Origin of the sequence: Enterobacter cloacae, from assembly GCF_011078175.1 — a bacterium.
Classification (GTDB): Bacteria; Pseudomonadota; Gammaproteobacteria; order Enterobacterales; family Enterobacteriaceae; genus Enterobacter; species Enterobacter cloacae_Q.
The window spans coordinates 1-230,686 of the sequence record NZ_JAALCJ010000002.1; the positions used below are offsets into that span (position 1 = coordinate 1).

207 protein-coding genes, 5 tRNA genes, 1 pseudogene and 1 riboswitch (1 of these 214 cut by a window edge) are annotated in these 230,686 nt (G+C 56.1%); of the genes and pseudogenes, 87 read left to right on the forward strand and 126 right to left on the reverse strand.

The window, feature by feature from the left end:
• From G6Q29_RS04230 to lrp, 7 genes are all read right to left on the reverse strand, one after another.
• On the reverse strand, positions 1-86 hold an 86-nt coding region (locus tag G6Q29_RS04230; protein ID WP_001628926.1), incomplete at its 3' end, for a 4Fe-4S binding protein.
• Positions 87-96: 10 nt separating this feature from the next.
• On the reverse strand, positions 97-2,541 hold the full coding sequence (gene dmsA / locus G6Q29_RS04235; protein WP_165464656.1) for a dimethylsulfoxide reductase subunit A: 2,445 nt from the start codon (positions 2,539-2,541) through the stop codon (positions 97-99).
• A 212-nt stretch (positions 2,542-2,753) separates the two neighbouring features.
• Positions 2,754-4,046, reverse strand: coding sequence for a serine--tRNA ligase (gene serS / locus G6Q29_RS04240; protein ID WP_008499983.1), 1,293 nt, complete (start codon positions 4,044-4,046; stop codon positions 2,754-2,756).
• A gap of 92 nt (positions 4,047-4,138) precedes the next feature.
• On the reverse strand, positions 4,139-5,482 hold the full coding sequence (gene rarA / locus G6Q29_RS04245) for a replication-associated recombination protein RarA (protein ID WP_165464657.1): 1,344 nt from the start codon (positions 5,480-5,482) through the stop codon (positions 4,139-4,141).
• Positions 5,483-5,491: 9 nt separating this feature from the next.
• A complete protein-coding gene (gene lolA, locus G6Q29_RS04250; protein ID WP_003858270.1) occupies positions 5,492-6,106 on the reverse strand; it encodes an outer membrane lipoprotein chaperone LolA in 615 nt (204 codons plus the stop codon).
• Positions 6,107-6,233: 127 nt separating this feature from the next.
• Positions 6,234-9,908 carry a DNA translocase FtsK 4TM domain-containing protein gene (locus G6Q29_RS04255; RefSeq protein ID WP_165464658.1) on the reverse strand — a complete coding sequence of 1,225 codons (3,675 nt, stop codon included), beginning with the start codon at positions 9,906-9,908 and terminating at the stop codon, positions 6,234-6,236.
• A gap of 135 nt (positions 9,909-10,043) precedes the next feature.
• Positions 10,044-10,538, reverse strand: a complete 495-nt coding sequence (gene lrp, locus G6Q29_RS04260) for a leucine-responsive transcriptional regulator Lrp (RefSeq protein ID WP_000228469.1) — start codon at positions 10,536-10,538, stop codon at positions 10,044-10,046.
• Positions 10,539-11,081: 543 nt separating this feature from the next.
• On the opposite strand from lrp, the gene trxB reads away from it, so the two are divergent.
• From trxB to infA, 5 genes are all read left to right on the forward strand, one after another.
• On the forward strand, positions 11,082-12,050 hold the full coding sequence (trxB, locus tag G6Q29_RS04265) for a thioredoxin-disulfide reductase (protein ID WP_165464659.1): 969 nt from the start codon (positions 11,082-11,084) through the stop codon (positions 12,048-12,050).
• 114 nt (positions 12,051-12,164) lie between these two features.
• A complete protein-coding gene (cydD, locus tag G6Q29_RS04270; RefSeq protein ID WP_165464660.1) occupies positions 12,165-13,931 on the forward strand; it encodes a heme ABC transporter permease/ATP-binding protein CydD in 1,767 nt (588 codons plus the stop codon).
• Positions 13,931-15,652: a heme ABC transporter ATP-binding protein/permease CydC gene (gene cydC / locus G6Q29_RS04275; protein WP_165464661.1), complete on the forward strand. Its 1,722-nt coding sequence runs from the start codon at positions 13,931-13,933 to the stop codon at positions 15,650-15,652. The genes cydD and cydC overlap by 1 nt, the downstream gene beginning before the upstream one ends.
• A 45-nt stretch (positions 15,653-15,697) precedes the next feature.
• Positions 15,698-16,402 carry a leucyl/phenylalanyl-tRNA--protein transferase gene (gene aat, locus G6Q29_RS04280; protein WP_165464662.1) on the forward strand — a complete coding sequence of 235 codons (705 nt, stop codon included), beginning with the start codon at positions 15,698-15,700 and terminating at the stop codon, positions 16,400-16,402.
• 284 nt (positions 16,403-16,686) lie between these two features.
• Positions 16,687-16,905, forward strand: coding sequence for a translation initiation factor IF-1 (gene infA, locus G6Q29_RS04285; protein ID WP_002211347.1), 219 nt, complete (start codon positions 16,687-16,689; stop codon positions 16,903-16,905).
• Positions 16,906-17,341: 436 nt separating this feature from the next.
• Here infA and G6Q29_RS04290 read toward each other — a convergent pair whose 3' ends face one another.
• The 3 genes from G6Q29_RS04290 to clpS form a co-directional block, all read right to left on the reverse strand.
• Positions 17,342-17,779 (reverse strand): hypothetical protein, encoded by a 438-nt coding sequence (locus tag G6Q29_RS04290; RefSeq protein WP_165464663.1) that lies wholly within the window; start codon positions 17,777-17,779, stop codon positions 17,342-17,344.
• A 439-nt stretch (positions 17,780-18,218) separates the two neighbouring features.
• Positions 18,219-20,498 carry an ATP-dependent Clp protease ATP-binding subunit ClpA gene (clpA, locus tag G6Q29_RS04295; RefSeq protein WP_006809407.1) on the reverse strand — a complete coding sequence of 760 codons (2,280 nt, stop codon included), beginning with the start codon at positions 20,496-20,498 and terminating at the stop codon, positions 18,219-18,221.
• Positions 20,499-20,525: 27 nt separating this feature from the next.
• Positions 20,526-20,846 (reverse strand): ATP-dependent Clp protease adapter ClpS, encoded by a 321-nt coding sequence (gene clpS / locus G6Q29_RS04300; RefSeq protein ID WP_006174393.1) that lies wholly within the window; start codon positions 20,844-20,846, stop codon positions 20,526-20,528.
• Positions 20,847-21,113: 267 nt separating this feature from the next.
• On the opposite strand from clpS, the gene cspD reads away from it, so the two are divergent.
• Positions 21,114-21,335, forward strand: coding sequence for a cold shock-like protein CspD (gene cspD / locus G6Q29_RS04305; protein ID WP_006809408.1), 222 nt, complete (start codon positions 21,114-21,116; stop codon positions 21,333-21,335).
• 69 nt (positions 21,336-21,404) lie between these two features.
• Here cspD and macB read toward each other — a convergent pair whose 3' ends face one another.
• Both macB and macA read right to left on the reverse strand, forming a co-directional pair.
• Positions 21,405-23,345, reverse strand: a complete 1,941-nt coding sequence (macB, locus tag G6Q29_RS04310; RefSeq protein ID WP_165464664.1) for a macrolide ABC transporter ATP-binding protein/permease MacB — start codon at positions 23,343-23,345, stop codon at positions 21,405-21,407.
• On the reverse strand, positions 23,342-24,457 hold the full coding sequence (gene macA / locus G6Q29_RS04315) for a macrolide transporter subunit MacA (protein WP_165464665.1): 1,116 nt from the start codon (positions 24,455-24,457) through the stop codon (positions 23,342-23,344). Before macA ends, macB begins: the two co-directional genes overlap by 4 nt.
• A gap of 160 nt (positions 24,458-24,617) precedes the next feature.
• Here macA and G6Q29_RS04320 point away from each other — a divergent pair, with 160 nt between their 5' ends.
• Positions 24,618-25,574 carry a VirK/YbjX family protein gene (locus G6Q29_RS04320; protein WP_165464666.1) on the forward strand — a complete coding sequence of 319 codons (957 nt, stop codon included), beginning with the start codon at positions 24,618-24,620 and terminating at the stop codon, positions 25,572-25,574.
• Here G6Q29_RS04320 and G6Q29_RS04325 read toward each other — a convergent pair.
• Positions 25,571-27,229, reverse strand: a complete 1,659-nt coding sequence (locus G6Q29_RS04325; RefSeq protein ID WP_165464667.1) for an ATP-dependent endonuclease — start codon at positions 27,227-27,229, stop codon at positions 25,571-25,573. The genes G6Q29_RS04320 and G6Q29_RS04325 overlap by 4 nt on opposite strands.
• Before the next feature lie 291 nt (positions 27,230-27,520).
• On the opposite strand from G6Q29_RS04325, the gene aqpZ reads away from it, so the two are divergent.
• The 8 genes from aqpZ (at position 27,521) to G6Q29_RS04365 (ending at position 37,696) form a co-directional block, all read left to right on the forward strand.
• Positions 27,521-28,216, forward strand: coding sequence for an aquaporin Z (gene aqpZ, locus G6Q29_RS04330; protein WP_165464668.1), 696 nt, complete (start codon positions 27,521-27,523; stop codon positions 28,214-28,216).
• Positions 28,217-28,395: 179 nt separating this feature from the next.
• Positions 28,396-29,295 carry a lysine exporter LysO family protein gene (locus G6Q29_RS04335; protein WP_165464669.1) on the forward strand — a complete coding sequence of 300 codons (900 nt, stop codon included), beginning with the start codon at positions 28,396-28,398 and terminating at the stop codon, positions 29,293-29,295.
• A 144-nt stretch (positions 29,296-29,439) separates the two neighbouring features.
• Positions 29,440-31,092: a hydroxylamine reductase gene (gene hcp / locus G6Q29_RS04340; RefSeq protein ID WP_165464670.1), complete on the forward strand. Its 1,653-nt coding sequence runs from the start codon at positions 29,440-29,442 to the stop codon at positions 31,090-31,092.
• 10 nt (positions 31,093-31,102) lie between these two features.
• The gene (gene hcr / locus G6Q29_RS04345) at positions 31,103-32,071 is read left to right on the forward strand and encodes an NADH oxidoreductase (protein ID WP_165464671.1); all 969 of its coding nucleotides are present in this window, start codon (positions 31,103-31,105) and stop codon (positions 32,069-32,071) included.
• A 313-nt stretch (positions 32,072-32,384) separates the two neighbouring features.
• Complete coding sequence (gene poxB / locus G6Q29_RS04350; RefSeq protein WP_165464672.1) at positions 32,385-34,103, forward strand: ubiquinone-dependent pyruvate dehydrogenase; 1,719 nt, start codon at positions 32,385-32,387, stop codon at positions 34,101-34,103.
• A 38-nt stretch (positions 34,104-34,141) separates the two neighbouring features.
• Positions 34,142-35,143, forward strand: a complete 1,002-nt coding sequence (ltaE, locus tag G6Q29_RS04355) for a low-specificity L-threonine aldolase (RefSeq protein ID WP_165464673.1) — start codon at positions 34,142-34,144, stop codon at positions 35,141-35,143.
• A gap of 10 nt (positions 35,144-35,153) precedes the next feature.
• Positions 35,154-36,590: an SDR family oxidoreductase gene (locus G6Q29_RS04360; protein WP_165464674.1), complete on the forward strand. Its 1,437-nt coding sequence runs from the start codon at positions 35,154-35,156 to the stop codon at positions 36,588-36,590.
• A 92-nt stretch (positions 36,591-36,682) separates the two neighbouring features.
• On the forward strand, positions 36,683-37,696 hold the full coding sequence (locus G6Q29_RS04365) for an NAD-dependent epimerase/dehydratase family protein (RefSeq protein WP_165464675.1): 1,014 nt from the start codon (positions 36,683-36,685) through the stop codon (positions 37,694-37,696).
• A 71-nt stretch (positions 37,697-37,767) separates the two neighbouring features.
• Here G6Q29_RS04365 and G6Q29_RS04370 read toward each other — a convergent pair whose 3' ends face one another.
• The 15 genes from G6Q29_RS04370 to gspC form a co-directional block, all read right to left on the reverse strand.
• Entirely contained in the window at positions 37,768-39,600 is a 1,833-nt protein-coding gene (locus G6Q29_RS04370) for a glycoside hydrolase family 19 protein (RefSeq protein WP_165464676.1), read from the reverse strand.
• Positions 39,601-39,732: 132 nt separating this feature from the next.
• On the reverse strand, positions 39,733-40,173 hold the full coding sequence (gene iagB, locus G6Q29_RS04375) for a type III secretion system invasion protein IagB (RefSeq protein WP_165464677.1): 441 nt from the start codon (positions 40,171-40,173) through the stop codon (positions 39,733-39,735).
• Positions 40,174-40,275: 102 nt separating this feature from the next.
• Positions 40,276-42,987 (reverse strand): glycosyl hydrolase family 18 protein, encoded by a 2,712-nt coding sequence (locus G6Q29_RS04380; protein WP_165464678.1) that lies wholly within the window; start codon positions 42,985-42,987, stop codon positions 40,276-40,278.
• 257 nt (positions 42,988-43,244) lie between these two features.
• Positions 43,245-44,042 (reverse strand): prepilin peptidase, encoded by a 798-nt coding sequence (locus G6Q29_RS04385; protein ID WP_165464679.1) that lies wholly within the window; start codon positions 44,040-44,042, stop codon positions 43,245-43,247.
• Entirely contained in the window at positions 44,039-44,524 is a 486-nt protein-coding gene (gene gspM / locus G6Q29_RS04390; RefSeq protein WP_165464680.1) for a type II secretion system protein GspM, read from the reverse strand. The genes G6Q29_RS04385 and gspM overlap by 4 nt, the downstream gene beginning before the upstream one ends.
• Positions 44,521-45,648 carry a type II secretion system protein GspL gene (gspL, locus tag G6Q29_RS04395; protein WP_165464681.1) on the reverse strand — a complete coding sequence of 376 codons (1,128 nt, stop codon included), beginning with the start codon at positions 45,646-45,648 and terminating at the stop codon, positions 44,521-44,523. Before gspL ends, gspM begins: the two co-directional genes overlap by 4 nt.
• 15 nt (positions 45,649-45,663) lie before the next feature.
• The gene (gspK, locus tag G6Q29_RS04400; RefSeq protein WP_165464682.1) at positions 45,664-46,674 is read right to left on the reverse strand and encodes a type II secretion system minor pseudopilin GspK; all 1,011 of its coding nucleotides are present in this window, start codon (positions 46,672-46,674) and stop codon (positions 45,664-45,666) included.
• Positions 46,671-47,318: a type II secretion system minor pseudopilin GspJ gene (gene gspJ, locus G6Q29_RS04405; RefSeq protein WP_165464683.1), complete on the reverse strand. Its 648-nt coding sequence runs from the start codon at positions 47,316-47,318 to the stop codon at positions 46,671-46,673. The genes gspK and gspJ overlap by 4 nt, the downstream gene beginning before the upstream one ends.
• Positions 47,315-47,695: a type II secretion system minor pseudopilin GspI gene (gene gspI, locus G6Q29_RS04410; RefSeq protein ID WP_165464684.1), complete on the reverse strand. Its 381-nt coding sequence runs from the start codon at positions 47,693-47,695 to the stop codon at positions 47,315-47,317. Before gspI ends, gspJ begins: the two co-directional genes overlap by 4 nt.
• Entirely contained in the window at positions 47,688-48,173 is a 486-nt protein-coding gene (gene gspH, locus G6Q29_RS04415) for a type II secretion system minor pseudopilin GspH (RefSeq protein ID WP_165464685.1), read from the reverse strand. The genes gspI and gspH overlap by 8 nt, the downstream gene beginning before the upstream one ends.
• Positions 48,173-48,622 carry a type II secretion system major pseudopilin GspG gene (gspG, locus tag G6Q29_RS04420; RefSeq protein WP_165464686.1) on the reverse strand — a complete coding sequence of 150 codons (450 nt, stop codon included), beginning with the start codon at positions 48,620-48,622 and terminating at the stop codon, positions 48,173-48,175. The genes gspH and gspG overlap by 1 nt, the downstream gene beginning before the upstream one ends.
• A 3-nt stretch (positions 48,623-48,625) precedes the next feature.
• A complete protein-coding gene (gene gspF / locus G6Q29_RS04425) occupies positions 48,626-49,834 on the reverse strand; it encodes a type II secretion system inner membrane protein GspF (protein ID WP_165464687.1) in 1,209 nt (402 codons plus the stop codon).
• Positions 49,834-51,312, reverse strand: a complete 1,479-nt coding sequence (gene gspE, locus G6Q29_RS04430) for a type II secretion system ATPase GspE (RefSeq protein ID WP_165464688.1) — start codon at positions 51,310-51,312, stop codon at positions 49,834-49,836. The genes gspF and gspE overlap by 1 nt, the downstream gene beginning before the upstream one ends.
• Positions 51,313-51,326: 14 nt before the next feature.
• The gene (gene gspD / locus G6Q29_RS04435; RefSeq protein WP_165464689.1) at positions 51,327-53,255 is read right to left on the reverse strand and encodes a type II secretion system secretin GspD; all 1,929 of its coding nucleotides are present in this window, start codon (positions 53,253-53,255) and stop codon (positions 51,327-51,329) included.
• Positions 53,256-53,268: 13 nt separating this feature from the next.
• Positions 53,269-54,000: a type II secretion system protein GspC gene (gspC, locus tag G6Q29_RS04440; protein WP_165464690.1), complete on the reverse strand. Its 732-nt coding sequence runs from the start codon at positions 53,998-54,000 to the stop codon at positions 53,269-53,271.
• Positions 54,001-54,299: 299 nt separating this feature from the next.
• Between gspC and G6Q29_RS04445 the strand changes: the two genes are divergently transcribed.
• Together G6Q29_RS04445 and G6Q29_RS04450 are read left to right on the forward strand one after the other, a co-directional pair.
• Positions 54,300-55,862 (forward strand): ExeA family protein, encoded by a 1,563-nt coding sequence (locus G6Q29_RS04445; RefSeq protein WP_165464691.1) that lies wholly within the window; start codon positions 54,300-54,302, stop codon positions 55,860-55,862.
• Entirely contained in the window at positions 55,862-56,500 is a 639-nt protein-coding gene (locus tag G6Q29_RS04450) for a hypothetical protein (RefSeq protein ID WP_165464692.1), read from the forward strand. Before G6Q29_RS04445 ends, G6Q29_RS04450 begins: the two co-directional genes overlap by 1 nt.
• Here the strand turns inward: G6Q29_RS04450 and G6Q29_RS04455 are convergent.
• The 3 genes from G6Q29_RS04455 to G6Q29_RS04465 all read right to left on the reverse strand — a co-directional run bounded on the left by G6Q29_RS04455 (position 56,497) and on the right by G6Q29_RS04465 (position 58,538).
• Positions 56,497-57,120, reverse strand: a complete 624-nt coding sequence (locus G6Q29_RS04455) for a helix-turn-helix domain-containing protein (protein WP_165464693.1) — start codon at positions 57,118-57,120, stop codon at positions 56,497-56,499. The two genes, G6Q29_RS04450 and G6Q29_RS04455, sit on opposite strands and share 4 nt — an antisense overlap.
• 267 nt (positions 57,121-57,387) lie before the next feature.
• The gene (locus G6Q29_RS04460) at positions 57,388-58,218 is read right to left on the reverse strand and encodes an N-acetylmuramoyl-L-alanine amidase (protein WP_165464694.1); all 831 of its coding nucleotides are present in this window, start codon (positions 58,216-58,218) and stop codon (positions 57,388-57,390) included.
• Positions 58,215-58,538: a heavy metal-binding domain-containing protein gene (locus G6Q29_RS04465; RefSeq protein ID WP_006174327.1), complete on the reverse strand. Its 324-nt coding sequence runs from the start codon at positions 58,536-58,538 to the stop codon at positions 58,215-58,217. Before G6Q29_RS04465 ends, G6Q29_RS04460 begins: the two co-directional genes overlap by 4 nt.
• Before the next feature lie 97 nt (positions 58,539-58,635).
• Between G6Q29_RS04465 and G6Q29_RS04470 the strand changes: the two genes are divergently transcribed.
• From G6Q29_RS04470 to artJ, 6 genes are all read left to right on the forward strand, one after another.
• Entirely contained in the window at positions 58,636-59,154 is a 519-nt protein-coding gene (locus G6Q29_RS04470; protein WP_165464695.1) for a lipoprotein, read from the forward strand.
• Positions 59,155-59,380: 226 nt separating this feature from the next.
• Positions 59,381-60,109 carry an arginine ABC transporter ATP-binding protein ArtP gene (gene artP / locus G6Q29_RS04475; RefSeq protein ID WP_165464696.1) on the forward strand — a complete coding sequence of 243 codons (729 nt, stop codon included), beginning with the start codon at positions 59,381-59,383 and terminating at the stop codon, positions 60,107-60,109.
• Positions 60,110-60,127: 18 nt separating this feature from the next.
• Positions 60,128-60,859, forward strand: a complete 732-nt coding sequence (gene artI / locus G6Q29_RS04480; RefSeq protein ID WP_165464697.1) for an arginine ABC transporter substrate-binding protein ArtI — start codon at positions 60,128-60,130, stop codon at positions 60,857-60,859.
• Between the two features lie 6 nt (positions 60,860-60,865).
• Positions 60,866-61,582, forward strand: coding sequence for an arginine ABC transporter permease ArtQ (gene artQ / locus G6Q29_RS04485; RefSeq protein WP_003858367.1), 717 nt, complete (start codon positions 60,866-60,868; stop codon positions 61,580-61,582).
• Complete coding sequence (gene artM / locus G6Q29_RS04490) at positions 61,582-62,250, forward strand: arginine ABC transporter permease ArtM (protein WP_165464698.1); 669 nt, start codon at positions 61,582-61,584, stop codon at positions 62,248-62,250. The genes artQ and artM overlap by 1 nt, the downstream gene beginning before the upstream one ends.
• A gap of 179 nt (positions 62,251-62,429) precedes the next feature.
• Positions 62,430-63,161 carry an arginine ABC transporter substrate-binding protein ArtJ gene (gene artJ, locus G6Q29_RS04495; protein WP_165464699.1) on the forward strand — a complete coding sequence of 244 codons (732 nt, stop codon included), beginning with the start codon at positions 62,430-62,432 and terminating at the stop codon, positions 63,159-63,161.
• Positions 63,162-63,237: 76 nt separating this feature from the next.
• Here artJ and G6Q29_RS04500 read toward each other — a convergent pair whose 3' ends face one another.
• The 11 genes from G6Q29_RS04500 to nfsA all read right to left on the reverse strand — a co-directional run bounded on the left by G6Q29_RS04500 (position 63,238) and on the right by nfsA (position 74,001).
• Positions 63,238-64,707, reverse strand: coding sequence for a sensor histidine kinase (locus G6Q29_RS04500; protein WP_165464700.1), 1,470 nt, complete (start codon positions 64,705-64,707; stop codon positions 63,238-63,240).
• Positions 64,691-65,398: a response regulator transcription factor gene (locus tag G6Q29_RS04505; protein ID WP_165464701.1), complete on the reverse strand. Its 708-nt coding sequence runs from the start codon at positions 65,396-65,398 to the stop codon at positions 64,691-64,693. Before G6Q29_RS04505 ends, G6Q29_RS04500 begins: the two co-directional genes overlap by 17 nt.
• Positions 65,399-65,510: 112 nt before the next feature.
• Positions 65,511-66,647 carry a 23S rRNA (uracil(747)-C(5))-methyltransferase RlmC gene (gene rlmC, locus G6Q29_RS04510; protein WP_165464702.1) on the reverse strand — a complete coding sequence of 379 codons (1,137 nt, stop codon included), beginning with the start codon at positions 66,645-66,647 and terminating at the stop codon, positions 65,511-65,513.
• Positions 66,648-66,687: 40 nt separating this feature from the next.
• Positions 66,688-67,185 (reverse strand): YbjO family protein, encoded by a 498-nt coding sequence (locus G6Q29_RS04515; protein WP_165465073.1) that lies wholly within the window; start codon positions 67,183-67,185, stop codon positions 66,688-66,690.
• 42 nt (positions 67,186-67,227) lie between these two features.
• Positions 67,228-68,073 (reverse strand): putrescine ABC transporter permease PotI, encoded by an 846-nt coding sequence (potI, locus tag G6Q29_RS04520; RefSeq protein ID WP_003858378.1) that lies wholly within the window; start codon positions 68,071-68,073, stop codon positions 67,228-67,230.
• The gene (potH, locus tag G6Q29_RS04525; protein WP_165464703.1) at positions 68,070-69,023 is read right to left on the reverse strand and encodes a putrescine ABC transporter permease PotH; all 954 of its coding nucleotides are present in this window, start codon (positions 69,021-69,023) and stop codon (positions 68,070-68,072) included. Before potH ends, potI begins: the two co-directional genes overlap by 4 nt.
• A 9-nt stretch (positions 69,024-69,032) precedes the next feature.
• The gene (potG, locus tag G6Q29_RS04530; protein ID WP_165464704.1) at positions 69,033-70,166 is read right to left on the reverse strand and encodes a putrescine ABC transporter ATP-binding subunit PotG; all 1,134 of its coding nucleotides are present in this window, start codon (positions 70,164-70,166) and stop codon (positions 69,033-69,035) included.
• A 143-nt stretch (positions 70,167-70,309) separates the two neighbouring features.
• Positions 70,310-71,422, reverse strand: coding sequence for a spermidine/putrescine ABC transporter substrate-binding protein PotF (gene potF / locus G6Q29_RS04535; protein ID WP_148388089.1), 1,113 nt, complete (start codon positions 71,420-71,422; stop codon positions 70,310-70,312).
• A 349-nt stretch (positions 71,423-71,771) separates the two neighbouring features.
• Entirely contained in the window at positions 71,772-72,248 is a 477-nt protein-coding gene (locus tag G6Q29_RS04540) for a YbjN domain-containing protein (RefSeq protein ID WP_165464705.1), read from the reverse strand.
• A 63-nt stretch (positions 72,249-72,311) separates the two neighbouring features.
• Entirely contained in the window at positions 72,312-73,214 is a 903-nt protein-coding gene (gene rimK / locus G6Q29_RS04545; protein WP_017384877.1) for a 30S ribosomal protein S6--L-glutamate ligase, read from the reverse strand.
• Positions 73,215-73,278: 64 nt separating this feature from the next.
• Positions 73,279-74,001 (reverse strand): nitroreductase NfsA, encoded by a 723-nt coding sequence (nfsA, locus tag G6Q29_RS04550; protein WP_165464706.1) that lies wholly within the window; start codon positions 73,999-74,001, stop codon positions 73,279-73,281.
• 185 nt (positions 74,002-74,186) lie between these two features.
• On the opposite strand from nfsA, the gene G6Q29_RS04555 reads away from it, so the two are divergent.
• Positions 74,187-74,456 (forward strand): GrxA family glutaredoxin, encoded by a 270-nt coding sequence (locus G6Q29_RS04555; RefSeq protein ID WP_006809455.1) that lies wholly within the window; start codon positions 74,187-74,189, stop codon positions 74,454-74,456.
• A gap of 30 nt (positions 74,457-74,486) precedes the next feature.
• Here G6Q29_RS04555 and G6Q29_RS04560 read toward each other — a convergent pair whose 3' ends face one another.
• Entirely contained in the window at positions 74,487-74,861 is a 375-nt protein-coding gene (locus tag G6Q29_RS04560) for an inner membrane protein YbjM (protein ID WP_165464707.1), read from the reverse strand.
• Positions 74,862-75,135: 274 nt separating this feature from the next.
• Between G6Q29_RS04560 and G6Q29_RS04565 the strand changes: the two genes are divergently transcribed.
• Entirely contained in the window at positions 75,136-76,821 is a 1,686-nt protein-coding gene (locus G6Q29_RS04565) for an aspartate:alanine antiporter (protein ID WP_165464708.1), read from the forward strand.
• 428 nt (positions 76,822-77,249) lie between these two features.
• Here the strand turns inward: G6Q29_RS04565 and G6Q29_RS04570 are convergent, their stop codons facing one another.
• Positions 77,250-77,894, reverse strand: coding sequence for a hypothetical protein (locus G6Q29_RS04570; RefSeq protein WP_165464655.1), 645 nt, complete (start codon positions 77,892-77,894; stop codon positions 77,250-77,252).
• An 848-nt stretch (positions 77,895-78,742) separates the two neighbouring features.
• Between G6Q29_RS04570 and G6Q29_RS04575 the strand changes: the two genes are divergently transcribed.
• From G6Q29_RS04575 to arsC, 5 genes and pseudogenes are all read left to right on the forward strand, one after another.
• On the forward strand, positions 78,743-79,450 hold the full coding sequence (locus G6Q29_RS04575; RefSeq protein WP_023305769.1) for a hypothetical protein: 708 nt from the start codon (positions 78,743-78,745) through the stop codon (positions 79,448-79,450).
• Positions 79,451-79,671: 221 nt separating this feature from the next.
• On the forward strand, positions 79,672-80,184 hold the full coding sequence (locus G6Q29_RS04580) for an Hcp family type VI secretion system effector (protein WP_165464709.1): 513 nt from the start codon (positions 79,672-79,674) through the stop codon (positions 80,182-80,184).
• Positions 80,185-80,375: 191 nt separating this feature from the next.
• Positions 80,376-80,696: a metalloregulator ArsR/SmtB family transcription factor gene (locus G6Q29_RS04585; RefSeq protein WP_165464710.1), complete on the forward strand. Its 321-nt coding sequence runs from the start codon at positions 80,376-80,378 to the stop codon at positions 80,694-80,696.
• Between the two features lie 40 nt (positions 80,697-80,736).
• Positions 80,737-82,026, forward strand: a complete 1,290-nt coding sequence (locus G6Q29_RS04590; RefSeq protein ID WP_165464711.1) for an arsenic transporter — start codon at positions 80,737-80,739, stop codon at positions 82,024-82,026.
• A gap of 12 nt (positions 82,027-82,038) precedes the next feature.
• A pseudogene (gene arsC / locus G6Q29_RS04595) lies at positions 82,039-82,470 on the forward strand (glutaredoxin-dependent arsenate reductase).
• 22 nt (positions 82,471-82,492) lie between these two features.
• Here the strand turns inward: arsC and G6Q29_RS04600 are convergent.
• Entirely contained in the window at positions 82,493-83,044 is a 552-nt protein-coding gene (locus tag G6Q29_RS04600) for a TetR/AcrR family transcriptional regulator (RefSeq protein WP_165464712.1), read from the reverse strand.
• A gap of 82 nt (positions 83,045-83,126) precedes the next feature.
• On the opposite strand from G6Q29_RS04600, the gene G6Q29_RS04605 reads away from it, so the two are divergent.
• Together G6Q29_RS04605 and G6Q29_RS04610 are read left to right on the forward strand one after the other, a co-directional pair.
• Positions 83,127-84,341 carry an MFS transporter gene (locus G6Q29_RS04605; RefSeq protein WP_165464713.1) on the forward strand — a complete coding sequence of 405 codons (1,215 nt, stop codon included), beginning with the start codon at positions 83,127-83,129 and terminating at the stop codon, positions 84,339-84,341.
• A complete protein-coding gene (locus G6Q29_RS04610) occupies positions 84,331-85,143 on the forward strand; it encodes a Cof-type HAD-IIB family hydrolase (RefSeq protein ID WP_165464714.1) in 813 nt (270 codons plus the stop codon). Before G6Q29_RS04605 ends, G6Q29_RS04610 begins: the two co-directional genes overlap by 11 nt.
• 58 nt (positions 85,144-85,201) lie before the next feature.
• Here the strand turns inward: G6Q29_RS04610 and G6Q29_RS04615 are convergent, their stop codons facing one another.
• Positions 85,202-86,434, reverse strand: a complete 1,233-nt coding sequence (locus G6Q29_RS04615; RefSeq protein ID WP_165464715.1) for an MFS transporter — start codon at positions 86,432-86,434, stop codon at positions 85,202-85,204.
• 167 nt (positions 86,435-86,601) lie between these two features.
• Here G6Q29_RS04615 and G6Q29_RS04620 point away from each other — a divergent pair, with 167 nt between their 5' ends.
• The 3 genes from G6Q29_RS04620 to deoR all read left to right on the forward strand — a co-directional run bounded on the left by G6Q29_RS04620 (position 86,602) and on the right by deoR (position 88,772).
• Positions 86,602-87,330 (forward strand): phosphatase PAP2 family protein, encoded by a 729-nt coding sequence (locus G6Q29_RS04620; RefSeq protein WP_165464716.1) that lies wholly within the window; start codon positions 86,602-86,604, stop codon positions 87,328-87,330.
• Positions 87,331-87,337: 7 nt separating this feature from the next.
• Positions 87,338-87,946: an undecaprenyl-diphosphate phosphatase gene (gene ybjG, locus G6Q29_RS04625; RefSeq protein ID WP_165464717.1), complete on the forward strand. Its 609-nt coding sequence runs from the start codon at positions 87,338-87,340 to the stop codon at positions 87,944-87,946.
• A 67-nt stretch (positions 87,947-88,013) separates the two neighbouring features.
• Complete coding sequence (deoR, locus tag G6Q29_RS04630; RefSeq protein ID WP_022650678.1) at positions 88,014-88,772, forward strand: DNA-binding transcriptional repressor DeoR; 759 nt, start codon at positions 88,014-88,016, stop codon at positions 88,770-88,772.
• A gap of 67 nt (positions 88,773-88,839) precedes the next feature.
• Here deoR and dacC read toward each other — a convergent pair whose 3' ends face one another.
• Entirely contained in the window at positions 88,840-90,045 is a 1,206-nt protein-coding gene (dacC, locus tag G6Q29_RS04635) for a serine-type D-Ala-D-Ala carboxypeptidase (protein WP_165464718.1), read from the reverse strand.
• Positions 90,046-90,288: 243 nt separating this feature from the next.
• Here dacC and G6Q29_RS04640 point away from each other — a divergent pair, with 243 nt between their 5' ends.
• Positions 90,289-90,915 (forward strand): glutathione S-transferase family protein, encoded by a 627-nt coding sequence (locus tag G6Q29_RS04640; RefSeq protein WP_165464719.1) that lies wholly within the window; start codon positions 90,289-90,291, stop codon positions 90,913-90,915.
• Here the strand turns inward: G6Q29_RS04640 and G6Q29_RS04645 are convergent, their stop codons facing one another.
• Positions 90,916-92,034, reverse strand: coding sequence for a PQQ-dependent sugar dehydrogenase (locus G6Q29_RS04645; protein WP_165464720.1), 1,119 nt, complete (start codon positions 92,032-92,034; stop codon positions 90,916-90,918).
• Between the two features lie 106 nt (positions 92,035-92,140).
• Positions 92,141-92,524 (reverse strand): biofilm formation regulator BssR, encoded by a 384-nt coding sequence (gene bssR, locus G6Q29_RS04650; RefSeq protein WP_165464721.1) that lies wholly within the window; start codon positions 92,522-92,524, stop codon positions 92,141-92,143.
• Between the two features lie 217 nt (positions 92,525-92,741).
• Here bssR and rimO point away from each other — a divergent pair, with 217 nt between their 5' ends.
• Complete coding sequence (gene rimO, locus G6Q29_RS04655; RefSeq protein WP_165464722.1) at positions 92,742-94,067, forward strand: 30S ribosomal protein S12 methylthiotransferase RimO; 1,326 nt, start codon at positions 92,742-92,744, stop codon at positions 94,065-94,067.
• Between the two features lie 63 nt (positions 94,068-94,130).
• Here rimO and gsiD read toward each other — a convergent pair whose 3' ends face one another.
• Genes gsiD through iaaA form a run of 5 tightly spaced genes read right to left on the reverse strand, consistent with a single transcriptional unit; the run spans position 94,131 to position 100,353 of the window.
• Positions 94,131-95,042: a glutathione ABC transporter permease GsiD gene (gsiD, locus tag G6Q29_RS04660; RefSeq protein ID WP_165464723.1), complete on the reverse strand. Its 912-nt coding sequence runs from the start codon at positions 95,040-95,042 to the stop codon at positions 94,131-94,133.
• Between the two features lies 1 nt (position 95,043).
• Positions 95,044-95,964, reverse strand: a complete 921-nt coding sequence (gsiC, locus tag G6Q29_RS04665; protein WP_006809475.1) for a glutathione ABC transporter permease GsiC — start codon at positions 95,962-95,964, stop codon at positions 95,044-95,046.
• Between the two features lie 5 nt (positions 95,965-95,969).
• Entirely contained in the window at positions 95,970-97,508 is a 1,539-nt protein-coding gene (gsiB, locus tag G6Q29_RS04670; protein WP_165464724.1) for a glutathione ABC transporter substrate-binding protein GsiB, read from the reverse strand.
• A 23-nt stretch (positions 97,509-97,531) separates the two neighbouring features.
• The gene (gsiA, locus tag G6Q29_RS04675; RefSeq protein WP_165464725.1) at positions 97,532-99,403 is read right to left on the reverse strand and encodes a glutathione ABC transporter ATP-binding protein GsiA; all 1,872 of its coding nucleotides are present in this window, start codon (positions 99,401-99,403) and stop codon (positions 97,532-97,534) included.
• A gap of 11 nt (positions 99,404-99,414) precedes the next feature.
• Positions 99,415-100,353: a beta-aspartyl-peptidase gene (iaaA, locus tag G6Q29_RS04680; RefSeq protein ID WP_165464726.1), complete on the reverse strand. Its 939-nt coding sequence runs from the start codon at positions 100,351-100,353 to the stop codon at positions 99,415-99,417.
• Positions 100,354-100,542: 189 nt separating this feature from the next.
• On the opposite strand from iaaA, the gene moeA reads away from it, so the two are divergent.
• Positions 100,543-101,775, forward strand: a complete 1,233-nt coding sequence (moeA, locus tag G6Q29_RS04685; protein WP_165464727.1) for a molybdopterin molybdotransferase MoeA — start codon at positions 100,543-100,545, stop codon at positions 101,773-101,775.
• A 1-nt stretch (position 101,776) separates the two neighbouring features.
• Positions 101,777-102,529, forward strand: coding sequence for a molybdopterin-synthase adenylyltransferase MoeB (gene moeB / locus G6Q29_RS04690; protein ID WP_165464728.1), 753 nt, complete (start codon positions 101,777-101,779; stop codon positions 102,527-102,529).
• Between the two features lie 280 nt (positions 102,530-102,809).
• Here the strand turns inward: moeB and fsa are convergent, their stop codons facing one another.
• The gene (gene fsa / locus G6Q29_RS04695) at positions 102,810-103,472 is read right to left on the reverse strand and encodes a fructose-6-phosphate aldolase (protein WP_165464729.1); all 663 of its coding nucleotides are present in this window, start codon (positions 103,470-103,472) and stop codon (positions 102,810-102,812) included.
• Positions 103,473-103,599: 127 nt separating this feature from the next.
• Between fsa and G6Q29_RS04700 the strand changes: the two genes are divergently transcribed.
• The 4 genes from G6Q29_RS04700 to G6Q29_RS04715 all read left to right on the forward strand — a co-directional run bounded on the left by G6Q29_RS04700 (position 103,600) and on the right by G6Q29_RS04715 (position 109,324).
• Positions 103,600-104,499 carry a glycyl-radical enzyme activating protein gene (locus G6Q29_RS04700; RefSeq protein ID WP_165464730.1) on the forward strand — a complete coding sequence of 300 codons (900 nt, stop codon included), beginning with the start codon at positions 103,600-103,602 and terminating at the stop codon, positions 104,497-104,499.
• Positions 104,500-104,503: 4 nt separating this feature from the next.
• The gene (locus G6Q29_RS04705; protein ID WP_165464731.1) at positions 104,504-106,936 is read left to right on the forward strand and encodes a formate C-acetyltransferase/glycerol dehydratase family glycyl radical enzyme; all 2,433 of its coding nucleotides are present in this window, start codon (positions 104,504-104,506) and stop codon (positions 106,934-106,936) included.
• 166 nt (positions 106,937-107,102) lie between these two features.
• A complete protein-coding gene (locus tag G6Q29_RS04710) occupies positions 107,103-107,918 on the forward strand; it encodes a Cof-type HAD-IIB family hydrolase (protein WP_165464732.1) in 816 nt (271 codons plus the stop codon).
• A 149-nt stretch (positions 107,919-108,067) separates the two neighbouring features.
• Entirely contained in the window at positions 108,068-109,324 is a 1,257-nt protein-coding gene (locus G6Q29_RS04715) for a DUF1479 domain-containing protein (RefSeq protein WP_165464733.1), read from the forward strand.
• Here the strand turns inward: G6Q29_RS04715 and G6Q29_RS04720 are convergent.
• Entirely contained in the window at positions 109,321-110,394 is a 1,074-nt protein-coding gene (locus G6Q29_RS04720) for a LacI family DNA-binding transcriptional regulator (RefSeq protein ID WP_165464734.1), read from the reverse strand. The two genes, G6Q29_RS04715 and G6Q29_RS04720, sit on opposite strands and share 4 nt — an antisense overlap.
• Positions 110,395-110,683: 289 nt before the next feature.
• Between G6Q29_RS04720 and G6Q29_RS04725 the strand changes: the two genes are divergently transcribed.
• Both G6Q29_RS04725 and G6Q29_RS04730 read left to right on the forward strand, forming a co-directional pair.
• Positions 110,684-111,985 carry an MFS transporter gene (locus G6Q29_RS04725; protein ID WP_165464735.1) on the forward strand — a complete coding sequence of 434 codons (1,302 nt, stop codon included), beginning with the start codon at positions 110,684-110,686 and terminating at the stop codon, positions 111,983-111,985.
• Positions 111,986-112,002: 17 nt separating this feature from the next.
• Entirely contained in the window at positions 112,003-114,366 is a 2,364-nt protein-coding gene (locus tag G6Q29_RS04730; protein ID WP_165464736.1) for a glycoside hydrolase family 31 protein, read from the forward strand.
• Positions 114,367-114,412: 46 nt separating this feature from the next.
• Here the strand turns inward: G6Q29_RS04730 and G6Q29_RS04735 are convergent, their stop codons facing one another.
• Together G6Q29_RS04735 and G6Q29_RS04740 are read right to left on the reverse strand one after the other, a co-directional pair.
• On the reverse strand, positions 114,413-115,267 hold the full coding sequence (locus tag G6Q29_RS04735; protein ID WP_165464737.1) for a DUF4019 domain-containing protein: 855 nt from the start codon (positions 115,265-115,267) through the stop codon (positions 114,413-114,415).
• A 154-nt stretch (positions 115,268-115,421) separates the two neighbouring features.
• Positions 115,422-117,017 (reverse strand): ABC-F family ATPase, encoded by a 1,596-nt coding sequence (locus G6Q29_RS04740; RefSeq protein WP_041910703.1) that lies wholly within the window; start codon positions 117,015-117,017, stop codon positions 115,422-115,424.
• A 222-nt stretch (positions 117,018-117,239) separates the two neighbouring features.
• Here G6Q29_RS04740 and ldtB point away from each other — a divergent pair, with 222 nt between their 5' ends.
• Positions 117,240-118,160 (forward strand): L,D-transpeptidase, encoded by a 921-nt coding sequence (gene ldtB / locus G6Q29_RS04745; protein WP_006809490.1) that lies wholly within the window; start codon positions 117,240-117,242, stop codon positions 118,158-118,160.
• A 41-nt stretch (positions 118,161-118,201) separates the two neighbouring features.
• On the opposite strand, the gene G6Q29_RS04750 is transcribed toward ldtB, so the two are convergent.
• The 9 genes from G6Q29_RS04750 to mntR form a co-directional block, all read right to left on the reverse strand.
• The gene (locus G6Q29_RS04750; RefSeq protein WP_165464738.1) at positions 118,202-118,918 is read right to left on the reverse strand and encodes a GntR family transcriptional regulator; all 717 of its coding nucleotides are present in this window, start codon (positions 118,916-118,918) and stop codon (positions 118,202-118,204) included.
• 14 nt (positions 118,919-118,932) lie between these two features.
• A complete protein-coding gene (locus tag G6Q29_RS04755) occupies positions 118,933-120,255 on the reverse strand; it encodes a PTS sugar transporter subunit IIC (protein WP_165464739.1) in 1,323 nt (440 codons plus the stop codon).
• 51 nt (positions 120,256-120,306) lie between these two features.
• Entirely contained in the window at positions 120,307-121,683 is a 1,377-nt protein-coding gene (locus G6Q29_RS04760; RefSeq protein WP_165464740.1) for a glycoside hydrolase family 1 protein, read from the reverse strand.
• Positions 121,684-121,842: 159 nt separating this feature from the next.
• On the reverse strand, positions 121,843-122,883 hold the full coding sequence (locus tag G6Q29_RS04765; RefSeq protein WP_165464741.1) for an aldo/keto reductase: 1,041 nt from the start codon (positions 122,881-122,883) through the stop codon (positions 121,843-121,845).
• Positions 122,884-122,985: 102 nt separating this feature from the next.
• Entirely contained in the window at positions 122,986-124,509 is a 1,524-nt protein-coding gene (locus G6Q29_RS04770; RefSeq protein WP_165464742.1) for an efflux transporter outer membrane subunit, read from the reverse strand.
• Positions 124,509-126,080 carry a DHA2 family efflux MFS transporter permease subunit gene (locus G6Q29_RS04775; RefSeq protein WP_165464743.1) on the reverse strand — a complete coding sequence of 524 codons (1,572 nt, stop codon included), beginning with the start codon at positions 126,078-126,080 and terminating at the stop codon, positions 124,509-124,511. Before G6Q29_RS04775 ends, G6Q29_RS04770 begins: the two co-directional genes overlap by 1 nt.
• Entirely contained in the window at positions 126,077-127,171 is a 1,095-nt protein-coding gene (locus G6Q29_RS04780; protein ID WP_165464744.1) for an HlyD family secretion protein, read from the reverse strand. The genes G6Q29_RS04775 and G6Q29_RS04780 overlap by 4 nt, the downstream gene beginning before the upstream one ends.
• Before the next feature lie 101 nt (positions 127,172-127,272).
• A complete protein-coding gene (locus tag G6Q29_RS04785) occupies positions 127,273-128,382 on the reverse strand; it encodes an anion transporter (protein WP_165464745.1) in 1,110 nt (369 codons plus the stop codon).
• Positions 128,379-128,852 carry a manganese-binding transcriptional regulator MntR gene (gene mntR, locus G6Q29_RS04790; protein ID WP_165464746.1) on the reverse strand — a complete coding sequence of 158 codons (474 nt, stop codon included), beginning with the start codon at positions 128,850-128,852 and terminating at the stop codon, positions 128,379-128,381. The genes G6Q29_RS04785 and mntR overlap by 4 nt, the downstream gene beginning before the upstream one ends.
• A 183-nt stretch (positions 128,853-129,035) precedes the next feature.
• Here mntR and mntS point away from each other — a divergent pair, with 183 nt between their 5' ends.
• Positions 129,036-129,164 carry a manganase accumulation protein MntS gene (gene mntS, locus G6Q29_RS04795; RefSeq protein WP_165464747.1) on the forward strand — a complete coding sequence of 43 codons (129 nt, stop codon included), beginning with the start codon at positions 129,036-129,038 and terminating at the stop codon, positions 129,162-129,164.
• A gap of 269 nt (positions 129,165-129,433) precedes the next feature.
• On the forward strand, positions 129,434-131,017 hold the full coding sequence (locus G6Q29_RS04800; protein WP_165464748.1) for a phosphoethanolamine transferase: 1,584 nt from the start codon (positions 129,434-129,436) through the stop codon (positions 131,015-131,017).
• A gap of 199 nt (positions 131,018-131,216) precedes the next feature.
• Here the strand turns inward: G6Q29_RS04800 and ompX are convergent, their stop codons facing one another.
• Positions 131,217-131,735 carry an outer membrane protein OmpX gene (gene ompX, locus G6Q29_RS04805; protein ID WP_006809499.1) on the reverse strand — a complete coding sequence of 173 codons (519 nt, stop codon included), beginning with the start codon at positions 131,733-131,735 and terminating at the stop codon, positions 131,217-131,219.
• A 354-nt stretch (positions 131,736-132,089) separates the two neighbouring features.
• On the opposite strand from ompX, the gene rhtA reads away from it, so the two are divergent.
• The 6 genes from rhtA (at position 132,090) to ybiO (ending at position 138,684) form a co-directional block, all read left to right on the forward strand.
• The gene (rhtA, locus tag G6Q29_RS04810; RefSeq protein ID WP_165464749.1) at positions 132,090-132,977 is read left to right on the forward strand and encodes a threonine/homoserine exporter RhtA; all 888 of its coding nucleotides are present in this window, start codon (positions 132,090-132,092) and stop codon (positions 132,975-132,977) included.
• A gap of 298 nt (positions 132,978-133,275) precedes the next feature.
• Positions 133,276-133,779 (forward strand): DNA starvation/stationary phase protection protein Dps, encoded by a 504-nt coding sequence (dps, locus tag G6Q29_RS04815; RefSeq protein WP_165464750.1) that lies wholly within the window; start codon positions 133,276-133,278, stop codon positions 133,777-133,779.
• 361 nt (positions 133,780-134,140) lie between these two features.
• Complete coding sequence (glnH, locus tag G6Q29_RS04820) at positions 134,141-134,884, forward strand: glutamine ABC transporter substrate-binding protein GlnH (protein WP_003858455.1); 744 nt, start codon at positions 134,141-134,143, stop codon at positions 134,882-134,884.
• A gap of 92 nt (positions 134,885-134,976) precedes the next feature.
• A complete protein-coding gene (glnP, locus tag G6Q29_RS04825; protein ID WP_003858462.1) occupies positions 134,977-135,636 on the forward strand; it encodes a glutamine ABC transporter permease GlnP in 660 nt (219 codons plus the stop codon).
• Entirely contained in the window at positions 135,633-136,355 is a 723-nt protein-coding gene (gene glnQ, locus G6Q29_RS04830; protein WP_165464751.1) for a glutamine ABC transporter ATP-binding protein GlnQ, read from the forward strand. Before glnP ends, glnQ begins: the two co-directional genes overlap by 4 nt.
• A gap of 118 nt (positions 136,356-136,473) precedes the next feature.
• Positions 136,474-138,684: a mechanosensitive channel protein gene (ybiO, locus tag G6Q29_RS04835; RefSeq protein WP_165465074.1), complete on the forward strand. Its 2,211-nt coding sequence runs from the start codon at positions 136,474-136,476 to the stop codon at positions 138,682-138,684.
• Between the two features lie 45 nt (positions 138,685-138,729).
• On the opposite strand, the gene rlmF is transcribed toward ybiO, so the two are convergent.
• A complete protein-coding gene (gene rlmF, locus G6Q29_RS04840) occupies positions 138,730-139,641 on the reverse strand; it encodes a 23S rRNA (adenine(1618)-N(6))-methyltransferase RlmF (RefSeq protein ID WP_165464752.1) in 912 nt (303 codons plus the stop codon).
• Between the two features lie 242 nt (positions 139,642-139,883).
• Here rlmF and mcbA point away from each other — a divergent pair, with 242 nt between their 5' ends.
• The 3 genes from mcbA to ybiJ all read left to right on the forward strand — a co-directional run bounded on the left by mcbA (position 139,884) and on the right by ybiJ (position 141,083).
• Positions 139,884-140,147, forward strand: coding sequence for a DUF1471 family periplasmic protein McbA (mcbA, locus tag G6Q29_RS04845; protein ID WP_003858470.1), 264 nt, complete (start codon positions 139,884-139,886; stop codon positions 140,145-140,147).
• Between the two features lie 123 nt (positions 140,148-140,270).
• Positions 140,271-140,537, forward strand: a complete 267-nt coding sequence (locus G6Q29_RS04850) for a DksA/TraR family C4-type zinc finger protein (protein WP_165465075.1) — start codon at positions 140,271-140,273, stop codon at positions 140,535-140,537.
• A gap of 285 nt (positions 140,538-140,822) precedes the next feature.
• The gene (gene ybiJ / locus G6Q29_RS04855) at positions 140,823-141,083 is read left to right on the forward strand and encodes a DUF1471 family protein YbiJ (RefSeq protein WP_003858474.1); all 261 of its coding nucleotides are present in this window, start codon (positions 140,823-140,825) and stop codon (positions 141,081-141,083) included.
• A 116-nt stretch (positions 141,084-141,199) separates the two neighbouring features.
• Here ybiJ and ybiB read toward each other — a convergent pair whose 3' ends face one another.
• Positions 141,200-142,162, reverse strand: a complete 963-nt coding sequence (gene ybiB, locus G6Q29_RS04860; RefSeq protein ID WP_165464753.1) for a DNA-binding protein YbiB — start codon at positions 142,160-142,162, stop codon at positions 141,200-141,202.
• Between the two features lie 256 nt (positions 142,163-142,418).
• On the opposite strand from ybiB, the gene G6Q29_RS04865 reads away from it, so the two are divergent.
• From G6Q29_RS04865 to G6Q29_RS04885, 5 genes are all read left to right on the forward strand, one after another.
• A complete protein-coding gene (locus tag G6Q29_RS04865) occupies positions 142,419-142,955 on the forward strand; it encodes a fimbrial protein (protein WP_165464754.1) in 537 nt (178 codons plus the stop codon).
• Between the two features lie 69 nt (positions 142,956-143,024).
• Positions 143,025-143,699: a fimbrial biogenesis chaperone gene (locus G6Q29_RS04870; RefSeq protein WP_165464755.1), complete on the forward strand. Its 675-nt coding sequence runs from the start codon at positions 143,025-143,027 to the stop codon at positions 143,697-143,699.
• A 26-nt stretch (positions 143,700-143,725) separates the two neighbouring features.
• Entirely contained in the window at positions 143,726-146,269 is a 2,544-nt protein-coding gene (locus G6Q29_RS04875; RefSeq protein ID WP_165464756.1) for a fimbria/pilus outer membrane usher protein, read from the forward strand.
• A gap of 21 nt (positions 146,270-146,290) precedes the next feature.
• Positions 146,291-147,280 carry a fimbrial protein gene (locus tag G6Q29_RS04880; protein WP_165464757.1) on the forward strand — a complete coding sequence of 330 codons (990 nt, stop codon included), beginning with the start codon at positions 146,291-146,293 and terminating at the stop codon, positions 147,278-147,280.
• A 5-nt stretch (positions 147,281-147,285) separates the two neighbouring features.
• Positions 147,286-147,789 carry a fimbrial protein gene (locus tag G6Q29_RS04885; RefSeq protein ID WP_165464758.1) on the forward strand — a complete coding sequence of 168 codons (504 nt, stop codon included), beginning with the start codon at positions 147,286-147,288 and terminating at the stop codon, positions 147,787-147,789.
• Here the strand turns inward: G6Q29_RS04885 and dinG are convergent.
• Together dinG and rhlE are read right to left on the reverse strand one after the other, a co-directional pair.
• Positions 147,776-149,953 (reverse strand): ATP-dependent DNA helicase DinG, encoded by a 2,178-nt coding sequence (dinG, locus tag G6Q29_RS04890; protein ID WP_165464759.1) that lies wholly within the window; start codon positions 149,951-149,953, stop codon positions 147,776-147,778. The two genes, G6Q29_RS04885 and dinG, sit on opposite strands and share 14 nt — an antisense overlap.
• A gap of 97 nt (positions 149,954-150,050) precedes the next feature.
• Positions 150,051-151,433: an ATP-dependent RNA helicase RhlE gene (rhlE, locus tag G6Q29_RS04895; RefSeq protein WP_165464760.1), complete on the reverse strand. Its 1,383-nt coding sequence runs from the start codon at positions 151,431-151,433 to the stop codon at positions 150,051-150,053.
• Positions 151,434-151,637: 204 nt separating this feature from the next.
• Between rhlE and cecR the strand changes: the two genes are divergently transcribed.
• The 5 genes from cecR to G6Q29_RS04920 are packed head-to-tail and all read left to right on the forward strand — an operon-like array spanning position 151,638 to position 157,278.
• The gene (cecR, locus tag G6Q29_RS04900; protein ID WP_165464761.1) at positions 151,638-152,315 is read left to right on the forward strand and encodes a transcriptional regulator CecR; all 678 of its coding nucleotides are present in this window, start codon (positions 151,638-151,640) and stop codon (positions 152,313-152,315) included.
• Complete coding sequence (gene hlyD, locus G6Q29_RS04905) at positions 152,312-153,307, forward strand: secretion protein HlyD (RefSeq protein ID WP_165464762.1); 996 nt, start codon at positions 152,312-152,314, stop codon at positions 153,305-153,307. The genes cecR and hlyD overlap by 4 nt, the downstream gene beginning before the upstream one ends.
• Entirely contained in the window at positions 153,300-155,039 is a 1,740-nt protein-coding gene (locus G6Q29_RS04910) for an ATP-binding cassette domain-containing protein (RefSeq protein ID WP_165464763.1), read from the forward strand. The genes hlyD and G6Q29_RS04910 overlap by 8 nt, the downstream gene beginning before the upstream one ends.
• On the forward strand, positions 155,029-156,162 hold the full coding sequence (locus G6Q29_RS04915) for an ABC transporter permease (RefSeq protein ID WP_165464764.1): 1,134 nt from the start codon (positions 155,029-155,031) through the stop codon (positions 156,160-156,162). The genes G6Q29_RS04910 and G6Q29_RS04915 overlap by 11 nt, the downstream gene beginning before the upstream one ends.
• A gap of 9 nt (positions 156,163-156,171) precedes the next feature.
• Positions 156,172-157,278 carry an ABC transporter permease gene (locus G6Q29_RS04920; RefSeq protein WP_165464765.1) on the forward strand — a complete coding sequence of 369 codons (1,107 nt, stop codon included), beginning with the start codon at positions 156,172-156,174 and terminating at the stop codon, positions 157,276-157,278.
• On the opposite strand, the gene G6Q29_RS04925 is transcribed toward G6Q29_RS04920, so the two are convergent.
• On the reverse strand, positions 157,240-157,650 hold the full coding sequence (locus tag G6Q29_RS04925; protein WP_165464766.1) for a YbhQ family protein: 411 nt from the start codon (positions 157,648-157,650) through the stop codon (positions 157,240-157,242). The genes G6Q29_RS04920 and G6Q29_RS04925 overlap by 39 nt on opposite strands.
• A 133-nt stretch (positions 157,651-157,783) precedes the next feature.
• Between G6Q29_RS04925 and G6Q29_RS04930 the strand changes: the two genes are divergently transcribed.
• From G6Q29_RS04930 to G6Q29_RS04940, 3 genes are read left to right on the forward strand one after another with little or no spacing between them, the layout of a single operon-like run.
• Positions 157,784-158,545 (forward strand): endonuclease/exonuclease/phosphatase family protein, encoded by a 762-nt coding sequence (locus G6Q29_RS04930; protein WP_165464767.1) that lies wholly within the window; start codon positions 157,784-157,786, stop codon positions 158,543-158,545.
• A complete protein-coding gene (gene clsB / locus G6Q29_RS04935) occupies positions 158,542-159,780 on the forward strand; it encodes a cardiolipin synthase ClsB (protein WP_165464768.1) in 1,239 nt (412 codons plus the stop codon). The genes G6Q29_RS04930 and clsB overlap by 4 nt, the downstream gene beginning before the upstream one ends.
• Positions 159,780-160,742 carry a lysylphosphatidylglycerol synthase domain-containing protein gene (locus G6Q29_RS04940; RefSeq protein ID WP_015571080.1) on the forward strand — a complete coding sequence of 321 codons (963 nt, stop codon included), beginning with the start codon at positions 159,780-159,782 and terminating at the stop codon, positions 160,740-160,742. The genes clsB and G6Q29_RS04940 overlap by 1 nt, the downstream gene beginning before the upstream one ends.
• Before the next feature lie 126 nt (positions 160,743-160,868).
• Here the strand turns inward: G6Q29_RS04940 and G6Q29_RS04945 are convergent, their stop codons facing one another.
• The 6 genes from G6Q29_RS04945 to moaA all read right to left on the reverse strand — a co-directional run bounded on the left by G6Q29_RS04945 (position 160,869) and on the right by moaA (position 164,342).
• On the reverse strand, positions 160,869-161,576 hold the full coding sequence (locus G6Q29_RS04945) for a Bax inhibitor-1/YccA family protein (RefSeq protein WP_047354271.1): 708 nt from the start codon (positions 161,574-161,576) through the stop codon (positions 160,869-160,871).
• 58 nt (positions 161,577-161,634) lie between these two features.
• Positions 161,635-162,087, reverse strand: a complete 453-nt coding sequence (gene moaE, locus G6Q29_RS04950) for a molybdopterin synthase catalytic subunit MoaE (protein ID WP_165464769.1) — start codon at positions 162,085-162,087, stop codon at positions 161,635-161,637.
• A 1-nt stretch (position 162,088) separates the two neighbouring features.
• Complete coding sequence (gene moaD / locus G6Q29_RS04955) at positions 162,089-162,334, reverse strand: molybdopterin synthase sulfur carrier subunit (RefSeq protein ID WP_165464770.1); 246 nt, start codon at positions 162,332-162,334, stop codon at positions 162,089-162,091.
• Positions 162,327-162,812, reverse strand: a complete 486-nt coding sequence (moaC, locus tag G6Q29_RS04960; RefSeq protein ID WP_165464771.1) for a cyclic pyranopterin monophosphate synthase MoaC — start codon at positions 162,810-162,812, stop codon at positions 162,327-162,329. The genes moaD and moaC overlap by 8 nt, the downstream gene beginning before the upstream one ends.
• 3 nt (positions 162,813-162,815) lie before the next feature.
• Entirely contained in the window at positions 162,816-163,328 is a 513-nt protein-coding gene (gene moaB / locus G6Q29_RS04965) for a molybdenum cofactor biosynthesis protein B (protein WP_165464772.1), read from the reverse strand.
• Between the two features lie 24 nt (positions 163,329-163,352).
• Entirely contained in the window at positions 163,353-164,342 is a 990-nt protein-coding gene (gene moaA / locus G6Q29_RS04970) for a GTP 3',8-cyclase MoaA (protein WP_165464773.1), read from the reverse strand.
• A riboswitch (molybdenum cofactor riboswitch) is annotated at positions 164,330-164,463 on the reverse strand. (Overlaps the previous gene by 13 nt.)
• A 226-nt stretch (positions 164,464-164,689) precedes the next feature.
• Between moaA and yvcK the strand changes: the two genes are divergently transcribed.
• Complete coding sequence (yvcK, locus tag G6Q29_RS04975; RefSeq protein ID WP_165464774.1) at positions 164,690-165,598, forward strand: uridine diphosphate-N-acetylglucosamine-binding protein YvcK; 909 nt, start codon at positions 164,690-164,692, stop codon at positions 165,596-165,598.
• A 512-nt stretch (positions 165,599-166,110) separates the two neighbouring features.
• Here the strand turns inward: yvcK and uvrB are convergent.
• Positions 166,111-168,126, reverse strand: a complete 2,016-nt coding sequence (uvrB, locus tag G6Q29_RS04980) for an excinuclease ABC subunit UvrB (RefSeq protein WP_165464775.1) — start codon at positions 168,124-168,126, stop codon at positions 166,111-166,113.
• Positions 168,127-168,874: 748 nt separating this feature from the next.
• Between uvrB and G6Q29_RS04985 the strand changes: the two genes are divergently transcribed.
• Positions 168,875-169,597 carry an ABC transporter ATP-binding protein gene (locus G6Q29_RS04985; protein ID WP_165464776.1) on the forward strand — a complete coding sequence of 241 codons (723 nt, stop codon included), beginning with the start codon at positions 168,875-168,877 and terminating at the stop codon, positions 169,595-169,597.
• On the opposite strand, the gene bioD is transcribed toward G6Q29_RS04985, so the two are convergent.
• Genes bioD through bioB form a run of 4 tightly spaced genes read right to left on the reverse strand, consistent with a single transcriptional unit; the run spans position 169,560 to position 173,187 of the window.
• Positions 169,560-170,261, reverse strand: coding sequence for a dethiobiotin synthase (gene bioD, locus G6Q29_RS04990; RefSeq protein WP_165464777.1), 702 nt, complete (start codon positions 170,259-170,261; stop codon positions 169,560-169,562). The genes G6Q29_RS04985 and bioD overlap by 38 nt on opposite strands.
• The gene (bioC, locus tag G6Q29_RS04995) at positions 170,254-171,009 is read right to left on the reverse strand and encodes a malonyl-ACP O-methyltransferase BioC (protein ID WP_165464778.1); all 756 of its coding nucleotides are present in this window, start codon (positions 171,007-171,009) and stop codon (positions 170,254-170,256) included. Before bioC ends, bioD begins: the two co-directional genes overlap by 8 nt.
• Positions 170,993-172,150 carry an 8-amino-7-oxononanoate synthase gene (bioF, locus tag G6Q29_RS05000; RefSeq protein WP_165464779.1) on the reverse strand — a complete coding sequence of 386 codons (1,158 nt, stop codon included), beginning with the start codon at positions 172,148-172,150 and terminating at the stop codon, positions 170,993-170,995. The genes bioC and bioF overlap by 17 nt, the downstream gene beginning before the upstream one ends.
• The gene (gene bioB / locus G6Q29_RS05005) at positions 172,147-173,187 is read right to left on the reverse strand and encodes a biotin synthase BioB (RefSeq protein ID WP_165464780.1); all 1,041 of its coding nucleotides are present in this window, start codon (positions 173,185-173,187) and stop codon (positions 172,147-172,149) included. Before bioB ends, bioF begins: the two co-directional genes overlap by 4 nt.
• Positions 173,188-173,273: 86 nt before the next feature.
• Between bioB and bioA the strand changes: the two genes are divergently transcribed.
• Both bioA and G6Q29_RS05015 read left to right on the forward strand, forming a co-directional pair.
• Entirely contained in the window at positions 173,274-174,563 is a 1,290-nt protein-coding gene (bioA, locus tag G6Q29_RS05010) for an adenosylmethionine--8-amino-7-oxononanoate transaminase (RefSeq protein WP_431732534.1), read from the forward strand.
• Positions 174,564-174,609: 46 nt separating this feature from the next.
• Positions 174,610-175,086 carry a kinase inhibitor gene (locus G6Q29_RS05015; protein WP_165464782.1) on the forward strand — a complete coding sequence of 159 codons (477 nt, stop codon included), beginning with the start codon at positions 174,610-174,612 and terminating at the stop codon, positions 175,084-175,086.
• 91 nt (positions 175,087-175,177) lie between these two features.
• On the opposite strand, the gene hutH is transcribed toward G6Q29_RS05015, so the two are convergent.
• The 5 genes from hutH to hutI form a co-directional block, all read right to left on the reverse strand.
• A complete protein-coding gene (gene hutH / locus G6Q29_RS05020) occupies positions 175,178-176,698 on the reverse strand; it encodes a histidine ammonia-lyase (RefSeq protein WP_165464783.1) in 1,521 nt (506 codons plus the stop codon).
• A complete protein-coding gene (hutU, locus tag G6Q29_RS05025; RefSeq protein WP_165464784.1) occupies positions 176,695-178,383 on the reverse strand; it encodes a urocanate hydratase in 1,689 nt (562 codons plus the stop codon). Before hutU ends, hutH begins: the two co-directional genes overlap by 4 nt.
• A 127-nt stretch (positions 178,384-178,510) precedes the next feature.
• Positions 178,511-179,245 (reverse strand): histidine utilization repressor, encoded by a 735-nt coding sequence (locus tag G6Q29_RS05030; RefSeq protein ID WP_165464785.1) that lies wholly within the window; start codon positions 179,243-179,245, stop codon positions 178,511-178,513.
• A 19-nt stretch (positions 179,246-179,264) separates the two neighbouring features.
• Positions 179,265-180,203: a formimidoylglutamase gene (gene hutG / locus G6Q29_RS05035; RefSeq protein WP_165464786.1), complete on the reverse strand. Its 939-nt coding sequence runs from the start codon at positions 180,201-180,203 to the stop codon at positions 179,265-179,267.
• A complete protein-coding gene (gene hutI / locus G6Q29_RS05040) occupies positions 180,200-181,423 on the reverse strand; it encodes an imidazolonepropionase (protein WP_165464787.1) in 1,224 nt (407 codons plus the stop codon). The genes hutG and hutI overlap by 4 nt, the downstream gene beginning before the upstream one ends.
• 223 nt (positions 181,424-181,646) lie before the next feature.
• Between hutI and G6Q29_RS05045 the strand changes: the two genes are divergently transcribed.
• Positions 181,647-182,930 carry a putative acyl-CoA thioester hydrolase gene (locus G6Q29_RS05045; RefSeq protein WP_165464788.1) on the forward strand — a complete coding sequence of 428 codons (1,284 nt, stop codon included), beginning with the start codon at positions 181,647-181,649 and terminating at the stop codon, positions 182,928-182,930.
• A 102-nt stretch (positions 182,931-183,032) separates the two neighbouring features.
• On the opposite strand, the gene pgl is transcribed toward G6Q29_RS05045, so the two are convergent.
• Positions 183,033-184,028, reverse strand: a complete 996-nt coding sequence (gene pgl / locus G6Q29_RS05050) for a 6-phosphogluconolactonase (protein ID WP_165464789.1) — start codon at positions 184,026-184,028, stop codon at positions 183,033-183,035.
• A 119-nt stretch (positions 184,029-184,147) separates the two neighbouring features.
• On the opposite strand from pgl, the gene G6Q29_RS05055 reads away from it, so the two are divergent.
• A complete protein-coding gene (locus tag G6Q29_RS05055; protein WP_165464790.1) occupies positions 184,148-184,966 on the forward strand; it encodes a pyridoxal phosphatase in 819 nt (272 codons plus the stop codon).
• Here the strand turns inward: G6Q29_RS05055 and modC are convergent, their stop codons facing one another.
• The 4 genes from modC to G6Q29_RS05075 form a co-directional block, all read right to left on the reverse strand.
• On the reverse strand, positions 184,967-186,025 hold the full coding sequence (gene modC, locus G6Q29_RS05060) for a molybdenum ABC transporter ATP-binding protein ModC (protein WP_165464791.1): 1,059 nt from the start codon (positions 186,023-186,025) through the stop codon (positions 184,967-184,969).
• Positions 186,025-186,717: a molybdate ABC transporter permease subunit gene (gene modB / locus G6Q29_RS05065; RefSeq protein WP_165464792.1), complete on the reverse strand. Its 693-nt coding sequence runs from the start codon at positions 186,715-186,717 to the stop codon at positions 186,025-186,027. The genes modC and modB overlap by 1 nt, the downstream gene beginning before the upstream one ends.
• The gene (gene modA, locus G6Q29_RS05070; protein WP_165464793.1) at positions 186,714-187,490 is read right to left on the reverse strand and encodes a molybdate ABC transporter substrate-binding protein; all 777 of its coding nucleotides are present in this window, start codon (positions 187,488-187,490) and stop codon (positions 186,714-186,716) included. The genes modB and modA overlap by 4 nt, the downstream gene beginning before the upstream one ends.
• 178 nt (positions 187,491-187,668) lie before the next feature.
• Complete coding sequence (locus G6Q29_RS05075; RefSeq protein WP_003858549.1) at positions 187,669-187,821, reverse strand: AcrZ family multidrug efflux pump-associated protein; 153 nt, start codon at positions 187,819-187,821, stop codon at positions 187,669-187,671.
• 127 nt (positions 187,822-187,948) lie between these two features.
• Between G6Q29_RS05075 and modE the strand changes: the two genes are divergently transcribed.
• The 7 genes from modE to gpmA all read left to right on the forward strand — a co-directional run bounded on the left by modE (position 187,949) and on the right by gpmA (position 195,767).
• Entirely contained in the window at positions 187,949-188,737 is a 789-nt protein-coding gene (gene modE, locus G6Q29_RS05080; RefSeq protein WP_165464794.1) for a molybdenum-dependent transcriptional regulator, read from the forward strand.
• Between the two features lie 67 nt (positions 188,738-188,804).
• Positions 188,805-190,277, forward strand: coding sequence for a molybdate ABC transporter ATP-binding protein ModF (gene modF, locus G6Q29_RS05085; RefSeq protein ID WP_165464795.1), 1,473 nt, complete (start codon positions 188,805-188,807; stop codon positions 190,275-190,277).
• Positions 190,278-190,478: 201 nt separating this feature from the next.
• On the forward strand, positions 190,479-191,495 hold the full coding sequence (gene galE / locus G6Q29_RS05090; RefSeq protein WP_165464796.1) for a UDP-glucose 4-epimerase GalE: 1,017 nt from the start codon (positions 190,479-190,481) through the stop codon (positions 191,493-191,495).
• Between the two features lie 9 nt (positions 191,496-191,504).
• Positions 191,505-192,551, forward strand: coding sequence for a galactose-1-phosphate uridylyltransferase (gene galT / locus G6Q29_RS05095; protein WP_165464797.1), 1,047 nt, complete (start codon positions 191,505-191,507; stop codon positions 192,549-192,551).
• Between the two features lie 3 nt (positions 192,552-192,554).
• Positions 192,555-193,703 (forward strand): galactokinase, encoded by a 1,149-nt coding sequence (gene galK, locus G6Q29_RS05100; protein ID WP_165464798.1) that lies wholly within the window; start codon positions 192,555-192,557, stop codon positions 193,701-193,703.
• On the forward strand, positions 193,697-194,740 hold the full coding sequence (galM, locus tag G6Q29_RS05105; protein WP_165464799.1) for a galactose-1-epimerase: 1,044 nt from the start codon (positions 193,697-193,699) through the stop codon (positions 194,738-194,740). The genes galK and galM overlap by 7 nt, the downstream gene beginning before the upstream one ends.
• A 274-nt stretch (positions 194,741-195,014) precedes the next feature.
• A complete protein-coding gene (gene gpmA / locus G6Q29_RS05110; protein ID WP_063623650.1) occupies positions 195,015-195,767 on the forward strand; it encodes a 2,3-diphosphoglycerate-dependent phosphoglycerate mutase in 753 nt (250 codons plus the stop codon).
• Positions 195,768-195,828: 61 nt separating this feature from the next.
• Here the strand turns inward: gpmA and aroG are convergent, their stop codons facing one another.
• The gene (gene aroG, locus G6Q29_RS05115) at positions 195,829-196,881 is read right to left on the reverse strand and encodes a 3-deoxy-7-phosphoheptulonate synthase AroG (RefSeq protein ID WP_165464800.1); all 1,053 of its coding nucleotides are present in this window, start codon (positions 196,879-196,881) and stop codon (positions 195,829-195,831) included.
• A 304-nt stretch (positions 196,882-197,185) separates the two neighbouring features.
• On the opposite strand from aroG, the gene G6Q29_RS05120 reads away from it, so the two are divergent.
• The gene (locus G6Q29_RS05120; protein WP_165465076.1) at positions 197,186-197,545 is read left to right on the forward strand and encodes a protein YbgS; all 360 of its coding nucleotides are present in this window, start codon (positions 197,186-197,188) and stop codon (positions 197,543-197,545) included.
• 100 nt (positions 197,546-197,645) lie between these two features.
• Positions 197,646-198,584 (forward strand): CDF family zinc transporter ZitB, encoded by a 939-nt coding sequence (zitB, locus tag G6Q29_RS05125; protein WP_165464801.1) that lies wholly within the window; start codon positions 197,646-197,648, stop codon positions 198,582-198,584.
• Here zitB and pnuC read toward each other — a convergent pair.
• The 20 genes from pnuC to mngA form a co-directional block, all read right to left on the reverse strand.
• A complete protein-coding gene (pnuC, locus tag G6Q29_RS05130; protein WP_165464802.1) occupies positions 198,581-199,300 on the reverse strand; it encodes a nicotinamide riboside transporter PnuC in 720 nt (239 codons plus the stop codon). The two genes, zitB and pnuC, sit on opposite strands and share 4 nt — an antisense overlap.
• Before the next feature lie 22 nt (positions 199,301-199,322).
• Positions 199,323-200,366 (reverse strand): quinolinate synthase NadA, encoded by a 1,044-nt coding sequence (gene nadA / locus G6Q29_RS05135; protein WP_165464803.1) that lies wholly within the window; start codon positions 200,364-200,366, stop codon positions 199,323-199,325.
• 333 nt (positions 200,367-200,699) lie between these two features.
• A tRNA-Lys gene (locus tag G6Q29_RS05140) sits at positions 200,700-200,775 on the reverse strand.
• Between the two features lie 31 nt (positions 200,776-200,806).
• Positions 200,807-200,882, reverse strand: a tRNA-Lys gene (locus G6Q29_RS05145).
• 41 nt (positions 200,883-200,923) lie between these two features.
• Positions 200,924-200,999: transfer RNA gene (locus G6Q29_RS05150), tRNA-Lys, on the reverse strand.
• 3 nt (positions 201,000-201,002) lie between these two features.
• Positions 201,003-201,078, reverse strand: a tRNA-Val gene (locus G6Q29_RS05155).
• 127 nt (positions 201,079-201,205) lie between these two features.
• Positions 201,206-201,281: transfer RNA gene (locus G6Q29_RS05160), tRNA-Lys, on the reverse strand.
• Between the two features lie 161 nt (positions 201,282-201,442).
• Positions 201,443-202,231: a cell division protein CpoB gene (cpoB, locus tag G6Q29_RS05165; RefSeq protein ID WP_165464804.1), complete on the reverse strand. Its 789-nt coding sequence runs from the start codon at positions 202,229-202,231 to the stop codon at positions 201,443-201,445.
• A gap of 9 nt (positions 202,232-202,240) precedes the next feature.
• Positions 202,241-202,762, reverse strand: coding sequence for a peptidoglycan-associated lipoprotein Pal (gene pal, locus G6Q29_RS05170; RefSeq protein ID WP_003858578.1), 522 nt, complete (start codon positions 202,760-202,762; stop codon positions 202,241-202,243).
• A gap of 34 nt (positions 202,763-202,796) precedes the next feature.
• Positions 202,797-204,089: a Tol-Pal system beta propeller repeat protein TolB gene (gene tolB, locus G6Q29_RS05175; RefSeq protein ID WP_017384962.1), complete on the reverse strand. Its 1,293-nt coding sequence runs from the start codon at positions 204,087-204,089 to the stop codon at positions 202,797-202,799.
• A 100-nt stretch (positions 204,090-204,189) separates the two neighbouring features.
• A complete protein-coding gene (tolA, locus tag G6Q29_RS05180; protein ID WP_003858583.1) occupies positions 204,190-205,437 on the reverse strand; it encodes a cell envelope integrity protein TolA in 1,248 nt (415 codons plus the stop codon).
• A 28-nt stretch (positions 205,438-205,465) separates the two neighbouring features.
• The gene (tolR, locus tag G6Q29_RS05185; protein ID WP_003858589.1) at positions 205,466-205,894 is read right to left on the reverse strand and encodes a colicin uptake protein TolR; all 429 of its coding nucleotides are present in this window, start codon (positions 205,892-205,894) and stop codon (positions 205,466-205,468) included.
• Between the two features lie 3 nt (positions 205,895-205,897).
• Entirely contained in the window at positions 205,898-206,590 is a 693-nt protein-coding gene (gene tolQ / locus G6Q29_RS05190) for a Tol-Pal system protein TolQ (protein WP_003858590.1), read from the reverse strand.
• A complete protein-coding gene (ybgC, locus tag G6Q29_RS05195) occupies positions 206,587-206,991 on the reverse strand; it encodes a tol-pal system-associated acyl-CoA thioesterase (RefSeq protein WP_003858593.1) in 405 nt (134 codons plus the stop codon). The genes tolQ and ybgC overlap by 4 nt, the downstream gene beginning before the upstream one ends.
• Positions 206,992-207,139: 148 nt before the next feature.
• Positions 207,140-207,430, reverse strand: a complete 291-nt coding sequence (gene ybgE / locus G6Q29_RS05200) for a cyd operon protein YbgE (RefSeq protein WP_020884961.1) — start codon at positions 207,428-207,430, stop codon at positions 207,140-207,142.
• Positions 207,430-207,543, reverse strand: coding sequence for a cytochrome bd-I oxidase subunit CydX (gene cydX, locus G6Q29_RS05205; protein WP_006177208.1), 114 nt, complete (start codon positions 207,541-207,543; stop codon positions 207,430-207,432). Before cydX ends, ybgE begins: the two co-directional genes overlap by 1 nt.
• A gap of 14 nt (positions 207,544-207,557) precedes the next feature.
• Positions 207,558-208,697, reverse strand: a complete 1,140-nt coding sequence (gene cydB / locus G6Q29_RS05210) for a cytochrome d ubiquinol oxidase subunit II (protein ID WP_165464805.1) — start codon at positions 208,695-208,697, stop codon at positions 207,558-207,560.
• A 15-nt stretch (positions 208,698-208,712) separates the two neighbouring features.
• Positions 208,713-210,281, reverse strand: a complete 1,569-nt coding sequence (gene cydA / locus G6Q29_RS05215; RefSeq protein WP_006809571.1) for a cytochrome ubiquinol oxidase subunit I — start codon at positions 210,279-210,281, stop codon at positions 208,713-208,715.
• A gap of 680 nt (positions 210,282-210,961) precedes the next feature.
• Positions 210,962-213,598 (reverse strand): mannosylglycerate hydrolase, encoded by a 2,637-nt coding sequence (gene mngB, locus G6Q29_RS05220; protein ID WP_165464806.1) that lies wholly within the window; start codon positions 213,596-213,598, stop codon positions 210,962-210,964.
• Positions 213,599-213,621: 23 nt separating this feature from the next.
• Positions 213,622-215,538, reverse strand: a complete 1,917-nt coding sequence (mngA, locus tag G6Q29_RS05225; protein WP_165464807.1) for a PTS 2-O-a-mannosyl-D-glycerate transporter subunit IIABC — start codon at positions 215,536-215,538, stop codon at positions 213,622-213,624.
• A 171-nt stretch (positions 215,539-215,709) separates the two neighbouring features.
• Here mngA and G6Q29_RS05230 point away from each other — a divergent pair, with 171 nt between their 5' ends.
• A complete protein-coding gene (locus tag G6Q29_RS05230) occupies positions 215,710-216,426 on the forward strand; it encodes a GntR family transcriptional regulator (RefSeq protein WP_165464808.1) in 717 nt (238 codons plus the stop codon).
• A gap of 84 nt (positions 216,427-216,510) precedes the next feature.
• Here the strand turns inward: G6Q29_RS05230 and sucD are convergent, their stop codons facing one another.
• The 8 genes from sucD to sdhC all read right to left on the reverse strand — a co-directional run bounded on the left by sucD (position 216,511) and on the right by sdhC (position 226,272).
• On the reverse strand, positions 216,511-217,380 hold the full coding sequence (gene sucD, locus G6Q29_RS05235; RefSeq protein WP_006809578.1) for a succinate--CoA ligase subunit alpha: 870 nt from the start codon (positions 217,378-217,380) through the stop codon (positions 216,511-216,513).
• Entirely contained in the window at positions 217,380-218,546 is a 1,167-nt protein-coding gene (gene sucC, locus G6Q29_RS05240) for an ADP-forming succinate--CoA ligase subunit beta (protein ID WP_006809579.1), read from the reverse strand. Before sucC ends, sucD begins: the two co-directional genes overlap by 1 nt.
• An 85-nt stretch (positions 218,547-218,631) precedes the next feature.
• A complete protein-coding gene (gene odhB, locus G6Q29_RS05245) occupies positions 218,632-219,858 on the reverse strand; it encodes a 2-oxoglutarate dehydrogenase complex dihydrolipoyllysine-residue succinyltransferase (RefSeq protein WP_003858613.1) in 1,227 nt (408 codons plus the stop codon).
• A gap of 14 nt (positions 219,859-219,872) precedes the next feature.
• Positions 219,873-222,680 (reverse strand): 2-oxoglutarate dehydrogenase E1 component, encoded by a 2,808-nt coding sequence (gene sucA / locus G6Q29_RS05250; RefSeq protein WP_006809581.1) that lies wholly within the window; start codon positions 222,678-222,680, stop codon positions 219,873-219,875.
• Between the two features lie 348 nt (positions 222,681-223,028).
• The gene (sdhB, locus tag G6Q29_RS05255) at positions 223,029-223,745 is read right to left on the reverse strand and encodes a succinate dehydrogenase iron-sulfur subunit SdhB (protein ID WP_017384969.1); all 717 of its coding nucleotides are present in this window, start codon (positions 223,743-223,745) and stop codon (positions 223,029-223,031) included.
• Positions 223,746-223,760: 15 nt separating this feature from the next.
• Positions 223,761-225,527 carry a succinate dehydrogenase flavoprotein subunit gene (sdhA, locus tag G6Q29_RS05260; protein ID WP_003858619.1) on the reverse strand — a complete coding sequence of 589 codons (1,767 nt, stop codon included), beginning with the start codon at positions 225,525-225,527 and terminating at the stop codon, positions 223,761-223,763.
• The gene (gene sdhD, locus G6Q29_RS05265; RefSeq protein ID WP_165464809.1) at positions 225,527-225,874 is read right to left on the reverse strand and encodes a succinate dehydrogenase membrane anchor subunit; all 348 of its coding nucleotides are present in this window, start codon (positions 225,872-225,874) and stop codon (positions 225,527-225,529) included. The genes sdhA and sdhD overlap by 1 nt, the downstream gene beginning before the upstream one ends.
• Positions 225,868-226,272 (reverse strand): succinate dehydrogenase cytochrome b556 subunit, encoded by a 405-nt coding sequence (gene sdhC / locus G6Q29_RS05270; protein WP_165465077.1) that lies wholly within the window; start codon positions 226,270-226,272, stop codon positions 225,868-225,870. The genes sdhD and sdhC overlap by 7 nt, the downstream gene beginning before the upstream one ends.
• 638 nt (positions 226,273-226,910) lie before the next feature.
• Here sdhC and G6Q29_RS05275 point away from each other — a divergent pair.
• On the forward strand, positions 226,911-228,194 hold the full coding sequence (locus G6Q29_RS05275) for a citrate synthase (RefSeq protein WP_003858624.1): 1,284 nt from the start codon (positions 226,911-226,913) through the stop codon (positions 228,192-228,194).
• 213 nt (positions 228,195-228,407) lie between these two features.
• Here the strand turns inward: G6Q29_RS05275 and nei are convergent, their stop codons facing one another.
• The 3 genes in view from nei to pxpC are tightly spaced (at most 18 nt apart) and all read right to left on the reverse strand, a layout consistent with a single transcriptional unit that may run on beyond the window.
• Positions 228,408-229,199 (reverse strand): endonuclease VIII, encoded by a 792-nt coding sequence (gene nei, locus G6Q29_RS05280; protein WP_165464810.1) that lies wholly within the window; start codon positions 229,197-229,199, stop codon positions 228,408-228,410.
• An 18-nt stretch (positions 229,200-229,217) separates the two neighbouring features.
• Entirely contained in the window at positions 229,218-229,958 is a 741-nt protein-coding gene (gene pxpA / locus G6Q29_RS05285) for a 5-oxoprolinase subunit PxpA (RefSeq protein WP_165464811.1), read from the reverse strand.
• Positions 229,945-230,686, reverse strand: partial view of a 5-oxoprolinase subunit PxpC gene (pxpC, locus tag G6Q29_RS05290; RefSeq protein ID WP_165464812.1) — the 3' portion only. 191 nt of this gene lie beyond the right edge of the window; only the last 742 of its 933 coding nucleotides appear in the window; its start codon lies off the right edge, out of view; its stop codon occupies positions 229,945-229,947. The genes pxpA and pxpC overlap by 14 nt, the downstream gene beginning before the upstream one ends.

Consider the following 230,686-nt stretch of genomic DNA (forward strand, 5'->3'; position numbering starts at 1 on the left):
TCTTTGTAATCCTTGCAGGCCAGCTCGCAGGTTTTGCACCCGGTGCAGCGGCTGGAATCAATAAAAAATCCATACTGGGTTGTCATCGGTTACTCCTTACGCCTTTTCAACCTGAACGAGGTTTGTGTGGGATGGGTTGCCCTTCGCCAGCGGCGACGGACGCTGCGTAGTGAGAACGTTGATGCAGCCCGCCTGATCGATACGGTTCGCATCCGGGTTATACCAGGCCCCTTCCCCCAGCGCGACAACGCCAGGCATCATGCGCGGCGTCACTTTAGCTTCGATATGGACTTCGCCACGCCCGTTAAAGATACGTACGCGATCGCCATTGCTGATGCCGCGCGCTTTCGCATCCATCGGGTTGATCCACATCTCCTGTCGGCAGGCCGCTTTCAGTACGTCAACGTTGCCGTAGGTAGAGTGAACACGCGCTTTGTAGTGGAAACCGGTCAACTGAAGCGGGAATTTCTTCGTCAGCGGATCGTTGTAGTTTTCGAATCCAGGCGTATAAATCGGCAGTGGATCGATAACATCCCCTTCCGGCAATTCCCAGGTTGCGGCAATTTTTGCCAGCTCTTCGGAGTAGATCTCGATTTTGCCCGACGGCGTGGTCAGCGGATTGGCCTGCGGATCCTCTCGGAAGGCTTTATACGCCACATGATGCCCTTCCGGATCGCGCTGCTTATACATGCCCTGCTTGCGGAAGGTGTCGAAGTCCGGCAGGTCAGGAATGGTCTTGCGGGAGAGCTCGTACAGATGGCGCATCCACCCTTCCTGAGTACGTCCTTCGGTGAACTGCTGCTCAACACCAAGACGTTTTGCCAGCTCGGAAGTCATCTCATAGATGGTTTTGCACTCGAAGCGCGGTTTGATGGCCCGATCAGTGAAGATCACGTAGGACATGTTGCCGCAGGAGGCGTCCAGCGCGAAATCCATTTGCTCAGATGCGGTGCAGTCTGGCAGTAGAATATCGGCATACTTCGCCGACGAGGTCATGTGACAGTCGATCACCACAATCATTTCGCACTTCTTATCATCCTGCAAAATTTCATGAGTGCGGTTGATTTCAGAGTGCTGGTTGATCAGACAGTTACCGGCATAGTTCCAGATCATTTTGATCGGCACGTCCAGCTTATCTTTGCCCCGGACACCGTCACGTAGCGCGGTCATTTCCGGGCCGCGCTCGATCGCGTCGGTCCACATAAACATGGAGATGCTGGTCTGAACCGGGTTATCCAGCGTTGGCATACGTTCAAACGGTACTTCATATGAACCTTCACGCGCGCCGGTGTTGCCGCCGTGAATACCGACGTTGCCGGTCAGAATCGAGAGCATAGAAATAGCGCGGGTGGCAATTTCGCCGTTTGCGTGACGTTGTGGTCCCCAGCCCTGGCTTATATAAGCCGGTTTTGCTGAACCAATTTCACGCGCCAGCTGAACAATGCGCTCAACCGGAATACCGGTGATAGTGGACGCCCACTCAGGCGTTTTCGCTATGCCGTCGCTGCCCTGACCAAGAATATAGGCTTTGTAATGCCCGTTCGCCGGTGCGCTGGCTGGCAGGGTCTTCTCGTCGTAACCCACGCAGTATTTATCCAGGAACGGCTGATCGACGAGATTTTCCGTAATCATCACATACGCCAGCGCGTTCACCAGTGCTGCATCCGTGCCCGGACGGATGGGGATCCACTCGTCTTCACGTCCTGCCCCGGTATCGGTATAGCGCGGATCGACGATAATCATGCGGGCATTGGATTTGGCGCGCGCCTGCTCAAGATAGTAGGTTACCCCGCCGCCGCTCATACGCGTTTCGCCCGGGTTATTACCGAACAGCACCACCAGTTTACTGTTTTCGATATCGGACGGGCTGTTACCGTCTGCCCAGCCGCCGTAGGTGTAGTTCAGACCAGCAGCAATCTGGGCGGAAGAGTAGTCACCGTAGTGATTAAGATAACCGCCGCAGCAGTTCATCAGTCGGGCGACAAGCGTTTTACCGGGTGGCCAGGAACGGGTCAGGGTACCGCCAAGCGTCCCGGTGCCGTAGTTCAGGTAGATGGATTCGTTGCCGTACTCTTTGATCAGACGCTGCATGTTGGTCGCGATGATATCGTAGGCTTCGTCCCAGCTAATACGCTCGAACTTCCCTTCCCCGCGCTTACCGACACGCTTCATCGGATATTTCAGACGATCCGGGTTATAGACGCGACGGCGCATCGAGCGTCCTCGCAGACAGGCACGAACCTGATGTAACCCTTCGTAGTTATCATCCCCGGTATTATCGGTTTCGACATATTTGATTTCACCGTCCACTACATGCATACGCAGGGGACACCGGCTACCACAGTTAACGGTACAGGCACTCCACACCACTTTTTCCGGGGCTGAAGCGGGAGACAGAGCCTCCGCCGCCGACGCCAGTCGGGTAAAAGGGAGCGTAAAGGCGCTGCTGGCTACCGCCAGACCGCCTATTGCCGTGGTTTTCATCAATCCACGGCGAGTGACCTCGGCAGCCATAAACGCTTCAGGCGCTTTGATTTTCATAAAGACTCACTTTGGTTGCTCACAAAGAAAAGAGAGGCGGTGTAAACCGCTATACATTTTTATATATAACGAATTGCTAGGTTATTGGTGTTTTATGCTTACTTTCATTCGGAGAAGTATTACTACTTTAGAGTGAGGAGGTATTGCGTCGTATCAATTCAGAGGAATAAAAAAAGCGCCCGAAGGCGCTTTTATGCGTAAGTGCAAAATCATTAACCGATGTACTGCTGACCTTTCATGTATGGACGCAGCACTTCAGGGATCTCAATACGGCCGTCAGCCTGCTGGTAGTTTTCCAGCACAGCAACCAGCGTACGGCCTACAGCCAGACCAGAACCGTTCAGGGTATGAACCAGACGGGTTTTCTTGTCAGATTTGCTGCGGCAACGCGCCTGCATACGTCGTGCCTGGAAATCCCAGACGTTAGAGCAGGAGGAGATTTCACGGTAGGTGTTCTGAGCAGGCACCCATACTTCGAGGTCGAAGGTTTTGCAGGCGCCGAAGCCCATGTCACCGGTGCACAGCGCCATACGGCGATATGGCAGGCCCAGCAACTCCAGCACTTTTTCTGCGTGGCCGGTCATCTCTTCCAGTGCGTCCATAGACTCTTCCGGACGAACGATCTGCACCATTTCAACCTTATCGAACTGGTGCATACGGATCAGGCCGCGAGTATCGCGACCGTAGGAGCCCGCTTCAGAACGGAAGCACGGAGAGTGCGCGGTCAGTTTGATTGGCAGATCGTCTTCGTCGATGATTTCATCACGCACGAGGTTGGTCAGCGGCACTTCTGCGGTAGGGATCAGCGCGTAGTTGCTGCTGTCTGCTTCTTCGTCCAGCGGACGGGTGTGGAACAGATCGCCGGCAAATTTCGGCAGCTGGCCGGTACCGTACAGCGTATCGTGGTTAACCAGGTAAGGAACGTAGGTTTCGCTGTAGCCGTGCTGCTCGGTATGCAGATCCAGCATAAACTGCGCCAGCGCACGGTGCAGATGGGCAATCTGGCCTTTCATGACGACGAAACGAGAGCCGGTCAGCTTAACCGCAGCCGCAAAGTCCAGGCCCGCGTGCATTTCGCCCAGCGTCACGTGATCGCGCACCTCGAAGTCAAACTCGCGAGGCGTACCCCAGCGTTTCACTTCGACATTGTCGTTTTCGTCTTTGCCGACAGGCACGCTGTCATCAGGAATATTCGGGATCGCCAGGGCGATATCACGAATTTCAGCCTGAAGAACGTCCAGTTCAGCTTTCGCCTGATCCAGCTCTTCACCCAGTTTGTTCACTTCCAGGCGTAATGGCTCAATATCTTCCCCGCGCGCTTTCGCCTGGCCAATGGATTTCGATCGAGAATTACGCTCTGCCTGCAGATTTTCAGTTTGTACCTGCAAAACTTTACGACGCTCTTCAAGAGCGCGCAGCTTATCTACATCCAGCTTAAAGCCCCGGCGTGCCAGTTTTTCAGCGACTGCGTCTGGCTCATTACGCAGCAGATTGGGATCGAGCATGCTTATCCTGTGCTTATCGAATTAAAAGAGGAAAAAGTGACCACAGCCTGCGGCCACAGAGATATATTGCCAACATTACCGCAACGATTGAACTAACGGTAGCGTTTTATAGGGCTATTTTGATCCTGTCCGGCAAGCCAGGCGAGCTTTTCGCCAATCTTACCCTCAAGACCTCTGTTTGTGGGGTGATAATAGCGGGTTTGTGCCATCTCCTGCGGGAAATACTCTTCGCCGGCGGCGTAGGCGTTGGGTTCGTCATGGGCGTAGCGATACTCCTGTCCATAACCCATCTCTTTCATCAGTTTGGTTGGCGCATTGCGCAGATGAACCGGCACATCGTAGTCCGGGCGCTCGCGCGCGTCCGACATTGCCGCTTTGAAAGCAGTATAAACTGCATTGCTTTTCGGCGCGCAGGCCAGATAGACAATCGCCTGTGCAATCGCACGCTCACCCTCCGCAGGCCCGACGCGGGTAAAGCAGTCCCAGGCGGAAATAGCAACCTGCATGGCGCGCGGATCGGCATTACCGACATCTTCTGACGCAATGGCCAGACAGCGACGCGCGACATATAACGGATCGCCACCGGCGGTAATGATACGCGCGTACCAGTAGAGCGCCGCATCCGGGGCGCTGCCGCGCACGGACTTATGTAATGCAGAGATCAGGTCATAAAAACGATCTCCTTTATTATCGAAGCGCGCGCTGCGTTCACCGGCTATTTCGGTCAGCAGTTCAGGTTTCAGTACGCGCTTGCCGGCATCGTCCACTTCGGCCATATCGGCCATCATTTCCAGCGTGTTCAGCGCGCGACGCGCATCGCCGTTGACCAGTTCAGCGATGGCACGTCGTGTGTCGTCCGGCAGAACGATATCCTGTCCGCCGTAACCCCGCGCGTTGTCCTCCATCGCCTGGGTCAGAACCTTTTCGATATCCTCTGTGGTCAGGGATTTAAGCAGGTAAACGCGGGCGCGGGAAAGCAGCGCGGAGTTGAGTTCAAACGACGGATTTTCAGTGGTGGCGCCGATGAAAAAGATCGTGCCGTCTTCAATGTGCGGCAGGAACGCATCCTGCTGGCTCTTGTTGAAGCGGTGGACTTCATCGACAAACAAAATGGTGCGACGCCCGGCATTGCGGTTTTGCCGCGCCCGCTCGATCGCCTCGCGTATCTCTTTAACACCCGACGTTACCGCAGAAATGCGCTCAACGTCTGCACTGGCGTAACGGGCGATCACTTCAGCAAGGGTGGTTTTGCCGGTGCCGGGTGGCCCCCAGAGGATCATCGAGTGCAGATGCCCCGCCTCAATAGCGCGCGGCAAGGGTTTTCCCGCAGCCAGCAGATGCTGCTGGCCGATATACTGCGCTAAGTTTTCTGGCCGCATGCGGGCGGCCAGAGGTTGAAACGCATTATCTGAAAAATCGAGCGACAGGTTGCTCACTCATGCCTCTTACTTATTACGTTGGTCGTCCACCGTTACGCCCTGCGGCGGGGTAAAGGTGAATTTAGAAGCATCTACAGCGCCGTTTTGCTGAGACTTAAGCTGATAGCTACTGCGCTGATCGTCCTGCTCAACCGCACCGAACTGATTAATGGTTCCGTTGCTGCTCACGTTAATAGTGAACTGCTTCAGGTTACCGTTGCTGCCTTTTGGCGTCAGGACGAACTCATCACCGTTTTGTTTAATGTTGTACTGCTGCCAGTCGCTGGACTGGTTACGGGCAATGAGCATAAACGGCGTATTGCTGGTCGCGTCTTTCAGCCAGGTAGCGGTCGCCTGCTCGACAAACGGGTTGTAGAACCACAAGGTTTTCCCGTCGGACACCAGAACGCTTTCATCCGGCTGGGTCATGTGCCAGTTGAAGAGATTCGGGCGCTTCACCCACAAATCCCCCTGACCTTCCTGCACCGCGTTGCCGCTGCCGTCAGTCACTTTTTGCGTGAAGCTGGCGTGGAAGCTACTCACTTTATCCAGTCGGCTTTTAAGGTCGCTGGCTGCATCAGCCCAGACGCTGCTGGCAACAAAACTGGAGAGTAATGCACAGGCGATGGCGATTTTTTTCATTGTTATTCCTTAAAATACGTCTTCCCGATATGGGGGTTCCGTTTCCATTCTGGACCTGCCCGAAGGCAGGCGACAGAAGAATATGCTTAATTTTTGCTGATTTACCCTTCTTTGCAATCGTTGAAGGTTAATCAAACGGCGGTGGCGCCAGCACCTCACGGTTACCGTTATGTCCCTGTTCGCTCACGATGCCCTGCGCTTCCATCTGCTCGATAATACGCGCCGCGCGATTGTAGCCGATGCGGAACTGACGCTGCACACCGGAGATGGAAGCCTTACGTTTTTCGGTGACGAAATTAACCGCCTGGTCAAATAACGGATCCAGCTCTTCGCCGCCGTCAAAACCACCGCCCCCACCTTCGCTTTCGCTGTCGGAGGTAATGCCGTCAACGTATTGCGGACGTCCGCGCGCTTTCCAGTCCTGCACCACCGCGTGTACTTCCTGGTCGCGTACAAACGCACCGTGAACGCGCACCGGCGAGGTAGAGTTCGGGCCGGAATAGAGCATATCACCCATCCCCAGCAGAGACTCGGCACCACCCTGGTCAAGGATAGTACGCGAGTCAATTTTACTCGACACGGTAAACGCGATACGGGTCGGGATGTTTGCCTTAATAAGACCGGTGATAACGTCTACGGACGGACGCTGCGTTGCCAGCACCAGGTGGATGCCCGCCGCACGCGCTTTCTGTGCCAGGCGCGCAATCAGCTCCTCCACCTTCTTGCCAACGGTCATCATCAGGTCGGCGAATTCATCCACCAGCACCACGATGTAAGGCAGTTTTTCCAGCACCGGATGCTGGGCATCCATGCTGTCACCCGGTTTCCAGTATGGGTCCGGAATCGGACGGCCCATGCGCGCCGCCTCGGCGATTTTCTCGTTATAACCGGCCAGGTTACGCACGCCCAGCGCAGACATCAGCTTGTAGCGACGCTCCATTTCATTGACGCTCCAGCGCAATGCGTTGGCAGCGTCCTTCATGTCCGTTACCACTTCCGTTAACAGGTGCGGAATGCCTTCGTAGACGGACAGTTCGAGCATTTTCGGGTCGATCATGATGAAACGCACATCTTCAGGCTGCGCTTTGTAGAGCATGCTGAGGATCATGGCGTTCACACCGACCGATTTGCCGGAACCGGTGGTACCCGCAACCAGCAGGTGCGGCATCTTCGCGAGATCGGCCACCACCGGATCGCCGGCGATATCTTTACCCAACACCACGGTCAGCGGCGACGGGTTGTCGCGGAATTTGGTGTTATCCAGAACTTCACGCAGATAAACGGTCTGGCGCTTTTTGTTTGGCAGCTCAAGGCCCACGTAAGGCTTGCCTGGGATCACTTCCACCACACGTACCGCCACGGTCGACAGTGAACGCGCCAGGTCACGCGACAGATTAGAAATACGCGCCGCTTTTACACCCGGCGCCAGGTTCAGTTCGAAACGGGTGATCACCGGACCCGGTGAGTAGTTCACTACGTCCGCTTTAATACGGAAGTCAGCCAGACGTGCTTCTACCAGACGGGCCATTTGCTCGAGGGCAAAGGTATCAACCGGCTCCACTTCTGCTGGCGGCGGCGTTAACAGATCCAACGATGGCAGCGGCGTGCTTGGGCGTTGCAGCGGACGGCTGTCTCCGTTACGCATCAGCAGCGGGTGAATCAGGCTTTCCTGCGCCTGTGGTGCGGGCTGCTGGAACTGCGGCTGCGGCGGTTGTGCCGGTGGGGTATGCGGCTGCGCATAAGCCTGCGGCGCTGGCTGTTGTGGCTGCGCATTAACCTGTGGCGCTGGCGCCTGACGTACCGGTTCCGCTTCCGGCATCACGCTCGGCGTAAACAGCGGTTCGCTCGGACCGTCATCCACCAGATCTTTCATCGGTGAAAATTCAAAATCCGAGAGCGAGAACGGGTTTGCTCCTGAAGGCTGCTCACCGGAATAACGTTGCTGCTGCGTGGCCGCAAACTGACGCGCTAATTCCGCTTCGGCAGCATCATCCTCATCCTGCTGAGAATGAACATCGTGTTGGTACTCATTCCCGTAGCGCTGCGTCTGCTGGGCGGCAAACTGACGCGCCAGCTCATCCTGATGCAGTTCGTCGGCATCATCTTCGTAGTCGGATTCACGGGCTTTCTCTTCCGCCATACGCTGGGAAGGCAGTTTAATGCCATAAGAGGCAAGCTCACGGCGCGTCGGTACGCGCACGCGGTTAGGGCGTGGCAACTGTGGACCAATGCCCTCTTTCACCTGCGGACGCGGCGCACCATCGCTTGCCGGGCTGAATAGCGGAGTGGATGCGGCAGCGGCTGCCGTCGCCTGCTTCACGGTTTCCGCTCCCGACGCTACGGCTGGCGCTGGGTCTACAGGTGCAACGCTCGCAGAAGGCGCTTTTACAACAGGCTCCTGCACCGGCTCAGGCACGGGCTGATACCAGGCGGCAAGCTGCTCGCGCTCGCGGGCACGGCGCTCCTCCACTTCTTCAAAATAGTACAATGGCGGACGGGATGGCTTCGCTTCCTCCACCGCTTCGGGTTCAGGCGCCGGCGCAACGTATGGCTGTTCAGGTACAGCGGGTTCGGGTGTATAAGCCTGATACGGCTGTTGCGGCTCGCTGGCAGGCTCAGGCGGCTGATAAGGTTGCTGCCACTGTTCCTGCTGCACAGGAATATAGCTTTCTGGCTCAGGCGCAATGGTCGGTTCAGGCGTATGAACGCCCGGTGCAGTCTGCCAGTCTACCTGCGGTTGCTGGATCGCGGACTCGGGTGCAGGAACAGGCGAGGACGGCATCACGGCTTCGACAGGCGCAACATGAACCTGCGCGGCCGTCGTAGCGGCAGCAGCAGCGGCTACCGGTTCAGTCACGGAATGGCCATGCAACAGCGGATCGTATTCGTCATACTCACCCGGCGTGGCTCGATGACCAGAGAACAGCACGTCATCAGGATCAACGGCCGCACCGCGATACTCGATCTGTTCGTCTTCATCCATACGTTTGCCGGAGAAAAGCGCAGCATCCGTCTTACGGCCTAACGGGTTAGCAAATTTTTCAGCCACGCGCTGGCGGCGCGCCAGGGCACCGCGCAGAATACGGGCACGGCGGGATTCACGACGCTGCACAGGGGCCTCGTCTTCCTCTTCGTACTCATCTTCGTATTCGTATTCGTCTTCATCGACCCACGTATCGTCGCGACGGGTGCGATTGCTGGCAAACGTCAGCAGGGTCAGAATAAAGCTGCCAATCTTCTCCGCTATGCTCACCCAGGACCAGCCGGTAAACAGCGTCAATCCCGCCGCCCAGATACAGAGCAGCGCCAGCGTGCCGCCGCTGCTGTGAAGCATTGGTTGCAGCGCGGAACTTAGCAGGCTGCCAATCACCCCGCCAGAGGCGAAATACCAGATATCATCGGCATTGATCGCCGCCAGCCCACAGGAAGTGAGGATTAACGCCAGGGCGCCAATCAGACGCAGCGAAACGGCAAAATAATCGATGTAATCGTCGTTTTGTCGATGACGCCAGGCAAACCAGCATCCGCCAATAATAATGACAGGAAGGGTATAGGCCATCACACCGAAAATGAAGAAAAGCGTGTCCGCAAGCCAGGCGCCGGGTACACCACCTAAGTTATGGATAGGCTCATGCCATGCGGTTTGCGACCAGCTGGGATCTGAGGGGTTGAAACTGAGTAAGGCAGCCATCAGCCAGACGGCAAAAAGGGCAATAACAATCAGTAACGCCTCAAGGAGACGACGTCCGCTGCTTAGCTTAGATAACGTGACTTCTTTGTCTTCAGTGTATTCCTGGCTCAAGAAAGGCTCTCCAGGTATCAGGCATGTCCTGCCTGTGTGCTAAAACGGACAACAGTGCCGGGTATCCCCGGCACTGTTGCTGTATGGATTAACAGGAGTGTAATCAAACTACGCTGATTTTGCACCTGTTCCGTGTTAGCGCGTCTTAATAACCAGACGATTGCTCTGTTTGACCTCTTCCATCACCACGTAAGTACGGGTGTCGTTCACGCCCGGCAGACGCAGCAGGGTCTCACCCAACAGCTTACGATAGGCGGACATATCAGGCACACGGGTTTTCAACAGGTAGTCAAAATCACCGGAAACCAGATGACACTCTTGAATTTCTTCAAGTTTTTGTACAGCGGCGTTAAATTGCTCAAACACATCCGGCGCACCACGATTCAGAGTAATCTCAACAAATACCAGAAGTGAGGCATCCAGATAATGCGGGTTAAGCAGAGCCGTATAGCCCTGAATAAAACCCTGTCTTTCCAGTCGACGCACACGCTCAAGGCACGGCGTCGGGGAAAGTCCCACACGTTTTGAAAGCTCGACGTTGGAAATACGCCCATCCTTTTGCAATTCATTAAGAATGTTACGATCGATACGGTCGAGATCTTTGCCAGGGCGCTTCTTGCTATCTACCATTATTATTGTCTCTCTGTATTCCTTCCCTACTCCTGCCTGGACCCTGTGCACATCACTGTTCAGAGCCTGTACCCGTTATTCATCACATCGCCTGGTTATGTATTAGACGCGATGTGGATTCGGGTTCTGCGGTAAGAAGACCGTTGCCCGAAAGCAGTCACAGACATCACGTATGGCGTCTGTCCACACCATGCGTAGATTTCACTGACCCGGTAAAAATGGCATTTCCGTGCATGTCTATGCGGCAAGCACTTCGTGCGTCTTTTTCTCTTCCTTGAATGTTTTCGCAAAAGCGCAGGGGATTGTCAAAGCAAAACATCGATTTTTAGTACAAGATGCCGGATATTCATTACGGAGGGGGATTAATCCTCATTTTATTGCCTTATAAACGCGCGGTTTTCAGTAGCAGACGTGATGTGACCGCACCTGACCCATAGGGTGCACCTATTGCATATATCGGAAGCAAAACGGTCGCGCTCTTTTTTTACGGCAACAAATTCCCTACAATCCAGCCCATTGCCTGCCAACAACAATGGGGATCTCATGGGCACGACCAAACACAGTAAGCTGCTAATCCTTGGTTCTGGACCTGCGGGATATACCGCAGCGGTCTATGCTGCACGCGCTAACCTGCAACCGGTATTGATCACCGGGATGGAAAAAGGCGGTCAGCTGACCACCACCACGGAAGTGGAAAACTGGCCGGGCGACCCGAACGACCTGACCGGGCCGCTACTGATGGAGCGCATGCACGAGCATGCCACCAAATTCGACACTGAAATCCTGTTCGACCACATTAATAAAGTGGATTTGCAGAATCGTCCGTTCCGCCTGACGGGGGACAGCGGCGAGTACACCTGCGATGCGCTGATCATCGCCACCGGCGCCTCTGCCCGCTATCTCGGCCTGCCGTCTGAAGAAGCGTTCAAAGGACGCGGCGTATCTGCCTGCGCCACCTGCGACGGTTTCTTCTATCGCAATCAGAAAGTTGCGGTTATCGGTGGCGGCAACACCGCTGTGGAAGAAGCGCTGTATCTGGCAAACATTGCCTCTGAAGTACACCTGATCCACCGTCGCGAGACCTTTCGCGCGGAGAAGATCCTGATCAAGCGCCTGATGGACAAAGTGGCGAGCGGCAACATTGTGCTGCACACCAACCGTACGCTGGAAGAAGTGACCGGCGATCAGATGGGTGTGGCGGGACTGCGTATCCGTGATACCGAGAACACCGATAACGTCGAAACGCTGGAAGTGGCGGGCCTGTTTGTGGCAATTGGTCACAGCCCGAACACGGCTATCTTCGAAGGCCAGCTGGAGCTGGAGAACGGCTACATCAAAGTGCAGTCTGGCATTCACGGCAACGCCACTCAGACCAGCGTTCCGGGTGTCTTCGCGGCTGGCGACGTGATGGACCATATTTATCGTCAGGCGATCACCTCTGCGGGCACCGGCTGTATGGCCGCGCTGGACGCAGAACGCTACCTGGACGGACTGGCTGAACAAGGTAAATAATCTTTACAAGTCAGTAACAAACGTAAATAAAGGCGGCCACTGGTCGCCTTTATTTTTGCTCACGTGTAACATGCAGATGTCTAATTTCTTATAACGTCACCTGCAAAGTACGCAATGGAAAAAACCCGTCAACAAGAGTTAACCCGCTGGCTGAAACAGCAAAGCGTTCTGTCCCGCCGCTGGCTTATGATTTCCCGCGTTCTGGGATTTATCAGCGGTCTGTTGATTGTTGCCCAGGCATGGCTGCTGGCCCGCATTCTCAACCATATGATCATGGAGAACATCCCGCGCGAAGCGCTGCTGTTGCCGTTTATCGTTCTGGTGCTGATTTTCGTTCTGCGTGCGTGGGTGGTCTGGCTACGCGAGCGGGTTGGGTTCCATGCCGGGCAGCACATCCGCTATGAGATCCGCCGCAAGGTGCTCGATCGGCTTTCGGAAGCCGGTCCCGCGTGGATCCAGGGTAAGCCAGCCGGCAGCTGGGCGACGCTGATCCTTGAGCAAATCGACGATATGCACGATTACTATGCGCGGTATCTTCCCCAGATGGCGCTGGCGGTATTTGTGCCCCTGCTGATTGTTATCGCCATCTTCCCGGTTAACTGGGTGGCGGCGTTGATCCTGCTGGGTACCGCCCCGCTCATCCCGCTTTTTATGGCGATGGTCGGCATGGGTGCGGCAGATGCTAACCGCCGCAACTTCCTGGCGCTGGGCCGGTTAAGCGGTCATTTCCTGGACCGTCTGCGCGGAATGGAAACCTTGCGGATCTTTGGTCGTGGTGAAGCGGAAACCGAAAACATTCGTCTTGCCTCGCAGGATTTTCGTCAGCGCACGATGGAAGTGTTGCGCATGGCCTTCCTCTCGTCCGGCGTGCTTGAGTTCTTCACCTCCCTGTCGATTGCGCTGGTGGCGGTTTATTTTGGTTTCTCCTACCTCGGCGCGCTGGACTTTGGTCACTACGGTACGGCGGTCACGCTTTCCGCCGGGTTCCTGGCGCTGATCCTGGCCCCGGAATTTTTCCAGCCGCTGCGCGATCTCGGCACCTTTTACCATGCCAAAGCGCAGGCGGTGGGTGCTGCCGACAGCCTGAAAACCTTTATGGAAACACCGCTGGCGCATCCTGAGCGCGGTGAAGTGACGCTGAATACGAACGATCCGGTGACCATTGAAGCACAGGATTTTTCTGTTCTGTCGCCTGAAGGCAAAGTGCTGGCAGGTCCGCTGAACTTTACCCTGCCCGCCGGGCAACGTGTGGTGCTAGTGGGCACCAGCGGTTCAGGTAAAAGCTCATTGCTGAATGCGCTATCAGGCTTTATGGCCTACACCGGATCGCTGCGTATCAACCAAACGGAGCTGCGCGAGCTCGATCCTGATGCCTGGCGTAAACAGCTAAGCTGGGTGGGGCAAAACCCGCAGTTGCCTGCCCCGACGCTCCGCGAGAATGTGCTGCTGGCACGGCCGGATGCGCGTGACGATGAGCTGCAATCGGTTCTCGACCGCGCATGGGTGAGCGAATTCCTGCCGCTGCTTGCGCAGGGTGTGGATACCGTCATTGGCGATCAGTCTGCCGGGCTGTCGGTCGGCCAGGCACAGCGCGTCGCGGTTGCCCGTGCGCTGCTAAACCCCTGTTCGCTAATGCTGCTGGACGAACCCGCGGCCAGCCTGGACGCTCACAGCGAGCAGCGCGTGATGGATGCGCTTAACGCCGCCTCGCGCCAGCAAACCACCCTGATGGTGACCCACCAGCTGGAAGGTATTGCCGACTGGGATCGGATCTGGGTGATGGAAAACGGACACATTGTTGAGCAAGGCGATTACGCCGCGCTTGTTGCCGCGCAGGGGCCGTTTGCGACCCTGCTGGCGAACCGTCATGAGGATATCTGATGCGCGCCCTGCTTCCCTATCTTGCACTGTATAAACGCCACAAATGGATGCTGACGCTCGGGATCGTGCTGGCAATCGTCACTCTGCTGGCCAGCATCGGCCTGCTTACGCTTTCCGGCTGGTTCCTCTCCGCGTCTGCGGCCGCAGGCTTTGCCGGGCTGTACAGCTTTAACTACATGCTGCCTGCCGCCGGGGTGCGCGGCACGGCGATTACGCGAACTGCCGGGCGCTACTTCGAGCGTCTGGTCAGCCACGACGCGACCTTCCGCGTGCTGCAACACCTGCGTATTTATACGTTCAGCAAACTGCTGCCCCTCTCCCCTGCCGGGCTGGCACGTTTTCGCCAGGGCGAATTACTCAACCGCGTGGTCGCGGATGTGGATACGCTGGATCACCTCTACCTGCGCGTCATTTCCCCTATGGTAGGCGCGTTTGTGGTGATTGTCGTGGTCACGCTGGGGTTGAGTTTCCTGGATGTTTCCATCGCACTGACGCTCGGCGGCATCATGCTGATGACGCTGATTATTCTGCCGCCCCTGTTTTATCGTGCAGGTAAAACCACCGGGGAAAACCTGACGCGCCTGCGTGGAGAATACCGCCAGCAGCTCACCGCCTGGTTACAGGGACAGGCCGAGCTCACCCTTTTTGGCGCCAGCAAACGCTACCGCGCCCGTATGGAAAATACGGAGCTGAACTGGCATGAAGCCCAGCGTCGCCAGTCCGAGCTGACTGCATTCTCCCAGGCACTAATGATGTTAATCGGCGGTATTGCCGTTATCGCCATGCTCTGGATGGCCTCCGGTGGCGTGGGCGGTAACGCGCAGCCCGGTCCGCTCATTGCGCTGTTTGTTTTCTGTGCCCTGGCAGCCTTCGAAGCCTTAGCCCCGGTCACGGGCGCGTTTCAACATCTCGGCCAGGTCATTGCCTCTGCGCTGCGCATTACGGACATTGCCGAGCAGGAGCCGGAAGTGACGTTCAGCGCCGGTCAAACCGCCGTGCCGGAGCAGGTCTCGCTGACGCTCAGCAACGTCACCTTCGCCTACGACAAGCAGGCGCAAAATGCACTGGAAGACGTCAGCCTGTCTGTTGATGCCGGGCAACGCATTGCGATCCTTGGCCGTACGGGATGTGGCAAATCGACCCTTCTGCAACTCCTCACGCGCGCCTGGGACCCGCAGCAGGGCGAGATACGGCTTAACGATATTCCGCTGTCTGGTTTTAGCGAAGCGGCCTTGCGTAAAACGGTCAGCGTCGTGCCCCAGCGGGTGCATCTGTTCAGCGCTACGCTACGCGATAATCTTCTTCTGGCGGCACCAGACGCCTCCGACGATACGCTGCGGACGATGCTGGAACAGGTTGGGCTGCACAAGCTGCTTGAGGACGACGGGTTAAACAGCTGGCTGGGTGAAGGGGGTCGACAGCTTTCCGGCGGCGAACTGCGTCGTCTGGCCATTGCGCGTGCGCTGCTGCACGATGCGCCGCTGATGTTGCTGGATGAACCAACAGAAGGTCTGGATGCGACAACAGAGAGTCAAATTCTTGATTTACTGGCAAATGTGATGAAAGGCAAAACCGTGCTGATGGTCACTCACCGCCTGCGCGGACTGGTGAATTTCGATCGGATAATTGTGATGGACAACGGACACATAATTGAGCAAGGTAGTCACGCAGAGCTGCTGGCAAAACAGGGTCGCTACTACCAGTTTAAACAGCGCCTGTAGACTATATTTGTAGCGTCCTCTCTCGCGTACTGGAGTTCTGTTGTCATGCGCCTGGTGCAGCTTTCTCGCCATAATATTGCGTTCCCTTCACCGGAGGGGGCGCTGCGTGAACCTAACGGGTTGCTGGCTCTGGGCGGCGATCTCAGCCCGGCACGACTCTTAATGGCTTACCAGCGCGGCATCTTCCCGTGGTTTTCCCCCGGCGACCCGATTTTATGGTGGTCTCCCGACCCGCGAGCCGTGCTGTGGCCCGGGCAGTTTCACCTGAGCCGCAGCATGAAGCGTTTTCACGCAAAATCGCCCTATCGCGTTACGCTCAACCACGCCTTCGGGCAGGTCATTGAAGGCTGCGCTGAAGATCGTCACGAAGGCACCTGGATAACCCGCGACATCATTATCGCCTACCACCAGCTTCATGAGCTGGGCTACGCGCATTCCATCGAAGTATGGAAAGAGGATGACCTCGTTGGCGGAATGTACGGCGTGGCGCAGGGCACGCTGTTCTGCGGCGAGTCGATGTTCTCCCGCGCCACGAATGCGTCGAAAACCGCGCTGCTGGTTTTTAGCCAGGAATTTGCCCGACGTGGCGGGCAGCTGATGGATTGTCAGGTGCTGAATGAGCACACCGCCTCGCTCGGTGCCGTAGAAATCTCTCGCCGACACTATATCGAACAGCTTGAACAATGCCGAAAAGAGACTCTTCCGCGCGATTTTTGGGTTCCCCGAACGCTCTTTATGCCCAATGCCTAAATGTTTTCCGCATATTTTTTATGAGGGTGTTATAATTACGCCGCAGAGTAGCTTCTGCCTGTTGCCCCGCCGCCGTTTGGGACCCTCGCTTCAGATAACGTCCTTACGTTTATCCTGTCGTCTCCCCTTTACGAATGCGCTTTCCGTTCGGTTGTACCGTGACGCTTGGGCAATACGCTGAGACTGTTTTGCTGCGTTTTAAACGCGCAATTCTTTACTTAATTGAGGAATTTCGGCATTATCTTGCCGGTTCAAAACTTGGTAGTGATACCCCAGAGGATTAGATGGCCAAAGAAGACAATATTGAAATGCAGGGTACCGTACTTGATACGTTGCCTAATACCATGTTTCGCGTAGAACTGGAAAACGGTCACGTGGTAACTGCGCACATCTCCGGTAAAATGCGCAAAAACTATATCCGCATTTTGACGGGCGACAAAGTGACTGTTGAACTGACCCCGTACGACCTGAGCAAAGGCCGCATTGTCTTCCGTAGTCGCTAATTGTTTTCGCCTGTAATGGCAGATGAATATTAAATAAGGCCGGGATTTTCCCGGCCTTATTTTTTTGTAGTGCAGTCGATTATTTGAACAATAAATTGGCGATTCGTTTCAGCTTCAGAGCTACCTGCTCGACAGTGCAGAAAGTAAGGAGGCGGGAGACCTTATTTTCTATTTTGCTAAGCTGCGTGTACGGCAGTGCACAAAAAAGAGCGTGAATCACTGACTAAGGCCGTTTCTAAGCTGCCTGTACGGCAGTGAACTGGAAGAAAACAGCGCTATCTTATTGTTATTAAGGCAACTAAGCAACGTTAACAGGCTAAACCCTTTTTTCTGCAATGAAAAAGTCAACATTATAAATCAATAAGTTATAATGCATCTCAAAAAAAGGGTTTCTCCGTTGTCGCCAGGGGACAGCCCCTGGCGGTTCGCACTCCACTCAAGAAATAACAAAAATTCCCGTTCCAGCATCAGGAGGTAATATCACATCTACCGCCATTGAATGCGTGATGTCATGCAGCAGTCCCGTCAGGTACGGCAACATATCGCGTTCAAAATGCGAAACCAGCAGCACGTGGTTTAACGCCCGGCAGTAGTCACATTTCGTTTCGGTATCTTCCAGCAACCACTCTTTTTGTCGCGGTTGTTCCGACTCGTTCTCAAATTCCACCACCTGAAAGTCACGCATTGATTGTGTAAGGCCGGTTTTCATTTCTTCCATGTAGGCTCCAAGGCAACGGCAAACGGGCTGCGTTTGTGGGAGCGAATGACAGTCGAGCAGGATTTCAGTGAGCAGGTTGCAGCGTTCGGCAAGAGTTGGGAGATCGGGGTTAAGGGAGAGTTCGCTGTAAAGCTGAGAAAGATTGTTATTTTCCATTTGATTATGACTCCGTGTGAAATGATGAGATCTCCACCCGAACGCCAACTCAGGTGGCAGACTGAACCGGTTTGGCGTACCGACCCACACGGGAAAATCGGCGCTTCAAAAGAAGCCCCGGTTCAGCCCACCATAATTGAGTCTGCGGATTATATCGCTAGCTTTCAAAAGTGTGAACGAACCTGATGATAGTTGAACGTATCAACATCATTTCTCGTGTGTAATCAGGACGCCAATCCCGACACCTGATTTTGCAGGTGCGCCGCCATTTTATGCCTGTGAATTTATCCAGCAATAAACCTCGAAAGAAACTGGAAAGCGTCTCGCAAAATTCCTCTGCGACCTGTTGCCCTCACCCCAGCCCTCTCCCACGGGGAGAGGGAGAAAAACGGGCATAAAAAAAGCCGGGTTAAAAACCCGGCTTTTAAACTTACAAAACTTAGTGAGCCGCTTCCGGCTTGTGCTTCGCCGCACTCTGGAAATCGTACGTCAGTTCGTTCTTCGCCTGATCCAGCCCCACCGTCACCTGACCGCCGTCTACCAGCGAGCCAAACAGCAGCTCGTTCGCCAGCGGTTTCTTCAGGTTGTCCTGAATCACACGCGCCATCGGACGCGCACCCATCGCACGGTCGTAGCCTTTTTCAGCCAGCCAGTTACGGGCCTCCTGACTCACTTCCAGCGACACGCCTTTCTGATCCAGCTGAACCTGCAACTCGACGATGAACTTGTCCACAACCTGATGGATCACTTCGGTAGACAGGTGATCGAACCAAATTATGTTGTCCAGACGGTTACGGAACTCCGGCGTGAAGATCTTCTTGATCTCTTCCATCGCATCGGTGCTGTTATCCTGGTGGATCAGGCCGATGGATTTACGCTCGGTTTCACGTACCCCGGCGTTGGTGGTCATCACCAGCACCACGTTGCGGAAGTCCGCCTTGCGCCCGTTGTTATCGGTCAGCGTCCCGTTGTCCATCACCTGTAGCAGGATGTTGAACACGTCCGGGTGCGCTTTCTCGATTTCATCGAGCAGCAGTACCGCATGCGGATGCTTGATCACCGCGTCGGTGAGCAGGCCCCCCTGGTCAAAGCCCACGTAACCCGGAGGCGCACCAATCAGACGGCTGACGGTGTGGCGCTCCATATACTCGGACATATCAAAGCGCAGCAGTTCAATGCCGAGCGCTTTGGAGAGCTGAACCGTCACCTCGGTTTTCCCGACGCCGGTTGGGCCAGCGAACAGGAAGGAACCGACAGGCTTGTGGTCATGCCCCAGCCCGGCGCGCGCCATCTTGATCGCTTCGGTTAAGGCCTCAATGGCTTTATCCTGACCAAAGACCAGCATTTTGAGGCGATTGCCGAGCGTGCGCAGCGTGTCGCGGTCGCTCTGAGAAACACTCTTCTCAGGGATACGCGCGATGCGGGCCACCACGGACTCAATATCCGCCACGTTAACGGTTTTCTTGCGCTTGCTGGCCGGCATCAGGCGCGCACGCGCTCCCGCTTCGTCAATCACGTCAATCGCTTTATCCGGCAGATGACGATCGTTAATGTATTTCACCGCCAGCTCCACCGCCGCACGCACCGCTTTCGCGGTGTAACGCACGTCGTGGTGCGCTTCGTACTTGGTTTTCAGACCGTTGATGATCTGCACCGTTTCGTCAACCGACGGCTCGGTAACGTCGATTTTCTGGAAACGACGCGCCAGCGCACGATCCTTCTCAAAGATGTTGCTGAACTCCTGGTACGTTGTGGAGCCCATTACGCGGATCTTGCCGCTGGAGAGCAGCGGTTTGATCAGATTTGCCGCATCCACCTGGCCACCGGACGCCGCACCTGCGCCGATGATGGTGTGGATCTCATCGATAAACAGAATGCTGTTAGTGTCCTGCTCCAGCTGTTTTAACAGCGCCTTGAAGCGTTTTTCAAAATCGCCGCGGTATTTGGTGCCCGCCAGCAGTGAGCCAATATCCAGCGAGTAGATGGTGCAGTCGGCAATCACTTCCGGCACATCGCCCTGCACAATGCGCCAGGCCAGACCTTCGGCAATCGCGGTTTTACCTACGCCAGATTCCCCCACCAGCAGCGGGTTGTTTTTGCGGCGACGACACAGCACCTGGATCGCACGTTCCAGCTCTTTATCGCGACCAATCAGCGGGTCGATTCCGCCAACGCGAGCAAGCTGGTTAAGGTTGGTGGTGAAGTTTTCCATACGATCCTCCCCGCCTGCTTGCTCTTCATTGCTGTTGATCTGTCCGCTGGGATCCGATGCCTGGTTAGGCTCGTCTTTGCGCGTTCCGTGAGAGATGAAGTTAACCACGTCGAGCCGGCTGACTTCGTGTTTGCGCAGCAGGTAAGCCGCCTGGGACTCCTGCTCGCTGAAGATGGCAACCAGGACATTAGCGCCAGTGACTTCGCTACGTCCGGAAGACTGGACGTGGAAAACCGCGCGCTGCAACACGCGCTGGAAGCTAAGCGTCGGCTGCGTGTCGCGCTCTTCTTCACTGGCTGGCAGCACCGGTGTGGTTTGTTCGATGAAGGCTTCGAGTTCCTGACGTAGCGCCACCAGATCCACGGAGCAGGCTTCCAGCGCTTCGCGGGCAGATGGGTTGCTAAGCAGTGCGAGCAGCAAGTGCTCGACGGTCATAAACTCATGTCGGTGCTCACGCGCTCTGGCGAAAGCCATGTTTAAACTGAGTTCCAGTTCTTGATTGAGCATAGGCACCTCCCCCAATTTTATGCCTTATCAGGCCTTTTCCAGCGTACACAGCAACGGATGCTCGTTCTCCCTTGCATAGTCGTTCACCATCGCTACTTTGGTTTCCGCGACTTCGGCTGTAAAGATGCCGCAGATCGCTTTGCCACGATAATGAACGGTAAGCATCAGTTGCGTTGCACGTTCAACATCATAAGAAAAGAACTTTTGTAGCACGTCAATAACAAATTCCATCGGCGTGTAATCATCGTTCATTAACATAACTTTATACATAGATGGCGGTTTTAGCGCGTCGCGCACTTTATCTTCCGCCAGCTGATCAAAATCCAGCCAATCGTTGGTCTTACCCATTATGCATAACCACTTTGAATCTACCTCAGATGTTAGATAACAATCATCTATTACTGTCATCCGCGATGTCTGTCACAAACTGTTGCAATAGCGTTAACTGCCTCAAATTTTGATTGATTATTGTCCCAACTCCAGCGCCAAACGCTTGACGGCTTCTTCCGTTTCTCTAAATTGTACAAGCGTGAGATGGCGAGGTTTTGAACAGCCCCCACTCCACCACCGGTTCATTCCATCTTAATTTATAAGATTTACGAAGGATGTCGAAGCATGGAAATGGGTACTGTTAAGTGGTTCAACAACGCCAAGGGGTTTGGCTTCATTTGCCCCGAAGGCGGCGGCGAGGATATCTTCGCTCACTATTCCACCATTCAGATGGATGGTTACAGGACGCTCAAAGCCGGGCAGTCCGTCCGGTTTGATGTACACCAGGGGCCAAAAGGCAATCACGCCAGTCTTATCGTGCCCGTTGAAGCAGAAACGGTTGCATAGCCTCTGATTCATTGTGTACACCACGCAGGCAAAATGCCAGCCCGATCGGCTGGCATTTTTATTTTCAGGTTATTCCCGAGCCAGCGCATCCACCGGATCCAGCCGCGCCGCGTTTCGCGCCGGCAGCCAGCCAAACAAAATACCGGTAAACGTTGAACACAAAAACGCGGTGAGGATCGCCATCGGTGAGAAGCCAATCTCCCACCCCGGTAAAAAGAGCTGGAGCGCGAAGGCGATCATCATCGAGAGCGCAATCCCCATCGCGCCTCCCACCAGACACACCAGCACCGCTTCAATCAAAAATTGCTGGAGCACGTCGCTGGCTCTGGCCCCGACCGCCATGCGGATGCCGATCTCCCGCGTACGTTCGGTCACCGACACCAGCATAATGTTCATCACCCCTATCCCGCCGACGACCAGCGAAATCACCGCCACCAGCGTCAGGAACAGCTGAAGAGTACGTGTGGTCTTTTCCGCCGTTTTCAAGAGGCCGTCCATGTTCCAGGTGAAGAAATCCTTTTTCCCGTGGCGCAGAGTGAGCAGCCGCTCAAGCTGCTGTTCGGCCAGCGCGCTGTCATAACCCTCCTTCACGCGCACGGTAATGGAGTTGAGCCACGACTGCCCCATGATGCGCCCGGAAATGGTGCTGTACGGCAGCCAGACGCGCAAAATTTTGCTGCTGCCAAACATCGACTGTTTCTCCTCCGCTACACCAATCACCGTAGCGGGCATGTTACCCACCAGGATTACTTCCCCCACCACACGGGTTTTATTGGGGAAAAGCTGCCTGCGCGAGTTAGCGTCCAGCACCACCACCTGCGCCCTGCCCGCCAGCTGTTCTGCGTTAAAGGTCGCCCCTTCGCTAAAGGTCATGCCGTAGACGTTGAAGTAATCTCCGCTGACGCCGTTAGCGCTGGCCGCCACGTCGATGTTGCCGTAGCGCAGACGCAGGTTTTGCGAGACGGCAGGCGTGGCGGAATTGACCCACGGCTGCTTCTGAATAGCCGCCAGATCGTCATATTTCAGCGCCTGCTGATACTGCGGCTCGTCGTCGCCGAAATCTTTGCCGGGGTAAACGTCGATGGTGTTAGTCCCGATGGCGCGAATATCCGCCAGCACCAGCTGTTTCGCCGCATCGCCCACCACCACAATCGACACCACCGAGGCAATACCGATAATGATGCCAAGCATGGTCAGCAGAGTGCGCATTTTGTTGGCCGCCATCGCCAGCCAGGCCATGGTCAGCGCCTCGCGGAAACCGCTGGAAAACTGTCCCCAGCCGGTGGACGCTGGCAAGGCTTCTTTCGGTGCCGCCGCTCTGGACTGACGCGGCGGCGGGTTGCTGATTAACTCACCGTCGCGGATCTCAATGATGCGTTCGGCCTGCGCCGCCACCTGCGGATCGTGGGTGACGATAATCACCGTGTGCCCCTGATCGCGAAGCTGATGCAGGATCGCCATCACCTCTTCGCCGGAATGGCTGTCGAGCGCGCCGGTGGGCTCATCGGCGAGGATCACCTGTCCGCCGTTCATCAGCGCGCGGGCAATACTTACCCGCTGCTGCTGGCCACCGGAAAGCTGCGAAGGCTGATAATCAACACGTTCTGCCAGCCCAAGACGCGTTAACAGCGCCTTCGCGCGTTCGAGGCGTTTTTTGCGCTCGACGCCTGCATACACTGCCGGCACTTCCACGTTCTGCGCCGCGCTCAGATGGGAAAGCAGATGGTAACGCTGGAAGATGAAGCCAAAATGCTCGCGGCGGAGCCTCGCCAGCGCGTCGCCGTCCAGAGTGGAAACATCCGTCCCGGCTACGCGATAGGTGCCGCTGGTGGGCTTATCCAGACAGCCGAGGATATTCATCAGCGTCGATTTACCCGAGCCGGACGCGCCGACAATCGCCACCATTTCGCCCGCTTCAACGCGCAGGGAGATGCCTTTCAGCACCTCCACCGGCCCGTCGCCGGACGGGTAGCTGCGACGAATGTCATTCAGCTCAAGCAGCGCCGTCATTGCGGGGCTCCGGGCAGGCTTTCGCTGGTGACCACTTCTTCACCCTCTTCCAGCCCTTTCACTACCACCACGTCAGTGTCATTACGCGCGCCAATCACCACTTCCCGTTCGCGGGTTTCGCCGTTGCGCAACACTTTCACCTTATAGCGATTGTCCCCGGCAGATTCCCCCAGCGCCGAGAGCGGAACCGTCAGCACATTCTTCACGCCCGTCAGCTGGATATGGACCTGGGCAGTCATATCAAGACGCAGCACCCCCTGCGGATTTGGCACCTCAAAACGGGCGTAGTAGAAAATAGCGTCGTTGACCTTTTCCGGCGTCGGCAGAATGTCCTTCAGCACGCCTTCATAGCGCGTCTGCGGGTCGCCCAGCACCGTAAACCAGGCTTTCTGCCCCGGCTTAAGATGAATGACGTCCGCTTCAGATACCTGGGCTTTCACCAGCATGGTGCTCATATCCGCCAGGGTCAGAATGTTCGGCGCCTGCTGCGCGGCGATCACCGTCTGGCCTTGCAGGGTGGTTATCTGCGTCACTTCCCCGGCCATTGGCGCAACGATTTGCGTGTAATCGAGGTTGGTTTTCGCCGTATCCAGCGAGGCCTGATTCCGCTTGATCTGCGCGTCGATGGTGCCAATCTGCGCCTGCTTCACCGCCAGCTCCGTGGCGGCAGTGTCCAGATCCTGCTTCGAAATGGCCTGCGTTTTGGCCAGCGCCTGCTGGCGCGTCAGGGTGACCTGGGCAAGATTACGCTCCGCCTGAGCCTGAGCGCGCTGGGCGCGTAGCTCCATCAGCGTCGCTTCCACTTCGCGGATCTGGTTTTGCGCCTGCTCAGGATCGATCACGCCCAGCAGCTGGCCTTTTTTAACCTTATCGCCAATTTCAACCGACAGGGTTTTTAACTGGCCGCTGACCTGCGCGCCCACGTCAACCTTACGCAGGGCATCCAGTTTCCCGGTCGCCAGCACGTTTTGTTGTAGTTCGCCCGGGCGAACAATCAGCGTTTGATACTGCGGTACCGGCGCGTTCAGCACCTTCCATAACCAGAATCCGCCCGCTAACACCACTACCGCCAGCAGCAGAAACAGCTTTCTGCGTTTTCCCTTCAGGTTCATAAATATTCCAAATAATTGTTCTGGCTATTATCACCGTTGATTTTATCTAAACCACTCCTCAACGAAACCCCCGATCCCCGTAATTCGTCGGGAATTGTTTACCCGATGTTGATAAAGCGCCTGCTGAAATAGCGATATTCCACCAGAAGCAGGATCTAACATGTCTTCCATCGTCGATACACCCTATTCAACGCTGCCCCAGCCTAAATCGGGCTGGCAATTGTTCAAAAGTCTGGCATCGGGTTCCCTCACGCCGGGGCTGGCATGGAAAAATCCGGCCTATCGACGTAAGTTTATGTTGCGCTCGCTGGCAACGCCGTTCACCACCGCGCGCCTGCTCGGAAACCTTGCTAAACAGCCCCGTCTGATGCAGATCCTGCGCGTACAGCCCGGCCTGCCGTGCCGGCTGCACCGCCCATGGCTGACCGTCAATATGGGCCGCCAGAATACGCTGGACGCATTGAACGATCACTATCAAATGATGAGCCGCCATCTTCCGGCGTCGCTGCTGAACGGTTACCTTTCCAGCCAGGGCACCACGCTGGTGACGTTAACGGGCAAAGAGGAGCAGCAGTTTAGCGTTCGCCTGAGCGCGGATGCGTTTCTGGACAAAGAAGGGGAAGCGACCCTCACGTTTTGCGATCACCAGAATACGGTGCTGGCTGAGCTGACGTTTACGCTGTGCCAATATCAGGGCAAGTCAACGCTCTTCATCGGCGGAATGCAGGGGGCAAAAGCGCATGTCGCGCACGAGCACATTCAGCTGGCGACCAAAGCCTGTCACGGACTGTTCCCAAAACGTCTGCTGGTTGAAGCGGTCATGACGCTGGCAGGCGCCTTCCCCGTCGAGCAGATCCTCGCGGTAAGTAACGCCACCCACATCTACCGCAGCTGGCGCTATCGCAAGAAAAAAGAGGGAAAATTGCTGGCAGACTATGACAGCTTCTGGCGCTCCCTTGGCGGACAGCAGCAGGATAACGGCAACTTTTCCCTGCCGCTAACCATGCCACGCAAACCCATGGAAGAGATTGCGAGTAAAAAACGGTCCGAATACCGCCGCCGCTATGCCCTGCTTGATAGCCTGATCCAACAGGTTTCGCAGGCGACTGCCCGTTAGTCGGCCCTCCCGCGCGCCAGCCAGAGGACGCGGGAGAACATTTTACGCAGCAGCGTGGGCACCGACTCCACGCCTCGCCTGCCCGCTTCCGTCGCGACTTCAATGGCCAAATCCGGTTTTGACGACCGGTGGATCGCTTTGGCAATCACCCGACGCATATTCATGGGCACATCCACCGGGATCATCGCCACGCGGTGAAAGACGTCGTCAAAGCCCTGGCGGTACATAAAGTGCTCCATGTCCATCGCAGGCAGCGCGGTCAGATGTTCACGCTCCGCCTCTCGATCGTTATTGAGCAGGCTGCGCACGGTCGCCGCATATTTTTTACCCGCCTCATCGCCATCCACCAGCACGTGCCACTCGATCCCCATCCGGCGCGCAAATTTGATCAGCGGCTTTAGGCCCGACTGAGCAAATTCGATCACTTTGATCCCTTCGGCGTCAAAGTGGTGCCCGCACTGGCGAGCCAGCTCGTTTATTACCCAGGTTTCCGTTTCCCCTTCCACCAGCAACCAGCAGCGGGCAAACAGGGAAGAGGCACGGTTAAAACGGATATGAAACGCAATGCGTCGGCCATCTTCGGCATTTAACCCGCCGGGCCCGAGCCGGTAGGCGGTGACGCGCGACGATTCACGCACCAGGCGGCAGACATACTCCACCGGGGTCAGGGAGAGCAGCTCGCCAGAATTCGTGGTGGTGACTCGCTGCAACGGCAGCAGATTCAGAAGATGCCAGGCTACGGAAAGCATAATTGGGTGCAGCCGCGTTTCCGGATCTTCCACCAGCAGTAGCGGGCGCGCGTCCCGATCCAGGCGCACCGTCCCTTTCGCCTGTAAAAGCGTGGAGAACAATCCCAGCAGGATCACCCGATGCGTGCGCCCGCCGGGGCGGTCGATCATGCGGTTGATGATATCGAGATAGCGCCAGCTTCGTTGTTCATCGTGCGAGCGGCGACGCATCAGGCGGTGGCGCGCCTGCCCCGTACCCTGCTCGGAGAAGTAGTGCTCCAGCAGTTGGACCATGGCAGACAGTCCCTGACGGATCTGGCCGTCGGTGAGGTTCTGCGGCCGTGAGACCAGTTCACGGGCGAGGAAATCCAGTTCGCGGGCGGTCACTTCCACCTCGGGCATATTCGGCACGGTGCCGTTGCGGATCCGCCGCATAAAGCGCGCGTCTCGTAAGCGCAACACGGGGGAGAGGCGGATAAGATGGCGGGCAAGCTCGTCAATATTATCGAGCGGGATCGTATTCCCCTTCTCATCAAGGAATTCACGCAGGGTTAACACCCCGTCTTTTTGCGCCATTTCGCCCTCAAGGCGATAGAAAATACGATGGAAACCATCTTCACAAGGCACCCAGCAGGGCGACATTGGGCGAAAACGACGCACGCGATGGCGACCAGGCTCAGATTCGCGGAAGGTCAGTATGATATGCAGATGTTTCTCGCGTCCGTTGACATCCCCCGGCGGAAACCAGAAGTCATCATGAACGAAATGGTACAGCTTCTCTTCGGGCGAAAGCAGCAGCGTCAGGGCATCCAGCAGACTGGATTTACCCCAGGCATTTTCGCCTATCAGGACGTTGTTCTGTTCCAGTTGCAGTGACAGGCGGTTAATCCCGCGAAACCCGACAATCTCCACACGTTCGAGTAGCATACATCCCCCGCATTTCGGCCACTTTTTCCTTCAAATTATCAGCAGTATAGCGGCAGGCTGTGGGTCACGACAGCAGAATATACGCCCCTTTAATTACTGGACTATTCTCTAATTACCTGCGATCTGAACAAGGATTGACATCACATTGCCTTAAATCAAATTTAGTGAATTTATTTGAGTGGCGAAGGGATGTTGATGGTTTCAAAATACTGGCTCTTTGAGTCGTCATCCCTTTATGGCGATATAACCCGTGCGCAGGAATGGGCGCGGACGTTTATTATTGAGGTGGTTATGTTCAGAAAATTAGCGGCAGAATGCTTTGGTACATTCTGGCTGGTGTTTGGTGGCTGCGGTAGCGCAGTACTGGCAGCCGCATTTCCGGAATTAGGTATTGGCTTTGTCGGCGTCGCGCTGGCATTCGGTTTAACCGTATTAACGATGGCATTCGCTGTGGGCCATATTTCCGGCGGTCATTTCAATCCGGCGGTCACGTTAGGTTTATGGGCGGGCGGACGTTTCCCGGCGAAAGAGATTATTGGCTATATTATTGCCCAGGTTATTGGCGGTATTATTGCCGCGGCGGTGCTGTACGTGATTGCCAGCGGAAAAACCGGGTTTGACGCCGCGGCCAGCGGTTTTGCGTCGAACGGCTTCGGCGAACACTCTCCAGGCGGCTACTCAATGTTGTCTGCTATCGTGATTGAAATTGTGCTCACCGCAGGTTTCCTGTTGGTGATCCACGGCGCAACGGACAAATACGCGCCTGCGGGCTTTGCTCCCATCGCTATTGGTCTGGCGCTGACGCTGATTCACCTGATCTCCATTCCGGTGACCAACACCTCCGTTAACCCGGCGCGCAGCACCGCGGTGGCTATTTTCCAGGGCGGCTGGGCGCTTGATCAGCTGTGGCTGTTCTGGGTGATGCCAATTATCGGCGGTATTCTGGGCGGCGTGTTGTATCGTACCCTGCTGGAAAAACGCGATTAATGGTTTTCTCCCTCTCCCCGTGGGAGAGGGGCGGGGTGAAGGCTAGAGGCCGCACAACCTCATATATACAAGCCGGGTAAGGCGTAGCCGCCACCCGGCTTTTTTTGTAGCTTTACCTTACAGTCTTTATTGGGTAGTGTCTTTGGCGCTTAACTGATACTCAAAAGGACCGGCTGTTCATGTTCTCAGGACTCCTCATCATTCTTCTGCCCCTGATTGTGGGCTACCTTATTCCGCTGCGTCATGAATCGGCCTTAAAGCTTATTAATCGTTTACTCAGCTGGATCGTTTACGTCATTCTGTTCTTTATGGGGATCAGCCTGGCCTTCCTGGATAATCTGGCGACGAACCTGCTTTCCATCCTGCATTATTCTGCGGTTACGGTAGTGGTTATTCTGCTGTGCAATATTGCCGCACTGTTCTGGCTGGAACGCGCTATTCCCTGGAAAAATCACCACCATCAGGAAAAGCTCCCCTCCCGTATTGCGATGGCGCTGGAATCATTAAAGCTGTGCGGCGTGGTGGTACTCGGTTTTTTACTGGGGCTGACCGGCTGGGCATTTTTACAGCACGCAACGGAGGCCAGCGAATATACGCTTATTTTCCTGCTCTTCCTGATTGGTATTCAGCTGCGAAATAATGGCATGACGCTGAAGCAGATTGTCCTTAACCGCCGGGGCATGATGGTTGCCGTTATCGTTGTGGCCAGCTCACTGGCGGGGGGCGTGATTAACGCCTTTATTCTCGACCTGCCGCTAAAAACCAGCCTGGCGATGGCATCCGGTTTTGGCTGGTATTCGCTATCCGGTATTCTGCTGACCGAATCGTTTGGCCCGGTGATCGGCAGCGCCGCCTTCTTTAACGATCTGGCGCGCGAGCTGATAGCCATCATGCTGATCCCCGGTCTGGTACGCCGCAGCCGCTCTACCGCGCTGGGCCTGTGCGGGGCCACCTCAATGGACTTTACCCTGCCGGTGTTGCAGCGCTCGGGGGGGCTGGAAATGGTTCCAGCCGCCATCGTACACGGCTTTATTCTGAGCCTGCTGGTCCCCATTCTGATGGCGTTCTTCTCAGCCTGATACTGCTTTGGCGGTAGTGAACCTGCCGCCAAAATTGCGCTAAATCAATAACCCTCCACTTAGTCTAAGAAAGCACTTTTCTCCGTTGTGGCACAGGCATAACCTTAAACATGTATATCAAATATAACTTTAACAGGTGTGATTATGTTTTGTGTGCAATGTGAACAAACCATCCGTACCCCAGCAGGCAACGGCTGCTCTTACGCGCAGGGTATGTGCGGCAAAACCGCAGAAACGTCCGATCTCCAGGATCTGCTGATTGCTGCGCTGCAAGGCTTGTCCGCCTGGGCCTTCAAAGCCCGTGAATATGGCATTGTCGATCACTATGTCGACAGCTTTGCGCCGCGCGCATTTTTCTCCACGCTGACCAACGTTAACTTCGATTCTCCACGCATTGTGGGCTATGCACGCGAAGCAATTGCCCTGCGTGAAGCCCTTAAAGCGCAATGCCTGAATGCCGATGCCAGCGCCCGCGTGGACAATCCGATGGCAGAACTACAGCTGGTGAGCGACGACCTGGGCGAGCTACAGCGTCAGGCCGCAGAATTCACTCCAAATAAAGACAAAGCGGCAATTGGCGAGAACATCCTCGGCCTGCGTCTGCTGTGCCTGTACGGCCTGAAAGGCGCTGCGGCCTATATGGAACACGCGCACGTTCTCGGCCAGTACGACAACGATATTTACGCTCAGTACCACAAAATCATGGCGTGGCTGGGCACCTGGCCTTCCGATATGAATGCTCTGCTTGAGTGCTCAATGGAAATCGGTCAGATGAACTTCCGCGTGATGAGCATTCTGGATGCCGGGGAAACCAGCACTTACGGGCACCCGACACCAACGCAGGTCAACGTTAAGGCGACCGAGGGCAAATGCATCCTCATCTCCGGCCACGACCTGAAAGATCTCTACAACCTGCTGAAGCAGACCGAAGGCACCGGCGTTAACGTTTATACCCACGGCGAAATGCTGCCTGCTCACGGCTACCCGGAGCTGCGTAAATTTAAACATCTGATCGGTAACTACGGCAGCGGCTGGCAGAACCAGCAGGTTGAATTTGCCCGCTTCCCTGGCCCTATCGTAATGACCTCTAACTGCATCATCGACCCGACGGTGGGCGCATATGACGACCGCATCTGGACCCGCAGCATCGTCGGCTGGCCGGGCGTGAGCCACCTCGAAGGCGACGATTTCGGTCCGGTTATCGCCCAGGCGCAGCAGATGGCAGGCTTCCCGTACAGCGAAATTCCGCACCTGATCACCGTCGGTTTTGGCCGTGAAACCTTACTGGGTGCGGCAGATTCCCTGATTGACCTCGTCAGCCGTGAAAAACTGCGCCACATCTTCCTGATCGGCGGCTGTGACGGCGCGCGCGGGGAACGTAACTACTTCACCGATTTTGCCACCCGCGTGCCGGAAGACTGCCTGATCCTGACCCTGGCCTGCGGTAAGTACCGTTTCAACAAGCTGGACTTCGGCAACATCGAAGGTCTTCCGCGCCTGGTGGATGCCGGTCAATGTAACGATGCGTATTCAGCCATCATTCTGGCGGTCACGCTGGCAGAGAAACTGGGCTGCGGCGTGAACGATCTGCCGCTGTCGCTGGTGCTCTCGTGGTTCGAGCAAAAAGCGATCGTGATCCTGCTGACCCTGCTCTCTCTCGGGGTGACCAACATCGTCACCGGGCCAACCGCGCCGGGCTTCCTGACGCCGGATCTGCTGGCCGTGCTGAACGAGAAATTTGGTCTGCGTTCCGTGACCAACGTTGAAGACGATATGAAGCAGCTGCTGAGCGCGTAAGGAGTAATTCATGACCATGCCAACCTCACAATGTCCGTGGCGGATGCAGGTTCATCACATCCACCAGGAGACGCCTGATGTGTGGACGCTCTCACTGATTTGCCACGATTACTATCCGTACCGTGCAGGTCAGTATGCGCTGGTCAGTGTGCGCAATTCGGCGGACACTCTGCGCGCCTACACGATTTCCTCAACGCCGGGCGTGAGCGAATACATCACGCTTACCATTCGCCGCATTGATGACGGTGCCGGCTCGCAATGGCTGACCCGTGACGTGAAGCGCGGAGACTATATCTGGCTGTCTGACGCCCAGGGCGATTTCACCTGCGACGATAAAGCGGAGGATAAATTCCTGCTGCTGGCGGCGGGCTGTGGCGTGACGCCAATTATGTCGATGCGTCGCTGGCTGGCGAAGAACCGCCCGCAGGCCGACGTGCAGGTCATCTTCAGCGTGCGTTCTCCGGAAGATGTGATTTTTGCCGACGAGTGGCGCAACTACCCGGTGACGCTGGTCGCGGAAAATAACGCCACGCACGGTTTCGTGGCGGGCCGGCTAAGCCGCGAGCTGCTGCAAAGCGTGCCGGACATTGCGGATCGTACCGTGATGACCTGTGGCCCGGCACCGTACATGGAGATCGTGGAGAAAGAAGTGAAAGCGCTCGGCGTGACCCGCTTCTTCAAAGAGCAGTTCTTCACACCCGTGGCGGAAGCGGCAACCAGCGGGATGAAGTTCACGAAGCTGCAACCGGCGCAGACCTTCTTTGGCCGCGTGGGCACTACGCTGCTTGAAGCGCTGGAAAGCAACAACGTGCCGGTAGCGGCAGCCTGCCGCGCTGGGGTGTGCGGATGCTGCAAGACCAAAGTGATTTCCGGTGAGTACACCGTCACCAGCACCATGACGCTGACCGACGCGGAAATTGCAGACGGTTACGTGCTGGCATGTTCGTGCCATCCGCAGGGTGATTTGGTGCTCGCATAATCTGTCGCGGTTCACCTCAAGCCCGGTAAGCGTCAACGCCACCGGGCTTTTTTATGCGTGCAGGCCAGCGCATTTGCCTTCGTAACTCCTGTAGGCCCGGTAAGCGTCAGCGCCACCGGGCTTTTTGCCGGGTGGCACTACGTTTACCCGGCCTACGTTGTGCCTACTGCCTGTACGGCAGCCCGTTATTTGTTTGACTTTGCCAGGCGCGACGCGCAGAAAAAACCACCTGTACATTAAGAATACTGAACAGGCAATACAGTCACTTTCTTCTAAGCTTGTAAGCGATATCACAAAAAGGAGACGGACAACCATGAAACAAACCGTGGCTGCATACATAGCGAAAACCCTTGAGCAGGCTGGCGTAAAGCGTATCTGGGGCGTCACCGGCGACTCTCTGAACGGACTCAGCGATAGCCTTAACAAGATGAAGACCATTGAGTGGATGCCCACCCGCCATGAAGAGGTCGCCGCCTTTGCTGCCGGTGCCGAAGCGCAGCTTACGGGTGAACTCGCTGTCTGTGCGGGTTCCTGCGGACCGGGAAACCTGCACCTCATCAACGGTCTGTTCGACTGTCACCGCAATCATGTTCCGGTGCTGGCGATTGCGGCTCACATTCCGTCATCTGAAATCGGTAGCGGCTATTTTCAGGAGACGCATCCGCAGGAGCTGTTCCGTGAATGCAGCCACTATTGCGAGCTGGTCTCATCACCGGAGCAGATCCCGCAGGTGCTGGCGATAGCCATGCGTAAGGCGGTGCTGAATCGCGGAGTTTCGGTGGTTGTGCTGCCGGGGGACGTGGCGCTGAAGGCCGCCCCTGAAACCGCCACCACTCACTGGTACTCTGCGCCACAGCCAACCATTACCCCTGCGGATGAAGAGCTGAAAAAGCTGGCGCAACTGCTGCGATACTCCAGCAATATTGCCCTGATGTGCGGCAGCGGCTGCGCCGGCGCGCATAAAGAACTGGTGGAATTTGCCGGCAAGCTCAAGGCGCCAGTTGTGCACGCCCTGCGCGGGAAAGAGCACGTTGAATACGATAACCCGTACGATGTCGGCATGACCGGGCTGATCGGTTTTTCCAGCGGCTTCCACACCATGATGAACGCCGACACGCTGATCCTGCTCGGCACCCAGTTCCCGTACCGCGCGTTCTACCCGACGGACGCCAAAATTATCCAGATCGACATTAATCCCGGCAGCATCGGCGCGCACAGCAAGGTCGATATGGCGCTTATCGGCGATATCAAATCTACCCTCGCCGCCCTGCTGCCGCTGCTGGAAGAAAAAACGGACCGTAAATTCCTTGATAAAGCCCTGAGCGACTATCGCGATGCGCGCAAGGGGCTGGACGATCTCGCCAAACCGAGCGATAAAGCCATCCACCCGCAGTATCTGGCGCAGCAGATCAGCCACTTCGCCGACGACGATGCCATCTTCACTTGCGACGTAGGCACCCCCACCGTGTGGGCTGCACGCTATCTGAAAATGAACGGCAAACGTCGCCTGCTGGGTTCGTTCAACCATGGCTCAATGGCCAACGCCATGCCGCAGGCGCTGGGCGCAAAAGCGACGGCACCGGAACGTCAGGTGGTGGCGATGTGCGGCGACGGCGGGTTCAGTATGCTGATGGGAGATTTCCTGTCGGTGGCGCAGATGAAGCTGCCGCTGAAAATCGTGGTCTTTAATAACAGCGTGCTGGGCTTCGTGGCGATGGAGATGAAGGCCGGAGGTTACCTCACGGACGGCACCGAGCTGCACGACACTAACTTTGCCCGCATCGCCGAAGCCTGCGGCATCACCGGTATCCGGGTAGAAAAAGCCTCCGAGGTGGACGGCGCCCTGCAACGCGCCTTCTCCATCGACGGCCCGGTGCTGGTGGATGTGGTGGTGGCCAAAGAAGAGCTGGCGATCCCGCCGCAAATCAAGCTGGAACAGGCCAAAGGTTTTAGCCTCTACATGCTGCGCGCTATCATCAGCGGGCGCGGTGACGAAGTGATCGAACTGGCAAAAACCAACTGGCTCAGGTAAAACATTTCACAAGACCTCTTAAAATAAAGGGATGTGAAATGATTGATTTACGTAGTGATACCGTTACCCGTCCGGGCCGCGCCATGCTCGAAGAGATGATGGCCGCTCCGGTCGGGGACGACGTCTACGGCGATGACCCGACGGTCAACGAACTCCAGCGCTATGCAGCAGAGCTGAGCGGTAAAGAGGCCGCCCTGTTCCTGCCCACCGGCACGCAGGCTAATCTGGTGGCGCTGCTCAGCCACTGCGAGCGCGGCGAAGAGTATATCGTCGGCCAGGGGGCGCATAACTATTTGTACGAAGCCGGCGGTGCGGCGGTGCTTGGCAGCATCCAGCCGCAGCCGATTGACGCCGCGCCGGACGGATCCCTGCCGCTGGATAACGTTGCGGCAAAAATTAAAGCCGACGATATTCACTTCGCCCGCACGAAACTGCTCAGTCTCGAAAATACCCATAACGGTAAAGTCCTGCCGCGCGAATACCTTAAAGCCGCATGGGACTTTACCCGCGAGCGTAAGCTCGGCCTGCACGTTGACGGCGCGCGTATATTTAACGCCGTGGTGGCCTACGGCTGCGAGTTGAAAGAGATCGCCCAATATTGCGACTCGTTCACCATTTGCCTCTCAAAAGGGCTGGGTACGCCAGTGGGTTCTCTGCTGGTCGGCAATGCCGATTACATCAAACGCGCCAACCGCTGGCGTAAAATGACCGGTGGTGGCATGCGCCAGGCGGGGATTCTGGCGGCGGCTGGCCTTTATGCTCTGAAAAACAACGTGGCGCGCCTGAAGGACGATCACGATAACGCCGCGTGGATGGCCACGCAGCTGCGCGAGATTGGCGCCGACGTGATGCGTCACGACACTAACATGCTGTTTGTGCGCGTGGGTGACGAGCAAGCTACCGCGCTGGGCGAATTTATGAAAGCGCGCGGCGTACTGATCAACGCCTCTCCTGTAGTGCGTTTGGTGATGCATCTTGACGTTAACCGCGAGCAGCTGGCCGAGGTGGTGAAACACTGGCAGGCGTTTTTACAGCGTTAAGGAGCATAGCGTGCCGCAACGTATTCTGGTGCTCGGCGCCAGCGGGTATATCGGTCAGCATCTGACCACGGCGTTAAGCCAGCAGGGGCACCAGGTGCTGGCAGCGGCACGCAACACCGAGCGTCTGCAAAAGCTACATTTGACTGGCGTGACGTGTCATAACGTCGACCTTAGCTGGCCGAAGGCGCTTCCTGGGCTGCTGGAAGGGGTCGATACGCTTTACTATCTTGTTCACAGCATGGGCGAAGGCGGCGATTTTATCGCCCACGAGCGTCAGGTGGCGATGAACGTCCGCGATGCGCTGCTGCAAACCCCGGTAAAGCAGGTGATTTTTTTAAGCTCGCTCCAGGCGCCAGAGAACGAGCAGTCCGACCATCTGCGCGCCCGCCAGCTGACGGCAGACACGTTGCGCAGCGCCGATATTCCCGTTACCGAACTGCGGGCAGGGATCATCGTCGGCGCGGGTTCCGCCGCTTTCGAGGTGATGCGCGATATGGTTTACAACCTGCCAGTACTGACGCCGCCGCGCTGGGTACGCTCACGCACCACGCCCATTGCGCTGGAGAATTTACTGCATTATCTGGTGGCTCTGCTCGATCACCCGGCGGAGCACCATCGCGTGCTGGAGGCGGCAGGCCCGGAAGTGCTGAGCTATCAGGAGCAGTTCGAACATTTCATGCGCGTCAGCGGACGCCACCGCTGGCTGATCCCCATCCCCTTCCCGACCCGCTGGATCTCAGTCTGGTTTTTAAATGTGATCACCTCCGTCCCGCCGACCACCGCCAAAGCGCTGATCCAGGGGCTGAAGCACGATCTCCTGGCGGACGATCGCGCGCTGCGTGCGCTGATCCCTCAGGAACTGATCCGCTTCGATGACGCGGTACGCAATACGCTCAAAGAGGAAGAGAAGCTGGTCAACTCCAGCGACTGGGGCTATGACGCGCAGGCCTTTGCCCGCTGGCGGCCCGAGTACGGCTATTATCCGAAACAGGCGGGCTATACGGTAAAAACCACGGCCAGCCTGGGAGCGCTGTGGGAAGTTGTGAACCAGATCGGCGGCAAAGAGCGCTATTTCTTCGGCAATATTCTGTGGCAAACGCGCGGCGCGCTGGATCTGCTGGTCGGTCACCGGCTGGCAAAAGGCCGCCCTGCCCATCCCTGGCTGAAGGTGGGCGATACCGTCGACAGCTGGAAGGTGATTATTGTTGAGCCCGATAAACAGCTGGCACTGCTGTTTGGCATGAAGGCGCCGGGGCTGGGGCGGCTCTGCTTCACCCTGAAGGATCACGGCGACCATCGTGAACTGGACGTCAGGGCATGGTGGCATCCGCACGGCATGCCGGGTCTGTTTTACTGGTTGATGATGATCCCGGCACACCTGTTTATCTTTCGCGGAATGGCGAAACGGATTGCGCAACTGGCAGAAGAAAAGCGGGAAAATAACTAAATAAAACTCTTAATCTTTCACCTTTCCCATTGCAACACATCGTAATTCACGAAAGAATGCGCACGAAATTCTTTTCAACACAGTGGATTGTTATGAAGGTACTGGTTACCGGGGCGACCAGCGGCTTAGGCCGAAATGCGGTCGAGTTTCTGCGCAACAAGGGCATCAGCGTGAGGGCCACCGGTCGCAATGAGGCGATGGGTAAACTCCTGCAAAAAATGGGCGCTGAATTTGTCCATGCCGATCTGACGGAGCTGGTCTCCTCGCAGGCGAAGGTGATGCTCGCCGGTATTGACACGCTGTGGCACTGCTCCAGTTTTACCTCCCCGTGGGGCACTCAGGAAGCCTTCGATCTTGCCAACGTGCGCGCTACGCGTCGTCTGGGCGAATGGGCCGTCGCCTGGGGCGTGCGTAACTTTATTCATATCTCCTCCCCGTCGCTCTATTTCGACTATCACCACCATCGTGATATTCAGGAAGATTTTCGCCCCGCGCGCTTTGCCTGTGAGTTTGCCCGCAGTAAAGCGGCTGGCGAAGAGGTGATCGACCTGCTGGCCCAGTCAAACCCGCACACCCGGTTTACGGTGCTGCGTCCGCAGAGCCTGTTCGGGCCACACGACAAGGTGTTTATTCCGCGGCTTGCGCAGATGATGCACCACTACGGCAGTGTGCTCTTACCCCGCGGCGGCGATGCGCTGGTGGACATGACCTATTACGAAAATGCCGTTCACGCCATGTGGCTGGCGAGCCAGCCAGACTGCGATAAGCTGGTATCGGGGCGCGCGTATAACATTACCAACGGCGAACCCTGTACCCTGCGCAGCATTGTGCAAAGATTGATTGATGAGTTAAAGATCGACTGTCGGATCCGTTCCGTTCCCTACCCGATGCTGGATATGATCGCCCGCAGCATGGAGCGTTTTGGCAGTAAATCGGCGAAAGAGCCTGCGCTGACGCATTACGGCGTCTCGAAGCTCAACTTTGATTTCACGCTGGATATTTCGCGCGCAGAGAACGAGCTGGGGTATAAACCGATTGTATCGCTGGATGAAGGGATAATGCGTACGGCGGCATGGTTACGGGATCACGGGAAACTTCATCGATAATCAATCGGGCCTTCTCCCACTGGGAAAAGGAGCAAACAGTAAAACGGCAACCTTTCGGTTGCCGTTTACTTTTACAGAGCGGTCCAGGCATCGGCCCATGCCAGGCCTGCGCCTGGTTCATAGTATGCCGGGGCGTTGTTACACCAGCCGCTGTACGGGAACGGCTTGCACTGGAACAGTTTACCGTGGTTGTTCACGATATCACCTGCGTTGTACTTGCTGTTCGCGCTCCAGGCTGCATAAGCACCGTCATCCTGAGAAGGGGTTGATGCTTTTGCTTTCACGTTCAGCAGATAGGAGGTGGTGCTGCTCAGTTCGCCATCGCTGACGGTCAGGCTCACTTCATACTGCTGCGCCGTTGCGGACTCTGGTGCCGTAAAGGTCACCACCGCTTTATCCTGTCCGGTCACGGTCTGACCATCCTGAGAACGCCAGGTGTAAGTCAGCTTGTTGCCATCTGCATCGGTAGAACCTTCCGCGCTCAGGGAAACCTGCGCACCCGCCTCAACGGCACCGATTGGACCAGCGATATGCGCCACCGGCGCGTGGTTCACAGCAGCAGGTTCAGCCGGGGTTTCATCCGGTACTGGCGCTGGCGCTGGTGCTGGCGTTTCGTCTTCTGACGGCGTTGGTGTCGGTGTCGGTGTTACCGGAGTTTCATCCGGCGTAACGGCAGAGCCATCGTCGTTCACGATGTTAACGTTAAAGAACTTCTGCACGCACTTGCTATAATCGCCCTCTTTGAACGCGCTGAACGGCGTCTGGTAGCCAACGAGCTGGCAAGAGTAGGTTGCGCCGCTTGGCGTATCCGCGCTCCATCCCCAGTCCTGCTCCCAGTAGATCTTAAGCGCACCAGCACCGCCTTCGTCGAACTGTTTCATGTTGGCACAGCCCAGCACTTCGTTCGCCGGAACAGGCACTTTCAGGTAGTTCGCGAACTCTTTGTAGTACTTGATACGGTTCTGAGACTGCGCGATTTCGGTCGGGCCGCCGCACTCAACGCCACCGTTGATGATCTGGGTGGTCACGCCAAAGCCCGGGACCAGCCCGTTGGCTTTATCGTGATCGTTCGGCTGCCACGTGCCGTCGATCACCTGCAACATGCTTGGTTTTGGCGGCTGTGGATAGGCGAAGAAGAAGATCGCACTCGCCAGGTTCAGCCAGGTATCCGCCACCAGTTCAGGTTTGTCGAGCAGGGTACGTACGTCACCGTACATCGCTTCCGAGAATGGACCGTAGTTATAGTTGTAAGACAGCTGCTTCGCACCGCGACCAAAGTAGCTCAGGAAGTCACCGTCTTTATCTTTACCGCAAGGCCAGGTCTGACCCTGCCAGACGTCCGGGTTACATTCGCCGTTATAGCCGCCCTTCTGCCCTTCGCTCCAGCCCATTTCACGCACGTGTACCAGCGCCTGACGCCATTCGGCTTCCGGACGCCAGCTTTCGTGGCCGCCGGTTTCCTGAGCAAAGTGAGCAAACATGGTTGCCAGCTCTTTACGGCAGATGGCATCACTGTCGCGACCATCGTTGTAGTTCTTACACAGCGCCGGGAATTTACCGACCGCTTTCAGGAAGTTGCTGTAGGTGTACGCCTGCGCGCGCAGCGGGAACAGGTACTCCCAGTCGCTGGCTTTCACGATCCCTTCCACGCGTTTCACGTTATCCGGGTTCGCCGCACGGCCTGGCTCGATCAGCTCAACCTGAGCGTTATCCAGCGTCTTAATGGTTTCCTTTACGGCTTCCATCAGAGGGAAGCTGGTCAGCTCTTTCTCTTTCTTCGCCAGATCGCTGGCTTTCATGGTGTAAGGTTCACTGGTAGTTGCTTGCAGCGAGGCGGCCTGTGCCATAAATGGTGCCACACAGGCGCCAGCCACGAGTACACTCAGTAACGTCCTTTTGTTCATTTCACTTTTCCTGTTGAGTAACGTTAAATATTAAAATCCAGGCTTATGTATTATTCCGTTAATAAATAAACCCCAGACAGCTGTTTTCACTTTTCGAAGAACACCCTGAGGAATTCTTCAAAAATAAAAAACTTAATCACGCATTGCGCTTTTCAGTTGCTGATATTTCCTCCAGACCTTTTTGGCATATATCATGCGCTGAGGGTAATTCTCTTTTTTTAACCCGGCGTTATAAGCTCCCACCGCCTCCCAGTTATAGCCATACACTTTAATCATGCCGGAAAGAATAGATGCGCCAACCATAATCGAGGTACAGGGCTCAGTCATCAGCCGATATTCATCAATACCTCGGCTCTCCAGTTCGGTGAAATGTGAGCTATTAATTTGCATCAGCCCGACATCCCGCGTGCCGTCATGATTTTCCCCTACGGCATATGGATTCATTCCGGATTCCACATTCGCTATCGCGTACAGCAAATAAGGGTCGACATGATAATAATGCGCCGCTTTATCCCAACAGTTTGCCAGTGCGCTTTGGCTTATTATCAATAACATCAAAATCAACTTTTTCATTTTTACCTGCTGACAGTTTCGTTTATTTCTCCTTAGCAACATCCTGTAAAATGAATTTTGAATGACTCCCCCTTTAAAAGGGGGAGTCATCAATGGGTTAGATTATTTGCAATCTGTTGATGCGCCTTCTTTCACCCATACGTCGCTGTTAGCTGGGTTATCACCACGGGTCCACCATTTGGCACGGTAAACGTTACCCTGGTAAGTGGTGGTTTCGCCGCCGTTGTACACGAGGTCAGAACGCCAGTTCATCTGCACGTTACTCACCAGTTCCCAGGCGTCCACACCGAAGCCAGGCTGATTGCCCTGCGTCCAGTACTTCGCTTTCCACACCAGATGGTCGAAGCTTACGGTATCGCCATTGTTGTAGATTTTGCTGGCATCCCACGCCGCGTATTTGCTGGCGTTAGCATCGACAGGCGTGTCGCAGCTGCCGGTTGCCTGGCCTTCATCCGATGGCGGGGTCACGTCATCAGACGGAGGAGTAACGTCGTCAGAGGGTGGGGTCACGTCATCAGCAGGTGGCGTTACGTCAGCCGGTTTCGGATTCACGGTAACCTGCACGTTAGACTGCACGCTGGTTTTACCATCGCCGACCACTACGCTCAGGGTGTAGGTGGACGTAGAGGCAACGTCTGGCGCAGTAATGCTTACGTTTGCGGTATCAGTACCGGTAGCATGCATGTCTGCTGGTACGCTCCAGGCGTAGGTCAGCGTATCACCGTCTGGATCCGCAGCTTGCGCATGCAGAGAATAGGTTTCACCCGCCTGAAGCGTGACTGCTTCCATCTGGTTTATCACGGGTGCCTGGTTCGCTTTCGGCGCTTTGTTTACCACCTGCACATCAATCGCGTTGCTCAGCCCTTTTGCATCCGTTACCGTCAGACGGAACGTCATGGTCTGGTCGGCAGTTGCGGCTGCCACGTTGAAGGTCGCTTTCGCTTTGGTGCTGTTGTTGATGGTGACAGACGGACCAGAGATCTGAGTCCATTTGTAGGTAATCGCATCGCCATCAGGATCGCTGGAAGCAGAACCATCGAGCGTAACGGTTACCGGGCCAGAAACGTTCTGATCCGCGGATGAGGCGATTGGCGCATGGTTGGTCACCACCGGATCAACCGGAGCAGAACCGCCCAGCAGGCTTTCGTTCATCGCGTTCAGGATGTCGCCAGTATCAGAATCAATAGACCATGCGAACAGGCCGCCCAGTTTATTCGCCAGAACATACTTACCTTTCGCCGTGGTTGAACGCGCATCTTCATACGTGATCAGGTCGCCGGTAGTTTTGTTGAAGACGTAAGGGGCTTCCGCGTCAGCGTCGTAGCCATATTCCCAGCCTGGTTTACCTTTGTATTCATTAACGATCTGACGATAGTCAACCACGCCCGGTTCCCAGGTCCCTTTCACCATACCCGTAGCAGTGCCGGTGAATGGATTGTTACCGGTGTAGCCATGCACGCCGGTCCAGCCGCGGCCATACATGCCCGCACCCACCACGATCTTGCCTGGCTGTACACCCTGAGAAAGCAGCGCGTTCACGCCATTTTCAGTGGTGTAGTCGGTGTCCGGACGCCATGCTGGCGCACGCAGCGCAGCCTGGTAGCCGAGAACGGTGTTGCTCCAGCCGCCGTAGAAGTCATAGCTCATCAGGAAGATGTGGTCGAGGTACTGCTGAGCGGCAGTGTAATCCACGTCTTCGATCTTATCGCGGCCTGCACCGATGGCGCTGGTCAGTTCATAGGTACGGCCCGTCTGTGCAGACAGCTCGTTCAGCATGGTACGCAGGTCGTGCATCAGCGCGGTATAGGTCGCTTTATCCTGCTGCGGGTTGCCTTTAGTTTCCGTCACGCCGCCGCCGCCAGGGAATTCCCAGTCGATATCCACGCCGTCAAAGAATTTCCAGGTCTGGAGGAACTCTTTTACAGAGGAGACAAAGCGTGCACGGATAGCCGGGTCGCCCATGTGGAAGAACGGATCGGAAAGCGTCCAGCCGCCGATGGATGGCAGCACTTTCAGGTCAGGATGGGCTTTTTTCAACGCCATCAGCTGGCCAAAGTTACCTTTGTACGGGTCGTCCCAGTTGGAAACGCCAGCCTGCGGTTTTTGCAGGGCTGCCCATGGATCGTGGATCGCCACGGTAAAGTCAGGGCGACCCTCGCAGTCGCGTTGCAGCACGGAGAAGCTGTTGCCACCTTCAACGGTTTTCAGGCCATCGTTAATGCCGTCACCGCCACAGATTGGAATGAAGCCGTACAGAATGTGGTTGAGGTTTGCCGCAGGAATTTTATCAACCGGGAAATTACGATCGTAAACGCCCCATTCCGGGAAATAGGCTGCAACCACTTTATCGGTGTGCTTCGCGAAAGCCTTGTTGTTTTCCTGCATGGCGGCGTTCAGCGGCAGCAGGTGGCTACCGTCGGTGTCAGCCACGATAACCAGCTTGCTGGCGCTTTTCGCACAGCCGCTGGCGTTACAGACTTCAACCTGCTCCTGATAACGCCCACCTTTTTTCACTTTGAACGTTGCCGAGCCCGTTGCGCCGCCAGCGCCGGTCCAGACGGTCTGTCCGTCCAGCAGCACTTTTGCTGAGGTAGGCGCATCGCCACTCCAGACGTTCCACTCGACTTTTACATCCACGCCATCGTTATGCACTTTGACAAGATTGTTATAATCCTGAGCAGCCTGATCCACTTCCACCAGGGCAAATTTGTCATTGCCATAGCCGATCGTCGGTGCACCTGGCGCCGCTGCAAATGCAGAGCTGGTTGCCGCCGCAATAAAGAGCGCCAGATATTTTGGCTTCATAAATTTCATTTTTTTTCCTGATAAATTTATTCGTAACGTAATAACCCATGTCTCTTCGTGAGATCATGGATGCATTTCGCGTAGTGCGTATTTAACCAACCTGAGTGCCGTGAACAAAAATAGTTTTTTGCTGCGTTGTATTCCTCCAATAAAAGATACAAGCCCAAATTCCGTGTAGCTTATATCCCTTACGATACACTGAGCGCAAAGAGACGTCCTTCTCTTCCACCATCAAAAAAATTTATAAAAAATCTTGACCTGTATATTTAAAATGTGAAAGCAAACTGCTGACTAATAAACACCACTATTCCAGCAAAGGCGAGGTAGGGTCCGAAAGAAATAGAGAGATTATTTTTATTTAAATTATTTACGGCGAAATATCCGACAATACCGCTTAACGCTGCCGCAAGTTCAATAGAGGGTAATGCCTGCCAGCCGCACCAGGCACCCAATGCGGCCAGCAGCTTAAAATCACCGTACCCCAGACCTTCACGCCCGGCGATCAGCCGAAATGCCCAGTAGAGCAGCCAGAGCGACAGATAGCCCGCCACCGCGCCGAACAAGGCATCCCGTAGCGGCAGGGTATGGTCAAACGCATGGAGCACTAGCCCCGCCCACAGCAGCGGCTGGGTCAGACAGTCCGGAAGCAGCTGGTGCTGCCAGTCGATCATGGCCAGCGGCAGTAAAAACGCCGCCAGCAGCCATAAGGAAAACAGCGACTGGACGTCTGGCATAGCCCAGGCGGTGATGCCGCAAAACAGCGCGGAGAATAATTCGACCAAAAATATCCGCAGAGGGATAGCGGTACCGCATTGATGGCAGCGGCCACGCAATAAAAGCCAGCTGATAAGCGGGATATTTTCCCACGCCGCAAGCGTGTGCTTACACGCGGGGCAGTGCGAGGCAGGAAAAAGCAGATTGCCGCTCCTCTCCTCTTCCATCACCATCCCCGGGACACGCTCGACCACGACGCCAAGAAAACTGCCCACAATTCCCCCCAGGATCGCACTCATTATCGGGAAGCCCAGCGGACAGGTTTCCCACATCAGCACGACGGTATTCATGCGGACCTGGACCAGGTAAGCACCACCTGCGCTTTTACATCGCTAAGATGATCCACCGGCGTAAGATTCATTTTCTGTATTCTGACGCCGGAAGCCTGATTAATTTCGCGCAGCCAGCCTTTTAATTCATAAACGTTTACGCGATTCACGACAAAGGATAATGTTTGTCCCTCCTGGCGTACATCCGTCAGCGAGAGATTAATTTCATGGGCACTGTTCTCCACCACCGTGCGTGGATTATCCGTTTTGACTAACTGAACCTGAAGATGATTTTTATCAATTTCACTTCGCATCCAGTTTAGCGTCTCTTTTTGTCTTTTTAGCGTTGATTGACTATTTTGAATCATATTATCCAAGGGAATGACTCCTGCGTAATACACCGCAGCCGCGAAAACGGCGGCGGCGCATAGTTTTAAAATGACTTTCTCCCGGGCGCTATAGTTCTGGTAGCGCGATGTCAACTGTGCGATTCGCTCTTTCATTTATGTTTCCCTGCGATCATGGCGGTATAAGGTTCGGTTGTTGAAACAGGCTGTAAGGAAAAATCAAAATTCTCACTGGTCTGATCAACAAACGCCTGTAGCGCGGGCTGGTTTTGCGCACTGACGCTCAGGGTTAGCCGGTTTTGACCTGCATCGTATTCCAGCAGATCTATTTCCATCGCCGGAACGGCCTGCCTGGCGCTCTCCAGCTCTTCCATCTGAAGAAAAATCCCTTTGCTCTGCTTCTTCAGGTTTTGACCAAAGTGATATTTGATATTGGTCTGCTGACGCATGCTGGGGAAATGGTGCTGATACACCTGGACGATCTCCTCCTGCAAAAGGTTTTCCTGCTGTACCAGCATCCAGGCCAGGGCAATACGCGGCCCCAGAAGCAGGCCGACTGACAGCAGGCCCGCCGCGGCTATCGCCACCTTCATGCTTTTCGCGGCCCGGCCATTACTGGCCTTAGGGCTGAACTCACTGTGCAACATATTGACGCGACAGCTTTGCCACTGCGGCTGGATCAGCACCAGCGGGTGTTGCCAGACGTACTGGACATCAACGTTAACGCCTGCGGGCGCGTCGCCGTAGCAACAAACTTCCCCGGTTTTCTGCATGAGCCGCGGCAGCAGGCTCGCCTCCATTTCACCGGCCACGTGGGGCGAAAAGCGCAGCCAGTAGCTCCCTTCCTGCGCCACCAGCGTACTGCCACCTGCGGTCACGGGCAGCAGCCAGGCATCAGGCAAGACCTGAATCACTTTTAATCCGGCGTCCTGACAGCGGGCCAACGCCGCGCGCAGGCGATCGGCATCCATCGCCACGGCATCGACCTCGGCCCCTTTTTTGTGCAGCACCGTCCAGTGAAGATTATCCACGTCACCGATCAGCGTCTCCTCCGCCATCCACGAGAAGGCCATCGCCTGAGAAGCCACTTTTTTCGGCAGCGTGAAATGCCGGAAGATCATGTCGCTGGCGGGAAGCAGCAAACAGACGCGCGCAGCCAGCGGGTGATCCGCCAGCGCCTCCAGGGTGTCGAGCACCTCAATGCGTTCACTGCCGGACTCACACCACATTATTTTCCCGTCCTCGCGGCTGTCGGGACGAACAAAAAGTACCTGTTTCATAACGTTCTACTTTTCTTATTCAATCATTCGGTAACGACGCTGCCACGTCATGATCTCACCGGCTTCGTTATTGACCTGAAGCTGGCTGACCACGCGAAGCGTTAATTCATCGGTATTGCCGCTGTAATTGACGCGGAAGTACCGGCTGTTTATAGAAAATTGATCGGCCACCTGCGGGAGATCGTCTTTTAACTGCGGGAAGGTCTGCTCCAGCGCTTTGCTGAACGCTTCCATATTTTCCCAGCCCGATTCCGGACGCGAATCCAGCAGGCGAACGGCATCATCCGGCGTGAGTTTTCCCGGGAACATGGCTGCCAGCACGGCAGCCTGTTCCGGTTGCAGGGTGTTGACATCAACCTTGCTGGCGGCGTCCGGCAGGGCGCATAACAACTTGCTCACCTTCGGATAGGCCGTTACGGGGAACGCAGGCAGCAGTTTGATCTCCGCGATGTTGCGCATCATCTGGTTTGCTGGCTGCCGTGCGGGCACGACGCCGGCCCACGCATCGCTCTCGGCCCCCTCTTTCGCCGTTGTGTTGTCACCGTCGAGATAATCCACCAGCTGGAAATAGACCTCCTCCGCCGCGCCCTGGCTGAGGCCGCTCTCCGTCAACAGTTGCTCGATAATCTGCGCTTTACGCGGTTTTTCTGACACGGCGGGGGCGTTTTGCCCCTGAGGTACGGCGTCGACGGTCAACAGGTTATTGACGTTGAAGCAGTCCTGCGCGTCTTCCACCTGGCTCACGACCGTGTAGTCTTCCCCCCGCGTCTCCAGCGGCTGATGCCAGTCCCCATCCAGAGATAGCGGCTTACTCTCGCCGCTGGCGTCGGTCTGTAACCGATCTTTCACCACTTTCTCCTGGGCCAGCATCGCCCAGCGCAGCTGCTGCTGGCTGACCTGATAATGGGTTTTCTGCAAATTACGGCAGAACTGCTGGCTGATTTTCGCGGCCAGCGCTGACATCATCACCAGCAAAATCAGCACCACCAGCAGGGCGACACCTTTTTGTTTATGGATCCGGCTCATGGTTTGGCCTCCGGCGCTGGAGCGGCTTCCGGGGTCGTCGCTGGCGCGTCAGCCGCCTTCTCAGGCGCAGCGGCACTGGCCATCTCCGGCATGTCTCCCGGCGTGGTAAACACCCAGCGCCAGGTATCACCGTTTTCCATTGTCAGCGTCACCTCCACGCCGTCCGGCACATGAGCAGCGTCGCTCCAGCTTTTCAGCCAGCTCTGACGATAAAAACGCCATTGCAGGGATTTCACCTCGCTGATAATCGGCACGTCGTCGGGCTTAGCGTCTGCCGGGCCGTCAATTACCGGCCAGACGTCGCGATACAGACGCCCCTCTTCCAGCCGCCAGCGCACGCGCTCCAGCTGGACCGTTCCGCTCACCCCGCTCAGAGTGGTCAGTTCCAGGGCATCCCCCTCCTGACGAAACAGCTCCGGCTCGTTACGCGGTGCACGCGCCTGTAGCTGGAAAAAATCGCGCTCCATCAGGCTCCAGGCCCGCTGAAGCTGGTTGAGCTTTGCGGCACTGGCATCGGTAGCCGTGCTGGTACGCATCGCGCCGTCCAGAATTTGCCAGGCCAGGGTGCTGATCACCGCGAATATGGTCAGGGCAATCATGATCTCCAGCAGGGTAAATCCGCGCTGGCGTCGCGTATTTTTCACTTGCTCTCTCCCGGAGGAATGATGTGCAACGAAATAACCGGCTGGCTGTCGTCGCCTTCCGCATAGACGCGGATTGCGTTTGCCCAGCCGTTGTCGGCGGTTTTCACCCGCTGCTTGCGCCAGTTCCAGCTGCGCCCGCCCATGATTTCCGTTCCCTGCTGCTCAGCATCCGGGAAGTCGGTTTTCGTGAGCTGCGCTTCCGCCAGCTGGTTTTCCGCCACCCAACTGGCCTGCAACGTATCGGCCAGACCATGGGTAAACCGCACGTTCAGGGAAACCGAATTCATCAGCGCCAGCGCGGCAGTGGAGAAGATCACCAGGGCGACCATTACCTCCAGCAGCGTCATTCCCGTTTGCTTTTTGTTTCCGTTAGCCATCGTTTTCTACCGATACCGGCGCCGCGCCTTGCGACACCACGCGGAAATGGTGCTGCTTGTCGTAACTTTGCAGCGTCAGCGTGAAGCGGCTGATTTCACCGTCCGGTAGAAAGATCACCTGCGGCTCAGACGCTACCGTGGCGGCCAGACGCTGCGGCGAGAGCGAAACGTGCATCTCTTCCGGGAAATTACCTTTGGTGGTAATACGTCCCGCGGATAACGGCACCCAGTGACGTTCGCCGTTTTTATCGTCGAGCGTTACCAGCTGATAGTTATCGGTGGCGATCACCAGTCCGACGATATTTCCGTCCATCACCGCGCGGTCTGAACCATAATCAACGAGAGCTTTCAATTGCTGGCCAAATATATCCGCACCGCTGCGCGAAGGTATTGTTGACACCACCATCATGGCGCAACTGGCAAATATCACCAGCGCCAGAATAATTTCCAGCAACGTAAAGCCGCGTTGAGTTTTCATTATTTCTCTTTCTTATCCAGAGACCAGTTTGTAATATCATCGGCGGTATTTGCTTCACCGTCCGGACCGGCTGAGAAAATGTCTACCGCGCCGTGTTCGCCCGGGCTCACCAGAATATAATCCCCGCCCCACGGATCCTGAGGCAGACGACGGATATAGCCGTCTGCACGGTAGCCGTTCGGGATAGGCGCGATTTCAGGCTTGGTCACCAGCGCCTGCATCCCCTGTTCTGTCGTCGGATAGCGATGATTGTCCAGCTTATACATGTCCAGTGAACCTTCGAGCGCGACAATATCGCTGGTTGCTTTTTGCTCGTCCGCTTTCTCTTTATTTCCCATTAAGTTTGGTACGACCATACTTGCCAGGATGCCGAGAATAACAATAACCACCATTAATTCGAGCAAGGTGAAGCCCGCCTGGCGAGCTAGGTTTTTACGTTTTAAAGCCATGATTTAACCTACCATATTATTAAGTTGCAGAAGCGGTTGTAATATTGACAGTACGATGAATAAAACAATCGTTGCCATGGATACCACCAGCGCCGGTTCAAAGACCGACAGCGTTAATGTAATTCGATGCTGTAATGCCGATTCCTGGTTTTCCGCCGCGCGGTCCATTAAATTACCTAATTCCCCACTCTCTTCGCCGGAGGCAATCATATACAGCATGGTCGGCGGGAATAATTTCGCCTGTTCAAGCGCCGCATACAGCGATGCGCCCTGGCGCACGGTGTCGGCGGCTTGCTCCAGCACCTGCCGGGCATAGAGGTTTTCGATACCGTCCATCGCGATATACATCCCTTCAAGCAGAGGGACGCTACTGGCCTGCAAAATGCTCAGGGTACGGATATAGCGGGCGCTGTTAATGGCGCAGACCAGCTTTTTAATCGGCGAGCCGTTCACCAGCCAGCTGTGCCAGCGGAAACGGTTTTTGGCATTCCTCAGCCAGGTTTTGAAGCCGATGAAGCCGCCCCCCAGAATGCCCACAATATAAATGCCCCAGGCTTGCAGGAAATCACTCACCGCAATCAGCGTCCGGGTGGTGATCGGCAGTTGCTGCTTCATATGGGTAAACTGCTCGATCACCTGCGGCACTACCGCCACGAGCAGGATACTGATGACCGCGATGGCGACAACGGTGAGGGTTATCGGGTAGACCATCGCCTGCGTCAGCTTGCTTTTCATCTTCTGGCGCTGCTCGTTGTATTCCGCCAGCTTCTCCAGCACATCGCCCAAATGACCGGTCTTTTCACCCGCCATCACCAGCGTACAGTAGAGCTTGTCGAAGGTGCGCGGGAACTGGCTAAACGCATCGAACAGCGTATGCCCCTCAACCACCTTCTCGCGGATTTCCACCACCATCGCCGCCAGCTTTTTGTCTTCCGTCTGCTTCGAGATCGCCTTCAGCGCGCTCTCCAGCGGCAGCGCGGCATTCACAAGCGTGGAGAGCTGACGGGTAAACATCGACAGCACCGGCGTGGAGAGCTTTGCGCCGGTTTTCGCTTTTCCTGCCGCCGCCGTCTCGCGGGTTTCGTTGATGCTGACGGGCATCAGCTTTTGCTCGCGCAACATCTGGCGAACCTGCTTCTGCCCCTCGGCCTGTAGCGTCCCGCGCTGGGTTTTTCCCGCGGCGTCCGTTGCCGTCCAGGCGTAGAAGGCCATTACGCATCTCCTCCACGCTCGGCGGTAACGCGCATCACCTCTTCCAGCGAGGTCACGCCGCTAATCACCTTCAGCAGCCCATTTTCACGCAGGCTGTAGGCCTGCTTAAAGAGCTGCGTTTCGATGGACATTTCGTCTTTATCTTCATGAATGGCGCGGCGCATGGTGCTGTCCACCACCAGGAATTCATGAATACCCGCACGGCCCTGGTAGCCGCTCTGGCGGCAATGCTCGCAACCCACGGCGCGGTAAATTGCTTTTGGCGGCGCGTCCATAAAGCTGAACAGCGCTTTTTCATTGGCGTCCAGCGGACTGGTGGTCCGGCAGTGCGTACACAGCCGACGCACCAGACGCTGGGCAATGACACCGAGCAACGATGAACCGATTAAAAAGGATTCCAGCCCCATATCCCGCAAACGGGTGATCGCCCCTGCGGCACTGTTGGTGTGCAGCGTAGACATGACCAGGTGACCGGTGAGCGACGCCTGCACCGCGATCTGCGCGGTTTCACCGTCACGAATTTCCCCGATCATCACCACGTCCGGGTCCTGGCGCAGAATGGCGCGCAGCCCGCGGGCAAAGGTCATGTCCACGCGCGGGTTAACCTGCGTCTGCCCCACCCCTTCCAGCTCGTATTCAATCGGGTCCTCAACGGTCAGAATGTTGCGTTCGTGGCCGTTCAGCGCCGAAAGAATGGCGTACAAAGTGGTACTTTTACCGGAACCTGTCGGCCCGGTGACCAGGATAATGCCGTGCGGGCGGTCAATCAGCCCTTTTAACTTCTCCAGCTCTTCATCGATTAGCCCCAGCTTGTTGATGTCGGGCTTCAGGTTACTTTTATCGAGCAGACGCATCACCACGCGCTCGCCGTACTGCGAGGGAATGGTCGATACGCGCACATCGATGGCCTTGCGGCCAATGCGCAGGGAGATACGGCCATCCTGCGGCAGACGCTTCTCGGCGATGTCCAGCTTCGACATAACCTTAATACGCGACACCAGCAGCGGCGCGAGCTTACGCGCCGGTTGCAGCACCGGACGCAGCACGCCGTCAACGCGAAAGCGAATGCTCAGCGTACGTTCAAAGGTTTCAATATGAATATCCGACGCGCCGTCTTTCACCGCTTCGCCAAGAATGGCGTTGATCAGGCGGATCACCGGCGAGTTTTCATCGTTATCGAGCAAATCTTCGTTATCCGGGATCTCCTCGGTTAACGCCATCAGATCGATATCCGCATCCATATCATCCACCAGCTGCTGCGACACGCCGCTGCTCTGCTGCCAGATTTTGGCCAGCATCTCGTCAAAGGCTTCCGCCGTCAGGGTGACCGGGACGAACGCGCGTCCCAGCACCCGGCGCACTTCCAGCAGTGCCAGTGCCGGGGTGTCATCACGGATATAGACGTCATTGTTATAAAATAAAACGCCGTTATCTTTTGCGTAGCTGCTGCTACACAGTGTTTTACTCAGCTCGTCCACGTTGCCCCTCCGCCTTATTCTTTAAACGGATTGCGCGTCGCGCTGGTTTTCACCGGTGCGGCGTGGGCGCTGGCTGACGGAGACGGAAACGCAGGCAGAACGGCGTTACCCGCCGGTTCAACAATGCCAAGCTTCTTCTCTTCCACGCGCTGCTGCTGGCGGGCGCGGATCTGGTCATATTTCTCTTTCGATGCCGCACTGTAATTATCGTCGTCACGCAGAACGGTGGTATGGATAAACACCATCAGGTTACGTTTAGAGGTATCCTGCGAGGTGTAGCGGAACAACTGCCCCACCAGCGGAATATCCCCCAGCAGCGGCACTTTAGATACCGACTGTTTGGTGACGTTTTCCATCAGACCGCCGAGCACTACCGTCTGGCCGCTGTGCACCATCACTTCGTTATTGATCGTGCGGGTGTTAAAGGTTGGACCGAGGCTGGCGTCTTCCGTCGCGCTGTTGTCAACGCTGGAGACTTCCTGCTCAATCTTCATGTGGATCATGTCGCCGTCGTTAATCTGCGGCACAATTTTCAGCTTGGTACCCACGGTCTTACGCTCAACGGAGTTAAAGACGTTGTCGCCGCTGGTGGTCTGCGACCCGGACAGCACCGGCACATCCTGACCGACGTTGAACGACGCTTCTTTGTTATCCAGCGTGACCACGCTTGGCGTGGAGAGAATGTCGTTTTTGCCGTCGGTAGAAAGCGCGCTCAACAGGGCACCGAAATCACCGTTAAAGAAGCCTGTCGCCAGGCCGGTGAAGCTCGCGCCTTTCATGGTGCCATTTTTGATCTGGCTGATCGGCAGCCCGGTAGAGCCGAACTGCACGCCACCGTGCTTGCTGGTCCACTGCACGCCCAGATCCAGGCCACTGCCGTCCTGTACTTCCGCAATGATCGCTTCCACCAGCACCTGCGGACGGCGAATATCCAGCTTGTCGATCACCTTCTCAAGGGAGTTCATCACGTTAGGCTGCGCGGTGATCACCAGTGAGTTGGTTGACTCGTCGGCGGTAATATTCAGATCCGTTGAGGCGCTCGCCGTTTTCGCTTTTGCGGTACCCGGTTTGTCTTTCAGCTGTTCGCCAATTCCGGTGAGGACCGGAACCACCTTCGTGGCGCTGGCATACTTAAGATAGAAGACGCGGGTATTCCCCTCGTTATTCTGCTCGCGATCCAGCTGATGAATCAGTGAACGGGTGCGCATACGCGCATCTTCCGGGCCGCTGATCACCAGGCTGTTGGTTTCGTCATCCGCCACGACTTTGGTGGCCAACTGCGGTGCGTTCTGCCCTTTCTGCTCTTCATTGCTGAGGTTGTTCAGCATTTCTGAAAGCTCTTTGGCTGAGGCAAAGCGCAGCGGCACAATTTCGCGTCGCTGGATACCGTTGTTATCAACGCGCTGCACCAGATCCACCAGACGGTTGACCACCGAGGCTTTACCCGTTAACAGCAGCACGTTCGACGGCTCAAAGTGGACCACGTTACCAATGCCAGTCGCATCGTTAAGCTGACGCAGCAGCGGGGCGAGCTCGCGCACGGGGACATTTTCCATGCGCACCACGCGGGTGATGATCTCGTCACCTTTGCCCGGGTTTTTGCTGTCTGCCAACGGCGCACCCGCGGTGCGGGCGACGCTTGAGCGCACCACTTTCACCATACCGTTGTCCATCGGGATGACCGACAGACCGTACAGATCCAGCACGCTCAGGAAGAACTGGTAATATTCGTCTTCCGTCAGCACGTTGTAGGTTCTGACCGAGACGGTTCCCTGAACGGACGGATCGACCAGAATGGTTTTGTTGAGATTGCGACCTACCGTATCGATAAACTCGCGTATATCGGTATTTTTAAAACTCGCGCTAAAGTTAGCTGCAAGCAGCGAACCTGAATATAACGACAATGCGGTCAGCGCCACGCACGCCCAAGGAAATTTCTTCATGTCTGTACACTTGTTAATTGTTTAGAACATTAACCCGAATATTTTCAAGGTGAGCGTGACGTCGGACGACGACCTCCGCTTCTTTCATTTTCGACCAGTTAGCAATAATACTTTTTGCTTTTGCTTCATCCGTCATATCGACAGAATTAACTTTTACCGCAACGTCTCCTTTTTCCAGACCAGACTGGCTGTAAAAGGCCGAAGCATTCCTTGGGTTTATCCTGTAGCCTTCCAGATGGCCCTTTTCGAGTATTGGTTTTAACACCAGATAATCATCAAGATGCACGCTGTCAGCGCCTGCATCTTTTGACGATTTCGTTACCGGGCCGCTATCCACGCCGCCTTTAAAATAGTCTGGCTGCTTTAATGCCAGTACCTGCGTAGCACCTTCATAATTAACCACCACATTATCTTTATTAATTTCCTGAATAAATGCGTCGTTAAAACCGGTAAGCGGTTCACCTTCACGATAGCTTCTCTGGCCGCCAGGCGTTTTAATGACGGCGAAGGAGAGCCAGGAATCATCGCTTCTGACAATGCCTTCGATTTCCGCCGCCAGCGGTGCTTTCACCGCTGCCGGTAAATTGTCCTGACGAACGGCAGCCGTAAAGAGCGCAAAGGTTTTTTTATTACGCGACGCTTTCAGCTGCTGTTCATCAGAATCAGCCCGCTTATTCGTAACTTTTTTATAATCTTTTAAGGTGAGATATCCCTGCTGGCCGCAAAAGATGAGCAGCACAAACATAAAGCAAGGCATTATCCACCGTGACAGAAATGAGAACCTCATTTTTAATCCGGCCTATAGCAAAGCAAAAATAAGCAGCGTCATACTGCGCCAATATGGAGGAAAATAGTAATTAACAGGTGCAAAGGCGACCACTGACTTCGCCACTAACTTTCATAAAGAAAAATATTGACCGTATAAAATCCAGATGTTAGACACGGCCTGCTGGATATTTTTACCCTGACTGCAAATTGACCGTTCAGGGTCATTACCTTACCTTCTGCTGCTGTTGCTATTCCAATCAGAGACGGTAAGTCGTTATGTATCAGAGCCACTTTAATTTTAAAAATCCGCCATTCAGAACAATCACCCGTTTATCCGGTGATTTTCTGGTGCCTTATCATCAGGACGTGTTCAACCTGCTGAAAGAGAAAACCCAGCTGGCGGGAATTATCGGGCTGTTTTGCGACGACGCTCCCCTTCTGGGCCAGTTCAGCGATGCGCTGAAAGCCAATGACAATACCGTCCTTGCCATCAATGCGTTTCCCAAACTGAGTGCCAGTAGCCTGCTGTACAAACTCAACCCGGGAACGAAAGCGATTAAAAATCGCATTCAGGCGGTGGATACCGTCCTGCGCCAGTGGCAGGAGGGGAAAGAAAAATCCAGAGTGCTGACAATCGCCCATTCCGAAGCTATGAAAGAGAGCTGCCGTGAGGTATTAGGTACGCTTCTCACGCGCGCCCAGGAGCTGAACTTCCGATTCTCCGTGGTACTCACGGGCAGTGCAGATCAGGAAATCCTGCTAAAGCAACCGGAACTGCGCGAATATACGCACACGCATCATGTCCTGCGCCCTCTGACCTGCCGCGAATACCTGAGTTACGTTCAGGCGCAGTGCGAAGAACACGGCTGTGAGAACTCGCCGTTACCACCGGCCCGCGTGCGCAAAATGCACACCCTGACCAAAGGCAACATCAGCAAACTGAACGCGCTGGCACATTTGTCAATGCTCGCCGCCTGGACGGAACGCGCGGCGCAGGTCAGCCCACGACATTTACGTCTGGCGGCGGGAGAGATCCTGCCCGCGAAAAAACACGGTAAGCGCCTGGCGACCGTGGGGCTGTTTGCGTCCGTGCTGTTTGCCGCCTGCGGCTGGTATTTAACCTCGTCGATCAGCGTGCGCCTTCCGATCCAGCTGCCGGTGCCGGTCAGCTGGAAACAGCAGGTGCCAAAAGCCGAAGCGCCCGTGGTGCCGGTAATCGACAACGAAATGGTGAATCAGCCGGATGCGATGCACCAGCTTTATCTCATGTGGGGATATGACGCCTCGATCGAAGATGCGCTTTGTGAGAACGCCGCGAAAGTGAACCTGATGTGTAAACAGGGGAACACATCGCCGGATACGCTGGCGAAAGAAGGTTACCCGTGGGTGAGTGAGCTAAAAACAGGCGGTCATCTTAACTATGCGGTGGTCGCCCGAGTGGGCGACCACTCGATTGACCTGTTAATGAATAACCGCACCTGGCAGGTGAGCCGCAGCTGGTTTAACCGGCATGCCACTGGCAACTTCACCCAGTTACACCGTCTGACACCGGAAGGTAAGGACGCGATCGGCGCGGCCAGCGACAGTAAAGACATGGCCTGGCTGGATCGGCAATTAAGCCTGGCGCTGGGCAAGCCTGAAACGCATGCCCGAACCTGGACCGCGGAGATGATGAAACGCACCCGCGAGTTCCAGCAAAAAATAAATCTACCCGTGGATGGCATTCCTGGAGAAGATACGCTGATGCAGTTAATGCGCGTAACCAACAGTACGCCAGGCGTATTGATCCAGGCCAACCAGACTAAAACGGACGCGAACACGCAGGAGAAGAAAGCCTAATGTCTACCATCTGTCTTGCGGCCCAGCGCAGCTACACAACCGGGGAAGCGGTCTGGTTTTCGTACCGCCTTCCCAGCCTGAAAACCGTGTTCGGCAACAGCCTGTTATGGATGGTCGGGCTTTGCGCCATGCTGGTTACCGGCCTGTATGCGCATATCTACTGGAACTTGCGCCATCCGGCGCCTGAACCGGTAAAAGCCAGCGTTGCGAAACCGGAAACGCAGCTTTCCGATATGCATTATGTGTATGTGAGTAAACCGTTCCCACATCCACATCCCGCGCCCGCGCCGATGCATGTGGATGTTCCACCGATGCAGGATCTGCCTATTAACAGCGAAGATGCCGACTGGCAGCAAGCGCCCGACGGCGCAGTGCCGCATGACACCTCGCGGGATACCTTACCGGGAACCGAGGCGAACGAGCAGGAAATGCCTTCCGCCAGCGCTGACCAGGATGACACGTCATTAAAGGAGTTATTTAAGCAGGCGTTAAAAGAACAGGAACGAGATTATTCGCAAGGCAAAATACCCGAGCCGCCGGTTGACGAAACGCAGGATAATCCTCAGACCAGCTTAAAAAATAATGAACATAGCCGTTCCTCCTTAAATATTAAAGAAGAACAGCTGGAGCAGGATTAGTATTTTTCTGGAAGCGTGGTGAGGTTGAGCAGTCGCCCTTTTTCAACCACAATATACTGACCTTTTTTAAGGTCGGACAGGATTTTAATAATGGTACTACGCGCCAGGTTAGTGTATTCCTGAATGTAATCGTAAACGTTAATATCACGTTGATGATGAACAATCAGATCATTAATCTCGTATAAAAATTCGCGAACTACGGAATATGCACTGCGGGCAACCAGAACATCATCACGCTTGCTTAGCATGCAAATATACCAGGACAGGACTTTGGTCAGTTCTGGCCATAAGTTTTTTTCGGTCATCAGTCTGGCGAATTCCTCCTTTCTGACTGAGCGAACAATGGTATTCGCCCTGACAAGGCCATACATATGGGTGGCGTTGTAATACATAGATGAGAGGCCAAAGATGCAATGCCCGGTGACGGTAAACATGCACAGTTCGTCAGATTCACGTCGAAATTCCACTTCGCCGCTGACAATAATATGAATATACCCGGTATCAGCAGTGGAAATTTTTTGCCATTTCTTTAATGTTTTTTCTTCAAAGACTGAAGTTGCTGAAATGATTTTTTCCATTTCATGTTGCGGACGTAATTTTTTTGCATAGATGCTTAACATTGTTATACCCGATTTAAGATATGATTATAAAAAAAGATGGCCACGGCATGTGCGCAGAACCATAAAGTCCTTCCTGGTGGAAAAATCAAAAATAAAAACAAAAAAGTGAAGCTATTAATTTATTTGCCAGAATGATTAGCAAGCTATGTGTCTATCTTAAATCCGGATAATTTTAAGTCAATTTACTAAAAGTTAATTGATTTTGTACTTAAGATTAATCTCATAGGAAATCAGAGAAAAATACTCCCTATGAGGTATTAAAATGGATTAATTCTGCCCGTATTTTTCTAAAAGTGCTTCGGCAATCGCCATCGTTTCTACATCTGCTATGCCGTTCCATAATTGGGGACGAAAATGCATCTGGAAGACCATGATGATACGTTGCTGCTGCGCTGGCGTAGCATCCTCGGGAACGTCATAGCCGTAGCGCGACAGCAGGTCGAGCAACACCGCCGTATCGACCTGCCGATAACGCGGCCGTCCGTTGATATAGAAGTTTACGCGTGCCGCATCGGGCCACGCGCCGATACCCTGTTGCGCCAGTTCATGCCACGGGAACAGCGGGCCAGGATCGTCTTTACGCTGCGGGGCGATATCCGAATGCGCCACCACGTTCTGCGGCTTGATGTCGTAGCGGGCGATGATGTCTCTGGCGAGCGGGATCAGCGCCGCAATTTGCGTCGGTTCAAAGGGGGCGAAGGTTTTCACGCCATGCATTTTCCGCCAGCCGCGATTTTCCAGCTCAATGCCAACGGACGTGTCATTTATACGGTTAGTACCACGCCAGAAGCTGATGCCCGCATGCCAGGCCAGCTCGCTCTCCGGCACCAGCTGCCAGATACGCGGTTTGCCGTCGGGTGCGGGTGGATGGGCGGGGATAAGATAATGCGAACTGACATTTTTATCGGTTAACGTCGCAAGCGAAGTATCGAAATCGTCAGCGGTGTAGTGGATCACCAGCACCTTTATACGCGGATAGGCCGCCTGCGCCTGATGGCGCGTATCCAGCTCGTACGCGCCTTTATCAACAATGCCTTTTTCCTGGGCGCATCCTGCCAGCAGTAATGCCAGCAGGAGGGGTGAAAGCGAACGCTTCATCGGCGGGTTTTCACCGCCGTGCCGCTTACGCTCACCATCAGCATGCTGGCATCTTTCCCGACCGTTTCGTAGTCAATATCTATGCCCACCACCGCATCCGCACCCAGCGCTTTGGCCTGCTCGCCCAGCTCTTTAAACGCAATTTCGCGGGCCTTACGCAGCTCTTTTTCGTACGCGCCGGAACGTCCGCCGACGATGTCCCGAATCCCGGCAAAGAAGTCGCGGAAGATATTGGCGCCCAGAATCGCTTCGCCGGTCACCACGCCGCAGTACTCGGTAATAGGTTGTCCTTCCAGGGTTGGCGTTGTTGAAAACTGCATACTTTCTCTCCTTCTTTAGCGTTCAATGCGTTAGCAACAGCATTATCGGTTCGTTACGCTATGATTGAAAGGATAGTTAATAAATAAGGAAATCAACATGCGCTACTCTGCTTTAACGCTTTTAGTGCCATGCGCGCTGGTGCTCAGCGCCTGCACAACGCCGGTCACGCCAGCCTTTAAGGATATCGGAACCCGCAGCGGCCCGTGTATTGAGGGCGGCCCGGACGCCGTGGCGCAACAATTTTATGATTACCGTATTCAGCATCGCGGTAATGACCTGACTGCCCTGCGCCCGTACCTGAGCGATAATCTGGCGAAACTGCTCGCTGACGCTTCGCGCGATCCGCAGCATAACGCGCTGCTGTCATCCGATCCGTTCTCCAGCCGCGCCACGCTGCCGGATAGCGCCGACGTCGCCAGCGCGTCCACCATCCCGAATACCGACGCACGCAACATTCCTCTGCGCGTGAAGCTGACCCAGGGGACGCAAACCTGGCAGGATGAGGTGCTAATGATTCGTGAAGGCCAGTGCTGGGCAGTAGACGATGTGCGCTATATTGGCGGCAGCGTTCATGCCCCTGCGGGTACCCTTCGCCAGTCGATTGAAAACCGCTAACGCATCCGTTAAATAAACGTTAACCCCGTAAAATGTCCGGCATTTCATGCGGAATGCCGACATTTATACTCACCCCACTTTCCCTTCACTATTTTGTGCTATGTTTAAGAGGAAATACGGGTTATATTTAACTTTTAACGCAGAAATATTGCATAACTATTCTGTCAACGGTACTATCTGCGGCCTCAATTGCTATAGATTGCCTGGATGAGTAAAGACTGCCCCGATGAGTATTAAACTAAACGGCATTAACTGCTTCTACGGCGCACACCAGGCGCTGTTCGACATTACGCTGAGTTGCCCGGAGGGCGAAACGCTGGTTTTGCTTGGCCCAAGTGGCGCGGGAAAAAGCTCCCTTCTGCGTGTCCTTAATCTGCTTGAAATGCCCCGTTCGGGGACGCTGGCCATCGCCGGCAACCATTTTGACTTCGCGAAACGCCCCTCTGATAAAGCGATTCGTGAACTGCGTCAAAACGTGGGCATGGTCTTTCAGCAATATAATCTCTGGCCGCATCTGACGGTGGTGCAAAACCTGATTGAAGCGCCGTGCCGCGTGCTTGGTTTAAGCAAAGATCAGGCGATGGCGCGTGCTGAAAAGCTGCTGGAACGTCTGCGTCTGAAGCCGTACAGCGACCGTTATCCTTTACACCTCTCTGGCGGTCAGCAGCAGCGTGTGGCGATTGCCCGTGCGCTGATGATGGAGCCAGCGGTGCTGCTGTTCGATGAGCCAACCGCGGCGCTGGATCCGGAAATTACTGCCCAGATCGTGAGTATCATTCGTGAGCTGGCGGAAACCAACATTACCCAGGTCATCGTGACCCACGAAGTGGAAGTGGCGCGTAAAACCGCCAGCCGCGTGGTCTACATGGAAAACGGGTATATCGTTGAGCAGGGTGATGCGAGCTGCTTCACTAACCCGCAAACCGATGCCTTCAAAAACTACTTATCTCACTGATGTGTTAGGGAAATTATAATGAAAAAAGTATTGATTGCCGCGCTGCTTGCTAGCGTCAGCCTTTCCGCTACCGCAGCCCAGACCATCCGTTTCGCCACTGAAGCGTCCTACCCTCCGTTTGAATCCATTGATGCGAACAACAATATTGTTGGCTTCGACGTGGATCTGGCAAATGCCCTGTGTAAAGAGATCGACGCGACCTGTACCTTCAGTAACCAGGCGTTCGACAGCCTGATCCCAAGCCTGAAGTTCCGCCGTATCGACGCCGTGATGGCCGGTATGGACATTACCCCTGAGCGTGAAAAGCAGGTGCTGTTCACCACCCCTTACTACGACAACTCGGCGCTGTTTATTGGTCAGAAAGGTAAATACGCCTCCGTTGACCTGCTGAAAGGCAAGAAAGTCGGCGTGCAGAACGGCACCACGCACCAGAAGTTCATCATGGATAAGCATCCGGAAATCACCACCGTGCCGTATGACAGCTACCAGAATGCGAAGCTGGACCTGCAAAACGGTCGTATCGATGCGGTGTTCGGGGACACGGCTGTCGTGACTGAATGGCTGAAAGCGAACGACAAGCTGGCCGCCGTGGGTGACAAGGTGACCGATAAAGACTACTTCGGTACAGGTCTGGGTATTGCCGTACGTCAGGGCAACACCGAGTTGCAGCAGAAATTCAACGCTGCGCTGGAAAAAGTGAAGAAAGACGGCACCTACGAAACCATCTATAAAAAATGGTTCCAGAAGTAATTCCTGATGAATGAAATTTTTCCTTTAGCAAGCGCCGCCGGGATGACCGTCGGCCTTGCCGTTTGTGCACTGATTATCGGCCTGGTACTGGCGATGTTCTTTGCGGTATGGGAGTCCGTTAAGTGGCGCCCTGTCGCATGGCTCGGTTCAGCGCTGGTGACTGTGCTGCGTGGGCTGCCGGAAATTCTGGTGGTCCTGTTTATCTATTTCGGCTCCTCACAGCTGCTGTTAACGCTGTCGGACGGCTTCACGATTAATCTCGGCTTTGCGCAGATCCCGGTGCAGATGCAGATTGAGAACTTCGACGTCAGCCCGTTCCTGTGCGGCGTGATTGCGCTCTCCCTGCTCTATTCGGCCTATGCGTCACAAACGCTGCGCGGCGCGCTGAAAGCGGTGCCGCAGGGTCAATGGGAATCCGGCCAGGCGCTGGGCCTGTCGAAAGCGGCGATCTTCTTCCGCCTCGTGATGCCGCAGATGTGGCGTCATGCCCTGCCAGGGTTGGGTAACCAGTGGCTGGTACTGCTGAAAGATACCGCGCTGGTGAGCCTGATCAGCGTGAACGATTTGATGCTGCAAACCAAAAGTATCGCCACCCGTACGCAGGAGCCGTTTACCTGGTACATCGTCGCGGCGGCTATCTACCTGGTGATCACGTTGCTGAGCCAGTACGTTCTGAAGCGTATTGATCTGCGCGCAACGCGTTTTGAACGGAGACCAGGCTGATGCTGGACTATTTACCCGAACTGATGAAAGGGCTGCACACCAGCCTGACGCTGACCGTCGCGTCTATCATCGTGGCGCTGATCCTGGCGCTGATCTTCACCATCGTCCTGACGCTGAAAACGCCGGTGCTGGTGTGGATTGTACGTGGCTACATTACGCTCTTTACCGGTACGCCGCTGCTGGTGCAGATCTTCCTGATTTACTACGGCCCGGGGCAGTTCCCGTCGTTACAGGACTATCCGGTTATCTGGCACCTGCTCTCTGAGCCCTGGCTCTGCGCCCTGATTGCCCTCTCCCTGAACAGCGCGGCCTATACCACGCAGCTGTTTTACGGTGCGATCCGCGCGATCCCGGAAGGCCAGTGGCAGTCCTGCGGTGCGCTGGGCATGAGCAAGAAGGATACGCTGGCGATCCTGCTGCCCTACGCGTTTAAGCGCGCGCTGTCCTCGTATTCGAACGAGGTCGTCCTGGTATTCAAAAGCACCTCTCTGGCCTACACCATCACTCTTATGGAAGTAATGGGCCACGGGCAGCTGCTGTACGGACGCACCTACGACGTGATGGTGTTTGGTGCGGCGGGTCTGGTCTATCTTGTGGTTAACGGCCTGCTGACGCTGATGATGCGTCTTATCGAGCGTAAAGCGCTGGCGTTTGAGCGCAGAAATTAATCGACTTAATGCATAAATCTATTTTTGTAGTGCGGGTAACCTGATGGGTTATCCGCATTTTTTTATGCTTTAAATAATATTTAATCATATTTATTGCATATAAATTCATTAAGTGGCATTGTACATCCATGCCGCAGACACGGCGCATAACGACAAGATAGACAGACGGGAGCATTACAATGAAAAAGTTAGTTCTGGCCGCATTACTCGCAACCTTCGCCGCTGGCGCATCCGCCGCAGATAAAATCAATTTCGGCGTTTCTGCCACCTATCCGCCGTTTGAATCGCTGGATGCCAGCAACCAGATCGTCGGCTTCGACATCGACCTGGCGAAAGCGCTGTGCAAGCAGATGCAGGCCGACTGCACCTTTACTAACCACGCATTTGACAGTCTGATCCCGTCCCTGAAATTTAAAAAGTACGACGCGGTGATCTCCGGCATGGACATCACGCCAGAGCGCAGCAAGCAGGTCGCGTTCACCGACCCGTACTACGCGAACTCTGCGGTGGTGATTGCGAAGAAAGGAGCTTATAAATCTTTCGACGAGCTGAAAGGCAAGCGCATCGGCATGGAAAATGGCACCACGCACCAGAAATACCTCCAGGACAAGCATCCTGAAGTGAAAACCGTGGCCTACGACAGCTATCAGAACGCAATTATCGACCTGAAAAATGGCCGTATCGACGGCGTATTTGGCGACACCGCGGTCGTGAATGAGTGGCTGAAAACCAACCCGCAGCTGGGTACAGCGACGGATAAAGTGACCGATCCGCAGTACTTCGGCACCGGCCTGGGCATTGCCGTGCGTCCGGATAACAAGGCCCTGCTGGAAAAATTGAACGGCGCGCTGAAAGCGATCAAAGCTGACGGCACATACCAGAAAATCAGCGAGCAGTGGTTCCCGCAGTAATCTCTTTTTGTCGGGTGGTCTGGCCTGCGGGGGGTGGTCTGTAGGCCGGATAAGCGCAGCGCCGCCCGACAATTTCTCATAACGGCACAAAGAACCTGAACCGCGCCCCGCTCACGGACTCCATCAGCCTGATCCCCCCGCCGTGCAGCTCCAGCATTCTTTTCACGATTAACAGCCCTAACCCACCCCGGTGCTCGCGCGAGGCCTGCGGACTTAACGCTGACGGTCGCTGGAACAGATCGTCCCGTAGCGCGCCATCAACGCCCGTTCCGCTGTCAGCCACTTCAACCTGCAACCGGTCGTTCTCCTGCCATACCGCCAGACGAATGTCTCCGCCTGCTGGCGTATGGCGTATCGCGTTATCCAGCAGATTCGTCACCACCCGTTCAATCATGGAAACATCAGCATTCACCAGCGGAAGCGGACCCGGCACGTCAATGTGCAGGTTTAATTCGCGCGTGCGGGCGGTAAGTTCAAACTTCTGCGCCACGTCGGAAATCAGTTCAGCCATGGCAAATCGCTCGCGCTGGGGTTTGATGCCGCCGTGCTCAAGGCGCGCCAGCTCGAACAGCTGCTGCGACAGATGGCGCACCTTTTGCCCCTGACGCAGCGCGGTAGCGAGGTACTGCTGATGCTCCTGCGGCGACAGCGTGGCGGATTTCAGCGAAAGCGTTTCCAGATAACCCAGCAGCGACGTCAGCGGAGTGCGTAAGTCGTGCGAAATGTTGGCGATAAACTCCCGGCGCTGGCGGTCGCTGTCGGCCAGCCGATCCCACTGCGAGGTGATTTTGCGCGCCAGTTCGATAAACGTGTTGCGCAGGATCGCCACTTCATCCTTGCCGGCAGGCTCGAGCGACTGGGCCGCCAGCTGCTTAATTGCGCTGATGCTGTCCTGCTCCAGCCCGGCCACGTCCAGCGTGAGTTGTTTCACCGGGCGCGTCACCCAGTACCAGAGCAGTAACCCCGCCAGCAGACCAAACAGCGCCACCAGCAGCATCGACCACAGCGCCGTGCTCCAGAGCGCCTTGTGCCAGGCCATCTCCGCCAGCGCGTTGGACTCCTCCCCCTGCAAAATAATGTACAAATATCCCTTCAGCTCACCATCCTGCCGCAGCGGGGTGGCGCTGAAGACTTTTTTATTCTGACTTCGGGGGTCATCGCCAAACACCGGCATCACCGTCCCGCTGAGGAAATTCTGTATCGGCGCGAGGTCAATTTTTTGCCGCTGAATGTGCCCCGGCGGGGCGGCATCGGCCAGGATATCGCCATCTGGGGAGACAACATACAGCTCGACGCTCGGATTAAAGGTCATCAGCCGGTCGAACAGCGGTTTTAAGGCGCTGCGATCCACCCTGCCCTGCGCATCCAGAATCGCTTCCCGCTGCACAATCTGCTGCGCCAGCCCGCCGGAGAGCCGCTGCACCATCGCGTTACCATACTGCATGCTGCTGTAGAGCTGCACCGCACAGGCGACGGTGGCGCAGAGCAGCAGTAACACCGTAAACAGCAGCGTGAGGCGCTGGCTCAGGCTAAAGCGACGCATCATGATTCTGCTCCGCAAATTTGTAGCCTTTGCCCCAGACGGTGCGAACGATCTCAGGCTCGGCGGCATCTTTCTCTATTTTAATGCGCAGTCGGTTAATGTGGGTGTTGACGGTGTGTTCGTAGCCTTCGTGCTGATACCCCCACACCTGCTCAAGCAGTGCCAGCCGCGAAAAAACCTCACCGGGATGGCGGGCAAAGAAATAGAGCAGTTCAAATTCACGCGGGGTGAGATCGACGTGTTGACCGTTAAGACGCACGGTGCGCGCCAGCGGGTCGATAGTCAGACCGTGCGCCTGAATAATGCCGTCCGTCTGCGCCTGGCCCATCGCCTGCTGACGGCGAAACAGCGCCTTAATGCGGGCGATCAGCTCCTGCACCGAGAAAGGTTTGGCCAGATAATCATCCGCCCCGGTTTCCAGGCCGGTAATACGGTCAGTTTCACTGCTGCGGGCGCTAATGATGATAATGGGCAGGTAGCGGGTCATCTGGCGGATACGGCGGCAAATCTCCAGACCATCAACGTTCGGCAGCATCAGATCGAGGATCACTGCATCCCACGTCTGTGTATCAAGACGCTGTAAGGCAGTGTCCCCGTCGGATTCGTGGGTGATGGCGTAGCCTTCGTCTTCTAAATTGAGTCGCAGAAGCGCCGCGATATCGTGGTCATCTTCTACCAGCAGGATCTGCTTCATGGGTAAGCCTTTATTGGTTTCTCATGGCTTAAGCTTACCCGATTTCACAGGGTCAAAGAGTTCACATTTTGTTGAACATTATGCAGGGTTCATGCCGGGTGGCGGCTTCACCTTACCCGGCCTGCGCTTTGGTTAACAACGTCAGCACTTCATAATGGGCAGTATGCGGGAACATATCGAAAAGCTGAACGCGCGCAATGCGGTAGCCAGGCAGGCTGGCGATATCCTTCGCCATGGTCTGCGCGTTACAGCTGGAGTAGACGATGAACTCTGGCGCCATCCGGCTCAGGTAGTCGCACAGGGCTTTGCCAATTCCCCGGCGCGGCGGATTGACCAGCACCAGCGCCGGCACGTTGCCCTGCCCGGTGGCGAACTGCGTGGAATCCAGCGCCTGGAAGTGCAGATTCGTCAGCCCCAGCTCCGCGGCGGACTGTTTCGCGCAGGCGATAGCCTCGGCAGAAATCTCAATGCCGGTGAGCTGCATGTCTGGCGTGGCACAGTGCAGGCCGAATCCGCCGACGCCGCAGAACAGATCCCACATGTGATGAACCTGTAACGCACGCACCCAGTCGCGCGCGGCGGCGTACAGCGCGCTGGCGACGGTGGGGTTAGTCTGGAAGAAGCTTTGCGGACGGATCCACAGCGGCACGCCGTTAAAACGCTCCGCCAGCGCATGCTGGTTGGTGAAGAAAATCTCTTTCTCTCCTTCCATGATCGCCATATGCACCGGCTGAATATTTGCAGTAATAACCTTGAGCTGCGGAAGCTGTTCCTGTAACCCCGGCAGCGCCGCGCGCAGCTGCTCCAGCTTGGTTTCCGAACGCAGCACAAAGCGCAGCATCATGCCGCCGTCGATCTGGCTTTCGGTCAGCAGTAGGTACTTCAGCTCGCCGCGCCTGCGGGCAACGTTATAGGGCGTTAACCCCGCGCGGGCAATAAACGGTTTCAGTGCCGCGAAGACTGGCTCAAACGCGGCGGGATACAGCGGACAGCCGGTGAGATCTTCTGGCGTGCCGTCGCGGTGCAGCATCCCCAACAGCGGCTTTTCGACGCTGCCGCTGACCACCATTTTGGCTTTATTGCGAAAGCCCTGCTCCGGGCCGCTGACGGGTGCACACCACTCGCCCACCGCGTGTGCTGCCAGCAGCTGTTGCAGGTCGACCATTTTGGCGGTGAGTTGTTGAGGGACCGGCTGTTCTATCCACTGACAGGAGCGGCAGCGTCCGGCGTCATAGAGTGCGCACTGCATATGAAAACCTTAAGAATAACGAGGGCTGCGATTATACACATTATTGCAGACGGAAGAACCGCCGGCTCGAGGCGGGTGCAAATAGCAGGAACAGGACCAGCACATCCGGCAGTTTTTGCATAACCAGTGAATGGAAAATCTCACGTCGTGACTCACCGGGTATGCTGAACAGCTCCGGATAGCCATAGCCCAGCGAGGCGGCCCACAAATAGCTGGCGGCGGTGATTTGCGTCAGCAGATACACCCATCGCGCCCAGTTACGCCCTTTCACCAGCGAGAACGCGCAGTAGATCTCAATAAACACCAGCATCAGGCTACTGAGAAACACCAGCGTCAGATTCCACGTTTGCGCGCTGCGGTGAATAAATTCCCCCATACCACGCGGCCCCAGCGTGTTCATTATCATCAGCACATCCAGGCAGCGGATCATAATAATGGCGAGCGCCGCCACCTGCACCAACGCTGGGACGTTCGGACGAGCGTGCGAATGACGTGTTTTTTGTAAGAATCCCACTGTTTTTACTTCCCTGAAAAACAGTGCCGCGTCATACGCGGCACATCACTGGAAATAGTAATTCCTTCAGCCGCGTCTTGCACGCTGGATATCGCGCACACGCTGTTTTTCCGCGCGCGCCATCAAATACCAGGCGATAAATCCGACAATTCCGACCACGCCAAGAATAATGGACGCCAGGGCGTTGATCTCCGGATTCACCCCCATCCGCACGCTGGAGAAGACCAGCATCGGCAGCGTAGTGGCGCCCGGCCCCGACACAAAGCTAGCGATGACCAGATCGTCGAGCGAGAGCGTGAACGCCAGCAGCCAGCCGGATATCACCGCCGGCATAATCATCGGCAGCGTGATGATGAAAAAGACCTTCAGCGGCGTTGCGCCGAGATCCATCGCCGCCTCTTCAATGGAGCGATCCAGCTCGCGCAGCCGCGAGGAGATCACCACCGCCACGTACGCGGTACAAAAGGTCACGTGCGCCAGCCAGATGGTGAGCATCCCGCGATCCGCCGGCCAGCCGATGGCGTGCGCCAGCGCGACAAACAGCAGCAGCAGCGACAGGCCGGTGATCACGTCCGGCATGACCAGCGGGGCGGTGATCATAAACGCGAATCCATTCGCGCCGCGGAAACGGCCAAAGCGCACCATCACCAGCGCGGCAATCGTGCCCAGCACGCAGGCCATCGTCGCCGCCAGCGCCGCAATGGTCAGGCTCAAGCCCACCGCACTCATCATCGCATCATCGTGGAACAGCTCGCTGTACCAGCGCGTCGACCAGCCCGCCCAGACGGTCACCAGCTTAGAGCTGTTGAACGAGTAGATCACCAGCATCAGCATTGGCGCATACAGGAAGGTAAAGCCAATAATGAGGATCGCAATTCGCCACGGGGAGCGGACTACCGGTAAGTTGTTCATCCATGCTCTCCCATCTGTTTTTGCTGATGTTTGTGGAACCACATGATCGGCACGATCAGCAGGAGTAACATGACGATCGCCACCGCCGAGGCCACAGGCCAGTCGCGGTTATTGAAGAACTCCTGCCACAGCACGCGGCCAATCATGATACTGTCCGGGCCGCCGAGCAGTTCCGGGATCACAAACTCCCCGACCGCCGGAATAAACACCAGCATCGACCCGGCAATGATCCCGCCTTTGGTGAGCGGCACTATGACGCTGAAGAAAGTCTTCAGCGGACGCGCGCCGAGATCCAGCGAAGCTTCCACCAGCGAGTAATCGATCCGCGTCAGCGCCGTATAGATCGGCAGTACCATAAACGGCAGATAGGCATAGACAATCCCGATATACACCGCAAGGTTAGTGTGAAGGATGGTTAGCGGCTGGTCGATCACCCCAAGCCACAGCAGGAAGTTATTCAGTATGCCGTTGTTTTTCAGGATCCCCATCCACGCGTACACGCGGATCAGGAACGACGTCCACGACGGTAGAATGACCAACAGCAGTAAAATATTTCGCGTCGACGGCTTGCTGTGCGCCACCGCCCACGCCAGCGGGTAGCCCATCAACAAACAGCAGATCGTTGAAATAGCCGCAACCTGTAGTGACTGCAAATAGGCTTCGAAATAGAGCGGATCGTCGGTCAGTTGCAGAAAGTTACCGAGATTTAAGGTCAGCGTCAGCTGGCCATCGGCCCACTCCCACAGATCGGTATACGGTGGGATCGCCCGCGCCATCTCCGCCAGGCTGATCTTAAAGACGATCAGGAACGGCAGCAGAAATAGCAGGATCAGCCAGATATAGGGCATGGCGATGACCAGCTTGCGGCCATGCGCCATCTGCATGCGCGCCAGCCAGAGCGCGAAGCCGCCCGGTTTTTTGACGCGGGCTGGAGGTTCAAGTGTACTCATGACCGCTCCTTATACCGTCAGGACTACGCAACTGTCCGCATCCCAGCAGAGGCTTACTTCGTCGCCCCAGGTTGGCTGTCCCTTGCGATACCGATGTTCGTTCTGCAACTGGGCGCTGAGCATCTGCCCACTTTTCAGGCGCACATGGTAAATCGACAGATCGCCGAGATAGGCAATGTGTACCACTTCGCCCACGGCAAAGTTATAGCCATCGGCGGGCGGCTCATCGCAAAGCATGATTTTTTCCGGGCGCAGGGCAACGTAAACCGGCACGTTGTCCACCACGGAGTTATCAGAGTCAACCTTCAGCGGGTGCACCAGCCCCGGCGATTCAATCACCAGCCCGTCGTCCTGGCGTTCCTTCAGCAGCCCTTCGAAGACGTTCACCGAGCCGATGAACTCCGCGCTGTAGCGGGTTGTCGGGTGTTCGTAAATCTCTTCCGGCTCGCCAATCTGCACGAACTTACCGCGATTCATGATCGCAATGCGTCCGGCCATGGTCATCGCCTCTTCCTGGTCATGGGTCACCATTACGCAGGTCACCCCCACGCGCTCAAGGATATCCACCACTTCCAGCTGCATCCGGTCGCGCAGCTTTTTGTCCAGTGCGCCCATCGGCTCGTCGAGCAGTAATAATTTTGGACGCTTGGCCAGACTTCTTGCCAGCGCCACGCGCTGACGCTGGCCGCCGGAAAGCTGATGCGGCTTACGCTTCGCAAACTCCTGCATATGCACCAGGCCCAGCATCTCCGCCACGCGCGCGGCGATTTCGGCTTTCGGCAGCTTGTCCTGCTTGAGACCAAAGGCGATGTTCTGCTCGACGGTCATGTGTGGGAACAGAGCATAGGACTGGAACATCATATTAATGGGCCGCTGGTACGGCGGCACGCTGGAGAGGTCAACGCCATCCAGCACGATTTGCCCGGCGGTGGGCTGCTCAAACCCGGCCAGCATGCGCAGCAGGGTCGATTTACCGCAGCCGGATGCGCCGAGCAGGGCGAAAATTTCACCTTTATAGATCGTCAGGCTGACGTCGTCCACGGCATGCTGGCCGTCGAAGGATTTGGTAAGGTTACGAATTTCAAGAAGCGGGGTCAGCGCTTTACGGACTTTCGCCTGCGGGCGGGGGATCGCGTCATTCACGGGGTACTCTCCGGCATAGATCAACACTGGTGCAAACGCACCGTCAGGGTGCGCATCGCCGGGCAGCGCGAACGCTTGCCCGGCCTACGGGATTTGTCGGCCCGGTAAGCGACAGCGCCACCGGGCAACGATATCAAACGCCGTTACTTACCGCTTTTCACCTTCGTCCACGCGCGGGTACGCACACGGTCAATTTTTGGTTCCTGCACTTTCAGGGTGAAGAGCTTGGCAAACACATCGGCTGGCGGATAGATTGCCGGATTATTGCGGATCTCTTCGCTCACCAGCGGCACGGAGGCCTTGTTACCGTTGGCGTAGTAGACATGGTCGCTGATGTGGGCAATCACGTCCGGACGCATCAGGTAGTTGAGGAACTGATACGCTTCCTCTTTGTTTTTCGCATCAGCCGGCATCGCGAAGACGTCGAAGAACGCCAGCGCCCCCTCCTTCGGAATGAAGTAGGAAACATTCACGCCGTTTTTTGCCTCTTTCGCACGGTTTGCCGCCTGCCAGACGTCGCCCGCCCAGCCGATGGCCACGCAGATATCCCCGTTAGCCAGGTCATTGATGTACTGAGAGGAGTGGAAGTAGCGAATATTCGGACGCAGCTTCAATAGCAGGTCGGTCGCCGGGCCGGTGTAGTCGTCGGCCTTGCTGCTGTTTGGATCTTTGCCGAGGTAGTTAAGCACGGTGGCGAAAATCTCTTCCGGTGCATCGAGGAAAGAGACGCCGCAGCTTTTGAGCTTCTCGAGGTTTTCCGGCTTCAGCACCACGTCCCAGCTGTCCAGCTTGACGTCCGGGCCCAGCGCCGCTTTGACTTTATCCACGTTATAGCCAATACCGGTGGTCGCCCACAGGTAAGGCATCGCGTATTTATTCTCCGGATCGTGCTTCGCCACCAGCTTCAGCACTTCCGGGTCAAGATTTTTCCAGTTCGGTAACTTGCTCTTGTCCAGCGGCTGGAAGACGCCGGCGGTCAGCTGACGCTCCAGGAAGCTTGCGGAAGGCACGACCAGGTCAAAACCGGTGCTGCCCGCCATCAGCTTTCCTTCCAGCACTTCGTTGGAATCAAATACGTCGTAGACAACCTTAATGCCGGTCTCTTTTTCAAAACTGGCGACGGTGTCCGGCGCAATATAGTCCGACCAGTTATAGACGTGGAGTGTTTTTTGTTCCGCAGCGAGCGTGCCGGCAGAGACGGCCATCAGCGCACCCGCAACCAGACCCGATAACCATTTTTTATTCAAGGCGATCATAGTGTTATTCCTTCTGAAAGTCCGTTAACAAACGAACCAAAACTGTGCAGCCTGAAGATATGCAATAATCATGCATAGTTTGTCGATCTGCCCGAAATAAAATACCCCCTCTTCCCGGCAGGCTCCGCTCGCTTTTTTAAGCACCGCAAGAATAACTGTAGCCCGTGTCTCCGGCTATAGCCCAGACGAAAAAACGCCTTTTATCAATTTTTTATGCAGATTATGTCTACGTGATAAGCCGAAACGGCCGGAGAGGAGGTGAAAAACTCTTTAAAGAAAGGTTAAAAGCAGCAGAAAAAACGGTGTTATGCAGCCGCTCTGGCAGCGACTGCGCAAAAGTCAGACAGGCTTAGTGGAGAAAATGGGGAGATGCATCATTATTCTCCGCATCGTCTTCCGCGCTATACAGCAGGTGATGCGCGTTGGCTTCCATCATTACCATGGAAATTTGCTCTTCGCTCAGGCGCATAAACCAGGCGAACTGCTTGAAGGAGAGCCCCGCGCCGGAGAATAAAGACTGGCAAACCACCAGCTTCGGCAGATTATCATCCTGTATGTCGAGAAACGCTTTCACCGTCAAAGAACTGGCGTTGATCGCTGACAGATCGGACGCCAGCGCCAGCAGCGCAGAAGGTTTTACTTCAGCCAGCGCCGAGAACAGGATCACGTCGTTAATCAGATCGATTTTGGCATCGAAAATGCCATCGAAATTTTGCATATGAGGCAGATGCAGCGCCTGGCAGGAGTCGCATTCGAAGAAAGTGATACCGGCATCATCAAGCCATTGACGTAACGTATCCAGTGTAGGGACGACCTGTAAATCCATCGCTGTGCAGCCTCTTAAATAAAAACGTTGTCCAGATTACGCAAAAAGTACGCGCGGATCCATTTAACCGCCCGTTTTCAGGCAAAATCCCGGCGTCGCATGGCGTTCAATCCATGCGATCATTTTACCGGCAATATCGACGCCTGTGGTTTTTTCCACCCCTTCCAGCCCCGGCGAGGCGTTGACTTCCATCACCAGCGGCCCGCGCCCGGCACGCAGCAGATCGACCCCCGCCACGTCCAGGCCCAGCGTCTGCGCCGCTTTCACCGCAATCTCGCGCTCGCGTTCGCTGATAAGGGCTACCCGGGCGATACCGCCGCGGTGCAGGTTAGAGCGGAAGTCGCCCTCTTTCGCCTGCCGTTCGATGGCGGCCACCACCTCATCGCCCACCACAAAGCAGCGGATGTCGCACCCGTTGGCCTCTTTAATATACTCCTGCACCAGAATATGGGCATTCAGACCGCGAAATGCGTCAATCACGCTTTCAGCAGCCTGACGCGTCTCCGCCAGTACCACTCCGATACCCTGCGTGCCTTCCACCAGCTTAATGACCAGCGGCGCACCGCCTACCATGTCGATCAAATCGCTGGTGTCGTCGGGCGAGTGGGCAATTCCGGTGACGGGCAGGTCGATCCCCTGGCGCGCCAGCAGTTGCAGCGAGCGCAGCTTATCGCGGGCGCGGGAGATCGCCACGGACTCGTTGAGCGGATAGCTTCCCAGCATTTCAAACTGGCGCAGCGCGGCCGTGCCGTAATAGGTGATCTGGGAGCCAATGCGGGGAATGACCGCATCAAAATGCGGGAGCTTGCGGCCTTTATAATGAATCGACGACGCCGCAGGGTCGATGTTCATATAGCAGGACATCGGATCGAGGATCTCAACCTGATGTCCGCGTTTCGCCGCCGCTTCTCGCAGGCGTTTACATGAATAGAGCGTTCCATCCCGGGACAATATGGCAATTTTCACCCTGCACCTCTCTAAAGACATGGGAAAAACCTGCCTATCATACACGAGGCGCAGGAGGAATGGACTAACGCGTTGCCCAGCCCTGTTTGTGCAGATATTCAAGAATGAACGGACGGTTCTCCTTAATGATGGTGCGACGAATATGGTCGCTCCAGGTGTCGCGGCGGTTGTTGCTGTCGCGCGTCAGATAGTAGTTCGCCAGCTCTTCATCGTATTGATGCAGAACGTCCTGGTCGACCGGCTGGTAGTGGTTTTCATGCACCAGCATCGCAGCAGGAATGCGCGGCTTCAGATCCGGGTTATCCGCCGGCCAGCCGAGGCACAGGCCAAACAGCGGCAGCACGTGTTTCGGCAGCTTCAGCAGTTCCGTTACGCTTTCGATGTTGTTACGCAGCCCGCCGATATAAACGCCGCCAAGCCCCAGCGATTCCGCCGCCGTGAGCGCGTTTTGCGCCATCAGTGCCGTATCCACCACGCCCAGCAGCAGCTGTTCCGCCAGCCCCAGCTCGGCCTCGGGGCAGATTTGCAGGTGACGGTTAAAATCGGCGCAGAACACCCAGAACTCAGCCGCCTGGGCAACGTGCTTTTGTCCGCCCGTCAGCGTTACCAGCTGCTCACGCATCGCCGGATCGGTAATGCGGATAATGGAGCTGCACTGCAAAAAGCTGGAGCTGGAGGTGCCTCTTGCGCTGTCAACGATCGCCTCCCGCTGCGCCTGGGTAATTGGCTCATCGGTGAAATGACGAATGGAGCGGTGGGAACGAAGCAGGTCAATGGTTGGCGTCATGTTGTCTCTCTTTGTGTTGCATAAAACGTATGGCAGCCAGTATAGGCAATGATCCACATGATGTAATTGGCGAAACATAGCCTGACTGTATCAAAGTGACAGGTGAAACCTTCTTTCCATGACGGCAGGTTATCGTGCACTATAGGGATTATTCGCCGTCAGGCTTGTTTTTTGAGGAGAGAGAAATGTTTGCAGTAATTTTTGGTCGTCCAGGATGCCCTTACTGTGTGCGCGCGAAAGAGCTGGCTGAGAAGCTGACTGAAGAACGTGATGATTTTAACTTCCGTTATGTGGATATTCACGCGGAAGGCATCACTAAAGCCGATCTGGAAAAAACCGTGGGTAAACCGGTTGAAACCGTGCCGCAGATCTTCCTGGACCAGAAACACATCGGCGGCTGCACCGATTTTGAAGCCTACGCCAAAGAACACCTGGGCCTGTTTGCGGCTCAGTAATGCAAAGACGCCCTCACCCTGAGGGCGCCTTTATTTACGGTGCTTCCGCTGTTGCAGCAGGCTGCGCGTAAATAAGAAACACAACGCCCCCAGCGCACACCAGAAAACGCCGCTCAACAGCCACGCCACTTCCTGCCAGACGCTTCTCGACGAGATGAACAGCAGGCGCATCAGGAGTAAGCAGAGGGGAGCCGCAAGCATGGCCCCAATAAGCGGCATCACCACCTCACCTTTGCGCGAGAGAAAACTGGCCACTGCCCCCGGCAGGATGAAAAACAGCAAACCCAGCTCGGGATGTCCGGACGCTCTGAAGGCGCCCTTCACGTTAAAAGCGAGCGACATGCAAACGACCGTAAACAGCAAAAAACAGCTGATTACGCCAGCCCAGTTTCGTTTAAAGTTCAAACTATCCTCCTGACTTATCTCTATCAAATACAAAAATCGTCCGGTGGACGCCCAGTCAGATAAAGCAATGCGGCAATCCTTGCCAAAGCACGCACAGAAGTCGTGCGATAATAGGTGGCTGTCGGTAGCTATTACGATTAAACTAACCGACTGCTAGTGTTTAGGGTATTTATCAGGAAGCAGGGAGATGCGAAGTGATTCCCTGACTCTGAAAACAGTAGCCCAAATAGTCCTTTCATTCAACAACTTACTGGTAAACAAGAAGTTAGCCTCCGTGAATATAAACGTCGCAGACTTGTTAAATGGGAATTACATCCTGTTATTATTTGTGGTACTGGCGCTGGGCCTTTGTCTGGGTAAATTACGCCTGGGTTCAGTTCAACTTGGTAATTCCATTGGCGTTTTAGTCGTCTCCCTGTTATTAGGTCAACAACATTTCAGTATTAACACGGACGCGCTTAACTTAGGTTTCATGCTGTTTATTTTTTGCGTTGGCGTGGAAGCCGGTCCGAACTTTTTTTCCATTTTCTTCCGGGACGGCAAAAATTACCTGATGCTGGCGCTGGTCATGGTCGGCAGCGCCCTGCTGATTGCGTTAGGGCTGGGCAAACTGTTTGGCTGGGACATCGGCTTAACGGCCGGTATGCTGGCAGGCTCAATGACCTCCACGCCGGTGCTTGTTGGCGCGGGGGATACGCTTCGTCATTCTGGCATGGCAGGCACGCCGCTTTCCTCCGCGCTGGATAACCTGAGCCTGGGCTATGCCCTGACCTATCTGATTGGTCTGGTGAGCCTGATTGTTGGCGCGCGCTATCTGCCAAAACTTCAGCATCAGGATCTCCAGACCAGCGCCCAGACCATCGCCCGCGAGCGCGGCCTGGACACGGACTCCAAACGTAAAGTTTACCTGCCGGTGATCCGCGCCTACCGCGTCGGGCCGGAGCTGGTTGCCTGGACCGACGGGAAAAACCTGCGCGAGCTGGGGATCTACCGTCAGACCGGCTGCTACATCGAACGTATCCGTCGTAACGGCATTCTGGCGAACCCGGACGGGGACGCGGTGCTCCAGATGGGCGATGACATCGCCCTTGTTGGCTACCCGGACGCCCACGCGCGTCTCGATCCGAGCTTCCGCAACGGGAAAGAGGTGTTTGACCGCGACCTGCTGGACATGCGTATCGTCACCGAAGAGATTGTGGTGAAAAACCACAACGCCGTGGGCCGCCGTCTGGCACAGCTGAAGCTGACCGACCACGGTTGTTTCCTCAACCGCGTGATCCGCAGCCAGATTGAAATGCCTATCGACGATAACGTGGTGCTCAATAAAGGCGATGTGTTGCAGGTCAGCGGCGATGCCCGACGTGTTAAAACCGTTGCCGACCGTATCGGCTTTATCTCGATCCACAGCCAGGTGACGGACCTGTTAGCCTTCTGCGCCTTCTTCATTGTCGGCCTGATGATCGGGATGATCACCTTCCAGTTCAGCAACTTTAGCTTCGGCATTGGTAACGCTGCCGGTCTGCTGTTCGCCGGGATCATGCTGGGCTTCCTGCGAGCGAACCATCCCACCTTCGGCTATATCCCTCAGGGGGCGCTGAACATGGTGAAAGAGTTCGGTCTGATGGTCTTTATGGCGGGTGTCGGCTTAAGCGCCGGGAGCGGCATTGGCAACGGCCTGGGCGCGGTCGGCTGGCAAATGTTGGTTTCCGGACTTATCGTCAGCCTGGTACCGGTGGTGATCTGCTTCCTGTTCGGCGCCTACGTGCTGCGCATGAACCGCGCCCTGCTCTTCGGCGCGATGATGGGCGCGCGCACCTGCGCACCGGCGATGGAGATCATCAGCGACACCGCGCGCAGCAATATCCCGGCGCTGGGCTATGCAGGCACGTACGCAATCGCCAACGTGCTGCTGACGCTGGCGGGTACGCTGATCGTCATTATCTGGCCAGGACTCGGATAAATCTCAAGTTTGCGTGTGGCTGAAAAAAATTTTCGTTACGCGCAGAACTTTTTACGCAGGGTGCAGTCATAACTAGTGCCACTGCTTTTCTTTGATGTCCCCAATTTGTGGAGCCCATCAACCCCGCCGTTTTGGTTCAAGGTTGATGGGTTTTTTGTTGCCTGAAGAAATAACCTTTTAAATTCAAAATTTTACATGCATTACGTTTGGTCATTGGCGACATTATGGCGACAGATTTTTTGCATGTCAGGTTTGATTCCACAAAACCGAGCTTTACAGCTCACCCGCCTCTAACTTTTGCGGCTCCGTATGAAAGTACATAGCCAACTATCAGCGCTCCAAAACACCCGGCGAATTTCATCCATGTACTTTCAAACCAGAAGAATGACCCCATAGCAAAAATCACAGCCAGAAAGGTGATGGTTCCCTCAATTGCGTGGGACATTAACGATTTTACAAATTTCATTCTGTATTCCTTTGCAAACAATAGGGTGTCCTTCAATGAACACCAGGTAAGGCTCTAACTGCTGTTCAACGAGAAAATAGACCATATCCAGATTCTCTTTTGACACCCTGGCGTATGTAGAGGGATATTTGGCTTTCATCCGTCTTGACGCTCTGGCTGATTCTTCAATGATTCCCTGAAACATCACAACGTTTAACGCTGCTGAAGCGCTGAACCGAATAAAATGCTTGTACGCCTGATCAATGGCCAGACGGTTCAACATCAGACTTGCGGTTGTCTGTGCCAGAGCTATTTGCCCTGCTGTTCGCCCACCAGCGCTCCCGGCTCCGTAACCCAATTTATTGTTTACGGCCTCTTTACCATCATCATTGAGTTTCTGATAGAACGACGTGAAAACGATAGTTATCAATCTGCGTAGTGGTGACTCAGCGTTACCCAGGCTCTTGAGCATATAAAAAAAACGCTCCGTCTCAGCCTGATTTCTTTGCTTAGCGCTATCCCCGGCAAGCCCGCTTCCCTCCCAGCTTCTTACAACACCCATGTAAGCTGTGTTTGGTATGGAGGAGATCCCATCGAGTATCCCTAATGCGACCTGTTTAGCATCCATATCTCATCCGTATTGTTCTGAACCCGAACAAAGAATAACCAAAGCTCACGGGCGCTTCCAGACGTAATTTTTCAGTTTTCCAGAAATCCTTAGTTTCCCCCTTTACCGCGCCAGCTCTGCCCTGTCGCCCGATTGCGCCGTTAAGACAAGAAACCAAAACGATCCTTCAAATCTCACATAAATTTATTTTTTCTCTTATTTATCTGTTGGTTACGAATTTCCTTAGTTCCTCCACAGATCCATAAAAGTGAAAAACACTGAAATTCTTTTCTAGCTTTTCAGTTCCGGTTTTCCGCAAAGCCGCCAGCACTGGCGTGGTCTGGCGGTCTGGTTTGTAGAAAAAAAAACTGAAAAATTTTTATGATCCAAAAACCGCAGGTGGGTGCGGTGTAGTGCGATTTTGGTCTGCGAAAGATTTTTTGGCCATGCTGTGACGCGCCAGCGCCCTGCTGGGGGCTCGATCTGCTTTAAGGGTGGCGCTAACTGCCTGAAAGGCTGGAACACGCCAGAGCGCTACTAGTTGCGCGTGGCAAAGTCTGTATGTGATGATATTTCTGTTGGATTTTGGAACGAGTCACTCAATGTTGAACTTATCTATTCGCACTAAAAGCTCGCCGATAAATCGCATATTGGTTAAAAAACATCAAGTCATTATCCTAAAAATACCCTGCTTTTCATAAACATGCTCTGCTTTGAACTTCCATATTAGTTACAGATATACGCTGGAGCGGATAGAAACACTATGGAGGGGACAGGAATGCAGTTTTCAAGTTCAGTAATAGCAATGCCGGTCTTCGGGGATGCAGCAAAAAATCGCTCAATTGAGCTGAAGTGCGAGGTCAGTAAGCATGTACCATTCTGAAGAGATCATCCGCCAGCTTCAGAGCCAAAAGATACTGGCAATGAAGCTGGACCGGGCGGTACGTGATGTAGGTGAAGAGGTAAAGAGCCACCTGAATAATATAGGTGCCGGTGCCCAACGCCTGCTGTACTACACCTCCTGCTTTACTGATGAATATTACGATGTATGCACCCGACAAAACCTGGAGGACGCTCGATTCCGAAAGGGCATATTCCATCTCGTTTCTCGCTGGAACATCGTCTTTGACCTAATCAACACGTACGTAGAGGAGCTGGTTAAGGATTATTCCCCGGCAGAATTATCAGCGATACAGCATGCATTAATGCGCGCTAACGTTTATATATCCACCAGCACGCTAACCTCGTATTCATTCTCTGCAGGCGTCGCATCGACTGTTTGCCTCTATGTGACCCTTCCACCTTCAGGGTTAAAGGTCGTTTCAGGATTAACGGGCGCGGCTATTGGAGGGCTGGGGATATACGGGGTTGTGCAAAAAGCTGCTGACAGCGCTCATCGCCTGCAAGTGATGCATCCCGCCTACTATCAAGCGTTATACCTGCGAGAACTGGAGATGATGTATTTCCTGGTGGAGCCTGCTTTTATGCGCGCGGGCGTGCTAACCCAGCAATGGACTGACAGTCAAAGCCCTTATGATGCTGCTGACACGATCCTGAAGCTAATGGGTAGACACTGATGGGCTTTTTAAGACGCTGGTTCAAATCTCAGGCTCAGTTTTTCTTCTGGACCTATGTCCCGATCATCCTCACGTTCATTTTTGGCTATGTCCTTGACGTTTACTTCCCTGAGGTTAGCCAGGGATTCATCCTCCTGTTTTACCTGGTAACACTGGGACTGGCTTACTGGATATGGCATTGAGGAACATCAATGCGTTACGCTTACTAATAAGGAAATTACATGTCTACACCCGCACACCTATGGCTAGAAGACGAGAACGGTTCGCCGATTATCGGTAGCTGCATGATGCCCACGCGTCTTGGTTCCATAGAGCTAAAATCGTTCTCCCACGGTGTAACCATTCCGGTTGATCCAAGCTGGGGTAAACTCACCGGCACGCGCGTCCATCGCCCTATTACGATAGTTAAAGAATTTGATCAGACTACCCCGCTTCTTTACCGCGCCGTGTGCGAAGGGAGAGTTATGAAGAAGGGGATCATTAAGATGTACCGCATTCTGGAGTCCGGGATCGAGGCCGAATATTTCAATATCGTGATGGAAAACGTTAAGTTCACGACAGTGGCACCCTTCATGACCCCTAACGGGATGAGCAGCACCCATCTTGAAACGCTCGAATTGCGTTACGAAGCAATCTCATGGAAGTACACGGAGGGGAATATCATTTACCGTGACACCTGGAACGATCGCTGCTGCGCCTGGGCACAGAAGAGCGTTGAAAGTGAGCAGATATAAAGAAACCGTCCCCCTGGGGCGGTTTCTTTCCCATGACTATCAGGAGTAGTCCGGACAAGCCATAAAGACTATTTTGACCTTAGCGAGTCCTCCAGTCGCTTTTTTATCCTTCCTGCTATCTCCTTCTTCTCTCCTTTACTACAATCACATATGATTTAATGCATATGACACAAAACATTCAGGATGACAGAATGCTCCACCCGCTCCAGCTCTTCAAAACCCTTTCCGACGAAACGCGGCTCGCCATCGTCATGCTTCTGCGTGAAGCGGGCGAGCTGTGCGTCTGCGATCTCTGCGCCGCTACCCACGAGCCGCAGCCGAAGGTCTCCCGCCACATGGCCTTACTGCGCGAGGCCGGGCTGGTCTTTGACCGTCGCGAGGGTAAATGGGTTTATTACCGTCTCTCTCTCAACATGCCTGCATGGGCGGCAGCCGTTATCGACACCAGCTGGAACTGCCTGCGGGAAGAGACGCGTATGAAGCTGAAAAACCGACTTCCGGGCTCGTGTTGACCAATACATATTCACAATAACAGATATAACGGAGTAAAAGATGTTTCTGGCAGGGGCTATTTTTCTGTTTACGCTGGTACTGGTTATCTGGCAGCCCAAAGGGCTCAGTATCGGCTGGAGCGCCACCATTGGCGCCGTGCTGGCGCTGATGAGCGGCGTGATCCACATTAACGATATCCCTGTGGTATGGAATATCGTCTGGAATGCGACGGCAACGTTCATCGCCGTCATCATTATCAGCCTGCTGCTGGATGAGTCCGGCTTTTTCGAGTGGGCCGCGCTGCACGTTGCTCGCTGGGGGAACGGTCGCGGGCGATTGCTGTTTACCTGGATCGTGCTGCTGGGCGCAGCCGTGGCGGCGCTGTTTGCCAATGACGGCGCGGCGCTGATCCTCACCCCTATCGTCATCGCTATGCTGCTGGCGCTGGGGTTCAGCAAGCAGGCTACGCTGGCGTTCGTGATGGCAGCGGGATTTATCGCCGATACCGCCAGCCTGCCGCTGATTGTCTCCAACCTGGTCAACATTGTGTCGGCGGATTTCTTTAAGCTGGGCTTTAGCGAATATGCCTCGGTGATGATCCCGGTTGATATCGCCGCAATTGCCGCGACGCTGGTGATGCTGCATCTGTTCTTCCGAAAAGAAATTCCCCCGGAATATGACCTGGCAAAACTCCGTGAGCCTGCTTTGGCCATTCACGACCTGCCAACGTTCAGAACGGGCTGGATCGTGCTGCTGCTACTGCTCGTCGGTTTCTTTGTGCTTGAACCTCTGGGTATCCCGGTCAGCGCTATCGCAACAGCTGGCGCGCTGATTTTGTTTGCCGTTGCAAAACGCGGGCACGCCATTAACACCGGAAAAGTGCTGCGCGGCGCACCGTGGCAGATCGTTATCTTCTCGCTGGGGATGTATCTGGTGGTGTATGGCCTGCGCAACGCCGGGCTGACGGAGTCTCTTTCAGGCGTTCTTGATCACTTAGCCGGATACGGACTCTGGGTTACCACGCTGGGAACCGGATTTATCACCGCCTTCCTGTCATCCATAATGAACAATATGCCAACGGTGCTGATTGGCGCGCTCTCCATTGAGGGTAGTGCTGCAACAGGGTTGATTAAAGAGGCGATGATTTACGCTAACGTGATTGGCTGCGATTTGGGGCCGAAAATCACCCCCATCGGGAGTCTGGCTACCCTGCTCTGGCTTCATGTGCTGGCACAGAAAAACATGACTATAACCTGGGGCTACTATTTCAGGACGGGCATCATAATGACGCTGCCGGTTCTCTTTGTGACGCTCGCCGCGCTGGCGCTACGTCTCTCCTTCACACTGTAACGAGTAACGCATATGAGCCATATCACCATCTACCACAACCCGGCCTGCGGCACGTCGCGCAATACGCTGGAGATGATCCGCAACAGCGGTACGGAACCAGAGATTATACTCTATCTGGAAAACCCGCCGTCGCGCGATGAACTCACCAGGCTGATTGCAGACATGGGGATTCCCGTGTGCGATCTGCTGCGCAAAAACGTCGAGCCCTATGAGCAACTGGGCCTTGCCGGGGGAGATTTCACCGATGACTAGCTTATCGATTTCATGCTGCAATACCCCATCCTGATTAACCGTCCGATTGTGGTGACGCCGCTGGGCACCCGTCTGTGCCGCCCTTCTGAAGTCGTTCTTGACATCCTTCCGGACGCGCAAAAAGGGGCATTTACGAAGGAAGATGGCGAAGTCGTCATTGACGCCTGCGGGAAAAAAATCTCCCGACAGTAGGCGTAACCGGGGCGAGGAGCTATCAGGCGGTATCCTCGCCTGCAATCCGCCCCACCATCACCCGGATCGCCTCCCGGGTTAACGGCGCCCGATCGGTCACAAAATGCAGCGTCATCCCCTCGATAAACGCATCCAGCGCGCGGGCGGTAGCCGGGTCAAACCACTGCTCCAGCGTAGTCTGGCTCATCTTCATCCAGTCCTGCATGACCGTTTTCAGCGCGGCGCGGCGGTGCATAAAGGCATACAGCTGATACATCAGCGCCATATTGTGTGGCGTGGTCACGGCAGAACTGTGGATCAGCGAGGTAATGGCCTCGCACGCCCTCGCCCGTCCGTTAACCCCCGCGAAGAAATCCCGGTACTGCTGAGACATCTGCTGCGTAAACCACATGAATGCCTCCTCCAGAAGCGGCTCCATCCCGTCGAAATAGTAGGTCATCGACCCCAGCGGCACGCCTGCGCAGGTGGCAATCTTGCGGTGCGTGACGGCATGAATACCGTACTCAGCAATGGTGTCCAGCGTAGCCCGGAGTATCTTTTCGCGGCGGTTAGGGTCGTTCGGTGGTCTGCTCATAAAATCCTCACCCGGTTTATGTACAAATGTACACAAAGTTGCTAGTGTTGTCGCTATTGTTGTACTTCTGGTGCAGACCCCAATGACCCTAACTTCTCCTCGCAAAGCCCTGCATCTGCGGATGTGGGCGCTGTTTATGTTCTTCTTCATCCCCGGGCTGCTGATGGCTTCCTGGGCGACGCGCACCCCGGCAATCCGCGATACGCTCTCCGTCTCGACGGCGGAGATGGGGATCGTGCTGTTTGGCCTGTCGATTGGCTCGATGAGCGGCATCCTCTGCTCGGCCTGGCTGGTGAAGCGCTTTGGCACGCGCGCGGTGATTCGCACCACCATGTGCTGCGCAGTGGCAGGTATGCTCGGTCTGAGCGTGGCGCTGTGGTTCGCCTCGCCGCTGATGTTTGCCCTGGGGCTGATGGTCTTTGGCGGCAGCTTTGGCGCGGCAGAAGTGGCCATTAACGTCGAGGGGGCCGCCGTCGAACAGGCGATGAACAAAACGGTGCTGCCGATGATGCATGGCTTTTACAGCCTCGGCACGCTGGCGGGCGCGGGCGTGGGGATGGCGCTTACGGGGCTGGGCATTGCGGCCCACGTGCACATTTTACTGGCGGCGCTGGTCTGCATTATCCCGATCCTCACCGGCATCCGGGCTATTCCCGCCGGTACGGGACAAAATGCCTCGGACGAACAGGCGTCTGCGGCAAAAGGGTTGCCCTTCTATCGCGATTTCCAGCTGATGCTGATTGGCGTGGTGGTGCTGGCGATGGCGTTTGCTGAAGGCTCGGCCAACGACTGGCTACCGTTACTGATGGTGGACGGGCACGGTTTTAGCCCCACCTCCGGCTCGCTGATTTACGCCGGGTTTACGCTCGGCATGACCGTCGGGCGTTTCACCGGCGGCTGGTTTATAGACCGCTACAGCCGTGTGGCGGTCGTCCGTGCCAGCGCCCTGCTGGGCGCGCTGGGCATCGCGATGATTATCTTTGTGGATGTGGACTGGATTGCCGGCGTGTCGGTGATCCTGTGGGGACTGGGCGCCTCCCTTGGCTTCCCGCTGACCATTTCCGCTGCCAGCGATACCGGCCCTGATGCGCCGACGCGCGTCAGCGTCGTGGCGACCACCGGCTACCTCGCTTTCCTGGTGGGCCCGCCGCTGCTTGGATTCCTCGGTGAGCACTACGGGTTACGCAGCGCGATGCTGGTGGTATTAGGGTTAGTCATTATTGCCGCCCTGGTGGCGCGAGCGGTGGCAAAACCGGAAGCAGAAACAACGTCAATGGAGAAGGGATATGAGCGTTAAACTGATTGCAGTCGACATGGATGGCTCCTTCCTGAGCGATGCGAAAACCTATAACCGCGCGCGTTTTCTGGCGCAGTACGCGCGCATGAAAGCGCAAGGCATCCGTTTTGTGGTCGCCAGTGGAAACCAGTACTACCAGCTGATCTCATTCTTCCCCGAGATCGCCCATGAAATCGCGTTCGTGGCCGAAAACGGCGGTTGGGTAGTGGATGCCGGCGAAGATGTGTTTAACGGCGAGCTGTCGAAAGAGCACTTCATGACCGTCGCCACCCTGTTAAACGACGTGCCCGGCATTGAGATAATTGCCTGCGGAAAAAACAGCGCCTACACGCTGAAAACGTATAACGACCTCTTTAAAGAAATTGCTGCACAATACTATCACCGCCTTGAAAGCGTCAGCAGCTTTGACAACCTCAACGATATTTTCTTCAAATTCGGGCTCAACGTCTCTGACGACGAAATTCCGCGCATTCAGGCGCTGCTGCATGAGAAGCTTGGCGACATCATGGTGCCGGTAACCACGGGACACGGCAGTATCGACCTGATAATCCCCGGCGTACACAAAGCTAACGGCCTGCGGATCCTGCAAGCGCGCTGGGGCATTGAGGACAGCGAGGTGGTGGCCTTTGGCGACAGCGGTAACGACGTGGAGATGCTGCGACAGGCCGGGTATGGCTTCGCGATGGCCAATGCCAGACCGCACATTAAAGCGGTGGCCCGCTATGAAGCGCCGAACAATAATGACGAAGGGGTGCTGGACGTGATTGATAGGGTGCTGGATGGGAGGGCGCCGTTTAATTGATTCCGTGCGATCTGGTGCCCTCACCCTAACCCTCTCCCACAGGGAGAGGGAATAAGGATTACGGTTGCAGGGAATTTCCGACGCGTTTGTCCTTCAGAAACACCACTATCAACCCTACCCACAGCATACCATTTGCGAGGTTGAACAGGCTGAACAGCCCGTTACCGCCGAAAGCATAGGCATGTTTGCTCACCTCAATACCGACGGTGAAAATCAGCATTTGCAGCATCCCCATCGCAGCGGACACCGTACCTTTACTCATTTCACTGGCGAACAGCGTCAGGCGCACCAGACCAGCATTTGCCACGCCAATACCAAACGCGTAAACGCTCAGCCCCGCCGTCATCCACAGGTACGCGTGAGACGAGACTATGGTCGCCACCGCCGCGATAATCAGCCCTGCCGCAATGGGCCAGCCGCCCATAATAATCAGCGAACGCACGGTACGGCGCGACGTAAGACGTGCCAGCACCAGGTTACCGATAATCAGCGCACCAAAAATCGGCACCTGTAACAGGCCATATTCATAGCTGCTAAGCTGCTCGCCGCTGATGATAATCACCGGCGACTGGGCAATCCACGCCAGCAGCGGCAGGCTGACAAAGCCCGTCGCAAGCGCACCCGCAACAAAACGACCGTTTTTCAGCACCGCCTTATAATCACGCCCCAGCTCTTTAAGAGAGAGCTTTTCGCCCAGGCGGGTGGCGGTTTCCGGCATCGCACGGTGAAGTCCGAAGAAAGAGATAGCCGCGAGCGCGGCAAAGAGGATGAACATCCCTTCCCACGGCGCAACGTGGACCCATGCGGCTCCCACCAGCGGCCCCAGAAGCGGCGCAATCAGCGCAACGTTTGCCATCAGCGCGGTAATTTTGATACACACCGCCTCCTCAAACGACTCCTGAATAGCGGCATAGCCCACGGCGCCGATAAAACACAGACTTACGCCCTGAAGGAAGCGCAGCAGCGTGAACTGCTCAATGTTCTGCGCCAGAAGGGTGGCCAGACAGGTGACGATAAACCACACCACGCCCGTCAGCATCACCGGACGGCGGCCAATACGATCCGACAGCGGCCCTAACAGCCACTGTAAAAACATGCCGCCCGCAAGATAGGCGGTCATGGATGTTGGCACCCATTCAATACCTGCGTTGTACTGCTCAACCACAGCCAGCATGCCTGGCTGGATCATGTCGTTGCCGATGTAGGTAGAGAATTCGTAAAGCACCAGACACAGAGGAAAAAGTAACGCCTGACGACCCAGACGATTACCGGAAGAAGAACGGTTTATCATGCAATCTCTTTAGTATGAAAAAATCGCGATGAGTGTAATGAATTGCCGCTGTTTGAGACAGCACAATAATGTGAAAACACGGAAATAAGGCACTTATCGTTATTGTTTAAGGTTTCCTTAAGTTGCCCTCCTTATGATAGTGCTATTTCACGTTATTGACCGAAACTATGACACACGCCGTCAGCCCTTCAGAATTATCTAAGTTACCGACAAACAAGACAAAACATCTTTACCGTTTGCCCGTCCGCTTTTATGGTTATCAGCTTTTCGGGCTGATCGTTCTTGCGCTGCTTTTTACCTGGCTTTCGCGCGATGAATCATTTGACCGATGGATAACCGGCTTCTGGTATGACGCGGCGAGGCATCATTTCCCGCTACAGCAAAACCCGCTGCTGGATCTGCTCAACCATCGGCTGGCGAAATATATGGCCATCGCGCTGGCTGCCGCATCGCTGATTTACGGCGCTTACAAACGCAATGCCCGGCTGGTAACGGCCGCGCTTCTGATGGGGCTGGGTGCGCTGGTGGTAGGGGTACTAAAAAGCATAAGCCACCACAGCTGTCCGTGGGATCTGGTTGAGTATGGCGGCAAAGCCGTCTCGTATCCCCTGTTCAGCGCCGTTCCGGCAGACAGCGGACCGGGACGCTGCTTTCCCGGCGGCCACGCCTCAAGCGGGTTTATGGTCATGGGGCTATTTTTTGCCTTCTGGCGTGAACGTCCGCGTCTGGCCTGGACCTTTGTCGCGCTGGGTGCTGTGATGGGCCTTTTAATGGGCTTCGGACAGGTCATGCGCGGCGCGCATTTTTTCTCTCACAACCTGTGGGCCGGGTGGTGGGTGTGGTTTTCCCAGGTGCTGGTTTACGGGCTGGTTTCCACCTGGTTTGCTAAAGAGTAACGAGATTATGTTAGAAAACCTGAACTACGAACTGTTTTATCTGCTCAACGCCACGCCGTCGTCACCGGAATGGATGATTGATCTCGCCACCTTCATTGCGAAAGATGTTATCAGCATTGTACCGGCTCTGGCGGTGATCCTCTGGCTATGGGGACCGCGCAAGCAGGTCACTGCCCAGCGCCATCTGGTGATCAAAATGGCGATGGCGATCGGCGTCAGCGTGCTGGCAAGTTACGTGCTGGGCCACGCCTTCCCGCACGATCGTCCGTTTGTCGATGGCGTCGGCTACAACTTCCTGCACCATGCGCCGGATGACTCGTTCCCAAGCGATCATGGCACGGTGATCTTCACTTTCGCGCTGGCCTTCCTGTTCTGGCATCGCCTGTGGTCCGGCGTGGTGCTGATGGGTGTAGCGGTCGCCATCGCCTGGTCCCGCGTTTACCTGGGCGTACACTGGCCGCTGGATATGGTCGGCGGTTTCCTGGTAGGGCTGATGGGCTGCGTCAGCGCAGCCATCCTGTGGAGCCTTTTTGGTCCGGCGCTTTATCGTGGATTATCACAGGCCTATCGCGTTCTGTTTGCCCTCCCGATCCGCAAAGGCTGGATACGTGACTAACCCCGGTCCGTCAGGTTACACTTGAGCCCCCGCCCTGCGGGGGCTCACTTTTTTAGCCCGAGGATCTATGGAAACACGTCGCGATGACCGCATTGCTCAGCTGCTTCAGGCGCTGAAGCGCAGCGATAAGCTGCATCTTAAGGAAGCCGCTACCCTGCTTGGCGTGTCTGAAATGACCATTCGTCGCGATCTGAACAGCGACAGCGCCCCCGTTGTCCTGCTTGGCGGGTATATTGTTCTGGAGCCCCGTAGCGCCAGCCATTATCTGTTAAGCGATCAAAAAACGCGCCTGGTGGAAGAGAAGCGCAAAGCCGCGCGGCTCGCCGCCTCGCTGGTGCAGCCGCATCAAACGCTGTTTTTTGACTGCGGTACGACCACCCCGTGGATCATCGAGGCCATTGACAGCACCGTTCCCTTTACCGCCGTCTGTTATTCGCTAAACACCTTCCTGGCCTTACAGGAGAAACCCGCGTGCCGGGTGATTTTGTGTGGCGGCGAATTTCATGCCAGCAACGCCATTTTCAAGCCGCTGAATATTCAGGACACGCTGAGCAATGTATGCCCGGATATCGCCTTTTACTCTGCGGCGGGCGTGAATGTGAAACAGGGGGCAACCTGTTTTAATCTTGAAGAGTTACCGGTGAAACAGTGGGCGCTCAACGCCGCGCAGCAGCATGTGCTGGTGGTTGATCACAGTAAATTTGGCAAGGTCCGTCCGGCAAGGATGGGAGAACTGTCGCGCTTTGACGCCATCGTCAGCGATTGCCGCCCGGATGACGAGCTGGTGGCATACGCGAAAGCGCAGCAGGTGAAGTTGATGTATTAAGAGGGGTGCGGCCTGATGCCCTCACCCCAACCCTCTCCCTGTGGGAGAGGGAGAAAACCCTTAAGGTTTAGCTGAACCAGCTGCCAAACCAGCCGTGGAACTTCATTAACACAAAGTCCCATATCCGGCTGAAGAAGCCGCCCTCTTCCACCGCTTCCATCACCACCAGCGGACGCTGCTCAATGGATTTGCCGTTAAGCTGGAAATCTATCGTCCCGACCACCTGGCCTTTTTTCAACGGCGCGGTCAGCTGTGGCTCGGTCAGGGTATAGCTGGCCTTCAGGTTTTTCAGCTGACCGCGTGGTATGGTGACGGAACCGGCTTCCCCCGCTCCCAGGTTTACTTCACTTTTATCACCAAACCAGACGCGCTGGCTCACGAAGGTAGCATCCGGCTTAATCGGCGTGACGGTTTCAAAGAAGCGGAAACCCCAGGTCAGCAGTTTTTCTGACTCGTTAAAACGAATGCGGTCGGTTTTCGTGCCCAGCACCACCGAGATCAGGCGCATATCGCCCTGCGTCGCAGAAGCCACCAGGTTATATCCGGCCCCGGCAGTTGTACCGGTTTTCATGCCGTCCACGTTAACGTTACTGCTCCAGAGCAGACGGTTACGGTTAGGCTGGCGGATATTGTTGAAGGTAAACTCTTTCTCTTTATGGATGGCGTACTCATCCGGTACGTCATGGATCAGCGCTTTGCCCAGCAGCGCCATGTCGCGCGCGGTACTGAACTGACCCGGCGCATCCAGGCCGTGAACGGTTTTGAAGGTGGTGTTGGTCAGGCCCAGTTTTTGCGCGTAGCCATTCATCAGCCCAATAAATGAGTCCTGACTGCCCGCGACGTAATCGGCCAGCGCAATACAGGCATCATTTCCCGACTGAATAATGACCCCTTTGTTCAGATCGGAAACGGAGACCTGGTCGCCAGGCTTCAGGAACATCACGGACGAGCCGCGCAGGGCCGGGTTACCGGTCGCCCAGGCATCTTTCCCGACGGTGACCATGTCATTCAGCTTGATCTTGCCCGCTTTCAACGCCTGGCCGACCACATAGCTGGTCATAATTTTCGTCAGGCTCGCCGGGTCAAGTTTTTCGTCGGCGTTACCTTCCGCCAGCACTTTCCCGCTGGCGTAATCCATCAGGATCCAGGCGCGCGCATCGACAGGCGGCGCTTCTGGCGCTGTCTGTTCCGCCGCATGGAGCGTTGGGGCAAAAAGGAAAAGCAGCGCCGAGCCTGCCGCCAGGCTGCGCAGAGAAAAAGTTTTTTGCGTCATAAATGCCACCCGAGTGTCCATTCTAAAAATCACGTCACAATCACCGTGTCGCAAGAAGCGATGAGTAATAGCGCACTACAGCGTTCAATGAAACCTGTTCCAGGTAAAGTTTTTAAAGTTTATGCAATAACATTCAGATACGCTTTGAATGCGGCGTTTTTTTTAGCATCTGTTGCGTAATTGTTAGGTTTATCTCACCATGGCAAAAAGCTGACTCGGATTCACATCTCATCGGGAGTAAATATGATTACGCTGTGGGGCAGGAACAATTCGACCAACGTGAAAAAAGTGCTCTGGACGCTGGAAGAGCTGGATTTACCGTTCAATCAAATTATGGCTGGAATGACGTTCGGGGTGAATAAAGAGGCTGACTATCTGGCGATGAACCCCAACGGGCTGGTGCCGTTGCTGCGCGATGACGAAACCGACGCCACGCTTTGGGAGTCGAACACCATCGTGCGTTACCTCGCCGCTCAGTACGGCCAGGGTCGGCTGTGGGTTGAAAATCCGGCCCAGCGCGCCCAGGGCGAAAAGTGGATGGACTGGGCAAACCAGACGCTTTCCCCCACGCACCGCGTGATCCTGATGGGGCTAATCCGCACGCCGGAAGCCGATCGTGATTATTCCGCCATTCATGCCGCCCAGGACGCCTGCGAATCGCTGTTTGCAATGATGGACGATGAACTGGCGAAGCACGCCTGGTTCTCCGGCGAGACGTTCGGCGTGGGCGATATCGCTGTCGCCCCCTTCGTCTGGAACCTCACCAACATGGGGCTCAACTGGGCTCCGCGCCCTCACCTTGCGCGTTGGCTCCAGCAGCTCAGCGAGCGCCCGGCGTATCGCAACGTGGTGATGATCCCGGTGAGCTGATTATGTCCCGGACGGGCTGACTTTCAACAGCTGCCCGTCCGTCTCGTCGGTCAGTACGTACAGATAGCCATCCGGCCCGACGCGCACATCGCGTATACGCTGATCTTTATCCCCCAGAATGCGTCCGTCCTCCGTCACGGTATTGTCCTTCACGCTCAGCACGATGACGTCTTTCTCCTTAAGCGCGCCGATAAACAGCTTGTTTTTCCACTGCGGGAAGGCGTCGCTGTTGTAGAATGCCATGCCGCTGACGGCGGGCGACATTTTCCAGACAAAAAGCGGTTTTTCGGTGCCCTCAACGTGCTCGCCTTTTGCTTCCGGGATTTTCAGGCCGCTGTAGTTGATCCCATGCGTCGCCAGGGGCCAGCCGTAGTTTTTGCCCTTCTCAGGAATGTTAATCTCATCCCCGCCGCGCGGCCCGTGTTCGTTGAGCCACAGCGTGTCGCTCCACGGATTCATCGCCATCCCCTGGGGGTTGCGAATACCATAAGACCAGATTTCAGGGCGCGCGCCGGCGGTGTTGACAAACGGGTTATCCGGCGGCACTTTTCCGTCCTCCGTCAGGCGCACCACCTTGCCCTGAAGCTTATCCAGATCCTGCGCCGTCGGGCGCTGGTTATTTTCACCCAGGCCAATAAAGAAATGGCCTTTGCCGTCAAACACCAGCCGTCCGCCAAAGTGATTGCCGGTAGAGAGTTTCGGCATCTGTCGGAACACCACCTGGAAGCCCTCAATGCGCGACAGGTCATCGCTCAACCGCCCGTAGCCCGCCGCGGTACCCGCTTTGCCATCATGACCTGCCTCGGCGAAGCTGAGCCAGACCCGCCGTGACTGTGCAAAATCCGGGGCCAGCACGACGTCCAGCAGTCCGCCCTGTCCGCTTGCCCACACTTTCGGCACGCCAACAATCGGATCGGAGAGCCCTTTCCCTGCCTGCCAGTGCTTAAGCTGTCCGTCTTTTAGCGTGATCAGCAGCCCCTTATTATCAGGCAGAAACGCCAGCGACCAGGGGTGATCCAGTTTTGTCTGTAAAACCTCCACTTTTACCGGCTCTGTCGCGGCAAGCAGCGAAACGGGAAAGACCAATGCAGGCAGGAAAATCAGCGAAGATCGAGGCATAACACGCTCCTTTGTCGGCTTATGGCTTAAAGATTAGCCACTTCGCCCGGGCGCGTTACCACTTTTACAAAAGCTTAATCAGAAGGGGGAGTTGCCTCCCCCGGGTTCAGTGCCGGGCAAGCGTTTCAGGCTTATTGAGGCACATGATGCAAAGCGCGAGCGTCGTCAGGCAGTTTTCAAGCTTCTCCGCGTTAACGGCAATAAAGTTCGGGCAGTCGTGACGTCCGTTCATCAAACAGACCCCGGCGATGGAGAGCACCTCGGCGGCACGGCGCAGCGCCATTAATTCGCTTTCAGCGCAGTGCGCTTTCAGGATGGGTGCTTTTTCACGCATGAAATTGCAAAGTTCAAAGAAGTTATCACGCAGATTTTCGCTTTCGCTGACTGACATATACCCTTTCGCCTTACGGAGTTGCAGATAGGCGGCCAGGTCGATTCGGGCATTGATCAGCTTGTTAAGCAGATCGCGTTTCAGTCCGTCAACGGTCATGCTATTTCCTCCTCTGTCAGCAATGTCACCTTATAAATAATAAGGTCATTTTTTGTACAATGTTATGCCTGAGATCAATAAACGATAACTGATTAACATTCTTTACAATGTTACAACGATTGCCCGGCTCAACTGAGCCACTAAGAGTGTATAAATCCCCCGCGATACGCTGTAAAATCCGGCCCTGATAACTCCATTATTGATGAATTTTTAACCTATGAGCAATGTTACGCACCCGCCGAAAATCGGCTTTGTCTCCCTGGGCTGCCCGAAGAACCTGGTGGATTCCGAACGCATCCTGACTGAACTTCGCACTGAAGGCTATGACGTGGTGCCAAGCTACGACAACGCCGACATGGTGATCGTCAACACCTGCGGGTTCATCGACAGCGCGGTCCAGGAGTCACTGGAAGCCATTGGGGAAGCCCTGACGGAAAACGGCAAAGTGATTGTCACCGGCTGCCTGGGCGCGAAGGTGGATCAGATCCGCGAAGTGCACCCGAAAGTGCTGGAGATCACCGGGCCGCACAGCTACGAGCAAGTGCTGGAACATGTTCATCACTACGTACCAAAACCAAAGCACAACCCGTTCCTGAGCCTGGTGCCGGAACAGGGCGTGAAGCTGACACCGCGCCACTACGCGTACCTGAAAATTTCCGAAGGCTGCAACCACCGCTGCACCTTCTGCATCATCCCGTCGATGCGTGGCGATCTGGTGAGCCGTCCGATTGGCGAGGTACTGGCAGAAGCCAAACGCCTGGCCGATGCGGGCGTTAAGGAGCTGTTGGTCATCTCTCAGGACACCTCCGCCTACGGCGTGGACGTCAAACACCGCTCCGGTTTCCACAACGGCGAGCCGGTGAAAACCAGTATGGTCGGCCTGTGCGAGCAGCTGGCTAAGCTCGGGATCTGGACGCGCCTGCACTACGTCTACCCTTATCCACACGTTGATGACGTGATCCCGCTGATGGCGGAAGGCAAAATCCTGCCGTATCTGGATATCCCGCTACAGCACGCCAGCCCGCGCATTCTAAAGCTGATGAAACGTCCTGGCTCCGTTGATCGCCAGCTGGCGCGCATCAAGCAGTGGCGCGAGATCTGCCCGGATCTGACCCTGCGTTCCACCTTTATTGTCGGCTTCCCGGGCGAAACCGAAGAAGATTTCCAGATGCTGCTCGACTTCCTGAAAGAAGCGCGTCTGGATCGCGTGGGCTGCTTCAAGTACAGCCCGGTTGAAGGCGCAACGGCCAACGAGCTGGCGGACCAGGTACCGGAAGAGATAAAAGAGGAGCGCTGGAACCGCTTTATGCAGCTACAACAGCAGATCTCTGCCGAACGCTTGCAGGAGAAAGTGGGCCGCGAAATTCTGGTCATTATCGACGAAGTGGACGAAGAAGGGGCGATTGGCCGCAGCATGGCGGATGCGCCTGAAATCGACGGCGCGGTGTATCTGAACGGTGAAACCAACGTCAAGCCGGGCGACATCATTCGCGTGAAGGTCGAAAACGCCGACGAGTATGATTTGTGGGGCAGCCGGGTTTAATCTCCCCACGCCTCTGTTGTAGGCCGGGTAAGGCGTCGCCGCCACCCGGCACATTCCACAGCACTACCCCTTTATCCGCGGATCCAGCGCATCGCGCAGCCCATCCCCCAGCAGGTTAAACGCCAGCACGGTCAGGAAAATCGCCAGGCTCGGGAAAATCGCCACGTGCGGAGCAATCACCATATCCGCCCGCGCCTCATTCAGCATCGCGCCCCACTCCGGCGTCGGTGGCTGAGCCCCTAACCCCAGGAATGACAGGCTCGCCGCCGAGATAATCGACACGCCTATGCGCATGGTGAAGTAGACTACGATAGATGACACCGTTCCCGGCAGAATATGGCTGAACAGGAGGGTGGCATCGCTGGCCCCCATGCTGCGCGCCGACTCAATAAAGGTCTGCTGCTTCAGCACCAGCGTGTTGCCACGTACCAGGCGCGCGAAAGCGGGAATCGAGAATACCGCCACGGCGATAATGACGTTCGCCATGCCGCTGCCCATCACCGCCACCACGGCAATCGCCAGCAGAATACCGGGAAAGGCAAACAGCACGTCACAGATGCGCATGATGATGCGGTCCCACCAGCCTTCGTAGTACCCGGCCACCAGCCCCAGCACAGTGCCGATCGCTGCGCCCATCAGCACCGCAAAGACCCCGGCCGCCAGCGAGATCTGCGCCCCTACCAGCACGCGGCTGAAAATATCGCGCCCGAGCGAGTCCACGCCAAACCAGTGCATCATCGACGGACCATCGTTCAGCCGGTCGTAGTCGAAGTAGTTTTCCGCATCAAACGGGGCTATCCAGGGGGCGATAATCGCCACCAGGATCAGCAGTAACACAAACAGCCCGGCGACCATAGCGACGGGCTGACGACGGAATCGACGCCAGAACTCAACCCACGGAGTGCGAATATGGTCCGGCCTGATCCCCGGCATAGCGTTTAAAATGGCCTGGCGACGCCAGTTCAGTAATCGCATCTTACTTATACCTGATGGCCGGGTTAATGGCGGCGTACAGCACATCCACCACTAAGTTGATAAGAATAAACTCCAGCGAGAAAAGCAGGACTTCAGCCTGAATAACCGGATAGTCACGCATATCGACCGAGTCGACCAGCAGGCGCCCCAGCCCCGGCCAGTTAAAGACCTTCTCCACCACGATAGAGCCACCCAGCAGAAAGCCGAACTGTAGCCCCATCATCGTGACCACCGGGATCATCGCGTTACGAAAACCATGCTTCAGAATGACCCATTTCTCACTCACCCCTTTTGCCCGCGCGGTGCGAATGTAATCTTCGCTCAGCACGTCGACAAACGAGGCGCGGGTAAACCGGGCCATAACCGCCGCAACGGCCGCGCCAAGCGTCATGGAGGGCAGAATGTAGTGCTTCCAGGTGTCGGCCCCGACGGTCGGCAGCCAGCCCAGCTCGACGGAGAAAATCTGCATCAGCAGCATACCCAGCGCAAAGGCCGGGAAAGAGATGCCGGTGACCGCCAGCGCCATACCGAGCTTATCCGGCCAGCGGTTGCGCCAGACGGCGGCGACAATCCCCGCGCCCAGGCCAAACACAACCGCCCAGCTCATACTGGCAATCGTTAACCAGAAGGTGGGCATAAAGCGGCTGGCAATCTCCTCCGACACCGGACGACGCGACACCATTGAGATGCCGAAATCGCCCTGAAGGACGTTGCCAATGTAACGCAGAAATTGCCTGTACAGCGGCTGGTCAAGACCGAGCTGTTTACGCACCAGTTCGATAACCGTCGCATCCGCTTCCGGTCCGGCAATCAAACGCGCCGGATCGCCGGGCAGCATGTGGACAAACAAAAACACCAGCACGGCCACAATCAGCAGCGTCGGGATAAGCCCCAGCAGGCGTTTACAAACATAATTCAGCATGAGTTTTAATTTAAATCCGCGTCATCAAAACTAAAGCCCGTATCCGGCATGATGTAAAAACCGGTCAGCGCTTTGTTGTGGGCTGAGACCAGTTTTTCCACCACCAGCGGCGCCCACGGCGACTCTTTCCAGATAATGTCCTGTGCCTCTTTGTACAGGCGCGCTTTCTCTTCCGGTTTGGTGGTTTTCAGGGCATCCGCCAGATCCTTATCCACCTGCGGATTACTGTAGAACGCGGTATTGAACAGCGTTGGCGGCCAGTTCTGGGAAGCAAACAGCGGCGACAGGGACCAGTCAGCTTCACCGGTTGAAGCCGTCCAGCCGGTGTAGAACATCCGCACGCCGCTCTCTTTCTGTCCTTTGCCTTCCACTTCCGCCGCTCGCTGTCCGGCATCCATCGCCGTGACCCTGGCCTTAATGCCGACCTGCGCCAGCTGCTGCTGTGTAAATTGCAGCACCTTCTGTGCGGTACTGTGGTTATGCGATGACCACAGCGTGGTGCTAAAGCCGTTCGGATAGCCTGCCTCTTTCAGCAGTTCCCGCGCTTTCGCCGGATCGTACGCCCATGGCTGATAGCTTTGCGCGTATTCGATGGCTGGCGGCATCACGCCCGTCGCGGGAGTGGCGTAACCGGCAAAGGCCACCTTCACCAGCGCCTGGCGGTTAATGGCGTAGTTGATGGCTTCGCGCACCTTCGGGTTATCGAACGGTTTCTGCGTGACGTTCATGCTGATGTAGCGCTGCATAATCGACGGGCTGGCCACCAGCTCCAGCTTGCTGTTTTTAGCCAGCAGCGCCGCCTGTTCGTAAGGGATCGGGAAGGCAAACTGCGCTTCGCCGGTTTGCAGCATCGCAGCGCGGGTATTGTTGTCCACTACCGGTCGCCAGGTGATGGTATCCAGCTTCGGCAGCCCCTGCTGCCAGTATCCGGCGAATTTTTTCACCTTCACAAAATCGGTCTGGTTCCAGGTGAGCAGTTCGTACGGCCCGGTTCCCACCGGGTGGAAGCCAATCTCTTTGCCGTATTTTTTCAGGGCGGCGGGCGAAATCATCGCCGTCGCGGGATGAGCAAGGATATTGATAAACGCCGAGAACGGCTCTTTCAGGGTGATCTTCACCGTCGCCGGGTCAATCACCTCGGTGCTGGCGATATTTTTATACAGGTTGTAGCGCTTAAGGCCGTTCTCCGGATTGCTGGCACGGTCCAGGTTGATCTTAACCGCCTCGGCGTTGAAGTCGGTGCCGTCCTGGAACTTCACGCCGGTACGGAGCTTAACGGTATAGACCAGCCCATCGTCCGACACGGTATACCCTTCCGCCAGCACGTTTTTCAGCTTCATCTCCCGGTCCAGGCCGAACAGCCCCTGGTAGAAGGATTTTGCCACCGCCTGGGAAAGGGTGTCGTTAGCGTCATACGGATCCAGCGTCGTGAAGTTTGACCCCACCGCCACCACCACATCTTTCCCCGCGAATGCGGGGGCGGCGGCCAGCGCGGCCGTCACGCTCGCGGCCAGCAGCCATTTACGAGCAACAAAAGGAACCATTGTGTTCTCCTGCCTGGTGTAAGTTATAACCGCGAGAATGCATTGCCCTGACGCGGTGGTGCGACAAAATGACCGGGCCCCACCTCACGCAGCGCCACGCGCTCCAGGGTTTCGCCCCGTTTACGGATATTGCTCGGCATGTCGTCCTGCAACAGCACGCGCTGGGCGTGGCGATGCTCAGGATCGGCAACCGGTACGGCAGCCATCAGCTTGCGGGTGTACGGGTGCTGCGGGTTTTCGAATACCGCGCGACGGGGGCCGATTTCAACAATCTGTCCCATATACATCACCGCCACGCGGTGGCTAATCCGCTCCACAACCGCCATATCGTGGGAGATAAACAGAAACGCAATCCCCAAATCCCGCTGTAAATCGAGCAGGAGATTGATGATTTGCGCACGGATGGAGACATCCAGCGCGGAAACGGACTCATCCGCAATCACCACTTTCGGATTCAGGGCCAATGCCCGCGCAATACAAATGCGCTGTCGCTGGCCGCCAGAAAATTCGTGCGGATAACGCCAGGCATGCTCCGGCTTCAGGCCCACGCGCTCCAGCAGCCACGCGACGCGACGCTGCGCGGCTTCACCGTCGAGCAGGTTATGCACGCGCAGCGGCTCCATAATCGAGTAACCCACCGTATGGCGCGGATCGAGCGACGCATAAGGATCCTGGAATATAAACTGAATATCCCGGCGCACCGCCTGCAATTTACTGTCAGGAAGCGTGTCGATGCGCTGCCCATTGAAGGTGATGCTTCCCTCCTGCGACGCCACCAGCCTGAGCAGCGCCCGCCCGGTGGTGGATTTACCGCAGCCAGACTCCCCCACCAGCGCCAGCGTTTCGCCCGGCCAGAGATCGAAACTGACGTTCTCAACCGCATGCACTTCGCGCTTCACGCGATTGAGGATCCCGCTACGCAGCGGGAAACGGGTCACCAGGTCCCGCACTTCGAGGATTGGCCTGCCGGGAACCACCGTATTCTGCTCGGTTTCGTCTTCCTGCTGGCCCTGTTCAGTCCGGGAGATCAGCGGAAAACGACGCGGAAAATCGCTGCCATTCATGGCGCCGAGACGCGGAACCGCCGCCAGCAGCGCTTTGGTATAAGGCTGCACCGGCGCATGGAAGACCTGCTCCACCGTGCCGGTTTCTACGGCATTGCCCTGATGCATGACCAGTACCCGGTCGGCAATGTCCGCCACTACCCCCATATCGTGGGTGATGAAAATCACCCCCATCTCCATCTCCTGCTGCAACACTTTGATCAATTGCAGGATCTGGGCCTGAATGGTGACATCCAGCGCCGTGGTGGGTTCATCCGCAATGAGCACCGCCGGGCGGCACGACAGCGCCATCGCAATCATCACCCGCTGGCGCATGCCGCCGGAAAGCTGATGCGGGTAGCGGGACAAAATCGCGTGCGCCTCAGGGATACGTACCAGCTCCAGCATCCGTTTCGCTTCGTTGAGCGCCTCATCTCCGTTCAGCCCCTGATGCAGACGGATAGATTCGGCAATCTGCTCACCTACCGGGAAGACCGGATTCAGGGAGGTCATCGGCTCCTGAAAAATCATCGCAATATCAGCCCCGCGCACCCCCTGCATCTGAGACGCGCTCAGCTCATTGAGATCGATAACCTGATGGTTGCGACGGCGCAACAGCATCCGCTCGCTGGTGACCTGCCCGCCCGTCTGCTCAAGCAGACGCATCAGCGCCAGCGCGGTAACGGATTTACCGGATCCGGACTCGCCTACAATCGCCAGCGTTTCGCCCCGATTGAGCGAGAACGAGAGGTGCTGAACTGCCGGGATGAATCGCCGCTCTTCCTGAAAGGCAATATTCAGTTGTTGAACAACCAATACTTCCCGGTTGTCCAGCTCTTCACTGTGCGGCACGCAATGCCCCCTTATTCACGATAAATTCCTGTGCTGGGCGCATCGCCGGCATATCCCCACGCCCGGTACATCCCTTCACTGTTGAACGGCAGAGCCACGTTTCCCTCCCGATCTACCGCAATCAAGCCTCCCACGCCGCCCAGCGCGGGGAGTTTCTCCATCACTACCCGTTCGCAGGCCTCATTCAGGCTTAATCCGCCATAATCCATCAGCGCGGTAATGTCGTAGGCCGCCAACGCGCGGATAAACACTTCGCCGGTGCCGGTGCATGACACCGCCGCCGTGGCGTTATTGGCATAACATCCCGCGCCGGGCAGCGGGCTGTCACCGACGCGACCAGGAAGCTTGTTGGTCATGCCGCCTGTCGACGTTGCGGCGGCGAGGTTACCGGCTTTATCCAGCGCCACCGCGCCTACCGTGCCCATTTTGCTGCGTTCATCGAGCGGCGCGGCATGGTCCAGCTGCGTCATCCCCGCTGTACGCGCCTCCAGCAGTTGCCGGTAACGCTCCTCGGTGGAAAAAAGATCGGGTGAGACCGTGTCCATCCCGTGCTCGACGGCAAATTTCTCCGCCCCCGCTCCGGTCAGCAGTACATGCGGGCTTTGATCCATTACCAGACGCGCGGCCAGCACCGGATTACGCAGACGGCTAACGCTCGCTACCGCGCCCGCTTTCAGGGTGACGCCGTCCATCACACAGGCGTCCAGCTCGTGTGTTTCATCTCGCGTAAAGACCGAGCCAATGCCTGCATTAAACAGCGGACACTCCTCCAGCAGACGCACCACTTCGGTCACCACGTCCAGCGCGCTGTCGCCCGCCTCCAGCATGCGCTGGCCTGTTTCCACAATGGCGTTTAGCGCGTCAATATAACGCTTCTCCTGCTCGGGACTAAGCTGTGCACGGGTGATTGCCCCGGCACCGCCATGAATTGCGATAACCGCTTTACTCATTTCGCATCACCCATCAGCCTGGCTGGCTGCTTTTTCTATAAATATCATTATCGTCGACGAATCTTCAGATGATTTTTGAATATAGAAAGACGCAACTGTGATGTAAAGCGTACACCCATCGGGTCATACAGTTAGCCGCACTTTTCTGCCATAATGAGCGCTTTCGTTGTTACTCCGCAGGAGCCCACCATGGATTTTACCGCCGGACTGATGCCGCTTGAGACGGCACTCTCGCAGATGCTTGACCGCATTACTCCCCTGCACGACGTTGAGACGCTGCCGCTTGTGCGCTGTTTTGGCCGTATTGCCGCGCGCGATATCGTTTCGCCGCTGAACGTGCCGGGGTTCGATAACGCGGCGATGGACGGCTATGCCGTACGTCTGGCGGATCTGCAAACGGGTCAGCCGCTGCCGGTGGCGGGTAAAGCGTTTGCCGGGCAGCCGTTCAACGGTGAGTGGCCAGCGGGCACCTGCGTGCGCATTATGACCGGCGCGCCGGTGCCGAAGGGCTGTGAAGCCGTGGTGATGCAGGAAGAGACCGAACAAACGGACGACGGCGTGCGTTTTACCGCCAGCGTCAAAGCGGGCCAGAACATCCGCCGTACCGGCGAGGACATTACCCTCGGCGCAACGGTCTTTGCCGCCGGTCAAAAACTGACGGTCGCCGAACTGCCGGTGCTGGCATCGCTTGGCATCGCGGAGATTGACGTGGTCCGCAAAGTACGCGTGGCGGTGTTCTCCACGGGAGACGAGCTACAGCTTCCGGGTCAGCCGCTGAACGAGGGGCAGATTTACGACACCAACCGTCTGGCGGTGCACCTGATGCTGGAGCAGCTGGGCTGCGAGGTGATTAACCTCGGTATCATTCCTGACGATCCGCAAAAACTGCGCGCGGCGTTTATCGAGGCCGATGCGTCTGCCGACGTGGTGATCAGTTCGGGCGGCGTATCGGTTGGCGAAGCGGATTACACCAAAACCCTGCTTGAGGAGCTGGGTGAAATCGCTTTCTGGAAGCTGGCGATTAAACCGGGTAAACCGTTCGCGTTTGGCAAGCTTCCGCACAGCTGGTTCTGTGGTCTGCCGGGTAATCCGGTCTCCGCCGCGCTGACCTTCTACCAGCTGGTGATCCCGCTGCTGGCGAAGCTTTCAGGCAACAATGCCAGCCCGCTGCCGGAACGTGTGCGCGTGCGGGCGGCAACGCGCCTCAAAAAATCACCGGGCCGTCTCGATTTCCAGCGCGGTATTCTGGCGCGCAACGCCGACGGCGAGCTGAAGGTAAGCACCACCGGGCATCAGGGCTCGCACATCTTTAGCTCCTTTAGTCAGGGTAATTGCTTTATCGTGCTGGAGCGCGATCGCGGCCACGTTGAGGCGGGCGAATGGGTTGAAGTGGAACGCTTTAACCACCTGTTCGGAGGCTGACATGACGGTGGAACTGAGCGACCAGGAGATGATGCGCTACAACCGCCAGATCGTGCTGCGCGGGTTTGATTTCGAGGGTCAGGAGGCGCTCAAGGCGGCCAGCGTGCTGGTTGTTGGTCTTGGCGGGCTGGGCTGCGCGGCAGCGCAATACCTGGCTGCGGCAGGCGTCGGCGGCATGACGCTGCTGGATTTCGACACCGTGTCGGTGTCCAACCTGCAACGCCAGACGCTGCACAGTGACGCGACGGTCGGCCAGCCTAAAGTGGAATCAGCCCGCACGGCGCTGGTGCGCATTAACCCCAACGTTCAGCTCACCCTGATTGACGCGATGCTGGATGACGACGCGCTTTTTGCGCAGATTGCACGGCATGACCTGGTGCTGGACTGCACCGATAACGTCGCCATTCGCAACCAGCTCAATGCGGGCTGCTTTGCCCATAAAACGCCGCTGATTTCAGGCGCGGCCATCCGCATGGAGGGGCAAATCAGCGTCTTCACCTACGCTGAAGGAGAGCCCTGCTACCGCTGCCTGAGCCGTCTGTTTGGCGAGAATGCGCTGACCTGCGTCGAGGCGGGCGTGATGGCGCCACTGGTTGGCGTTATCGGTTCCTTGCAGGCGATGGAGGCGATTAAGGTACTGGCGCACTACGGCACGCCCGCAGCGGCTAAAATCGTGATGTATGACGCAATGACCTGCCAGTTCCGCGAGATGAAACTGATGCGTAACCCGGGATGTGAGGTGTGTAGCCAGTAAAAAGTCGGGTGGCGGCTTCGCCTTACCCGACATACGATTTTATCCCTCACCTTATGGGAGAGGGTTGGGGTGAGGGCATCAGCCAGCACAAAGTAAAAGCAAAACGGCAACCAAAGTTGCCGTTTTTAATGTTTTCACCCTCTCCCTGTGGGAGAGGGCCGGGGTGAGGGCATCAGCCCGCTCAGGGTAAAAGCAAAACGGCAACGAAAGTTGCCGTTTTTAATGTTTTCTCCCTCTCCCTGTGGGAGAGGGCCGGGGTGAGGGCATCAGCCCGCTCATATCAAATCGACGACCGCCCAAACGCCCCCTGCCAGTCCTGCTCAAACTTCACAATCGCCGCATCCACTGCCGGAGAGGTAATAAACTGCTGCGCCACGTCCAGCGGCAGCGTAATGGACTCGCACCCTGCCAGCAGGCAGTCCAGCGCCTGGCGCGGGGTTTTAAAGCTCGCCGCCAGCACTTTTGACTGCGGGGCATGCAGGGTCAGCAGCTGTTGCAGCTCGACCACCGTCTGGATCCCGTCCCCGCCCTGCGCGTCCACGCGATTTACGTAAGGGGCCACATACTCAGCCCCGGCCAGTGCGGAGAGCATCCCCTGTGCTGCGCCGTACACCGCCGTACCCAGCGTCGGGATCCCTTCTGCTTTCAGCATTTTGATCGCCGCCAGCCCTTCAGCGGTCACGGGTACTTTCACCACCAGGTCATTGATTATCGCGCGCAGCTTACGTGCGTCTTCCACCATCCCCTCGGCGGTCTTCGCCATCACCTGGGCGAACAGCCGGCCCTTTCCGCCCAGCGCGTCGTGCAGCGCGGGTAGCAGCTCTTCCAGCGGCGTTTTACCCGCCGCCACAATGCTTGGGTTAGTGGTCACGCCCGCCAGCGGGAAGATACGCGCCAGCTTTTTGACTGCCGCAACGTCAGAAGTGTCGAGATAAAGTTCCATGATGTTACCCTCAAAATTAGCCTGCAATTACCCTATCACAGCAAAACCTGCTCATGAATTGACCCATATCAAGATAACTTTCATTCGAAAGTAATTTAATCTTCATATGTAATTCGAGGGCAAAGAAATGATCTTCAATATACAGCGTTACTCCACCCACGACGGCCCCGGTATTCGAACCGTGGTATTCCTGAAAGGCTGCTCGCTGGGCTGTCGCTGGTGTCAGAACCCTGAAAGCCGTTCCCGCACGCGGGACGTCCTCTTTGACGCCCGTCTGTGCCTCGACGGCTGCGATCTGTGCCAGCAGGCGGCACCGGGCTGTGTTGAACGCACGCTGAACGGGCTGGTTATTCACCGCGAAAAGCTGAGTGAAGAGACGCTCAATGCCCTCAGCGACTGCTGCCCGACGCAGGCGCTGACCGTCTGCGGTAAAGAACAGCAGGTGGATGAGATTATGGCAACCGTGCTGCGTGATAAACCTTTTTACGACCGCAGCGGCGGCGGCATCACCCTTTCTGGCGGCGAGCCGTTTATGAACCCGGAACTGGCGCACGCGCTGCTTAAGGCCAGTCACGAGCAGGGGATCCACACCGCCGTTGAAACGTGTCTTCACGTGCCGTGGCACTATATCGAGCCTTCATTACCGTACGTCGATCTGTTCCTTGCCGACCTGAAACACGTCGATCCTGAGGTGTTCAAACTGTGGACGGACGGCTCAGCCAAACGGATCCTGGATAACCTGAAGCGCCTCGCCGCTGCCGGGAAAAAAATCACTATCCGCGTGCCGCTAATCCAGGGCTTTAACGCCGATGAAGCGTCTGTAACCGCTATTACCAATTTCGCCGCCGACGAACTCGGCATCGAGGAAATTCATTTTCTGCCATATCACACGCTGGGCATGAACAAATACACCCTGCTCGGCCAACCCTACTCTGCCCCTGACAAACCGCTGGATAACCCTGCTCTCCTGGACTTCGCACAGCAGTATGCCTGCCAGAAAGGATTAACCGCGACCTTACGAGGATAAACTTATGACCACCCTGAATCTCAATACCCTCAGCGAGCGCATCAAGGCGCACAAAACCGCTCTGGTGCATATCGTTAAGCCGCCGGTCTGTACCGAACGCGCGCAGCATTACACCGAAATGTATCAGCAGCATATGGACAAGCCGATCCCGGTGCGTCGCGCCCTGGCGCTGGCGCATCACCTGGCAAAACGCACCATCTGGATCAAGCACGACGAGCTGATAATCGGCAACCAGGCAAGCGAAGTGCGTGCCGCGCCGATCTTCCCGGAATACACCGTCTCCTGGATTGAAAAAGAGATTGACGATCTGGCTGACCGTCCGGGTGCGGGCTTCGCGGTGAGCGAAGAGAATAAGCGCGTTCTGCATGAGATCTGCCCGTGGTGGCGCGGCCAGACGGTACAGGATCGCTGCTACGGTATGTTTACCGACGAGCAGAAAGGCCTGCTGGAAACCGGCATTATCAAAGCGGAAGGCAACATGACCTCCGGCGACGCGCACCTGGCGGTGAATTTCCCGCTGGTGCTGGAAAAAGGGCTCGACGGCCTGCGCGCGAAAGTGGCCGAGCGCCGCTCGCGCATCAACCTGACGGTACTGGAAGATCTGCACGGCGATCAGTTCCTGAAAGCCATTGATATCGTGCTGGAAGCCGTCAGCCTGCATATCAAGCGCTTCGCCGAACTGGCGCGTGAGATGGCCGCCAGCGAAACCCGCGACAGCCGCCGCGACGAGCTGCTGGCGATGGCGGAAAACTGCGACGTCATCGCCAACGAACCGCCAAAAACCTTCTGGCAGGCGCTCCAGCTGTGCTACTTCATTCAGCTGATCCTGCAAATTGAGTCTAACGGTCACTCCGTTTCCTTCGCCCGTATGGACCAGTACCTTTACCCGTACTACCGCCGCGACGTGGAGCTGGACCAGAGCCTGGACCGCGAGCACGCCATCGAATTGCTGCACAGCTGCTGGCTGAAGCTGCTGGAGGTGAACAAAATCCGCTCCGGCTCGCACTCTAAAGCCTCTGCCGGCAGCCCGCTGTACCAGAACGTGACCATCGGCGGCCAGAAGCTGGTCAACGGTGAGCCGATGGACGCGGTGAACCCGCTCTCCTACGCAATTCTGGAATCCTGTGGTCGCCTGCGCTCCACCCAGCCGAACCTGAGCGTGCGCTACCACGCGGGCATGAGCAACGACTTCCTCGACGCCTGCGTGCAGGTGATCCGCTGCGGCTTCGGGATGCCGGCGTTTAACAACGATGAAATCGTTATCCCGGAATTCATCAAACTCGGCGTTGAACGTGATGACGCCTATGACTACGCGGCGATTGGCTGCATCGAAACCGCCGTGGGCGGCAAATGGGGCTACCGCTGCACCGGCATGAGCTTTATCAACTTCGCCCGCGTAATGCTGGCGGCGCTGGAAGGCGGTCGCGACGCCACCAGCGGCCAGGTATTCCTGCCGCAGGAGAAAGCGCTTTCTGCCGGTAACTTTGACAATTTCAACGAGGTGATGGCGGCGTGGGATAACCAGATCCGCTACTACACCCGCAAATCCATTGAGATCGAGTACGTGGTGGACACCATGCTGGAAGAGAATGTCCACGATATTCTCTGCTCGGCGCTGGTGGATGACTGCATCGAACGCGCGAAAAGCATCAAGCAGGGCGGCGCGAAGTATGACTGGGTCTCCGGGCTACAGGTGGGGATCGCCAACCTCGGCAACAGCCTGGCAGCGGTGAAGAAGCTGGTGTTTGAGCAGGGCGTTATCGGTCAGCAACAGCTGGCGGCGGCGCTGGCGGATGACTTCGAGGGGCTGACCCACGAGCAGCTGCGTCAGCGTCTTATAAACGGCGCGCCGAAGTACGGTAACGACGACGACAGCGTGGACATGCTGCTGACGCGTGCTTACCAGACCTACATTGAAGAGCTGAAGCAGTATCACAACCCGCGCTATGGCCGTGGTCCGATTGGCGGTAACTACTACGCGGGTACCTCCTCTATTTCCGCAAACGTGCCGTTTGGCGCGGCAACGATGGCGACCCCGGACGGACGTAAGGCGCACACCCCGCTGGCGGAAGGGGCCAGCCCGGCTTCCGGTACAGACCACCTCGGCCCGACGGCAGTCATCGGCTCGGTGGGTAAACTGCCGACGGAGGCGATTCTCGGTGGCGTGCTGCTAAACCAGAAGCTGAACCCGTCGACGCTGGAAAACGACAGCGATCGCCAGAAGCTAATGGTGCTGCTGCGCACCTTCTTCGAGGTGCATAAAGGCTGGCATATTCAGTACAACATCGTGTCGCGCGAAACGCTGCTGGAAGCGAAGAAGCACCCTGATCAGTACCGCGATTTAGTGGTACGCGTGGCGGGCTACTCGGCGTTCTTCACCGCCCTGTCGCCGGACGCGCAGGACGATATTATTGCCCGTACTGAGCATACGCTGTAAAAAAACGCCCGGTGGCGCTACGCTTACCGGGCCTACATTATCTCCCCGTAGGCCGGGTAAGGCGAAGCCGCCACCCGGCTTTCTGACTTTCATTCGAAATTAAATTTGTGCTCCCCGTCACCTTGTTATTAGAATGTTTCAAAACGCAGTGACCCAGGAGCACAGTATGACCGTAAAAGTTATCGTCACCGATATGGACGGAACTTTCCTTGATGATGCCAAGCAGTACGATCGTGACCGCTTCCAGGCACAGTTTGAGCAGCTTAACGCCCGCGGCATTGAATTCGTTGTCGCCAGCGGCAACCAGTATTATCAGCTCATCTCCTTCTTCCCGGAGCTAAAAGATCGGATCTCCTTCGTGGCGGAAAATGGCGCGCTGGTGTTCGATCACGGGGAGCAGATTTTTCACGGCGAGCTGACGCGCCATGAGTCGCAGATCGTCATTGGCGAGCTGCTGAAAGACAAAGCGCTGAACTTCGTGGCCTGCGGGCTGGAGAGCGCCTACGTCAGCGATAAAGCCCCGGACGAATTTGTGGCGCTGATGTCTAAGCACTACCATCGCTTAAAGCGCGTCAGCGATTATCACGAGATTGACGATGTGCTGTTCAAGTTCTCCCTGAACCTGCCCGACAGCGATATCCCGAATCTGATCGACGCGCTGCATGTCTCTCTCGACGGCATTATGAAACCGGTCACCAGCGGCTTCGGTTTTGTCGATTTGATTATCCCCGGCCTGCATAAAGCCAACGGCATCAGCCGCTTGCTCAAGCGCTGGGAACACTCCCCGCAGCAGTGCGTGGCAATTGGCGACAGCGGCAATGACGCGGAGATGCTGAAGCTGGTGAAATACTCTTTTGCGATGGGTAACGCAGCGGAAAGCATTAAAGAGATCAGCCGTTACACTACCGACGATAATAACCACCAGGGCGCGTTGAACGTGATTCAGGCCGTGCTCGACGCACATTCCCCGTTCGACATTTAACGCCTTCCTCGCCGGAGCCTCGCTCCGGCCTCTCACTCTTTTTCTGTCCTGTGGCTTACGTCAAGCTTTTAAACTTGCATTAACTTTTTTTTAACTTAAAGTATCGCTTGTAGACACTTTTACTTTCGAATGAAAGATGCGAGGCAGTTATGACCTTTACCAGTGAAACCTTGCCAGCGGATCATAAAGCGGCAATCCGCCAGTTAAAACGTGAGTTACGCGCCCAGATCGGTGACGTGCAGTCGGTGTTCAACAAGCTCAGCGATAAAATCGCCACCCGCGTGGCCGAGATCAACGCCCTTAAGAATAAAGGCCAATCCGTCTGGCCGGCGATCCCGTTCGCCGATGTGAAAAACGGCACAATCACCGCTGAACAGCGCGAGGCGGTTAAGCGTCGTGGCTGCGCGGTGATAAAAGGTCACTTCCCGCGCGAACAGGCGCTGGCCTGGGATCAGTCGATGCTTGACTATCTCGATCTCAATAAGTTTGACGAGGTGTATAAAGGGCCGGGCGATAACTTCTTCGGCACCTTAACGGCCTCTCGTCCGGAGATTTATCCGATCTACTGGTCGCAGGCGCAAATGCAGGCGCGCCAGAGTGAAGAGATGGCGCAGGTCCAGTCGTTCCTGAACCGTTTATGGACATTCGAGAGCAACGGCAAGCAGTGGTTCGACCCGGACGTAAGCGTGATTTACCCGGACCGTATTCGCCGCCGCCCGCCGGGCACCACCTCTAAAGGGCTGGGGGCTCATACCGACTCCGGCGCGCTGGAGCGCTGGCTGCTGCCTGCCTATCAGCAGGTGTTTGCCCGCGTGTTTGACGGCAACGTTGAGAAGTACGATCCGTGGAACGCCGCGCACCGTACCGAAGTGGAAGAGTATACCGTGGATAACACCACTAAATGCTCGGTGTTCCGCACCTTCCAGGGCTGGACGGCACTGTCGGACATGATCCCCGGCCAGGGGCTGCTGCACGTAGTGCCCATCCCGGAAGCGATGGCCTACATTCTGCTGCGTCCGCTGCTGGACGACGTGCCGGAGGACGAGCTGTGCGGCGTGGCGCCGGGGCGCGTGCTGCCGGTTTCCGAGAAGTGGCACCCGCTGCTTATCGAGGCGCTGACCAGCATTCCGGCACTCGAAGCGGGCGATTCCGTGTGGTGGCATTGCGATGTGATCCACTCCGTCGCACCGGTGGACAATCAGCAGGGCTGGGGCAACGTGATGTACATTCCTGCCGCGCCGATGTGCGAGAAAAACCTCGCCTACGCGAAAAAGGTGAAGGAAGCGCTGGAAACCGGCGCGTCGCCAGGAGACTTCCCGCGCGAGGATTACGAAAAAACCTGGCAGGACCGCTTTACCGTGAACGATCTCAACATCCACGGCAAGCGTGCGCTGGGCATAGATTAATCGTCGTACAACCCTTCCCGCTCGACGGCGGTGCGTCGCTTGCCCTGACGTATCCGCCGTACCGACTCCCTTACCGTCAGCGTACCGTTGAGCAATAGCGTGCCGACCGCGGCGTCCGGGCGCATCAACCGCTGCTGAAGCATGTGCACCGCCTCCACGCCCAGCTCATCGCGCGGGACGTGGACCGCGGTTAACGGCACGTCCTGAATCGCCGCCAGATTAAAGCCGTCGATGCTCATCACCGAGACATCCTGCGGAACCCGCAGCCCATGACTTTGCAGCGCACTGATGGCGCCCGCCGCCATAAAATCGCCGCCCACCAGAAACGCCGTGGGCAACTCTTTTCCCTGCCGCTGCCCGAGCCATTCGCTGACCGCGCGCGCGCTCTCTTTGGCACTGAAACTTTGTACCTCCAGCAGATCGCGTTTGTCATCGAAGCTGAGATTATGCGTGCGCCACGCATCACGGATCCCCGACAGACGCAGCTCCATGGTATAGCGCCGCAGACAGAGCACGGTCATCACTTCACGATGCCCCATCTCGAACAGGTACTCCGCCGCTCTTTCGCCAATCGCTCGGTGATCCGGCGCGACGGCAGGCAGACGCATATGCCGGTCACGGCAGTTGATAAGCATGCACGGCTTAGCCACGTCGACCGCCAGATCGTGAATGTGCGGATCGTCGATACCCAGCAGGATCGCCGCCTGGGTGTCCGGCTCGTTCATGCGCGTCAGAAATAACTGGGCGTCGCCGTCGTTTTCTTCCAGCGCGCAGTAGCGCAGACGCACCTCGTGCGAAGACAGCCCTTTGCTGATGCTCTGGATCACGCGGTAGTAAAAGATATCGGACCGCTCGTCGAACGCTCGCTGGGGGGCAAAAATCACCAGACTATTCAGTAGCAGGCGGCCCGCTGCCAGACCGTCCATCACGCCCAGCTCGCGCGCGCAGGCGAGCACTTTCGCCCGTGCACGTTCGCTGGTGTTGGCTTTGCCCGCCAGCACGCGCGAAACGGTGCTGATCGACAGCTGCGTGCGTTCAGCAATTTGAGTGATTTTTAGCCTTTTGTCCATTTTGTGATCTGGCTCCGATTATGTAATGAAAAATTTTTCATATCGTCGCCAATGCTCAATGACTTAGCTTCACAGGCCACGAACGATCAATCACAAATAACTATGAAAAGTTTTGCATAAAATCCCCTGTTGTCCAGCCGCTTTCTCCCCTACTGTCTAGTTATCACACAAAACCCACTAAATTGGTATAACAGGTTTAATACATAAAACCGTTACCATTCAGCAAAATATAAAAATGTGTGTGACAACTTACTTTCTCTAACCTGCCGTCCGTCTTGTGGAGATCAAAATGAGTCAGGACATCAATACACCCCTTGCGGCAAGCAAAAGCCGCCGCGTAATAAAGAACCTGCGCTGGTACGTTCTGGTCCTGTTTTTACTGGGCGTGACCGTTAACTACATCACCCGAAATTCATTAGGGATCCTCGCCCCCGAACTGAAAGAAAGCCTCGGGATCACCACCGAGCAATACTCCTGGATCGTCGGGGCATTCCAGATTGCCTACACCCTTTTTCAGCCCCTGTGCGGCTGGCTGATTGACGTTGTCGGCCTGAAGATTGGCTTTATGGTGTGCGCCGGGATCTGGGCGCTGATGTGTATCTTCCACGCTGGGGCCGGAAGCTGGCTGCACCTCGCTATCCTGCGCTTCTTTATGGGTGCCTCTGAGGCCGCCGCAACCCCCGCGAACGCCAAAACCATCGGCGAATGGTTTCCGAAATCAGAGCGTCCTGTTGCCGCCGGCTGGGCGGGCGTCGGCTTCTCGGTCGGCGCAATGCTGGCCCCGCCTATCATCTACTTTGCTCACGCCTCGTTCGGCTGGCAAGGCGCGTTTATGTTTACCGGCGTGCTGGCGCTGCTGTGGGTGATCCTGTGGTGGGCCTTTTATTACAACCCGGAACAGCATCCGAACCTGAGCCGCGATGAGCTGACGTTTATCAAGCAGGATAACGAACCGCCTGCGGTCAAACTGCCCTTTCTGACCGCGCTGAAAACCGTCTCGAAAAACAAACGTTTCTACGGTATCGCCATCCCGGCCTTTATGGCGGAGCCGGCCTGGGCGGTGCTGAGCTTCTGGGTGCCGCTCTACCTCGCCAAAGAGCACGGCATGGATCTGAAGCAGATCGCGATGTTTGCCTGGCTGCCGTTCCTCGCCGCCGACCTCGGCAGCGTGGCGAGCGGTTATCTGACACGGCTGTACACCCGCCTGTTCGGCTGTTCCCGCGTTAACTCGGTCGTAGCAAGCTCCGTCACCGGCGCATTCCTGATGATTTCTCTGGCCATCGTAGCCGTGACCCGCGACCCGTATATCACCATCGTGCTGATCTCCATCGGCGGCTTTGGGCACCAGATCATCTCCTGCATGCTCAGCGCGCTGGTCGTGGAGTCGTTCGACAAAGGCCAGATGGCAACCGTCAACGGCATGCGCGGCTCGGCAGCGTGGATCGCCAGCTTCCTGTTCTCGCTGTTAATCGGGGTGACCGCCGACAAAATCGGCTTTAACCCGCTTTTTATCGCCATGGGCTTCTTTGACCTGCTTGGCGCTGTTTTCCTTGTGGCATTTATTGCTGAACGTCGCGCCAGGCGCGCCTGATAGTGGATGTATTACATATGAAAACCCTGAAAAACTGGACCGTTGATACGCAGTCGGCAAACCATCTGGAACTGCTGGTGGATAACCAGCACCGCCTGTGCCTGTATGTGCTGGAAGAGAACCTTTTCCGCGTGCTGATCAAACGCAAAGGCGAGCTGGCCCTGGACCGTACCTGGAGCATCGCCCCGGAACAAGACGTGCCGTGGGAAGGTCGCCGTCGTGACGATGTCAGCGGCTTCTCCTGCCCCGCATGGACGCTCACGCAACAGGGCGACACGTTAACCGTCGCGACTGAACAGTTGCGAGTGACCGTCCACCAGCCGCTGTGGCTGGAGTGGCACTATCGCAGTGAGTCAGGCGAGTGGCAGCCGCTGGTCAATGACCGCCCGACCAGCGCCTACCTGCTGAACGCGCACGGTGACGGCGTGGCGCACTATCTCAGCCGCCGTAAGGACGAGCGTTTTTACGGTCTGGGTGAGAAAGCGGGCGAATTACAGCGCAACGGCAAACGCTATGAGATGCGTAACCTGGACGCGATGGGCTACAACGCCGCCAGCACCGATCCGCTGTACAAGCACATCCCGTTCACCCTCACCCGCCGCGATGACGTGAGCTACGGCCTGTTCTACGACAACCTGAGCAGCTGCTGGCTGGATCTGGGTAACGAGATCGACAATTATCACACCGCCTATCGCCGCTGGCAGGCGGAAGCGGGCAACATCGACTACTACATCTTTACCGGCAAGCGCGCGCTGGACGTCACCAAAGCCTTCGTTCGCCTGACGGGAAAAACGCTGTTCGGGCCGAAATGGAGCCTGGGCTACAGCGGCTCGACCATGCACTACACCGACGCGCCGGACGCCCAGAACCAGCTGATGAACTTCATCCGCCTGTGCGACGAGCATGCCATTCCGTGCGACTCGTTCCAGCTCTCCTCCGGCTATACCTCGATTAACGGCAAGCGCTACGTCTTCAACTGGAACTACGATAAGGTGCCGCAGCCGAAGGTGATGAGCCAGGCATTCCACGATGCGGGGCTGAAGCTTGCGGCTAACATCAAGCCGTGCCTGTTGCAGGATCATCCCCGCTACAGCGAAGTGGCGGAACGCGGCCTGTTCATTCGTGATTCAGAAACCGATGCGCCTGAACGTTCAAGCTTCTGGGATGATGAAGGCTCGCACCTCGACTTCACCAACCCGCAGACGGTGCAGTGGTGGCAGAACGGCGTCACCACGCAGCTGCTGGAGATGGGCATCGACTCCACCTGGAACGACAACAACGAGTACGAAGTGTGGGACGGGGAAGCGCGCTGCTATGGTTTCGGCAAGGAGATCGCCATCAAGCACATTCGCCCGGTTATGCCGCTGCTGATGATGCGCGCCTCGCTGGAAGCGCAGCAGCGCTTTGCCCCCGAGAAGCGTCCGTATCTGATCTCCCGCTCCGGCTGTGCCGGGATGCAGCGCTACGTTCAGACCTGGAGCGGCGATAACCGCACTAACTGGGATACCCTGCGCTATAACATCCGCATGGGGCTGGGCATGAGCCTCTCCGGGCTATTCAACGTCGGCCACGACGTCGGCGGTTTCTCCGGGGATAAACCCGACGCCGAGCTGTTTGTGCGCTGGGTACAAAACGGCGTGATGCATCCGCGCTTTACTATTCACTCGTGGAACGATGACCACACGGTTAACGAGCCATGGATGTACCCGGGCGTCACCCCCGCTATCCGCGGTGCGATTGAGCTGCGCTACCGTCTGCTGCCGTATCTCTACACCCTGCTCTGGCAGGCGCATGCCGACGACGAGCCGATGCTGCGCCCAACCTTCCTCGATCACGAGCACGATGTTCAGACGTTTGAAGAGTGCGACGACTTTCTGCTGGGCCGCGACCTGCTGGTGGCAAGCGTCGTCGAAGCCGGGCAGCGAGAACGCCGCGTCTGGCTCCCGGACAACGAAACCGGCTGGTACGATTTTTACACCCACGCATGGTATGCGGGAGGCCAGTCGATCGTCCTCGACGCGCCGCTGGAAAAGCTGCCGCTGCTGGTGCGCGCCGGGGCGGGTTTGCCGCTCAGCGAGCGCATCCGTCACGTGAGCGCCGATAAAGACGATACCCGCGAGCTGAAGCTGTTCCCGGTGAAAGGCGTCGGCACCACCTCCGGACTGCTGTTTGAGGACGACGGTGAAAGCTGGGGCTACCTGAACGGCAACGCGCTGTGGGTAGAATGGGAAATAGTTTGTGATGGATCAACCATCAACCTGAAGGTGAATGCGCGCGGTGACTATCGTCCGGCGTGGAAGGCGCTGAAGGTGTCGTTACCGGCTGGAGAAAAACGTACGTTGCGGGTGAACGGCGTTGAAAGATCTGAATGGGTAATCTAGTCCGTTAAACCGGTTTTCTTTCAGCAGAAAGAAAACCGGAGCCGCTTTAATCTACGGATACGCCAGCCAGCTTCCACTGTTCATTTTCTTTGTACATGGTGACGGTGATAACCCCCGGCGCCCCATTTTTGAACGTGACTTTACCCGACAGGGTGCCTACCCCGTTCGTTACGTTAATACTGTTGAACGAGTAGTCTTCAATTTCAGGGAAGTTAACGGACTTCGTCGCCTCAATAAATTCCTCTTGCGTCATTTCCCTTTGAATAGCATAAGAGCTTGCCCGCCAGGCTTCCGCATATTGCCCATTGCGCAGCAGATCTACTTCCGCGCGGGCCGCATCTTTTACCCCGCCCATTGAAACGAAGAGGACTGAACCGATGCCCACTACGGCGATTAATATCGCACCAATTACGCCCGCGATAACAAACTTTCTTTTTTTCTTGTCTGCCAGAATGCCCTTTACCTGCCAACCGGCATTGCGGACAATATCAAAGATGGGATCGATTATTTCTGTAGAGACAAATTTATAGCCATAAATTTTGTCAATACTGCCATCTTCTTTGACGCCCAAGGCGCCGCCCGCTGAGAATTCAAGTTTCTTACCTACGTGTACAGATTTGCTGAATTTGAAAGCGCCGAGGCTGGCATCCCATTCCACATCTGTTGACTTCTCGCGATAGCGAACCTGTTTTTTGCTTTCATCAAAGAACAGTCGTAGTTCGTACTGTTTCTTCAACCCCGCTTTGCCAAAAATTGCCTTCCACTTCGCATCAACGATATTCCACGACGCGACGATATCACTACCCTCTTCCCGCAGAATAAAAGGATATTCATTGTTGGCATTCAGGTTTAATAACCGGGCTTTAAGATTAGCTAAAGAGATGGTTCCTGTCTGAATCATACTTCCCTGTCCATGTTAAATTAAACAGAGCGCATCGTAGCCGATGTTACGGTTACAGTTCACCTATAAAGCGAATATTTCAGATTAAAACAATATGAGTGGTTCACGTTACGGTAGCAGCCAGCATATCCGTAACGTGAAAGAAGGCGGGAAACTATCCGTCGATACCTTTGCTGCGCAGGTAATCTTCGTAGTTACCGGTGAAGTCCACCACGCGCTCTGGCGTAATTTCGATCACGCGGGTCGCCAGCGAGCTGACGAACTCACGGTCGTGAGAGACAAAAATCAGGGTGCCCTGATACATCTCCAGCGCCATGTTCAACGATTCAATCGATTCCATATCCAGGTGGTTGGTCGGTTCGTCCATCACCAGAATATTCGGTTTTTCCATCATCAGCTTGCCGAAGAGCATGCGGCCCTTCTCACCACCGGAAAGCACTTTTGCAGGCTTTTTGATGTCGTCCTGGCTGAACAGCAGACGCCCCAGAATGCTGCGTACCGCCTGCTCGTCGTCACCTTCCTGCTTCCACTGGCTCATCCAGTCGAAGACGGTCAGGTCGTTTTCGAACTCATATTCATGGTCCTGCGCGTAGTAACCAATCTGCGCGTTTTCAGACCACTTCACGGTGCCGTTATCCGGTTGCAGTTCGCCTACCAGGGTTTTCAGCAGAGTAGATTTACCCACGCCGTTGGCGCCCAGGATGGCAATCTTCTCGCCCACTTCCAGCAGCAGGTTGAAGTTTTTGAACAACGGACCTTCATCGAAGCCTTTGGTAAGGGCTTCCACTTCCAGCGCGTTACGGAACAGCTTCTTGTCCTGCTCGAAGCGGATGAACGGGTTCTGACGGCTGGAGGCTTTGACTTCTTCCAGCTTGATTTTGTCGATCTGACGGGCACGGGACGTCGCCTGACGGGACTTAGAAGCGTTGGCGCTGAAGCGGCTGACGAAGGATTGCAGGTCCGCAATCTGCGCTTTCTTCTTGGCGTTGTCGGCAAGCAGACGTTCACGCGCCTGGGTGGCCGCCGTCATGTACTCGTCGTAGTTACCCGGATACACGCGCAGCTCGCCGTAGTCCAGATCCGCCATGTGGGTACATACCATGTTCAGGAAGTGACGATCGTGCGAGATAATGATCATGGTGCTGTCGCGGTCGTTCAGCGTCTGCTCCAGCCAGCGGATGGTGTCGATGTCCAGGTTGTTGGTGGGTTCGTCGAGCAGCAGGATGTCCGGGTTAGAGAACAGCGCCTGTGCCAGCAGCACACGCAGCTTCCAGCCTGGCGCGACTTCACTCATCGGGCCGTAATGCTGTTCAACCGGAATACCGACGCCCAGCAGCAGTTCGCCCGCACGCGCTTCCGCAGAGTAGCCGTCCATTTCGCCGTATTGCGTTTCCAGGTCGGCCACTTTGTAACCGTCTTCTTCGCTCATTTCAGCGAGACCGTAGATACGATCGCGCTCCTGCTTCACTTCCCACAGTTCCGCGTGCCCCATGATCACGGTGTCGAGAACGGTAAACTCCTCGAAGGCAAACTGGTCCTGGCGCAGCTTACCGATGCGCTCGTTCGGATCGAGCGACACGTTGCCGAGCGTTGGCTCCAGGTCACCGCCGAGGATCTTCATGAAGGTGGATTTTCCGCTACCGTTGGCACCAATCAGGCCGTAACGGTTGCCGCCGCCAAATTTGACGGAAATGTTTTCGAACAGCGGCTTACTGCCAAACTGCATAGTGACGTTGCTGGTAACTAACACGGAGAGATTCCTGCGAAAAGTGTGATAAACACGGCATTATGCCACAATTCCGAATTCAGATCCCGTGTTGCGGTAATCCGCTAAACTTTAACAAAATCGAAAAAAATGTGATTTCGTACACATCTGAATTCCCAGTTAACGGGAATGCACATATAATGCGCTCCCATTACAGATTCAGACTTCTCAACTCATCGCCAGAATGGCTTAGATACCTCGCATAACATGAACATGAAATTAACAACGCTTTTTGCGGCGGCGTTAGCCGTAGTAGGTTTTTGTAAGACCGCGTCTGCGGTGACGTATCCCCTGCCGACAGACGGAAGCCGTCTGGTGGGTGAAAACCAGGTGGTGACGGTGCCGGAAGGTAACACTCAGCCACTGGAATACTTCGCTGCGCAATATCAGCTCGGCCTGTCTAACATGCTGGAAGCGAACCCGGGCGTTGACCCGTATCTGCCAAAAGCGGGTACCGTACTCAACATTCCACAGCAGCTGATCCTGCCGGATACGGTGCACGAAGGCATCGTGATTAACAGCGCCGAAATGCGTCTGTATTACTACCCGAAAGGCACCAACACGGTGATCGTGCTGCCTATCGGTATCGGTCAGCTGGGTAAAGACACCCCGCTGAACTGGACCACTAAAGTGGAGCGTAAGAAAGCGGGTCCAACCTGGACGCCGACCGCCAAAATGCACGCGGAGTACATTGCTGCTGGCGAGCCGCTGCCGGCCGTTGTGCCTGCCGGCCCGGATAACCCGATGGGTCTTTACGCGCTGTACATTGGTCGTCTGTATGCGATCCACGGTACTAACGCCAACTTCGGTATCGGCCTGCGCGTCAGCCACGGCTGTGTACGTCTGCGTAATGAAGACATCAAATTCCTGTTCGATAACGTGCCGGTCGGTACGCGCGTTCAATTCATTAACGAACCGGTGAAAGCAACCTCAGAGCCGGACGGCAGCCGTTACATTGAAGTGCACAACCCGCTTTCCACCAGCGAAGACCAGATCAACAACAACGAAATCGTACCGATTACGCTGACCAGCGCGGTGCAGTCCGTTACCTCTCAGGCAGATGTTGAGACGGCCATCGTTGACCAGGCAATTCAGAACCGTTCCGGTATGCCGGTGCGTTTGAACTAACAACGAGCATTAAAAAAGCGGGCTTCGATGCCCGCTTTTTTTTACCCGTTATTCACGATCACAATCCCGCCGTGATCGTAGCGATAGTGGCAGTGGGCATACTCCAGCGGTGTGCCATCCTCCAGATAAATCACTTGCTCCACTTCCAGCACGGGATCGGTCTGCTCACAGACAAGATGTTCCCTGTCCAGCGCGTTGGGTTTTAGCGCCCGCACCACCCGGTACGACCCCATAATTTTCAGCCCCAGCGTCTCCTGAACATACTGAAACACCGAACCGTCAAGATGGCTTTTGGTCAGGCCGGGCACCAGGTTCATCGGCATGACCGTTGAATCCAGCGACATCGGTTCACCGTTTAATAAACGCAGGCGAATAAAGTCATAGATCGGCGCATCGGCGTTAATCATCAGCGATGCCTGCTCTTTCTCGTTCGGGAAACGCAGTTCGAAATGCACCACCTGGCTCGTCACCGTGCCTAAATGTTCCCAGGTTTTGGTTGCCCCGAAGTAGTCGCTGCCGGAAAGATCCCACTGCGAAAGCTGAAGGAAGTTTTTGCGGATAAAGGTGCCCTGCCCCTGACGGGTATAGACCAGACCTTCGACAATCAGCTGGCGCATCGCCTGCTGGATGGTCATCCGGCTGGTGCTAAACTCCGCCGCCAGCGCAAACTGGTCCGGCAGCGGTTCATTGGCGGCGTACTGCTGGCTGATAATGCGTTTCTTAATTTCCCGCGCTATGGTGATGTACTTCGCCGCCATCCTGCTTCCTTAAATTAGTTTTCTCTCTCGCTGTTTTTCAAGGCCACTCGCTCGGCAACTTTGAGGAAAGGCAGGTAGAAGAATACACCAAATACGATGATTGCCAACTGCACTACCACCGCCCGCCAGTCTCCCGCCGTTGCCAGCCAGGCGCTCAGGATTGGCGGCGTGGTCCACGGGATCATTACCACGCAGCGCGACATTAACCCCAGCGTGGTGCAGAGCCAGGCAAAGTAAATGCCAATCGCCGGCAGCAGCACAAAGGGGATCATCAGCGGCAGGTTAAACACGATCGGCAGGCCAAAAATGACCGGCTCGTTGATGTTGAATAAACCGGGCGCCAGCGACAGACGCGCCACCTGCTTCGCCGACTTTTGTCGGGAGAAGATAAAAATGGCGATCAGCAGCGAAATGGTGCTGCCCGTGCCGCCCACCATACCAAACGTCGGCACGAAGATGTTATTGATGATATGCGGGATTGGCTGGCCGTTGGCGAAGGCCAGCATGTTCTCGTTGGTGTTGATCAGCAGAAACGGCTCCAGCACCACGCTATTGACCACAGACTGATGAATACCGAGGGTGAAGAGGAAGTTACCGAAGCTGTAGATGAAGATCGTCCCCGGCAGGCTGGTGTTGATCAGCCGTAGCGGCTGCTGGATAAAGGTGGTAATGAGGTGGATCAGATCCGTGTGCAGCACGTTTGCCAGTATGGCCGCCAGCACGGCGAACAGGGAGAGCGTGAGTATCGTCGGGATCAGCGCGGTAAAAGATTTGCTCACCGCTGGCGGTACGTTTTCCCCGAGCGAAATGTGCAGCACCTTGAGTCGCGAAATGGCGATAAACAGCTCGGTTGAAAGCAGCCCAATCAGCACCCCGGCGAAAATTCCGGTTGAGCCGATATTCGCGAACGTCAGCACCTGAGTGACGCTCACCGCGGAGTCGCTGCCGACGGGCGTAATTTGTAAGCGCATCGGCATCATGATGATGAAACTGCTGACGGCGATAACCAATGCCGAGACCGGATTGTCGAAATCTTTGTTGCGCGCCAGCGCCCAGGCGATCATCGGCGCCAGCAGCAGCGCGGCGATGTTCAGCGTGCCGTTGATGATCGCCTCGCCCCATACCTTAAACTGCACAAGCGTGTCGCCTTCCAGCACCCATGGAAACACAACGTTATTCACCAGCACCGCCAGACCGGCGAGGATGAAAATCGGCATCACCGTGGCGAAGGCATCGCGCAGAGAGCGAAGATGCACCTGGTTTGCCAGGCGCGCTGAAAACTCAACAAATCTGTCGACAAAAGACTGCATATGCGGTGTTATTTTTGTTTCAGACATAGCGGATAGATCCCATCAATCAGTCACAAAAACGGCCCGGCAGCGTACGGCTTACATCTCGCGTCCGTTAGTATGGATAACCTGTTTTAACCACGCGTAGCTCTTCTTCGGCACGCGCTTGAGGTCTTTGAGGTCGTGGTTTTCACGGTTGACGTAGACCACGCCGTAGCGCTTACGCATGTCGCCCTGCGAGCTGAGAATGTCGATTAACCCCCAGCCAAGGTAGCCGAGCACCTGCGCCCCGTCCTCGAACATCGCGTCCTTCATGGCTTCGATATGCGCCCGGTGGTAATCGATGCGGTAAGTGTCCTCGATCGGATTCACGCCGTCCCAGGACTCAATCACGCCTATGCCGTTTTCAATCGGGAAGACCGGCATCCGCCAGTCGTTGGCATAGCGGGTGATAATGGTGCGAAAGCCCAGCGGATCGATCTGCCAGTTCCACTCCGTGGCCTTCAGGTACGGGTTGTTTTTTTCGCCATGCAGCAGGTAATAGTTGACCGGCGTACCTTCCGGGATGGCATCGCTGTCCAGCGTTTTGCTGGCGTAGTAGCTGAAGGCCATATAGTCGTTCTTTGTACGGGCAAACAGCGCCAGGTCCTCAGCGCGGTAAATATCGCCAAAGCCTTCCTGCTCCACCACCGCCATCACCGCCGGGCTATAGCCCTGGCCTGCAAAGACGCGCAGCAGGTTTTGGTTGAGGAATTCGTCGTACTGCTGGGCACAGAAGATATCGCGCGGTTTACAGGTAGCTGGATAAATCAGCTGATGCGCCAGCATGCCGCCCATCAGTTTGCCCGGTTTGGTCTGGTGCAGATACTCGGTCAGCGACATATGCGCCACCATCGTATGGTGCTGAAGCTCATAGAGCTCGCGAAGGGTTTGCTCCCCTTTCATATAACCGGAAATACGGAAGGCTTCCGGCATATGGAAAATGTTCTGCTCGTTGAAGGTCAGCCAGTACTTCACCCGGTCGCCAAAGCAGTCGATCATCTTCTTCCCGTAGCGGATAAAGGCCTCCATCACGCGGCGGTCATTGAAGCCGTTATACTCCTGCGCCAGCGCCAGCGGCATATCGAAGTGATAAAGGCAGATCATCGGCTCAATGCCGCGCGCGATAAGATCGTCAATAAAGCGGTCGTAAAAGGCGATACCCTCGTCGTTGAACGCGCCATTGCCCTGCGGGCAAACGCGGCTCCATGAGATCTGAAAGCGGTAGCAGTTCATGCCCAGATCCTGCATCAGGTCGAAATCTTCCCTGTAGCGGTGATAGGAGTCGGTGGCCACTTTCCAGTCGGAGATATTTTCACCGGCTTCACGAATGTCGTAGACCGACATGCCCTTCCCACCCTCGTTCCATGCCCCTTCCGTCTGCATGCTCGAGACCGAGTTGCCCCATAAAAAATTGGCTGGCAGCGATGTATTCATGCTCTCTCCCTCTATGACTAGTCATTTAATATTTCATGACTAGTCATATAGCTAAAGATGAAAAAGCAGGCAAAGAGAAGGATCGTTTTTTGTGAAGCGGATAGGGAAAAAACGCGCGAACATCGCCCCGGTGAGCGAAGCGTCACCGGGGAAGGAAGGTTACTGCTGCACTAACTGGTTGCGACGATATTCCCCCTGCCGCTCCAGCATCCAGCCCGGATATTCACGCGGCAGCGCGCTGACGGCGTCCAGCTGTTTAAGCTCGTCTTCGCTTAAGCGGATCCCGGTCGCGGCGATATTGTCGTCCAGCTGTTCAACGCGTTTCGCGCCAATAATGACGCTGGTCACCGCTTTCTGGTGCAGCAGCCACGCCAGCGCGATTTGCGCCACGGAAACGCCTTTACTTTCGGCGATGGTACGCATCACGTCCACGCAGTCGAAGGCGCGATCTTTATTCACCGGCGGGAAGTCGAACGCCAGGCGACGACTACCGGCCGCGCTCTGCCCGTCGCGATCGTATTTTCCGCTCAGCAGACCCCCCGCCAGCGGGCTCCATACCATCAACCCGACGCCTTCGCTCTGCATCATCGGCACCAGTTCGCGCTCAAGGTCGCGCCCGGCGATGGTGTAGTAGGCCTGCAATGAGGCAAAACGCGCCAGCCCCAGACGCTCAGAGATGCCGAGCGCTTTGGCAATCTGCCATGCCGCCCAGTTCGAGACGCCGATATAGCGCACGTGACCGTGCTGCACAAGGTTATCCAGCGCGTAAAGCGTCTCCTCGATGGGGGTCGCGGGGTCGAAACCGTGCAGCTGATAGAGATCGATATGATCCAGCTGCAAGCGACGAAGGCTCTCCTTCACGCCGCTAATGATGTGATAGCGCGAACTGCCGCGCGAGTTCACCCCCGCAGTGCCGGTTTCACCGAACACCTTGGTGGCAACGACCACGTTTTCGCGCGGAATTTTCAGGTTCTTCAGCGCCTGCCCGGTGATCTCCTCCGAACGCCCTTCCGAGTAGACGTCGGCGGTGTCGATAAAGTTGATCCCGGCATCCAGCGCGCGGCCAACCAACTGCTCGGCCTCGTTTTGCTGAAGCTGACCAATTTTGCCCCACATGCCGTCTTCACCGCCGAAGGTCATGGTGCCGAGGCAGAGTTCAGAAACAAACAGTCCGGTATTGCCCAGTTTTTGATAACGCATAACGCTTTCCTCGCATGTCGATTGGGTGTTTGTTAGTTATACCCGCCCCCCAGCCATCGCGAATGTGGCGTTCCTGTCCGTTTCTTGCCCAATCCTCTGAATCTATCCGCGCGGGGCGTCGCCAAAGACGCTGTAGTCTGGCAACTGTACCTGCTGATATGGCTCCCAACCGCCACCGAGGGCTTTGTAGAGCGCCACCAGGTCAAGGGCGCTCTGCACCTGCGCCTGCGCCCGCTGCTGTTCGGCCTGAGCGAGCTGACGCTGGGCGTCGAGCACGTCGATAAAGCTGGCGATCCCCTGCCGATAGCTATCGCTGGCTAAATCAAAGGCGTTTTGCAGCGCGTCGATGGTTTTCGCCAGGCCCGCCTCACGCTGTTGGTCGGTGCGGTAGCTCACCAGCGCGTTTTCAACGTCGCCGAGCGCGGTAAGCACCGTCTGGCGATACTCCAGCACCGCCGCCCCCTGCTGCGCGCGCGCCACCTTGACGCTGGAGACCAGCCGACCGCCCTGGAAAATCGGGATAGAGACCTGCGGACCGAAGCTGTAGAAATGGCTGCTCCAGTCGGTCAGCCAGTTGGATTCGCTGTTGCGCAGGCCAAACTGTCCGGAGAGGGTGAAGCTCGGAAACAGCTCCGCCACCGAGACGCCGATTTGCGCCGTGGCGGCATGGAGATTCGCCTCCGCTTCGCGCACGTCCGGACGGCGGCGGGCCAGAGTCGACGGAATGCCGGTCTGCACGATATCCGGCAGCGCGGGCATCGGCTGCGCCGATTGCAGCTCGGCGTCCAGCGCCCCCGGCGGTTTGCCGAGCAGGATCGCCAGCCCGTTCATCGCCTGGCGTTCCTGCGCCAGATACTGCGGCAGCTGGGCTTCAAGATTGCCCAGCTGCGCCCGGGCATTTTCCACGTCCATCTGCGGTGACAGCCCGCCCCGCTGGCGGCTTTCGGTCAGATCCAGCGTCTGCTGCGCGCTTTCAATCTGGGTATTAAGCGTGGCAATGATGCTCTGTGCCCCGCGCAGCTGTAGCCACGCCCGCGCCACTTCGGCTTCCAGCGAGACCAGCGCATCGTTACGCTGCTCGATCGCCGCCCGCTGCTGCGCCTCGGCCGCTTCTACCTGACGGCGCACCTTGCCCCAAAGATCGATTTCCCATTGGGCGTCAAAGCTGCCCTGATAGAGGTTAATCGGCTGCGTCAGCGGGCCTAACGCGCCCCGCAATTCAGGATCGACATTATTCAACTGGTCATACACGCCGTGGGATTTCAGCTCCCCTTCCAGCCCAAGCTGCTGGCGCGTCGCCTGCACATTGCCATTCACCGACGGGAAAAACGCCCCGCCGGCCTGGTTAATCTGTTCGCGCGCGCCAGCAATGCGTAATACCGTCTGCTGTAGCGTGAGATTCCCGGCGATGGCGCGTTCAATCAGGCTGTCAAGCTGCGGCGAGCCGAAGGTTTTCCACCAGCGCGGGTTAGTGGCGGCGGCAGAAGTTTGCGATTTCACCGCGCTGTCGCCCTTATCGTTCCAGTGCGTGGTGGCAGGCGGTGCAGGCTGTTGGTAGTCTGGCCCGACGGCACAGCCCACCAGCAGCATCATTATCATCAGGGGGTGTAAACGTCTGTGTATCATCAGTGTGCTCCTGCACTCCCCTCGCTCTTAACCGGCGAGAGCAACAAACAAAACGGAATCAGTAATAGGGCCACCGCGCTCAGAATGGTGAAGACGTCGATGTAGGCCAGAAAGCGCGACTGCTCGATCATCGTCTGGTACATCCGCCCGGTGGCAATACCGGTCGGATCGCCTACCTGAGTGGTGAAGTTCTGAATAGCCTGGGCGCTTTCGCGTATCGCCAGCTGGAACTGCTCGTTAAACGGCGAAGCGTGATAAGCCAGATGCGCGCTATGCGCCTGCGAGCGTTCGGTAATGGCCGCCGTCGAGAGGGAAATGCCAATCGAGCCCGCCACGTTGCGGAACATGGTAAACAGCGCCGCCGCATCCGCGTTGAGCCGCCTCGGGATCGAGATAAAGGCGATGGTGGTGAGCGGCACAAACAGGAACCCCAGCCCAATCGACTGGGCGCTGCGGAACAGCACCAGCGTTTCGAAGTCGATATCCGGCGTCAGCGTGCGGGACCAGAAGAACGACACCGCCAGGCAGGTAAAGCCAAAGGCGATGATCCAGCGCGTCTGCACCACCGGCATCAGCTTCAGCACCAGCGGGATAGTCACCACAATCAGCACCGCCCCGGGCGAGAGCACCAGGCCGGACCAGGTGGCGGTATAGCCTAAATCCTGCTGCGCCAGCTGCGGAATAACTACCGAACTGCCGTACAGGATCATGGCCATCCCCGCCATCAGCAGGCTGGAGATCGCAAAGTTCCGATCCTTCATGCAGTGCAGATCCACCACCGGCTTTCTGGCATACATCAGCCAGTAGATCGCGCCGATAATGCCGACCAGCGTCAGTACCGCGAAGGTGCGGATAAAGTTCGAATAGAACCAGTCATCATCTTCCCCCCGGTCGAGCATCACCTGCAAACAGCCAAGGCCGAGGGCGATCAGGCCGATCCCCGTCCAGTCGACGGTGAGTTTCTCTTCTGACTTTTTCTCCCACGGCGGATCTTCCAGCAGCTGATAGATGGCCAGTACCGTCACAATCCCTACCGGAATATTGATAAAGAACACCCAGCGCCAGGAGTAGTTATCGGTGATCCAGCCGCCCAGCGTGGGGCCGAGTACCGGTGCGACGATAATGGCAATGGACGAAAGGCCAAAGGCTTTGCCCCTGTCCTCCGGCTTGAAGTAGTCAAGTAGCACCGACTGCTGGGTAGGCTGCAAGCCGCCGCCAAAGAAGCCCTGCATCACCCGGAACAGGATGATTTGCCATAGCTCGGTAGCGATGCCGCACAGGAACGAACAGATGGTGAACATCACAATGCAGATCAGGAAAAACTGCTTGCGGCCAAACAGGCGGCTCAGAAAGGCCGAAATCGGCAGCACGATGCCGTTTGCGACAAGGTAACTGGTAAGCACCCAGGTGGATTCGTCATAGCTGGCCGAGAGCGAGCCCGCGACGTGCGGCAGCGCCACGTTGACGATGGTGGTGTCCAGAATTTCCATAAACACCGCCAGGGTGACCACAATCGCCACCGCCCACGGGTTACTGGCGGGCTTCCAGTTATCGTGGCTGTGATCCGTCATTCCACGGTGACCTTAGGTTCAACCGAGAGCCCCAGCGGCAGCGGCTTGTTCGGATCCAGCCCTTTATCAATGACGATTTTCACCGGCACGCGCTGAACGATCTTCACAAAGTTACCGGTAGCGTTTTCCGACGGGAAGGCGGAGAAGCGCGAGCCGCTTCCCTGCTGGATACTGTCGATATGCCCTTCAAGCTCCATATCCGGCCAGGCATCGACGGACACGGTCACTTTGTCGCCCGGCTTCATGCGCTCAAGCTGTGACTCCTTGAAGTTCGCCACCACCCATACGTTCGGGGAAACCAGCGAGAACAGGGCCGTACCTGCCTGCACCAGCGTACCGGGCTGTACGTTGCGTTTGGTGACAAAACCGTCGAACGGGGCGCGGACTTCAGTATACGAGAGGTTCAGGTTGGCGGTTTCCAGCTGCGCTCTGGCCTGGTCGACCTGGCGTTCTCGGGCTTCAACGTTGGTCTCCTGCTGGCGAATTTGCAGCTGAACCTGCTCCGCCACTTCCAGCTGCGCCTGCGCGCTGGCCTGACCCGCCTGGGCGCTCCGCAGTTGGGCGTTCGCGGCATCGATACTTTGTTGCGTGGTCGCGCGCGGGTCAACGCCGCGCTGACGGCGGTACTCCGCCTGCGCGTTGGCCATATCCGCCTGGGCTTTCAGTACCTGGGCTTTGGCTTCATCACGCTGGGCGGGATATTGCACCTTCGAGAGCGCCAGCTGCGCCTGCGCCTGATGCAACTGCGCAACTGCCAGCCCAAGCTGGGCCTGGGCCTGATCGCGCTGGGCGGTGGTATCGCGAGGGTCAATCACCACCAGCACATCCCCTTTTTTCACGCGCTGGTTATCCCGCACGCGAAGTTCGGTAACGTAACCTGCCGTTTTTGGGGCAATTGTCACCACGTCGCCGTCGGTAAAGGCGTCGTCGGTGGTCTCTTCGTTACGGGTTAAAAACCACCAGACCAGCGCCACGATCACCATCACGATGACCACAATGCCCAGAATAATTAACGGTTTTTTGCCCGGGCGCTTGCGCTCGTTATTGTTTTTATCCTGCTCGTCAGCAGGTGGGTTTTGATCTTCTGCCATAGTTCAGCAACGGTCCTGTCAGTGAGCGGCATCACACTATGCCGTTCACTAAAGCTAGGACGTTGCTATACATTTGCCAGGAAAAACTGACAAATTGCGCACTATATGAGAAGGAATAGTCCGAAACCGACCGCCGCAGACCAGAGCAGCATCGGGATTGACCATACATGGAAGCGCCACCAGATGCGGCGATCGTTGGCCATGCGCAGGGCGATAAGGTTTGCCAGCGAGCCGGGCAGCAGCCCAAATCCGCCGACGTTGACCGCCCACGCCAGCAGTACCGTAGGGGGAACATAGTTCAGCAGTAAAATGGTGGACGGTACGTTACTGATCGCCTGCGAGAGTCCAATTGCCGTCAGCCATAACCCTGGCTGCGACAGACCGCTGACGCTATGGAGAACGTTCTGCAATACCGGGAGCTGGATCAGCAGATGGACGTCAATAAACATCGCCATAAACACCAGCAGCAGCGTCCAGTCAACGCTCACCAGCACCCGCCGGGCAAGGAACAGGAAGCCGCACGCCACCAGCAGCGCGCCCGCCAGCGCCTGGTTTAATTCCAGCGCGGTAAGGAAAACGATATACAGCCCCAGGCAGCTCCAGACGAGACGCGGCTGCCACTGGGGGCCGGTTGTACCGCTGTGGTACTGTAACGATTTATCCGGGAAAGCAAACCAGCCCACCACCAGAAGCGTCGCCACGATCGCCAGCGCCAGCGGCGCCATCTGCCCGGTAAATGCGGTAAACGACAGGCCGGAGCGTCCCCACAGCAGAATGTTCTGCGGGTTACCGATCGGCGTGAGCAGAGAGCCCGCATTGACGGCCAGCGCTTCAAAGATAATCAGACGGGTAACCGGTATTTCGCACAGCTTACGCAGCGTGAGCGTAAGCGGCACCACGATAAAAAGCGCCACGTCATTAGTGAGAAACGTCGACAACAGCGCCGCTGAAAAAACCATGAACAGGGCCAGCTTGCGCTCGGTGGCGAATCGGCGCACCATTTTGCGCCCCAGCACGTCAAAATAGCCGCTCAGCTCCACGCCTTTGGTGAGCATCATCAAACCGCTCAGGGTAATGATGGTGCGCCAGTCTATTGCCGCAGGCCAGGCGTGCGGCGTGAAGGGCACAAAGACGCTGAGCCCAACGCCAGTGATCAGTAAAAGATGGAAAAAGCGATCGCGTTTCAGGGCCTGCAAGCCGGGGATGTTCATTCAGCGGAAGGACCATATTGGAGCGTAAATTCGCGGAACTTCGCCAGCGTCTCTTCGCTGACGTGGTGTTCCATCCCTTCGGCATCCCGACGGGCAATTTCCGGGCTGACGCCCAGCACCAGTAAAAAATTCTCGACGATCTGATGGCGCTCGCGGCTCTCCTGCGCCAGCTTTTCACCCTCAGCGGTGAGAAACACCCCGCGCCAGGGGATCATCTCGATCAGCCCGACCGACGCCAGACGTTTTAACATTTTGGCAACGGTTGGCTGCGACACCCCCAGGCGTGCGGCCATATCAACCTGGCGCGCTTCTCCAACCTCACGAATCAGATCGGAGATCAGTTCGACATAATCATCAATCAGCTCCCGGCGGTGCGCCTCGCGTACCTGGCGGAAGCCTTCCACATGCTCTTCAACGTTCACCAGTTGCGTCGTTTTTTTTGTAGTTGGCTTACCTGCGCGACGGTTCATTGTGCTTCCTCAATGGGGTTGACGCTTCCAGCGCCCTGTAACGGAGCGCACATTGTAAACCATAGCTCTACAAGCACAAAAAATTAACGAATTAGCCATAGCTATACAATATAGCCTGTGCTATATCTGTATGTAATGCAGTCACCCTTCACGGATCGAAGGGATCATGAATCAGGAGGTCTTATGAATGAATTCAAGAGGTGTATGAACGTGTTTACCCACTCTCCTTTTAAAGTGCGCCTGATGCTGTTGAACATGCTGTGCGATATGTTTAACGGCAAACCACAGCAGGACGACAACTCTTCCCACTAAGCGGCGTCGCGGTACGCCGCTTCATTTTCCCGTCACACTTCCGTTGTAAACTGGCCTGTTCCCGATTATTTTTGCGGATTTGCAGCCCTCTTCGCAAAACATCTGTTTAGCAACTGTTGACCTTAATTCACGCTCGCACTATCTTCTTGCAGCCCTGCACAATTTGCGGCTCGCTGAAGCGGACCTCTCATTCCCTTTCCACGCACTGTCCGGCAGGCTTTGACCCTTGACGCCAGGGTGAGCACATGGCGTTTTCGTGATAGTGATCTATGAACGTAACCCTGATTGATACACTTGTTACCCGCAGCCGGGCCTTAAGCCCGTGGACGGGATTCTATTTTTTGCAATCGCTGTTGATTAACTTTGCTCTTGGCTACCCCTTTAGCCTGCTTTATGCCGTCGGGTTCACCTGTATACTTCACCTGCTGTGGCGAAGCGCACCGCGCGTACAGAAAGTGCTTATCGGGATCTGTTCTCTGGTTGCTGCCGCCTATTTCCCGTTTGGCCAGGCCTATGGCGCGCCGAACTTTAATACCCTGCTGGCGCTCCATTCCACCAATATGGAAGAGTCCACGGAGATCCTGACGATCTTCCCGTGGTACAACTACGTGGTTGGCCTTTTCATTTTTGCCCTCGGCGTGATTGCGGTTCGCCGTAAGCAGGTCGGGAAAAAAGCATGGGGTAAAATTGAAAGCCTGTGCCTGGCCTTTAGCGTGGTGACGTTTTTTGTTGCGCCGGTACAAAATCTGGCCTGGGGCGGCGTGTTTAAGCTTAAAGATACCGGTTATCCGGTATTTCGCTTCGTCAAAGACGTGGTGGTGAATAACGAGGAAGTACTCGACGAGCAGGCGCGTATGGCCGAGCTTTCCACCATGAAAGACACCTGGAACGTGCTGGCGGTGAAACCGAAGTATCACACCTACGTGGTGGTGATCGGTGAAAGCGCGCGTCGCGATGCCCTCGGCGCGTTTGGCGGTCACTGGGATAACACGCCGTTTGCCAGCACCGTCAACGGTACGCTGTTTACCGACTACGTGGCGGCCAGCGGCTCGACGCAGAAATCACTCGGTCTGACGCTCAACCGCGTGGTGGATGGAAAACCGCAGTTTCAGGATAACGTTGTCACCCTGGCCAACCGGGCAGGTTTTCAGACATGGTGGTTCTCCAACCAGGGACAGATCGGCGAGTATGATACCGCCATTGCCAGCATCGCGAAGCGTGCCGACGAGGTGCAGTTCCTGAAAAGCGGTGACTTTGAAGCGGACAAAAATACGCAGGATGAAGCGCTGTTAAAAATGACCGCGCAGGTTTTCGCCACCCAGCGCACCCAGCCGCAGCTGATTGTCCTGCACCTGATGGGGTCACACCCGCAGGCATGCGATCGTACCGGGGGAAAATATGCGGAGTTTGTGCAATCCAAAGAGACCTCGTGTTATCTCTACACCATGACGCAAACCGACGATCTGCTCAGCAAGCTGTACGCACAGCTGCGCAACAGCGGCGACAGCTTCTCGATGGTCTATTTCTCTGACCACGGTCTGGCATTTAAGGAGCGCGGTAAACAGGTGCAGTATCTGGCACACGATGACAAGTTCCAGCAAAACTTCCAGGTACCGTTTATGGTGCTGTCGAGTGATGACAAAACGCATCGCATTATAAAAGCGCGCCGTTCCGCGAACGATTTCCTGAAATTCTTCTCACAGTGGACGGGGATTAAGGCGAAAGAGATAAAAAATGATTACCCGTTTATCTCCGGGAAGAAGGGCCCGCCAGTTTACATTACCAACTTTAAGTTACAGAAAGTCGATTATAACCATCTTGGGACCGATATTTTCGATATTAAGAGTAAGTAATTTCTGCCGTTTCGTGCGGGCTGATGCCCTCACCCTGGCCCTCTCCCACGGGGAGAGGGAGAAAACCTGACAATTCCCTCTCCCTGTAGGAGAGGGTTAGTGCGCTAAAAACGGCAACCTCTGGTTGCCGTTTTGCTTTTACCTTCCATAAAAAAAATCCGCCACAATGGGCGGATTTTTTACTGGCTCACCGAAGTGATTAGAAGCGGTAACCTACGCCCGCGATCCAGGTGCCAACGTCAACGTTGCGGATACGGCTCTGCTCATAGGAGAAGTCCAGTGCAACGTTTTCGATTGGGTTGAACTGCATACCCGCGCCATAGGAGAAGCCGTAGTCGCTGTTGCTTGCAGTGCGGTTCAGACCTTCGTTTTCGGTCTGCTGGAATTTACCGTAGCCAACACCTACAACACCGTAGATGCTTGCCCAGTCATTCAGGCGGTAAGCAGGACCCGCGGTGATGCCGTAGTACTGACCTTTATTGTAAGAGCCATTTTCAGTACGATCTTTCTCGGTGTAAGTGAAAGAACCGATCACACCCAGCGGGTTGTTGTCTTGCTCGTAACGGTACTTCAGGTTGAAACCGTTGGTTTTGTTCATCACGCCCTGCATATCGCTCTGAGCGTAACCACCGGTTACAGTAGAAGTTGCCGCTACAGCGGTACCTGCGGAAACAGCCAGAACAGCTGCCAGTGCTGAAAGACATGCAATTTTTTTCATAACCACCTCAAATGTGCTTCAAGTAAGTCCGTAAGTTTTAAATATATCAAAAAATTCTGTGAAACTCTTTGTCATTCACGATGTCTAATGAGACCTTTCCTGTAACAGAACGTTTCCAACACCAGCTATCTCGTTAAAATAACACCAGATTTTCACTGCTAAACGCTAATAGTGCGCGTCATCACCTTTTAGTTCATCCAGATTATTCCTAATCTTTCAGGCGATAAAATCATCAACGTTTTCACATTTTACGGATTTTCCCTGGTTTTTTTTCAACAGTAGCTCAACCGTTGCAGCTTATTTCCATTACACTGCGACTTTTACCTCTTTTGACATTAATTGACAGGAGAAAGGATGCCTGGTGTATCTCGTAAATCGTCGGTCTGGATGCCGGTGGCAGTCATACTTATCGCGATGATGTCCATTCAAAGCGGCGCATCGCTGGCAAAATCGCTTTTTCCGCTGGTTGGTGCGCCCGGCGTCACGGCGCTGCGTATCGCACTAGGCACCCTAATCCTGGTGGTTATCTTTAAACCCTGGCGGCTACGTTTTAAAAAGGCGCAGCGACTGCCCCTGCTCTTTTATGGGCTGGCGCTGGGAGGGATGAACTACCTGTTCTATCTCTCTATTCAGACCATCCCGCTGGGGATCGCGGTTGCGCTTGAATTTACCGGCCCGCTGGCGGTTGCCCTCTTTTCTTCGCGTCGTCCGGTGGACTTTATCTGGGTCATACTGGCCGTCCTGGGGCTATGGTTCCTGCTGCCGCTAGGTCAAAGTGTTTCACAAATCGATCTGACAGGGGCCGCTCTGGCGCTGGGGGCGGGGGCGTGCTGGGCGGTTTACATTCTCACAGGCCAGCGTGCGGGTGAAGAACACGGTCCCGCGACGGTCGCCTTAGGCTCGCTGATTGCCGCCATCATCTTTGTCCCGATCGGAATGGCACAAGCCGCGGACTCTATATGGCAGTGGTCCATCCTGCCGGTTGGGCTGGCGGTCGCCATTCTCTCTACGGCGCTTCCCTACTCTCTGGAGATGATCGCTCTGACGCGTCTGCCCACTCGCATATTTGGTACGCTCATGAGCATGGAGCCCGCGCTGGCTGCCATCTCAGGAATGATTTTCCTCGGGGAAACCCTGACCCTGGTGCAAACGCTGGCACTCTGTTCCATTATCGCGGCGTCTATGGGCTCCACGTTGACCATGCGCCCGGACCCAAAAGTTCATAAAATTGACCTTAACTAAGCTTTTAATTCTGCATGGCTCACCCGCCATGCAGAATATAGGCCACGTCAGTGGCTCAAATAATTTCTTACAAAATCTCTCATATTGCCAAAATATTTCACCTGACCTCTTTCCTGGAGAGTGAATTAAGATTGATCTGTATCAACTTAAATAAAACACCTATATTTCAGAAACTTAATAATACAACCTTCCTTTCGCTATTAAACCAATAGGCAGCACCAAACCGCAGACAATAAATCCGGTGCTATACTTAGTTCCGTAATTACCTGGGACACAAACATCAAGAGGATATGAGATTATGAGTACCGCTAAACTGGTGAAAACGAAAGCGTCTAATCTGCTTTATACCCGTAACGATGTATCGGATAGCGATAAAAAAGCGACCATTGAGCTGCTGAATCGCCAGGTTGTCCAGTTCATCGATCTTTCGCTGATCACCAAACAGGCTCACTGGAATATGCGCGGTGCAAACTTTATTGCCGTTCATGAAATGCTGGATGGCTTCCGCACAGCACTGGTGACTCATCTGGATACCATGGCCGAGCGCGCCGTACAGCTGGGCGGTGTGGCACTGGGTACCACACAGGTGATCAACAGCAAAACGCCACTGAAAAGCTATCCGCTGGATATCCACACCGTTCAGGATCACCTGAAAGAGCTGGCTGACCGTTACGCGATTGTGGCGAACGATGTGCGTAAAGCAATTAGCGAAGCCAAAGATGAAGACACCGCCGATATCTTCACTGCCGCGTCACGTGACCTGGATCAGTTCCTGTGGTTCATTGAGTCCAACATCGAATAATCCCTGCGGATTTTCCGAAATGCCCTCGCCCCTGGCGGGGGTTTTGCACATTTATGGTGCGCACTTTTGTCCGCAACGGCCGCAAAAGTAAATAAAATGTAATAATCACCTCACACAACCGTTAATGGAAGATTGTTTTTTCGTCAGATTCTGCGCTAAATATCCCCCTGTCAGAAGACCTTAACGAAACGCACCAAAACGGTGCTCCATTCTGGTGCAACCTGACAGAGTTGCCACGCTTTTTGTGCAATGCGTGACATCGTCCCCTTTGCAAAACAACAACTTGTAAAACTGGCATGATTTTTTCATTGTGCCAGAGGTTCTCGCAGGGGATTGCCCCGTGGATATAAAAGGAAATGCTATGAAGTCTGTATTAAAAGTTTCACTGGCTGCACTTACCCTGGCGTTTGCGGTGTCCTCGCAGGCTGCCGACAAACTGGTTGTGGCGACCGACACGGCGTTCGTACCGTTTGAATTCAAACAGGGTGATAAATACGTTGGTTTTGACGTTGATCTGTGGGCCGCTGTCGCAAAAGAACTCAAACTGGATTACACCCTGAAGCCAATGGATTTCAGCGGCATTATCCCGGCACTGCAAACCAAAAACGTTGACCTGGCGCTGGCAGGCATCACCATTACCGAAGAGCGTAAAAAAGCCATCGATTTCTCTGACGGCTACTACAAAAGCGGCCTGCTGGTGATGGTGAAAGCGGATAACAACGACGTGAAAAGCGTGAAAGATCTCGACGGTAAAGTGGTCGCCGTGAAGAGCGGAACCGGCTCCGTTGATTACGCGAAAGCCAACATCAAAACCAAAGACCTGCGTCAGTTCCCGAACATCGACAACGCGTACATGGAACTGGGCACCAACCGCGCTGACGCGGTGCTGCACGACACGCCTAACATCCTTTACTTCATCAAAACTGCCGGTAACGGCAAGTTCAAAGCGGTAGGCGACTCTCTGGAAGCGCAGCAGTACGGTATTGCGTTCCCGAAAGGCAGCGACGACCTGCGGAACAAAGTGAACGGCGCGCTGAAAACCCTGAAAGAGAACGGCACCTATAACGAAATCTATAAAAAATGGTTCGGTACCGAGCCTAAATAATTTCACCTGACGTCAGGTTTGTAACGCCCGGTGGCGCTTACGCTTACCGGGCCTACGTTTTTGGTTTTCACCACGGTATACAGGAATACATCATGCAGTTTGACTGGAGCGCCATCTGGCCTGCCATTCCTCTGTTGCTTGAAGGCGCTAAAATGACCCTGTGGATTTCGGTCCTCGGTCTGGTTGGCGGGTTGATTATCGGTCTGGTGGCCGGTTTCGCCCGCACCTACGGCGGCTGGATTGCAAACCACATCGCGCTGGTTTTCATCGAAGTGATCCGCGGCACCCCCATTGTGGTGCAGGTCATGTTCATCTACTTTGCCCTGCCAATGGCCTTCACGGACCTGCGCATTGACCCGTTCAGCGCCGCCGTTGTCACCATCATGATCAACTCCGGTGCCTACATTGCGGAAATCACCCGCGGTGCGGTGCTGTCGATTCATAAAGGCTTCAGCGAAGCCGGTCTGGCGTTGGGCCTTTCACGCCGCGAAACGATCCGCCACGTTATTCTCCCGCTGGCGCTGCGCCGCATGCTGCCACCGCTGGGTAACCAGTGGATCATCAGCATTAAAGATACGTCGCTGTTCATTGTTATCGGCGTGGCTGAACTGACCCGCCAGGGACAGGAAATTATTGCGGGCAACTTCCGCGCGCTGGAAATCTGGAGTGCGGTAGCCGTTGTCTACCTGATCATTACTCTGGTTCTGAGCTTCGTTCTGCGTCGTCTTGAAAGAAGGATGAAAATCCTGTGATTGAATTTAAAAACGTTTCCAAGCACTTTGGTCCAACCCAGGTGCTGCACAATATTGATTTGAACATTAAGCAGGGTGAAGTGGTGGTCATTATTGGGCCGTCAGGTTCCGGTAAATCTACCCTGCTGCGCTGTATCAACAAGCTGGAGGAGATAACCAGCGGCGACCTGATTGTCGATGGCCTGAAGGTTAACGATCCGAAAGTGGACGAGCGCCTGATCCGCCAGGAAGCGGGTATGGTGTTCCAGCAGTTCTACCTGTTCCCGCACCTGACGGCGCTGGAAAACGTGATGTTCGGTCCTCTGCGCGTGCGCGGGGCCAGCAAAGCGGCAGCGGAAGCGCTGGCAAAAGATCTGCTGGCGAAGGTTGGGCTGGCGGAGCGTGCCCACCACTATCCCTCTGAGCTGTCCGGTGGCCAGCAGCAGCGCGTGGCAATTGCTCGCGCGCTGGCGGTGAAGCCAAAGATGATGCTGTTTGATGAGCCGACGTCCGCACTCGACCCGGAGCTGCGTCACGAAGTGCTGAAAGTTATGCAGGATCTTGCGGAAGAAGGGATGACGATGGTGATCGTGACCCACGAAATCGGCTTTGCCGAAAAAGTGGCGTCCCGTCTGATCTTTATTGATAAGGGCCGTATCGCGGAAGACGGTGATCCGCAGGCGCTGATTGCGAACCCACCAAGCCAGCGCCTCCAGGAGTTCCTGCAACACGTCTCCTGATAGCCACACAGAGCCGGGCATGCCCGGCTTTTTTACGCCGGATTGTTCTCAAAACCTCCCCTCCGCTCCCCGCGCTCTATACTTATCATTTTGCACGATATTTTTGTCGGAGGACGCCGTGCCGTGGATCCTGTTGCTACTGTTTAGCCTGTTTAGCGCGCCATCACTTGCTGTAACCCTTCCCGGCGTCACCAGCGGGGCCACCGCCACCCAGCAAAATGCGCCGCCAGAACCAGACGCTGAACAGAAAAAAGCCGCCTACGGCGCGCTTGCCGACGTGCTTGAGAACGACACGTCCCGGCAGGAGTTAATCGATCGGCTAAGGAAGGTTGCCGCCACGCCGCCTCAGGATCCGGTTCCCGCTATTGCGCCACCGGAAGCAGAAGAAGAAAAAACGGTGCTGGAAAACGTCACCGACATCAGTCGCCGCTACGGTGAAGCCCTGTCGTCGCGTTTTGCCCAGCTCTATCGTAACCTGGTTGGCACCTCGCATAAGCCTTTTAATCCCTACACCTTTTCCGCAGCCGCCACGCAGTTTGCTATTCTGGCCGGCGCCGTATTCATTTTTTACTGGCTGTTACGCCTGTCTGTCTGGCCGCTTTACCGGAAGATGGGCCAGTGGGGACGCAAAAAGAATCAGCATAAAAGTAGCTGGCTGCATCTTCCGGCAATGATTACCGGAGCCTTCATCATCGATCTGCTGCTGCTGGCTCTGACACTGTTTGTCGGCCAGATGCTGGCCGACCGTCTTAATACCGGAAACAAAACCATCGCGTTTCAGCAGGGACTGTTCCTCAATGCGTTTGCCCTGATTGAGTTCTTTAAAGCTCTCCTGCGGTTGATCTTCTGCCCGCGCGTGCCGGACCTTCGCCCCTTCGCCATTTCGGATCGGAGCGCCAAATACTGGGCGGTGCGGCTCAGCGTGCTGAGCGGGTTGATCGGTTATGGCCTGCTGGTTGCCGTTCCCATTATTTCCAACCAGGTTAACGTGCAGTTCGGCGCGCTGGCGAACGTGCTGATCATGCTCTGCATTACCGTCTGGGCGCTGTACCTCATTTTCCACAATAAAAAAGCGATCACCGACAGCCTGCTGCACCTGGCCGATCGCTCCCTCTCCTTTTTCAGCCTCTTTATTCGCGCCTTTGCGCTGGTGTGGCACTGGCTGGCCAGCGCCTATTTTATTGTGCTCTGTTTCTTCTCCCTGTTCGACCCGGGCAACAGCCTGAAATTTATGATGGGGGCAACGTTCAAAAGCCTGGCGATTATCGGCATAGCGGCCTTTGTCTCAGGCCTGCTCTCCCGCTGGCTGTCGAAAACAATCACCCTGTCGCCGCAGGTGCAGCGTAATTACCCTGAACTGCAAAAGCGGGTGAACGGCTGGATGACCGTATCCCTGAAGGTGGCGCGTATTCTGACGGTCTGCGTGGCAATTATGCTGCTGCTGAACGCGTGGGGTCTGTTTGATTTCTGGAACTGGCTGCATAACGGCGCGGGGGAAAAGACCGTTGATATTCTTATTCGTATCGCGCTGATCCTGTTCTTCTCCGCCGTCGGCTGGACGCTGCTGGCAAGCCTTATCGAAAACCGTCTGGTGTCGGATGTCCACGGCAGGCCGCTGCCAAGCGCCCGCGCCCGCACGCTGCTGACCCTGTGCCGCAACGCGCTGGCGGTGATCATCAGTACCATCACCATCATGATTGTGCTGTCGGAAATCGGCGTGAACATCGCCCCGCTGCTGGCGGGCGCTGGCGCCCTGGGTCTGGCGATCTCCTTTGGTTCGCAGACGCTGGTGAAGGACATTATCACCGGCATTTTTATCCAGTTTGAGAACGGGATGAACACCGGGGATCTGGTGACCATCGGACCGCTCACCGGCACAGTGGAACGCATGTCCATTCGCTCCGTCGGCGTACGTCAGGATACCGGCGCGTACCACATAATTCCGTGGTCATCGATCACCACCTTTGCCAATTTTGTGCGCGGCATTGGTTCGGTGGTGGCGAATTACGATGTGGATCGTCACGAGGACGCCGATAAGGCGAAACAGGCGCTGCGAGATGCGGTGAGTGAACTGATGGAGATGGAGGATATTCGCGGGCTGGTAATTGGTGAACCGTCTTTCGCGGGCATCGTAGGGCTGACGAACACGGCCTTTACCCTGCGCGTGTCGTTCACCACCCAGCCGCTTAAGCAGTGGACGGTGCGCTTCGCCCTCGACAGCATGGTGAAAAAACACTTCGATCTGGCGGACGTGAGAGCGCCGGTGCAGACGTACCAGGTATTGTCGCCGCCCGCTTCGCCGCTCCCTCCGCAGGAGCCGACGCTGTAACCGAGCCGGGTGGCGGCTTCGCCTTACCCGGCCTGCGAAGGGGTGCTATTTGCGGCGTTTGTTATCGTCCATAAAGGTCCAGGCGATAAAGCGGCTCTGCTTCTGGCCCTGCGCCATCTCTTTTTTGACCACTTTAACCGCACCGGCTTCGGTCAGGGCGCGGTAAAGCGGCGGCAGGTTATCGCCGCGGGAGACCAGCGTGGTAAACCATTTCACCTGACGACCGAAGCCCTTACTCTCGGCAATCATGCGCAGTATAAATGCCACTTCCCCGCCCTCGCACCACAGCTCCTGCTGCTGGCCACCAAAGTTCAGCGCGCCATCTTCAGACTGCCCAAGGTTACGCCGCTTGCGTTCACTCCCCGCGCGTGCGGAGGCGGCAGAGTCGTGGAACGGCGGGTTGCACAGGGTGGCATCATAGTGTTCATTCTTATGAATAATGCCGTTGAATATAGCCGCGGCATCCTTCTGACGACGCAGACGAACGGCCCGGCTTAACCCCGGGTTGGCGTTGATAATGGCCTGCGCGCTGGCGAAGGCCTCGACACCGATCTCGCTGCCGGTAAACCGCCACTGGTACTCATGCGCGCCAATCAGGGGGTAGATCAGGTTCGCGCCCGTACCGATATCAAGCACGGTGGCCTGTTTCGGCACTACGCCGCCATTGTCATCCGCCAGCAGATCGGCAAGATGATGGACATAATCCGCACGGCCTGGCACCGGCGGGCAGAGAAAGCCATCCGGGATGTCCCAGTGCGTAACGCCATAAAAATGGGCCAGCAGCGCTTTGTTCAGCGTTTTAACCGCCAGCGGATCGGCAAAGTTTACCGACGGTTCACCGGCCGGGGTCTGAACGATAAAATCCTGCAATTCCGGGCAGCTCAGGCACAGGGCTTTCATGTCGTAGCGGCTACGGTGGCGGTTACGCGGGTGCAACCCCGGCTTTTGGGAAGTCATGGCATTCTCCTTTAAACAGCCGCGTAAGATACCCTGTGACGGCGCGGGGGTAAATATCTGTCTGCGCTGCACAAAAAATCGACGAAAATCAGCAACCTGTATGTCTATGATCTGTCAGCAAAATGTCAGAATTTATCGTTCAAAAAATAAGCAGATCATCATCAAATTTTTGCGCTAAATCACCCTCGTCAGGCTTCTAAACTTAAGAGGAATCACCTGTTGTTTCCCCTGAGGATGTGATTATGAAAAAGTATCTGACCTTTATTATTGCGGGTGCGCTGGCAGGCGCATCGTTCTCAGCCTGGTCCGTTCAACCCCTGACCGACAGCAACGACACCAGCCAGCTACGTGCGGCGGGGACGGTTTCTGTCAGCCGGGCAAGCAACCTGGATGACCTTCAGGACAAGCTGGCCGAAAAAGCGCGTCAGGAAGGGGCTAAAGGCTTTGTAGTGAACGCCGCCGGTGGCGATAACCATATGTACGGCACCGCAACTATCTATAAATAACGCCCCCTTTTCCCACACTGCATCTGCCAGGCGGATGCAGTTCTCATTTCCTTCCTTCGCCTTGACTGTGCGTTTTTTAACCCCATATTAAGATAAATGGCTTAAACAGATCAGGAGAACATGATGGCTTCCGGCTGGGCAAATGACGACGCCGTAAACGAACAGATCAACAGTACCATTGAAGATGCGGTTGCCCGTGCGCGCGGTGAAATTCCGCGCGGCGAAAGTTTAATGGAATGCGAAGAGTGCGGAGATCCGATTCCTGAGGCACGGCGTAAAGCCATTCCCGGCGTACGGCTATGTATCGCCTGCCAGCAGGAGAAAGATTCAAAAAATTCTTCACATTCAGGATATAATCGCAGAGGATCGAAAGACAGCCAGTTACGTTGACTTTCCTTTACCGAAGTTAACCGCGTCAGCAGTTTACTTTACGCTCACGACTTTTAGCGAAACGCGTAGCAAATCGTGCCCTTCCGATGGCTTCTGTAAAGCGCATCCACAAGAAGTGTCAATTCCGTTTCTGAACTTATTAATAATCAATAAGTTATTTGTCATTCAATTTTTTTGAGCAACCACGTCAATTCTCTTCGATTTTATCTTCCGCTAAAAACCGTGATACTTATCACATCGACGGAACATCGTCCCCTTAACAGAATAACCTGCGAGAATTTACCTATGAAAACCATCAAATATGCTGTTGCCGCTGTTGCCCTGTCCGCTCTGTCTTTCGGCGCTTTCGCCGTAGAGCCAGTCTCCTCTACCCAGGCGCAGGATCTGAACAAAATCGGGGTGGTGAGTGCTGAAGGCGCGACTACGCTGGACGGTCTGGAAGCAAAACTGGCTGAAAAAGCTGCCGCTGCCGGCGCAAGTGGATACACCATCACGTCTACTAACGGTAATAACAAGCTGAGCGGTACTGCGGTTATCTACAAGTAATCGAACGAATTATGCTCCACCCTCGCCATACCCTCTGGTGAGATGCTCCAACCCTCATTGACCCTGTTGTTGTTACCCTTGTTTGCCCGTCCGCCACTGGACGGGCTTTTTTTTGCTTAAAACAACTGCGCCACGCGCTGCAATCCGGCTTCAACGGATGCCGCTTCTCCTGCCGCCAGCAGACAGCAGGCCATTTGCAGCTTAATTGACTGCGGGACCGGCACCTTTCCGGCCAGACACTGCACTATCCAGTGCGCGGTGACCTGCGGATCTTTCGACTCAGGCAGGATCGCATCGCTGTTCTCTTCCCCACGTTCCAGCACGACCCGCGTCCCGGCAGGCTCAATCAGCATCATCTGTGGACAACGCTGCGGGTTGGCGTACACCTCCCCTTCCGTCCCGTGCATCAGCAGCGCCCGCCCGCCAATTTCGGCAAAAAATTGTCCGACTCGCGTCACGTATTCCGGATGGGAGACGCTGGAAAGACGCAGCGCGGCGTCTTCGGCAAACGGCGTCGCCAGCTTCGCCAGGGTATGAGCACTGTTACGTACACCCATGCGCCAGCGCATATCCAGTTGCTTTTCCAGTGGCGGGCAGAGCGCGCGCACGGGAATATAGACCGGCTGGTTCCCCTCCAGTTTTGCCTGCGCCTGGCCGGCATGGAGAGTGGGTTCGATGCCTAATAATTCCAGAATGGTTTCTGTCAGCACGCGCGTCGGATCTTCGCTCACGCCATGCACCACCACCGGGAAACCAAGTTTCTGCAACAAAATAGCCAGCAGCGGCGTGAGGTTTGCCTGCTTACGCGCGCCATTGTAGGTCGGGATCACAATCGGCATCGGCTTCGTGACGGGCGGGGTTAAACGCATCGTCTGCGACTGCATGGCCTCATAAAAACCGCGCATCTCCGCCTCACCTTCGCCTTTGATGCGCAGCGCAATGAGAATGCCGCCCATTTCCAGCTCTGGCACGTCGCCATTCAGCATATGCGTGTACAACGCACGGGCCGTTTCCTGGTCCAGATCCCGGGCGTGGTTTTTTCCACGCCCTACCTCTTTGATAATTTTGCGGTAATCCACGACATTTCTCCTGACAGCATCATCTTGTTAACAATATAGCCCGATGACCACGCCCCCGATAGTGTTTTGTGATCATTATCAACCTGCTGTTTTCAGTTAAAAAAATTTAACTCAAGCACTTTTTACATTATTTGTGATTGGGACAAAAGATTCGTGATTGCCCTTTTTTTGATTAAATAAACACCTGAAAGTCATTAAAGGCCAACGGTGAAAACGTCCAGGCAACGTTTTTGCCAGAAACAAATCAGGATTTAGTATGAACAAGGTTGCATTAGGGTTATTTATTGCTGCAACGGTGGGATGTTCTGCATCCGCATTTGCAGCAACCAACGGTGAAGGCCAGATCAATTTTACCGGCGAAATTATCGATTCTGCCTGTCAGGTCGTGAATGGATTAAGTAATCCATTAAATGTTGAGTTGGGTAAAGTGTCAAAAACGGTTTTCACGGGTGCAGGTTCGACCAGCACATTAAGGACGTTTGATATTAAGTTATCGAATTGCCCGGAAACGGTGACCTCCGCAGCGATTAACTTCGGCGGTACGCCGGATGTTAATAACAACGGCGCACTGGCAATCACGCCAGATACAGACGCCGCGACAGGCGTGGCAATTCAACTGGTTGACGCTTCCGGACAGCCGGTCAGCCTGTATACGCCTTCGAAGCAATATCCGTTAGCCTCCGGCACGGCAGTTAACGATCTGGAATTCGGTGCGCGTTATATTCAGACCCAGGCAGCAATTACCGCAGGTCCTGCCAACTCGGTATCGACCTTCACCGTTATTTATAACTGATCTTATCAATCCTGAGATATTAATGCTCTTGCGGGCATTAATATCTCTTCTATTTATTGAGAAATCTTTATGCGCCACGGTTATTTACTGAGCACGCTTTTACTGATAGCAGCCTCGGCACATGCGGGTGTCATTATTAATGGTACTCGTCTGGTCTATCAGGGAGATAAAACGGAATCATCTCTTGGTCTTTCAAACCCAGATACGACGGATTATCTGGTACAGTCCTGGGTCGATTCTGGCAGTAAAAACCAGGCCAAAGCCCCATTCCTGATCACCCCGCCGCTTTTTCGTCTGGATGCGAAAGAGGATAACGTCCTGCGCGTGGTCCGTACGGGCGGGAATTTACCGGAAGACAGGGAATCCCTGTACTGGCTGAATATTAAAGCGATACCGTCCTCAAAGCATGTAGACGGCGAAAATACGCTGCAAATTGCCATTAATACCCGCATTAAATTGCTGTACCGCCCGTCTGCGGTAAAAGGCAGACCAGACGATGTGGCCGATAAACTAGAATGGCGTCGTGAAGGTAATGATTTAGTGGTGAATAACCCCACGCCCTTCTATATGAACTTCCAGACCGTCACGCTGAATGGTCAGAAAGTCACAAAAGCGACCTGGGCCGTACCGAAAACCGAAACGCATTTTGCTTTACCGGGCAACGTCGCAGGCTCGACCGTCGTGTATTCCATTATTACTGATTACGGCAGCATCAGCCATACCTGGTCGAAGTCCGTTCATTAATAATATATCGCTGAATTAAGATGATCATGTACAGCCATAAAAAGCCGTTCACCTGCCGGATTTCGTCATTACTGGTCATTCTTTGTGGCCTGGCAATGGCGATCTTTGCGCAGCAGGTTTTGGCCGATGATTATTTTAACCCTGCTCTGCTGGATATTGATAATCCGCAGCAGGGTATGACCGACCTGTCCGTCTATGAAAAAGGACCGGGCCAGGCACCGGGTAAATATCAGGTCGCGGTGTTTATCAATAACGCGAAAATTGATACCCGCGACGTAACCTTTACATTAATGAAGGATGCTCAGGGTAACAGCACGCTTCAGCCCTGCTTTAGCCTGGATGATTTAAAAAGCCTTGGAATCAAAACCCAGAAATACCCGCAGCTGATGGCAAAAGGTCAGTGTGCCGATTTAAACGCTATTCCTGCGGCATCTGCGACCTTTCGCGTTCGCAATCAGCAGTTGCAGCTGAGTATTCCCCAGTCGGCGCTGGGCCAGGTGCCTCGCGGTTACATCGACCCCAAAGAATTTGACGAAGGGATCAACGCGGGTCTGCTTAACTACAGCGCAAATGCCAGCCAAAGCCATGCGCGCCAGCAGGGAGAGCAGGATAACAGCAGCCAGTATGTCAACCTGCGTCCCGGTTTGAACATCGGTGCCTGGCGGGTACGTAATTATTCCACCTGGAATCGCAGCACCACGGGTAACGAAGAGGAGCAAAAATTCACCTCCGTTTATACCTATGCGCAACGGGATATTGTGGCGATGAAAAGCGACCTCACCGTTGGCCAAAGCTCCTCGCCTTCCGACGTTTTTGACAGCGTGCCCTACACCGGCGTAGAGCTGAAATCCGACAACGATATGCTGCCAGACAGCGAAAAAGGCTATGCCCCCATTATTCGCGGCACCGCCCACAGCAACGCGCTGGTGATGGTCCGCCAGAACGGTTACGTCATTTATCAGAACACGGTCGCACCGGGGGCGTTCGAAATTAACGACCTCTACCCTACCGGCAGCAACGGCGATCTCCAGGTCACGGTGAAAGAAACCGACGGCAGCGAAAGCCATTTCGTCGTGCCCTATGCCTCCGTGCCGGTGTTGCAGCGTGAGAAAAATCTGCGTTACAGCGTCACCGCCGGGCGTTATCGCTCTTATGACAACGATGTTGAAAAGACGCCGTTTGCCCAGGGAAGTGCCATCTACGGTTTACCCGACGGCTTCACCGCGTATGGTGGCCTTCAGCAGAGCAGCCATTACCAGTCGCAGGCAATAGGCGCCGGGAAAAACATGGGCGATCTGGGTGCGTTCTCCATCGACGTTACCCGCGCCAGAGCCCTGCTGAAAAAACAGCAGTCCAGCAAAGGCCAGTCATGGCGCGTACGCTACAGCAAAGATTTCGCCGGTTCGGGCACCAACTTTACGCTTGCAGGCTATCGCTATAACAGCAAGGGGTTTTACACGCTGGACGACACCCTGGAGTCGTATACCCGATCCGACGACTGGTCTGCTCCCCAGCAGCGCCGCGCCCGCGCCGAAGCAACTATTGACCAGACGCTGCCGGAAGGCTGGGGGGCGGTCACGCTGAGCATGGTGAAGGAAACCTACTGGAGCCAGAGCCAGGACATGACATCCATGAGCGTCAGCTACAACAACAGCTGGCACGGCGTAAGCTACAGCCTTAGCTACAGCATGAACAAAAACACCCACGATAGCGATGAAGACGGTAATGAGGTAACGAACGACAACCAGTTCTCGCTGAGCGTTTCAGTTCCGCTGGATCGCTGGATGCATAACACCTGGGCCACGTACAACCTGAATAATACCAAAGACGGCACCACGCAGAACATCGGTCTGAACGGTACGGCCCTGAAAGAAGACAACCTCAACTGGAATATCCAGGAGGGACTGAGCAGTACCGGTAGCGGTAATTCCACCAGCATCAACGCCGACTACAAAGCGACCTATGGCGAAGTGAGCGCAGGGGTTAGTCAGGATAAGTATCAACACACCCTGAACGTAGGTTTGCAGGGCGGGGTAATTGCCCATGCCAACGGCATCACGCTGAGTCAGCCGCTCGGAGAGACGGTCGCACTGGTGAAAGCTCCGGGAACGCACGGCACCCATATTACCAACCAGACGGGCGTGGAGACTGACTTCCGCGGCTATACCGTCGTGCCGTTCGTGACCGCCTATCGGCACAACACCATTGCGCTGGATACCGAAACGCTGCCGGACGATGCTGACGTCACCCACGCCGCGCAGATCGTGACCCCTACCCGCGGCGCCGTGGTACGCGCCAGCTTTAATACCCGCGTGGGCAATCGCGTACTGATGACGCTCACGCAAAACGGAAAACCGCTGCCCTTCGGCGCAACGGTTACTACGGACGACAAGGACAGCGAATTTATTGTCGGAAATGACGGTCAGACCTACCTCTCGGGTCTGCCACAGCAAGGGCATCTCAGCGTTTCCTGGGGGCAGGAGGCGAGCGAGCACTGCGTCGCTGACTATGCCCTCACGGATGAGAAAGCGAAATCCAGCATCATTAACGCTGCCGCGCAGTGTCACTGATTACCGAGCAGGCAAAACATTATGCAGATGATTAAACAGTGTTTTTTCTTACTGATCCTGGGGACCGCGGCGCTATTTATGCCGCATGCGAAGGCGAGCTGCACGACGCCGGATCTCCCCAAAATGATTAACGTGGCATCCATTTCTGTCCCAACGACGCTGGCCGTTGGCGCAACGATCCCAGGGACAGAACAGAGCGTTCATGTCGCAGGGCATTGCGATCAGAGCGTCGACAGCGGTCTGGAAATTGTTTCCTGCTACTACGGTACCGGCGCGGAAATTCCCGGGCTCAAGGGCGTATACGATTCCGGCGTACCGGGGATTGGGGTCGCGCTGATGAACGTTCAGGGTCAGCGAATCAGCGGCGCTGGGGGCATACAGTGCGATTCGCGCGGCACCCCCGTTGGCTACGTCTCAACCGATGGTACCCAGTCTTTTAATTTTGAGGTCACGCTTGAACTGGTGAAAACAAGTGACACCGTGACATCAGGCACGCTGGTGCAATCTCAGACCGTGTTCGGTATTGGCGTTTTTGGCCATGAAGGGATTGGTAACCCTAACCACATTGCCTATGCCGGTAACGTCATTCTGCATCAAGTTACCTGCTCCGTTTCGCCGAACAATCTCACCGTTAATTTAGGCGATTTTCCCGTCAGTGATTTTATCAGTGTTGGTTATCTCGCTAACCCCGCACAAAATTTTAACATCACCGTAAACTGCGATACAACCGTACAGCCTGAGCTAAAAATCACCAGCGCTAACGGATATGAAACCGCATTTGAGGGAGTGCTTAAACTCACGAAGCAGACAAACATGGCAACCGGCGTCGGGGTGAGAATGCTGTTTGATGACCACATTGCCACCTTTGACACGTACGTGAGTACCCAACGACAGGCCGTTGCCAATGAAACGCTGGACATCCCCTTTCAGGTTCGATACGAGCAGACCGCTGATGTCGTGACGCCCGGCCCCGCCAACACCGTTGCAACCATCACTCTCGCCTATAAGTGACCGACATGAAAAAGACAATCGCATTGCTGGCGCTGGGCTTAATGACCCAGGCCTATGCAGAAGACATTCAGATCCAGATGACGGGAAACATTTACGCCAATACCTGCGTCATCGATACCGCCAGCAGGAATTTGACGGTGGATTTGGGTCAGGCACTATCGGGCAGTTTTAAAGACGTGGGCGATACCGGCGAGTGGAAAGATTTCTCGCTGTCCGTATCACATTGTCCGTCGACGCTCGCGCTCGCCACCGCTTTTTTCTATGGTCAGCCAGACAGCACTCACCCGACGAAATTTGCCAACACAGGCACCGCAAAGGGGCTGGCGCTGGAGCTGGCAGACCGACAGGACAAAATACTGATTGCCCCGCAGGCCGCCTTTAACGCCGCCATCAATCCGAGCGACCACACGGCAACCTTTCCTCTGTCCGCACGTTACTACGCCACCTCAATGCCCGTCACTGCCGGGACCTTCAGCAGCGTGATTCAGGTGACATTCACTTACCAGTAGGACCGCGCCCCTTAGCATGGATGCTTTTTCGACGCCCGGCAGACCGTTTAGCCGGGCGTTTTTTTATCTCCGGCACGTCCGGCCGCTCAATCGGGAACACCGGCAGCGCATTGAGCAGCCGTTGACCATAGTTTTTGGTGAGCAGACGTTTATCGTAAATCACCACCTCGCCCCAGCAGCCGTGGCTACGAATCAGTCGTCCCACTTGCTGAATGAGGTTAAACGACGCCGCAGGCAGGCTTTGCACCTCGAAGGGATAGCGGTTAAGGCTTTTCAGCCACTCGCCTTCGGTGATCACCACCGGGCTGTCGATGGGCGGGAAGGCGATTTTATGGATGTGCACCTGCGTCAGGTAGTCTCCCTTCAGATCCAATCCTTCCGCAAAAGACTGTAACCCTACCAGCACGCTGCGTTCGCCGTTATCAATGCGCTTACGGTGTGTTTCCACCAGGCGATAGCGCGGCTGATCGCCCTGCACCAGCAGGAGCAGCCGCAGATCGGTCACGTGTTCAAGAAAGCGCTGCATCGCTCGCCCGCTGGCAAACAGTACCAACATGCCGGGGTATTTTTTGCTCTCGACCTGTTCGCGGAAGTAGGCCGCCATTTCCGCAATATGCTGCTCTTCGTTGTCGATAAGCGGTTCATAGTGCATACGCGGAATGACCAGCTTGCCCTGTTCGCAGTGGTTAAACGGCGAGTCCAGGGCCACAAAACGATCCCCCGCTTTCTCTTTCAGGCCGCTCATCTCCTGCAATCTTGAGAAGCTATTCAGGGAACGCAGGGTCGCCGACGTCACTACCACGTGCGGCACACTGCGCCAGATTAGCTTTTCAAGCTGATCCGCTACGCGGATGCCTACGCAGTGGAAGAACAGATGTACCTGCCCGTCCCGCACTTCGCGGGTCGCCCATTTCGTCACCGGTGCACCTGACGCCTGCGCCATCGAGGCCAGCCGCCAGAGCTTGCTCTGCGCCTCAAACATGCCCAGCGCACGGTTCATTTGTAGCAGAATACGGTGTAAACGCACCACGTCATGGGTACCGGTTTTCTCGCTGAGATCGTTTAAGAACATCTCCGCCAGCCCGCGCAGCTTTTCGAGGTGCTTCGCCAGCTGCTGGCAAATCTCCATCACTTCATCCGGCAGCTCCCCCATTGCGAAACGGTGTTCGGCCTCCTGGGCCGCAGGAAGATAGAGGTTCAGAATGTTGTTCAGGGACGAGATAAGGCTGTAAACCTCTTCACAGTGCTCGCTTAACCGCTCCGGAACCGCCAGCGGCGGCGTGGTTTTCGGGCGAAACTGCTCCATGCAGGTTGCCACCAGCTTGCAGAACAGGTCCAGTTGCAGGCGAAACCACGGGGCAGTAATTTCCGCACTCATCTCCAGTGCATCCCGCGCCACGTCCGGCAGATGGTGGCCTTCGTCGAGCACCAGCAGCAGATTTTTGGGTTCTGGCAGCACCGCTTCACTCTCCAGCGCGGCCATCACCAGCGCGTGGTTGGCCACCACCACTTCCGCTTCCTGAATTTCACGCCGGGCGACAAAGAACGGGCATTCGCGGTAGTAGTGACAGTTCCGGTTCAGGCAGCTCGCTTTATCGGTGCTAAGCCTGCGCCACAGGTCGTCGCCGATCGCCTGGCTGGTGTGATCCCGCAGGCCGTCCCACTTATAGCCGTCGAGATCGGCCTTCAGCTTTGCGCACTGCTCCTGCTCCGCCTTGTTGTTTGGCGTCAGCTCGTCATCAAGAAACGCGAGCAGATCCTGCTGGGAGGGGTCACTGCTGGCCAGCGCCGCCAGATTGCGCGGGCAGACGTAGCGCCCGCGACCAAAGGCGGCGGTAAACCGCAGGTCGGGAATAATTTTGCGTAAAAGGGGTAAATCTTTGCTGAAGATCTGATCCTGCAAGGCGACGTTCGCGGTGCTGACCACCAGCGTTTTGTCTTCCTCCCGCGCAATCGCGATGCCCGGAATGAGGTACGACAGGGTTTTCCCAACGCCGGTCGGGGCTTCAATCGCCAGATGTCGCCCGTCGTCCCCGGCGAGCGTTTTGGCCACGTCGGCGATCATCTGCCGCTGCGGCGCTCGGGGGATAAAATCGGGGATCTGCTGTTGTAGCGCCTTATACCAGGCGCCTATCTGCGCTTTCAGCGCCGCGGTTAAAGCCATTGGAAAACCTGAAATACTGTATAAACAGCCACTATTGTGGCACTTTCTCTTCGCTGCCGCAAAAAGAAAAGCCCGGCCTTACGACCGGGCTTCCAGATTACTGCGGGTTAGCAGGCTTGCGCGGGCGGCGTCGACGCTGCCCCTCGCCTGCCGGTTTCCCTTCGCCGCTACGCCACGGGTTTTCACCGGCTGGTTTGCTGTCGTTATGACGACGCGGCGGTTTGCCTGATGACTTCGGCGAGCCGCCTTCGGCACGACGCGGCTGCTGGCCGCGACCCCCGCCGCCCTGACCGCGACCGCCGCCCTGACGACCGTTCTGAATCGGCTCGGCTTTGATCGACGGATCGACTTCATAACCCGGGGTTTCAATGCGCGGGATCTCTTTCTTCAGCAGGCGTTCGATGTCGCGCAGCAGCTTGTGCTCGTCCACGCAAACCAGAGAGAGCGCTTCGCCGGTGGCCGCCGCACGGCCGGTACGGCCGATACGGTGAACATAGTCTTCCGGCACGTTTGGCAGCTCGTAGTTCACCACGTGCGGAAGCTCTTCAATATCCAGACCACGGGCAGCGATGTCGGTCGCCACCAGCACGCGGATGTCGCCGGATTTGAAGTCCGCCAGCGCACGGGTACGCGCGCCCTGACTCTTGTTACCGTGAATGGCGGCGCTGCGAATGCCGTCTTTGTTTAGCTGTTCGGCCAGATGGTTAGCACCGTGCTTGGTGCGGGTAAAGACCAACACCTGCTGCCAGTTACCCTGGCCGATCATCTGGGAGAGCAGTTCCCGCTTGCGCTTCTTATCAACGAAGTGAACGTGCTGCGTCACCTGTTCGGAAGCGGTGTTGCGGCGCGCGACTTCCACTTCCAGCGGGTTATGCAGCAGCTTTTCCGCCAGCGCCTTGATCTCGTCGGAGAAGGTCGCGGAGAAGAGCAGGTTCTGACGACGCGCAGGCAGCTTGGCCAGCACGCGGCGAATGTCGTGAATAAAGCCCATGTCCAGCATGCGGTCGGCTTCGTCCAGCACCAGAATTTCGATGCTATCCAGCTTCACCGCGTTCTGGTGTTCGAGATCAAGCAGACGGCCCGGCGTTGCCACCAGCACGTCCACGCCGCCGCGCAGCTTCATCATCTGCGGGTTAATGCTCACCCCGCCGAACACCACCAGCGAGCGAATGTTGAGGTAGCGGCTGTACTCACGCACGTTCTCACCAATCTGCGCGGCCAGCTCACGAGTAGGCGTCAGGATCAGGGCACGAACCGGACGACGGCCTTTGGCGTGCGGCTGGTTTTTTACCAGCAGCTCCAGCAGCGGCAGGGTAAAGCCCGCGGTCTTACCGGTACCGGTCTGCGCGCTTGCCATCAGGTCACGGCCCTGCAAAACGGCAGGAATGGCCTGCTGTTGGATAGGGGTTGGCTCAACGTAGCCCTGCTCTGCGATGGCGCGCAGAATTTCCGGGTTCAGACCAAGGGAATCAAAAGACATAAAAACTCCGAACCGCCCCGACCATCACAGGTGTAGTTTTCAGGGAGATATAGCGAATAGAAGGACAAAAACCACAATGTCGCGAAGGGGCGGAGTGTAGCAGCTTTTGTGACGTGGCGCATAAAATATCCCCGGGGAAGCCTCGACGTATGTGCGAATCAGGCATAATCTTAATCAATCGATTGATTAATTTTTAATGCCGCCATGAATACGACACCCACAACAACCAAAGGTGAACAGGCCAAAAGCCAGCTTATCGCCGCCGCGCTGGCGCAGTTTGGCGAGTATGGTCTGCATGCCACCACGCGGGATATCGCCGCTCAGGCCGGACAAAATATTGCGGCCATTACCTACTATTTTGGCTCAAAAGAGGATTTATACCTCGCCTGTGCCCAGTGGATCGCGGATTTTATCGGCACGCAGTTTCACCCGCACGTCGAGGAGGCCACCGCGCTGCTCGGCCAGCCAAAGCCGGACCGGGCCGCAATCCGCCAGCTGATCCTTAACGCCTGTCACAACATGATCCGCCTGCTGACGCACGACGATACGCTGAACCTGAGCAAGTTTATCTCCCGCGAGCAGCTCTCCCCCACTGCCGCTTATCAGCTGGTGCACGATCAGGTGATCGCCCCGATGCATAGCCATCTGACCCGGCTGATCGCCGCCTATACCGGACGGGATGCCGGCGATACCGACACCATTTTGCATACCCACGCCCTGCTGGGCGAAGTGCTCGCCTTCCGTCTGGGGCGTGAGACCATCCTGTTACGTACCGGCTGGACACAATTCGATGAGGATAAAGCCGCGCAAATTAGCCAGGTCATTACCTGTCACGTTGATCTGATCCTGCAAGGCTTAACGCAAAGGAGCCAGAAGTCATGAAAAAACCTGTCGCCATCATTCTGGTGGTTGTTGTCTTGCTTGCTGCGGGAATGGGCGGCTGGCTGTGGTATCAGAGCCAGCAGGATCGTGGCCTGACGCTGTACGGCAACGTGGATATCCGCACCGTGAATATGAGCTTCCGCGTCGGCGGGCGGCTGGCCTCGCTGAGCGTTGACGAAGGCGATGCCATCGAAGCCGGGCAGACGCTGGGGAGGCTGGACAAAGCCCCGTTTGAGAACGCGCTGATGCAGGCAAAAGCAGGCGTCTCCGTCGCGCAGGCGCAGTATGACCTGATGCTGGCGGGCTATCGTGATGAAGAAATTTCCCAGGCCGCCGCTGCCGTTAAGCAGGCAAAAGCCGCCTATGACTATGCGCAGAACTTCTATAACCGCCAGCAAGGCCTGTGGAAAAGCCGCACTATTTCCGCCAACGATCTGGAAAACGCGCGTTCATCCCGCGACCAGGCGCAGGCTACGCTGAAATCTGCACAGGATAAATTAAGCCAGTACCGCACCGGTAACCGCGCGCAGGATATCGCCCAGGCGAAAGCCAGCCTCGAGCAGGCCCAGGCACAGTTAGCCCAGGCGGAGCTGGACCTGCGCGATACCACACTCATTGCGCCGTCTGACGGTACGCTGATGACCCGCGCCGTGGAGCCGGGCAGCATGCTCAACGCGGGCAGCACCGTGTTAACGCTCTCCCTAACCCGTCCGGTGTGGGTGCGCGCCTACATTGATGAGCCGAATCTTGGTCAGATGCAGCCGGGCCGCGAACTGCTGCTCTATACCGACGGACGCCCGGACAAGCCGTATCACGGCAAAGTGGGCTTTGTCTCCCCAACGGCCGAATTCACGCCAAAAACCGTTGAAACCCCGGACCTGCGCACCGACCTGGTGTATCGCCTGCGCATCATCGTCACCGATGCGGACGACGCGCTGCGTCAGGGCATGCCTGTTACCGTGACCTTAAACGACGGGGAACGACATGAATGATGCGGTTATCCAGCTCAACAATCTGGTCAAACGCTTCCCGGGAATGGCTAAACCGGCGGTCGCGCCGCTGAACTGTACGGTTCAGAAAGGCTATGTGACCGGGCTGGTGGGGCCGGACGGCGCGGGAAAAACCACGCTGATGCGGATGCTGGCGGGGCTGCTGAAGCCGGATGAAGGCAGTGCCAGCGTGCTTGGCCTCGATCCGATCAAAGACGACGCGGCGCTCCACGGCATGCTCGGCTATATGCCGCAGAAGTTTGGTCTGTACGAAGATCTGACCGTGATGGAAAACCTCAATCTGTATGCCGATCTGCGCAGCGTGACCGGCGAAACCCGGCAAAAAACCTTTGAGCGTCTGCTGGCGTTTACCTCCCTCGGCCCGTTTACCGACCGGCTGGCGGGCAAACTTTCCGGCGGGATGAAGCAGAAGCTGGGGCTGGCCTGCACGCTGGTGGGCGAACCGAAGGTGCTCTTGCTGGATGAACCCGGCGTGGGCGTGGACCCGATTTCCCGCCGCGAGCTGTGGCAGATGGTGCACGAGCTGGCGGGTGACGGCATGCTGATCCTCTGGAGTACCTCTTACCTTGATGAAGCAGAACAGTGCCGCGACGTGCTGCTGATGAATGAAGGCGAACTGCTCTATCAGGGCGAACCCACCGAGCTGACGCAAACCATGGCCGGGCGCAGTTTTCTGCTGCACAGCCCACAGGAATCCAACCGCAAGCTGCTGCAACGGGTGCTGAAGCTGCCCCAGGTGAGCGACGGGATGATTCAGGGCCGTTCGGTGCGCGTGATCCTCAAAAAAGAGGCCACCGCCGAAGATATCCGGCGTGCACAGGGTATGCCTGAACTTGTCATGGCTGAGACCACGCCGCGCTTTGAAGATGCGTTCATCGATCTGCTGGGCGGGGCGGGAACCTCGGAGTCGCCGCTTGGCGCCATCCTGCACACGGTGGAAGGTACGCCGGGCGAGACGGTGATTGAAGCGAAATCCCTGACCAAAAAGTTCGGCGACTTTGCCGCCACCGACAACGTCAATTTTGCCGTAAAGCGCGGCGAGATTTTTGGCCTGCTCGGGCCGAACGGCGCGGGGAAATCCACCACCTTTAAAATGATGTGTGGCCTGCTGGTGCCGACGTCCGGCAAGGCGCTGGTGCTGGATATGGATCTCAAAGTCAGCTCCGGAAAGGCGCGCCAGCACCTGGGCTATATGGCGCAGAAGTTTTCTCTCTACGGCAATCTGACGGTTGAGCAAAATCTACGATTTTTCTCCGGCGTCTACGGCCTGCGGGGACGGGCGCAGAACGAGAAGATACGTCGCATGTGCGACGCCTTTGGCCTGACCGGTATCGCCTCACACGCGACCGACGCGCTGCCGCTTGGCTTCAAACAGCGGCTGGCGCTGGCCTGCTCGCTGATGCACGAGCCTGATATCCTGTTTCTTGATGAACCCACATCCGGCGTAGATCCCCTCACCCGCCGCGAATTCTGGCTGCATATTAACAGCATGGTGGAAAAAGGCGTGACCGTGATGGTGACCACCCACTTCATGGATGAGGCGGAGTACTGCGACCGGATCGGGCTGGTCTATCGCGGCAAGCTGATCGCTCACGGCACGCCGGATGACCTGAAAGCGCAGGCCGCCGACGACGCACAGCCGGACCCGACCATGGAGCAGGCGTTTATCTCCCTCATCCACAACTGGGATAAGGAGAATGCCCATGCGCAGTAACGCCCTTTCCTGGCGCCGTGTACGTGCCCTGTGCGTCAAAGAGACGCGGCAGATCGTGCGTGACCCCAGCAGCTGGCTGATTGCGGTGGTGATCCCTCTGCTGCTGCTGTTTATTTTTGGCTACGGCATTAACCTCGACTCCAGCAAGCTGCGGGTCGGGATCCTGCTGGAGCAGCAGAGCGAAGAGGCGCTGGACTTCACCCACGCCATGACCGGTTCGCCCTACATCGATGCCACCATCAGCGACAGCCGGCAGGAACTGATCCAGAAAATGCAGGCCGGAAAAATTCGCGGTCTGATCGTCATCCCGGTGGATTTCGCCGCCAACATGGCGCGCCCGGGCGCCGATGCGCCCATTCAGGTGATTACCGACGGCAGCGAACCGAACACCGCGAACTTCGTGCAGGGCTACGCGGAGGGGATCTGGCAGCTGTGGCAGATGCAGCGCGCCGAAGACCGGGGTGAGACGTTTGAACCGCTGATTGACGTGCAGACCCGCTACTGGTTTAACCCCGCCGCCATCAGCCAGCATTTTATTATTCCGGGGGCGGTCACAATCATCATGACGGTGATTGGCGCAATCCTCACCTCGCTGGTCATTGCCCGCGAATGGGAGCGCGGCACCATGGAGGCGCTGCTCTCCACCGAAGTGACGCGCGTCGAGCTCCTGCTCTGCAAGCTGATCCCCTACTACTTCCTCGGCATGCTGGCGATGCTGCTGTGTATGCTGGTCTCGGTGTTTATCCTCGGCGTGCCGTACCGCGGCTCGCTGGTGGTGCTGTTCTTTATTACCAGCCTGTTTTTACTCAGCACGCTGGGAATGGGACTGTTAATTTCCACCATCACCCGTAACCAGTTTAACGCCGCACAGGTGGCGCTTAACGCCGCCTTCCTGCCGTCGATTATGCTCTCCGGCTTTATCTTCCAGATAGACAGTATGCCGGCGGTGATCCGCGCAGTGACCTACATCATTCCGGCGCGCTACTTTGTGAGCACCCTGCAAAGCCTGTTCCTGGCGGGCAATATCCCGGTGGTGCTAATTATCAATACCCTGTTTTTGCTGGCGTCGGCGGTGATGTTTATCGGGCTGACGTGGATGAAAACCAAACGGCGTCTGGATTAAGGAGCGAACATGTTTCACCGATTATGGACGTTGATCCGCAAAGAGTTGCAATCCCTGCTACGCGAACCGCAGACCCGCGCCATTCTGGTGTTGCCGGTGCTGATCCAGGTTTTGCTGTTCCCCTTTGCCGCGACGCTTGAGGTGACCAACGCCACCATCGCCATTTATAACGAAGACAACGGCAAGCATTCCGTCGAGCTGACGCAGCGCTTTGCCCGTGCAAAAGCGTTTACCCATGTCCTGCTGCTGCAAAGTCCGCAGGCGATCCAGCCGACCATCGATACGCAAAAAGCCCTGCTGCTGGTGCGCTTCCCGGCCGATTTCTCCCGTAACCTGGACACCTTTCAGACCGCACCGATGCAGCTGATCCTCGACGGACGTAACTCCAACAGCGCCCAGATAGCGGCTAACTATCTGCAACAGGTGGTGAAGGATTACCAGCAGGAGTTGATGACAGGCAAACCTAAACCCAACAACAGCGAGCTGGTGGTGCGTAACTGGTACAACCCGAATCTGGACTATAAGTGGTTTGTGGTGCCATCGCTAATCGCTATGATCACTACCATTGGTGTGATGATCGTCACCTCGCTGTCCGTGGCGCGCGAACGAGAACAGGGTACGCTGGATCAGCTGCTGGTTTCCCCGCTCGCCACATGGCAGATATTTGTCGGCAAGGCGGTGCCGGCGCTGATCGTCGCCACCTTCCAGGCCACCATCGTGTTGGGCGTCGGGATTTGGGCGTACCAGATCCCGTTTGCCGGATCGCTGGCGCTATTTTACTTCACAATGGTGATTTACGGCCTGTCGCTGGTCGGGTTTGGATTGCTGATATCCGCGCTCTGCTCAACGCAGCAGCAGGCGTTTATCGGAGTGTTTGTCTTTATGATGCCGGCGATTTTGCTTTCAGGGTACGTTTCGCCAGTGGAGAACATGCCGGTGTGGTTACAGGATTTGACGTGGATAAACCCGATTCGTCACTTCACGGATATCACCAAGCAAATCTATCTTAAGGATGCGAGTCTGGATATTGTGTGGGGAAGTTTGTGGCCGCTACTGGTCATCGCGGCCACAACGGGCTCAGTGGCCTATGCGATGTTTAGACGAAACATCGCGTAGCTTTTTCTCTTTGGTGAGTAACGACACCACCGCGGGTCCTGCAAGGATAGCCAGACCCGCGAGGGCCAGCAGCAGGTTGTTTTGCAGCACGCGTGACAATAGCCACAGGACGATCATTGACGCACCAAAATACCAGGTGGTGGTGAGCTCTTCGAGCACATCACCCACTTCACGCCAGCGCGCGTCGTGGTGACGCTGTAAAAACAGCATCGACAGCACGGTCACGCCGTAAAGCACGCATAACCCTAAGCCAACACGCACCAGCGTGCCGCTCATCCAGCCCATCACCAGTACGGCCACGACCAGTAAATGCAACATTATCTGCCAGCAACTCAAACCGGTTGCGACACGAACGCGTTGTTGCCACTTCATGGCTTCTCTCCTGAAGGATTTTTCTCTGCTAGTTCAGACTACCGCACTTTACGGAAAATTCCGTAACGCCGCATCTTTTTGTGACGCCTACTACACTTTATTTTCATCGGGATAGTCACCCAGGAAGGTGTTTATGAGCAAAAAAACGCAGCATTTCTCGCTTAAGGTGCTGACGATAAACATTCATAAGGGCTTCACAGCATTTAACCGCCGCTTCATTTTACCGGAGCTGCGCGACGCGGTACGCACCGTCAGCGCTGATATTGTCTGCCTTCAGGAGGTCATGGGCGCGCACGAGGTGCACCCGATGCATTTTGAAAACTGGCCCGACACGCCCCATTACGAGTTTCTGGCGGATACCATGTGGAGCGATTACGCTTATGGGCGCAATGCGGTCTACCCGGAGGGGCATCACGGTAACGCGGTACTTTCGCGTTTTCCTATTGAGCATTATGAGAACCGGGACGTCTCGGTTGGCGAAAGCGAAAAACGCGGGCTGTTATACTGCCGCATCACGCCCCCGGAGCTCGATTTTCCCATTCATGTAGGCTGTGTTCATCTTGGCCTTCGTGAAGCCCACCGTCAGGCCCAGCTACAGATGCTGGCAGACTGGACCAATGCGCTGCCGGAGGGCGAGCCCGTTGTGGTGGCCGGTGATTTCAACGACTGGCGACAGCGTGCCAACCATCCGCTGAAGGTCCATGCGGGGCTGGAGGAGATTTTCACCCGCGCCCGCGGCCGTCCCGCGCGAACGTTTCCGGTGCGCTTCCCCCTGCTGCGTCTTGACCGCATCTACGTAAAAAATGCCCACGCCAGCAGCCCGACGGCGTTGGCTTTACTCAACTGGCGACATCTCTCCGACCACGCCCCACTCAGCGCGGAGATACACTTATGAAATGCACATGGCAGGAAGGTAACCGTATTACGCTGCTGGAAAATGGTGATAACTATTACCCGGCAGTTTTTGAGGCGATTAGCCACGCACAGCAGAAAGTATTTCTGGAAACGTTTATCTGGTTTGAAGACGACGTGGGCAGGCGGTTGCACAGCGCACTGCTGCATGCCGCCCGTCGCGGTATAACAATCGAGGTTCTGCTCGACGGGTATGGCTCGCCGGATCTCAGCGACGAATTTGTAAACGAACTCACCGCCGCGGGGGTGGTGTTCCGCTATTACGATCCCGGCCCGCGTCTGTTCGGCATGCGCACCAACCTGTTCCGTCGAATGCACCGCAAAATTGTGGTGGTGGATGAAACGGTGGCCTTCGTTGGCGGTATCAACTACTCCGCCGAGCATATGTCGGATTACGGTCCTGAAGCTAAACAGGACTACGCGATCCGCATTGAAGGGCCGGTGGTTCAGGATATCCAGCTGTTTGTCCTGGAAAATTTACCCGGCAAAGAGGCCGCTCGCCGCTGGTGGCGACGCCGTCATCGTCCTGAGGAGAACCGCAAGCCCGGCGAGGCGCAGGCGCTGTTTGTCTGGCGGGATAATGAGGAGCACCGGGACGATATTGAGCGTCATTACCTGAAGATGCTGGCGAACGCGAAGCGCGAGGTAATCATCGCTAACGCTTATTTCTTCCCCGGTTACCGAATTTTGCACGCCATGCGTAACGCAGCCCGACGCGGCGTGAGCGTGAAGCTGATTGTGCAGGGTGAACCCGATATGCCGATTGTGAAGGTCGGCGCGCGTCTGCTTTATCGCTATCTGGTCAAAAGCGGCGTGCAGATCTATGAATATCGCCGCCGTCCGCTGCACGGCAAAGTGGCCGTGATGGATGACCACTGGGCGACCGTCGGCTCCAGTAACCTCGATCCGCTGAGCTTATCGCTCAACCTCGAAGCAAACCTGATCATTCACGATCGCCAGTTTAATCAGACCCTGCGTGATAACCTTCAGGGTCTGATCAGGCGAGACTGCGTCCGGGTGGATGAATCCATGGTACCGAAACGCAGCTGGTGGAACGTGGGCATCGGCGTGGTGGTGTTCCACTTCCTGCGCCACTTCCCGGCCATGGTGGGCTGGCTACCCGCGCATACGCCGAAACTGGCGCTGGTGGATCCGCCTGTGCAGCCCGAAATGGAAACCCAGGACCGCGTAGAGGCGGAAGATGGAGGGAAAACCTGATGTCGAAATCTCATCCTCGCTGGCGGCTGGCGAAAAAAATCCTGACCTGGCTGTTCTTCATCGCCGTCGCGGTCCTGCTGGTGGTGTATGCCCAAAAGGTGGACTGGGAAGAGGTGTGGAAAGTTATCCGCAACTACAACCGGACAGTCCTGCTGGGAGCCGTTGGGCTGGTGATTGTGAGCTATCTGATGTATGGCTGCTATGACCTGCTGGGGCGCGCCTATTGCGGGCATAAGCTTGCCAAACGGCAGGTTATGCTGGTCTCATTCATCTGCTACGCCTTTAACCTGACGCTGAGCACCTGGGTGGGCGGGATTGGCATGCGCTATCGCCTGTACTCCCGCCTGGGCCTACCGGGCGGAACCATTACGCGCATTTTCTCGCTGAGTATCACCACCAACTGGCTTGGGTATATCCTGCTCGGCGGGGTGATTTTCACCATTGGCGTGGTACAGCTGCCTGCGCACTGGTATATCGATGAGGCCACCCTGCGCATTTTGGGCATCGTACTGCTGCTGATTATCGCCGCCTACCTGTGGGCCTGCGCTTTTGCCAAACGACGTCATATGACCATCAAAGGGCAGAAGCTGGTACTGCCGTCGTGGAAGTTTGCCGTCCTGCAAATGGTGGTTTCCAGCGCCAACTGGATGGCGATGGGGGCCATTATCTGGCTGTTAATTGGCGAAGATGTGAATTATTTCTTCGTGCTGGGCGTGCTCCTGGTGAGCAGCATTGCCGGGGTGATTGTGCATATTCCGGCGGGGATTGGCGTACTGGAAGCGGTGTTTATTGCGCTGCTTGCGGGGGAGCATGTGTCTCACGGTACGATTATCGCCGCCCTGCTCGCGTACCGCATGATCTATTACTTCCTGCCGCTGGCGCTGGCGACGGTCTGTTATCTGGTGCTTGAGAGTCGGGCGAAAAAGCTGCGCGCGAAGAACGAGAGGATGTTGGCGAAGTGAGTTGTGTCGGGTAGCGCTGCGGTCTGATGCCCTCACCCCGGCCCTCTCCCACGGGGAGAGGGAGAAAAGCCCGCACCGTGCAATACCCTCTCCCTGAGGGAGAGGGTTAGGGTGAGGGGGAAATAACTAGCGACGGTTGCCGAAAATACGCAGCAGCATCAGGAACAGGTTGATGAAGTCCAGATAGAGCGTCAGTGCGCCCAGAATCGAGTATTTGCGCAGGTTCGAACTGTCGCGAACGTCAATTTGTTCACCGATGTTTTTCAGCTTCTGGGTGTCATAGGCGGTTAAACCAACGAAGATCACCACCCCGATATAGGTCACTGCCCACATCAGCGCTTCACTCTTCAGCCACAGGTTTACCAGCGACGCCAGCACAATCCCGATCAGCCCCATAAACAGCATGCTGCCGAAACCGCTCAGGTCGCGCTTGGTGGTGTAACCGTACAGGCTCATCACACCGAACATCCCACCGGTTACAACAAAGGTACTGGCAATGGAAGAGTAGGTGTAGACGATGAAAATACTGGAGAGCGTCAGCCCGGTCAGCGCTGAATAGAGCATAAACAGCGTGGTCGCCATGCCTGCGCTGAGCTTGTGCACCAGCCCGGAGAGCACGAACACCAGCGCCAGTTGCGCAATAATCAGCCCAAAGAAGGTAATTTTGCTGGAGAAGATGAACATCATCAATTCAGGCGTGTTTGCCGCATACCATGCGATAAACGCGGTAAGCAGCAGGCCGACCGTCATCCAGCCATATACCTGAGCCATGTAGGTTTGCAGGCCACTACGGGTCTGCTGAACTATCGAATCGGAACGCGGAAATCGGTCCATGATTCACTCCTGATTAAGTAAACACACATATTAAGACTAACACATCCACGTAAAGCTGTTACCAGCGGCTGGCAGCCTGTTTGTCACTGTCCCGTGATTCCACCCAGCGCTCGCCTTCCGGCGTCGCTTCACGCTTCCAGAACGGCGCTTTGGTTTTGAGGTAATCCATGATGAACTCCCCCGCCGCAAAAGCACTGCCGCGATGGGCGCTGGTGACGCCGACAAACACAATCTCTTCGCCGGGCCACATTTCGCCGATGCGATGAATAACCGTAACGCGCCCCAGCGGCCAGCGGCCTCGCGCCTCTTCGACAATGGCCGCCAGCGATTTCTCGGTCATCCCCGGATAGTGCTCCAGCGTCAGCGCTTTTACGCTGTCGCCGAGGTTGTGGTTACGCACTTTTCCGGTGAAAGTCACGACCGCACCGTCTTCATCGCGCTCTGCCAGCCAGCTGTATTCGGTACCGACGCTAAAGCGTTCAGGGCCGACCAGAATTCGGGTTTCCGTCATCTTAACCCCCTGTGACCGGCGGGAAGAACGCCACTTCATCGCCGTCAGCCAGCGGGTGCGTAAATTCAACCAGCGTCTGATTCACGGCGGCCAGCAGTTTTTCCTCATCCAGCGCCAGCGCCCAGCGGTCGCCTTGCGCCGCCAGATGCGCACGCAGGGCGGCGACGTTTTCAAAAGAGCCGTCCAGCGTCAGGCTGTCGGTATTGACCAGCTCGCGAACCTGGGCAAAAAAGAGCACCTTAATCATGGCTATCCACCTTAAAATCACCGGATTTGCCGCCGCTTTTTGCCAGCAAACGCACCGGGCCAATCACCATATCTTTCTGCACCGCTTTACACATATCGTAGATGGTCAGCGCCGCCACGGAGGCCGCCGTCAACGCTTCCATCTCCACGCCGGTTTTCCCGGTTAAGCGACACAGGGACTCAATACGCACGCGGTTATGGTCCGGCTGCGCATGCAGGTTCACCTCCACTTTGCTGAGCATCAGCGGATGGCAGAGAGGGATGAGGTCCCAGGTACGTTTGGCGGCCTGAATGCCGGCGATGCGTGCGGTGGCAAAAACATCACCCTTGTGATGGCTGCCGTCAACGATCATCGCCAGCGTCTCTGGAAGCATGGTGACGAACGCTTCCGCGCGCGCCTCGCGCACCGTTTCAGCCTTGGCGGAGACATCCACCATATGCGCTTCGCCAGCGGCGTTAATGTGGGTCAGTTGTGACATAGCTTATTTCTTTAAATGGGGATGGAAATTACACGGACGGGTTCGGGCATCCAGCTGGGGGGCAATAATGTTTTCCCACGCGGTGCGGCAGGCTTTGGTCGACCCCGGCATGGCGAAAATCAACGTCTTGTTCGCCATCCCCGCGACGGCACGTGACTGAAGCGTAGAGGTGCCAATCTCTTCAAACGAGAGCATGCGAAACACTTCGCCGAAGCCTTCCACTTCGCGATCGAACAGCGGGATCAGTGCTTCTGGCGCCTGGTCGCCTGCGGTAAAGCCGGTGCCGCCAGCGATCAGCACCACCTGGACGTCATCGCTCGCAATCCACTGTGAGACCTGTGCGCGAATGGCGTAACGGTTTTCTTTAACGATCGCTTTATCAACGATCTGGTGTCCGGCTTCGTGTGCCGCCTCGCGCAGCCAGTGACCGGAGGTATCATCCTCTTCACCACGACGTTCGGAAACGGTAAGAATAGCAATGCGTGTTGGGATAAATTCCGCGCTTACCTGACTCATCTTCTGGTTCCTTCTAAAGCCTGATTACCCGCCGATATAGGACAGGTTCTGAGTAATACCGGTGTTGCCCTGATGCAGGAAATGGGTCTGCTTTTTGTGCGTCAGCGCCTCGGAAATGCGCGCTTCAAGCGCGTCCTGTTGGACGTCATCTTCCAGCAAATCGCGCAGATCGACGCCGCCATCCCCGAACAGGCAAAGATGGAGCTTGCCGACGGAGGAGACGCGCAGGCGGTTGCAGCTGGCACAGAAGTCTTTTTCGTAAGGCATGATTAGGCCGATTTCGCCTTCATAATCCGGATGACAAAAGACCTGCGCCGGGCCATCGCTGCGCTGGCGGATCTGGTGGATCCAGCCGCGTTTCAGCAGTTCGTCGCGCAGGACCATGCCGGAGATATGATGGCGACGGAACAGCTCGCTGCCCTCCCCGGTCTCCATCAGTTCAATAAAACGCAGTTGAATGCGGCGCGGTTTTATCCACGCCAGGAAGGTGTCCAGCTGATGGTGGTTCACATCACGCATCAACACGGTATTGACTTTGACCTTGTCGAAACCGGCGGTGAATGCGGCATCGATGCCGTCCATCACCTGGCGGAACTTGTCCTGGCCGGTAATGGCGTGGAACTGACGGGCGTCAAGGCTATCAACGCTGACGTTAATCGCCGTCAGCCCCGCATCGCGCCAGTTCGCCACGTCACGCGCCATGCGGTAACCGTTGGTGGTCACCGCAATCTGGCGGATACGCTCGTTTTCACGCACGGCGGCGATGATGTCAGGGAAATCACGACGCAGGGAAGGCTCTCCCCCGGTCAGACGCACTTTTTCCGTGCCGAGTTCAGAGAACGCGCGCGTGACGCGGCGTACTTCATCCACGGAGAGAAAGCCGTTGTTGGTGACGCTGCCGGGCTTGTAGCCGTCGGGCAGGCAGTAGGTGCAACGGAAGTTGCACACGTCGGTAATCGACAGACGTAAGTAGAAAAACTTACGCGCGAAAGCATCAGTAAGTTGTGAAGCCATGTACACCTTTCCAGATCGGGAGGCACAGTCATTTCTTTCTGTACCCTGGTGGCACATCCGCCACGGCCAGGGCGCCATATCTCTCGACACAGGCGCCAGGGCTAGAGTGTATGTTTTCAGTTTTGAAAACGTGGTTATGGCGATAGTAGCGTGGAAATCGTCACTTCGCCATTATCGGTTTTCGCTATATAAATTTATACATAACGATGTTATCGTGCATTTTCACTACAGAATACGCAAAAACAGCGCTTTCGCATTGATATACATCATTATGGATGGTGAGAGGCATCGTCTTTTAGGAGTAGTTGCGTTACTGTGACGCAAGCTTAACAGGATAAGGAATAGGTATGCGCAATCGCACTTTTGCGGATCTGGACCGCGTGGTCGCTCTTGGCGGGGGTCACGGTCTGGGACGGGTCATGTCGTCGTTATCGTCACTGGGCTCGCGCCTGACGGGCATCGTGACAACAACGGACAACGGCGGCTCAACCGGGCGGATCCGACGCGCTGAAGGCGGGATTGCCTGGGGTGACATGCGCAATTGCCTCAACCAGCTCATCACGGAGCCCAGCGTAGCTTCAGCGATGTTTGAGTACCGTTTTGGCGGGAATGGCGAACTTTCAGGCCATAACCTTGGAAATTTGATGTTAAAGGCGCTGGATCACCTGAGCGTGCGCCCTCTGGAAGCGATTAATTTAATTCGTAACCTGCTAAAGGTGGATGCTTTCCTGATCCCGATGTCCGAACAGCCGGTGGATTTGATGGCGATCGATGCCGACGATCACGAAGTGTATGGTGAAGTGAATATCGACCAGCTCCTCCTGCCGCCAAAAGAGCTGATGACCTACCCCAGCGTACCCGCAACGCGCGAAGCGGTAGAAGCGATTGGCGAGGCCGATTTGATCCTGATTGGGCCGGGGAGTTTTTATACCAGCCTGATGCCGCTCCTGCTGGTCAAAGAGCTGGCGCAGGCGCTGCGCAGAACGCCTGCGCCCATGGTCTATATCGGTAATTTAGGCCGCGAACTTAGCCCGGCGGCGGCAAGCCTGTCGCTGGCGGACAAGCTGAACCTGATGGAACAGTACGTCGGTAAAAAAATTATCGACGGCGTCGTGGTTGGGCCGAAAGTGGATGTGACGGGGATTGGCGATCGCGTGGTGGTGCAGGAGCCGCTGGAAGCCAGCGATATTAAATATCGCCACGATCGCCACCTGCTGCGCGAGGCGCTGGAGAAGGCGATTCAGGCATTAGGTTAGGTTCGTTTTGTGCGGCCTGATGCCCTCACTCCGGCCCTCTCCCACGGGGCTGAGGGTTCCCCACAAAATAATGCCTGCACAGACGGCCCCCTCTCCCTTGAGGGAGAGGGCTGGGGTGAGGGGGAACATACGGCTCTGGTGGTCATTCCCTTCACCTTATGTTCCCTGCTACTCTGTCACGACATGAGCGGTGAACGTGCCAGGGTGGCTCAGTCGCCACCATCCTGGCGACCCGGGCTCCCGGCAGATAATCGCCGCTTCGCGGTTCCCTCGGCTTATTCCTTCCGGCTTATCGGCGACGGGCGGAGGTAATATCCCTGTAAAGCCCGCCCTCTCGGTGCATCCCTGCGCCTCGCCCCGGCCGGAAGGCAAACGCCTCAGCGATTTACAGCCGGACCAGGACATCGCTGAAAGCTCTCCGTTATTCTGAGGCAACGTTATCGCTTTTGCTTTCAAATTACTGGGGAACCCTCTCCCACAGGGAGAGGGAGAAAACGCCACCGGGCAAAAAACTACGATGCCGCAATAAACAAATCCCGCAGCTGATGCAGCTGATCGCGGATTTGCGCGGCCTCTTCGAACTCCAGGTTCTGCGCGTGCTGCATCATCTGCCCTTCCAGCTCGTGGATCTTCTGCTGCAACGCTTTCGGCGTCAGCGCGACGGTATCCTCTTCCACCACTGAACGGGCCTTGCCGCGGCCTTTCGTTTTGGTCTTCGCAATATTCTGACCCAGTGCCAGAATATCCACCACCTTCTTGTTCAGCCCCTGCGGGGTGATGCCGTGCTCTTCGTTGTAGCGCTGCTGTTTCTCGCGACGGCGCTCCGTTTCGCCTATCGCTTTGGCCATCGACGGGGTAATTTTATCCCCGTACAGAATTGCCTTGCCGTTGACGTTACGCGCGGCGCGGCCAATGGTCTGGATCAGCGAGCGCTCGGAACGCAGGAAGCCTTCTTTGTCCGCGTCCAGAATCGCCACCAGCGACACCTCAGGCATATCCAGACCTTCTCGCAGAAGGTTAATACCCACCAGCACGTCGAACTCGCCCAGACGCAGATCGCGGATGATCTCCATACGCTCCACGGTATCGATATCCGAGTGCAGATACCGCACCTTCTCGCCGTGTTCTTCCAGATATTCGGTCAAATCTTCCGCCATACGCTTGGTGAGCGTAGTAACCAGCACACGTTCATTGATGGCGGAACGGGCACGTATTTCCGAGAGCAGGTCGTCCACCTGCGTCGCCACCGGACGCACCTCGATAATCGGATCAAGCAGCCCGGTTGGACGCACCACCTGGTCCACCACGTCATCACCGGATTTTTCCAGCTCGTAGTTGCCCGGCGTCGCCGAGACGTAGATGGTCTGCGGAGCGAGCGCCTCAAATTCTTCAAACTTCATCGGACGGTTGTCCAGCGCTGACGGCAGCCGGAACCCGTACTCCACCAGCGTCTCTTTACGCGCGCGGTCACCGCGGTACATCCCGCCGATCTGCGGGATCGTAACGTGGGATTCGTCGATTACCAGCAGGCCGTCCGCCGGAAGGTAGTCAAACAGCGTCGGCGGCGCTTCGCCCGGCCCGCGCCCGGAGAGGTAGCGCGAGTAGTTTTCGATGCCGGAGCAGTAGCCCAGCTCGTTCATCATCTCCAGATCGAACTGGGTGCGCTGGCTCAGACGTTGCTCTTCCAGCAGCTTATTGTTCGCCAGCAGCACCTTGCGGCGGTCCGCCAGCTCGGTTTTGATCTCTTCCATCGCCTGCACGATACGCTCGCGCGGCGTTACGTAGTGCGTTTTCGGGTAGATGGTGAAGCGCTGGATGACAGACTCAACGTGACCGGTCAACGGATCGAACAGCGACAGCCGTTCAACCTCTTCGTCGAACAGCTCAACGCGCAGCGCCATGTCGTCCGATTCCGCCGGGAAGATATCAATCACCTCGCCGCGCACACGGAAGGTTCCGCGCTGGAATGCCTGATCGTTACGGGTGTACTGCAACTCCGCCAGACGGCGCAAAATCGCACGCTGATCGATGATCATCCCCTGCGTCAGGTGCAGCATCATTTTGAGATAGAGATCCGGATCGCCCAAACCGTAGATCGCCGACACCGAGGCCACCACCACCACATCACGGCGCTCCAGCAGCGCCTTGGTCGCCGACAAACGCATCTGCTCGATGTGTTCGTTTACCGAGGCATCTTTCTCGATAAACGTGTCGGAGCTGGGAACGTAGGCTTCCGGCTGGTAGTAGTCGTAGTAGGAGACAAAATACTCCACCGCGTTTTCCGGAAAGAACTCTTTCATCTCACCATACAGCTGCGCCGCCAGCGTTTTGTTTGGCGCGAGGACCATGGTCGGACGCTGGAGATCGGCAATGACGTTGGCAATGGTGAACGTTTTGCCCGAACCGGTAACCCCCAGCAGGGTCTGGTGCGCCAGTCCGTCTTCCAGCCCCTCTTCCAGGCGACGAATAGCCTCGGGCTGATCCCCGGAAGGACGGAAAGCAGAATTCAGTTTAAACGGTTTACTCATGGGCGACGACCTGATGACAGAATAAGCGGCAGGTGAGTAATTTTACTCGTTGTGGCCAGGATTGCCAGTAAAAAACACTGGATGAAAAACCAGTAGCGTGTCAGGATATTTAGCGTAGCGCAGGGATCATGAGTGCGTTCGCGAGCCAAATTTCGACTGTGACAAAATAAAACACCAGCCTCAGGGGGTTATCCCCAGAACTATTACTTTTTTAACATTTGTCAAGGGCGGTTATGAAAGTTTTATGGCAACAGGTGTCGCTGGCGTTAAGGGAATTGCTTTTATCTAATTCGTTAAAAAATAAAGACTAATTTCTTAAGCCGCGTTTCGCATCAATTTGGTCGTAACCCGCGTATTCTCTCGCTTATCGCGGGTTTTCTAACTCTAATGCACAAGGTTATCCACAGGAATAGTGGATAACTGCTTCCAGCCCGTACGGCATGCACTCCAGCAAATTCCCGGTTTTTCCCACGAAGCGGCAGGAAAAAATTTTTATCGCTCTCTTTTGCCTGGAAAACGTTCATTTTTTCATAAGCGACTGGCGAGATCTTAATCACAATTCTGCCATTTGCCCTGCACCACGAGTCGACACGCCTGGCACCGGAAATGTGCAATTCGTATAAACGATCGGCTTTTGCGAGTGAGTTATTCCTAAAAATGGCCTTTTTTTAAACATGCTGGGGCTCCTGGCAGGCGATTTGCAGACATCACTCTGTGCATCACCCCACACATTTTTAAGGAGAGACAGATGTTGAGTCTGCGTGCTGTAAACCAGTTTTACGGAAGCCAACATACGCTGTGGAACGTGAATATCGATTTCCCGCAGGGCATCTGTACGGGCATTGTTGGCCTGCCTGGCATGGGTAAATCCACGCTCATGAATTGTATTACCGGAAAGGTGCCCGTCGAGAGCGGCACCATCATCTGGCATGAGGCTGGCGCGCCGCCGCGTAATTTGCTCAGCCCTGCGTCAGCACGTCTTGCCCCGCCGACGATAGGCTACGTCCCGCAGGATCGGCGGATATTTTCCCAACTGACCGTCGATGAAAATCTGCATATCGCCATACAGGCGACGGGGAAACCCGACCCAACATCAAAAAATGATGTGTACGCCCTGTTTCCGGAGCTTTATCCGCTGCGGCAGAGCCGTGCCTCTGGGCTGTCCCCTGACGACCAGTATCAGCTGGCCCTTGCCAGTGCGCTGGTTAATCGTCCGCGCGTGTTGATTCTGGATGAGCCCATGCATGGCGCGGGGCAAGGTTTCGCCCACAGGCTGGGACAACTGCTGGTGCGGTTGAATCGGGAGCTGGGTATGACGGTGCTGTTAGCGGAGCAACAGCTGTCGTTTATCCGCCGGGTAGCGGATCGTTTCTGCATGCTCTATCGCGGGCGTAACGTGGCACAGGGCCACGTTAACGAGCTGGATGACGACCTTATTGCGCACTGGATGGCGCGGGACATAAGGCGCTAAGGTCAAGATAGCGTCCGGTTTCCGCCTGCTCTGCGCCCTCGGCAAGCCACGGGATCTCGCCGAGGCACGGCGCAGGCAGCACCCGCTTCAGCGTCGCCAGATACTCAGCATGACGTTTACCCGGCGCAACCACGTCATTGGCAATCCACCCTGCCAGACGCAACCCGGCCTGCTGCACGGCCTGAGCGGTCAGCATGGCGTGATTGATACAGCCAAGCTTCACGCCGACCACCAGAATGACCGGAAGCTGCTCGGCCTGCACCCAGTCAGCAAATGACTGCTCGTCGGACAGCGGGGTAAACCAGCCGCCAGCCCCCTCCACCAGCACCCAGTCGGCCTGCGCTTCCAGGTCGCGTAACCCGGAGGAGAGCACCGAAAAATCAATCGGACGATCTTCATCGGCGCTGACGATGTGCGGCGAGGTGGGTTCAGCAAAGGTATAGGGGTTCACCGCAGAATAGGCCAGCGCAAGGCCGCTGTTACGCTGTAGCGCCAGCGCATCGGTATTGCGTAAGCCTTCCGGCGTCATCTCGCTGCCGGAGGCGACGGGCTTATACCCGGCCGTTGTTTTCCCCAGCTGACGCGCCGCCTGCAACAGCGCGGCGCTGGCAACCGTTTTACCGACTTCAGTGTCCGTGCCGGTAACAAAATAACGTTCAGTCACGTTCAATAATCCCATGAAAAAGATGATAAGAGAGCGGGAAACGGCCCCGTTCCTGCGGCCAGGCCAGCTCGAGACGCTGGAGTTGTCCGCGGGTAAGAGGTTTCTTCTCCCGTCCGGCGTGCAGGTGCGTCGCGCCTATGCCCTTAAGAGAACGCATGGCGCTTAACGCATCGCTAAATTCGAGGGTGACGGTCTGGACTACGCTGCGATAGCGCCAGCCAGCCAGCGCCTGTATGACCTGCTCGTGCGAGAGAAACCGGTTGGCGTGCGGCTGCGCATCCACCGCCCTCCACGCCTGATTCAGCTCTGGCAACGAACTTTCCAGCAAGGTGGTAAAGGCCACCGCTCCGCCGGGCCGCGCCACGCGGTATAGCTCGCGTAGGGCCTGCGGCAGGCTGGCGCACCACTGAACCGCCAGATGGCTCCAGACGAGGTCAAATAGCGCATCCTCCAGCGGGATGGCCTCGATATCGGCCACCAGATAACGGTCTGCTGACTGCTGCTGGCGAGCTTCATCCAGCATCTGCGCGGATAAATCCAGCGCCGTGACGTGGCTACCCGTTGCGCGCCAGTAGCGGCTATTGCCGCCTGGCCCGCAGCCAGCGTCGAGCACCTGCGCAAAACGCCCCTCACCGAGCGCGGCCAGCAGCCCGCGGGCGCTCAGGCGTTGCAGCTCATCGTGCTGTGAATAGCTTTGCGCTGCACGGCCAAACGCGGCGGCAACGGCCTGTTTATTGACGGGAGACATACAGTGCCTCCAGAAGCGCATCGATATCCTGCGGCTCGTGCGCTGCCGTGAGCGTCAGACGCAGGCGCGCGGTGCCTGGCGGCACGGTGGGTGGGCGGATCGCCGTGACCCACTGCCCGCGTTCTCGTAGCGTCTGTGCCAGCATCAGCGCCCGATGGTTTTCACCCACAATCACGGGCTGAATGGCGCTGTGCGAGTCGGTAAGCCGGTAAGGCAGTTCGCTTATCCCCCGGCGAAAACGCTGAATATGGTCGGCCAGGCGCGCCCGGCGTTCAGCGCCGACTTCGCCGCGGATCGCCGCAAGCGACGCAGAGAGCGCCACGGCCTGCGCCGGGGGCATGCTGGTGCTGTAGATCAGGTGCCGGGCGAACTGCACCAGGTAATCGGCCACCGGCTCGCTGCACAACACCGCGGCGCCGCTGACGCCGAAGCCCTTGCCGAAAGTGATCACCAGCAGTTCCGGCCTGACACGTTGCTGGTGTGCGCTTCCGCGCCCCTCCTCGCCGGTGACGCCAATGCCGTGGGCATCGTCGACCAGCAGCCAGGCGTTCTGCTGTTTTGCGACGTCATGCAAGGTGGCAAGGGGCGCGCTGTCGCCATCCATGCTGAATACCCCTTCCGTCACCGCCAGCTGAAGCCCTGAACAGGGTTTACCCAGCAGAACGTTCAGCTGAGAGGCATCGTTATGGGCATAACGCCGCAGCTGCGCCGGGCTGAGACTGGCCGCTTCAAGCAGGGACGCATGGCTCAGGCGGTCCGCGATGATGCGGTCATCTTTGCCCATCAGGGCGGCAATCACCGCCTGATTCGCGGCAAAACCGGAGATAAACAGCAGCGCCCGCGGGTAACCCAGCCAGTCGGCCAGCTCTTCCTCCAGCGCCTGATGCGCCGTGGTATAGCCGCTGACGTGCCCGGAGCCACCGCTGCCCACGCCGTAACGATCCGCGCCCTGCTGCCAGGCACGAACGATCTGCGGGTGCTGGCTCAGGCCCAGATAATCGTTGCTGGAGAAATTACAGAACCGCTTTCCTTCCCGGGTGAGAAAACGGCCTGCACCGTTTTCCACTACCCTGCGAACCCGAAACGCATCCGCCGTCCGCCGCTCGTCGAGCGCGGTCCTGATACGTGTCTGCCAGGTCATACGGCTGCCGCGTTGTAGAACTGGTCAGTGTCGGCGTTGAAAATCTGCTGCTCCAGCTGCTGCTGTTGCTCGTTATCCCCCGCCTGTACCCCGGTCTGGTGTGGGTTCAGCCCCAGCTTGCGGAACAGCTGAACGTCTTTGTCCTCTTCCGGGTTTGGCGTGGTCAGCAGCTTGCAGCCGTAGAAGATGGAGTTGGCCCCGGCCATGAAGCACATCGCCTGGGTCTGCTCGCTCATCTGCTCGCGACCGGCAGAGAGACGAACGTATGAGGTCGGCATCATGATGCGCGCCACCGCGATGGTGCGGATGAAATCGAAGGCATCTACGTCCTCGTTATCCGCCAGCGGCGTGCCTTTTACCTTCACCAGCATGTTGATGGGCACGCTTTCCGGCGGGGTCGGCAGGTTCGCCAGCTGTAACAGCAGGCCAGCCCGATCTTTTTCCGTCTCGCCCAGTCCCACGATCCCGCCGGAACAGACCTTGATCCCCGCATCACGCACTTTATCCAGCGTGTCCAGACGCTCCTGATAGGTGCGCGTGGTGATGATGTTGCCGTAGAACTCCGGCGAGGTATCGAGGTTGTGGTTGTAATAATCCAGCCCCGCCGCCGAGAGGCGCTGCGCCTGCTCCTCGTTCAGCGTGCCGAGCGTCATACAGGCTTCGAGGCCCATCTCCTTGACACCCTTCACCATTTGCTCCAGATAGGGCATGTCGCGGTCATGCGGGTTTTTCCACGCCGCGCCCATGCAGAAGCGGGTCGAGCCAGCGTTTTTGGCCTTGCGCGCGGAGTCGAGCACCTGCTCGACTTCCATCAGGCGCTCGGATTCGAGACCCGTTTTATAGCGCGCGCTTTGCGGGCAATATTTGCAGTCTTCCGGGCAAGCCCCGGTTTTGATCGACAGCAGCGTGCTGACCTGAACATGACGCGGATCGAAGTGCTGGCGGTGCACCTGTTGCGCCTCAAACATCAGCTCCAGGAAAGGTTTGTTGAATAATTCAGTGACTTGCGACATCGTCCAGCGTGCGTGGTGAGCCATCGGGCTTCTCCAAAGGGTTTTGTTAATTGTCGGTTCGGTTTATACTTGTAAACCTAAAACTTTTCAAAATGGTTTACAAGTCGATTATGACCCAGGACGATCTCGCCTTCGACAAGCAGCACATCTGGCACCCTTACACCTCCACGACCCGCCCCCTTCCCGTTTATCCGGTAGCCTCTGCCCACGGCTGCGAGCTGCATCTCGCCAGCGGCGAGCGGCTGGTTGACGGGATGTCCTCCTGGTGGGCGGCGATCCATGGCTACAACCACCCGCGTCTGAACGCGGCGATGAAAGGGCAGATTGACCAGATGTCACACGTGATGTTTGGCGGGATCACGCATCAGCCCGCGGTGGATTTATGCCGTCGCCTGGTAGCGATGACGCCTGAATCGCTGGAGTGTGTTTTCCTGGCAGACTCCGGCTCGGTGGCCGTAGAAGTGGCGATGAAAATGGCGTTGCAGTACTGGCATGCGAAGGGCGAAACGCGCCAGCGGTTCCTCACCTTCCGCAACGGCTATCATGGCGACACCTTCGGCGCGATGTCGGTATGCGATCCGGACAACTCCATGCACAGCCTGTGGAAAGGCTATTTGCCGGAAAACCTGTTTGCGCCAGCCCCGCAAAGCCGCTTCGACGGCGAATGGGACGAGATGGACATGGTGGGCTTCGCGCGGCTGATGGCGGCCCATCGCCACGAGATTGCCGCCGTAATTCTCGAACCGATTGTGCAGGGCGCGGGCGGAATGCGGATGTACCATCCCGAGTGGCTGAAGCGCATTCGGAACATGTGCGACCGCGAAGGGATCCTGCTGATTGCCGATGAGATCGCCACCGGCTTTGGCCGCACCGGGAAGCTGTTCGCCTGCGAGCATGCGGGGATCGCGCCGGATATTCTGTGCCTGGGGAAAGCGCTCACCGGCGGCACCATGACGCTCTCCGCCACGCTGACCACCCGCCAGGTTGCCGACACCATCAGCGACGGCGACGCGGGCTGCTTTATGCACGGCCCGACGTTTATGGGCAACCCGCTGGCCTGCGCCGTGGCAAGCGAAAGCCTCGCCATTCTGGAGAGCGGCGAGTGGCAGACGCAGGTGGCGGCGATTGAGTCGCAGCTGAAGCAGCAGCTGAGCGCGGCGGCGGAGGCGGAATACGTCGCGGACGTCCGCGTACTGGGCGCCATCGGGGTAATTGAGACAACGCATCCGGTGAACATGGCCGCGTTGCAGCGCTTCTTCGTTGACCAGGGCGTGTGGGTGCGACCTTTCGGTAAGCTGATTTACCTCATGCCACCGTACAGCATCTCTCCGGATCAGCTCCGCAAGCTGACCGGGGCAGTAGTTAAAGCCGTTAACACTTCAGCGCATTTCACGATTTAACCCCATGCGTTACACTTTCTGAATGGTGAGTAACGAGGGAAATCGGATGAAAATCATCAGTAAAGATTTACGCGACGGCGAAAAGCTGCCGGAACGTCACGTGTTTAACGGGATGGGCTATCAGGGGGATAATATTTCTCCCCATCTGGCGTGGGACGATGTGCCAGCGGGAACCAAAAGTTTTGTCGTAACCTGCTACGATCCGGATGCGCCAACCGGCTCGGGCTGGTGGCACTGGATCGTGGCAAACTTGCCCGCCGACACGCGCGTGCTGCCGCAGGGTTCCGGTTCCGATCTGGTTGCTCTGCCTGAAGGTGCGATTCAGACGCGCACTGACTTTGGCAAAGCGGGCTACGGCGGCGCGGCGCCGCCAAAAGGGGAAACCCACCGCTATATCTTCACGGTACACGCGCTGGATGTGGACATGATTGAGGTCGACGAAGGGGCGAGCGGCGCGATGGTAGGCTTTAATGTGCATTTCCATTCGCTGGGCAGCGCGTCGATTACGGCGATGTATTCGTAATCGTGCGGGCTGATGCCCTCACCCCGGCCCTCTCCCACAGGGAGAGGGAGAAAACCTAACAATTCCCTCTCCCTGTGGAAGAGGGTAAAAATCACAGCACCGAAGGCAATAACCCCACCAGCCGCCCTTCTTCCAGAAGCTGCATCGCCTTATCAATATCCGGCGCAAAGAAGCGGTCGTCATCGTAGTGGGTAACATGCTCGCGAAGTTCCTGGCGCGCCTGCTCCAGCAGCGGGCTAGATGTTAGCCCTTCGCGCAAATCAATACCCTGACATGCCGCCAGCCATTCCACCGCCAGCACGCCGCGGGTGTTGGAAGCCATCTCCCACAGTCGACGTCCGGCAGCCGGGGCCATCGAGACGTGATCTTCCTGGTTTGCGGAGGTTGGCAGGCTGTCCACGCTGTGCGGATGCGATAGCGCCTTGTTCTCGCTTGCCAGTGCCGCGGCGGTGACCTGGGCGATCATAAAGCCCGAGTTTACGCCGCCGTTACGCACCAGGAACGGTGGCAGCTGGGACATGTGCTTATCCATCATCAGCGCGATACGACGCTCAGACAGCGCCCCGATTTCGGCAATCGCCAGAGCAAGATTATCTGCGGCCATCGCCACCGGCTCGGCGTGGAAGTTGCCGCCGGAGACCACCTCGTTTTCCTGAGCAAACACCAGCGGGTTATCGGACACCGCATTGGCCTCCACCAGCAGCACTTCTGCCGCCTGGCGCAGCTGCGTCAGGCATGCGCCCATCACCTGCGGCTGACAGCGCAGGGAATACGGATCCTGCACCTTCTCGCAGTTGTGATGCGAATCGGCAATGTCGCTGGTATCGGTAAGAACGTGGCGGTACATGGCAGCGGCATCAATCTGACCGCGCTGGCCGCGCACCTCGTGAATACGCGCGTCGAACGGACGACGCGAGCCGAGCACCGCCTCGGTGGTCAGCGCACCGCACACCACCGCCGAGGCGAACAGATCTTCCGCTTCAAACAGGCCGCGCAGCGCAAAGGCCGTCGACGCCTGCGTGCCGTTGAGCAGCGCCAGCCCCTCTTTTGCCGCGAGGGTGATCGGCGTTAAGCCAGCTTTTTTCAGCGCCTCTTTCGCAGGCAGCCACTCTCCTTGCCAGCGCGCCTGGCCTTCACCCAGCAGAAGCAGCGACATATGCGCCAGCGGTGCGAGGTCACCGGATGCACCTACGGAACCTTTTGCCGGGATCCACGGATAAACTTCCGCATTGACCAGCGCCATCAGCGCCTGGATCACGCTCAGACGAATGCCGGAAAACCCACGCGCCAGGCTGTTGATTTTCAACACCATCATCAGACGGACGATCTCATCGTCCAGCGGCTGGCCAACCCCCGCCGCGTGCGACAGCACCAGCGAACGCTGTAAATTCTCCAGATCGTGCGTGGCAATGCGGGTCTGCGCCAGCAGGCCAAACCCGGTATTGATGCCGTAGGCGGTGCGCCCCTCCGCCACAATCGCCTCCACGCAGGCCACGCTGTCGTTAATGGCACGATGGGCGCTTTCATCAAGGGTCAGTGTCACCGGCTGACGCCAGACGTGACGCAGCTGTTTGAGCGTCAGCGAGCCGGGAGTAAGTGTTAACGCGTTCATGCAGGCTTTCCTTGTGTGGCAGGGATCATCGGCAGGTTCAGCCCCTGCTCTGTGGCACAGTCAATGGCAATCTCGTAACCCGCATCCGCGTGACGCATTACGCCGGTTGCCGGGTCGTTGTGCAGCACGCGAGCGATACGCGCGGCCGCTTCATCAGTTCCGTCACAGACGATGACCATCCCGGAGTGCTGGGAGAAGCCCATCCCGACGCCGCCGCCGTGGTGCAGCGACACCCAGGTCGCGCCGCTGGCGGTGTTGAGCAGGGCATTCAGCAGCGGCCAGTCGGAGACCGCATCCGAACCGTCGCGCATGGCTTCGGTTTCACGGTTCGGACTGGCGACAGAGCCGGAGTCCAGATGGTCGCGGCCAATGACGATCGGCGCGGAGACTTCGCCGCTGCGCACCATTTCGTTAAAGGCGAGGCCGAGTTTTTGCCGCCACTCCAGCCCGACCCAGCAGATACGCGCCGGCAGGCCCTGGAAATTAATGCGCTCGCGCGCCATATCCAGCCAGCGGTGCAGGTGCTCGTCGTCGGCGACAATTTCCTTTAGTCTGGCGTCGGTTTTGTAGATATCCTCCGGGTCGCCGGACAGGGCAACCCAGCGGAACGGCCCGATGCCGCGGCAGAACAGTGGACGGATGTACGCGGGCACGAAGCCGGGGAAGTCAAAGGCGTTATTCACACCCATCTCTTTCGCCATCTGGCGGATGTTATTCCCGTAATCAAAGGTCGGAATACCCATCTTACTGAAGGCCAGCATCGCGGAGACGTGTTCCGCCATGGCGCGTTTAGCCGCCAGTACCGTGCCCTCAGGATCGGTTTCCGCTTTTTGCTGGTAGTCTTCCCACGTCCAGCCTTTTGGCAGATAACCGTGAAGCGGATCGTGAGCGCTGGTCTGGTCGGTGACCAGATCCGGACGCACGCCGCGCGCCACCAGTTCCGGCAGAATATCCGCCGCGTTGCCGCACAGGGCAACCGACACGGCTTTGCCTTCAGCGGTGTACTTTTTGATGCGCGACAGCGCGTCATCGAGGTTGTCGGCCTGTTCATCAACATAGCGGGTACGCAGACGGAAATCGATGCGGCTCTGCTGGCACTCAATGTTCAGGGAGCACGCACCCGCCAGCGTCGCGGCCAGCGGCTGCGCGCCGCCCATGCCGCCCAGTCCGGCGGTGAGCACCCAGCGGCCTTTCAGTGAGCCGTTATAGTGCTGACGGCCCGCTTCCACGAAGGTTTCATAGGTGCCCTGCACAATCCCCTGGCTGCCGATGTAGATCCAGCTCCCCGCGGTCATCTGGCCGTACATGGCCAGCCCTTTTGCGTCCAGCTCGTTGAAGTGCTCCCACGTCGCCCAGTGTGGCACCAGGTTGGAGTTGGCAATCAGCACGCGGGGCGCATTTTTATGGGTTTTGAATACGCCAACCGGTTTGCCGGATTGCACCAGCAGCGTTTCGTCGTTTTCGAGATTCGTCAAAGACTCGACAATCGCGTCATAGCACGCCCAGTTGCGCGCGGCGCGGCCAATGCCGCCGTAGACCACCAGCTCGTGGGGATTTTCTGCTACCTCAGGATCAAGGTTGTTCATCAACATGCGCAGCGGCGCTTCCGTGAGCCAGCTTTTTGCGGTGAGCGTGGTGCCGCGCGCGGCGCGGACATCCTGCTTACGGTATTTATCTGACGACATTGTGTGTTCCTCATAAGGGACAGGTGATGCATTTAGATATACTTGTATAGACAAGCACACACAAGGTCGGATTTAACAAAAAAGATACAATTTTGCTATATTGCGTTAGCGATCACGCTTATAAAACTTATGACATAAAGTGGCCCTGCAACCGGTAGCGATTCCCTGGAAACAGCAGCTTTGCATGCGACACAATCTGCGAGGATGACCAGGTACGACGGCGGATCAGCAGGCAGGGATCGTGCTCTCTAATGCGCAACAGCTCGCACTCCGGCGGCGTGGCGCGCACGGCTTCCACGATATGCTCCCCTTCCGTCAGCGGGGCGACGAGCGAGAGATACGCATGCGGTGTGGTTTGGGTGTAATCCTGGCTCAGGTAGTCCGGTATCCGCTCCGCGTTGACGCAGCGATCTTCAATCTGGACCGGAATGTCGTTCTCGTAATGCACCATCACCGAATGGAAAATCCGGGTGCCCTCATTAACGTTCAGCTCAATGGCCTGTTCGGCGCTGGCCTGCGTCTCTTCAAGCACCAGCACCTCGCAGTGGTGCTGATGGTTGCGGGCGGCAATTTCATCGGCAATGCTGCGGATTTCAAACAGCGCCGACTGTCCTTTTGGCTCGGCGACAAAGGTTCCGACACCCTGCAAACGCACCAGCAGCCCTTCATCGGTCAGTTCACGCAGTGCGCGGTTGATGGTCATTCGGCTAAAGCCAAACTGCGCGACCAGTTCGGCTTCGGAGGGAATACGGTCGTGCGGACGCCAGACCCCGGCAGCAATTTTTTCGCTGATCGCCTTTTTCACCTTCTCATAAAAAGGTGCGGGTGGGCTGGAGGGTTGCTGCGGTGAGCGTGAAAACATGCTGACTCCTGTAATGTGGTTATGCCCACCAGTGAGCAATTTGCCAGGCCAGTCGGGCGGCAAGCTTCGCCCCCTGACCGTCCCGATCGTAGTGCGGATTAAATTCCACCAGATCCGCCGCCTGTAGTTTACCGCTTCGGCAGATACGCTCAATCACCGGGAACAGATCCAGCGCCGGGACCCCCAGCGCAGCAGGGGCGGACACGGCGGGCATTTCTGCGGCAGGCAGCACATCGAGGTCAACGGTGAGATAAACCCGGTCAGCCTGCGCAAGCACGCCATCCAGCGCGGATAGCGCATCCCGACGAAAATCGAGATCTTCAACCAGCGTAACGTTCAACCGCTCAGCTTCCTCCCACAGCGCCTGAGTATTCGCCGCACGGCTTACCCCCAGGCAGGCGTAGTGAAACGCCCGCGACTGAGACGCGCAGTAGTGCGCCAGCTGGCGGAACGGCGTGCCGGACGTAGCCCGTGCAGCCTGGCGTAAATCGAGGTGCGCATCCAGGTTGATCACCGCAATGCGATCGTTCGGAAAGGCGTCAAGCACGCCGCGCCCGTGTGCCCAGGCGGTTTCATGTCCACCGCCGAAAACCAGAGTACACATCCCGGATTGCTGGCACGATGTTATGGCCTCGCTCAGCGCCTGCTGTGCCGCCTCCAGCGCGTGGCCTTCAACATAAATAGAGCCCATATCCACGAGGCGCGCATGCCCCTGATGGCTCGCCATATTCGCCAGCGCGCCGCGCAGCACATCGGGCGCCAGTGCAGCACCGGGTCTGCCCTGGTTACGCTTTACCCCTTCATCACATTCAAATCCCATGAGAGCAATGCCTGACGACACGGGTGCAAAGTATTCGCGCTGCTGTATGGTCTGGAAAAGACGTTTCGCGTTGCTGGACTCGGCGCTGTCGTCACGCCCCTGCCAGATCTGCGGGGAAACGGGATGCCACAATTTCATGCTACCTGCCCCCGAAACACGCGTTGATATAAAGGATTTCGCCCCGGCTCGTAAACCATCTCAACCGGATGATTGGCCTCCCAGACGACAAAATCGGCCACATAACCTGGCTTTAACTGTCCATGCGTGGCGCCACGTCCTAGCGCCTGCGCCGCATGCCGCGTCACGCCAGCCCAGGCCTCTTCCGGCGTGAGGCCAAACTGGACGCAGGCCATGTTCATCGCCAGATGCAGGCTGGCAAACGGGCTTGTACCCGGGTTGTAGTCGGTGGCAACCGCCATCGGCACGCCCTGCTCTCTGAGCTTCGCCACCGGTGGACGCTGGCGCTCCTGAAGAAAATAGAACGCGCCGGGGAGCAATACCGCCACCGTGCCGCTTTGCGCCATGGCCTTAATACCCGCATCATCAAGATACTCGGTATGATCGGCCGACAGCCCTTTATACTGGCTGACCAGCGCCGCGCCGCCGAGATTTGACAGTTGCTCTACATGCCCTTTTACCGGTATCCCGAGCGCGGCGGCGGCCCGGAACAGGCGTTCGGTTTGCGCCGGGGTAAAGCCGACGTTTTCACAAAACACGTCTACCGCTTCAAATAACTCTTGTTGCCACAGCGTGGGCATGATCTGCTCACAGACCAGCGTAAGATAAGCCTCCGGATCCTGTCGGTACTCGGCAGGAATAGCGTGTGCGGCCAGCAGCGTCGGGCTGATATCAATCAAATTGTTCAGGCTGAGCTGGCGGGCAACCAGCAGCATTTTTTCTTCGGCTTCGGCATTCAGTCCGTATCCCGATTTGATTTCAATGGTCGTTACGCCTTCATTCATCAGCCGCTGGAGTCGCCGCTGCGCCAGAGCCAGTAACATTTCCGGGGAACTGTTGCGGGTGGCCGTAACCGTGGCGTTAATTCCGCCTCCCTGCGCGCTAATGGTCTGATACGACACACCGTTAAGCCGTTGCTCCCATTCCGCTGCGCGATCGCCACCGAACACCAGATGGGTGTGGCAATCGATCAGGCCGGGGGTAACCAGACGCCCGTCGAGATCGACACACTGGCGATGCCCGGAAGGTATCTCTGATTCAGGAATAACGGCCAGAATCGTCTGCCCGCGCACGACGAGGGCATGTTGTTCTTTCAGGCCATAGGGTTCCGGCTGACCTGTCGCCAGGGTTGCCAGTCGCGCATTTCGCCATATCACATCATCGGGGTGAAACTGCTGCATATGCCTTCCACTTGTCATGGGTTGTATAGACATTTATTTTCATCTGTCGCCTGCTGTCAACCGCGCTGTGGAAAAATGTTATTTATTTGTGATAACTTTCCCGTCACCTCCGGACAAAAATGCAACTTTTCCCCTTTTTATCTTCCCGTTTCGCTCAACTTAGTATAAAAAAGCAGGCTATTTCGTCTATCCAGATAAGACTTGCATACCCAGGAGCATTACCTTGAATATTTCCAGGATTTCCCGTCTGGCGTTGGCACTCGCCTTTGGCGTGACTTTATCCGCATGCAGTTCAACACCACCGGATCAACAACCTTCTGAGCAGGTTGCGCCGGGCACCGCTTCTCGTCCGATCCTGTCAGCGGAGGAAGCGAAGAACTTCACCCGTGCGCACTACTTCTCGGCGATGGATCCAAATGCAGCCCCGTGGACGCCTTCTTCTATTAACCTGCCGAAACAGCCAGACTTCGTTGTCGGCCCGGCTGGGGCGCAGGGCGTCACGCATACCTCTATTCAGGCAGCCGTTGATGCCGCAATCACCAAACACAGCGCATCTCGTCAGTACATCGCCATCCTGCCGGGCGAATACGAAGGAACCGTTTATGTTCCGGCTGCGCCGGGAAGCATTACGCTTTATGGCCTGGGCGAAAAAGCGATCGACGTGAAAATTGGTCTGGCGATTGATTCAGAGATCGACAGCACCGCCTGGCGTCATCTGGTGAACCCGGCCGGTAAATACATGCCGGGAAAACCGGCGTGGTATATGTTTGATAACTGCCAGCGCAAGCGTGCCGCCACCATTGGCGTGATGTGCTCGGCGGTATTCTGGTCGCAGAACAACGGTCTGCAATTGCAGAACCTGACCATTCAGAACACCCTGGGCGACAGCGTTGACGCAGGTAATCACCAGGCCGTGGCGCTGCGTAGCGATGGCGACAAGGTACAGATTAACAACGTCAATATCCTGGGCCGCCAGAACACCTTCTTCGTGACCAACAGCGGCGTGCAGAACACCCTTCAGAACAACCGTCTGACGCGTACTCTGGTCACCAACAGCTACGTTGAAGGCGACGTGGATATGGTCTCCGGCCGCGGTGCGGTGGTGTTTGAGAACACCGACTTCCGCGTGGTGAATTCACGTACGCAGCAGGAAGGTTACGTCTTTGCACCGGCCACGCAGTCCAACCTGTTCTATGGCTTCCTCGCCGTGAATAGCCGCTTTACTGCTGCTGGCGATGGCGTGGCGCAGCTTGGTCGCTCTCTGGACGTGGACTCCGCCACTAACGGCCAGGTCGTGATCCGCGACAGCGTGATTAACGAAGGCTTTAACATGGCGAAACCGTGGGCGGATGCGGCGATCTCGAAACGTCCTTTCTCCGGCAACACCGGCACGGTGGATGATAAAGACAACGTGCAGCGTAACCTGAACGACGCTAGCTTCAACCGCATGTGGGAATACAACAACCGCGGTCTGGGTAGCAAAGTGGTTGCTGAACCGACGCGGTAACGCGCATGTTGCCGGGTGGAGGCTGCGCCTTACCCGGCCTACCCCATGCATTAACCGCGCATAAAAAACCTCGCATTTGCGAGGTTTTTTGTTCTCTGCGGATCAGTGCGCGTTAATTACTACCCACATCGGCCCTTGTCCGACCGCATAACGTCCTTTCTCTTCGAGTAGACCCTGCACGCCCTGGATTTCATAGAGCGCGATATGGTGGGATTTCTGCCCCACCGCAATCAGGTATTTGCCGCTGTGGTCGACATTAAAGCCGCGCGGCTGGGTTTCTGTCGGCTGGAAGCCTTCAACTGCCAGAACGCTGCCGTCTTCAGAGACGCTGAAGACGGTGATGAGGCTGGAGGTACGGTCACAGGCATACAGGTGACGGCCATCCGGCGTAATGTGAATATCTGCCGCCCAGCGAGTGTCGGAGAAATCAGCTGGCATCATGTCCAGCGTCTGTACGCACTCGATCTGTCCGTTAGGATCGTTCAGCTCCCACACGTCTACCGAGCTGTTCAGCTCGTTAACGACATAGGCATACTGCTGATTCGGGTGGAAGACCATGTGGCGCGGGCCTGCGCCTTCCACGGTGGTGACTTCCGCCGGGCTTTGCGCGACCAGATGACCGTCATCGCTCAGGGTAAACAGACAGATGCGATCCTGCTTCAGCGCGGGCACCCACAGCGTACGGTTATCCGGCGAGATGTTGGCGGAGTGGCATCCTTCGAGCCCTTCGACCACGTCGACGGTTTCAACAGGAATACCGTCTTCCAGGCGAGTAACGCTTACGCAGCCTGCATTGTAGGAGCCGCTGAAGATGAAGTTGCCTTTGTGGTCGGTAGAAATATGGGTCGGGCTGCCCGGCAGCGAGGCTTCTGCGGTATAGGTCAGCGCGCCGTCATCCGGGGAAATGCGGTAGGCCAGCACGCGGAATTCCGGGCGTACGCCGACATAAAGAAAACGTTTATCCGGGCTGACGACCATCGGCTGTACCTGGCCTGGCACATCAACAACCTGAACCAGCGTAAGCGAACCTTCTGTATTCAAACGCCAGACATGGATCTGCTGACTTTCAGGACTGGCGGTATAAACGGTTTGTTTCATGAATACTCCTGATTATTTTTAACGGTGAATGCTGAATTGTAGTTCGGGATTTTGCAGGGATCCGCTCTCGGTGTACCATCCCGACAGACCTTAAATTCAACATTAACCCGGAAGAAAAAATGACCTCGCGAGTGATTGCCCTGGATTTAGACGGAACACTGCTTACCCCTCAGAAAACCCTGCTTCCCTCTTCTCTTGAGGCCCTCAAACGAGCCCAGGAAGTGGGGTATCAACTCCTCATCGTAACGGGTCGACATCACGTAGCCATTCATCCTTTTTATCAGGCACTGGGCTTAGATACACCTGCAATTTGCTGTAATGGTACCTATTTGTATGATTATCAGGCAAAAAAGGTTTTAACCTCCGATCCACTTCCCGTTACGCAGGCGCTGCAATTGATTGATTTACTGGATGAGCATGCGATTCACGGCCTGATGTATGTGGATAACGCCATGGTGTATGAGCGTCCTACCGGCCATGTGATCCGCACCAGCAACTGGGCTTTGTCATTGCCGGAAGCGCAGCGTCCGGTGTTCACTCAGGTTTCCTCCCTGCGCCAGGCGGCGGAAGACGTCGAGGCCATCTGGAAATTTGCCCTGACCGATGAAGACAGCACGAAACTCAATACCTTCGCAAAGCATGTTGAGCATACGCTGGGGCTGGAATGTGAATGGTCCTGGCACGATCAGGTGGATATCGCCCGCAAAGGCAACAGCAAAGGCAAACGCCTGACCCAGTTCGTTGAATCGCAGGGCGGATCAATGCAGGATGTGATTGCCTTCGGCGATAACTATAACGACATCAGCATGCTGGAAGCGGCCGGAACGGGCGTGGCGATGGGCAATGCCGATGACGCGGTGAAAGCGCGCGCTGACGTGGTGATTGGCGATAACACCACCGACAGCATCGCGCAGTATATTTATACCCACCTGCTGTAATCAGGCGGTGATGGAGACGCTCTTGATTTGCGCGTAAAGCCACAGGCCAGGCTTGATACCTAACTCATCCCTGGCCCACGGGCTGATGCGCGCCCACAGCGTTCTGCTGCCGACTTCCAGCTGCACTTCCACCTGGCCGTTATCATCAAAACACTGCGCCACTTTTGCGCGCAAAACATTGCGGATACTGGTTTGCAGCGGCGGTTGCAGGACCAGGGAGACATCCGACGCCTGAATGCGGATCCGTAACGTGGACTGAATCGGCGTATCGATTTTATTCACCCACAAATGCTGATCGCCCAGCGCCAGTGCGGTCATCGCGTAGTGCGGGTGGTGCTCCAGCACGCTCACCTTCAGAATGCTGCTCTGCTGCTCCTTTGGCAGCCATGGATGCATAACGCTACTGCCCCATACCTCCTCCAGATTGCCGAATGCCTTCACCCTGCCCGCTTCCAGCACCAGCACTTTGTCGGCCAGATGTAAAATCTCATCCAGCGAATGGCTGACGTAGAGCATGGGCACGTTGATTTCCCGCGCCAGACGTTGCAGATACGGCAGCAGCTCGCGCTTGCGCGGAATATCCAGCGAGGCCAGCGGCTCATCCAGCAGCAGCAGTTCCGGCGCGGTTAACAGGGCGCGGCCAATCGCCACGCGCTGTTTTTCACCACCCGACAGCGACGACGGCAGACGATCCAGCAGCGGTTCGATGCCCAGCAGCGCCACCAGCTTATCGAACTGTCCGGCCAGGCTTTTTGCCATGCCGTAGCGCAGGTTCCCGCGTACGCTGTAGTGCGGAAACAGGCGCGCATCCTGAAACACATAGCCGATACGGCGTTTATCCGGTGACAGGCAGACCTTCTTCTCCGCGTCATTTAAGACGCGGTTATTCAACACGATACGGCCAGACTGGGGACGCGTCAGGCCGCTAATCGCATTAATCAGCGACGTTTTCCCCGCCCCGGATACGCCAAAAATGGCGGTGATACCGCTGGCAGGCAGCGTTTCGTTCAGCGTCAGGGTGTGGCTGCCCAGGGTTTGCGTAAAGTTGAGTTCCAGCATCACGATTTCCCCATCCGTTCACGGCTGAGACGCGCCAGCCACTCAGACACCAGCAGCGAGACCAGAGCGAGCACTATCGAAATAATACACAGCCGGGCCGCTGCACCTTCGCCGCCCGGGGTCTGAATCAGGGTATACATAGCCGACGGAATGGTCCGCGTCTCGCCGGGAATGTTCGACACAAAGGTAATAGTCGCACCAAACTCGCCCAACGAGCGGGCGAAGGCTAACACCGTACCGACGATAATGCCCGGTAACGTGAGTGGAAGCGTAATGGTCAGGAATACCCGCCAGCGGCCTGCGCCCAGCGTGCGGGCGGCCTGTTCTAACCGGATATCCACCCCTTCCAGCGCCAGGCGAATAGCGCGCACCATCAGCGGGAAGGACATTACCGCCGCGGCCAGCACCGCACCGCGCCAGCTGAAGGCAAAGGTCAGGCCGAACCAGTCGTACAACCACTCGCCGATGAAACCGCGCCGCCCCATGGCGATCAGCAGCAGATATCCAACCACCACAGGCGGTAAGACGAGCGGAAGATGGAGAACACTGTCGAGCAGGGCTTTGCCTGGAAACTTCACGCGAACCAGTAACCAGGCAAAGAACACCCCAAAGGGCAAACTCAGCGCAACCGCCAGGGAAGAGACTTTCAGGCTCAGCAGCACGGCCTGCCATTCAGGTTCGGTCAATATCATTCGTGAGTCGTAAATCCGTAACGTTTAAAGATCGCGGACGCTTCCGGCCCCTTCAGGTAGTCAACGAAGGCCGTCACGCTCGCATTTTTATGTCCATCAACTATCGCAACAGGATATTCTACTTTCTTATGCGAGTCTTCCGGGAAGGTGCCCACCACCTTCACACCTTTACTGGCGACGGCATCGGAGCCGTAAACGATCCCGAGTGGCGCTTCGTTACGCTCCACCAGCGCCAGCGCGCCACGCACATCTTCTGCGGGAGCCAGCTTCGGCGATAAGGTCTCCCATGCGCCCAGTTTTTGCAGCGCTTCTTTCGCATATATCCCGGCAGGAACATGCTCCGGATCGCCTACCGCCAGACGGCCACCGTTGAGCAGACGGGTCCAGTCCGTCTGTTTGTTAATGGCGATGTCGCCCTGCTTGCTGTTTGCGGGCGTGACCACCACCAGGCTATTTCCCAGCAGCGTTTCGCGGGTAGCCGTATCAACAGATTTTTTTTCCACCGCGTAATCCATCCATTTCTGATCGGCAGAGATGAACAGATCCGCCGGTGCCCCCGCTTCAATCTGGCGGGCCAGCGTGGACGAAGAGGCAAACGACGAAACGACTTCGACGTTTTTCTCTTTTTTGTATACCGCAGCAATATCCTGCATCGCGTTAGTCAGCGACGCCGCCGCAAAGACCGTGATTTTTCCTTCATCCGCCAGCGCGTGGCCGGTGAGTGAGAGAGTCAGCGTGGCCCCTGCGAAAAGGCGTACCCATGAACGTGCCATTTGAAGCTCCTGTGCGTATCGTTATATAAAAATAAATATAACGACATATCGCAGGCGTTCCTAGCGCTAAATCGTACCCATTAATGCGTAAACTCAAGGAACGTTGTAAAAGATATCGGCGGGAGAGAGATAAACTTGAGAGCAAAACGCCCGGGCTGGCCGGGCGTTTTGGAGGAAATCATTGCTGCTTTTTAGGCTGGTCACGACGATGACCAATGTTCGAAAAGACGTTGAACACTTCACCCAGGCCGTAGATGGCACCGAGGATGATAGCCATCACTACTGGCACCATGATTACCGCGAATACCAGACTTTTCAACAACTCTAACATGGTTTTCTCCAGATCTTGTGAACGGCTTATTCTACCCTGAAAAGGAAGAAAAACATCCCCTTTTGTGCGGTGCGCTTTCCGCCCCCGGGCATTTGGGTCACAATAGCCTTTTTGCCAGGACATTGTTATGCAGGCCGAAATTCTCCTCACCTTACGACTTCAGCAGAAGCTTTTCGCCGATCCGCGACGTATCGCCCTGTTAAAACAAATAGAACAAACAGGCTCGATTAGCCAGGGAGCCAAAAACGCCGGCATCAGCTATAAAAGCGCCTGGGATGCGATCAACGACATGAACACCCTGAGCGAACACACGCTGGTTGAGCGCGCCACCGGCGGTAAAGGCGGCGGCGGCGCCGTATTGACGCGTTACGGGCAACGTCTGATCCAGCTCTACGATTTACTGGCGCAGATCCAGCAAAAAGCATTTGATGTACTGAGCGACGACGACAACCTGCCGCTGGACAGCCTGTTGGGCGCCATCTCCCGTTTCTCTTTACAGACCAGCGCCCGCAACCAGTGGTTTGGTACGGTGACGGGGCGCGATTATTCGCTGGTGCAGGAGCATATTGAGATCCTGCTCGCGGACGGCACGACGCGCATGAAGGCCGCCATCACTGCGCAAAGTGGTCAGCGCCTTGGGCTGAACGAAGGCCAGGAGGTGTTGGTATTACTCAAGGCCCCCTGGATCCGCATCACGCTCAACCCTGAGCAGGCCGCCGAGGCCGATAACCAGCTAAGCGGGACTATCAGCCACATCGAGCGTGGCGCAGAACAATGTGAAGTGCTGATGACCCTGCCGGATGGACAGTCGCTCTGCGCCACCGTTCCGGCGAACGACGCGGCCGAATTAGACGAAGGTGCTGTAGCGACCGCATATTTCAATGCAGACCGGGTAATTATCGCCACATTGTGCTAAGCGCATTGACAACCCTGCTAACACTGAGTATCCCTGACATCTGTTGCTGCAAAAAATGGGATAACACATGTCATCATTGCATATTTCGCAAGGCACGTTTCGTCTTAGCGATACCCGTACCTTATCGCTGCCAGAGTTAACCCTTCGCGCCGGAGAAAGCTGGGCGTTTGTGGGCGCTAATGGCAGCGGAAAATCCGCGCTGGCCCGCGCTCTGGCAGGCGAATTAACCCAACTGAAGGGTGAACGTCGGTGCACCTTTACCCGGCTGACGCGCCTTTCCTTCGAACAGCTGCAAAAGCTGGTCAGCGATGAATGGCAGCGTAACAATACCGATTTGCTCAGCCCCGGCGAAGAAGATACCGGCCGCACGACGGCGGAAATTATCCAGGATGAGATAAACGATCCTGCCCGCTGTCAGCAGCTGGCGGAGCAATTTGGCATTACCGCCCTGCTTAACCGCCGCTTTAAATATCTCTCTACCGGCGAGACGCGCAAAACGCTGCTGTGTCAGGCGCTGATGAGCGAGCCGGAACTCCTGATTCTGGATGAACCGTTTGACGGGCTGGATGTGCAGTCCCGCGCGCAGCTGGCAGCGTTGCTGGCGTCACTTAACCAGCAGGGATACACCCTTGTGCTGGTCCTGAACCGCTTTGATGAGATCCCGGACTTCATACATTACGCGGGCGTGCTGGCTGACTGTAGCCTGACCGAAACCGGCGAGAAAGCCGTACTGCTCCGGCAGGCGCTGATTGCGCAGCTGGCGCATAGCGAAAAACTGGACGGTATCACCCTGCCGGAGCCGGATGCGCCTTCAGCACGCCACGGGCTGGATCCCGCTCAGCCGCGCATTGTGCTGCGCGACGGGGTGGTTTCTTATGACGATCGCCCTATTCTTAATCACCTCAGCTGGACGGTTAATGCCGGTGAGCACTGGCAGATCGTCGGTCCCAACGGGGCGGGGAAATCTACGCTGCTGAGCCTGATCACCGGCGATCACCCGCAGGGATACAGCAACGATCTGACCCTCTTTGGCCGTCGGCGCGGCAGCGGGGAAACCATCTGGGATATCAAAAAGCACATCGGCTATGTTAGCAGCAGCCTGCATCTGGACTACCGGGTGAGCACCACGGTGCGAAACGTGATTATCTCTGGCTTCTTTGACTCTATCGGTATTTATCAGGCGGTATCCGACAAGCAGCACAAGCTGGCGCAGCAGTGGCTGGATATTCTGGGTATGGACAACCGGGTAGCCGATGCGCCATTCCACAGCCTGTCGTGGGGGCAGCAGCGGCTGGCATTAATCGTCCGCGCGCTGGTCAAACACCCTACGCTACTGATTCTGGATGAACCGTTACAGGGGCTGGATCCGCTCAACCGTCAGCTGATCCGCCGCTTTGTGGATGTCCTGATTAGCGAAGGTGAAACCCAGCTGCTGTTTGTGTCCCACCATGCTGAGGATGCGCCGTCCTGCATCACCCATCGGCTGGAGTTTGTCCCTGACGGCGAGCATTACCGCTACCTGCTGAGCAAAATCGATTAATCTCTGGAGGGCATTGCCCTCCGCTTTTCAGACAAGCCGCAATAATATAACTCTATCTCTTTGATCTACAATGCACTTAGTCTGAGTAAAAGCGCGTGTGAAAACCAGTGTAAACGATACCACTATTTTATCCCATGTCACACTTTTCGCGTCTCTGATATGCTAAGGTTAATTCATACCATAAGCCTAATGGAGCGAAAAATGCGAGTTCTGGTAACAGGTGGTAGCGGTTACATAGGAAGTCATACCTGTGTGCAACTGCTGCAAAGCGGCCACGATGTCGTCATTCTTGATAACCTGTGCAACAGCAAGCGCAGCGTGCTGCCGGTCATTGAACGCCTTTCAGGTAAACAGCCGACTTTCGTGGAAGGCGACATCCGTAATGAAGCGTTGATGACTGAAATCCTTCACGATCACGCGATCGAAACCGTTATCCACTTCGCAGGCCTGAAAGCGGTTGGCGAATCGGTGGCAAAACCGCTTGAGTACTATGATAACAACGTCAATGGTACCCTGCGCCTGATCGCCGCCATGCGTGCGGCGAACGTTAAAAACTTTATCTTCAGCTCCTCCGCGACCGTTTACGGCGATCAGCCAAAAATTCCCTACGTTGAAAGCTTCCCAACCGGTACGCCGCAAAGCCCGTATGGCAAAAGCAAGCTGATGGTAGAGCAGATCCTGACCGACCTGCAAAAAGCCCAGCCAGAGTGGAGCATCGCGTTGCTGCGCTACTTCAACCCGGTCGGCGCGCATCCGTCAGGTGATATGGGCGAAGATCCGCAGGGCATTCCAAATAACCTGATGCCGTATATCGCACAGGTTGCCGTAGGGCGTCGCGACTCCCTGGCGATTTTTGGTAATGATTATCCTACCGAAGACGGCACCGGCGTGCGCGATTACATTCACGTAATGGATCTGGCCGACGGCCACGTGGCGGCGATGCAGCAGCTGGCGGATAAACCGGGCGTGCATATTTACAACCTCGGCGCCGGCGTCGGCAGCAGCGTGCTGGATGTGGTGAATGCCTTCAGCAAAGCCTGCGGCAAGCCGGTGAACTACCACTTCGCGCCGCGCCGCGATGGCGATCTTCCGGCTTACTGGGCCGATGCCTCCAAAGCGGATAAAGAGCTTAACTGGCGTGTCACCCGCACGCTCGATGAAATGGCACAGGATACCTGGCGCTGGCAGTCACGCCATCCGCAGGGCTATCCGGACTAAGGATTTGTCATGACGCAATTTAATCCCGTCGATCACCCGCATCGTCGTTTTAACCCGCTCAGCGGGCAATGGATTTTAGTTTCACCGCATCGCGCCAAGCGCCCCTGGCAGGGAGCGCAAGAGACGCCTGCTAAACAGACGCTGCCTCAGCACGATCCGGACTGTTTCCTCTGTCCAGGCAATACGCGCGTGACGGGCGATAAAAACCCCGATTACAAAGGCACCTACGTTTTCACTAACGATTTCGCGGCGCTGATGACCGATACGCCGGACGCGCCGGAAAGCCATGACCCGCTGATGCGCTGTGAAAGCGCCCGCGGCACCAGCCGCGTGATCTGCTTTTCTCCCGATCACAGCAAAACGCTGCCGGAGCTGAGCGTAGAGGCGCTGAAGGAAGTTGTCAGCACCTGGCAGGCACAAACGGCGGAGCTGGGTCAGACCTATCCGTGGGTGCAGGTGTTTGAGAATAAAGGCGCGGCGATGGGCTGCTCTAACCCGCACCCGCACGGCCAGATCTGGGCGAACAGCTTCCTGCCGAACGAAGCCGAACGTGAAGACCGGCTGCAAAAAGCCTATTTCTCCCAAAACGGTTCGCCAATGCTGGTGGATTACACCCAGCGTGAGCTGGCGGACGGCAGCCGCACCGTGGTGGAAACCGAGCACTGGCTTGCCGTGGTGCCGTACTGGGCGGCATGGCCGTTTGAAACGCTGCTGCTGCCAAAAGCCCACGTCCAGCGCATTACCGACCTCAGCGACGCGCAAAAAGACGACCTTGCGCTGGCGCTGAAAAAACTGACCAGCCGCTACGACAACCTGTTCCAGTGCTCCTTCCCCTACTCCATGGGCTGGCACGGCGCGCCGTTTAACGGCGAAGAGAATCAACACTGGCAGTTACATGCACACTTCTACCCGCCGCTGCTACGTTCTGCGACGGTACGTAAATTCATGGTGGGCTATGAAATGCTGGCGGAAACCCAGCGCGACCTGACGGCGGAACAGGCGGCAGAACGTCTGCGTGCCGTTAGCGACGTCCATTACCGCGAATCAGGAGTCTAAAAAATGAGTCTGAAAGATAAAACACAATCCCTGTTTGCTGAAAAATTTGGCTACCCTGCCACCCATGTTATCCAGGCACCCGGCCGCGTTAATCTGATCGGCGAACACACCGACTATAACGACGGATTTGTTCTGCCCTGTGCCATTGACTACCAGACGGTGATCGGCTGCGCGAAACGCGACGATCGTCACGTGCGGGTGATCGCTGCGGATTACGACAACGAAATTGATGAATTTTCACTCGACGCCCCGATCGTGACCCACGACAGCCAGCAGTGGTCGAACTATGTTCGCGGCGTGGTGAAGCACCTGCAAAAGCGTAACAAGAATTTCGGCGGAGCCGATCTCGTGATCAGCGGCAACGTGCCTCAGGGGGCGGGATTAAGCTCGTCTGCATCACTGGAAGTGGCGGTCGGCACCGTGTTCCAGCAGCTTTATCATCTGCCGCTGGACGGGGCGCAGATCGCTCTCAACGGTCAGGAAGCAGAAAACCAGTTCGTGGGCTGCAACTGCGGCATTATGGATCAGCTGATTTCCGCGCTGGGCAAGAAAGAACATGCTTTGCTGATTGACTGCCGCTCCCTCGGGACCAAAGCGGTTCCGCTGCCAAACGGTGCGGCGGTCGTGATCATCAACAGTAACTTTAAACGCACCCTGGTGGGCAGCGAGTACAACACCCGCCGCGAACAGTGCGAAACCGGCGCGCGCTTCTTCCAGCAGCCAGCCCTGCGTGATGTTTCACTTGATGAATTTAACAAGGTTGCCCACGAGCTGGATCCGGTTGTCACGAAGCGCGTACGTCATATACTGACGGAAAATGCCCGTACCGTAGAAGCCGCCTCCGCGCTGGCGAAAGGCGATCTGAAACGGATGGGCCAGCTGATGGCCGAATCGCATGCCTCCATGCGCGACGATTTCGAAATCACCGTGCCGCAAATCGACACCCTGGTTGATATTGTGAAAGCCACAATTGGCGACAAAGGCGGGGTGCGTATGACCGGCGGCGGATTTGGCGGGTGCGTCGTCGCCCTCGTACCGGAAGAGCTGGTCCCTGCCATTCAGGACGCGGTAGCTAAACAGTACGAAGCCAAAACGGGCATCAAAGAAACTTTCTATGTCTGCAAAGCATCACAAGGAGCCGGACAGTGCTAAACGAAACACCAACACTCGCACCGGATGGTCTGCCGTATCGCCTGTTAACCCTGCGCAACAGCGCCGGGATGGTGGTTACGCTGATGGACTGGGGCGCAACGCTACTCTCTGCCCGCGTACCGATGCCTGACGGCAGCGTGCGCGAAACCCTGCTCGGCTGCGCATCGCCGGAGCAGTATATCGAGCAGACCGCTTTTCTGGGCGCGTCCATCGGCCGTTACGCTAACCGCATCGCCAGAAGCCGGTTTACGCTGGACGGCACAGAGTATTCCCTGCTATCAAGCCAGGGGGAAAATCAGCTGCACGGCGGCCCGGAAGGGTTTGATAAACGTCGCTGGAAGATTGTGCAGCAAAATGACGGTGAGGTCTGGTTCTCTCTGGACTCTCTGGATGGCGATCAGGGCTTCCCGGGCAATCTCACCGCAACCGCACGCTTCACCCTGACCGAAGATAATCGCATCGCCATTGAGTACCGCGCAACGGTCGATAAGCCGTGCCCGGTCAACCTGACGAACCATGCCTATTTCAACCTTGACGGTAATCAGACCGATGTCCGCAGCCACAAACTCCAGATCCTGGCGGACGAGTATCTGCCGGTCGATGAGATGGGTATCCCTTATCAGGGGCTGAAACCGGTAAGCGGAAATAGCTTTGATTTCCGTCAGCCGAAAACCATTGCCCAGGATTTCCTGAGTGATGACGATCAGCGCAAGGTGAAAGGCTACGACCACGCGTTCCTGTTGCAGGCGAAAGGCGATCTTTCTCAACCTGCCGCCCAGGTCTGGTCTGCTGATGAGAAGTTACAGATGACGGTCTACACCACCGCCCCTGCCCTACAGTTCTACTCCGGTAACTATCTGGAGGGTACCACGGCGCGCGAACATGACGCCTACGGCGCCTGGCAAGGACTGGCGCTGGAGAGCGAGTTCCTGCCGGACACGCCTAACCATCCTGAATGGCCGCAGCCGGACTGTGTGCTACGTCCGGGTGAAGAGTACGTAAGCGTCACCGAATATCATTTCATTCCGCGCGCTTAATGACCGGCGGCGCTACGCATGCACGGGCCTACTGATGTAGGTCGGATAAGCGAAGCGCCATCCGGTGAAAAAGCCAGGCCCTCATCCCGAGGGCTTTTTTATCTCCGCCTTGCTGAAAATAGCGGCGATCGCAGACAAAATCATAACCCTGGATTCACATGCATCTTACACTCTCGAACTATTTTCGCTATGGTTAGGGTTAAGCGTTGCTGCTGGCACAGTCACGGCAATATAATGAGAATTGTTATCATTCAAAATGCTTGAGGAGTAAGAAATGGCTAATACTAAGCTTGTCCTGGTGCGCCACGGCGAAAGCCAGTGGAACAACGAAAACCGCTTCACCGGTTGGTATGACGTTGATCTGTCCGAGAAAGGCGTGAGCGAAGCAAAAGCGGCAGGTAAGCTGCTGAAAGACGAAGGCTTCACCTTTGACTTTGCTTACACCTCTGTGCTGAAACGTGCCATCCATACCCTGTGGAATGTTCTGGACGAGCTGGATCAGGCCTGGCTGCCGGTTGAGAAATCCTGGAAACTGAACGAGCGTCATTACGGTGCGCTGCAAGGTCTGAACAAAGCGGAAACCGCAGAAAAATACGGTGACGAGCAGGTTAAGCAGTGGCGTCGTGGTTTTGCGGTCACGCCTCCAGAGCTGAGCAAAGATGACGAGCGCTACCCGGGTCACGATCCGCGTTACGCGAAGCTGACTGAAGCTGAACTGCCTCAGACCGAAAGCCTGGCGCTGACCATCGACCGCGTTGTGCCTTACTGGAACGAAACCATTCTGCCACGCCTGAAAAGCGGCGAGCGCGTCATTATCGCTGCTCACGGTAACTCCCTGCGTGCGCTGGTGAAATACCTGGACAACATGGGTGAAGATGAGATCCTCGAGCTGAATATCCCTACCGGCGTACCGCTGGTGTACGAGTTCGACGAAAACTTCAAACCGGTTAAACATTACTATCTGGGTAACGCCGATGAAATCGCTGCAAAAGCGGCGGCCGTGGCAAACCAGGGTAAAGCGAAGTAATTTTCGCCGGACATAAAAAAAGCGTGGAGCAATCCACGCTTTTTTATTGCCCGGGACAAATTTAGCCGCGACGCGCTTTAACCGCATCCGCCAGCTGACGCAGGATCGTATCGGTATCGTCCCAGCCAATGCAGGCATCCGTCACGCTCTTACCGTAGACCAGCGGCTCGCTGCCCTCCAGGTTCTGGTTGCCTTCCACCAGATGGCTCTCAATCATCACCCCAATCACTGCGCGTTCACCGCTGGCGATCTGCTGACAAACATCTGCGCCGACTTCCATCTGCTTTTTAAACTGTTTGCTGGAGTTGGCATGGCTGAAATCGATCATCACCTGCGGTGGCAGACCCGCTTTCTCCAGCCCTGCTTTTACCTCTGCCACGTGTTTAGCGCTGTAGTTAGGCTCTTTACCGCCGCGCAGAATGATATGGCAATCGCCATTACCGCTGGTATTCACGATAGCCGAGTGGCCCCACTTGGTCACCGACAGGAAGCAGTGCGGCGCGCCAGCCGCATTGATAGCATCGATGGCGACCTTAATGGTGCCGTCAGTACCGTTTTTAAAACCCACCGGACATGACAGGCCAGACGCCAGCTCGCGGTGCACCTGAGATTCAGTCGTACGCGCGCCAATGGCTCCCCAGCTCATCAGGTCAGCCAGATACTGCGGGGTGATCATATCGAGGAATTCTCCGGCAGCAGGCAGCCCGCTGTCGTTAATTTCCAGCAGCAGCTTACGCGCAATGCGCAGGCCATCGTTGATCTGGAAGCTGTTGTCCATGTGCGGATCGTTAATCAGCCCTTTCCAGCCCACGGTGGTACGCGGTTTTTCGAAATAGACGCGCATTACGATTTCCAGTTCGTCCTTCAGCTCTTCACGCAGGGTGAGGAGTCGTGACGCATACTCTTTGGCCGCAGCAGGATCGTGAATGGAGCACGGCCCGATCACCACCAGAAGCCGATCGTCGCTTCCTTTGAGGATCTTGTGGATCGCCTTGCGGGCATGAGACACCGTGTTGGCGGCATTTTCGGTAGCGGGGAATTTTTCAAGGAGCGCTACGGGAGGTAATAACTCGTTGATCTCTTTGATACGTAAATCGTCGTTCTGATAATTCATCTTCTTTCCGGCTCTGCCATATCTTTAGTAATGAAAGCAATGCTTTCAATCTAACTTGTCGGCCCCGAAGTGTAAACGGGCTTTTACACTTCACGCAGATAATTCCTGGAATTCGCCTAAAATTCACCACAAAATAGCGAAAAATGAGATCTGGCCTAAACTTTTTACTTGTAACAGCTGAATTGAAATATTTATACGCGATTCCATTCTGCCCTCACGCAGAAATCCGGGATCTTTCGCCACTGAACAAGATGCACTGTTGGAGAATGTTATCCAGCGTAACGATAAGAACAGGAGCACCATGATGAAAATGACGAAACTGACTACGCTTTTCCTGACGGCAACCCTTACCCTGGCAAGCGGCAGCGTGCTGGCAGCCGATACCGGCTCATCCGGCAGCAACGGTGACGCGAACGCTGCCGCCGAAGCAGGCCAGGTTGCGCCGGATGCAAAACAGAATATCGCGCCAAATAATGTTGATAACAGCAACATCAACACGGGCAATACTAACACCGGCGGTACGAATACCGGCACCATGAACCACGACGGCATGACCAGCGATGAGGTTCATAAAAACTCGATGTGTAAAGACGGGAAATGTCCGGACCCCAATGAGAAAGTGGGTAGCGATGCCGATACCAAAACGGACGGTACTACTCAGTAACCTTTTGTAAGGTAAAAACAGGGGGAGCGAATGCTCTCCTTTTTTATTTAACCTTTTAAAAACGCTACACTAAAAATAATAATAAACCAGGAACGATTCCATGGCGCACTCCCACTCCCATACTCCCTCTACTGGCGATGAAAATGCCAAACGGCTGCTGCTGGCTTTCGGCGTCACCGCCACCTTTATGATCATTGAGGTAATCGGCGGGCTGATATCCGGTTCGCTGGCGCTGCTGGCCGACGCCGGGCATATGCTGACTGACGCTGCCGCGCTTCTGTTTGCCCTGCTGGCCGTGCAGTTTGCCCGTCGTCCACCCAATGCCCGACACACCTTTGGCTGGCTCAGGCTGACCACGCTGGCCGCCTTTGTGAATGCTATTGCATTGGTAGTCATTACTATTCTTATCGTCTGGGAGGCTTTTCAGCGCTTTCGGCATCCCCAACCGGTAGCCGGGACAACGATGATGGTGATTGCCATTGCCGGCCTGGTTGCCAATATTCTGGCGTTCTGGATCTTGCACCGCGGCAGCAGCGAAAAAAATCTGAACGTGCGGGCCGCGGCGCTGCACGTGCTCGGTGATTTGCTGGGTTCTGTTGGTGCGATTGTGGCCGCGCTGATTATTATGGGTACGGGCTGGACCCCTATCGACCCGATTCTTTCCGTGCTGGTATCGTGCCTGGTATTGCGCAGCGCCTGGCGGCTATTGAAGGAGAGCGTTAATGAGCTGCTGGAAGGCGCGCCCACGTCACTGGATATTGGCGAACTGAAGCGCAACCTGAGTCGCTCCATTCCTGAGGTTCGTAACGTCCATCACGTTCACGTCTGGCTGGTTGGGGAAAAACCGCTTATGACGCTGCACGTTCAGGTTGTTCCGCCCCACGATCACGACGCGCTGCTTGAACGTATTCAGCACTTCCTTGAGCATCACTACGAGATTGCGCACTCCACTATCCAGATGGAGTACCAGCCTTGCAGCGGGCCAGACTGCCACCTTAACGAGGCGCAGTCCGGCCACTCACACGCACATCACCATTAACGGGAAAGCGCGCGAGAGCCACGCTCGCGCGCGCTGTTAATCCACATGCGGCTGCCGTTGAGAGCAATGACGGTCAGCAGCATGTACTCCAGCGACATGGCATAAACGCCCTGACGGGCAAAAATCACCACGCTAATCACGTTAATCACTACCCATAACAGCCAGTTCTCAACGTATTTACGCGTCATCAGGATCATCGCCGCAATCGACAACACCATCATGCAGGAATCCCAGAACGGGAAGGCATCCGGCTGAAGCTCTGGCAGGGTAACGTTCAACCCCAGCCCCGACATCACCGAGACCGCCACGCGCGTCAGGAAGGCAAATACCGGATCGATAAAGACGGTCATCAGGCCGATAGCCACCACGCAGGCCGCGAGCCAGGCGATCGCTTTTGGCAACGGCAGCCAGCGGATTTGCAGCTCCGCCTCCTGCTGGCTGTTTTGCCGCGACCAGGCATACCAGCCGTAGATGTTGGCCGCGAAGAAGAACAGCTGTAGAAGCAGGCTGGCGTAGAGCTGGATCTGGAAGAAGATGATCGCAAACAGCGTAACGTTAATCAGCCCGAACGCATAGTTGCCGATCTTCTCCAGGCTGGCCAGCCAGATACAGAGTAAACCGGCCAGCGTACCTACCGCTTCAATCCAGGACAGGTCATAGCCGCCCGCACCAATCGGGATGTGAACCAGGATGTTCTGTGTACTAAAAAAATCCATTTTTTCTCCGGGGCGTAATGAGTTAAGTACGTAGTGTAGCCGCAAAATCCAGCATACGGTTAAGCGGAATTAACGCGCCTTCACGCAGGGCGGCATCCACGTGGATCTCATGCGCTACACCACCGTTCTCCAGCCCCTCCGCAATCGCTTTGAGCCCATTCATCGCCATCCACGGACAATGCGCGCAGCTTCGGCAGGTCGCCCCTTCTCCGGCGGTCGGCGCTTCGAGCAACGTTTTTTCCGGCACGGCCTGCTGCATTTTGTAGAAGATACCGCGATCGGTCGCCACAATGAGCTGCTTGTGCGGCAGGGTTTTCGCAGCATGAATAAGCTGGCTGGTTGACCCGACGGCATCCGCCATGTCGACGATGGACTGCGGGGATTCCGGGTGCACCAGAATCGCGGCGTCCGGGTATAACCCTCTCATGCGCGTCAGGGCCTGGGTCTTAAACTCGTCGTGAACGATACAGGCACCCTGCCAGCACAGCACATCCGCACCGGTCTGTTTTTGCACGTAGTGACCCAGATGACGATCGGGCGCCCAGAGGATTTTTTCCCCCAGGCTGTCCAGATGCTCAATCAGCTCAACGGCGATACTGGACGTCACCACCCAGTCTGCCCGGGCTTTCACGGCAGCGGAGGTGTTGGCGTAGACTACGACGGTACGGTCAGGGTGAGCATCACAGAAGGCGGTGAATTCATCAATCGGGCAACCGAGGTCGAGAGAGCATTCGGCATTCAGCGTTGGCATCAGAACCATTTTTTCCGGACTGAGGATTTTTGCCGTTTCCCCCATAAAACGCACCCCAGCGACAAGGAGCGTGGAAGCAGAATGTTTTGCACCGAAGCGTGCCATCTCCAGTGAATCAGAAATACAGCCCCCCGTCTCCTCCGCCAGCTGCTGGATTTCCGGGTCGGTGTAGTAATGTGCCACCATCACCGCATCTCGCTCTTTCAGAAGACGTCTGATCTTCTCGCGGTAGAACTGCTTTTCAGCCTGGCTTAGCGGAACAGGCTTTGGCGGAAACGGATAGATGGCGGCTTCGGGATCAAACATCACACTCATTATGGCTTCTCGTTTTACTGGCTTAACAATATTGCCTTTGTTTTGCATGAGATAACAAAAATGAGGCAATGGTGTTTTATATACTAAACAAGATAGCGAATTTGAGGGGGAATGTCATCGGGAATTGATGCCGGTAGCATTTGTCGGGTGGCGGCTTCGCCTTACCCGACCTACAGGGTAAGTTTCTGAACTTCAGATAGCAAAAAAGCGCCTTTAGGGCGCTTTTTTACATTGGTGGGTCGTGCAGGATGACTCGGCTTCGCCTCGCCCTTCGGGCCGTTGCTGAAGCAACGTTATCCTTCACGTTTAATATCTGAGTAAAACATTAAAAATTGGTGGGTCGTGCAGGATTCGAACCTGCGACCAATTGATTAAAAGTCAACTGCTCTACCAACTGAGCTAACGACCCCTTGCGGGATGTACTTCAACTTTATTCAGGCTGGTGGGTCGTGCAGGATTCGAACCTGCGACCAATTGATTAAAAGTCAACTGCTCTACCAACTGAGCTAACGACCCATTTGGGTGTTGCCTGAATTATCACTCGGAACCAATAAAATTGGTGGGTCGTGCAGGATTCGAACCTGCGACCAATTGATTAAAAGTCAACTGCTCTACCAACTGAGCTAACGACCCGAGTGGTGGGTGATGACGGGCTCGAACCGCCGACCCCCTCCGTGTAAAGGAGATGCTCTACCAACTGAGCTAATCACCCACTCTGAACTGCCGGTACTGCTTTAAGTGGTGGGTCGTGCAGGATGACTCGGCTTCGCCTCGTCCTACGGGCCGTTGCTGACGCAACGTTATCCTTCACGTTAAACTATCGCTATCCACCTAACGATTGGTGGGTCGTGCAGGATTCGAACCTGCGACCAATTGATTAAAAGTCAACTGCTCTACCAACTGAGCTAACGACCCAATTTTGCGCTGCTTTCACGTTGTTTGATATCCCGTGGCAACGGCGGCATATATTACTGATTTAAGAATTCTGCGCAACAAAAATTTCGATGAAGATCACTTAACTGCTTAGGAATCATGCTGCATGACCAGAAATAACACGATTTCTGGTCATGCGATAATCATCCCATCGAACTCAAACGTTTTTGCGCTTGCTTAGCGCCGTCGGTACCCGGGAATTTCGCAACCACCTGCTGATAAACCGCTTTGGCTTTAGCCGTGTCGCCTTTGTCCTGCATGATCACGCCGACTTTATACATCGCATCAGGCGCTTTCGGTGATTTCGGGTAATTTTTCACCACAGAGGCAAAATAAAACGCCGCATCATCCTTTTTACCCTTGTTGTAATTCAACTGACCCAGCCAGTAATTCGCATTTGGCTGGTAAGTGGAATCAGGGTACTTCTTCACGAAGTTCTGAAACGCAACGATAGCATCGTCCTGGCGCGATTTGTTCTGCACCAGGGCAATGGCCGCGTTATAGTCCGTATTCGCGTCACCGCTCTGTACAGGCGCACCAGAGGAAGAAGAGGCATCTGTCGCAGGTGCAGGCGTCGCCGCACCGCTTTGATCGCCCGCCGCTGGCTGAGCTGCTGCTCCGCCGCTGTTCAGGCTATCCATCTGCAACAAAATTTGCTTCTGGCGCTCCACGACCTGATTAAGCTGATACTGACTCTCCTGGATCTGACCACGGAGGGAATCAATATCATTCTGGTTATCAGAAAGCTGCTGCTGGAGTTGAGTTAAAAGCTGGCTGTGAGCGTTAGAAATACGCTCGAGTTGAGTAACCCGGTCTTCTACCGAGCCTGAGCCGACACTACTGATTGGTGCCTGAGCAAAAGCGGCCCAGGGGGCCGCTATTCCAACCAGTAACGACAGACTCATCAGATGATGTCTGAAGTTACTGCTCATGCAATTCTCTTAGTAAACGAGTACGGCACGACGGTTTTTGGAGTAAGCCGCTTCGTCGTGACCCAGTACTGCTGGTTTTTCTTTACCGTAAGAAACGATGGAGATCTGGTCAGCAGAAACGCCTTTACCCTGAAGGTACATTTTAACAGCGTTTGCACGACGTTCGCCCAGGGAGATGTTGTACTCTGGGGTACCACGTTCGTCCGCATGACCTTCTACGGTGACTTTGTAAGACGGGTTGCTACGCAGGAAGTTTGCGTGCGCATCCAGCATTGCAGCGAAGTCAGAACGGATGTCGTATTTGTCCAGATCGAAGTAAACGATGTTGTTCTGCTGTAACTGCTGCATCTGAAGACGCGCTTGCTCTTCAGAAGACATATTGCCATTGCCGTTAGCGTCCATACCGGTGCCGGCACCCATCATGCCTTCGCCGCTCTGGTCATTGCTTGCGTTCTTGTTAGAAGAACACGCTGCGATTGCCATAACAGGCAGAGCGATCATCAGCCCCTTCAGCACTTTGTTCAGTTGCATTTCTAAGATTCCTTTAGTAATCAATTAATTATTATTACAGATACGGCGACCAGGCAGGTGATTTTACCTGTCCATCAGTTGCCGGAAGACGCGCTTTGAAACGCCCATCTGTAGAAACCAGATTCAGCACGGATCCCATCCCCTGAGAAGAGCTGTAGATTACCATGGTGCCGTTAGGTGCCAGACTTGGCGTTTCATCCAGGAACGTTGACGACAGTACTTGTACGCCCCCCGTTACCAGATCTTGTTTGGCAATGTGCTGCTGACCACCCGCAGTACTGACCATTACCATTGTTTTACCATCGGCACTGACGTCAGCATCCTGGTTCTGAGAACCTTCCCAGGTAATACGCTGCGCTGCTCCGCCGTTGATATTCACTTTATAAACTTGTGGACGACCCGCCTGGTCAGACGTAAAGGCCAGATTCTGGCTGTCCGGGAACCAGGTTGGCTCAGTGTTGTTGCTACGACCATCCGTGACCTGACGGATCTGACCAGAACCAATATCCATCACGTACAGGTTCAGACTACCGGTTTTAGACAGGGCAAACGCCAGTTTGGTGCCGTCCGGAGAGAACGCAGGCGCACCGTTGTGACGCGGGAATGACGCAACCTGACGCACAGCACCGTTAGAGAGCGTCTGGATAACCAGCGCGGAACGGCCGCTTTCAAAGGTCACGTACGCCAGCTTAGAGCCGTCCGGAGACCATGCTGGAGACATCAGCGGCTGCGGTGAACGGTGTACGGTGAACTGGTTGTAACCATCGTAGTCAGAGACGCGCAGCTCATAAGGGAACTGGCCGCCGTTGGTCTGTACTACGTACGCGATACGGGTACGGAACGCACCTTTAATACCGGTCAGCTTCTCAAACACTTCGTCACTGGCCGTGTGGCCTGCGTAACGCAGCCACTGCTTGTTCACTTTATAGGTGTTTTGAGCCAGAACGGTACCCGGCGCACCGCCGGTATCCACCAGTTGATACGCAACGTTATAGCCGCCGTCTGGCGCAGGGGTAACCTGTCCAACAACCACCGCATCAATTCCCAGTGCAGACCATGCAGCAGGTTGAACTTCCTGCGCAGTACCCGGCTGCTGCGGCAGACGAGAACGATCTAAGGGGTTGAATTTACCGCTGTTACGCAGGTCAGCTGCAACAATGCCGCCAATATCTTCAGGCGCAGCGCCCGGGCCTGCCCACTGGAACGGAACGACACCGATTGGACGCGCTGAGTCGTTCCAGTCGGTAATGTCGATGCTTACCGTGGCATGCACTGCTGACGTCAACAGTACTAAAAAACCAAAAGCTAATCGTAATGCCTGCTTCATCATATCTCCCTTATCCGAACAATAAGTCCTGGATAATTTAGCAGAAGGTTAACAAACTCAAATACACAAAACTATCAGAACCCGATAACCGCAGCTCTGCTTATGGCTTAAAGTTTAGCGAAGCGTCTTTGAACACTTCATAGACAGCCTGTGATGGAGGTTTTGGCAGTTTTGCCTGATTCACTGCCACAAGTGCAGCCTGGCATAACGCTTCATCTCCCCCTTCTGACTCAACGCTCAGCACCATACCATCCGTAGCCAGTTTAATATGCAGTCGGCACGTTTTCCCGGTATAAAGCGATTTATCATTAAGTCTGCTGGCAATAGCCGCGGCAATCTGATTCTTATAGTCGTTGATCTCAGCGCCAGAAGCACCGTTGTTCTTAGTGTTACCACTTCCTGCCGGTGCTGCGTTACTTCCTTTCGCCCCACCGCCCGTTTTCGGTGCATTCTTACCGGAGCTCAGGTCGCCCAGCAGATCGTCAACCCCTGCGGCAGCGGCTTTTTCCGCAGCAGCAGCCTTCTTAGCTGCGGCTTTTTCAGCAGCAGCTTTCTTATCGGCAGCGGCTTTCTCAGCTGCCGCTTTTTTATCAGCAGCGGCTTTTTCCGCAGCGGCGGCTTTTTCTGCCGCAGCTTTCTCGGCGGCGGCCGCTTTTTTCGCAGCATCAGCAGCCGCTTTCTTCTCGGCTTCCTGTGCAGCTTTTTTGGCGGCTTCCGCTTCGGCTTTCTTCTGTGCGTCAGCGGCAGCTTTTTTTGCCGCTTCGGCTTCTGCTTTCTTCTTCGCATCAGCAGCGGCTTTCTTCGCCGCTTCGGCTTCCGCTTTCTTCTGCGCATCAGCAGCCGCTTTCTTCGCCGCTTCTGCGGCTAACTTAGCCTGAGCATCTGCCTGCGCCTTCGCGTCTGCTGCGGCTTTGGCTGCCGCCTCTTCCGCCTGCTTCTGCTGTTCCTGAGCTTTCTTCGCTGCGGCTTCAGCCTGTTTCTGCTGCTCCGCCTGCTCTTTAGCGGCTTCCTGCGCCTGCAAACGCTCTTTCTCAAGCTGCTTCAGACGTTCCTGCTCGGCGGCCTGCTTTTCACGCAGCTCTTCCGCCTGCTGTTGCGCCTGTTTTTCACGCTGTTCTTCCGCGCGCTTTGCGCTCGCCTGCTGCTGTTGCTGGCGATTATAGTTCTGCACTACCGCACCGGGATCCACCATGACGGCGTCGATGGACGAGCCCCCACCGCCGCCTGATGCATCAAGGTGCTCATCGAACGAACTCCAGATCAGCGCTGCAAAAAGAATCACATGCAGCACTGCGGAGACGATTATCGCTCGCTTAAGCTTGTCGTTCTGTTCGGTTGCCTTTGACACTATCGGTTCCCAAAAACTACGCAGATGATCAAATAGGCTGAGTCATTAAGCCAACTGACTTAACGCCCGCGCTATGTAGCAAGTTCAGCGCTTTGATAATTTCATCATATGGTACGTCTTTCGCACCACCGATTAAGAAGACCGTCTTCGGATTTGACTCCAGGCGTCGTTGCGCTTCAGCAATAACCTGCTCAGGGGGAAGCTGATCCATACGATCTTTTTCCACCACTACGCTGTACTGCCCTACGCCGGAAACCTCAATGATGACCGGAGGATCGTCATTGGTGCTTACCGCCTGTGATTCTGTCGCATCCGGCAGATCAACTTCCACGCTCTGGGTGATGATGGGCGCTGTCGCCATAAAGATCAGCAGCAGCACCAGCAGCACGTCCAGTAACGGAACGATATTGATTTCGGACTTGAGCTCGCGACGACCTCGTCCACGCGATCTGGCCATGGTTTACCCCTTGTTGCTCTCGGTGCTGGTAAACGCCTGACGGTGCAGAATCGCGGTGAACTCTTCCATAAAGTTGTCGTAGTTCAGCTCCAGTTTGTTCACGCGCTGGTTCAGACGGTTGTACGCCATTACCGCCGGAATTGCGGCGAACAGACCGATTGCGGTCGCGATCAGTGCTTCTGCGATACCCGGTGCAACCATCTGCAACGTTGCCTGCTTCACCGCCCCCAGGGCGATAAAGGCGTGCATGATCCCCCATACCGTACCAAACAGGCCGATATACGGGCTGATGGAGCCAACGGTCCCGAGGAACGGAATATGCGTTTCAAGATTTTCCAGCTCGCGGTTCATGGAGATGCGCATCGCACGCGACGCTCCTTCTACCACGGCTTCCGGCGCATGGCTGTTAGCGCGGTGTAAACGAGCGAACTCTTTGAAACCGCTGTAGAAAATTTGTTCGGAGCCTGATAGGTTATCACGGCGTCCCTGGCTTTCCTGGTACAGACGAGAAAGCTCAATACCCGACCAGAACTTATCTTCAAACGCTTCGGCTTCGCGGCCAGCGGCATTGAGGATACGCGTTCTCTGGATGATGATGGCCCAGGATGCGATTGAAAAACCAATCAAAATCAACATGATAAGTTTAACCAGAAGGCTTGCCTTCAGGAACAAATCAAGGATATTCATGTCAGTCACTGCTTAAACTCCGCGACAATAGACTTAGGAAGCGCACGAGGCTTCATTATGGTTGGATCAACACAGACAATCAGGACTTCAGCTGAGTTCAGTACCGTGTTCTCTGCATTGACTATCCGCTGCGTGAAAACCAGTGAAGTTCCGCGCATTGATGTAATTTCTGTTTGGACTTCGAGCATATCGTCGAGTCTGGCAGGCGCAAAATATTCAAGCGTCATCTTGCGTACCACGAAGGCAACTCGCTCAGCCAACAGCACCTGTTGACTAAAGTGATGATGGCGCAGCATCTCTGTGCGTGCCCGTTCATAAAAAGCAACGTAGCTGGCATGGTAGACCACACCACCGGCATCGGTATCTTCGTAATAGACACGTACCGGCCATCGAAACAGCGTTGTATTCACTTTACATCCCGGTAATACAAGAAAAGTTGGAGCTTTCAAACTTCGCTACTATACGCGCGGGAATGATGGTTTGGAATGGGGGAAAGTAAACGGAGAGTAAATTTTTATGGGCTCGGGTAAGCCCATATCGTTAACGGACATTTCTTATTCAGAAGAAGAAGAAAATCAAACCGGCGAGGAGAACCAGATCGGCAATCAGTGGGCAGAAGATGCCTTGCCAGTGAAGTGCTTTCGGACGAAAGCCGACACCGTGAATCACCCCTGCGCACACCGCCCACATAATCAGGAATCCGTGCCAGATCTCAAGCTCGCTGGTTTTTGCCGCGAAGCGCGACGGGTCCCAGAAGATACAGCCTGCCAGCAGTAATGCCATCACTAAAGAAAGCGCCCGCAAGGGGCGCTTATCCATTACCGCATACAGCGTTGCGATAATATTCATCAGTGTTTTTCTTCACCCGCTTTGGACGCTTCTACATGCTCAAGCGCCAGGGCAGTGATGACACCAAATGCACAGGCAAGAAGCGTCCCTAAAATCCATGCGAAATACCACATATTCAGCTCCTTACTTAGTACATAGAGTGGGTGTTGCTTTCGATATGTTCTTTAGTAATACGACCGAACATTTTCCAGTAACACCAGGCGGTGTAGAGCAGGATAATCGGTACGAATACACAAGCAACATACGTCATCAGGTTCAGCGTTAGCTGGCTGGACGTTGCATCCCACATAGTCAGACTAGCGTTCATCATGGTGCTGGACGGCATCACGAATGGGAACATGGCAATACCTGCCGTCAGGATGATGCACGCCAGCGTCAGGGAGGAGAACACAAACGCCAGAGCGCCTTTCTCCAGACGAGACGTCAGCACGGTCAGTAGAGGCAGCAGCACACCCAGAGCCGGGATAGCCCACAGCGCAGGCGTATTGTTGAAGTTCACCAACCAGGCACCAGCCTGACGCGCCACTTCTTTGGTCAGCGGGTTAGACGGCGCAGTATGGTTGATTGCGGAAGTCACCACGTATCCATCAATACCGTACACCACCCACACGCCTGCCAGCGCGAAGCAGACCAGCGTCACCAGCGCCGCCACCTGAGCGGTAGCGCGGGAACGCAGGTGCAGTTCACCCACGGTACGCATCTGAAGATACGTTGCACCTTGCGTGATGATCATCGCCACGCTCACCACGCCCGCCAGCAGACCAAACGGATTCAGCAGCTGGAAGAAGTTACCGGTGTAGAACAGACGCATGTATTCGTCGACGTGGAACGGTACACCCTGCAACAGGTTACCGAACGCCACACCAATGACCAGCGGCGGAACGAAGCTACCGATGAAGATGCCCCAGTCCCACATATTACGCCAGCGGGTGTCTTCAATCTTGGAACGGTAGTCAAAACCCACCGGACGGAAGAATAAAGAGGCCAGCACCAGAATCATCGCCACATAGAAGCCGGAAAACGCAGCCGCGTAGACCATCGGCCAGGCAGCAAACAGCGCGCCGCCTGCGGTGATCAGCCACACCTGGTTACCGTCCCAGTGCGGGGCGATGGAGTTGATCATAATTCGACGCTCGGTGTCATTACGACCGAGGAAACGGGTGAGCATGCCCACGCCCATGTCGAAACCATCGGTGACCGCAAAACCAATCAGCAGAACACCGATCAGCAACCACCAGACAAAACGCAATACTTCATAATCGATCATTTGATGACTCCTGTCTTAGCGTGCCGGCTGAGTAGTCGCAGCAGACTGCTCATAGTGATAGCGACCGGTTTTCAGGCTGCTTGGGCCAAGGCGCGCGAACTTGAACATCAGGAACAGTTCAGCCACCAGGAACAGGGTGTACAGACCGCAAATGAGCAGCATGGAGAAGATCAGGTCGCCTGCGGTCAGGGAGGAGTTCGCTACCGCTGTTGGCAGCACCTCACCGATCGCCCACGGCTGACGGCCATATTCCGCAACAAACCAGCCGGACTCGATCGCAATCCATGGCAGTGGGATACCATACAGCGCCGTGCGCAGCAGCCATTTTTTCTCACCGATACGGTTACGAATGACTGACCAGAACGAGGCCGCGATGATCAGCAGCATGATAATGCCGCAACCCACCATGATGCGGAACGCGAAGTACAGCGGCGCAACGCGTGGAATAGAGTCTTTGGTTGCCATCTGAATTTGCGCTTCCGTCGCGTCGGAGACGTTCGGGGTATAGCGTTTCAGCAGCAGACCGTAACCGAGGTCTTTCTTCACGTCGTTAAATTGATCGCGAACGGCCTGGTCGGTAGAGCCGGCGCGCAGCTGTTCCAGCAGCGAGTAGGCTTTCATCCCGTTACGGATACGCTCTTCATGCTGCACCATCAGATCTTTCAGGCCAGTCACCTGTTTGTCGACGGAGCGCGTGGCGATAATACCCAGAGCGTAAGGAATTTGAATGGCGAAGCGGTTTTCCTGTGCTTCCTGGTCAGGCACACCGAACAGGGTAAACGCTGCCGGCGCCGGCTGGGTTTCCCATTCAGCTTCAATTGCGGCGAGTTTGGTTTTCTGCACGTCGCCCATTTCGTAACCGGATTCATCACCCAGAACAATAACGGACAGAATCGCGGCCATACCGAAGCTTGCTGCGATAGCGAAAGAACGCTTGGCGAACGCGAAATCACGGCCGCGCAACATATAATAGGAGCTAATGCCCAGCACGAACATCGCGCCGCAGACGTAGCCAGACGCCACGGTGTGGACGAATTTCACCTGAGCAACCGGGTTCAGGACCAGCTCAGCGAAGCTGACCATCTCCATACGCATGGTTTCGAAGTTGAAATCAGATGCGATTGGGTTTTGCATCCAGCCGTTCGCCACCAGGATCCACAGTGCGGACAAGTTGGAGCCTAATGCCACCAGCCAGGTTACCGCCATATGCTGGACTTTACCCAGACGGTCCCAACCGAAGAAGAACAGACCTACAAAGGTGGATTCGAGGAAGAAGGCCATCAGACCTTCAATGGCCAGCGGCGCACCGAAAATATCCCCTACATAGTGGGAATAGTAAGACCAGTTTGTCCCGAACTGGAACTCCATGGTCAGACCGGTTGCCACGCCCAGCGCAAAGTTGATACCAAACAACTTGCCCCAGAACTTGGTCATATCTTTATAAATCTGTTTGCCGGAGAGGACGTAAACCGTTTCCATGATGGCCAGCAGGAACGCCATACCGAGCGTCAGCGGCACAAACAGGAAGTGGTACATCGCGGTCAAGGCAAACTGTAAGCGCGACAGTTCGACTACGTCTAACATTATGACTCCTTGCTCATCGCATGAAGACTCCGAGAGTGAACCCCGTTAGATAAGGATCCACACGCATGCCCCAATACAAAGTTATCTGCGTCCCTTCTTCGTTGCTTATTCTCTACACGAGGAAAAAGCAATGATGAAAGGTTACAAATACGTTAAGAAAAAACCAAATTGATCCCGTAAATATAATACGCTGCAAAACCCTTACAATAAACAGGTTTTTATTCGAACAGATTTACGTTTTTCGACGGCGATCAATTTATAGCAAAATTACCACTTTTCGGCCATTTTGATCGGGAACAATTTAACGCCTTTTGGAGCCTTTTTCCAAGGATTCAACATTGATTTAAATCAAAAAACGCCAGCGCCTGTTAATGATGTTTATTTGTAGTATGCATAGTAAAGACCTTGTTAATGATATGTGCATTTTTAGGCGCACTGCGTTATAAAAGGCATAAAGCAATATAACCAGCTGTCATTTTTATTAACGCGACAGGAAAATCGTATTTCGTTGACGGCGAAACATATTCTGTTATCCGCCTCACAGTATTTTTTATTACTTCGCAATCAGAATAAATGATTACATTTCATTCACCTTAAACAGCATTAAAATTAACACTCCTGTATGACTTTTTAATGAAAAAAAAGGCCGCACCCCCTGCGACCTTTTGTTAAGCCAGGTATTACCTCTCTATCCTGACGCTGAAGGTTCGGGACTGACACGGACGGAATGGACCAGAAATGCCCGCGCTCTCCTCCCCTGTCGCCTCGGGTATCTCATTCATGTCCGTTTCGTAACAGGCCAGCACCACGTGGTTCACTGACAGCGCCACGTCGCAGGATTGCGTCTCGGACGGGTTGTAGAGACGCACTATCATCTCGTCGCGATCTTCTGCTTTCTTCAGCGCGCTGAGTACGCATCCGTTTGGCGAAAGCGTTAACAGACTGTAGCTTCCGGGCGTAGTGAAGCCCGTGCGGTTGAGCTTCATCGCGTCCCAGGGGATTTTGTTGTAGCAGTGCACCGGCGTTAGCCACGACTTCGCCTGCTGTGCAACGCCAGCACTCACGGGCGTGCCGGTAAACGTGAACAGGCTGAAGCGGCAGCTTAGCTGGCCCCGCACCTGTGAATCCGGCACCGGCATTTTGATCCCGGACGGCCTGCCCGGACGTAGAAGTAAATCCTCTTTCCCAAGCAGCCCCACGCCGCGAAGCAACGTCAGGGCGAATGTTTTTTGACGCTCACCGGTCACCTCAAATTCGCGTAACCCTTCGGTGAACAGCGCCAGCCCGTTACGCCCTTCCTGGAGCACAGCGTAATTGAGCAGATTCCACACCGGCAGCGGCGCTTCCTTCCAGCCCTCCTCCTGCCAGTTCGCCATCGCTTCATCCTGCACGGGGCGCGTCAGCGAACCGAACTGGGTATCGGCTAATACCGCGTCTGTGGTGAACGGCGTCGGGATCAGCACCCGCACGCGATGGTCATCCGCGTGATTGCCAAGACGCGCCTCAACGTCGATACGCCGGCTGTTATGGCTGAGCGTAACCGTCAGTTCTGCCTCAAGCATCCCCGTCCGCTGACGCGCAGAACGTTCGGGGAGATTCGCCGGCACCGCCATACGATGCCGAATCACCGCCCTGCTCTGCCATGCCTCGTGGATCACCTCAACGTCGTGCTCGCCCTGCGCGGAAGTGAGCCGCCACTCTTCCCGAGAGGGCGAGTAGTCGTACTCGTCGCCATCATCCGAGCTCTCTTCTATTTCCAGCGCGCGGTCATAAACCAGCCCGGACTCTTTGTCGCGCAGGCGCAGCGACCCGTCATCATTTAACGTTATTTCCCAGAACGCATTCTCCAGCAGCGTCGCCGAGGCATTTTCTGGCGCCAGCAGCTTGCCGGCCACGTGCGGCTCGATAAACAGCGTGCGGTAGCCCATTGAAGGCAGGATCTGGTTGAGCTGGATGTCGAACTCCATAAAGGGCTCATAGTTGCCGTAATGCACGATCTGCCGGTCAATCAAGCCGGGGTCGATCTCACGCGCGCTACGGAGGTAATAAGGAATGTCATTCCCCTTATCGTCCAGCAGGCGGAACTGGCTGGCACGTAAACGCAGCGTGGTGTTAATCACTTCCTCGCGCGGCCACGGCATCAGGTTAAACATCACCAGTTTGTCTTCATCGCTTTGCGGCATGTTGTCGACAATCTTGCGCATATAGAAGCACGTCAGGTTATCGGCCATGTCTTCCGCCAGCTCGAAGCGGGACATCACCTCGCGATGCACTTTGTCACTACAGCAGCAGCCGATACTGTCGTGGGCGTGATTCTTGAGGATCTCTTTCCACATTTTTTCCAACAGGCCGTGGTGATACTCAAAGCCCAGCGTCCAGGCGAGCGTGGCCAGCGGCTCAAGAACGTTGACGATTTTGTTTTCTATCCGGGCGTGGGCGATTTTGATGTCCATCCGCGTGGAGCCTATCGTCCGGTGTACCCGCATGTATTTACCGTCGATAAACTCCCCTTTGAGGGTTGCCAGTTCGTCGCGGTGCGCGTCGATGTGGTCAAATACCTCTTCGAAGCGGCTCATCACAAATTGACGCTGCGGATAGATTTCGCGGAGCTTATCCATCACCGTAAAAATGTTCTGCTGGAGCGGCATCTGGTCATGGCCGTTAGGCAGCAAAATTTCTTTTGTCACGGAGGCTTTTTCAAGCACCTCGAGCCAGGTATCGAGCCGTTTCCGCAGCCCGGCTTCATCCTCCGGTAAGTACTTACCAATCGCGTAGCCCAGCGGCAGCACCTGTGCTGTCACTTCGCTGCCGTCCTGACTCTGCCAGAGAAACTCCGTTTTATCGGTACCGTGCCGCTCGGAACAGCCGCGCCAGAACATGGCGCGCGTGATGCCGAAACCGTTATAAATGTGCGGCAGCTGGGAAGACATCCCAAAAGAGTCCGGCAGATAGCCAATTTTCATCGGCTCGCCCAAGGCCAGACAGTCGCGAATGCCGTACATCAGATTTCGAACAATCGACTCGCCGGAGACGAGGGTGGTATCCGTCTGGGTATACCACGGTCCGATTATCAGCTTCCCGGCCTCCACCAGCGCTTTCACGCGTGGTCTGTTTTCCGGTTTTACGGCAAAATAATCCTCCAGCAGCGCCGTCTGGCCATCGAGAACGTAGTATTTATACTCTGCGTCCTGCTCAAGACGGGTAAGGATCTCCTCCATATTATTGACCAGAAGAATACGTGACGCTTCGGTGGTGAAGTACCACTCACGGTCCCAGTGCATATGTGGCGTGATATGAACGCGAGATACAGCTTTCATCTTCGTTTCCTGTCTGTGCGTGTTTATGATGGTATGTCTTCAGTCACGTAGGTGCCGCCCTTCACGGCCTGACGCCGCCAGAGCAGTAAAATGAGCGTAGAGATTGCAGTGCCAAGCAGCGCGGCGCCAAACCAGCCCACAGCGGCCATCACCCCGCCCAGCCCGGCATCATGCAGTAAGAAGAGAGAGAAAATGCCCGCGCCCGGGGTGGATAACCCAATACCCATCGCCCCGACAATCGCGCCTGTCACCATTGACCCCAGAACAAATGAGCCAATAACCCGGAACGGATCCTCGATAGCCATCGGAATTGCCCCTTCGGTGATGCCCGCCAGCCCCAGCAGCCAGGTGGATTTGCCGGTCTCAATTTCGAACTGTTTAAACAGGTTCGGAGCCAGCATCGTTGAAGCCGTCACGGTAAAGGCCGATACCATTTTAACGGAGGCAAAAATGGCATAAGGCCCGTAGACGCCATTGGCCATCGCCCCCAGACAGAACGCGTAAGAGGCTTTGTTGACCGGACCGCCCAGATCGAACGAGCACATAAAGCCCAGGATCGCCCCCAGCAGCAGCGCGTTCGCGCCGGACAGACCGTTAAGCCAGGCGGTCAGGGCGTTATTGATCCAGGCCACCGGTTCGCCGATCACAAACAGCATCAGGCTACCCGCGCTCAGCACACCGATCACTGGATAGAGATAAAAGGTCAGGAAACCGTTGAAACGGCTGCTCAGACGGACGTGGTTTTTCACCCAGCGCATCATGTAACCCGCAATCAGCCCGCCGACGATAGCGCCCAGAAAACCAGAGCCGATCATATTGGCGGCAAGACCGGCTGCAAAGCCCGGCGTCAGTGCGGGTTTATCTGCCAGCGAATAAGCGGTATACGCCGCCAGAACAGGCACCATTAGAATACCGAGCATCCCGCCGCCCAGTTTGCGGTACATCCACAGCCACGAGTTTTCCTGTTCGAACAGATGCTGCAAGCCGAATATTTGCGCCAGCAGCACCGACACGGCCAGCACCGTGCCGCCAGCGACAATCAGCGGCACCGCAAAGGAGATACCGCTGAGAAGCGCCTGCTTGAGTTCGGTTTTAATGCACTTTTTCGCGTCAGGGTCGACATGCGCAGGACGGGCATAGGAGACAGGCTTTAGCGCCAGCGCGCGCTCTATAAGCGCTTCCGCATGGCGCAAGGGTTCCGCGACGGGCACGGTAATAGCGGGGATCCCCTGAAAACGCTCACGCTCTTTGATCGCCACTTCCGCCGCGAAGATACACGCTTTTGCCTCCTGCAACTGCCGGGCGGTGATGCGCCCCTCAATGCCGTTCGCCCCCTGCTTTTCGACCACTACATTGACGCCGAGCTTTCGTCCCGCTTTTTCGAGATATTCCGCTGCCATGTAGGTATGGGCGATCCCGGCTGGACAGGCGGTAACGCAGACGATCGTCGTGGCATTCTCCGCAATAGCGGTTTCTTGCGCGTCAGGCGCCGTTTCCAGCGCCGCAAGCACCGTTTCCGCGCTGGTCGCCGTCATCACGCGCGCCCTGAGATCGTCATCCGCCAGGCGAGACGTCAGTTCTGTCAGGACCTGAATATGCGTTGACCCCGCTTGTGAGGGTGGAATGGCGAGCAGAAAAATCAGCTCGACCTCCTCCGGTCCGTCCACACCTTCCCAGGCCAGCGGCTCGCGCAGCGTTGCCACGGCAAAAGCCGCTTCCTTGACTGCCGCTGATTTACCATGGGGTACGGCCAGCCCCTCGCCCAGCGCCGTCGGGCCAAGCGATTCCCGATGGAAAACGTCTGCCAGAAACGTATCGGCGTCGGCTATTTTGCCCAACGCCACCAGCCGCGTCGCAAGCTGACGGATTGCCTCATCACGGCTGGTAAACTGCGTCTGTACGCAGACAGCACGGGGGTCGGTCAGAGTCGTCAGGTTCATAAAGATCCTCCCCTATCCAAAGTTATTGTCTAAGGAGGATTGTGGCAGACCAGATAATACATTTATGTGATCATTTTCACTAACATTGATATTTGTATCTTATTTGTATTATTTACAAATCCGCCACTGAAGGCATAATTCCCTGAAAAGGTATTAAAAAGGCGCGACACAATGGGCAATAAACCGATGTACCGGCAGATCGCCGATGCGTTACGCGAGAAAATTAATGCCGGTGAGTTAAAACCTGGCGACGCGCTGCCGACGGAATCCAGCCTTCAGGAGGCGTTTAGCGTCAGCCGCGTCACCGTGCGGCAGGCGTTGAAGCTGCTCGCCGACGAGCAGATTATCGAAAGTATTCAGGGCAGCGGCTCGTATGTAAAAGAGGAGCGGGTGAATTACGATATTTACCAGCTAACCGGCTTTTACGAAAAGCTGGCGGATCGCAACGTCGATACGCACAGCGACGTCAGCGTCTTCGAAGTGGTGAAAGCCGATGAGCGGCTCGCGGCAAAACTGGCGCTCAATCCGGATGATAAGATCTGGCACGTCAAGCGCGTACGCTTCATCAGGGAAAAGCCGGTGAATCTGGAAGAGACATGGATGCCGCTGGCGATGTTCCCCGACCTCACCTGGGAAATGATGGAACAGTCGAAATACCATTACATTGAGCAGATCAAAAAGATGGTTATCGATCGCAGCGAGCAGGAACTGGTACCAGTCATGCCATCGGACGAGGCGATTGCCGCCCTGGCGCTCGATCCGACAAAACCGATTCTGGAAAAAGTCTCCCGTGGCTTTCTGAAAGACGGCCGGGTATTTGAATACAGTCGCAACGTGTTTAACACCGACGACTATAAATTCACTCTGGTGGCTAAACGCAGACAATAAAAAAAGGCCGCTTTACAGCGGCCAACCATGTCGAAACGGACATTTTTATACTTCAACGCGCCCCGTCCGGGGCGCAGAGAGGACTTACTTAATGATGGATTTCAGTGCTTCGCCAATATCCGCCAGGCTGCGAACGGTTTTCACGCCTGCGGCTTCCAGCGCTGCGAATTTCTCATCAGCCGTACCTTTACCGCCGGCAATAATCGCGCCCGCGTGACCCATACGTTTGCCTTTCGGCGCGGTCACGCCCGCGATGTAACCCACCACCGGCTTGGTCACATGATCTTTGATGTAAGCAGCCGCTTCTTCTTCCGCGCTACCACCGATCTCACCGATCATCACGATCGCTTCGGTCTGTGGATCTTCCTGGAACAGCTTCAGGATGTCGATGAAGTTAGAGCCCGGGATCGGGTCACCGCCGATGCCCACGCAGGTGGACTGGCCGAAACCGTAGTCGGTGGTCTGCTTAACCGCTTCATAGGTCAGGGTACCGGAACGGGACACGATGCCCACTTTGCCCGGCTTATGAATGTGGCCCGGCATGATGCCGATTTTGCATTCGCCTGGGGTGATCACGCCCGGGCAGTTTGGCCCAATCATGCGCACGCCGGCTTCGTCCAGCTTCACCTTCACGGTCAGCATATCCAGCGTCGGGATACCTTCGGTGATGGTGATGATCAGCTTAATGCCTGCGTCGATCGCTTCCAGAATAGAGTCTTTGCAGAACGGCGCCGGAACGTAGATCACGGTCGCGGTTGCGCCCGTCGCTTCTACCGCTTCACGCACGGTGTTGAACACCGGCAGGCCCAGATGCGTGGTGCCGCCTTTACCCGGCGTTACGCCGCCAACCATCTGCGTACCGTAGGCAATCGCCTGTTCGGAGTGGAAAGTCCCCTGGCTACCGGTGAAGCCCTGGCAGATAACCTTGGTATCTTTATTAATTAAAACGGACATTATTTCCCCTCCACTGCGGCAACAACCTGCTGAGCTGCATCCGTCAGACTTTTCGCTGCAATAATATTCAGGCCGCTGTCAGCCAGTTTTTTCGCGCCGAGTTCAGCGTTGTTACCTTCCAGACGGACAACCACCGGAACGTTAACGCCCACTTCTTCTACCGCACCAATGATACCGTCGGCGATCAGGTCGCAACGAACGATGCCGCCGAAGATGTTAACCAGAACGGCCTTCACGTTGTCGTCGGAGAGAATGATTTTGAACGCTTCGGTTACGCGCTCTTTGGTTGCGCCACCGCCCACGTCGAGGAAGTTCGCTGGCTCACCGCCGTGCAGCTTAACGATGTCCATGGTGCCCATTGCCAGGCCCGCACCGTTAACCATACAGCCGATGTTGCCATCCAGCGCCACGTAGTTCAGCTCCCACTGTGCAGCCTGTGCTTCACGCGGATCTTCCTGAGACTGATCGCGCATTTCGCGCAGATCCGGCTGGCGGAACAGCGCGTTGCCGTCAGCGCCCAGCTTGCCGTCGAGGCAGATCAGGTCGCCCTGGGTGGTGATCACCAGCGGGTTGATCTCGATCAGCGCCAGATCGCGTTCCAGGAAGATGGTCGCCAGACCCATGAAGATCTTGGTGAACTGCTGAACCAGCTTGCCTTCCAGACCCAGTTTGAACGCCAGCTCACGACCCTGGTAAGGCATTGGGCCCGCCAGCGGATCGATAGCCACTTTGTGGATCAGGTGCGGGGTCTCTTCCGCTACTTTTTCGATTTCCACGCCGCCTTCGGTAGACGCCATGAACACCACGCGACGGGAGCTACGGTCAACAACCGCGCCCAGGTAAAGCTCTTTTGCGATATCGGTCGCCGCTTCAACCAGGATCTGGTTAACCGGCTGGCCGTTCGCATCTGTCTGATAGGTCACCAGACGCTTGCCGAGCCAATGTTCAGCAAACGCACGAATTTCTTCTTTGCTCTTAACAACCTTCACACCGCCCGCTTTACCACGGCCACCAGCGTGAACCTGACATTTAACTACCCACGGGCCGGAACCGATTTTAGACGCGGCTTCTTCTGCTTCACGCGGGGTAGTACAGGCATAACCCACCGGAGCCGGTAAGCCATACCGGGCAAACAGCTGTTTGGCCTGATATTCATGTAAGTTCATGTGTTCTATCCATCCTTCAGGTAATCGTTAGGTAGTGCTTTTGTAGGCCCGGCAGGCAACGCGCCGCCGGGCAAGACTGCAAAAACTAGACGTCCAGCAGCAGACGCGTTGGATCTTCCAGCAGCTCTTTAATGGCAACCAGGAAGCCTACGGACTCGCGGCCGTCGATCAGGCGGTGATCGTAAGAGAGCGCCAGGTACATCATTGGCAGGATCTCTACTTTACCGTCTACCGCCATCGGACGATCTTTAATGGCGTGCATACCCAGGATCGCGCTCTGCGGCGGGTTGATGATCGGGGTAGACATCAGCGAGCCGAACACGCCGCCGTTGGTAATGGTGAAGTTACCGCCGGTCAGATCTTCAACGGTCAGCTTGCCGTCGCGGCCTTTCACGGCCAGCTCTTTGATTTTCTTCTCGATGTCAGCCATACCCAGGGTGTCCACGTCACGCAGTACCGGGGTAACCAGGCCGCGTGGGGTAGAAACCGCCATGCTGACGTCGAAGTAGTTGTGGTAAACCACGTCATCGCCATCGATAGACGCGTTCACTTCCGGGTAGCGTTTCAGCGCTTCAACTACCGCTTTCACGTAGAAGGACATAAAGCCCAGACGGATACCGTGACGTTTTTCAAACGCGTCACCGTACTGCTTGCGCAGGTCCATGATTGGTTTCATGTTGACTTCGTTGAAGGTGGTCAGCATCGCGGTGGAGTTTTTCGCTTCCAGCAGACGCTCGGCTACGCGCTTACGCAGGCGGGTCATCGGCACGCGTTTTTCGCTACGTGCACCCAGAGCAGGTTGTGCCGCTGGTGCTGCCGCAGGGGCTTTCGCTTCCGCTTTCGCCTCAGAAGGCGCTTTTGCCAGATGTTTGTCGATATCTTCGCGCGTCAGACGGCCACCCACGCCGGTGCCTTTGATGGCTGCCGGATCGAGGCTGTGCTCGGCCAGCAGGCGACGGATCGCCGGGCTGAGCGCGTCGTTGGTCTGATCGGACAGAGACGCCTGCTGGCGCTGGGCCGGTGTAGAGGCTTTCTCTTCAGATTTCGCGCTGGACTCTTTGCCCGCGCTGTTGCCTTCACGCAGGCGACCCAGGATCTGGCGAGAGGTGACGGTCGTACCTTCATCTTCCAGGACTGCATCCAGAATGCCATCCGCTGAAGCCGGTACTTCCAGTACCACTTTGTCAGTTTCGATTTCTACCAGCACTTCGTCACGGGTTACCGCGTCGCCTGGTTTTTTGTGCCAGGTGGCGACGGTTGCATCTGCTACGGACTCAGGCAGGTCGGGAACAAGAATATCTACGCTACTCATTATGTATCCTTTAATTAATCGACGTTCAGCGCGTCATTGACCAGATCTTGTTGCTGCTTCTGGTGAACGGACATATACCCTACCGCCGGTGAGGCGGAGGCCGGGCGACCTGCATAACGCAGAGCAGACCCAAATGGAATCACTTCACGGAAATGATGCTGGCTGCAATACCATGCGCCCTGGTTGAGCGGCTCTTCCTGGCACCAGACAAAATCATGAACGTGAGCGTACTGTTTAAGCACTTCCTGCATCGCCTGATGCGGGAACGGATAAAGCTGTTCGATACGCACGATGGCGACATCTTTCTGATCGTTCTTACGGCGCTGTTCCAGCAGGTCGTAATAAACCTTACCAGAACACATTACGACACGCTTAACGGCCTGCGGATCCAGCTCGTCAATTTCACCGATCGCCGGCAGGAAGGTGCCGTTTGCCAGCTCTTCCAGGCTGGAGACCGCCAGTGGATGGCGCAGCAGGGATTTTGGCGACATCACCACCAGCGGACGGCGCATACCGCGCAGCGCCTGACGACGCAGCATGTGGTAAACCTGAGCCGGGGTAGACGGCACGCAAACCTGCATGTTCTGCTCGGCGCAGAGTTGCAGATAACGCTCCAGACGCGCGGAGGAGTGCTCCGGCCCTTGTCCTTCGTAGCCGTGCGGCAGCAGCATCACCAGGCCGCACATACGGCCCCACTTCTGCTCGCCTGAGGAGATGAACTGGTCGATGACGACCTGCGCACCGTTGGCGAAGTCACCAAACTGCGCTTCCCAGATGGTCAGGGTGCGGGGTTCTGCGGTGGCATAGCCGTATTCGAAGGCCAGAACCGCTTCTTCAGAGAGCACGGAGTCCCAGACCTTAAACTGGCCCTGACCGTTATGCACGTGCTGAAGCGGAGTATACGTTGAACCGTTAGACTGGTTGTGTACAACCGCGTGACGGTGGAAGAAGGTGCCACGGCCCGCATCTTCACCGGACAGACGAACCGGAATACCTTCGTCAACCAGCGTCGCATAGGCCAGCGTTTCCGCCCCGCCCCAGTCGAACAGCTTCTCACCCGCCGCCATTGCCTGGCGGTCGCCATAGATCTTGGCCACGCGGGACTGCATCTCGATTGCTTCCGGTACGGTGCTGATGCGTTTAGCCAGCTCCTGCAAACGCTTCATCTCGACTTTGTTCGGGTAGCTCTCGTCCCACTCATGGTTGAGATAAGGCGACCAGGTAAAGGAGTGCATGTTCATTGGACGCAGCTCTTTCACCACGCATTCACCCGCGTCCAGCGCGTCGCGATAAAGGTTGACCATTTCGGTCGCATCTTCGAGCGTCGCCACTTTTTCGCTTTCCAGCTTGTCAGCGTAGATTTTACGCGGCGTCGGATGTTTTTTGATTTTCTGGTACATCAGCGGCTGGGTTGCACTTGGCTCATCCGCTTCGTTGTGGCCGTGACGGCGGTAGCAGAAGAGGTCAATGAACACGTCGCGCTTGAAGGTGTTACGGAAGTCCAGCGCCAGACGGGTAACGAAAGCAACGGCTTCCGGGTCATCCGCATTAACGTGGAAGATAGGTGCCTGCACCATCTTACCGATATCGGTGCAGTATGGGGTAGAACGCGCATCCAACGGGTTAGAGGTGGTGAAGCCCACCTGGTTGTTGATCACGATGCGAACAGTACCGCCCACTTCATAACCACGCGCTTTTGACATGTTCAGGGTTTCCTGAACTACGCCCTGCCCTGTGACCGCCGCATCGCCGTGAATGGTGATTGGCAGCACTTTATTGCTGCTCGGTTCGTCCAGACGATCCAGACGCGCACGCACGGAACCGATAACCACCGGGCTAACAATTTCCAGATGCGACGGGTTAAACGCCAGCGCCAGGTGAACCTGGCCGCCCTCGGTTTCGATATCCGAAGAGAAGCCCATGTGGTACTTCACGTCACCGGTACCGAGGTGCTCTTTATGTTTACCCGCAAATTCGTCGAACAGGTCCTGCGGTTTTTTACCCAGTACGTTCACCAGCACGTTCAGACGACCACGGTGCGCCATGCCCAGCACCACTTCGCGCGTGCCGCTCTTACCGGCATGACGAATCAGCTCTTTTAGCATCGGGACCAGCGCGTCGCCGCCCTCCAGTGAGAAGCGTTTTGCGCCAGGGAATTTCGCGCCCAGATAGCGCTCAAGGCCTTCCGCTGCGGTCAGTTCGCTAAGGAAACGCTTTTTCTCATCTGCTGAAAAATTCGCGTGGCCCGCCACGGATTCGATACGCTGCTGGATCCAGCGTTTCTCTTCGGTGGAGGTAATGTGCATATATTCCGCGCCGATGGAGCCGCAGTAGGTTTGCTTGAGCGCGTCAATCAGATCGCCCAGCTTCATCGTGTCTTTGCCGATGGCAAAGGAACCTACGTTAAAGCTTTCCTGGAAATCGGCCTCGGTCAGATCGTGATAAGCAGGATCGAGATCCGCCACACGTTCCTGCTGCCACAGTCCCAGCGGATCGAGATTCGCATGCTGGTGACCACGGAAGCGATAAGCGTTGATAAGTTGCAGGACTTTAACCTGCTTCGCATTGGTGTCAGGGTCGGAAATCGCAGAAGAGTAACGTGAGGCATCCTTCGCCAGACGACGGAAATAATCACGTGTTTTTGAATGGAATTGATCCGGTTTGACCCCTGTACCAGGCAACTGCTGGAACATGGAACGCCAGTTTGCGTCCACTGAGTCAGGATCGGTTAAGAAGTCTTCATAGAGCTGTTCTATCCAGCTCTGGTTTGAACCAGAGAGGTAAGAAGAGTCCAGCCAGGCTTTCATTGCGCCGTTCTGCATCGTGATCCCTTAAGCATTTTTATGCTTACTTTCGCCGTAGAAACTACCACGCACACACCGTGTACGTGCCGGGGTTCACCTGCGAGCTCTTTTACTTTGGCCCGCGAAGGAACCTTTAGAAACTGTCTAAATAATCTTCGTCGTTCCGGCTGCGACTGCGTTGCGGCTTTCACTCAGCCCAGTCACATCGTTCACTATGCTCCTGGGGATTCGTTCAACCGCGCCTTGTCTCGCGCTGAACGTCTCGATTATTTACTTATCTGGCAGTTTTTAAAGGTTTCTGCAATCTGTTCCCTCTCCCATTGGGAGAGGGTTAGGGTGAGGGGAACAGCGCTCCCCTCTCACGACTTACGCACTGCGTTGCAACAGCATCGACTTAATATGACCGATAGCGCGCGTCGGGTTCAGCCCCTTAGGACACACACTGACGCAGTTCATGATGCTATGGCAGCGGAATACGCTGAAAGCATCACTTAAACCTTCCAGACGATTCTCGGTTTCGGTATCGCGGCTGTCGATCAGGAAGCGATAGGCAGCCAGCAGACCCGCAGGGCCGATAAATTTATCCGGATTCCACCAGAATGACGGACATGACGTTGAACAGCATGCACAGAGAATACACTCATACAACCCATCGAGTTTTTCACGCTGCTCAGGAGACTGTAAATGTTCGCGAGCGGGTGGATTTTGCCCATTATTCAATAAGTAAGGCTTAATCTTCTCATATTGTGCATAGAATTGTCCCATGTCCACCACCAAATCACGCACGACCGGCAGGCCAGGCAGAGGACGGATCACAATTTTCTGGCCAGGACGCTGTAACGCTGAAATTGGCGTGATGCAGGCCAGACCGTTTTTGCCGTTCATGTTCACACCGTCGGAGCCGCAAACCCCTTCACGACAGGAGCGGCGGAACGACAGCGTAGGATCTTTTTCTTTCAGCTGGATTAAGGCATCCAGCAGCATCATGTCACGACCTTCTTCCGCTTCGAGGGTGTAATCCTGCATACGCGGAGCATCGTCTACATCCGGGTTATAACGATAAACTGAGAATTCGAGTTTCATTATCCTGTCTCCGCATTAGTAAGTACGAATCTTCGGCGGGAACGCCGGACGCAGTTTCGGTTCCATGTTAACGCTACGACGCGTCATGGTTTCCGACTCTGGCAGATACAGGGAATGGCACAGCCAGTTTTCGTCATCACGATCCGGGAAGTCGAAGCGGCTATGGGCGCCACGGCTTTCGGTACGGAAGTTTGCCGACATCGCTGTGGCGAACGCGGTTTCCATCAGGTTATCCAGCTCCAGGCACTCAACGCGCTGGGTGTTGAACTCGCTGGAGGTGTCGTCCAGACGGGCATTCTTCAGACGCTCGCGGATCGCTTTCAGCTGCTCAAGCCCTTTGGCCATCGCGTCACCTTCACGGAACACCGAGAAGTTGTGCTGCATACATTCTTGCAGCGCTTTACGAATTTCTACCGGATCTTCGCCGTTACGGTTGCCGTTCCAGCGGTTGAGGCGCTCAAGAGAGGCATCGATTTCGTCGTCGGTCGCATCACGCAGCGCGCCCTGCTCGGCAATGGATTCCTGGAGATGCAGACCCACCGCACGACCAAATACCACCAGGTCCAGCAGGGAGTTGCCGCCCAGACGGTTTGCGCCGTGAACGGATACGCAGGCAATTTCGCCTACGGCAAACAGGCCAGGAATCACCACGTCTTCGCCCTGCTCGTTCACGGTCAGCGCCTGCCCGGTCACTTTGGTCGGAATACCGCCCATCATGTAGTGGCAGGTTGGAATAACCGGAATCGGCTCTTTCACCGGGTCGACGTGTGCGAAAGTGCGGGACAGCTCCAGAATGCCCGGCAGACGGGATTCCAGCACTTCTTTACCCAGATGGTCGAGTTTCAGCTTCGCGTGTGGGCCCCATGGGCCGTCACAGCCGCGGCCTTCACGGATTTCGATCATGATGGAACGCGCCACCACGTCACGACCCGCCAGGTCTTTCGCATTCGGGGCATAACGCTCCATGAAGCGCTCGCCGTGTTTATTCAGCAGGTAGCCACCTTCACCACGGCAGCCTTCTGTCACCAGTACGCCCGCACCGGCGATACCGGTTGGGTGGAACTGCCACATCTCCATATCCTGCACCGGCACGCCAGCGCGGATCGCCATCCCAACGCCGTCACCGGTGTTGATATGGGCGTTGGTCGTGGACTGATAGATACGGCCTGCACCGCCGGTGGCCAGCACGGTTGCGCGGGCTTTGAAATAGACCACTTCACCGGTTTCGATGCACAGGGCGGTACAACCCACCACGGCGCCATCGGCGTTTTTCACCAGATCCAGCGCATACCACTCGGAGAAGATGGTGGTGTGGTTTTTCAGGTTCTGCTGATACAGGGTGTGCAGCAGCGCGTGGCCGGTACGGTCAGCCGCCGCTGCGGTACGTGCCGCCTGCTCGCCGCCGAAGTTCTTCGACTGGCCGCCAAACGGACGCTGATAGATGGTACCGTTTTCCAGACGGGAGAACGGCAGCCCCATGTGGTCCAGCTCCAGAATCGCTTCCGGACCGGTTTTACACATATATTCGATGGCATCCTGGTCACCGATGTAATCGGAACCTTTTACCGTGTCGTACATGTGCCATTCCCAGTTATCTTCATGGGAGTTACCCAGCGCAACGGTAATACCGCCCTGCGCAGACACAGTGTGGGAACGGGTCGGGAAGACTTTAGAGAGCAGCGCACAGGTCTGGCCGCTCTGGGAAATTTGCAGTGCGGCGCGCATACCTGCGCCACCCGCACCAATCACAACAGCATCAAATTCTCTGACTGGCAGTTTCATTACACACCCCACACCACAACAAATCCATAAATGACGTAAACCAGCAGAGCAACAACAATAATCAGTTGCAGCGGAAGGCGAATCGCCAGCGGTTTAACGTAATCGGTCAACACCTGCCACATGCCGATCCAGGCATGAATAAGGATGGAGAACAGGGCCAGCAGGGTGAACACTTTGGTGAAGGCCGATCCGAAGAAACCACTCCAGGTTTCCCACGTCAGCGTGCCGCTGGTCGCGAAGAAACCGATCATATAGATGATGTAAAGCGTGAGGACGATCGCGGTAGCGCGGACCAGAATGAAGTCATGTACGCCGTTGCGTCCTAATGCGGAGGCGTTGCTTACCATACGAGAACTCCTGCGAGAAGTGAAAGCACGACAGTGATCACAAATGAAATGTTAGCGGTACGTTTACCGGCCTCGAACGTCTCTTCCAGGTAGCCAAAGTCCATCAGCATGTGGCGTATGCCGCCAACCACGTGATAGGCCAGCGCGGTCAGAATGCCCCACATGATAAATTTCACGAAGAAGCTGTTCATGATGGCTGAGGCCTGGAGGAATCCTTCAGGAGATGAGAGGCTGGTTCCCAGTAACCACAGCAAGATACCGACCGCCACAAACGTAATCACACCAGAAACACGGTGCAGAATGGACGCTATTGCTGTTACAGGGAATCGGATCGTTTTCAGATCCAGATTGACAGGTCTTTGTTTTTTCACATTTCTTATCATGAATAACGCCCACATGCTGTTCTTATTGTTTCCTTCCTCCGGACTGCGATGCGGGTCAGACAGCGTTCCTTTTCTATAACTGCGCGTCATGCAAAACATTGCTTCCAAATGCTAAAACGACACGTTACAACGCTGGGTGGCTCGGGATTGCAGGGTGTTCCGGAGACCTGGCGGCAGTATAGGCCGTTCACAAAATCATTACAATTAACCTACATACAGTTTGTTGGGTTTTCTCTGGAACAGTGATCGGGGTCACGATAACAACATCTTTTTAAATTTTAATCATCTGATTTGACAAATGTTAAACAATATTGTTACAAACATCATCAGAAAAGGCATATAATGCGCAAAAGTTATGAGGTCTCTCTTTCACCTGACAAATAGTTATGTAACAGTGTGATGGTATTGACCGAAGTTATCAGGACAGTTATTAGTGATATACAGGTTTGAATAATTCGGACTGCAAAACGCTGATTTGCTGTTGTTTCACTGATATTTCATTCGTTTACCTGCAAGGCGCCATAGCTCTGTACCCTGGTTACTCCTCGTGAGCTGAGCGGTAAGCCAAATAACAATCTGGTAACGGTGATTAACAGCTGAAAGCAAATCCGGTAAAGCGCAGTCTTAAGCATAAGGCGCTAAGGAGACCGTAAATGGCTGATACAAAGGCAAAACTCACCCTAAATGGTGATGATGCTATTGAACTGGATGTGCTAAAAGGCACGCTCGGTCAGGATGTTATTGATATCCGTACGCTGGGTTCTAAAGGGGTATTCACCTTTGACCCTGGATTCACCTCCACCGCATCTTGCGAATCCAAAATCACCTACATTGACGGTGACGAAGGTATCCTGCTCCATCGCGGCTTCCCCATCGATCAGTTAGCCACCGAATCCAACTATCTGGAAGTGTGCTACATCCTGCTGAACGGCGAAAAACCGACGCAGGCACAATACGATGAATTCAAAACCACCGTGACCCGTCACACCATGATCCACGAGCAGATCACCCGTCTGTTCCATGCGTTTCGTCGTGACTCTCATCCGATGGCGGTCATGTGCGGGATTACCGGTGCGCTGGCGGCGTTCTACCACGATTCCCTGGACGTGAATAACCCACGCCACCGTGATATCGCGGCGTTCCGTCTGCTCTCCAAAATGCCGACCATGGCGGCGATGTGCTACAAATACTCTATCGGTCAGCCGTTTGTGTATCCACGCAACGACCTCTCCTACGCGGGTAACTTCCTGCGCATGATGTTCTCCACGCCGTGCGAAGAGTACGAAGTGAATCCGGTGCTGGAACGCGCCATGGACCGTATTCTTATTCTGCACGCTGACCACGAGCAGAACGCCTCAACCTCTACCGTCCGTACCGCAGGCTCTTCCGGCGCGAACCCGTTCGCCTGTATCGCCGCGGGTATTGCCTCCCTGTGGGGACCGGCGCACGGTGGCGCGAACGAAGCGGCACTGAAGATGCTGGAAGAGATCAGCTCCGTTGAGCACATTCCTGAGTTCGTGCGCCGCGCGAAAGACAAGAATGACTCCTTCCGTCTGATGGGCTTTGGTCACCGTGTTTACAAAAACTACGACCCGCGCGCGACCGTTATGCGTGAGACCTGCCACGAAGTGTTGAAAGAGCTGGGCACCAAAGATGATCTGCTGGAAGTGGCGATGGAGCTGGAACACATCGCGCTGAACGACCCGTACTTCATTGAGAAGAAACTCTACCCGAACGTCGATTTCTACTCTGGCATTATTCTGAAAGCGATGGGTATTCCATCTTCCATGTTCACCGTGATCTTCGCCATGGCCCGTACCGTGGGCTGGATTGCGCACTGGAACGAAATGCACAGCGAAGGCATGAAAATCGCGCGTCCTCGTCAGCTGTATACCGGCTACGAGCAGCGTGACTTTAAGTCTGACCTGAAGCGCTAAAAGACGTTGGGTGCGGCCTGATGCCCTCACCCCGGCCCTCTCCCACAGGGAGAGGGGGGAAAACATTAAAAACGGCAACTTTCGTTGCCGTTTTGCTTTTACCTTGTGCGGCCTGATGCCCTCACCCCGGCCCTCTCCCACAGGGAGAGGGGGAAAACATCAAAAACGGCAACTTTCGTTGCCGTTTTGCTTTTACCTCCGCCACCCGGCTTTTTACGTCTGGCAGTGCGGGCACCAGTAAAAAGGTCTCGAAGAGAGCATAATCCTGTCGATAATCCCGCCACATCGCTCGCATTTTTTCCCCGCCCGATGAAACACCTTGAAGCGGAAGAGCGCTCCGTGATGCTTGTTTTCATCCACCACGCCGCGCGTGGTGTACGACAAGCGCGGAATGTCCAGCAGCGCGTGGGACAGCGCCTCCAGCTGTTCATCGCTCAGCTGCGACGCTTTGTGCTGCGGTGCCAGCCCTACTTCCCAAAGGATCTCCACCCGCAGGTAGTTGCCGAGACCAGCCAGAAAGGCCTGATCGAGCAGCAGACCGGAAAACTGCCGGTTACGAAATTTGGGTAATAGCAGACGGGCTTTCACCTCGCTCGCCGTCAGGCGCATGTCCAGCACGTCCGGCCCAATACGCTGTAAGAACGGGTGAGTAAGCAGTTGTTCGGGCGTTAACATTTCGATATCAGAGGCGCTGTAGAGCAGGATCGCCTTGTCCGCCGTTTGTAGCCGCACTCGCAGCACGCGGGTCGTTTGCGGCTGCTCGTCCGCCTCCACCACCCGCCAGACGCCGTAAAGCTGATTATGGCTGTATAACGTCAGGTTATGGGAAAAGTGGGTGAGTAACGCTTTGCCGCGCGTTTCAATGTGGGTCACCGTCTGCCCCACCAGCTGCGATTCAAACGGTTTCAGTTGAGGAAAAGCAAACCAGACGTGTGTCAGAGATTTGCCCTTTATCGCCGCCTCCAGGCTATCCGCCGCGCGGCGGATCTCCGGACCTTCTGGCATGTTATTGTCCTTTCATGATTATTCTGCGCTGACAAGTATGCCCTCGTCCGAAAACGCCGCCCTCAGGCGTCGCGCAAACTGGAGCGCATGCTCGCCGTCGCCGTGTAAGCACACCGTATCAGCCTTAACGATTGCGGATGTTCCATCTACGGCGGTCACCCGCCCGGCGCGCACCATTTCCAGTGTCTGCGACAGCGCTTTACCTTCGTCAGCAATCAGCGCGCCGGCCTGCGTACGCGGCACCAGAGAGCCATCCGGCTGATATCCCCTGTCGGCAAAAACTTCCTGTCGGGTGGTCAGCCCCAGCCGTTCTCCGGCTCGAATAAGCTCGCTACCCGCCAGGCCCACCAGAATCAGACGCGGATTGCAGTCCCGCACCGCGCGGGCAATGGCCTCCGCCAGCGCCGGATCTTTCGCCGCCTGGTTATAAAGCATGCCGTGCGGCTTGACGTGGCGCAGCACGCCCTTCTCGGCGCGCACTATCGCCTCCATGGCGCCGATCTGATAGAGCACCTGAGCGTAGACCGTCTCCGGCGGGAGATCCATCGCCGTGCGGCCAAAGTTCTCCCGGTCGGGAAAGCTGGGGTGAGCGCCAATCGCCACGCCGTTTTTCATGGCATTGCGCACGCTTTCCAGCATGGTCTGCGCATCACCAGCGTGAAAGCCGCAGGCGATGTTGACCGAGGTGACCAGCGTCATCAGCGCCGCATCGGCGCTGCTGCCCTCCCCCAGATCGGCGTTTAAATCAATCTTTACCATCGAGCCTCCACGCCAGCTGTTCAAGATAACGCTGCTGATCCTGCCGGGCTTTCAGCGCTTCCTCGAGCGAACACTGCACAAAATGAATCGGCTGACCCAGAGGAATTTGCGCCAGATGGTAGCGATCCGCTTCGATAATGCAGGCAATACGCGGATATCCCCCCGTGGTTTGTGCGTCGTTCATCAGTACGATGGGCTGTCCGTTGCCCGGCACCTGAATCACCCCCGGCAACAGACCATGGGAAAGCAGCTCCCGGTGAGTCGTGCGGGTCAGCGGCTGGCCCTGAAGCCGGTAACCCATGCGGTTACTCTGCGGGCTGATCTTCCACGGCGAGCGCCAGAAAGACTCTTTTGAGGCTTCATCAAACTCCTGGTATTCCGGCCCCGGTAGGGCGCGGATCACGTTCCCCCACAGCAGCTGCTTTACGCCCTGCGTGGTGGTGAAATGGCGCGCTGAGGGCTTAATCGCCAGACGATCGCCGTCGCGCAGCAGCCGTCCCTCATGGCCGCCCACTCCCGCTTTCTGGTCGGTGCTGGACGATCCCAACACCTCCGGCACGTCAATCCCCCCCGCCACCGCAAGATAGCTGCGCACCCCGTGCAGAGGCCGCTTGAGCGTGAGACGTTGTCCGGCCTTCGCCCGAAGGCGCCAGCCGGTCCACACCGCTTTGCCGTCCAGCGTCGCGTCACAGCCCGCGCCGGTTAAGGCAAACCAGGACTCCTGACCA

Excerpts from the sequence above, each read along its gene's own strand:
- dmsA (WP_165464656.1), bottom strand. The coding sequence starts at position 2,541 with ATGAAAATCAAAGCGCCTGAAGCGTTTATGGCTGCCGAGGTCACTCGC.
- serS (WP_008499983.1), bottom strand. The coding sequence starts at position 4,046 with ATGCTCGATCCCAATCTGCTGCGTAATGAGCCAGACGCAGTCGCTGAA.
- lolA (WP_003858270.1), bottom strand. The coding sequence starts at position 6,106 with ATGAAAAAAATCGCCATCGCCTGTGCATTACTCTCCAGTTTTGTTGCC.
- lrp (WP_000228469.1), bottom strand. The coding sequence starts at position 10,538 with ATGGTAGATAGCAAGAAGCGCCCTGGCAAAGATCTCGACCGTATCGAT.
- trxB (WP_165464659.1), top strand. The coding sequence starts at position 11,082 with ATGGGCACGACCAAACACAGTAAGCTGCTAATCCTTGGTTCTGGACCT.
- cydD (WP_165464660.1), top strand. The coding sequence starts at position 12,165 with ATGGAAAAAACCCGTCAACAAGAGTTAACCCGCTGGCTGAAACAGCAA.
- cydC (WP_165464661.1), top strand. The coding sequence starts at position 13,931 with ATGCGCGCCCTGCTTCCCTATCTTGCACTGTATAAACGCCACAAATGG.
- aat (WP_165464662.1), top strand. The coding sequence starts at position 15,698 with ATGCGCCTGGTGCAGCTTTCTCGCCATAATATTGCGTTCCCTTCACCG.
- infA (WP_002211347.1), top strand. The coding sequence starts at position 16,687 with ATGGCCAAAGAAGACAATATTGAAATGCAGGGTACCGTACTTGATACG.
- G6Q29_RS04290 (WP_165464663.1), bottom strand. The coding sequence starts at position 17,779 with ATGGAAAATAACAATCTTTCTCAGCTTTACAGCGAACTCTCCCTTAAC.
- clpA (WP_006809407.1), bottom strand. The coding sequence starts at position 20,498 with ATGCTCAATCAAGAACTGGAACTCAGTTTAAACATGGCTTTCGCCAGA.
- clpS (WP_006174393.1), bottom strand. The coding sequence starts at position 20,846 with ATGGGTAAGACCAACGATTGGCTGGATTTTGATCAGCTGGCGGAAGAT.
- cspD (WP_006809408.1), top strand. The coding sequence starts at position 21,114 with ATGGAAATGGGTACTGTTAAGTGGTTCAACAACGCCAAGGGGTTTGGC.
- macB (WP_165464664.1), bottom strand. The coding sequence starts at position 23,345 with ATGACGGCGCTGCTTGAGCTGAATGACATTCGTCGCAGCTACCCGTCC.
- macA (WP_165464665.1), bottom strand. The coding sequence starts at position 24,457 with ATGAACCTGAAGGGAAAACGCAGAAAGCTGTTTCTGCTGCTGGCGGTA.
- G6Q29_RS04320 (WP_165464666.1), top strand. The coding sequence starts at position 24,618 with ATGTCTTCCATCGTCGATACACCCTATTCAACGCTGCCCCAGCCTAAA.
- G6Q29_RS04325 (WP_165464667.1), bottom strand. The coding sequence starts at position 27,229 with ATGCTACTCGAACGTGTGGAGATTGTCGGGTTTCGCGGGATTAACCGC.
- aqpZ (WP_165464668.1), top strand. The coding sequence starts at position 27,521 with ATGTTCAGAAAATTAGCGGCAGAATGCTTTGGTACATTCTGGCTGGTG.
- G6Q29_RS04335 (WP_165464669.1), top strand. The coding sequence starts at position 28,396 with ATGTTCTCAGGACTCCTCATCATTCTTCTGCCCCTGATTGTGGGCTAC.
- hcp (WP_165464670.1), top strand. The coding sequence starts at position 29,440 with ATGTTTTGTGTGCAATGTGAACAAACCATCCGTACCCCAGCAGGCAAC.
- hcr (WP_165464671.1), top strand. The coding sequence starts at position 31,103 with ATGACCATGCCAACCTCACAATGTCCGTGGCGGATGCAGGTTCATCAC.
- poxB (WP_165464672.1), top strand. The coding sequence starts at position 32,385 with ATGAAACAAACCGTGGCTGCATACATAGCGAAAACCCTTGAGCAGGCT.
- ltaE (WP_165464673.1), top strand. The coding sequence starts at position 34,142 with ATGATTGATTTACGTAGTGATACCGTTACCCGTCCGGGCCGCGCCATG.
- G6Q29_RS04365 (WP_165464675.1), top strand. The coding sequence starts at position 36,683 with ATGAAGGTACTGGTTACCGGGGCGACCAGCGGCTTAGGCCGAAATGCG.
- G6Q29_RS04370 (WP_165464676.1), bottom strand. The coding sequence starts at position 39,600 with ATGAACAAAAGGACGTTACTGAGTGTACTCGTGGCTGGCGCCTGTGTG.
- iagB (WP_165464677.1), bottom strand. The coding sequence starts at position 40,173 with ATGAAAAAGTTGATTTTGATGTTATTGATAATAAGCCAAAGCGCACTG.
- G6Q29_RS04380 (WP_165464678.1), bottom strand. The coding sequence starts at position 42,987 with ATGAAATTTATGAAGCCAAAATATCTGGCGCTCTTTATTGCGGCGGCA.
- G6Q29_RS04385 (WP_165464679.1), bottom strand. The coding sequence starts at position 44,042 with ATGAATACCGTCGTGCTGATGTGGGAAACCTGTCCGCTGGGCTTCCCG.
- gspM (WP_165464680.1), bottom strand. The coding sequence starts at position 44,524 with ATGAAAGAGCGAATCGCACAGTTGACATCGCGCTACCAGAACTATAGC.
- gspL (WP_165464681.1), bottom strand. The coding sequence starts at position 45,648 with ATGAAACAGGTACTTTTTGTTCGTCCCGACAGCCGCGAGGACGGGAAA.
- gspK (WP_165464682.1), bottom strand. The coding sequence starts at position 46,674 with ATGAGCCGGATCCATAAACAAAAAGGTGTCGCCCTGCTGGTGGTGCTG.
- gspI (WP_165464684.1), bottom strand. The coding sequence starts at position 47,695 with ATGGCTAACGGAAACAAAAAGCAAACGGGAATGACGCTGCTGGAGGTA.
- gspH (WP_165464685.1), bottom strand. The coding sequence starts at position 48,173 with ATGAAAACTCAACGCGGCTTTACGTTGCTGGAAATTATTCTGGCGCTG.
- gspG (WP_165464686.1), bottom strand. The coding sequence starts at position 48,622 with ATGGCTTTAAAACGTAAAAACCTAGCTCGCCAGGCGGGCTTCACCTTG.
- gspF (WP_165464687.1), bottom strand. The coding sequence starts at position 49,834 with ATGGCCTTCTACGCCTGGACGGCAACGGACGCCGCGGGAAAAACCCAG.
- gspD (WP_165464689.1), bottom strand. The coding sequence starts at position 53,255 with ATGAAGAAATTTCCTTGGGCGTGCGTGGCGCTGACCGCATTGTCGTTA.
- gspC (WP_165464690.1), bottom strand. The coding sequence starts at position 54,000 with ATGTTTGTGCTGCTCATCTTTTGCGGCCAGCAGGGATATCTCACCTTA.
- G6Q29_RS04445 (WP_165464691.1), top strand. The coding sequence starts at position 54,300 with ATGTATCAGAGCCACTTTAATTTTAAAAATCCGCCATTCAGAACAATC.
- G6Q29_RS04450 (WP_165464692.1), top strand. The coding sequence starts at position 55,862 with ATGTCTACCATCTGTCTTGCGGCCCAGCGCAGCTACACAACCGGGGAA.
- G6Q29_RS04455 (WP_165464693.1), bottom strand. The coding sequence starts at position 57,120 with ATGTTAAGCATCTATGCAAAAAAATTACGTCCGCAACATGAAATGGAA.
- G6Q29_RS04460 (WP_165464694.1), bottom strand. The coding sequence starts at position 58,218 with ATGAAGCGTTCGCTTTCACCCCTCCTGCTGGCATTACTGCTGGCAGGA.
- G6Q29_RS04465 (WP_006174327.1), bottom strand. The coding sequence starts at position 58,538 with ATGCAGTTTTCAACAACGCCAACCCTGGAAGGACAACCTATTACCGAG.
- G6Q29_RS04470 (WP_165464695.1), top strand. The coding sequence starts at position 58,636 with ATGCGCTACTCTGCTTTAACGCTTTTAGTGCCATGCGCGCTGGTGCTC.
- artP (WP_165464696.1), top strand. The coding sequence starts at position 59,381 with ATGAGTATTAAACTAAACGGCATTAACTGCTTCTACGGCGCACACCAG.
- artI (WP_165464697.1), top strand. The coding sequence starts at position 60,128 with ATGAAAAAAGTATTGATTGCCGCGCTGCTTGCTAGCGTCAGCCTTTCC.
- artQ (WP_003858367.1), top strand. The coding sequence starts at position 60,866 with ATGAATGAAATTTTTCCTTTAGCAAGCGCCGCCGGGATGACCGTCGGC.
- artM (WP_165464698.1), top strand. The coding sequence starts at position 61,582 with ATGCTGGACTATTTACCCGAACTGATGAAAGGGCTGCACACCAGCCTG.
- artJ (WP_165464699.1), top strand. The coding sequence starts at position 62,430 with ATGAAAAAGTTAGTTCTGGCCGCATTACTCGCAACCTTCGCCGCTGGC.
- G6Q29_RS04500 (WP_165464700.1), bottom strand. The coding sequence starts at position 64,707 with ATGATGCGTCGCTTTAGCCTGAGCCAGCGCCTCACGCTGCTGTTTACG.
- G6Q29_RS04505 (WP_165464701.1), bottom strand. The coding sequence starts at position 65,398 with ATGAAGCAGATCCTGCTGGTAGAAGATGACCACGATATCGCGGCGCTT.
- rlmC (WP_165464702.1), bottom strand. The coding sequence starts at position 66,647 with ATGCAGTGCGCACTCTATGACGCCGGACGCTGCCGCTCCTGTCAGTGG.
- potI (WP_003858378.1), bottom strand. The coding sequence starts at position 68,073 with ATGAACAACTTACCGGTAGTCCGCTCCCCGTGGCGAATTGCGATCCTC.
- potH (WP_165464703.1), bottom strand. The coding sequence starts at position 69,023 with ATGAGTACACTTGAACCTCCAGCCCGCGTCAAAAAACCGGGCGGCTTC.
- potF (WP_148388089.1), bottom strand. The coding sequence starts at position 71,422 with ATGATCGCCTTGAATAAAAAATGGTTATCGGGTCTGGTTGCGGGTGCG.
- G6Q29_RS04540 (WP_165464705.1), bottom strand. The coding sequence starts at position 72,248 with ATGGATTTACAGGTCGTCCCTACACTGGATACGTTACGTCAATGGCTT.
- nfsA (WP_165464706.1), bottom strand. The coding sequence starts at position 74,001 with ATGACGCCAACCATTGACCTGCTTCGTTCCCACCGCTCCATTCGTCAT.
- G6Q29_RS04555 (WP_006809455.1), top strand. The coding sequence starts at position 74,187 with ATGTTTGCAGTAATTTTTGGTCGTCCAGGATGCCCTTACTGTGTGCGC.
- G6Q29_RS04570 (WP_165464655.1), bottom strand. The coding sequence starts at position 77,894 with ATGGATGCTAAACAGGTCGCATTAGGGATACTCGATGGGATCTCCTCC.
- G6Q29_RS04575 (WP_023305769.1), top strand. The coding sequence starts at position 78,743 with ATGTACCATTCTGAAGAGATCATCCGCCAGCTTCAGAGCCAAAAGATA.
- G6Q29_RS04580 (WP_165464709.1), top strand. The coding sequence starts at position 79,672 with ATGTCTACACCCGCACACCTATGGCTAGAAGACGAGAACGGTTCGCCG.
- G6Q29_RS04585 (WP_165464710.1), top strand. The coding sequence starts at position 80,376 with ATGCTCCACCCGCTCCAGCTCTTCAAAACCCTTTCCGACGAAACGCGG.
- G6Q29_RS04590 (WP_165464711.1), top strand. The coding sequence starts at position 80,737 with ATGTTTCTGGCAGGGGCTATTTTTCTGTTTACGCTGGTACTGGTTATC.
- G6Q29_RS04600 (WP_165464712.1), bottom strand. The coding sequence starts at position 83,044 with ATGAGCAGACCACCGAACGACCCTAACCGCCGCGAAAAGATACTCCGG.
- G6Q29_RS04605 (WP_165464713.1), top strand. The coding sequence starts at position 83,127 with ATGACCCTAACTTCTCCTCGCAAAGCCCTGCATCTGCGGATGTGGGCG.
- G6Q29_RS04610 (WP_165464714.1), top strand. The coding sequence starts at position 84,331 with ATGAGCGTTAAACTGATTGCAGTCGACATGGATGGCTCCTTCCTGAGC.
- G6Q29_RS04615 (WP_165464715.1), bottom strand. The coding sequence starts at position 86,434 with ATGATAAACCGTTCTTCTTCCGGTAATCGTCTGGGTCGTCAGGCGTTA.
- G6Q29_RS04620 (WP_165464716.1), top strand. The coding sequence starts at position 86,602 with ATGACACACGCCGTCAGCCCTTCAGAATTATCTAAGTTACCGACAAAC.
- ybjG (WP_165464717.1), top strand. The coding sequence starts at position 87,338 with ATGTTAGAAAACCTGAACTACGAACTGTTTTATCTGCTCAACGCCACG.
- deoR (WP_022650678.1), top strand. The coding sequence starts at position 88,014 with ATGGAAACACGTCGCGATGACCGCATTGCTCAGCTGCTTCAGGCGCTG.
- dacC (WP_165464718.1), bottom strand. The coding sequence starts at position 90,045 with ATGACGCAAAAAACTTTTTCTCTGCGCAGCCTGGCGGCAGGCTCGGCG.
- G6Q29_RS04640 (WP_165464719.1), top strand. The coding sequence starts at position 90,289 with ATGATTACGCTGTGGGGCAGGAACAATTCGACCAACGTGAAAAAAGTG.
- G6Q29_RS04645 (WP_165464720.1), bottom strand. The coding sequence starts at position 92,034 with ATGCCTCGATCTTCGCTGATTTTCCTGCCTGCATTGGTCTTTCCCGTT.
- bssR (WP_165464721.1), bottom strand. The coding sequence starts at position 92,524 with ATGACCGTTGACGGACTGAAACGCGATCTGCTTAACAAGCTGATCAAT.
- rimO (WP_165464722.1), top strand. The coding sequence starts at position 92,742 with ATGAGCAATGTTACGCACCCGCCGAAAATCGGCTTTGTCTCCCTGGGC.
- gsiD (WP_165464723.1), bottom strand. The coding sequence starts at position 95,042 with ATGCGATTACTGAACTGGCGTCGCCAGGCCATTTTAAACGCTATGCCG.
- gsiC (WP_006809475.1), bottom strand. The coding sequence starts at position 95,964 with ATGCTGAATTATGTTTGTAAACGCCTGCTGGGGCTTATCCCGACGCTG.
- gsiB (WP_165464724.1), bottom strand. The coding sequence starts at position 97,508 with ATGGTTCCTTTTGTTGCTCGTAAATGGCTGCTGGCCGCGAGCGTGACG.
- iaaA (WP_165464726.1), bottom strand. The coding sequence starts at position 100,353 with ATGAGTAAAGCGGTTATCGCAATTCATGGCGGTGCCGGGGCAATCACC.
- moeA (WP_165464727.1), top strand. The coding sequence starts at position 100,543 with ATGGATTTTACCGCCGGACTGATGCCGCTTGAGACGGCACTCTCGCAG.
- moeB (WP_165464728.1), top strand. The coding sequence starts at position 101,777 with ATGACGGTGGAACTGAGCGACCAGGAGATGATGCGCTACAACCGCCAG.
- fsa (WP_165464729.1), bottom strand. The coding sequence starts at position 103,472 with ATGGAACTTTATCTCGACACTTCTGACGTTGCGGCAGTCAAAAAGCTG.
- G6Q29_RS04700 (WP_165464730.1), top strand. The coding sequence starts at position 103,600 with ATGATCTTCAATATACAGCGTTACTCCACCCACGACGGCCCCGGTATT.
- G6Q29_RS04705 (WP_165464731.1), top strand. The coding sequence starts at position 104,504 with ATGACCACCCTGAATCTCAATACCCTCAGCGAGCGCATCAAGGCGCAC.
- G6Q29_RS04710 (WP_165464732.1), top strand. The coding sequence starts at position 107,103 with ATGACCGTAAAAGTTATCGTCACCGATATGGACGGAACTTTCCTTGAT.
- G6Q29_RS04715 (WP_165464733.1), top strand. The coding sequence starts at position 108,068 with ATGACCTTTACCAGTGAAACCTTGCCAGCGGATCATAAAGCGGCAATC.
- G6Q29_RS04720 (WP_165464734.1), bottom strand. The coding sequence starts at position 110,394 with ATGGACAAAAGGCTAAAAATCACTCAAATTGCTGAACGCACGCAGCTG.
- G6Q29_RS04725 (WP_165464735.1), top strand. The coding sequence starts at position 110,684 with ATGAGTCAGGACATCAATACACCCCTTGCGGCAAGCAAAAGCCGCCGC.
- G6Q29_RS04730 (WP_165464736.1), top strand. The coding sequence starts at position 112,003 with ATGAAAACCCTGAAAAACTGGACCGTTGATACGCAGTCGGCAAACCAT.
- G6Q29_RS04735 (WP_165464737.1), bottom strand. The coding sequence starts at position 115,267 with ATGATTCAGACAGGAACCATCTCTTTAGCTAATCTTAAAGCCCGGTTA.
- ldtB (WP_006809490.1), top strand. The coding sequence starts at position 117,240 with ATGAACATGAAATTAACAACGCTTTTTGCGGCGGCGTTAGCCGTAGTA.
- G6Q29_RS04750 (WP_165464738.1), bottom strand. The coding sequence starts at position 118,918 with ATGGCGGCGAAGTACATCACCATAGCGCGGGAAATTAAGAAACGCATT.
- G6Q29_RS04755 (WP_165464739.1), bottom strand. The coding sequence starts at position 120,255 with ATGTCTGAAACAAAAATAACACCGCATATGCAGTCTTTTGTCGACAGA.
- G6Q29_RS04760 (WP_165464740.1), bottom strand. The coding sequence starts at position 121,683 with ATGAATACATCGCTGCCAGCCAATTTTTTATGGGGCAACTCGGTCTCG.
- G6Q29_RS04765 (WP_165464741.1), bottom strand. The coding sequence starts at position 122,883 with ATGCGTTATCAAAAACTGGGCAATACCGGACTGTTTGTTTCTGAACTC.
- G6Q29_RS04770 (WP_165464742.1), bottom strand. The coding sequence starts at position 124,509 with ATGATACACAGACGTTTACACCCCCTGATGATAATGATGCTGCTGGTG.
- G6Q29_RS04775 (WP_165464743.1), bottom strand. The coding sequence starts at position 126,080 with ATGACGGATCACAGCCACGATAACTGGAAGCCCGCCAGTAACCCGTGG.
- G6Q29_RS04780 (WP_165464744.1), bottom strand. The coding sequence starts at position 127,171 with ATGGCAGAAGATCAAAACCCACCTGCTGACGAGCAGGATAAAAACAAT.
- G6Q29_RS04785 (WP_165464745.1), bottom strand. The coding sequence starts at position 128,382 with ATGAACATCCCCGGCTTGCAGGCCCTGAAACGCGATCGCTTTTTCCAT.
- mntR (WP_165464746.1), bottom strand. The coding sequence starts at position 128,852 with ATGAACCGTCGCGCAGGTAAGCCAACTACAAAAAAAACGACGCAACTG.
- mntS (WP_165464747.1), top strand. The coding sequence starts at position 129,036 with ATGAATGAATTCAAGAGGTGTATGAACGTGTTTACCCACTCTCCTTTT.
- G6Q29_RS04800 (WP_165464748.1), top strand. The coding sequence starts at position 129,434 with ATGAACGTAACCCTGATTGATACACTTGTTACCCGCAGCCGGGCCTTA.
- ompX (WP_006809499.1), bottom strand. The coding sequence starts at position 131,735 with ATGAAAAAAATTGCATGTCTTTCAGCACTGGCAGCTGTTCTGGCTGTT.
- rhtA (WP_165464749.1), top strand. The coding sequence starts at position 132,090 with ATGCCTGGTGTATCTCGTAAATCGTCGGTCTGGATGCCGGTGGCAGTC.
- dps (WP_165464750.1), top strand. The coding sequence starts at position 133,276 with ATGAGTACCGCTAAACTGGTGAAAACGAAAGCGTCTAATCTGCTTTAT.
- glnH (WP_003858455.1), top strand. The coding sequence starts at position 134,141 with ATGAAGTCTGTATTAAAAGTTTCACTGGCTGCACTTACCCTGGCGTTT.
- glnP (WP_003858462.1), top strand. The coding sequence starts at position 134,977 with ATGCAGTTTGACTGGAGCGCCATCTGGCCTGCCATTCCTCTGTTGCTT.
- rlmF (WP_165464752.1), bottom strand. The coding sequence starts at position 139,641 with ATGACTTCCCAAAAGCCGGGGTTGCACCCGCGTAACCGCCACCGTAGC.
- mcbA (WP_003858470.1), top strand. The coding sequence starts at position 139,884 with ATGAAAAAGTATCTGACCTTTATTATTGCGGGTGCGCTGGCAGGCGCA.
- G6Q29_RS04850 (WP_165465075.1), top strand. The coding sequence starts at position 140,271 with ATGGCTTCCGGCTGGGCAAATGACGACGCCGTAAACGAACAGATCAAC.
- ybiJ (WP_003858474.1), top strand. The coding sequence starts at position 140,823 with ATGAAAACCATCAAATATGCTGTTGCCGCTGTTGCCCTGTCCGCTCTG.
- G6Q29_RS04865 (WP_165464754.1), top strand. The coding sequence starts at position 142,419 with ATGAACAAGGTTGCATTAGGGTTATTTATTGCTGCAACGGTGGGATGT.
- G6Q29_RS04870 (WP_165464755.1), top strand. The coding sequence starts at position 143,025 with ATGCGCCACGGTTATTTACTGAGCACGCTTTTACTGATAGCAGCCTCG.
- G6Q29_RS04875 (WP_165464756.1), top strand. The coding sequence starts at position 143,726 with ATGTACAGCCATAAAAAGCCGTTCACCTGCCGGATTTCGTCATTACTG.
- G6Q29_RS04880 (WP_165464757.1), top strand. The coding sequence starts at position 146,291 with ATGCAGATGATTAAACAGTGTTTTTTCTTACTGATCCTGGGGACCGCG.
- G6Q29_RS04885 (WP_165464758.1), top strand. The coding sequence starts at position 147,286 with ATGAAAAAGACAATCGCATTGCTGGCGCTGGGCTTAATGACCCAGGCC.
- dinG (WP_165464759.1), bottom strand. The coding sequence starts at position 149,953 with ATGGCTTTAACCGCGGCGCTGAAAGCGCAGATAGGCGCCTGGTATAAG.
- rhlE (WP_165464760.1), bottom strand. The coding sequence starts at position 151,433 with ATGTCTTTTGATTCCCTTGGTCTGAACCCGGAAATTCTGCGCGCCATC.
- cecR (WP_165464761.1), top strand. The coding sequence starts at position 151,638 with ATGAATACGACACCCACAACAACCAAAGGTGAACAGGCCAAAAGCCAG.
- hlyD (WP_165464762.1), top strand. The coding sequence starts at position 152,312 with ATGAAAAAACCTGTCGCCATCATTCTGGTGGTTGTTGTCTTGCTTGCT.
- G6Q29_RS04910 (WP_165464763.1), top strand. The coding sequence starts at position 153,300 with ATGAATGATGCGGTTATCCAGCTCAACAATCTGGTCAAACGCTTCCCG.
- G6Q29_RS04915 (WP_165464764.1), top strand. The coding sequence starts at position 155,029 with ATGCGCAGTAACGCCCTTTCCTGGCGCCGTGTACGTGCCCTGTGCGTC.
- G6Q29_RS04920 (WP_165464765.1), top strand. The coding sequence starts at position 156,172 with ATGTTTCACCGATTATGGACGTTGATCCGCAAAGAGTTGCAATCCCTG.
- G6Q29_RS04925 (WP_165464766.1), bottom strand. The coding sequence starts at position 157,650 with ATGAAGTGGCAACAACGCGTTCGTGTCGCAACCGGTTTGAGTTGCTGG.
- G6Q29_RS04930 (WP_165464767.1), top strand. The coding sequence starts at position 157,784 with ATGAGCAAAAAAACGCAGCATTTCTCGCTTAAGGTGCTGACGATAAAC.
- clsB (WP_165464768.1), top strand. The coding sequence starts at position 158,542 with ATGAAATGCACATGGCAGGAAGGTAACCGTATTACGCTGCTGGAAAAT.
- G6Q29_RS04940 (WP_015571080.1), top strand. The coding sequence starts at position 159,780 with ATGTCGAAATCTCATCCTCGCTGGCGGCTGGCGAAAAAAATCCTGACC.
- G6Q29_RS04945 (WP_047354271.1), bottom strand. The coding sequence starts at position 161,576 with ATGGACCGATTTCCGCGTTCCGATTCGATAGTTCAGCAGACCCGTAGT.
- moaE (WP_165464769.1), bottom strand. The coding sequence starts at position 162,087 with ATGACGGAAACCCGAATTCTGGTCGGCCCTGAACGCTTTAGCGTCGGT.
- moaD (WP_165464770.1), bottom strand. The coding sequence starts at position 162,334 with ATGATTAAGGTGCTCTTTTTTGCCCAGGTTCGCGAGCTGGTCAATACC.
- moaC (WP_165464771.1), bottom strand. The coding sequence starts at position 162,812 with ATGTCACAACTGACCCACATTAACGCCGCTGGCGAAGCGCATATGGTG.
- moaB (WP_165464772.1), bottom strand. The coding sequence starts at position 163,328 with ATGAGTCAGGTAAGCGCGGAATTTATCCCAACACGCATTGCTATTCTT.
- moaA (WP_165464773.1), bottom strand. The coding sequence starts at position 164,342 with ATGGCTTCACAACTTACTGATGCTTTCGCGCGTAAGTTTTTCTACTTA.
- yvcK (WP_165464774.1), top strand. The coding sequence starts at position 164,690 with ATGCGCAATCGCACTTTTGCGGATCTGGACCGCGTGGTCGCTCTTGGC.
- uvrB (WP_165464775.1), bottom strand. The coding sequence starts at position 168,126 with ATGAGTAAACCGTTTAAACTGAATTCTGCTTTCCGTCCTTCCGGGGAT.
- G6Q29_RS04985 (WP_165464776.1), top strand. The coding sequence starts at position 168,875 with ATGTTGAGTCTGCGTGCTGTAAACCAGTTTTACGGAAGCCAACATACG.
- bioC (WP_165464778.1), bottom strand. The coding sequence starts at position 171,009 with ATGTCTCCCGTCAATAAACAGGCCGTTGCCGCCGCGTTTGGCCGTGCA.
- bioF (WP_165464779.1), bottom strand. The coding sequence starts at position 172,150 with ATGACCTGGCAGACACGTATCAGGACCGCGCTCGACGAGCGGCGGACG.
- bioB (WP_165464780.1), bottom strand. The coding sequence starts at position 173,187 with ATGGCTCACCACGCACGCTGGACGATGTCGCAAGTCACTGAATTATTC.
- bioA (WP_431732534.1), top strand. The coding sequence starts at position 173,274 with ATGACCCAGGACGATCTCGCCTTCGACAAGCAGCACATCTGGCACCCT.
- G6Q29_RS05015 (WP_165464782.1), top strand. The coding sequence starts at position 174,610 with ATGAAAATCATCAGTAAAGATTTACGCGACGGCGAAAAGCTGCCGGAA.
- hutH (WP_165464783.1), bottom strand. The coding sequence starts at position 176,698 with ATGAACGCGTTAACACTTACTCCCGGCTCGCTGACGCTCAAACAGCTG.
- hutU (WP_165464784.1), bottom strand. The coding sequence starts at position 178,383 with ATGTCGTCAGATAAATACCGTAAGCAGGATGTCCGCGCCGCGCGCGGC.
- G6Q29_RS05030 (WP_165464785.1), bottom strand. The coding sequence starts at position 179,245 with ATGTTTTCACGCTCACCGCAGCAACCCTCCAGCCCACCCGCACCTTTT.
- hutG (WP_165464786.1), bottom strand. The coding sequence starts at position 180,203 with ATGAAATTGTGGCATCCCGTTTCCCCGCAGATCTGGCAGGGGCGTGAC.
- hutI (WP_165464787.1), bottom strand. The coding sequence starts at position 181,423 with ATGCAGCAGTTTCACCCCGATGATGTGATATGGCGAAATGCGCGACTG.
- pgl (WP_165464789.1), bottom strand. The coding sequence starts at position 184,028 with ATGAAACAAACCGTTTATACCGCCAGTCCTGAAAGTCAGCAGATCCAT.
- G6Q29_RS05055 (WP_165464790.1), top strand. The coding sequence starts at position 184,148 with ATGACCTCGCGAGTGATTGCCCTGGATTTAGACGGAACACTGCTTACC.
- modC (WP_165464791.1), bottom strand. The coding sequence starts at position 186,025 with ATGCTGGAACTCAACTTTACGCAAACCCTGGGCAGCCACACCCTGACG.
- modB (WP_165464792.1), bottom strand. The coding sequence starts at position 186,717 with ATGATATTGACCGAACCTGAATGGCAGGCCGTGCTGCTGAGCCTGAAA.
- modA (WP_165464793.1), bottom strand. The coding sequence starts at position 187,490 with ATGGCACGTTCATGGGTACGCCTTTTCGCAGGGGCCACGCTGACTCTC.
- G6Q29_RS05075 (WP_003858549.1), bottom strand. The coding sequence starts at position 187,821 with ATGTTAGAGTTGTTGAAAAGTCTGGTATTCGCGGTAATCATGGTGCCA.
- modE (WP_165464794.1), top strand. The coding sequence starts at position 187,949 with ATGCAGGCCGAAATTCTCCTCACCTTACGACTTCAGCAGAAGCTTTTC.
- modF (WP_165464795.1), top strand. The coding sequence starts at position 188,805 with ATGTCATCATTGCATATTTCGCAAGGCACGTTTCGTCTTAGCGATACC.
- galE (WP_165464796.1), top strand. The coding sequence starts at position 190,479 with ATGCGAGTTCTGGTAACAGGTGGTAGCGGTTACATAGGAAGTCATACC.
- galT (WP_165464797.1), top strand. The coding sequence starts at position 191,505 with ATGACGCAATTTAATCCCGTCGATCACCCGCATCGTCGTTTTAACCCG.
- galK (WP_165464798.1), top strand. The coding sequence starts at position 192,555 with ATGAGTCTGAAAGATAAAACACAATCCCTGTTTGCTGAAAAATTTGGC.
- gpmA (WP_063623650.1), top strand. The coding sequence starts at position 195,015 with ATGGCTAATACTAAGCTTGTCCTGGTGCGCCACGGCGAAAGCCAGTGG.
- aroG (WP_165464800.1), bottom strand. The coding sequence starts at position 196,881 with ATGAATTATCAGAACGACGATTTACGTATCAAAGAGATCAACGAGTTA.
- G6Q29_RS05120 (WP_165465076.1), top strand. The coding sequence starts at position 197,186 with ATGAAAATGACGAAACTGACTACGCTTTTCCTGACGGCAACCCTTACC.
- zitB (WP_165464801.1), top strand. The coding sequence starts at position 197,646 with ATGGCGCACTCCCACTCCCATACTCCCTCTACTGGCGATGAAAATGCC.
- pnuC (WP_165464802.1), bottom strand. The coding sequence starts at position 199,300 with ATGGATTTTTTTAGTACACAGAACATCCTGGTTCACATCCCGATTGGT.
- nadA (WP_165464803.1), bottom strand. The coding sequence starts at position 200,366 with ATGAGTGTGATGTTTGATCCCGAAGCCGCCATCTATCCGTTTCCGCCA.
- cpoB (WP_165464804.1), bottom strand. The coding sequence starts at position 202,231 with ATGAGCAGTAACTTCAGACATCATCTGATGAGTCTGTCGTTACTGGTT.
- pal (WP_003858578.1), bottom strand. The coding sequence starts at position 202,762 with ATGCAACTGAACAAAGTGCTGAAGGGGCTGATGATCGCTCTGCCTGTT.
- tolB (WP_017384962.1), bottom strand. The coding sequence starts at position 204,089 with ATGAAGCAGGCATTACGATTAGCTTTTGGTTTTTTAGTACTGTTGACG.
- tolR (WP_003858589.1), bottom strand. The coding sequence starts at position 205,894 with ATGGCCAGATCGCGTGGACGAGGTCGTCGCGAGCTCAAGTCCGAAATC.
- ybgE (WP_020884961.1), bottom strand. The coding sequence starts at position 207,430 with ATGAATATTATCGCAACGCTGTATGCGGTAATGGATAAGCGCCCCTTG.
- cydX (WP_006177208.1), bottom strand. The coding sequence starts at position 207,543 with ATGTGGTATTTCGCATGGATTTTAGGGACGCTTCTTGCCTGTGCATTT.
- cydB (WP_165464805.1), bottom strand. The coding sequence starts at position 208,697 with ATGATCGATTATGAAGTATTGCGTTTTGTCTGGTGGTTGCTGATCGGT.
- cydA (WP_006809571.1), bottom strand. The coding sequence starts at position 210,281 with ATGTTAGACGTAGTCGAACTGTCGCGCTTACAGTTTGCCTTGACCGCG.
- mngB (WP_165464806.1), bottom strand. The coding sequence starts at position 213,598 with ATGAAAGCTGTATCTCGCGTTCATATCACGCCACATATGCACTGGGAC.
- mngA (WP_165464807.1), bottom strand. The coding sequence starts at position 215,538 with ATGAACCTGACGACTCTGACCGACCCCCGTGCTGTCTGCGTACAGACG.
- G6Q29_RS05230 (WP_165464808.1), top strand. The coding sequence starts at position 215,710 with ATGGGCAATAAACCGATGTACCGGCAGATCGCCGATGCGTTACGCGAG.
- sucD (WP_006809578.1), bottom strand. The coding sequence starts at position 217,380 with ATGTCCGTTTTAATTAATAAAGATACCAAGGTTATCTGCCAGGGCTTC.
- sucC (WP_006809579.1), bottom strand. The coding sequence starts at position 218,546 with ATGAACTTACATGAATATCAGGCCAAACAGCTGTTTGCCCGGTATGGC.
- odhB (WP_003858613.1), bottom strand. The coding sequence starts at position 219,858 with ATGAGTAGCGTAGATATTCTTGTTCCCGACCTGCCTGAGTCCGTAGCA.
- sucA (WP_006809581.1), bottom strand. The coding sequence starts at position 222,680 with ATGCAGAACGGCGCAATGAAAGCCTGGCTGGACTCTTCTTACCTCTCT.
- sdhB (WP_017384969.1), bottom strand. The coding sequence starts at position 223,745 with ATGAAACTCGAATTCTCAGTTTATCGTTATAACCCGGATGTAGACGAT.
- sdhA (WP_003858619.1), bottom strand. The coding sequence starts at position 225,527 with ATGAAACTGCCAGTCAGAGAATTTGATGCTGTTGTGATTGGTGCGGGT.
- sdhD (WP_165464809.1), bottom strand. The coding sequence starts at position 225,874 with ATGGTAAGCAACGCCTCCGCATTAGGACGCAACGGCGTACATGACTTC.
- sdhC (WP_165465077.1), bottom strand. The coding sequence starts at position 226,272 with ATGTGGGCGTTATTCATGATAAGAAATGTGAAAAAACAAAGACCTGTC.
- G6Q29_RS05275 (WP_003858624.1), top strand. The coding sequence starts at position 226,911 with ATGGCTGATACAAAGGCAAAACTCACCCTAAATGGTGATGATGCTATT.
- nei (WP_165464810.1), bottom strand. The coding sequence starts at position 229,199 with ATGCCAGAAGGTCCGGAGATCCGCCGCGCGGCGGATAGCCTGGAGGCG.
- pxpA (WP_165464811.1), bottom strand. The coding sequence starts at position 229,958 with ATGGTAAAGATTGATTTAAACGCCGATCTGGGGGAGGGCAGCAGCGCC.